The organism is Streptomyces sp. NBC_01465 (genome assembly GCF_036227325.1).
Classification (GTDB): Bacteria; Actinomycetota; Actinomycetes; order Streptomycetales; family Streptomycetaceae; genus Streptomyces.
In genome coordinates this window covers 1926691-2154537 of record NZ_CP109467.1, presented here as the reverse complement: position 1 = coordinate 2154537, position 227847 = coordinate 1926691, and the positions used below count along the sequence as shown (strand labels likewise).

Sequence of the window (227847 nt, the reverse complement as noted above, 5' to 3'; positions counted from 1 at the left end):
GAAGACGGCTTTGCGCGGACGATCGAGGGCTGCTCGCCCGAGTTCGCGGGTAGACCGCAGGAGGCCGGCAGCAATGCCGGTCCTAGATGGATGGCCGTCTCCCCGGCGACCGCAAGGTCACCGGGCGACAAAACCCGGCGTACAGGCCGACTCGTCCGCCACTCAAGGCCGCTGATCAGTGAATGTGCTGGTCAGGGGCCTTTACTGTGCCCGCCTGCTTGAGTGCCGCGACGAGGGCCGGGGCGTCGTCCGCGTGGAACCGCACCACGCGCGCGTGTCCTCGCATTCCCAGCGGTCTGACGAAGGGTATGGGTGTCGTCAGGTCGATCCTCACGTTCGTCTGGCTGCCCACGATGATGTCCAGCACCTCGTCGGTCAGCTGGAAGTGGCTGCCCTCCGGGTAGCGCCGGTCCACGCGCGCGTTCACCACGTCCTCGGGGCGTATCCGCAGATCGAAAAGCGCTCCGTACCGGATCCTCAACGAGCCGTCCGCGCCCACCACATGGGGTCGTGTCACGCACGCCGCGTGCAGGCCGAGGAGCTGCACGACCGTGTAGACGTCGAGGAACAGCACCAGCGCGTGGACCAGCGGCCACGGGATCAGGAAGGCGAGGGCCACCGTCTCGACGACCGCCACGAAGAGGAAGCCGAACAGCATCGCGGTCTGTGGCGCGGTGTACGCGATCGCATGATCGCCCGGGCCGACCCCGTCCTTGCGCCGGACGATCCACAGGCCCAGGCTGCGGAAGGCCTTGAACTCGTGGAGGGTGAGGCGCCATGCGATCTGTCCGGCTCGTTTGGCTTTCATTGATTCCCCCGGGCTCGGTCGGCCAGGCGCTCCATCAGGCGTCGTACGACCGCCTCCTGGGCGGGCGCGAAATCCGCCAGCAGCGCCTCGCCGTAGGGATGGTCCCGCGTCGCCTCGCTCGCGCCGCCGAACAGGTCGACCACGGCTTCCGGGACGCTTGCCGCGAACTCGTCGGCCAGTGGCCGGATGCGCGGGTCGTCGGGCGAGGCGTCCGCGAGGTCGTCGAGGCGTACGTACAACTCCTTGACCCGCGCCGTGAGTTCGGGGTCCGCAGCGAGCGGGCGCAGCGCGGCGATCAGGCGGTCGCGCTCCTCGGGGGCGGCCAGTGAGTCGATCAGCGTCAGATGCTCGCGGTCCTTCGCGGCGGTCGCTGAGCCGCTCGGCGAGAACGCCGAGAGCAGCTCCGTGAGGCCCGGTGACAGCGGCCCCTCCGCGGGCAGCGTGCCCTGCCGCGCCTGATCGAGGAGTACGCGGAGCTGTGCGCGCCGTTCCCCGATCGCGGCCTCCTGGCGGGCCAGGTCCGCGTCGAGCTCCTCCAGGACCTCGGCCAGTTCGCGCCCCTCGTCGTCGGCGAGCACATCACGTACTTCGGGGAGTCCGAGCCCGAGCTCGGTCAGGCGTCTGATCCGGGCCAGGGAGACGGCGTGCCGTACGCCGTAGTCGCGGTAGCCGTTGGGGAGCCGCTCGGGCTCGGGCAACAGGCCGAGGTGGTGGTAGTGCCGCACGGCGCGGGGGGTGACCCCGGCGAGTGCGGCGATCTCGCCGATTCGCATGAGGCCCAGTAGAAACCCTGACGCTGCGGCAAGGTCAAGCGACCCGCGCGGGGCCTACGGCAGCCAGCCCGCCTCGCGGGCGATGCGGATCGCGTCCACCCGGTTGCGGGCGAGGAGCTTCGTCACCACCGTCGTGAGGTAGTTGCGTACGGTGCCCGGGGCCAGATGCAGGTGCCGGGCGATCTCGCCGGCTTCGAGCCCCTCCGCCGCCAGCCGCAGCACCTCCGTCTCGCGTTCCGTCAGCGGGTTCTCCGTGGCACCCCAGGCGGTCAGCGCCAGTTGGGGGTCGATCACCCGGTGTCCGGCCGCCACCCGGCGTACCGCCTGGGCCAGTTCGCGCGGTGGGGCGTCCTTGAGGAGGAAACCGTCGACCTGGGCGCCGAGTGCGCGGCGCAGGGTGCCGGGGCGGCCGAGGCTGGTGAGGATCAGGGTGCGGCACTCGGGGAGCCGGACCCTGAGCTGGGCCGCGGCGCTCAGGCCGTCGAGTCCCGGCAGGTCGATGTCGATGATCGCGACGTCGGGACGGCAGGAGAGTGCGGTCTCCACGATCTCGTCGCCGCGCTCCAGTTCGGCGACCACTTCGAGGTCGTCCTCCAGGCCGAGCAGCGCCACCAGAGCTCCGCGCACCATGTGCATGTCCTCTGCCAGCAGGAGGCGAAGGCGAAGGGTCACCGGACGGACTCCTTTCCGGCGGCCGGCGTCGCGGCGTCGAAGGCCGGGGCCTCGGCGACGAGCCGGAAGGTGTCGTCGGGGCCGCGGAAGGTGCTCAGTTCGCCGGAGATCTCGTGCATCCGGGCGGCGAGGTTGCCGAGACCGCTGCCGCTGTGCGCGGACGGGTCGCGGTAGTCGGGGTCCACGCCGTTGTTCTCGACACACAGCCGGATCCGGCCCTCCTCCTGCACCGCCTCGATCAGACAGCGGTCGGCCTTGGAGTGCCGCAGCAGATTGGTGACGGCCTCGCGGAGTACGGCAGCGAGCACGGTGCCGGCCTGCCGGCTCATCGTCCCCAGCCGCAGGTCGACACGGATGTCTACCTCCGCTGCAGTCAACAGGCCCTCAGCAGAGGTGAGTTCATCGGTCAAGGACATGTCGCGCAGCCCTCCGGCGACCATGCGCACATCGGCCAGCGACTGCCGGGAGATGACCAGCACGTCGCGTACCTCGGAGAGGGCGCGCTGCGGATGGGACGTGACCAGACGGTGGATGAGCTCGCTCTTCAAGGTGATCGCGGAGAGGCTGTAGCCGAGCAGATCGTGCAGGTCGCGTGCGAACCGCAGCCGTTCCTTCGTGACGGCCATCCGGGCCAACTGCCCCCGGGTGTCGTGCAGTACGTGCACCAGCTCGGCCAGCCGGGTCAGTCCGAACACCACCACACCGGTCAGCCAGGTGGACTGGCACATATAGACGCTTTCCAGCACCGGACGCCCCTCCAGGAGGGGTGGCAGCAGCATCATCAGGCCCACTGCGCCGAAGAGCGGCCAGGCGACACGCGACGGCAGCAAAAGCAGCAGTGAGCCGGCGAAGAACCCGGCCATGCCGCCCCAGGCGGCCTTGAAGACAAGGAGGGGGAGGAACGTCAGAAGCGCCTGGGTCCCGAGGGTGACCAGTCTCTGGCGCGGGGGGACCCGGTTCGCTTCGGGACGCGAGTGCCGGAGCTGCAGCGCGAAGATGACGGCCACACAGGTCAGCGCCACCAGGTCTGGCACCACACCCAGGCCGAGGCTGATGACGTTGAGCATCGAGATGACCAGGAAGCTCAGCATCGCGGCCAGGAGGATGCCCTGGGCGAGGCGCGGCGCGGGAGTGTTGATCTGCTCCGACTCCGGGCGATCCGCGGCCAGTTCGGAACCGTCCTGTGACGACATCGTCCTGCTGGCCCCCTCCGCCCGCACGCTGAGAGGGATCATAACCGCGAGACCGTGAATTCTTCATGATCCAGCATGTGACGAATGCACCCCGGACCCGGGACGACAGCACTGGGCCGCGACCGGCATCGGATGACACCGTCGACAACGTGGTGTCATCGAGAGCCAGTTGGGAGCTGATGGTCGGTCATGTTGGACTTTCGTGTTCTCGGGCCTGTCGGCCTGTGGTCCGACGGGGTGGAGGCCCCGGTGGGTGGTTGCAAGCAACAGTCTTTGCTGGCAGCCCTCTTGCTGGCCGACGGCTGGATCGTGTCGGACTCCGACCTCGGCGGGGTGCTGTGGGAGCGGAGGCCTCCCGCCACGTACCAGGCGCAGATCTACACCTACGCGTCGCGGCTCAGGGGGCATGTCCACGGCGGTGCGAGGATCACTCGGTGTGGCCGGGGATACCGTTTGGAGAGGGAGGGCGCCCGTTTTGATCTGGACGACTTCTGCCAACTGACCAGGGAGGCACATTCGTTGATGCGTACGGAACGGATCGCTGAGGCGGCGTCGCGCTTCCGGTCGGCACTCGGGCTGTGGAGCGGCCCCGCTCTCGCAGGGGTGACCGATGCGCTGGCCGACAACGAGCGGCCCCGTGTCGACATGGCGCGTACGGAAGCGCTGGAGGGTCGCATCGAGGCGGACCTGCGGCTGGGGCGGCACCACGAACTGGTGGGAGAACTCACGCAGTTGGTGCGTGCGCATCCGTGGCGGGAGTCGTTCCGGGCGAAGCTGATGATCGCTCTGCATCGAAGCGATCGGCAGGCCGAGGCGTTCGAGACCTTCCGCGCCGGGTGCGTTCTGCTGCGGGAGCAACTCGGGGTCGACCCGGGCCCGACCTTGCGCGGCGCCCATCACGCCATCCTGGCCGACGACTTCGCACCGGTGCTTCCCTGACGGTGAAACGCGAGGGGGCGGGATCCTTCAAGGACCCCGCCCCCTTTCTGCTGCTCACTCTCCCTTGCCGGCCAGGTCGAGCAGCCGGCCCCGCAGGAAGAAGCGGGTGGCGACGACGGCCACGACGACCGCGACCAGCGCACAGGCGGCGGCCACACCGGCGATGGGCCCCCACGGAACGGCGAAGGCGAATCCTCCCGCGAGCCGGGTGAGCGCGGCCCGCTGGCCGACGACCACCAGGCCTGCCGCGACCGCGCCCAGGATCGCCCCCGCGACCGCCGCGACGGCGGTCTCCGCGGCGACGTACGTGAGGGCGTCGCCGCGCGTGGCACCGGCCAGATTCAGCGCCGCGAGTTCCCTGCGTCTCCCCGGGGCCGCCATCACCAGGGTGTTGGCGATCGCCAGCAGCGCGTACCCGAGCGCGAGCCCGAAGATGATCAGGGTCGCGAGCCGGGCCTGCTTCTGCTGGTCGTCTCGTACGTCGTCGAGGAAGGCGGCCATGGGGGCGACCTTGGCGGGCTGGTTCTCCGCCGCCCTGCGCAGTGCGTCGCCGACCGCGGCCGCGTCACCGCCCGGGCCGACTTTGACGTCGATCCTGGTCGGGGAGCCGCCGGCCGTGTGGGCGGCGGAGACGAAGCCGGTCTCGCCGAGGACCGAGGGTCCGGTGAGCGCCGCGACCGTCAGGTTCACGGCCGTGCCGTCGGGCAGCCCGGCCTTCACCTTGTCCCCGGCCTTGACGCCGAACTCGGCTGCGGTGTCCTCGTCGAGTACGAGCTGCTGGTCGCCGAAGGCGTTGAGCGAACCGTCCACGACCTTGAGGTCCTGCGTTGCGGCAAGCGCCTTCGGATCCACCGCCCAGGTGGACAGCGTGCCGATGTAGCGGTCCCCGGGCCCGGACAGGCGGAGTTCGCCCGGGGTCAGCGCGGCGACCTCAACACCCTTGAGGGAGCGCACTTTCTCCACGGTCCGGGGGCCGATGGTCGCGCCGTCGTCGGCGACCATCGTGTAGTCGGCCCTCGCCTGGGCGCGCAGGCCCGCGCTGCCCGCGTCACCGGCGGCGATCGGCGCGGTGAGCAGGGCACCGCCGAGCCCGAGCGCCAGTACGACGGGAGCCGCGACCGAGGCCGTGCGGCGGCCCGCGAAGAGCGCGCCCTCCCGCACGATCATGGCTCCGGCGCCGAGCAGGCGCAGCGGCCAGGCGGCGAGGAACAGCACCGGGCGCAGCAGCAGCGGGGTCAGCAGCGCGCAGCCGCCGACGATGAGTACGGGCACGGGGAAGTAGTTCTGCATGCTCATCGCGGTGAGCGGACTGTCCACGGCGGAGACGCACTTCTGCAGCCCGAGCCCGAGCAGCACGATGCCGAGCATCAGCCGCACGGGGGTCACCACTCGGCGCTGTCCGGTCGCCTCGCGCAGCGCCTCGGCGGGCTTGACCCGGCCGGCTTTCCACGACACGGCGGCGGTGCCGACCATCGCGGAGAACAGCCCGGCGCCGAAGGCGATCACCAGGGGCGGCCAGACGGCCTCGATGTCGTACCAGGCAGGCGCGATGCCCTTGTCGATCATGAAATCCTGGAGGAGCGAGGCGCATTGGGCCCCGATCAGACAGCCCAGGGCGGAGGCGACCGCGGCGAGCAGCAGAGCTTCGAGCAGCACCATCCGCCGCACCTGCCAGGGGCTCGCCCCGATGGTGCGGAACAGCGCGAGCTCGCGGCGGCGCTGGTCGACGACGAACGCGAAGGTGGCGATCACCACGAAGACCGCGACGAAGGCGACGATCATCAGCGAGGTGCCCGCCATGCCCTCGGCGTCCCTCAACTGGTCGCGGCCGCCCTCCTGGTCGGCCTCGGCGAGCAGCCGGTCCTCGCCGGTCAGGACGCTCGCCCCGGCCGCCTCCGTACGGACTTCGCCGACCGGTCCGTACGCCACGACGGCCTGGACGCCGGGCGACAGTTTCGCGGCCTCGGCGTCGGTGAAGAAGAGCGCGTCCTCGAACCAGACCAGGTCGGTGACGCCGACGACCTGGTAGTCGGTGAAGCCTCCGGCCACCGCGACCTCGACCCGCGTACCGACAAGTGCCGTGTCGCCGCCGCCGACCACGATCTCGTCGGCGGCCTGCGGGGCGCGCCCCGAAGCCAGCCAGTAGGGGGTGAAGGCGGCGCTCGACCACGGATGTCCGACCTGACCGCCGGGCCCGTCCTCCAGACGCGCGGAGAACGACCGGTCCTCAACTGTCCTGCCGGTGGCGGCCAGTGCGGTCACCGTCTTCGCGGGCAGATCACCCGGGCGCGCGATCGGGAACTCGCGCGGATCGCCGTCCTCGTCCTTCAGCTCGTACGTCACGGGCTGCGTGACGACGGCGGGCGCGGCGGCGTACCGCTGCGGCCCCGACAGATCGGTGGACCCGACGGCCCACAGGGCGAGGGTCATCATCGCGATGATGCCGACGCCGAGCGCGAGCGCGACGAACGCACCCGCGTAGGAGACGGCACGCGCCCGTACGGTCGCGAGCGCCAGCCTCACCATGACTGCTCCAGCTTGGTGATCCGCTCGGCGGCCAGCTCGGGCGTGGGGGATTCCAGGGTGCCCGCGGGCCGGCCGTCGGCCAGGAAGACGATCTGGTCGGCGTACGAGGCCGCCACCGGATCGTGGGTGACCATGATGATCGTCTGCCCGTCGCGGTCGACGAGCTCGCGCAGCAACTCCATGACCTGCCGGGAGGACTTGGAGTCCAGCGCCCCGGTCGGCTCGTCGGCGAACAGCACCTTCGGCCCGGTGAGCAGCGCCCGCGCGATCGCGACCCGCTGCTGCTGGCCGCCGGACAGCTCGCCGGGCCGGTGTTGCTTGCGCTCACCGAGTCCCAGCCGCTCCAGCGCGGCATCAACTGCCTTACGGGCAGGCTTCTTTCCGGCCAGCATGAGTGGAAGCGCGACGTTCTGGCGTGCGGTCAGCGACGGAATGAGGTTGAAACTCTGGAAGACGAAGCCGACATGCTGCCGCCTCAGCCTGGTCAGCGCCGCCTCGCCGAGACCGCGCAGCCGGGTGCCGGCCAGCGTGACCTCGCCGGAGTCGACCCGGTCGATGCCGGCGGCGCACTGCAGCATCGTCGACTTGCCCGAACCTGAGGGCCCCATCACCGAGGTGAAGACCCCTTGGGGGAAGTCGAGTGTCACGTCGTCGAGGGCGGTGACCCTGTTGTCCCGCTTCCCGAATCCTCTGCTCACGGCATCGAGTCGCACCATCGCCGTTCCCGTATCCATGACAGGGACGCTAGGAACGCGATCTATATTCGGCCCATACTGCGCGGCTCCACGTGCCGGGTCAGGAGAACAGGTCCACTCCCGTGAGTTCGCCGGAGATTTCCCAGAGCAGGGACGCACTGGTGGGATCGGTGGCCCAGGGCTGCACTCCGCCGACGAGCATGTCGTCGGTGGTGGCGGGTTCCGCGAGGTCGCAGTCCTGGCAGTACGCACCGCCGCGCCCCGCGAGCAACGGGGAGGTCGCCGCCCACACCGCGGTTGCCGCGCCCTGCGCCGGGGTCTTGAAGCCGGGGGCCGGAGTGCCGTCCGGGGTGATCCAGCCCTGGGCGCGCTGTTCGTCCCGGGGGATGTGCCGCTGCAGGGGAGTGAGGATGCTGCCCGGGTGCACCGAGTACGCGCTGAGTCCGCTGCTCGCGCCGAGTGTGTCGAGATGCGTGGCGAAGAGGGCGTTCGCGGTCTTCGACTGGGCGTAGGCCAGCCAGCGGTCGTACCCCGTACGGAAGTGGATGTCCTCCCAGCGGATGTCGGAGAGGAAGTGCCCGGACGAGGCCACGGAGACCACCCGCGAGCCACTGGGCGCCAGCGCCGGGCGGAGGCGGTTGACCAGGGCGTAGTGGCCCAGGTGGTTGACCGCGAAGTGGGCTTCCCAGCCCGGGCCCACGCGGGTCTCGGGGCAGGCCATGATGCCGGCGTTGTTGATGACGACGTCGAGGGTGCGGCCGGTGTCCAGGAAGCGGTCGGCAAAGGTCCGTACGCCCGCGAGATCCGCCAGGTCGAGCGCGTGCACCTCCGCCCGTGGGTTGCCGCGGAGCGCCTCCTCGGCCGCTGCGGTTCTGCGGGCGGGGACGACGACGTGTGCCCCGGCCCTGGTGAACGCGCGGGTGATCTCCAGGCCGAGGCCGGAGTAGCCGCCGGTCACCAGGGCGGTCGTACGGGACAGGTCGAGCCCGGCGAGGACGTCGTCCGCGGTGCTCTGCGCGGTGAATCCGGTGCCGATGCGGCGCTGTTCGGTGATCATGCCCGTGACGCTAGGAGCTGGACCGCTGTCCAGGTCAAGCTAGCGTGGGGGGTGGGGTGATGAGATGAGTGGACTGTCCATCGGGGCGGTCGCGGAGGCGACCGGGCTGAGTGTCGACGCGCTGAGGTTCTTCGAGCGCGAGGGGCTCTTCCTCCGTCCGGTCCGTCGTACGGGCGGCGGGCAGCGGGTGTACGAACCCGCGGACGTGGAGTGGCTCGGTCTCTGCAACCGGCTGCGGGATTCGGGCATGCCCATCGCCGTACTGCGGGAGTTCGCCGCACTCGTACGGTCGGGGCCCGGCAACGAGCCGGAGCGGCTGGCGCTCCTGCGGGAGCACGAGCGGCTGGTGCAGTCGAGGATCGACGACCTGAACGTGAGCCTCGGGATCATCCACAACAAGGTCACCGTCTACGAGGAGCATGTCCGGGAGGGGACCGCCGCCGGAGTCTGGGCGCCGACAACCCCTGGGTGAGCGCCGGTGCCCGGGCTCGTAGGTGAAACGGGTTTCGCGAGAGGGGCGCAGTACGGAGACTGGTCCCGCGGGCCGGTCGCCCGCCGCGCGCAGGCAGTGGACGGGTGGGGTCATGGAGAGTGGGCTGGAAGAGCGGGCCGACTGGGCGCTGGCCTGTCTGGGGCCGGGGCAGTCGTTGCATCTGCTGCACGCCCGCTTCGAGCGGCACGAGTTCGCGCCGCACGCGCACGAGGAGCTCACCGTCGGGGTGACCGTCGGCGGCGAGGAGATCATCGACTACCGGGGCGAGCGCGTGCGGTCGGGGATCGGGTCGATCGTCGTCCTCATGCCCGACGAGGCGCACACCGGGCGGCCCGCTTCGGGGTGCGAGGGGTATGCGTACCGGTCGATGTACCCGGGGGCCGCGCTGATGAGCGAGGGGTCGGTGGGGCTGCCCAACTTCCGGGACGCCGTTATCGACGACCCCGAACTCTCCACCGCGCTACGGGTCGCCCACAGTGAACTGAGCCTGACCGACGACCCGTTGGAGACCGAGTCGCGCATCCCGTGGCTCCTCACCGCGCTCGCCCGGCGGCACGGGTCGGGTGTGCTCTGCGTGCCCGACCGGGTCGTCGGCGCCCGGGGGATCGCGGTGGGGGTCCGGGACCGGCTGGTGGAGGCGGTCGTCGAGCCGCCGTCGCTGGCCGAGCTCGCGGGGGAGCTGGGGCTGTCGCGCTACCAGCTGCTGCGCGCCTTCCGCGACACCTTCGGCATGCCGCCGTACGCCTGGCTGGCGCAGCACCGGGTGATGCGCGCGCGGACGCTGCTGGAGGCGGGGATGAAGCCTGCGGAGGTCGCGGGGCTCGTCGGCTTCGCCGATCAGGCGCATCTGACGCGGTGGTTCCGGCGGGTGACGGGGGCGACCCCGGCCGCGTACCGCAACAGCGTTCAAGACGGGAGCCGTTGACCCCGGGATCATGGGGGCATGACAACACGTGGGTGGGCTCTTTTCGGGATGATGGGTGTGCTCTGGGGCATCCCGTACCTGATGATCAAGGTGGCGGTCGACGGTCTTTCGCCGGCGGGGGTCGTGTTCGTACGATGCGCGATCGGGGCGGCGCTGCTGCTCCCGTTCGCGCTGCGGGGCGGGGGATTCTTCCGTACGGTCCGGGCGCACTGGGTGCCCATGCTGGCCTTCGCCGCGATAGAGATCATCGGCCCGTGGTGGACCCTGACGGATGCCGAGCGCAAGCTGTCCAGCTCCATGGCGGGGCTGCTGATCGCGGCGGTACCGATCTTCGGGGCCGTCATCGCGCGGTTCTTCGGCGACACGGAGAAGCTCGGTGCGCGGCGGGCGACGGGGCTCGGGCTGGGGCTCGGCGGGGTCGCCGTACTGACGGTGCCGCACCTCAGCGGCGGGGACGCCTGGTCGATCAGCGAGGTCCTGCTCACCGCACTCGGGTACGCCACCGCGCCGCTGATCGCCGCCCGGTACATGAAGGACGTGTCCACGCTGCGGCTCATCACGCCGTGCCTGATGCTGGCCGCGGTCGTCTACGCCCCCTCGGCGGTATCCAGTTGGCCGTCCGCGATGCCGTCGGGCCAGGTCATCGCGAGCCTCGCGGGGCTCGGGGTGTTCTGCACGGCGCTGGCCTTCGTGGCCTTCCTGGAGCTGATCAGGGAGGTCGGTCCGGTGCGCGCCTCGGTCATCACGTACGTCAACCCGGCGATCGCGGTGGCGGCCGGAGTCGCCCTGCTGGGCGAGGAGTTGACGGTCTCGGTGGCGGGGGCGTTCGTCCTCATCCTGGGCGGCTCGGTGCTCGCGACGGTGAAGGGGCGTGCGGCGGCCAAGGAGGCGGAGGGCGGAGAGGATCTGCCGCCCGTCCGCACTCCCGCGGAGACGGTCTGAGGCGGACAGGTCAGGCCGGGGTCAACGCCCGCTGCAGATCGGCAAGTTCGCGGTAGTGGACCCCGGTCATGCCCAGCGCGACCGCTGCCTTGACGTTCTCCTCGGAGTCGTCGACGAACAGGCAGCGGTCGTACGGGACCTGCACGCGGGCCGCCGCGATCTCGTAGAAGCGGTCGTCGGGCTTGGCCACGCCGATGCGGGCGCTGCTGACGACGTGGTCCACGAAGCCGTCGAGGCCTAGCCGGGTCAGGTCGCCCTCCAGGTCGGTCGTCGCATTGGTGACGAGGACGAGCGGGACGTGCTGCCGTACGCGGGCGAGGAGTTCGAGGATCTCCGGGTCGGCCCGGAACGGCGCCGTCCCGAAGGCGGCCGCCAGCTCCCGGGCCCGTTCCGCGGAGGTCACCTCGGTGAGCGCCTCGCCCGTCGACTGCACCCACTCGGCGTGCGACATCTTCCCCAGCAGGAAGAGCCCGTCGCGCTCGGGCGCGAACGCGAACTGGGCGGTCGTCCCGTCCGGAAGCCCGGCGGCGCGCTCCAGCCGGGTCACCTCGGAGGTGTCGTAGAACCGGATGACGCCGTCCAGGTCGCAGAGCAGGGCGTCGAAGGCGTACGGATGAGTCATGGCGTCACGCCACCGGGTCCGCGATCCGCGCACCCGTCCCTCCCACCCGCACCCGGGGGTCACCCGCGCGCAGCTCCACCCGCAGCTCGCCGGGGCGGCCCATGTCGGTCCCCTGGTGCAGGGTGAGGACCGACTCCTCGGGGACCAGGCCCAGTTCACGGGCGTACGCACCGAAGGCCGCGGCCGCCGCACCCGTCGCCGGGTCCTCCACCACCCCGCCCACCGGGAACGGGTCGCGTACGTGGAAGACCGTCTCCGACTCGCGCCAGACCAGCTGGACCGTGGTCAGGTCCAGGGCGGTCATGAAGGTGGCCAGGCGCTCGAAGTCGTAGTCCAGGTCCGCCAGTCGGGCCCGCGTCGCCGCCGCAAGCACCAGGTGGCGGGCGCCCGCGTAAGCGATCCGCGGCGGAAAGGCCGGGTCGAGGTCCGAGGGCGACCAGCCCAGCGCCTCCAGGGCCTCCGTCACGTCCTTCTCCGCCGCTTCGTGCACCGCCGGCTCCACGCTCGTGAGCGTCGCGCGCAGGGTGCCGTCCGCGGACTCCGTCACCGTCACCGGGACCGTGCCCGCCTGCGTGGACAGCAGCAGCTCGCCCGCGCCGTGGCGCTCAGCGAACGCGATCGCCGTCGCGATGGTCGCGTGGCCGCAGAAGGAGACCTCTGCCTTGGGGGAGAAGTAGCGGACGGTGAAGGACCGGCCCGCCTCCCCGCCCAGCCCCTCGGGCGGCGCGGTCAGGAACGCCGACTCGCTGTAGCCGAGCTCCGCCGCGATCGCGAGCTGCTCCGCGTCGGAGAGGCCCGCGGCGTCCAGGACGACACCGGCGGGGTTGCCGCCCGCGGGGTCTGCGGAGAAGGCGGTGTAGCGCAGGATCTCGGGGCGGGGCTTGGGTGTCGTCGTCATGTCTGCGGCAACTCCTGAGGTGCGGAGATCATTCCTTGGCGAGGGAGCGGTCCGCGACCCGGTCCAGATGAGCGGCGAAGATCGCGGGTGCGTCCGGGGTGAGCGTACGCAGGGCGACCATCGCTGTCACGATCACGTCGCAGAGCTCCGCCTCGACGTCCTGCCAGGTGTGGCTCGTGCCCTTGCGCGGGTTCTGCCCGGTCGCCCCGATCACCGCCTGCGCGACCTCGCCGACCTCCTCGGAGAGCTTGAGGATGCGCATCAGGACGTCCTCCTGCGGCGGGAGGGTGTGCGATGCGCCCAGCCAGGCGTGCAGTTGATCGACTGTGGTCCAGGTCCGGTCGTCGTCCATGGGAGCAGGCTCCCATACAGTGCGCGGATGATATTCAGACGTGGGGCGGGCTTCGCGGGCGCCGTCGCCGACTTCGAGAAGGCCGTACGGGCGCGGGACAACCGCACCGCCGAACGCGCCTCCATGGCCCTCGGCAAGGCCTTCGCGCGGGCCAAGGACGATGCGCTGCGGGAGGGCGGAGTACGCCTGGCCGGCCTCCTCCCGGAGGTCCCGCACGGGCCGCGCGCCATGATCGCCGTCCTGGTCGGGGCGTGTGTGGAGCGCGGCGCCGACGCGCAGCAGTGCGCCCCCGCCGTCTTCGCCGAACTGCGCCAATCGCTGCTCTCCGCAGGGGAGTTCACGGACCGGTGGGCCGCGACCGGCGGCGGGGACATCCCCGACCCGGGCGAGGACGTGGACGCCGAGGTCGTTGAGCGCGTGGGGCACGAGCCCGCAGCCGCTTGGACGATGCTGCCCCAGTGGGAGATGGCGGCTGTCGCCATGCTCAACGTCCCCGCCGTACGCACGGGACTCGGCGCCGGCCCCCGTGAGGAGCTCCTGGGGCTCCTCGGGCGCGTGGCGGAGGCCTCCGGCGAGGAGTTCAAGTGCCTGGCGTACGCGCTGACGGTGCTCGACGACGAGCCGCTCGTCGTCCTCCACCGCGAGAGCCGCACCGGCTACGCCCTGCGCATGACGGGCATCGGCGACACCTTCCAGCTGCACACCCTGCTGGCCGGGGTCCTGGCGGGCGGCGGACACGTCCCCGGCTACGCCCCCTCCGCCAAGGAGGTCGCGGTCTGCCGCGACGCGCCTGGGCAGGTCCCCACCACGGGCTCCTTCGACCTGATGGCCCCGGACGGGACCCGGCTCTGGAACGAGGGGACCCCGGCCGACATCCCGCTCGTCGAAGGCCACCGTCTGCTCGTCCTCGATCCGCCGCCGTACGCGCGCAGTTGGCCCGCCGGACGCTTTTTCCCCGGGATGCGCGGCGATCTGGTGCTGGAGCGCGTGCTCGACGCCGAGCAGACCGAGGGCTGGTTCGCGCACGTCTCGGACGTCCCGCAGAGCTGAGGGCTTGCCTTCGTATGCGCTCCAACTCCTAGGGTGCGCAGGCATGGAGACCACACGCAGGACGCTGGGACGCAGCCGTATCGAGGTCAGCGCGCTCGGGTTCGGGTGCTGGGCGATCGGCGGCGAGTGGGCGGCCGCCGACGGCAGTCCGCTGGGGTGGGGGAAGGTCGACGACGAGGAGTCGGTACGGGCCGTCCGCCGCGCCCTCGACCTCGGCGTGACCTTCTTCGACACCGCCGACGTGTACGGCACCGGGCACAGCGAGCGCATCCTCGGGCGGGCGCTCGCCGGCCGCAGGGACGAGGCGGTGATCGCCACCAAGTGGGGCAACCGCTTCGACGAGGCGACGCGCACCCTGACCGGAAGCGACACGACACCCGAGTACGCACGCGAGGCGCTCACCGCGTCCCTACGCCGCCTCGGCACGGACCACATCGACCTCTACCAGCTCCACCCCGGCGACGCGGACCCCGAGGCGGGCGCCCAACTCCGGGACGCCTGCGAGGAGTTCGTACGGGAAGGGCTGATCCGAGCGTACGCATGGAGCACCGACGACCCCGCGCGCGCCGAGGTCTTCGCCGCCGGTGAGCACTGCGCCGCGGTCCAGCACGCCTGCAGTGTGCTGGCCGACGCCCCCGAGATGCTGGCGCTGTGCGAGCGCCTCGACCTGGCCAGCGTCAACCGCAGCCCGCTCGCGATGGGGCTGCTCACGGGGAAGTACGCGGCCGGGGCGCGCCCCGGCGCGGGCGACATCCGCGCGGTGCCGCCGGCCTGGCTGAGCTGGTTCGGCGAGGGCGGGGCGCCCGACCCCGCGTGGGCGGCCCGGGTGGAGGCGCTGCGGGAGGTCCTGACCAGCGGTGGGCGCACGCTGGGGCAGGGCGCGCTGGCCTGGCTCTGGGCGCGCAGCCCCCGTACGGTCCCGATCCCCGGCTTCCGCAGCGTCGCGCAGGCGGAGGAGAACGCGGGCGCACTGGCTCAAGGGCCCCTGGATGAGGGGCAGTTGGAGGAGATCAGCAAGATTCTCGGTTGACCGGGCGGCGGGTCCCGCAAGCGGAACGCGGACCCGCTGTTCGTTCGCACAGCATCTCTTTGTACGGTCCTGAGGTGCGCGAATCCTCTCGAGCCCCTCTCTCCCGACGCGCGGCCCTCGGCCTGGCCGCCGCCGTCCCCGCCGCGGCCCTCGCCGGCACCGGCAGTGCCGCGGCCGCCACTGCCGTGGGCGGTGAGCGGCTGGGCCTCGACGGGGTTCAGGTGGACCTCGCGGGGGCCCGCGCGCTGCCGAAGCTCTCCGCCGCCTCCTGGCTCGTCGCCGACCACGCCACCGGCGAGGTGCTCGCCTCGTACCGCGCGCACCGCAGCCTGCCGCCCGCCTCGACGCTGAAGATGCTCTTCGCCGACACGGTGCTGCCGAAGGTCGGCGAGGTCACGCAGAAGCACAAGGTCACGGCGGCCGACCTGGCCGGGATACCCGGAGGCAGCAGCCTGGTCGGGGTCGAGGCCGGGACGACGTACACGGTGGACCAGCTGTGGCAGGGCGTCTTCCTGCGCTCGGGCAACGACGCCGTGCACGTCCTCAGCCACATGAACGGCGGCGTGGACGAGACCGTGCGCCAGATGCAGGCCCTGGCCGTCGACCTCCAGGCGCTCGACACGAAGGTGGTCAGCCCGGACGGCTACGACCACCCCGGGCAGGTCTCCTCCGCGTACGACCTCACGCTCTTCGCCCGGCACGGCCTGGGCCTCGACAGCTTCCGGCACTACTGCGGGATGCGGATCGCGGACTTCCCCGACGGAAACAAGGGGAAGACGTTCCAGATCCAGAACACGGACCGCCTGCTCGGCACGTACAAGGGCCTGATCGGCGTCAAGAACGGCTACACGACCAACGCGGGCAACACCTTCACGGGCGCGGCGACGCGGGGTGGCCGCACGCTGCTGGTCACCGTGATGCACCCGGCGCCCGGCTACGACATGGTCTACCGCGACACCTCCGCGCTGCTCGACTGGGGGTTCGCGGCGGCGGGTACGGCGCAGTCCGTCGGGACGCTGGTCAAGCCGGTCAGCGAGGGTGGCGGCCCGAAGAAGGCGGCGGCCGCGCCGAAGGCGGGCGCGGTGGCGGCGGCCTCGTCGACTAGTTCGTCAGACGCCGCGGGCTCACTGTCGTGGCCGCTGATCGGCGGGGTGGGTGGGGCGGTGGCGCTGATCGGGGGGTCGGTGTTCGCGCTCAGGAACAGGCGGCGCAGCGAACCGGCCGCCGCCCAGGAGGGCAGCGGCCGGCACAGGCGCTGAGCGTCAGCTGGTGACGTAGCCCTTGCCGGGCTTCGTCCACTTCACCGCGTCCTTCTTCGCGCCCTTGGCGTCGCTGAGGGTCGCGGTGTCGTGGGTGTTGTTCCAGATCATCCAGCCGCGCTGCTGGTACTTGGACGCGGTGGTGTCCTTGCCCTTGCCCGTGTAGACGGTGACCGACTGGCCCTTCTTCAGGCTGACGTTGCCGAAGGTGTACACGTGGCGCTTGGTGTCCACCAGCTTCCAGCCCTTGATGCTGACCGTGCCCTTGGAGCGGTTCTGGAGCCGCACCCACTCGCCGTTGACGGACTTGTTGGTGTGCACGTCCTTGCCCGGGGAGTCGTACTGGACCTTGCTGATCTGCACGGGCGAGACGGCGGCGGACGCACTGGGCGCGGTCACGAGCAGGGCCCCCGCGAGGGCGGCGACGGCGAGGGCGGCGGGCGCCGCGGTGCGTATGCGCACGGTGTGCTCCGTATGTGGAAAGTGTGAAGGAGCGGTAAGTCTAGGGGTCCGCCGTAGCCCCCGTGGGCGCTTCGACGGAACCCCTCCACCCCCAACTCCCGTCAGCCGCGCCCCACATACGGCATAGCCGTGGCCAGCACTGTGGCGAACTGCACATTCGCCCCCAGCGGCAGCTCCGCCATGTGCAGCACCGTCCGCGCCACATCACCCGCGTCCATCACCGGCTCGACCGCCAGTTCCCCGTTGGCCTGCAGGGTCCCGGTCTGCATCCGCTCGGTCATCTCGGTCGCCGCGTTGCCGATGTCGATCTGCCCGCACGCGATCCGGTACGGCCGCCCGTCCAGCGACAGCGACTTCGTCAGCCCGGTCATCGCGTGCTTGGTCGCCGTGTACGCCACCGAATGCGGCCGCGGCGCATGGGCCGAAATCGACCCGTTGTTGATGATCCGTCCCCCCTGCGGGTCCTGCGCCTTCATCAGCCGGAAGGCCCCCTGCGCGCACAGAAAGGACCCGGTCAGGTTCGTGTTCACCACGTGCTGCCACGCCTCGTACGGCAGCTCCTCCAGCGGCGTCCCGCCCGGCCCGAAGGTCCCCGCGTTGTTGAAGAGGAGGTCGAGCCGCCCCCACCGCTCCCGCACGGCGGCGAAGAGCGCGTCCACGTCGCCGGGGTCCGCCACGTCGGTCCGTACGCACAGCGCGTCCGCCATCCCGGCCGCCGTCTCCTCCAGCGCCCCGGTGCGCCGCCCCGCCAGCGCCACCGACCAGCCGGCCTCGGACAGGGTGTGCGCGACGGACCGCCCGATGCCGGAGCCGGCGCCCGTCACGACCGCGATCTTGCTCTGAGGTGCGTTCATGGGGCGGCAGCGTACGACAGTGCCCGACATCCGGACCTCATCCGTCCGCCATCCGGCTGTGGTGTACGCGACAACCACTCGTCGTCCTGCGCCACTCGAATGCACTCATGACGACAGAGCACTCAGCAGAACTCAGGGCCGCCGCACGCCACTTGGGCCGCCGACGCTTCCTCACCGTCACGGGTGCCGCAGCAGCCCTCGCCTTCGCCACCAACCTTCCCGGCACCGCCCAGGCCGCCGAACTCGACGCCGCGAAGATCACCGCTGACCCCTTCACGCTGGGCATAGCCTCCGGCGATCCGCTCCCGAGCTCCGTACTCCTCTGGACAAGACTCGCGCCCGACCCGTACGCGGCCGACAGCGGACTGCCCGCCGCCCGCGTGACGGTCCGCTGGGAGCTGGCCCACGACGAGCGCTTCACGCGCATCGTCCGGCGCGGCTCGGCGACCGCGCACCCGGAGTTCGACCACAGCGTGCACGTCGAGGTCGGCGGCCTCGACCACGACCGCGTCTACTACTACCGCTTCCGCGCCGGCACCTGGATCAGCCCCGTCGGCCGTACGCGCACGGCGCCCGCGAAGGGGGCCCGCGTGGGCGAGCTGAAGATCGCCGCCGTGACGTGCCAGGCGTACCACGACGGCTACTTCACCGCGTACCAGCACCTGGCGGAGGAGGACCTCGACGTTGTCTTCCACCTGGGCGACTACCTCTACGAGTACGCGGTCAACGCCGTCGGCGGCCTGCGCAACTACACCGACCGCCGGCTGCCCGCGCACTTCAACCGCGAGACGATCACGCTGGAGGACTACCGCCTCCGCTACGCGCTCTTCAAGACCGACCCGGACCTGAAGGCGGCGCACGCGGCGCACCCCTTCGTCGTGACGTGGGACGACCACGAGACGGAGAACAACTACGCGGACGAGACCCCGGAGAACGACGTCCCGCCGGAGGAGTTCCTGCTGCGCCGGGCGGCGGCGTACCGCGCGTACTGGGAGAACCAGCCGCTGCGCCTCCCGCAGAAGCCGAACGGCCCCGACGCCCAGCTCTACCGGCGCCTGCAGTGGGGCCGCCTCGCGCAGTTCGACGTGCTGGACACCCGCCAGTACCGCTCGGACCAGGCGTACGGCGACGGCTGGCAGTACCCGGGCCCGGAGTCCGAGGACCCGGCGCGCACGATGACGGGCGCGGCGCAGGAGCGGTGGCTGCTGGACGGGTGGCGGGCGTCGCGGGCCACGTGGAACGTCGTACCGCAGCAGGTGTGCGTGGCGCAGCGCCGCAATGTCCCGACCGGCGTCTCGAAGCTGTCGATGGACGGCTGGGACGGCTACCCGGCGGCACGACAGCGCCTCCTTGACGGGGCGGTGGCGACGGGCGCCGACAACCTCCTCGTCCTCACGGGCGACCTGCACAACGCGTACGCGCACGACCTGAAGCAGAACTTCGACGACCCGTCGTCGAGGACGGTGGGCGTGGAGCTGGTGGCCACCTCCATCACGAGCGGCGGCGACGGCGCGGACAAGCCGAGCAACTGGGACGCGTACATGACGTCCAATCCGCACATGCGCTTCTACCACGGCCGGCGCGGCTATGTGACGGCCACGCTGACCGAGCAGCAGACGAGGGCGGACTTCCGGGCGGTGACGGGGGTCACCAAGCCCGGAGCCGCGATCTCGACGGTCGGCTCGTTCGTGACGGAGGCGGGGAACCCGGGGCTCAAGCAGGTGTGACGTCCGCGGGTCGGACGTCCGCGGGTCAGACGTCCGCGGGATAGCGGACGCCGATGCGGTCCCGTACCGCATCGAGCGTCCGCATCACGGCGAGACTCCCGTCGAGCGGCACGAGCGGCGACTCGGTCTCACCGGCGCGCAGACACCGCATGACCTCGGCGGCTTCGTACGCGAACCCCTGCGGCTCGCCCTCGGTGGTGAACTCCTCGGGGTCGTGGCCGTCGCGGTGGAGCACGAACTGCTCGGGATAGAAGAAGCCGCGGGGGAACTCGATGCGCCCCTTGCTGCCGGTGACGGAAGCAGTGCGGGGGCTGTCGCCGGTGACGGAGCAGGAGAGCAGGGCGGACGCGCCGGACCCGGACCACCCGAGGAGCATCCCGGTGTTGAGATCAACACCTTCGTCCGACAGCAGGGCATGAGCCTGTACGGCATCGGGCTCACCCAGCAGGAGATGCGCGAATGAAACGGGGTACACCCCCAGGTCGAGCAGGGCCCCGCCGCCCTGGGCGGGGTCGCGCAGCCGGTGCTCGGGCCCGAACGACCCGGCGAGCCCGAAGTCGGCCTGAACGGTACGGACTTCACCGATGGCCCCGTCCCGCACCAGACCGACCATGCGGCGGATGAGCGGATTGCAGTAGGTCCACATGCCCTCCATGAGGAAGGTCTGCCGCGCACGAGCGATCTCAACGAGCTCCTCGGCCTCCCGCAGGTTCAGGGTGAAGGCTTTCTCGCAGAGAACGGCCCGCCCGGCCTCCAGGCAGAGCCCGGCGGCTTCGCGATGGGCGGAGTGCGGGGTGGCGACGTACACGACATCAACTTCTTGATCCCCCGCGAGCCCGGCCCAACTCCCGTAAGCCCGAGGGATCTTGAACCGCTCGGCGAAGGCTTCAGCGGAAGCGTCGCTCCGCGACCCCACGGCAACGACCTCTGCCCCCTCCATGGCGAGCAGATCGGCGGTGAAGGCCGCCGCGATCCCTCCCGTAGCCAGCACACCCCAGCGAATGACCCTGTCCGTGCTCATTGCCCCACCCCATAAAGGTCTCGACCACTCCACCAGTGCTGAGAGAATAAAGGCCATGCCGAAGACCTCCACGCCCGGCCACATACGAACCGGGCAACTCGCCCCTGCCGCGACCCGCCGCACCGGCCTTCTCGTCACCCTCGTCCTGGGCGGGCTGACGGCACTGCCGCCGCTCTCGATGGACATGTACCTCCCGGCGCTCCCGGAGGTCACCGGCGCGCTGCACGCCCCGGCGGCCACGGTCCAGCTGACGCTCACGGCCTGCCTGATGGGCATGGCGCTGGGCCAGCTGGTGGTGGGCCCGATGAGCGACAAGTGGGGCCGGAGGCGCCCGCTCCTCATCGGCATGGTGATCTACGTGGCGGCCACGGCGTTCTGCGCCTTCGCCCCCACGGCGGAACTCCTCATCGCGTGCCGCCTGCTCCAGGGCCTGGCGGGGGCGGCGGGGATCGTGATCGCGCGAGCGGTGGTCCGCGACCTCTACGACGGCGTGGAGATGGCCCGCTTCTTCTCGACGCTGATGCTGATCTCGGGGGTGGCCCCGGTGGTGGCCCCCTTGATCGGCGGCCAGATCCTGAGGATCACGGACTGGAGGGGGGTCTTCGCACTCCTCACGGTGATCGGCACGTTCCTCACCTTGATCGTCTGGAAGTGGCTGCACGAAACGCTCCCGCCGGAGCGCCGCCACGCAGGCGGGGTGGGCGACGCACTCCGCACGATGCGAGGCCTGTTGGCGGACCGCGTCTTCACGGGCTACATGCTGTCCGGCGGCCTGGCCTTCGCGGCGCTCTTCGCGTACATCAGCGCATCGCCCTTCGTGGTGCAGGACCTGTACGGCGCATCCCCCCAGACCTTCAGCCTCCTCTTCGGCCTGAACTCGATAGGCCTGGTGGCGGTAGGCCAGATCAACGGCAAGATCCTGGTGGGCAGGGTCAGCCTGGACAAGGCACTGGGCTTCGGCCTGACGGTGATCATCCTGGCGTCGACGGCACTGCTCCTGATGACGTCAGGGGTCTTCGGCAAGCCGGGCCTGGTCCCGGTGGCGGCGGGCCTGTTCGTACTGATGTCGGCGATGGGCCTGGCGATGCCGAACACGAACGCCCAGGCCCTGATGCGCACACCGCACGCGGCGGGCTCGGCGTCGGCTCTGCTCGGCACGTCGACGTTCCTGCTGGGCGCGGTGGCGTCGCCGCTGGTGGGGATAGCGGGGGAGTCGACGGCGGTACCGATGGCGGTGGTGCAGCTGGCGTGCGGGGTGGGTGCGGCGGTGTGCTTCCTGGCGCTGTGCCGGCCGTGGCAGTCGCGGCGTTAGCGTCGGCGTGCGAGATGAGCGGTGATGTCGGCGGCGATCTCGACCGTCTCGGGCAGTACCTGCAAGATCTGCCGGAATACCTGCTCCCGCTCGGGGGCGGGCAGGACGAGATAGGCAGAGACGGTCGACAGATAGCCGACGAAATCACGCCCGCTCATCGTCAAGCGCCGCTCGACCACGACCTGTTGGACGTCACCGAACCACTCGGATTGCTGTAGCTCGGTCCCGGGCCACTGCATGTGGTTCTCGGGCGGAGTCCCATCCGGAGACGGAATGTCATCGCTCTCCAGAAACGGCGCCCGAGCCGCACGAACGGCCTCCTGCACGTCCGGATCGGCCAGCTGGACCGCCCCGCCGAAGGAGGCGAACACGCCACCCGGCTCCACCAGCGAGGCCATGCGTGACCACCGCCCCTCCGGTTCGGTCCAGTGCAGCGCGGCGGCCGCATAGACGAGCCCGTACGACTCACCGGTCGTCAAGTCCTCGAACGCGGCCTGCACTGTCCCGACGCTCGACGGCACGTGCTTGCGCAACTCCGCGAGCATGGCCGCGTCGGGGTCGGTCGCGGTGACAGCGATCCCGGCTTGCGCGAACAGCCGGGTGGCCTTGCCGGTCCCGGCGCCGATCTCCAGCGCGGTCCGTACGGGCTGCCCCGCGTACGCCATCACCTTCTCGAAGAGGTCCACGGGATACCCGGGCCGGAACCGTTCGTACGCTTCCGCCATCACTCCGAAGCTCAATGCGCGACCAGACATGCGGAGCATCCTGACATGTCCGGCGGCGCGCGCGGGCACCGATCCCCACCAATTGAACATGTTCAAGAATCTTGGCAGGATGGCCGACGCAGCCGCCCGCCGGGCGAGTTGCGTTCCTGCGGCGTGCCTTGGGGGACCGAACCGTGGACGAGAACACGCGCCGGCCGAAGCCGTGGATCGTGGGGCTGCGGCTCGTCGATCTGACGGTGCGGTACGCCGTGACCTTCTTCCTCACGCTGGTCGCGACGGCGTCGGCCGTCCCCGACGAGGGCCTGCAGAACGACGACTGGCTGTACTTCGCGCTGTTCCTCGGTATCCCGTCCCTCCTGATCAGCGCGGTGTACGGCCTCGCCAACACCCAGAGCGGCTCGGCCTTCCGGCTGCCGCTGGCCGGACTCCTGCTGCTCCCCACGTGGTTTCTGCTGTTCGTGACCTATCCGGAGACGCTCGTAGTCCCCGTCCTGGGTCAACTCCTCTTCGCGCTCTGCGTGATGCGGGCTCCACTGCTGAGGAGCGGCCCGTCCCGGGTGCAGCGAGGGGTCACGCTTGCTCTGGCGGCCCTGACCGCGCTCACTGGTTGCAACCCGCACATGTACGACACAGCCCCGGCCGTCCACGACGCGACCTCCGCGGAACTGGTCGGAACCTGGAGCTGCGCCGAGGGCACCGAACTGACCCTGCGGCAGGACGGGTCGGCCTCGATGGCCCTCCTCGACGGCCAGGAGTTCGACTTCGACGCCGGCTGGCGGCTCTCGGGCACCGGCACTTGGCGACTGACCTCCGAGACCGCTGGCTGGAGCGGGGGCCAGCACCTGATCCTCACCCTCAAGACCCGCACGGGGTCGGCCCAGCGCCCCGACGACCCCACGTCGGAAACACCCCTCACGGACCGCGAACCGGCCCCCGAGACGTACATCTGGACCTTCGAACTCCGCCGCACCGAACAGCACGCGCTCCAGCCGTACTTCTACTTCGGCGACCCCGACAGTCGCAGCACGTATGTACTGACGAAGAAGGCGTACGACGTGGCGACGACGCCCGTCGCAACACCTGCATCACCATGAGCATGACTGGGAAGAAACGGATGCATGAGTGACTCAACCCTCTGGATCTCCTCGCTGACGGCTGGCACGGCTGTACTTGCCAGCTGGGTCACGAGCCGCGGAACCGCCCGCGCGGCACAGATCCAGTCCACCGCAGCCGAGAAGACCCAACGAGCGATCCGGATCAACGAGGCGCGACGCGCTGCCTACGTGCGGCTCATCGAGCAGGCGCACAGGATGGCCGAGCTGTACTGGACCGTCTCGGACATCCACAAGTCGGGTGCCACGCGCTCCGAACAACTCCCCGCCCTCAAGGAGGTTCAGTCGGGGCTGCGGGAGGCGTACGGCAAGCTCCGCCACTTCATATGGGTGATCAACCTGGAGGGCCCCGACAACGTCGCTCACGCCGCAGAGACCATCAGGCTCTCAACCAGGCCGCCCTATCGGGCACTTGAGGCAGCGATCGCGGGCGAGCGGAACGCCCTCGCCGACTTCGACCAGCACTACGACCCCTTTTGGGCGTCCGTCCTCGCGTTCGTCTCCACGGCGCGTTCTGCGGTACACGACTTGTAGTGCCGGACCCCTTTGTGCAGGAGCAGGCCGCCTCCGCCCGAAGGAAGCTCGCGTGGCCGGAAGCGCACGGAGGGAAACAGCTCAGTTCCCGAGCCAGTGCTGTCCAGCGGCACCACGGACACCTCGCCTCCGGGCGGACACCAGGGCGTGCCGGTGAGGGGACGCCCTCCACCGTCCCTACGACGGCTCCTTGAAGTAATGCCCCTCCTCGATGTCCGCGATCAGCCCGAGGTGCGCGGGAACCCAGCCGAAGCGCTCCCGGGTCAGCGCGCTGGACGTCGGGTTGTCGAGCGACACCAGCGGGGCGAGAAGGCCGAAGTGGCCGCTCGCCTCCTCGGCCGTCAGACTCACCGCCGGAAGCTTCAACCGGCGGCCGATGGACTCGGCGATGTCCCGGAACCGCACGCCCTCCTCCGCGACCGCGTGCACCGCAGTGCCGGGCGGGGCGGATTCCACGGCCAGCCGGAACAGGACCGCAGCATCCCGCCGGTGCACCGACGACCAGCGGTTCGTGCCCTCGCCGACAAAGGCCGAGACACCCTTCGCACGAGCGATACCGATCAGCATCGGGACGAACCCGCGCGCGTCCCCCCGACCGTGCACGGTCGGCGCCAGCCGTACCGACGACGAGCGCACCCCGCGCCCGCCCAGGGCCAGAACGTACGTCTCAACCGGGAGCCGCAGGCCGGTGACGGCATTTGGAACAGCCGGGGCCTCCTCGGTCAGCACCCGTCCCGGCGTGCGGCCGATGACCCCCGAGGTGACCACGAAGGGCTTGCCGGTCTGCTCCAACTCCGAACCGATCGACTCCACCGCATTCAGCTCGACCCGCGCACGAGAAGCAGAGTCGGTGGTCTCGGAGATGTGCTGGTTGGCGGCGAAGACCACACCGTCCGCCTTCGCCGCGCCGGCGCGCAAGCTGTCCAGGTCAGCGAGGTCACCATGGTGCACCGCGATGCCTGCCCTGGCCAGAGTCGCCGCGGAGGCATCGGAACGGGCGAGACCCACGGCCTCGTGGCCCGCTTGCAGCAACTCACTCACGATGGACGATCCGACGTACCCGGTTGCCCCTGCGACGAAAATGCGCACGATGAGAATCCCTCGATGATTTCAAGTCGGCCCGCCGCACGGCGCCGGGTTCGTACCTTGACGGTAGAAGCGGCAGGAACACGGCGTCCAAGACCTGTTCCGCACGACGCGATACGGATCAGGTATCACGATTACGATGCAGGAGTGCCCAGCGCCCACGTACCCCCGGTCGACTTCGACCTTCGCCTGGTGCGGTACTTCACCGTCGTGGCCGAGCACGGCAACTTCCGCCGCGCAGCGGCCGAACTGCGGCTTGCGCAACCGTCGTTGAGCCGCCAGATCCAGAGCCTCGAGAAGCGGTTGGGCGTCCGCCTGCTAGACCGCACCACCAGGGGCTGCCGCCTCACCGCGGCCGGACAGGTGTTCCTTCCCCAGGCGGAAGCGCTCCTGCGCTCCGCGGAACTGGCCGCGACGACGACCCGCGCCGCAGCGGCATCCGGCGCCGTCACCATCGGGTACGTGGGCGGACTCATCATCACCCCCGCAGTACGCGAGCTGCGCAGCCGCCACCCTGACGCCCAGGTCGCCACGCTGCACCTGGACTGGAGCGATGTCCACACGGCCCTGCTCGACCACCGCGTGGACGCGGTCATCGCCCGAGAGCCGTTCCCGACCGACCGCCTGCGGGTGACGCCCCTGTACCAGGAGCCCCGGGTGCTCCTGATGCCGACAATGCACCGCCTCGCGGGCAGGGAGTCGGTCACCCTCGACGACTTCGCCGACGAACCCCTCATCCGCTACCCGGACCCCGCCTACGACGCCTTCTGGCGCCTCGACCCCCGACCGGACGGACGCCCGGCACCCGACGGCCCGCTGGTCGAGGCGCACGCGGACAAACTCGAATCCATCGCCGGCGGCCAGGCCCTCGCCCTGGCACCGGCAGCCGACGGGAACAGCACGCCCAGGCACGATCTGACGACCGTTCCCGTCCAAGGAATCGAACCGTGCGACGTGGTGATCGCCACCCGCACCCGCGAGCGCAACCGCCTGGTATCGGCCTTCCACGAAACAGCCCGATCGCATCTCACCGGTCGCGACATGCTCCGAAGGGTGTAGCTCCTTCCCACCCGCAGGAGTAGTCATCTCTAGACCAGATTTTCCTGAGCCCAATCAGAGACGCAGCCGAGCCGGTCAGCCGCTTTGGCCGGGTCGCCGCTGCGGGTGGGCTGCCCCACTTCGAAGTCGTGACCGGTCAGGCCGCTTTCGTCTTCGACGATGCGAGCGATGCGATAAGCCAGATCCATCACGGCCAACGCAGTTGGCCCCGAATGGTGATAAGCGACCTCGATGTTGGCGGTATCCCCGCAGTAGTCGAACTGCACGCGTCCCGGCGGACCCACCGTCTCAAGGGTCAGGCTGTAGAGATACTCCGCGGACTCGACAGGCCCGACGTCCCGCGAGACGATCTCCAGGATCCGTTCCCACTCGGCCCGTTGCGCATCAGTAAGCCGGAGCACGGGCAGGTCGGCATCGGGATCAAAACCGGCGTTGAGGCGGTCGAGCGTCTCTTGAAGCGTCAGTCCCGGCTGCACTCGAACGAGCATGATGTCGTAGGTCACCGGATGAACCTACGCAGACTCCGGCGCCTCGGCGAGAGCGTCTGCTCAGCCATGAGGTCTGATGGGGGCGACTGCGCGCACTGGCGAGCTAGTCAACCGGTTGAGAACTTCCATTGGGGTAAAGCTCCAGCCGACGAGACGCGGCCCGCTCCAGTTGATGCCGATCATGAGTCCCTCCCGTGCGGCATCGGGCAGTTCGCGATCGCGCCAGGCTTCCAGGGGCATGGAAGCGACCCGCAAACCATGTCCCCAGATCTTCGCCGCCCTCTGGGCGCGGGCCGAGGTCGACCAGAAGGGAAGACTGCGTGCCCCGTCCTCCGAGAGAGGAGCAGGGCTTCCGGCGTCATCGCGGACAAGCCAGACCAAGCCTCTTTCGCGAACGTCCAGAAAGAATGCAGCCGCTTGCGAACCACTCTGACTCATGGTCACCGAGCCTAGCGTCCCCTTCACCCATGGGGTTGGGAGACCGAATGGCTGTCCCGTAATTGATCAGGCCAGTCGACGGCCCTCGTTGGGGCGGCGAGGGGTATGTGCGTGGTGGATTCGCCCCTGACTCCCGAGGCTGTCATCGCGGACGCCGCCGTCCTCTATCGCCCAATCTCGCACGTTGGCCACCCGGTTGCGGTGGCGAGCAGGCGCGTTACTGTCGGGCGCTATGCGACTTCTTGTACTGGGCGGGACCTCGTTCGTGGGTCGGGCGATTGTCGATGAAGCGCTGCGTCAGGGTGCCGAAGTGAACCTGTTCTGCCGGGGCAGAACTGGCATCGACCTCTTCCCGGACGTGCCCCGGCTGATCGGAGACCGGGACACCGGGGACTACGCAGCACTTCAAGACGGCGCCTGGGACGCCGTGGTGGACGTCAGCGGATACGTGCCGCGTCACGTCGGACAGGCGATGGATGCGCTCGGCGACCGGGTCGGCCGGTACCTGTTCATCTCCAGTCATGCTGTGTACATGCGGACGGGCGTGGGGCCTGGCTCGGACGAGGACACACCCCGCCGCCCGCCGGTGCGCGACACCGAGGAGCTCGACGAGGACACGTACGGGCCATGCAAAGCGGCCTGCGAGGACGACGTGGTGGCCCGGTACGGGTCGCGGGCCACGATCGTCCGCCTGGGGAAGGTCGCCGGGCCGTACGACGTGCAGGACGGGCTCGTGTACTGGGTTCGCCGGGCCGCGCGCGGCGGCCAGGTGGCCTTGCCCACCAGCCCGCAACAGCCGGTCCAGGTGGTCGACTCCCGCGATGCGGCCGGCCTCGTAGTCCAGTTGATCAAGGACGACAGGCCAGGCGCGTTCCACGCAGTCGGTCCGGCTGAACCGACCACGATGGCGGATCTGATCACCACCTGCGCCCAGGTCGCGGGCAGCCAGGTCGAGATCGTTCCCGTGCCCGCCGAGGCGGTGTCACCGTTCTTTCCGCTCACCCGCCCCGCATCGATGTGGCCGACGCAGCAGCGAAGTCCCGTACGCGCACGGGCCGCAGGCATGCCCGCAACCCCGTTGGCCGTGACGATCGCTGACGTACTGGCCTGGGACCGCGAGCGCGGCGAACCGCCGCTCCGGCACGGGTTGTCCCCGGCTGAGGAGGCGAAGCTAATCGCCAACGCCTGACGGTTGCACGCGCCCGCCGCCTAACAAGCTGAAGCGCACCGGGCCCGGCTTCTGTGGCTGAGAGAATCGGTCGTGTGATCCGCTGGATACGCCAGGTCCCATGGTGGGTGGTGGCGCTGATGGCCTTGTATGTCGTCGTGCTGGTCTTCGTCGGCGCTGCTTCGCACATCTCTGACCTCATGTTCGTGGTCATGGCGACTGATGGGATGGCCAACTGGTATGCGGCCTACGGCATTCAGCACAGTGACTTCTTCGCGCGGCCGGGTCTGCAACGGCTGACTGCCTTCGCGTTGCTCGTGCTCGTGACAGGCCCTTCCGTCCGGACCCGTCTCCGTCTCGGCGTCGTCACCAGTTGAAGCGAGGTCTTACTCAGCCGCCGGAGCTGACTTGCTCAGCGTGGGGCCCAGGCCGCGGCCAGGGTCAGATGCCTCGCCTTCGGTCCGCGTTGAGTTCGCCGACGCGGGCCCGCAGTGTGTCGGTCGCACTGGCGGCACGGACCGAGGCCGGGGCTGCGTCCCATTCACGGCCGCCTCCGGGTGGGCGGAGCTGGAGGTACGGGCCCTCGCTGCCCATCACGATGCCGACCCGGTCCGTCGCGGTGTCGAGGACAAGGGTGCCAGGTTCCGGGGGCGTCAGCGATTCGCTGGTCATGTCGGCCTCCTGCGGAGGGCGTTGGCGAGATCGAGGGCTACGTCGGCGCGGACGCTGCCCAGCGTGACCAGGCTCAGGTACGGGGAGGCGGTATCGGCGGCCAGGGAGGGGAGCACGATGCCGGCCGCGGCCAGTGAGGCTCGTAGGGACTCGGCTGCTTCGTGCGGGTCCGCCGCCTGGGGTGCGTGGTCGTCTCTGCTCATGAACTCGACGGTAGGCGGACGGAGTTGAGACCAGTCGGTAGATTTCTCGACTTTTCTCGTGAGGTGGCCAGATTTTCGCGTGTTTTCTCCTGCCGCACGAGGCACGCTGTACTGAGAGGCTTCGGGCCCGGGGATGCTGGACGCATATCCGCCCCAGAGGAAGGAACAGCCATGACTCGACGGCTGCGCTTCAACGGCACGGACAGCAAGAACGGTGCTTGTCCAGCACTCCACGAAGACCTGGAATCAGGGGAGTTCGTGGTGCAGGGACCGCCGCTCACCGACCCCGAGGACCTGAGCCAGCTCCAGCACTTCAGCGATGGGGAGCTGGCCGTCGTCGTTCCCCGGGAACTCCTCGTTCATTTCGGCCCCAAGGAGATCGAGCGCGTGCCCACCATCATCGACCTGGACGAGTTCGGTCGGCTCTTCGAGACCTTCGAGCACTCCGCCTGGCGGTTGGAGACTCGTCGCGGCTACGCCTCCGACCGTGAGGACGAGACGTACCAGGAGTTCGTCGAGACAGGCACGGTGCAGTGGGAACTGGACGACGACTGGTGCAACAACATGCGGCGCCAGACCTCCCAGGGAAAACGTGTCGGCCGGGTTCGCATCGTCGACAGTCCGCCGACGACCGGGCAGCTCTACTTGCTCGACAACGCGCGCCGCAATTCGGCCACGGGTGAGGACATGCGCAACCTCTGGCGCGCCGATGCCGGACGCCTCCAGTTGCCGGAAGAAGACTTCTGGATCTTCGACTCCCGCATGGTTGCCCTGCTCCACTTCGACGACGAGGACGTACTGCTCAACGTCGAGCTGATCACCGACCCTGCCGAAGTCGTCCGCTATCTGCAGGCAAAGGACGTAGCGCTTCACCACGCAGTGTCCTACGACGTGCTTGCGGCAGAAGTGGCGGCGACGAAGTAGATGGACGCCCTTCGGTGAGCACGGACTATCAGCAGGCCCGCTCGGCCCTCGGGGCGCGGCTGCGAGAACTGCGGTACTCGCGCCCGGAGGGTCGGCTCACCGGAACGCAGCTTGCCCAGCACCTGGGCTGGACGAACTCGAAAGTCTCCAAGCTGGAGAACGGGCGCCAAACAGCAACCCCCGAGGATCTGCGCGCCTGGGCCGAGGCCACTGGCCATCCTGCCGCGTATGAGGAGTTGGAAGCGCGGCTCAGGGGATTCGAATCGCATATCCGCTCATGGCGGCGTCAACTGGCCCGTGGCCACAGACCGGTTCAAGAGACGTGGCAGGAGGAGTTCGGACGTTCTCGCATCATCCACGCGTGGGAGGAGTCCGTCGTCGCCGGAATGCTGCAGACCGCCGAGTACGCACGCCACGTCTTCATCCGGTACGCCGAACTGCAGAACTCTGTTCGCGATACGGAGGACGCGGTCCGAGCCAGGATGAAGCAGCAGGAATGGCTGTACGAACCGGGCCGAAAGCTCCGCATCCTCATGTGGGAGGCCGCGCTGCACGCCCAGATCTGCCCACGGCCCGTCCTCGCCGCACAGCTCGACCGCCTCGCCAGTGCTATTGGCCTGGACACCGTCGAGCTCGGGATCGTGCCCCTTGACGCGCCGTTGAAGATCTCACCCGCCAATGGATTCTGGGTCCTCGACGAGCGAATCGTCATCACAGAGGATTGGCACGCGGAACTCTGGCTTGACGACGACGAGAGCGTCACCGGCTACCTCAAAGTGTGGAACACCTTGCGCGAATCCGCGGTGTACGGAACCGATGCCCACCGTGTGATCGGCCGGGCCAGAAGCGCGCTCGACGCCCGCTGACGCGTTGCCCCTTGTGCGTCTCGGCTGCCCGGGGATGGTGGCCGCAGTAGCGCCTCGCCTCGGCGGTGGCGCTCTGATCGCGACCGGATCCCGCGACGGCACGTTGCTGCTGGACCAGCTGACCGACTGAGACGACTGCAGGTCGAAGTCAACTCTTTTACTGAAAAAGGGACTTGTCGCGACCAGGCGGGCTACTGTTTGCAATCGACAAGCCACCAAGAGGTGACCCCGGCAGCGCTCCAACGCTCCGGGGTCCGACAACGAAGAGAAAAGGTCTTCGATGCGGATTCAGCTTAGCGTGCGCACGCGTGCCTTCACCGTGCTGGGGAACGACGTCCTGCGGGACCGGCGGCTCAGTTTCACCGCCCGGGGGCTGCTCGCCTATCTGCTCTCCTTGCCCGACGGCGCCCGCGAGGATGCCCGGACTCTCGCCGACAAGAACCCCGGCATCGGGCGGCGCGGGATCTCCAAGGCTCTGGATGAGCTCGTTGAGCACGGGTATTACGTACGGTGCACCACGCACGACCCCGAGAGCGGGCAGGTCCGTACCGAGACCTTCGTCTTCGACGTTCCCCAGGACCCCGACGCCCCGCTTCCCGCCCCGGCGGGAACCGGTGAGGCGCAGGTCGGCAACTCGGGAGCGTCCCCCCTGGGGGCCGAAAACCCGGTAGAAGAACCCTCCCACCCCGACGCGGACATCGCCCGCGGAGCCGCCCTGCTCGGTCGACTCGGGCGTGTGGAGCCGAAGTTGGCGCTCAGCGTCGCCGACACTCTTGCCCTCGCGCCGCTTGCCTTGCCCTGGCTGGACTGTGGGGTGTCCGAGTCCGCGATCCGGGCGCTCCTGGCCGATGGGCTGCCTCCCGTCGTCTTCTCCGCCCGTGGCATCCTCGGCGATCGGCTCGTACGGAAGCTGCCCGCCCAACAGGGCCCGCCCGCCCCCGTGTTCGCCGAGTGCGGCGACTGCCACGACCCCCTCCCGCGCGGGCAGGAGGCAGGCATCTGTGAGGGGTGTACGGGTGTGACGCCACTCGTCGCAGTCGCACACCCCACGACCGTCAACGAACGCGTCGCCGCCATCCGTGCCACCCTCCGATCCGGGCTCGGCGGCACAGCTAACCTGGCCCGATGATCGAGGACGGCGCCACCGACAAGGGCAGCGTGACCACCGTGCGGCGGGTCGGCGAGACCATCCGGCGGCCGGCCGGTGCGTGGACCCCTGCTGTGCATGCGCTGCTCGACCACCTTCAAGCAGCAGGCTTCAACCAGGCCCCCCGCGCCCTCGGCACCGACGGGCCCGACGAAGTGCTGTCCCTCCTCCACGGTGAGCCCGCCTTCTCGCCCTGGCCCGCCGCCCTCCGCTCGATCGCCGGAATCAGCGCGCTCGGCCGTTGGCTGCGCGGGTACCACGACGCCCTCCAGGACTTCCGGCCGCCCACCGACGCGCAATGGCTCGGGCAGGAGACCGAGTGGCAGCCCGGCATGGTCATCCGCCACGGTGACCTCGGGCCCTGGAACTCCATCTGGGACGGCGACCGGCTCGCCGGGTTCATCGACTGGGACTTCGCCGCCCCCGGCCATCCCCTCGACGATCTCGCCCAGCTCGCCTGGTACGCCGTCCCCCTCCGCCCCGCCCACCAGCAGAATCGCGCCGCCATCACCGGCGAGCACGCCCTCCGCGACCGCCTCGACGCCCTCTGCGTCGCTTACGGAGCCGAGCCCGAAGCCGTCCTCGACGCCCTCGATGCCCTCCAGACCCGCGAGGCCGACCGCATCGAACGCCTCGGCGCGCTCGGTCACCAGCCCTGGGCCGCCTTCCTCGCCCGCGGCGACGCCGCCGAGATGCTCGGCGAGCGCGCCTGGCTCCGGGCGGAACGGCTTAAACTCCTCCGGTGAACGACTCCCTCCCCACCCCCGACTCCCTGCGCGCCGCCCTCGCCGGGCTCCTCGACGGGCTGCCGCCCAAGCAGGCCGCGCAGGCCGTCGAGCGGCTCATCGCCAATTACCGGGGGGACACCCCGACCGATGCGCCCGTGCTGCGGGACCGTTCCGACGTCGCCGCGTACGCCGCGTACCGGATGCCCGCCACCTTCGAGGCCGTACGGTCCGCCCTCAACGCCTTCCAGGACGCCGTCCCCTCCTGGGTGCCCGCCACGCACACCGACATCGGCGGCGGTACGGGGTCCGCGAGCTGGGCCGTCTCCGAGGCCTGGGGGGATCAGGCGACCACCGTCCTCGACTGGGCCGAGCCCGCCCTCGCGCTCGGCAAGGAGCTGGCCGCCGCCTCCGGCGTCGCCGCGCTCCGTAACGCCACCTGGACCCGCGCCCGCATCGGCAAGGCCCTCACGCTCGACGCCGTCGATCTCGTCACCGTCTCGTACGTCCTCGGGGAACTCACCGAGGACGACCGCGGCGCCGTCGTCGACGCCGCCGCGCACGCCGCGCAGGCCGTCGTCGTCATCGAGCCCGGCACGCCCGACGGGTATCTGCGGATCATGGACGCCCGCGAGCGGCTCATCGCCGCCGGGTTCACCGTCGCCGCCCCCTGCCCCCACAGCGGCGCCTGCCCCATCGAGCGCGGCACCGACTGGTGTCACTTCTCCGCGCGCGTCAGCCGCTCCTCGCTGCACCGGAAGATCAAGGGCGGGTCCCTCGCGTACGAGGACGAGAAGTTCAGTTACGTCGCCGCCGTACGAGGCGACATCCAGGCGCCCCCCGCCGCCCGTATCACCCGCAGGCCGCAGATCCGCAAGGGGCAGGTGCTCCTCGAACTCTGCACCGACCGGGGCGAGTTGGACCGCGCCACCGTCACCAAGCGGCACGGTGCGCTGTACCGGGCCGCGCGCGACATCGCATGGGGCGACGAATGGCCGCCGCCCCACGCCGACACCGACTACGACGACTGATCGGGCGTCTGATCAGGGGCGCAGCTCCTGCGTGCAGCACTTCACGCTGCCGCCGCCCTTGAGCAGTTCACCCAGATCGATGCCGATCGGTTCGAAACCGCGGTCCCGCAGCGGTTCGTACAGCCCCACCGCCGCCTGCGGCAGCAGCACATGGCGGCCGTCGCTCACCGCGTTCAGGCCCAGCGCCGCCGCATCGTCCGGTCCCGCGATCAGTGCGTCGGGGAAGAGCCGGGCGAGGACCGCGCGGCTGCCGGGGGAGAAGGCGTCGGGGTAGTACATGACCTCGTCCGCCTCGTCGTCGAGTACGGACAGGGCCGTGTCCAGGTGGTAGTAGCGCGGGTCCACCAGGTCGAGGCCGATCACCGGTCGGCCGAAGAACTCCTGCGCCTCGTCGTGCGAGAGCGGGCTGGAGCGGAAGCCCCGGCCGGCCAGGAGGTAGGAGGAGGTGACGGCGAAGTCGCCCTCGCCCTCGTTGATGTGGGACGGGGAGTGGATCTCCGTGTAGCCGTGGCTGCGGAACCACTCCGCGTGCTCCTCCGCCTCCTCCGTCCGCTCGGGGTAGGCGAACCGGGCGCCGAGCACCCGTCCGTCGACCACCGTCGCGCCGTTGGCCGCGAAGACCATGTCGGGCAGGTCGGGGCGGGGGGTGAGCAGTTCCACGGTGTGGCCGAGTGCGCGGTAGCGGTCGCGCAGGTCTTCCCACTGGGCGATGGCGAGCGGTAGCTCGACCGGCTTCGCGGGGTCCATCCACGGGTTGATGGAGTACGTCACCCTGAAGTGCTCGGGTGCGCACATCAGATAGCGCCGGGGTCTGGCGTCACGAGGCAATGAGGGCTCCTCACGGCGGACATTGGCCGTACTGGATGCGTACGGCCGACTGCTGCCCATGGTCCGCCGTGAGGGGCTCCTGCGCGTGATCCGATCGGGTGGTTCATTGCCCCGGTCCAGGAGGAATCGACTCCCGCTCCGGTGATGCGGAGCGTTCGTTCACGATTCCGTACGGTCCTCCTTCAGCCTGCGGAGGAGTTCCCGCTTCTGTGCCATCGGGTCCAGCGGGCCGCCCTTGCCCGTACCGCTCTTTCCGCCGCCCCGGAGGGCCTTGCGGGAGAGGTGGTTGCGGGCGCCGCCGACGCCGAGCATGTTTCCTGCTCCACCACGGGTCATCTGTGGTTCTCCCCTCGTAGAAACCTTGAAGCGAGACGGTGCGTCTCGCGACGAACTCTACTATGAGACGAGACGTAGCGTCTTGTCAAGACGATACGTCTCGCCTCATCCGGTGCTAGATTCGCCGCATGGCAGAGACCAAGACCCCCGACTCCTCGCGCCGCAGCGAACGCTCCCGCCGCGCGATCCTCGAAGCGGCCCTCGCGCTCGTCGGTGAGGTCGGCTACAACAAGCTCACGATCGAGGCCATCGCCGCCCGGGCCGGCGTCGGCAAGCAGACGATCTACCGCTGGTGGCCCTCGAAGGCCGCCGTACTCCTCGACGCGTCGATCGCGCTCTCCGGCGACGCCCAGGAGGGCGAGCGGTACGAGTGGTCGGGCTTCCCCGACACCGGGGACATCGCGGCCGACCTGAAGTTTGTGCTGCGTCTCACGGTCGACCAGTTCAACGACGTGAAGTACGAGGCACCCGCCCGCGCCCTCACCGCCGCCGGAGCCATGGACCCCGAGCTCGGCGCGAAGTTCACCCAGCAGCTGCTCGAGCCCGCTCTCGTTCTGTACGAGACCCGGCTGCGCGCCGCTCAGGAAGCGGGCCAGGTCGACCCGGACATCGATGTACGCGTCGCCGTCGAGATGATCGTCGGGCCGCTCACCCACCGCTGGCTGCAGCGGACGAATCCCCTCACACACGAATTTGCGGACACCTGCATCGACCAGGTCCTGCGTGGCATCTCACCCCGCTGAGCCCCTGCCGATCCACCCGGGATCCGGACTGTGGTCATCCGAGCTTCAGGATGGTGGCAGCATGGGGAGGGTCCGCCGGGACGACGGTGAGGTGAGGGGATAGATGGGCGACGGGATCGGCCGCTACCGCGGCTCGGAGAGCAGGATGCCCCAGTGGCTGCGCCGACGTCCGAAACCTGACGCCGCGGCCGACGCCGGACTGGCCCGCGAGAAGCTGATGCTCGCCGCCGCAGCGGCGGGACTGCCGCTCTCCCCGGCCGCGCACCCCGTCGGCTACCGATGTTCCTGCGACCGCGTGGGCTGCCCCACTCCGGCCCGCCACCCGGTCTCCTTCGCCTGGCAGACGCAGTCCACGACGGACCGCTCCCAGGTCGAGCGCTGGGTACGCAACCAGCCCGAGGCCAACTTCATCACCGCCACCGGCATGGTCCACGACGTCCTCGACGTCCCCCTCGACGCCGGTCACAGCGCCCTCTCGCGCCTCCTCGCCGCAGGCATCGACGTCGGCCCCGTAGCCGAGTCCGGCGGCGACCGCCTCCTCTTCTTCACCGCGACGCGCGGTACCCCCGAGGACGAGGACGAGTGGTGGCCCTGCGAGCTGGACTGCCACCCCGAGACGATGGACGAGCACCCGGGTCTGCGCTGGCACTGCCGCGGCAGTTACGTACTGCTGCCGCCCGCGCGTCTCCCCGGTGAGCTCGGCGTCGAATGGCTGCGCGGGCTCGAACACCCGCTGCCCGACCCGCTGACCCTGCTCGAAGTCCTCACCGACGCCTGTGCGCAGTACGCGAACACCGGCGCCGAGGGCTACGACGCCCACGCGGTGGCCTGGCCGCTCGGCGGCCGCTGAGCGGGCTGCCGCTAGGAGGCCTTGCCCGAGGTCAGTCCCTGGAGCCTGCCCAGTATGGCCACCTTCTGGTCGCCCGCACCCTTCGCCGGCACCAGGGCGACCTCGTTGGACATCCGCTCCTTGGTGAGCTTGTTCGTCAGCTTGCCCGTCGTCAGCGCCTTCACGTCCGCCGTGAACGGCAGCCGCACGTTCGGGCCCGCGGTCTGCTGCTCGAAGTGCTTCGACGCGAAGAAGACCAGCCCCGAACCGTCCTTCGTCCGCAGCCCGAGCGGCTGGAAGGCGCCGTCCGTCATCGCCTGGTCGACGTACTGCGTCACTATGCCCGGCACATTCGCGTTCTGCTTGCGCGTGGCACGCCACTCCGAGGTGTGCGTGCCCGCCACGAAGTCCGCGGGCTTCCCGTCGCGCAGGTACGACGTGTAGTTCCCCGACAGATCCTTCGGAGCCACCGCCAGCGCCGCGTCGGCCGGCGCCAGGGGCTCCGCCCAGCCGTCCTTGTCCGTCTTGAAGACGGGCACCTGGGACGGCGCGAGGATCGACAGATAGGCGACCTTCCACGGCTGCTTCAGACCGTCCTGCACGAAGACGAGCAGCCAGCGCGTGTCCGTCTTCCCGCCGTCGGTGTCCCGGTTGGAGTCGGTGTCCGCGACGAAGTACCGCGGCCACCCCGCCTTCTTCGGGATCGCGAACTTGGCGTCGTCGAGCTTCAGTTCCTGGTGGTCCTTGTTCCCGCCGGGGTCGGTGATGTGCCGCGACTTCAGCCCGGCCTGGTTGATCGCCCCGAGCGCACCGGTGACCCGGCCCTGGTCCAGAGCCGGGTCGAAGGCCTTGTCGGCCTTGTTGTACGCGGTGAGGAAGTCCTGCAGCGCCTGCGCGGCCTCAGCCTTCGTCGCCGACGGTACGACTTCCAGCTCGCCGTGCACCGTCATGCACCCGCTCGCCGTCAGCGACACCAGTGCCGTCGTTGTGATCCCCGCCGCCAGCCGACTCAGCCTGCTCATGTGCTGCCTTCTGCCCCTTCGTTCCCACCGACTTCGCGAACCCTACCGGGGCGAAGAACACGAAGAGTGTGGGGATCAGATACAGCGCCCACACCGTGACCTGAAGCACGGTCGGATCCGGCTGGAAGTTGAAGACGCCCTTGAGCAGGGTGCCGTACCAACTGTCCGGCGGAATCTGCGCGCTGATGTCGAACGCGAGGCTCTGCAGACCCGGAATGAAGTCGGCCTCCTGCAGGTCGTGGACGCCGTACGCGAGCACGCCCGCGGCCACGACGACCAGCATGGCGCCGGTCCAGGTGAAGAACTTCGCCAGGTTGATACGGACCGCGCCCCGGTAGAACAGCCAGCCCAGGACCACCGACGTGGCGATGCCGAGCAGTGCCCCGATCAGCGGCTGCGAGGTGCCGGTCTGCGAGGTGTGCACCGATGCCCAGATGAACAGCGCCGTCTCCAGGCCCTCACGGCCCACCGAGAGGAACGCCGTGACGACGAGCGCGCCCGTGCCCATCTGCAGCGCCGCGTCCAGCTTGCCCTGCAGCTCGGCCTTCAGGTGCCGCGCGGTGCGCCGCATCCAGAAGACCATCCACGTCACCAGGCCCACCGCGATGATCGACAGCGAACCGCCGAGCGCTTCCTGCGCCTTGAATGTCAGCTCCTGCGAGCCGTATTCGAGCGCGAAGCCGAAACCGAACGCGAGCGCGACGGCGGCCCCGATGCCGATCCAGACCGGGCGCAGCGCGTCGCGCCGGCCCGTCTTCACCAGGTAGGCGATCAGGATGCAGACGATCAGCGAGGCTTCGAGGCCCTCGCGCAGACCGGTCAGATAGTTGCCGAACACGTCGGTTCCTTCCTCTTGAACTGGACCGGATACCGGATTACGAGAACAGCGCCCGGCCCCACCAGTCGCCCTTGTCGCGGACGCCCGGCGGGACGGCGAAGAGCGCCGAACCCACGTGCTGGATGTACTCGTTGAGCGCGTCGTGGCGCGCCAGGGACCGCTGCAGCGGAATGAACCCCTTGCGGACGTCGCGCTGGTACGCGAGGAAGAACAGCCCCGCGTCCAGGCGGCCGAGTCCGTCCGTACCGTCGGTGAAGGAGTAGCCGCGGCGCAGGATCTTGATGCCGTGGTTGGAGTCCGGGTGCGCGAGGCGTACGTGCGCGGTCGGCTTCATCGCCTTCAGGAACGGCTCGTCGCGCTCCTTGGCCTTGCCGACCGGTGCGCCCTCGCCCTTGTCGCGGCCGAAGACGTCCTCCTGCTCCTGGAGCGAGGTGCGGTCCCAGGTCTCGATGTGCATCCGGATGCGCCGGGCCATCAGGTACGAGCCGCCCGTCATCCAGGTGGAGCCGTCCTTCGCACCGTCCTTCTCGCCGACCCAGACGTGCTCGGCGAGGGCGGCGGCGTCGGTCCCGGCGATGTTCCGGGTGCCGTCCTTGAAGCCCATCATGTTGCGCGGGGTCTGGGCGTCGGGCGTCGTCGACGACGTCTTGCCGAAGCCCAGCTGCGACCAGCGGATGCCCGTCTTGCCCATGCCGATACGGGCGAGATTGCGGATGGCGTGCACGGCGACCTGCGGGTCGTCTGCGCAGGCCTGGACGCACAGGTCGCCGCCCGAGCGGGAGGCGTCGAGGTTGTCCCCGGGGAACTTCTCGATGTCGACGAGCGCGTCGGGCCGCTTGCCCTCGAGCCCGAAGCGGTCCTTGGCGAAGAGCGAGGCGCCGAAGCCGATGGTGAGGGTGAGGCGCGACGGCTTGAGGCCCAGCGCCTCACCGGTGTCGTCCGGCGGGGCCTCGGCGAGACCGCCGTACGCGCCCTCTCCGACCGGACGCCCGGCCGTCATCAGGGCGGCCGCGGCGGTCCAGTCCTTGAGGAGCTGGATGAGCTCGGAGCGGTCCGTGGTCGTCACGTCGAACGCGGCGAAGTGCAGCCGGTCCTGGACCGCGGTGGCTATCCCGGCCTGGTGCGCGCCGTGGAAGGGCACGGCGGCACCGCTGTCGGCGACGGGCACGGCATCGTTGCCCGTACGGACGGCCGCGACCGTGCCACCGGCTGCGACGGCGCCGAGCGCCAGGCCCGCGCCGCCCCAGCCGATGAGTGAACGCCGGGAAGGCGCAGTGGAGTTGGGGGCCGTGGTCTCTTCGCTCATATCCAGTTCTCTCCTGCTCTCGTGCCTGGTCCCGCTACTTGACGACGGCCGCGGCGAGCTTGGACAGGGGCTCCGCGAGCGCGTTGACCGCGTCCGAGAGCTCCTTGCGCTGCCCCTTGGTGACCTTGTCGTAACTGACGAAGTCGTAGGAGGTCTTGTCCGAGCGGTACTTGTCGAGCACGGTGGCGATCGCCGCGAACTGGGTGTCCAGCTCCTTGGTGAGCGCCGCGTCGTTCTTGGAGGCGACCGGCTTCAGCAGCTCGTACGCCTGCTGGGCGCCCTCGACGTTGGCCTTGAAGTCCGAGAGGTCGGTGTGGCTGTAGCGGTCCTCCTCACCGGTGACCTTGCCGGTGGCGACCTCGTCGAGCAGCTCCTTGGCGCCGTTGGCCATGGACGTCGCGGTGATCTCGGCGGTGCCCACGCGCTTCTGCCAGTCGGCCAGATCGGTGTCGAGCTGGGTGGCGAGGGTCTTCTCGGTGGCGCCGATCTTCTTGTCCTGCCAGAGCGCCTTCTCCAGGCGGTGCCAGCCGGTCCACTTCTGGCCGGGCTCCAGGCCGTCGGCGCGTACGTCCGTCTTGGGGTCGATGTCCCCGAAGGACTCGGCGACCGGCTCGGTGCGCTCCCAGCCCAGACGCGAGGGGGCGAACGCCTTCTTGGCCGCCTCCAGGTCACCGTTGCGGACCGCGTCGGTGAAGACCTTCACCTTGGGGATCGTCGCGTCGGCCTGCTCCTGCGCGTACTTGCGGTACGCGGCGACCGCGGTGTCCAGCTTCGGGTTCCGCTTGGCCGTCGCGCCGCCACCGGTGACGGTGATCTTCTGGCGGATGCCGTCGCCCTTCATGCCCGGCTTGCACGCGATCTCGTAGCTGCCGGCCTTCACCTCGGCGGTGACGGTCTGCTTGAGGCCGGGGCCGATGTTCTCGCGCTCGGCGACGATGCGGTCGTCGGGGAAGAGGAGGTAGACCTCGGTGACCTTGGAGCCCTTGTTCTCGACCGCCAACTGCACGTGCCCGGCGGGGAGTTCGGTCTTGGAGACCTTGCAGGCGGTGTCGGTCGCGGTCACCTGCACGGCGCCGTCGCTGCCGGCCTTGGCATCGCTCTTCTCGGCGCAACCGGTGACGGCGGTCAGGGCGGCCACGGCGGTGGCGGCGGTGACGACGGAGAGGCGGACGGGTCGCATACGGGCTCCACGCTTGGGTGAATGGGTCGTGAATGGTCGAGTGAGGCGGACCTAACTTAACCGAGGCTTACCTCACCGATACCCACCGGGACAGTGATTCAGCTCTCACTCTCGTACCGCGATCACGGGTCTGTCACAGCTGACTCATTGGAAGGTCAAGTAGTGGTCAAGCGGCGGCGGGGGACGATGAGCGGAACGCCGGATTCGGGGTGTGGGAACACGTCGACGGGCTGCCGGTAGACACGGCTGAGGAGCTCCTCGGTGAAGACCTCGCGCGGGGGGCCCGCGACGGCGATCCGGCCGGCTTCGAGTACGGCGACGCGGTCGGCGTAGGCGGCGGCGAGACCCAGGTCATGGAGGACGACGACGACGGCGTCCCCGGCGGCGGCCCGCTCCCGGCAGATGCGCATCACGAGCTCCTGGTGGCGGAGGTCGAGGGCGGCGGTGGGCTCGTCGAGCAGCAACAGGGGGGCGCGCTGGGCGAGTACGCGGGCGAGGGCGACCCGGGCGCGCTCGCCGCCCGAGAGGGCGGAGAAGGGGCGGGAGGCGAATGTCTCCACCTCCGTCGCGGCCATGGCTTCCGCCACGGCGTCGTCGTCCTCGTCCTCGCGGTCGGTGCCGGCCCAGGGGGCGCGGCCCATCCGTACGACGTCTTCGACGGGGAAGGGGAAGGAGAGGGCGGCGTCCTGGGGGAGGACGGCGCGGCGGAGGGCGAGGTCGGGGGCGGGCCAGGTGGTGACGTTCTGGCCGTGCACGCGGACTTCGCCGGTGGTGGGGGTGAGGTCGCCGGCGATTGCTGCCAACAGGGTTGATTTTCCTGCGCCGTTGGGGCCTACGAGGGTGAGGAGTTCGCCGGCGCGGACGGTGAGGTGTACGTCGGCGAGGACGTTCCGGCTGCCGAGCCGGAGGTGGAGGGCTTTGGCTTCGGCGAGGGGGGTGCCGGGTGGGGAGGGGGTGGGGAGGGTGCGGGTCCGGCCGCTGAGGAGGGTTTTGATCACGTGACTCTGCCTTCGGTGTGGGGTGGTTGATGGGTGGGCCAGGGGCGGGATCGGGGAAAGCCCCTACGCCCAGCCCCCTTGCCGCTGCCGCGTCCTCCGCAGAAGCCAGAAGAAGAACGGGCTCCCGAACAACGCAGTCAGCACCCCCAACGGCAACTCCGCCGGCGCAGCCACAGTCCGTGCCGCAAGATCCCCCGCAACCAGCACCACCGCCCCACCCAACGCACTCGCTGGCACCAGAAACCGATGCCCCGGCCCGTTCGCCATCCGTAGCAGGTGCGGCACCAGCAGCCCCACGAACGTGATGATCCCCGCCACCGCAACCGCCGCCGCGGTCAGCAGCGCGACCACCAGCACCAGCACCACCCGCAGCCGCTCCACATCCACCCCCAGGTGCCGCGCAGGCCGCTCGCCCAGCGCCAGCAGGTCCAGCTTCCGCGCGAAGAAGGGCGCAACTCCCAGCCCCACCACCGCACATGGCAGCACCGCCAGCACCTTCGGCCACGTCGCCTGCGCCAGCGACCCCAGCTGCCAGAACGTGATCTGGCTGATCTGCGCGTTGTCCGCGAAGAAGATGAAGAGCCCGATCAGCGCCCCCGCGAACGCGTTGACCGCGATCCCGGTGAGGATCAGCGTCACCACCTCCGTCCGGCCCCCCGACCGCGACAGCACATAAACAACCAGCACCGTCACCAGCCCGGCCACGAACGCGCACGCCGTAATCGTCCAGTTCCCGAAGAAGTTCAGCCCCAGCGCGATCGCCCCGACCGCCCCGACCGCCGCCCCGGACGAGATCCCGATGACCCCGGGCTCCGCGAGCGGGTTGCCGAACACCCCCTGCATCAGCGCCCCCGCACACCCCAGCGATCCCCCCACCAGCAGCGCGAGCACCACCCGCGGCAGCCGTACGTTCCACAGGACGCTCTCGCCGACGCGGTCCAACTCCCCACCGCCCAGACCGATCCGGTGCAGTACGGACCCGACGACATCCCCCAGCGGAATGTCGTACGCCCCGACCCCGGCCGACACCAGACAGAGCACGACCAGCGCACCCAGCAGTCCGGCGGTCAGCAGATACGCGGGGGAGCGCCGCCGGGTCGGCGGCAGCGCGGGGGCCTCCTTCGGGGCGGCCTCCTGAACGGGCGCCTCCGGAGCCGCCGTCACTTCTTCTCCCCGTACAACTGCTCCACGAGCGACTTCAGCACCTCATCGGTACGCGGCCCGTAATTCAGCAGCACCCCGTCGTCGATCGACACGACCCGCCGGTCCATCCCCGCGGGCGTCTCCGCGACGCCCGGGATCTTCACCAGTCCGTCGATCCCGCCCACCGACTCAAGTCCCTTGCTCATCACCAGAATTGCGTCCGGAGCGGCCTTGGCGAGCGCCTCGCTCGTGATCGCCGTGAAGTCCTTCTCCAGGCCCGACGCCTTGCCCGCGTCGACCGCCCCTGCGGCCTCAAGCAGCGACGCCGCCCCCGAGTCCCGCCCGCCCAGCAGATAGACCGAAGCCGACCCGCGCAGATACAGGAAGGCCACCCGCGGCTGCTTCCCGCCCTTCCCGTCCTTCTCCGCCGGGACCGACTTCCGCACCGCCGCGATCCGCTCGTCCGTACGCGCCTTCAGCGCATCCCCCGAAGCCTTCACGCCGAGCGCCGCCGCCACCGTGTCGATCCGCCGGTCCACGTCGCCGAGCCCCTTCGCGGGGGAGACCACCACGAGCGGGATGCCCGCGTCGCGTATCTGGTCGATCGCCTCGGCAGGGCCGGTCGTCGTGTCCGCCAGGACCAGCGTCGGCTTCAGCGAGAGCACGCTCTCCGCGGAGACGTCGTGCGCGCGGGTCACCACCGGCAGGCTCTTCGCCTGCTCGAAGGTGGCGGTGATGTCGCGGGCGACGACGTTCTTGCCGAGGCCGAGGGTGAACACGATCTCGCTGAGGCTGCCGGTCAGCGGCACGATCCGGTCGGTCGACGCGACCGAGACCCGATGCCCGTCGGCCGACTGCACGGTGGCCGGGAGCGTGGGCTTCACCGTGGCGGCCAGCGGCTCGATGCGGTCGGCCGTCGCGGCCTTCGCCGCGGGTGCGGCGGCCGTGGAGCCGCCCGTCCCGCTGCCGCAGCCGGTGGCCACGAGGGCAAGGGCGAGTGCGGAGAGAAGTGCACCCGCGAGCCGTGGTGTGCGCACGAAGGGCACCGTCCTGTCGCTCTGTTGAGGTTCCTGGGCCCGGAGGGGTTCCGGACCAGGTCGGGGATAGCTTAGGTTAGCCTTACCTTCGCTAGCTACCCCCGGGAGGGATTCGATGCTGCCGTCTCGATCGGCACGCGCGTTCGCCGTCGCGCTCTTCGCGGTGATGCTGGGAGCCCTGCTCCCGGCCGGCGCCGCCCATGCGGCGGACCGCACGGTGCAGGGCGGCAGGCTCGACTGGGGGATCAAATCCTCCTTCCAGACCTACGTCACCGGGCCGATAGCCAATGGCCGTTACGCGCTGACGGGCGGGGCCGGAACGATCGGCAGCAGCCAGTTCCGCTTCCCGTCGGCCACCGGTTCGTACGACCCGGGCAGCGGCTCCTTCCGCTCCTCCTTCGTCGGAGGCGTCCACTTCACCGGCCACAAGAAGTCGGACGGCTCCTACGAGCTCGACCTCACCATCAGCCGCCCGACCGTCCGGATCTCCGGCGGCAGCGGCACGCTCTTCGCCGACATGACGAGCAAGGCCAAGGGGACGGGCAAGGTCACCACGGCCTACCAGGTCCCGCTCGCCGCGCTCGCCGTGTCCGGGATCAACATGAAGGGCGGCACCACCCCGATCGCCCTCAACAACATCCCGGCGACGCTCACTTCGCAGGGCGCCAAGGCCTTCGCCGGTTACTACACGGCCGGTACGGTACTCGACCCGGTGAGCCTCTCCGTGGACACGAAGGGCCCGGCCACCAAGAAGCCGACGCCGACGCCCACCCCCAAGGCCACGGCTTCCTCAACAGCGGGCGCGATCCAGAACGCCGCCGTCGACTGGGGCGTGCGCCGCACGTTCCGCGAGTACGTCACCGGGTCCATCGCCCAGGGGAAGTGGACCCTGGCCGACGGGGCGCAGGACGGCGGGGCGCTGTTCCGCTTCCCGCAGGGCAAGGGGACGTACGACCAGAAGAAGCAGACCCTGGCCGCAGACTTCACCGGCTCCGTCCGCTTCACGGGCGCACACCTCGACGTCACGCTGTCGAAGATCACCATCGCGGTGAAGGGCGGCACGGGAACGCTCTCCTCGTCCGGTACCCCGCTGATCACCTTCGCGGCCGGTGAACTGGCTCCGAAGAACGGCCTGTTGACCGTCACCGAGGCGCCGACGAAGCTCACCGCCGACGGCGCGAAGCTCTTCGGGTCCATGTACAAGGCGGGCACGGACATGGATCCGCTCTCGCTCGCCGTGGCCCTCGACAAGACGGCCCAGCTGCCCGCCCTCCCGGACCTGGGCAGCGATCCGACCCCCACACCCGAGGCGAAGACGAAGGCGAAGACGGTGGCCGCGGCCACGGTCGCCGACTCCTCGTCCTCCACCACTACGTACCTCGCGATCGGCGCCGGCGCGCTGGCCCTGGCCGCAGCCGTCGCCGGAATCCTCGTGGCGCGCAAGCGCCGCACCGTTCAGCAGAACTGACACCCACCCCCCCGTCATGACACTTCCTAGGAGACCCCTGACCATGTCCGCCCACCGCAGCCGCCGCCGTCCCATAGCCCTCGCGGCAGCCGTCGCCACCGCGACCGCCCTGGGAGCCACCGCCCTCGTGATCACCCCGGCGGCCGCGGCGCCCGCCCCGCTGAAGGACTACAAGCTGACGTGGGGCATCAAGGAGTCCTACCGCACGTATGTGACGGGGATCGCCGCGGGCAAGGTCACCGTCGCGGACGGCGCCGAACAGGCCGCGAACAACGGGGCGTTCACGTTCACGGCCGGTGAGGGCACGTACGACACGGACACCCACGCCGTCGCCCTCGCCTTCAAGGGCAGCGTGCAGTTCACCTCCACCGCGCACGGCTTCGACGTCAAGCTCTCCGACTTCAAGTTCAACAGCGGCACCTCCACCGTCACGGCGGACGTCACGAAGAGCGGCAAGACCGAGGACGACGTCCCGTTCGCCTCCGTCACGGTCGACCGCGCGATGACCAACATGACCACCAAGCTGACCGCGGAGGCGGACACGGCCCTCGGTGGCGGCGGCCGCTACACCGGCGCGGCGGGCGACCCGCTCACGGTCACCGCGCCCGCCCCGGAGACGACGCCGTCCCCGACCCCGTCGGTCACGCCGCCGGCCCCCAGCAAGACCCCGACGACCAAGCCCTCGGCGACCGCCTCCGCGACGCCGACCACCGCCCCCGGCACGGTGGTGGACGGCAAGCTGTCCTGGGGCGTCAAGGAGTCCTTCCGTACGTACATCCTCAGCGGCGGCGAGATCAAGCTCGCCTCCGGCGTGAAGAAGAACGCGAACGGCTTCGACTTCCCGCTCGCCAAGGCCACGGCCGACTCGGCGAAGAAGACGGTCAACGCGTCCTTCGGCGGCAGTGTCCAGTTCGTCTACAAGGCCCACGGCCTCGACATCAAGCTCTCGGACGTACGGATCGCGGCCAACGGCACCAAGGGCACGCTGAGCGCGGACGTCACGACCCCCAAGGGCACCAACCAGGACGTGAAGTTCGCGTCGCTCGACCTCTCCAAGGCGAGCTACACGGCGGTCAAGGACGTCATCCAGCTGAAGAACGTCCCGGCGAAGTTCACGGCGGCGGGCGCGGCCCAGTTCGCCAACGACACCACGGGCTCGATCTACAAGGCGGGCGACGCCATCGACCCGGTCACGGTGGCCCTGACCCTCTCGGAGGACGCGACGCTCCCGCAGGGCGGCACCACGGCCACGGCCACGCCGACCACGGGCTCCTCGACCACCGGCGGCGCAGGCACGGTCGGCGGCTCGGGCGAGCTGGCCGAGACGGGCGCGGAGACCCCGGCAGGCGCACTGCTGGGCGCGGCGGGCGCGATCGCGGCGGCAGGCGCGGGCGTGGTCCTGGCGACACGCCGCCGCCGTACGAACGCCTGATCAACTCCCGTACGCAGCAGGGCCGCACCGCGCGCAATGCGGTGCGGCCCCGCCGTGTGTTCTTGGTGCGCCCGCGCGGCCGCCTTGCGCGGTGGCTCGCCCGTGACGTGACCTGTTGGGCGCGCCTAGCCTGGGCCCGTGAAGAGGTCCGAACTGATCCGCGGCGAGCTGCTTCTGGAGGTCGCCGGGCGGCCCGGCCCGCCCCCGCTCCACTGGCAGTCGGCGGGCGACGGGCGGCTCCTGTTGCGGCAGGGCGGGCGTCCCGTGCTGGCCGCTCGGGTGCCCGCCGGGCACGGTGACACCGCGATCCGCCGCCATTCCGGCTTCCGGTCGCCGTTCCCTCCCGTGCGCGCCGCCGCGATGCGCGGCGGCGCCAACTGGCTTCACCAGTACGCCCGTTGGCTCGACTCCTCCGCGCACGGGCCGCTCCACGACGGCCGCTGGACCCTCGCCCGCCGCAGCTTTCCGCCGTACGTCTGGACCGCCGACCTCGTCGAGGAGTGGCCCACCGCGCACTTCGACGACGCCGACGGCTGGAACGGCGTCCTCCCCCTGCGCCCGCTCCCACCCCTCGACGCGCCCCGCGTGAAGGCGTACCGCAAAGCCGCCCGCGACGGGACACTCGCGCCCGTCCTCCTCTGGTGGGCCGAGTTCCTCGACGGCTGGCTGCTGCTCGACGGCCACGACCGGGCCGCCGCCGCCCTCGCCGAGGGGGCCGAGCCGCCCTGCCTGGTGCTGGCCCGCGCGACGGGCGCGGCGCGCCTGGCCGCCGATCTCGGAGCGATGACCGCGTACCACGAGCAGCTCACCGAGCGTCTCGCGGCCGCGGGGGAATCCCACCAACTCGACGCCGTCGTACGGGGATTCGGGCGGGCCGCCGCGGCGATGCCCGGCGACCCCGGACCCACCCGGACCTGGCCCCTGCCGGGCGGCCCCGAGGCCTGGGAGGCGCTGATGCTTGAATGCCCCGGTGAATGAGATCGACGTACTGAGCGTCTTCTGCGCACCCGACGGCAGCCACGGCAACCGGCTCGGCGTCGTACGCGAAGGAAGCGACCACCCGGACCCGGCCTCGCGCCAGGCCCTCGCCGCCCGCCTCGGCTTCAGCGAGACCGTCTTCGTCGACGATCCGGAGCGCGGGCGCCTCGACATCTACACGCCCAGCGGGCGGCTGCCCTTCGCCGGGTATCCGGTCGTGGGCGCCGCCTGGCTGCTCGACATCGAGGTGCTGGAGCTGGAGGTGGGGGACGTGTTCGCCCGCCAGGACGGCGAGTTCAGCTGGATCACCGCCCGCCCCGAATGGGCCCCGCCCCGCACGCTCACGCGCTACGCGTCTGCCGCCGAGGTCGACGCCCTGCCGACCCCGCCGCCCGGCGAGGGCTGGCTCTACGCCTGGGCCTGGGAGGACGAGGCGGCGGGCCGCGTACGGGCCCGGGGATTTCCCCGGCGCGGCGACGGCATCGACGAGGACGAGGCGACCGGCGCCGCGGCCCTGCTCCTCACCGCCGCACTGGGCCGCGCCCTCAACATCACGCAGGGGCGCGGCTCCCAGCTGCTGACCGCGCCCGCCCCCGACGGAACCATCGAGCTCGGCGGGCGCGTGACGTTCGCCCCTACGCGCTGAGCGGGAACTCCCCGCCCAGCTCCCGGAAGACCTCCGTGTTGAGCGCGAACGCCTGCTTGCACTCGTCGACGATCCGCTGCTTCTCCAGGTCGTCCGCGTTCACCGCGTCGAGCAGCTCGCGGTAACCCCGCTTGAAAGCGGCCGGGTTGGAGATCTGCTCGAAGACGTAGAAGCGGACGCCGTCGCCCTTCCGCTCGAAGCCCCAGGTCTTCTCCGCCTTGTCGCGGATGATCTGGCCGCCGGAGAGGTCGCCGAGGTAGCGGGTGTAGTGGTGCGCCACGTACCCGGCGGGCCAGGTCACCGCGCACTCGCGCACCCGGGCCGCGTACGCCGCGGTCGCCGGCAGCGCGGTGACCTTCTCGCGCCAGTCAGCGCCCAGCAGGTGCGCCAGGTCGCGCTCCAGCTCGGCGGTGCGCATCAGTTCGGGCTGGATGAAGGGGCCCGCGACCGGGTCGGAGGCGAGCGCCTGCGCGCCCTCCTCCAGCGCCTCGTACACGAACCACAGCTGCTCGGTGTAGCGCGCGTACGCGTCCACACCGAGCCGCCCGCCCAGCATGTCGCTCATGAAGCTCGTGCTCTCCGCCTCGGTGTGCTGCTCGTGCGACGCGGTGCGGATGAGGGTCGAGAAGGCGTCCAAGGCAGGTCTCCATAGCCGAAGGGGACGGGTGGTGCACCCAGTTTGTATGCTTAGGCTTACCTAAGTCAATGGGTTCCCGACGTCCTGTCGGTAAGAACGTACCCCGCCATGGCGTCAGGGCAACGTGAGAATGTCCGCCCCCGTCTCGGTCACCACCAGCGTGTGCTCGAACTGCGCCGTCCGCTTGCGGTCCTTGGTGACCACGGTCCAGCCGTCGTCCCACATCTCGTACTCGTGCGTGCCGAGCGTCAGCATCGGCTCGATCGTGAAGGTCATGCCGGGCTTGATGGTCTCGGTCGCGTACGGGCTGTCGTAGTGCGGGATGATCAGGCCGGAGTGGAAGGACGTCGAGATCCCGTGCCCGGTGAAGTCCCGTACGACGCCGTAGCCGAAGCGCTTGGCGTACGACTCGATGACCCGCCCGATGATGTTGATCTGGCGGCCCGGCTTGACCGCCTTGATGGCGCGGACGAGCGACTCGCGCGTCCGCTCGACCAGGAGTTTCGACTCCTCGTCGACGTCGCCGCAGAAGTAGGTGGCGTTGTTGTCGCCGTGCACCCCGTTGAGGTACGCCGTGACGTCGAGGTTCACGATGTCGCCGTCCTGGAGGACGGTCGAGTCGGGAATCCCGTGACAGATGACCTCGTTGACCGAGGTGCACAGCGACTTCTGGAATCCGCGGTAGCCGAGCGTCGACGGATAGGCGCCGTGGTCGCACATGAACTCATGTGCCACCCGGTCGAGTTCGTCGGTCGTGACACCGGGCGCGATGTGCGCGGCCGCGGCCTCCATCGCCTGTGCGGCGATACGGCCCGCGATGCGCATCCGCTCGATGGTGTCGGCATCCTGGACTTCCGGACCGGTGTACGGCGTCGGCGCGGGTTTGCCCACGTACTCGGGACGCCGGATGTTTCCGGGTACGGAACGGGTGGGAGAGAGCTCCCCTGGTACAAGCAGTGACTGGCCAGACATGGCAGCGAGTGTATGAGAGAGGAGCCGACCATGGCTTTGTTCAAGAAGCGCACGGCCGGGAAGCCCGGCGAGTGGTACTACTGCCTCGTCCACAAGCGGGTCGAGGAGGGCCCGGACTGCCCGGCCAAGGACCGCTTCGGCCCGTACGCCACCCGCGAGGAGGCGAACCACGCGATGGAGACGGCGCAGGAACGCAACCTGGAGTGGGAGACCGACCCCAAGTGGCACGACAAGAGCCAGGCCCCCGACGAGGACGCCTGACCCCCTGACCTGCTAAGCCGCGGCTGCGGTGGCCAGGGCCTCCTCCTTCTGGGCCCGCCGCCGCAGCGCGTCCTCGTCCGTGTCCGCGTCGTACGACATCAGCTTCGGCAGTACGGCGGCCAGCACCCCCACCGCCACCACGCACGCCGCCCCGCCGCTCCACACCGAGGCCCGCGCCCCGCTCCAGCCCGCGACCGTACCCGCCCTGAGCTGGCCGAGCTGGGGGCCGCAGCTGTACGAGAGGACCTCGATCCCCGCGAGGCGGCCGCGGAGCTCCTCGGGGATGGTCTGGTTCCAGATCGTCGAGCGGCCGAGCCCGCTGAGCATGTCCCCGGCCCCCGCCAGCATCAGACAGAACAGCAGCAGCCAGACGTTCCCCGACCAGCCGGCGGCCGTCATCGCCAGGCCCCACAGGCCCGCGCCGAACACCACGAGCCGCCCGTGCCGGCGCACCTTCGACGCCCAGCCACTGGTCAGGCTCGTCAGGACGGAGCCCAGCGGGATCGCCGCGTACATCAGGCCCAGCGCCCACCGCGCGTCCAAGTCCTCCGCGAGGAACGGGAAGATCGCGAGCGGGAAGGCGAAGAACATCGCGGCCAGGTCGATCGCGTACGTGCCGAGCAGCACCGGCTTGCTCCACGCGTAGCGCGCCCCGTCCGCGATCCCGCGCAGCGACGGCTTCTCGGCGTCGTGCGCGGCGGGTGCGGGTGCGAGCCGCAGGCACATCAGGACCGAGACGGCGAAGCCGGTCACGGTGACCGTGTATGCCACCGAAGGACCCGCGTAGGTGACCACCAAGCCCGCCACCGCAGGACCCGCGATGGCCCCGATCTGCCAGCGCAGTGCGTTCAGCGCGGCCGCGGCGGTCAGCTGGTCGTGCGGCACGATCCGCGCCATCAGCGAGTCCAGGGCCGGGCGCTGGAGCCCGGCCAGGGCGGCGACGCCGGCCGCGACGACGTACAGCGGCCAGAGGAGAGGGTGGGGGAGCAGCGCGTTGAGCAGCAGGATCGCGGCCAGGATCCCCAGGCCCGCCTCCGTGCCCAGGATCATCTTCCGGCGGTCCACTGAGTCGGCGAGCGCGCCCCCGTAGAGACCGAAGACGATCAGCGGGATCAGCTCGACCGCGCCCATCGCGCCCACGGCGGCGGGGGAGTCGGTGAGGTGGGCGATCTGCAGCGGCAGCGCGACCATCGCCATGCTGGAGCCGAAATTCGTGATCAGCCCCTGCACCCAGAGCAGCCGGAAGTCGTGCGAGGACCGGAGCGGGGTGAGGTCGGGCAGTATCGCTGAAACCAGCCTTGCGAGGGCGACCCGGGTCGCCTTGCCGGCCTGGTTGTTCGGCCGGGGGTCCGGGGGTTGTCCCCCGGGAGAGCACAGTGATGCCACGAGGGGATATGCTCAGCGGAACCCCGTGCAGGACGCAAGTGCTTTACCAGCGGGCGGGCGGCGGCGCGGTCAGCTGGTCGGCGAGGCGCGACAGCCGGTCGCGGAAGGTCCGCTTCCCGCGCTGCACGGGGAGGCTGTTCTCCCCGGCGGCCGCGCTCACCAGATGCTGCACGGTGTCGAGGTCCACGTCCCCGCCCTCGGGCACGGTCAGCGTCTCGTGCGCGAGCCCGTGCACCTCCAGGTCCCCGCCGTCGAGCGAGAGCACGGTCGCCCCGGCCCGCCGCGCCCCGTGCACCCGCTCCAGGAGCCCGTCGCCGGGCCGCTCGGGCGCCACCACGAGCAACGTCTGCCCGCGCCCGGCCGCCTCGATCCGGCCGAGGCCCACCGACAGGTGCGCGGGCTCCCCGGCCTCCACCCGGTGGCGTACGAGCGTGGGCGCCAGCTCCGGCGTACCCGACCAGGCGGCCTCGTCGACGAGATGCGCGGCGAGATGCCACGGCTCGTACACCTCGGTGCCCACCAGCAGCAGCCCGCCCCCGTGCGGCACCACGGACGACCGCAGCGCGGCGGCGAACCGCCGGGTCGCCCTCGGCCACTCGGTCCCGTCCAGCACTTCCCGCAACAGCGCCACGCGCACGGCATCCATGGACCGGGATCCTGCCCTCAACGGCTGGGCAGCGAAGGCCTGTTGGGTCAGACTCACTCGAAGGGGCCACTCCCGTCCCGGCTCCCGGAGGAGTGCAGACGTGACCGACACCCTGTACGAGCACGCAGGCGGCGAGGAACCCCTCCACCGCCTGGAGGAGATCTTCTACACCAAGGTCCTCGCCGACCCCGTACTGCAACCGCTCTTTCCGGAGCGGCAGCCGCACCACGTGGACCATCTGACCTGGTTCACCGCGGAGTCCTTCGGCGGCCCCGAGCGCTTCACCGAGGAGCTCGGCTTCTCGTACCTCATCGACGTCCACCGCCATCTGAAGATCACCGACGCCCAGCGGGAGCGGTTCGCCGAGCTGTACGAGGAGGCCGTCGAGGAGTCGGGTCTGCCGAAGGACGAGGCGTTCCGCGCGGCGGTCCGCTCGCACATCGAGTTCGGGACGAGGGTCGCCCAGCAGAACTCCCACGCGGACACGGACGACGAACTCCACCCGTTGCGAGAGGTGCCCAAGTGGCAGTGGCCGTCCGGCGGCTAGGGTCGGGCCATGACTTCCACTGAGAGTGCAGGCAAGCCCGCCCCCAAGGACCCCTGGGACCTCCCGGACGTGTCCGGGCTGGTCGTAGGGGTCCTCGGCGGGACCGGCGACCAGGGGCGCGGGCTCGCGTACCGGCTGGCCAAGGCCGGGCAGAAGGTGATCATCGGCTCGCGCGCGGCCGAGCGGGCGCAGACCGCCGCCGACGAGCTGGGGCTCGGCGTCGAGGGCGCGGACAACGCCGAGTGCGCGCGGCGCAGCGACGTCGTGATCGTCGCGGTGCCGTGGGAGGGGCACGGCAAGACCCTCGAATCCCTGCGCGAGGAGCTCGCGGGCAAGCTCGTCGTGGACTGCGTCAACCCGCTGGGCTTCGACAAGAAGGGTGCGTACGCCCTGAAGCCCGAGGAGGGCAGCGCCGCCGAGCAGGCCGCCGCCCTGCTGCCGGACTCGCGGGTCGCCGCCGCCTTCCACCACCTCTCCGCCGTACTGCTGCAGGACGCGTCGGTCGCGGAGATCGACACCGATGTGATGGTGCTCGGCGAGGAGCGGGCCGACGTGGAGATCGTGCAGGCGCTGGCAGGGCGGATCCCCGGGATGCGCGGCGTGTTCTCGGGCCGGCTGCGCAACGCGCACCAGGTGGAGTCGCTGGTCGCGAATCTCATCTCCGTGAACCGCCGCTACAAGGCGCACGCGGGGCTTCGGGTCACCGACGTGTAGGACATGACGGGGCATGGGGGACACTGGACGGGTTCGTCTGTTGGAACCCCGGACAGGAGTCGCCTCCCATGCCCCGCCTCGCTGTGTACGCCCTCGTCGTCTGCACCCTCGCCGTTGCCGCCGCGGTGGTGTCCTTCGCCCAGGGCAGCTGGCTCGGCATCGTCTGGGTGCTGATGGCGGGCCTCTCGTCCAACATGGCCTGGTACTACCTGCGCAAGGCGAAGGCGGACAAGGCGGCCGCGGCCGTCACTGGGTGACGCCGCAGAAACCGGCGTCCGGGCCGCCCTTCCAGACCTGGTAGAACGCCTGGCCGCAGCCGACCTCGCCCCGCCCGATGCCCAGGCCGCCCAGAATCCAGTTGATCATGTCGAAGAAGACGTGGTTGATCTCCGGGATCCAGAGCAGAGCGAAGACCGCCAGCAGCCCGAACTGCGCGATGGGCTCGACCTGGCGGCGGAACGAGTACGACAGCCAGGGCTCGATGACGCCGTAGCCGTCGAGGCCGGGGACGGGCAGGAAGTTCAGGATCGCCGCCGTGACCTGGAGCATCGCGAGGAACGCGAGCGCGTAACGGAAGGTCGTCGGCACCCCGTCCAGCGCGTGCAGCCAGAACGGCGCCGTGCAGACGACCGCGAACAGCACATTGGTCAGCGGGCCCGCGGCCGAGATCAGGCTGTGCTTCCAGCGGCCCTGGATCCGGCCCCGCTCGATGAAGACCGCGCCACCCGGGAGACCGATCCCGCCCATGATCACGAAGATGACGGGCAGCACGATCGAAAGCACGGCATGGGTGTAGGCGAGGGGATTGAGGGTCAGATAGCCCTTCGCGCCGATCGAGATGTCACCGCTGTGCAGCGCGGTACGGGCGTGCGCGTACTCGTGGAGGCAGAGCGAGACGATCCAGGCGGCGGTCACGAAGAGGAAGACCGCGATGCCGGGCTTGGCCGCGAAGTCGGTCCAGACCGCCCAGCCGGTGACCGCCATGATCGCGAGGATCCCGAGGAAGACGGGACTGATCCGCCGGTCGCTGTTGCGGGAGGTGGCGGTGGTCATCGGTGGGGCTCCTGGTGCGTGGGTGGCCGGTCCTGGCGAGCCCCGACCGTACAGGTGACACTGCGCAAACGTCTCGCGGACGGGCGGGAGTTCCGGGGAGGGTGGACCCATGACCGTACTGAAGGTGCTGTACGAGGGCTGGGCCATGGAGTGCTGCGGTACGCCCTTCGTGGTGGGCGAAGAGGTGGTGTGGAACGCCGGGCCCGACGACGCGGTGGGCGAGGGGATGTGGCGGGTCGCCACACATGCCGGCGGCCCGGTGGGGGCGCGGACCGTGCTGGGGCGGGTGCGGTCGATCCAGGTGGTGGCCGATGCCTTCGTGATGCGGGCCTCAGGGTACGAGTGCGTGCCGGAGAAGCGGTCCCTGCGCGAGGTGGAGGCCTGCCCGAAATGGTTCGCCCGGCTGGGCGAGGAGGACGGCGTACGCAGGGACGAGACGGGCGTTCTCGTCGAGCTGGAGACCACGGGCGACTGACGCTTGCCCCGTAACGGAGAATGGTGCCGTGCGCTATCGGCTACTCACGACCACTCAGGCAGTACGCGACGACGGCACGGCCGTCCCCCTCGGCGGATCGCGGCTGCGCGCGCTGCTGACCGTGCTCGCGCTGCGGGCCGGGCGGACGGTGCCCGTGGGGGTGCTGGTCGGCGAGGTCTGGGACGGAGAACCGCCCGCCGACGAGGCGGGCGCCCTGCAGGCGCTGGTCGCCCGGCTCCGGCGGGCGCTGGGGCACGGGGCGGTGGCCTCGGACGACGGCGGCTACCGGCTGTGCGCGGACCCCGACGACGTGGACCTGTACCGCTTCGAGCGGCTCGCGGGGGAGGGCACACGGGCGCTGGAGGCCGGCGACCCGGTGAAGGCGGCGGCCCTCCTGGAGGACGCGCTGGCGCTGTGGCAGGGCGAGGTGCTGGCCGACCTTCCCGACCGTACGGCGCTCGCGGCACGCTGGGAGGCACGGCACCTGGAGGCGCGGCGCGCGTCGCTGGCGGCGGCGGTGGCGCTGGGCCGCGCGGCGGAGGCCCTGCCCGAACTGGCCGCGCTCTGCGAGGAACACCCCCTGGACGAACCGCTGCAGGCGCTGCGGATACGGGCGCTGAGGGCGGCGGGCCGTACGGCGCAGGCGCTGGAGGCGTACGAGGTCGTACGGCGGGGTCTGGCGGAGGAGCTCGGGGCGGATCCGGGACCTGAACTCCGGGGTCTGCACGCGGAGTTGCTCGCAGCGCCGGAGGTGTCCGATCCAGCCCCTCCGGCGATGGAGGAGCGGGGGTTCGGGGGCGGGGCCCCCGGTGCGGCGCAGCCGCAGCACCCCGGCAACCTCCGCTCCCGGCTCACCAGCTTCGTCGGGCGCGAGCGCGACATCGACACCATCCGGGGCGACCTGGGCCGCGCCCGTCTCGTCACGCTCCTCGGCCCCGGCGGAGCCGGCAAGACCCGCCTCTCGCAGGAGGCCGCAGAGACCGTCGCCGACACCTGGCCCGACGGCGTCTGGCTGGCCGAACTCGCCCCCGTGGACGACCCTTCGACCGTCCCCGAGGCCGTACTCGCCGCCGTGGGCGCCCGCGATTCCGTCCTGCACGGCGCGGGCGCCGAGGCGATGCGCGCCGCGGACCGCAAGAGCGGCGACCCCCTGGTCCGGCTCACCGCGCACTGCGCCCCCCGCCGGATGCTGATCCTCCTCGACAACTGCGAGCACGTGATCGACGCGGCGGCCCGCCTCGCCGAGGAACTCCTCGCCCGCTGCCCCGAGTTGACGATCCTGGCGACCAGCCGCGAACCCCTCGGCGTGCCCGGTGAGCTCCTGCGCCCCCTCGAACCCCTCCCGCAGCCCACCGCGCTGCGCCTCTTCGCCGAGCGCGGCGCCGCAGCCAAGGCCGGGTTCCGTATCGACGACGACCCCGAGGCCGCCGCCGAGATCTGCCGGCGCCTCGACGGGCTGCCGCTCGCCATCGAACTGGCCGCCGCCCGGCTGCGGATGCTCACCCCGCGCCAGATCGCCGACCGCCTCGACGACCGCTTCCGGCTGCTGACCGGCGGGGCCAGGACCGTACTGCCGCGCCAGCAGACCCTGCGCGCCGTCGTCGACTGGTCCTGGGACCTCCTCGACGAGGTCGAGCGGACCGTCCTGCGCCGCCTCTCCGTCTTCGCGGGCGGCTGCGACCTCGCCGCCGCGGAAGCCGTGTGCGGCCCCGGCGCCATGGACGGGCTGGGCTCGCTCGTCGACAAGTCCCTTGTGGTGGCGGCCCCTTCGGGCGCCGGCGGGACCGGGATGCGCTACCGGCTCCTGGAGACGGTGGGGGAGTACGCGGCCGAACGCCTCGACGAGAACGGCGAGCGCGCGGAGGCCGAGCGGCAGCACCTGGTGTACTTCCGCGAGCTGGCCCGCACCGAGGACCCCAAGCTGCGCGGCCGCGGACAGCGCGACGCCATCGCCGTACTGGAGCTGGAGTACGAGAACCTCCGTACGGTCCTGCGCCGCGCCGTCGCCGCCCGCGAGGAGCACGAGGCGCTCTGCCTGGTCCATGCGCTGAACTGGTTCTGGCAGATGCGCGGGCTTCGCTCGGAGTCCAAGCACTGGTCGACGGTTACCTCGGAGCTCGGCCCCGACCCCTTCGCCGAGCCGGTGACCCCCGCGCCGCCGATCTACGAGCGCTGTACGGACTCCCCGCCCCCGATGGCCCCCGACCTCCTGGTGGAGGCGCGGCGCGGGGTGCGGCTGATCCGGCTGGCCTCCAGCGACCAGGACACCGAGCGGTGGTCGTCCCCGACGATGCAGAAGATGGCGCTCGGCATCAGGTCCGCCTACCGTCCGGGCCTGCCGCAGACCTGCCGTCCTCCGGCCAGCATGTGGTTCTTCGCGGTCCTGCTGACCGGCGGCGCGGACGACCTGCGGGAAATGATCGACGCCACCGTGAACACCTGCCGCGAGCTGGGGTACGTGTGGGAACTGGGCAGTGCGCTGCAGACCCGGGCCAATGTCCTGGCCAACCGCGCGGAATGGGCGGGCGAGGCGGACCAGGACGCCGAGGAGAGCCAGGCGATCTACACGGAGCTGGGCGACGAATGGGGTGTCGCCGAAGCCCTGTCGGCGCGCGGCGAGGCGCACGAGCGCCGGGGTGAATACGCCCTGGCCGCAGCGGACTTCAGGGAGGCCGTCGCGTACGCGGAGCGCATCGGCGCCAAGGCGCAGGTGGACGTGTTGCGGATCCGCCTCGCGGGAGTCATGTCGGAGATGGGGGAGGGTGATGCGGGGGAGGCGATCCTGCGCGAGGTCCTCGCGGAAGGACCCTCGTCCGGCACCGAGGCGCGGCCCGCGGGCCGTCTCTACCTCGCGATGTGGCTGGGCAGGACCGGCCGTACGGACGAGGCCCGCCTCACGCTCGACGAACTGGCCGCGGACTTCGCCAAGGGCGCGTTCTCCGTCTTCGACGGCTTCGTGGTGGGACTCCGGGCCTGGCTGGACAGCGTCGACCAGAACCACGAGTCGGCCTGGGACCTGGCGCTCCAGGCCCTGGATCTGGCCGACGACCCGCTGACCACGATGATCGCCCCCCAGATGCCGGCGACGTACCTGCGGCTGGTCGCGGGCGCGATGGCCGCGATCGGCGGTACGGACCGTGCCCGCACCGCGGCCCAACTGCTCGGCGCCTCCGACGGGTTGCTGCCGGTGGGACACGTGCCCGACACGATGGAACGGGAGAACCGCGCTCGCGCCGAGTCGGCGGCCCGCGCGGTGCTCGGCGATGCGGCGTACGAGGCCGCGTACGCAGAAGGCGGCGGCCTCTCCAAGGAGGAGGCCACCGCCCTCGCGCGACGCGATCGCTAGAACCTGCGGGTCAGGTCAGGTCTTGCTGCGGAACTTGCGGATGGCGAGCGGCGCGGTGATCACGGTGATCGCCACGGACCAGCCGAGCGTCAGGAGCACCGAGTGGGCGACGGGGCCGCCCATCATCAGCCCGCGGGCCGCATCGGCCAGGTTGGAGAGCGGGTTGTAGTCGGTGAACGCCTGGAGCCAGCCGGGCATGGACGACGGCGGGGCGAAGATCGAGGAACCGAACTGAAGCGGCATCAGTACCAGCATGGCCATCCCCTGGACGGCCTGGGCCGTCTTCATGGTGAGTCCGAGCAGGATGAAGATCCACATGAGGGACGCGCCGAAGACCAGCGACAGGCCGACCGCGGCGAAGAGTCCGAGCACCGAGCTGACGCTCATGCCCAGGATGAAGCCCATGACCAGCAGGATGGTCGTGGCGACCATCATCCGGCCGATCTCGACGACGATCTTCGCGATGAGGACGGAGGACCGGGCGATCGGCATGCTGCGGAACCGGTCCATGACCCCCTTCTTGAAGTCGTCGTTGACGCCGGTCCCGACGGCCATGGAGATGTTCATCCCCATCATCGCCATCATGCCGGGCACCAAGTAGTTGACGTATTCGCCCTGGTTGCCCTTGCCGGCGATCGCGCCGCCGAAGACGTACGTGAACAGCAGGATGAAGATGATCGGCATCAGCACGGCGTCGAACATCGACTCCGGGTCGGCCTTGATGGCGAGCGCGTTGCGCCGGGCCAGTGCGCCGATGTGGCGCAGATTGCCGCGCAGGCCGATACGGCCCTCGCCGGCGGACGGCTTGGTCAGTGGTGCGGGCGCCTTCGGCGGCGCGGTGAGTGTTGCGGTGCTCATACCGCGACCTCCTCGGGAATGGCGTCCGAGACGTTCTCGGCGGAATCGGCCGGCTTCTCGCCGGTGATCGCCAGGAACACCTCGTCCAGGCTGGGCAGATGTGTGCCTATGTTCGTGATGCCGAAGCCGCGGGCGCCCAACAGGCCGACCACTGCGGTCAGTTGCTCGTCGCTGAGGATCGGCACATTGAGCAGTCCGTCGTCGGGGACGGCCTGCGAGCCGGCGAGACCGTCGAGTCCCGCGTCGTTGATGGCGATGGCCATGGCGGCCAGCTGCGAGGGGTCGGAGGGCTGGATCTGCAGCGTGCGGCCGCCGACCTTCGCCTTGAGCTCGTTGACCCCGCCGTTGGCGATGACCTTGCCCTTGTCGATGACCGTCAGCTCGCCTGCGAGCTGCTCGGCCTCCTCCATGTACTGGGTGGTGAGGAGCACGGTCGCCCCCTCCGCGACCATCCTCTTCACCTCGTCCCAGACCTCGTTGCGGGTGCGGGGGTCGAGTCCGGTCGTCGGCTCGTCCAAGTACAGGATGGCGGGGTTGCCGATCATGGAGGCGGCAAGGTCGAGGCGCCGGCGCATACCGCCGGAGTAGTCCTTCGCGGGCTTCTTGGCCGCGTCGGTCAGCGAGAACCGCTCGAGCAGCTCGTCGGAGCGGCTGCGGGCGTCCTTGCGGGAGAGATCGAGCAGGCGCCCGATCATGTAGAGGTTCTCCCAGCCGGAGAGTTTCTCGTCGACCGAGGCGTACTGCCCGGTCAGGCCGATCACCCGGCGGAGCTGGCGGGGCTGGGTCAGCACGTTGTACCCGGCGACCGTGGCGGTCCCGGAGTCCGGCCGGACCAGGGTGGAGAGGATACGGACGAGGGTGGTCTTGCCGGCGCCGTTGGGGCCCAGGACTCCGTGGACGGTGCCCTCACGGACATCCAGGTCCACTCCGTCGAGCGCCTTGGTCTCGCCGTAGTGCTTCACCATCCCCCGTACCTCGACGGCGTTGGCGCCGTTGCTGGGGTTCTTGTCGATTCGCGTCATGTCCACTATTGGAGCAGTGCCCACTGACAACCCACCGACAGGATGCCGACAGCCCGCCGATGGGGGATGTCGGCGGGCTGTCGTTACTGCGGCGATGGCTCAGTGGAACGTGTGCTCTTCCTGCGGGAACGCCCCGCCCATGACGTCGTCGGCGAAGGCCTTCGCCGCGTCGCCGAGGGTCTGGCGGAGGTTCGCGTACTGCTTGGTGAAGCGCGGGACCTTGCCGCCGGTGAGCCCGACCATGTCGGTGTAGACGAGCACCTGGGCGTCCGTCTCGGGGCCGGCCCCGATGCCGACGGTCGGGATGTGCAGGATGCGGGTGACCTCGGCGGCGATCTCCGCGGGCACGAGCTCCAGGACGACGGCGAAGGCGCCGGCGTCCTGGACGGCCTTGGCGTCACGCAGCAGCTGCTGAGCGGCTTCCTCGCCACGCCCCTGCACGCGGTACCCCATGGAATTCACGGACTGAGGGGTCAGTCCGATGTGCCCCATGACAGGAATCCCGGACTGCACCAGCAGCTGGATCTGCTCGTGCGACCGCTCGCCGCCCTCCAGCTTCACGGCCCCGACGCCCGCCTCCTTGACGAGCCGCGTCGCGCTGCGGAGCGCCTGGACGGGCCCTTCCTGGTACGAGCCGAAGGTGAGGTCCCCGACGATGAGGGCGCGCGAGGTGCCCCGTACGACGGCGGCGGAGAGCATCGTCATCTCGTCCATGGTGACGGGGACGGTGGTGTCGTAGCCGAGGTGGCAGTTGCCCATGGAGTCCCCGACGAGCATCACGGGGATCCCGGCCTCGTCGAAGACGGAGGCGGTCATGGCGTCATAGGCGGTGAGCATCGGCCACTTCTCGCCGCGCTCCTTGGCTGCGGTGATGTCGTGGACGGTGATGCGGCGGGTGCCCTTGCCGCCGTAGAGGGCGTTCTTCGGGGCAGCCTGAAGTTGTTGCGTCATCGCAACGGCTCCTGTTCTTCGTCATCTCGAGGCACCCTGACGGCGTCCCCGGACCACGTCCATGGTGACACCAAGGGATGCCGGGAGGGAAGTGGGCCCGCTCGGGAGCCGGTGGAGGTAAAGACTTTCCAATACGAGACGGTCTCGTATCGTAAAGCGTCTAGGCTTTACGCCATGACTACATCCACGGGGGCCCCTGCCGCGCCCCGCATACCAGAAGCCGTTCACCGGCGTCGCTGGGCCATCCTCGGCGTGCTCATGCTCAGCCTGCTGATCGTGGTCCTCGACAACTCGATCCTCAACGTCGCGATCAAGACGATCTCGACCCCGGACCCCGTCGGCCTCGGCGCCACCCAGAGCGAGCTCGAGTGGGCCATCAACTCCTACACCCTCGTCTTCGCGGGGCTGCTCTTCACCGCCGGACTCCTCGGTGACCGGCTCGGGCGCAAGAAGATGCTGCTCTTCGGGCTCGCCGTCTTCGGCATCGGATCCGCGCTCGCCGCCGAATCCGGCTCGCCCGTCCAGCTCATCATCTTCCGCGCCCTGATGGGCCTCGGCTCCGCCTTCGTCATGCCGGCGACGCTCGCCATCCTCATGAACGTCTTCGAGCGCGACGAGCAGCCCAAGGCCATCGGCATCTGGGCCGGCGGCGTCGGTCTCGCCATCGCCATCGGGCCCATCACTGGCGGTGTGCTCCTCGACCACTTCTGGTGGGGTTCCGTCTTCCTCATCAACGTGCCGATCGTGATCATCGCGATCGCCCTGATGAGCTTCCTCGTCCCGGACTCCCGCGACCCGAAGCCCGGCCGCATCGACCTCGTCGGCGTGCTGCTCTCCGTCGTCGGTCTCGTCCTGCTCGTCTACGGAATCATCAAGGGCGGCCAGCTCGCCGACTTCACCGACCCGGCCGTCCTCGCCACCGCGGGCGCCGGACTGGTCGTGCTCATCGGCTTCGTCTTCTACGAGAAGCGCTCCGACCACCCGTCGATCGACGTCACCTACTTCAAGAACAAGGTGTTCTCGGCGGCCATCTCCGCCATCGCCCTCGTCTTCTTCGCCCTCATGGGCGTGACCTTCTTCTCGGTCTTCTACACCCAGTCCGTCCGCGGCTACTCGCCCCTGCAGACCGGTCTGCTGATGCTGCCGCTCGCCGCGGCGCAGATCATCTTCTCGCCGCGCGCCCGCCTCGTCGTCGAACGCTTCGGCAACAAGGCCGTCTGCACCGGCGGTCTGCTGATCGTCGCCGCGATGCTCGCCGCGTTCATGATCCTCGACCAGGACACGCCCATCTGGCTCCTGGAGGTCATCTTCTTCCTCATGGGCACCGGGATGGCGCACATCATGACCCCCACCAGCGTTGTGATCATGCAGGCGCTGCCCCGCGAGAAGGCCGGTTCGGCCTCCGCGCTCTCCAACACCTTCCGCCAGGTCGGCGGCGCGCTCGGCATCGCGGTGCTCGGCTCCGTGCTCTCGTCCGCGTACCGCAGCGGCATCGAGGACAAGCTCGGTCTGCTCCCGCCCGGCCTGCGGCACACCGCGGGGGAGTCCATCGAGGCCACCCTCGGCGTCGCCGCCAAGCTCGGGCCCAAGGGGCAGGCGCTCGTCGGGCCCGCCCAGGACTCCTTCCTCGACGCCATGCACACCACCGCGCTCTGCGGTGCGGTCGTCGCCCTGATCGGCGCGGTCGTGGTTGCCCTCTTCCTGCCGGGGAAGTCTCCGGCGGAGGTGAAGCCGCAGGCAGATGAGCCGGTGTCGGCGACAATCGGTACGGACTGACGGCGGGGGTCGTCGCGATGAGAGGTGGAGCGGGCGTGTCCTCGACCGAGCAGGGTGGAGTACGGCAGGAGACCCGCCGCGGCAGACCGCGTTCCGAAGCGGTCGAGCGGGCGATCATCGAAGCCGTCGTCAAACTGCTCGAAGAGGGCGTGCCCCTCACCGAGATCTCCATCGAACGCATCGCCCGCACCGCCGGCGTCGGCAAGGCCACCATCTACCGCCGCTGGAAGGGCAAGGAGGAGCTGCTGGTCGACGTCCTGAAGGACATCGAACCGGTGGATCCGCCGCTGCCCGGCACGTCCGTACGGGACGACCTCGTGGCCATGCTCGAATCGCTGCGCCGGCGGGGGCTGGCCCAGCGCTCGTCCGCGCTGCTGCACAACGTCTTTGCACAGATGAAGAGTTCGCCCAAACTCTGGGACGCCTATCACGACACCGTGGTCGAGGCCCGGCGCAGGCAGGGCAGGGAGATCATGGTCCGGGGGGTCGCCGAAGGGGCCATCCGCGCCGATGTCCCTCTTGACCTGGTCAATGACATCTTCGTCGGGCCGATGCTGCTCCGGACGGTCATGCGGCCCGACGCGGACCTGCCCGAGGACCTCGCCGAGCAGCTGGTGGATCTTGGTCTGCAGGGGCTGAAGCCGCAGCTCTGAAGTGTGCGTGTTGTGTCACAGGCGGAACCTCCTGTGGCTGCCCCGCCGTCCTCGTGACCGTACGGCCGTCCTTGGACGGCGGGGAAAAGCGCCGTTGCATCGCCTAGGGTCTGAGGCGGGGACGGCGTGCACGGCAAGGCAGTGAGGGCAACGGTATGGCGCAGGCGTACATGGAGGAGACGGGGAACGAAGGCTCGGACGACGAGCGGCCGGGATCCGGACCCCGGCGCCTGTTCGGCGGTCGCTGGCGGGGCGACCGGGGCATCTGGAAGCGCGGCATCGTGCTCGGTGCGCTCGCCGTTCTGATCGCGCTGCTGATGCTGTTCCACGCGCAGATCCCCAACCGGATCGGCAACCTCGGCAGCCTCACCGAGACCTTCCTGCCCTGGCTGGGCATCGTCGGCGTCCCGGTGATCCTGGTCCTCGCGTTGCTGCGCCGGTCCGCGACCGCGCTGATCGCCCTGCTGATGCCGGTGATCGTCTGGCTGAACCTCTTCGGCGGGCTGCTCACCGACAAGCAGAACTCCGGCGGCAACCTCACCGTCGCCACCCACAACGTGAACGCCGACAACCCCGACCCGGTCGGCACGGCCAAGGCGGTCGCGGCCTCGGGTGCGCAGGTCCTGGCGCTGGAGGAGATCCCGGCGGGCAAGGTCTCGACGTACGAGAACGCCCTCGAGGCCACCTACCCGTATCACTCGGTGCAGGGCACGGTCGGGCTCTGGTCCAAGTACCCGATGAGCAACACCAGGTCCGTCGACATCAAGCTGGGCTGGATCCGTGCGATGCGCTCGACGGTGGCGACCCCCGCGGGCCGGGTCGATGTCTTCGTCGCCCATATGCCCTCGGTGCGCGTGAAGCTCGACGCCGGGTTCACCGCCTCGCAGCGCGATGCCAGCGCGGACGCGCTCGGGCAGGCGATCACCGACGACGGCTCCGGCAAGCTCATCCTGCTCGGTGACCTCAACGGCACCATGAACGACCGCTCGCTGAACGCCATCACCTCGCAGATGCGCTCCACGCAGGGCGCCGCGGGCAGCGGCTTCGGGTTCAGCTGGCCCGCATCCTTCCCGATGGCGAGGATCGACCAGATCCTGGTCAAGGGGGTCAAGCCGATGTCGTCGTGGACGCTGCCGAAGACGGACAGCGACCATCTTCCGATCGCCGCCCGCGTGCAGATCTGATGAAACGACGCGTTTACCGGCTGGGACTATTCGTCTGAGAGACTTTGTTCCGTAGCTATACATACGGACGTTGAAAGGTCGCTCATGCCCCTGGCCCTGCTCGCGCTGGCCATCGGAGCCTTCGGGATCGGAACCACCGAGTTCGTGATGATGGGCCTGCTGCCCAACGTCGCGTCCGATCTCCACACCACCATCCCGGCCGCCGGACATCTCGTCTCCGCGTACGCACTCGGCGTCGTCATCGGCGCGCCGTTGCTCGCCGCCCTCACCGCGAAGCTGCCGCGCCGCACCGTGCTCGTCGCCCTGATGGTGCTCTTCGTCGTCGGCAACGCGCTCTCCGCCTTCGCGCCGAGCTACGACTGGCTGCTCGTCGCCCGCATCGTCAGCGGGCTGCCGCACGGCGCCTTCTTCGGCGTCGGCGCGGTCGTCGCCACCGGTCTGGTCGCCCCCGAACGCAAGGCCCGTTCGGTCTCGATGATGTTCCTCGGCCTGACCATCGCCAACATCATCGGCGTCCCGGCCGCCACCCTCATGGGCCAGCACCTCGGCTGGCGCGCGACCTTCCTCGCGGTCAGCGCGATCGGCCTCGTCGCGATCGCCGCGATCGTGGCGCTGATCCCCGCGATCCCCGCCGACCCGAAGGCGACCGGCGTACGGCGCGAGCTCGCCGCCTTCCGGACCCTGCCGCTCTGGCTGGCGCTCGGCACCACCGTCGTCGGTTTCGGCGCGCTCTTCGCCGCGTACAGCTACATCACGCCGATGCTCACCCACGTCGCGGGCTTCTCCGAGGGCAGCGTGACGATCCTGCTCGCCCTCTTCGGCGTCGGCGCGACGGCCGGCAACCTCCTCGGCGGACGCTTCGCCGACCGCTCGCTGCGCGGCACGCTGTACGGCGGGCTCGCCGCGCTCACCGGAGTCCTCGCCGTCTTCCCGCTGCTCATGCAGGCGCAGTGGAGCGCCGGGGTGGGCGTCGTACTGCTCGGCGCGGCCGCCTTCGTCACCGGCTCCCCGCTCCAGCTGATGGTCATGGAGAAGGCCCAGGGCGCACCCTCGCTGGCCTCCTCCGCCAACCAGGCCGCCTTCAACCTGGCCAACGCGGGCGGCGCCTGGATCGGCGGCGTCGCGATCTCGGCAGGCTTCGGCTACATCTCACCGGCCGTTGCGGGCGCGGGACTTGCGGTCCTCGGGCTGCTGTTCGCGGCGGGCGCGGCGCGGGTGGACCGGCGGGTGGATCGACGGCCGGAGGCGCGGGTGCTCGCCGTGCGCGCGCCTGCGTCCGCTTCCGTACGGGGAGAGGCGCAGCCTGCGGAGCCTGCGGTGTACGAGCCGCGAAGGTGATCGGGGCCCCGCTGCGACCCGTTTCCCCTTGTCGGGCCGGATCAGGTCGGGCCGCGCACCACCACTCCGATGATGTTCTCCAGCCGGATGGGGCCGGTCTGGCGGGAGTCGATGCTCAACGCCGCGTTGTCGCCCAGGAGTACAGCGAGTTCTGACGGGACCGGGCCGGGATGTCCTTCCACTCCTGGCGGGAGGGGGTCGCCGGGCAGTGCTGCGAGTCGTTTGATCCAGAACTGGTCCGTGCCCGCCCCGCCCTCGACCGGGACGAGCAGTGCTCCGTCGGGAAGCTGCAGAGGGCAGACGACGATGTCGTCGCGCTTCAGGCGCTGCGGTGCGGTACGCCGGACGACGACTCTGTCGCCCCCCACCAGGGTCGGCTCCATGCTGCGTCCCTCCACCGTGACCAGGAGGATGTTCCTGCGAAGCCAACTCAGCCGGCACACGAGCCCGACTCCCGCGAGGACGGCCGCGCCCACGGCGGTCGACACCACGATGAGGCGGGTGGTCACCGCGCCGCTCCTTCCCGCTCCTGGTAGCCGGCCGCCTGCGCGCGGAAGGCCGTTGCGTACAGGCCGCCCTCTCGCCGCATCAGCTCATCGTGCGGGCCGTATTCGGCGACTGTTCCGCCGTCCAGGACAGCGATCATGTCGGCGGTGCGGATCTCGCTGAGCCGGTGCGAGACGAGCAGTCTGGTGCGGCCGAGGCCGTGACCGTGGATCAGGGTGGCGACCTCTGCCTGGGCGACCGGGTCGAGCGACGCGGTCGGCTCGTCCAGGACGAACAGGTCGCGGTTCTCGCGGAGGAGGGAGCGGGCCAGGGCCACGCGCTGCCACTGCCCGCCGGAGAGGACGACCCCGCTCTCCGCTGTGCCCTGTTCCCCTTCGGCGGCGAACGCGCGGGTGAGCATGGTGTCGTAGCCGCCGGGGAGGGTGGAGAGGACTTCGTCGATCCCGGCGCGGCGGGCCGCTTCCCGGATTCGGCCGGGGTGGGCTGCTGCCCCCGGGTCGCCGATGGCGATGTTCTCGGTGGCGGTCATCTCGTAGCTCATGAAGTCCTGGAAGAGGACGCTCAGTCGGGACCGGAGATCCTCGGGGCGGATACGCCTCAGGTCGGTTCCGTTCCAGAGAATGCGGCCGCGTTCGGGATCGTAGAAGCGGCAGAGGAGCTTCACCAGGGTGCTCTTGCCCGCCCCGTTGACACCGACCAGGCCGAGGCTGGTGCCGGCCTCCATGCGCAGGGTGACGCCTCGGAGTATCCAGGGGAGGTCCGGGCCGTAGCGGAACCACACGTCCTGGAACTCGACGCAGGACGTCGGGGAGGCCGGTGAGGCCGGGGAAGCCAGCGGTTGCGCGGGGAGCGCAGGCTCGGTGGTGACCAGCTGAGGAGGTGCGGTGACGAGGTCGGCGTACGCGGAGAAGACCAGAAGGTGGTGCCGGGCGTCCGCGGAGGAGGAGGCCAGCGAGCCCAGGCCGCTCTGGACTGCCGCCGACCCGGCCAGGACCAGCATCAGATCGCCCGCGGTCAGAGCGCCTGCGGAGATCCGGGCGACCGCCCAGAGCAGTGTTCCCGCGGTGACGCCCGAGGTGACCAGCACCGGCAGGGCGTTCAGGGCGAGGGAGCGGCGGTCGAGCCGTTGCCTGGTCTGGTCCGAGGCGCGGCGGGCGTCCGACATCCGGCGGCGCAGCAGGTCGCCCGCGCCGAACAGGCGCACCTCCTTGGCGGCGGGTTCGGCGCCGAGCAGCATCGAGAAGAAGATCTCCCGGCGTTCGGCGGCCGAGAGGTACCGCGCCGATTCCGCCTGCTCCCCGGCCAGTTTGAATTCCGCCAGGAGCTGGGGGACCGCGCCGGCGGCGGTGAGGAGCGCCAGCCTGGGGTCGACCCCGGCCAGGGCGGTGGCGAAGCCGCCGAGCAGGAGGACGCCGCGTACCAAGGCAGTCCCGGACTCCAGGAGTTGAAAGGGAATGTCCTGCCCGCACTGCTGGGCCTGCCGCAGCCGATCGAGGCGGGCCGGGTCCTCGTACCAGGCGAGACCGGGCTGGGCGCAGACGGCCGCGTAGAGACGGTCCTGCGCGGCCAGGGCCACGGCACGGGCCAGGGTGTTGCGGACCGTACGGTCGATGTGCGGCAGTACGGCGGCCACCGCACCGGCGGCCGCCAGTCCTGCGGCCCAGGCCAGGGGATGGGGGTTGCCGCCGGCCGTGCCCGCACCTTTGCCCTGTCCGGTGAGTTCGTCGACCAGGCCGGTGGTGAACAGGGCTGCGGCAAGCGGGCAGGCCGCTTCGAGGGCGGTGAGCAGGAGCGTCAGGAGGAGGAGTCCGGGGCTGGTGGTCAGCAGGAGGCGGCCCGCCAGACGGAGACGGGTGGACGTCGACGTGTCCGCCGCACTCACCGCGCCGTCCGATGGGCGAGTTCGTTCACGCTGGAGGCCCCCCAGAGGACAACGCCCTCAGGGGAGAGCGCGTAGACCTGCGGGAAGCCTCGTACGCGGAACGTCTTGGTCCACAGGTCGGAGTCCTCCTGCGGGATCAGCGCGGACACACCGGACAGGGCTTGCTCGTACCGTGGCGCGTCGACCTCGCCGACCAGGACGGCCGCCACCCGGCCGCTTCCGCCGGGGTGCCTGCGGGCGGCCTCGGCGAAGGGGCCGAGGAGATCGTCGCAGGGTGCGCAGCCGGGCGCGAAGAAGGCGATGAGCGTGGGGAGTCGAGGGAGGTCGACCAGGCTGCCGGGCGGCAGCGGTGAGTCGGCGTGGTGCGGGGCGGGCGCGGCGGACTGGTCGCGCAGTCTGCGGATCACACCGAGGAGGAGGACCAGGTTGAGCAGCGACAGCAGGACAGCGGTCACGGAAAGGCCGTTGGCGAGCACGGGCGAGTCCTAACGGTTCTGGACAGGTCGGGGTGCGGGCGCGGGAACGGGTGCGGGCGCGGAACTTACGGAGCTTGGGGCGAACAGGTCGGCGATGTCTTCCAGCCGCGTCACCACCAGTCCGGCACAGGCGCCGGCGACCGCCGCGACGACAGATGCGGGTGCGGGTGCGGTGATGCCGTCCGGGCCGGCCCCGGAGAAGTGGAGGACGGCACCTGCTGCCGCCGCCAGCGTCAGTGCCGTGTTGCGGGACAGGTGGAGTGCGCCGAGGGAACGGCCCCGGCCGCCGAAGCAGGCGCAGGGCACCTCCTTCCCGGACCGCACCACCAGCGCGACCAGCGTCGTGAGAGCGGCCATGAGCAGGGTCGTCAGGACGAGTCCTGCGCCGGAGGCCGCCGGCACGAGGAGCAGGACCGCGGCACAGCCCTCGGCCCCCGGCACCGCGAGAGTTGCGGCGCGGAGGAGGCCCGGGTGGCGCAGGCCGAGCGCCCGAAGGGTCCGGGTGAACGCGGCAGCCCCTTCGGCCCTGGCCTTGCCCAGCGCCGCGCCGAGCAGCACCACGGCCAGCAGCACCTCGGCGCCGACCAGGAAGGACGACATGGTCCGGCCTCCGTACGGGAGTCGTGTCTGTGACTCCCGGGACGGTACGAGGCGCGCGCACATATCCAGCACACAGGGACGTGTGCGGGAAATATGCGGCAACGGTCTAGCGTCCGGGGCGAGTCGGCCCCGGACGGGGCCGGAGAAGTTGTCAGGAGGCGAGCGTGAAGGTTCTTCGCAGACTTGCGGACTCGGCGCTGGAGAGGGTCGTGCCGTCGGTGACGGCGGAGGCGGTGACGTACACGTACAAGTGCACGCGCAATACGTGCCCGTACGGCTCCGGAACCAACGTCTGGCACAACGTGCGCTACAAGGACGGTGTCGTCGACCCCTCGTACAAGAGCTGCTGCGTACAGGCCCCGTGATGTTGCCGGTGCCCAGCGGGATCCTTCCGCTGGGCACCGCGCCCTCGCTCAACCGACCCGTCGGAGCCCGATGTTCAGGATGATCGTCGACCAGGTGCGGCTGCAGGCCGTGCGCTCGCTGACCATGCTGCTCGGGGTGATGGTGGCGACCAGCGGGTTTCTGCTGCTCACCGGGTCGGTGGACACCTCGCGGCTGACGGTCACCAGGACGGCGGACGGGAGCTTCCGGACGGCCTACGACGTGCTGGTACGCCCCAGGGGATCCGCGGGAGCGCTGGAGAAGCGGAGCGGGAGCGTGCGGCCGAACTTCCTGTCCGGGCAGTTCGGGGGGATCACCCTCGCGCAGTGGAAGCGGATCACGGCGACACCGGGGGTGGAGGTGTCGGCACCGGTGGCCGTGCTCGGATATGCGCAGGTCGCACCGGAGGCGACCGTCGACGTGACCGGTCTGGTCGACCCCTCCCGCGAACGACAGCTGCTGCGGGTGTCGAACCAGTGGCTCGCGGATCGCGGCGGGAGCCGGTATCAGGACCCTGGAGTGACGTATGTGTACGTCACCAGCCGACCGGTGGTCTACAACAAGACGGCTCCGGTGGACGACGGGCTCGGCGGCAGGCAGATCCTCAACCAGTGGGAGTACAAGGGGAAACGGCTCGATGTCGACCCCGGCGACTGTGGCAGCTCGACCTTCCCCGTGGAGATCCGCGACGGAGGGAGGGCCGTTCCGCTCTGCCCGCTGGACGGGTTCGAGCAGGGCCGCGACACCACCGAGGCGGCGGGCCGCGACCGGATCGTGGTCGTCCGGCGGAACGCCGACGGTACGTACACCACCACCGGGGCTGGATCCGGAGGCGCCTACAGTCCGCGCACCCTCCGGCACGCAGAGATCCGGGTGGGCTGGCCGCTGAGCCTGCTGGTCGCCGCCGTGGACCCGGCGCAGGAGGCCGCGCTGGTCGGTCTCGACGGCGCGATGACCAGCGGCCGGTACTTCAAGGAGAGCGAGAGGCCGGCCGTCAAGGGCGCCGAACCGAACCAGGAGGCGGGCATCCCCGTGCTGATGGCCGATGCGCCGGGGGTGGACGAGCAACTGGTCAGTACTGTCACGCCGTTGGCCGGCGATGTGGGTGCGGTCGCGGCAGCCCCCGCGAGCGAACTCCCTTCCAGACTCGCCGTGTTGAAGCCGAGCGGGAGCGGAACCGGGGGAGCGGCGGGTGAGAAACTGGCCGCCGATGTGGCCGACATCTACCACCGGGCCGTCTCCGGTCCGGACGCCGGCTCCGCATCAGGGGGGTTGTCCCTCCCCCTGGATCGGCTGCTCCGGACCGGCGCGGTCTCCTACGCCGACGACGGGCGATCCGACGCCACCGCCGGCGCCACCGCCCCGCTGAAGCCCAGGTCCCCCGGCGACTCGTCCTCCGCCTGGTCGTACTGGAACACCGGCGGCGGCACCCCGCCCTCCTGGGCGGTGCACGACACCGCGTTCCGTGCCATGACCTCCATGGACGTCACGGCCCCCGCCGGTATCTCGCCCGACGGCCATCTCCTCGGCACCTTCGATGCCTCCCGCCTCACCCGCTTCTCCGGCCTCTCCCGAGTTCCTCTGGAAACGTACGAACCCGCCCGCGCAACCCCCGCCGACACCGACTCCCGCAACGCTCTGAACGGCAAGGACTGGCTGCCCAGCAGCAATCCGGCGGGCTACCTCGCCGCGCCCCCGCAGATGGTCACCACGCTCGCCGCGCTGCCCTCGCTGCTGGCCGGGGACAGCGACCAGGCCGCCGCCCCGATTTCCGCCGTACGCGTACGGGTGGCCGGGGTCACCGGCATCGACAAGGTGTCGCAGGAGCGGATCCGTAAGGTCGCCGAACAGATCGCCACCGCCACCGGCCTGACGGTGGACATCACCGCAGGTGCCTCGCCTGCCCCGCGTGAAATCACCGTGGCGAAGGGCAGATTCGGGCGGCCGGCACTGCACGTCACCGAGGACTGGACGGTGAAGGGCGTCGCCGTCGCCCTGGTGAGGGCGGTGGACCGCAAGAGCGTGCTGCTGTTCGGGCTGGTGCTGGTCGTGTGCGCGGTGTTTCTGGGCAACGCGGTCTCCGCCTCGGTGCGGACCCGGCGCAAGGAGCTCGCGGTGCTGGCCTGTGTGGGCTGGCCGGGGTGGCGGCTGGCGGCGCTGGTCCTGGGCGAGGTGGGGCTGGTGGCGGTGGCCGCCGGAGGGCTGGGGGCGGCGGTTTCGCTGCCGCTCGGGGCGGCCTTCGGGCTCGAGGTGACGGCCGGGCGGGTCGCGCTGGCGGTCCCGCTGGTGGCAGCGGTGGCCCTGGCGGCGGCCCTGCCTCCCGCACTCAGGGCCGGGCGCTCCCACCCCGCGCACGCCCTGCACCCGCCCGCGCACGCCCGCGGCAGGGCCCGGCACCGGCGGACCGTGACCGGGATGGCGCTGGCCCAACTCGTACGGGTTCCGGCCCGCAGCGCGCTGGGTGTGCTGGCGCTCGCCACCGGCGTCGCGTCCGTGACCCTGCTGGCGGCCGTGACCTGGGCCTTCCACGGTTCGGCGCAGGGCACCGTGCTGGGAGACGCCGTCTCGCTGGAGGTGCGCGGGGTGGATGTGGCCGCCGCCGCCCTCACCGTTCTGCTCGGGGCGTTCGCGCTCGCCGACACCGTGTATCTCAACACCCGCGAACGGGACGGCGAACTGGCCGCCCTGTCCGCCTCCGGCTGGTCGGACGGTGAGCTCACCCGGCTGATCTGCGCCGAAGGTGCCCTGCTCGGCCTGGCCGGGAGTCTGGTGGGTGCGGCGGCCGGACTCGGCGCGACCTGGTGGTTCACCGGGCGGCCGACCGGGGCGGTGTGTGCCGCCGCCGCGTGCTGTGCGGCCGGCGGACTGCTGCTCGCCGTCGCCGCGAGCCTTGTCCCCGCCCTGTCCCGCCGGGGCGCTCCGCTGGCCGCACTCCTCTCCGCGGAGTGACACGCACGATGATGCGCAACAGGGAGGGGCGGAAGCCGTGACCGTACGGATACAACTGGACGCCGTTCGCAAGGAGTTCGGCACCGGGGAGGGGCGGATCATCGCCGCCGACGGGATCAGCCTGGAGATCGCCCCGGGCAGTGCGGTGGCGCTGACCGGGGCGTCCGGCTCGGGGAAGTCCACCCTGCTGCACATGATCGGGGCGGTGGAGCGGGCGGACGGCGGCAGAATCGTCGTGGGGGAGGACGAGGTGACGGCGCTGGGGCGGCGCGAGCTGGCCCGCTACCGGCGCGGGATCGGCTTCGTCTTCCAGCGGTTCCATCTGCTGCCCGCGCTCACCGCCCTGGACAATGTGATCGCACCCGTACTGCCCCGCAAGGTGGACTTCGACCGGGCCGCGCGAGCCCGCGAACTCCTGGACGCGGTGGGCCTGGCGGGCCGCGAGAAGGCGCTGCCTTCGCAGCTCTCCGGGGGCCAGCAGCAGCGGGTCGCCATCGCTCGGGCCCTGATCGGGCGGCCTCGGCTGCTGCTCGCCGACGAGCCCACCGGGGCCCTGGACTCGGCCACCGGCGAGCAGATCACCGCCCTGCTGCACGCACTGTCGGCGGAGTACGGGCTGACGACGCTGATCGCCACGCACGAAGCGGCGGTGGCAGCCGAATGCGACCGGACCGTCTCGCTCAAGGACGGCCGGATCGTCTCCGACAGCGCACAGACCGGCAGCGGTCAGGACAACTCTCAAGCGGCGTCGGTGAGTTCGCTGTAGAGGCGGCGGAGCTCCGGGTCGGGTTCGCAGTCCAGGCCGGTGCGGAAGGCGGCGCGGGCCTCGCGGTAGGCGTGCAGGATCTGGCCGCGCTCGCCGAGCGCGTGGTGCGCGCCCAGCCGCACCGACCAACCGCCGACCCGCAGCGGGTCGGCCTCCAGGACCTGCTGGGCCTCGGCCAGGGCGGCGAGCGGTCGGCCCAGCCGCAGCAGGAGCGCGGCCAACTCCTCTGCAGCCCGCAGGCGTTCGGCATCCAGTGCGTCGAGTCCTGCGGTGAGCAGTCCGCCGTGCCGTTCGACGTCCTCGGCGGCTCGCTCCCCGCTCCACAGCCGCAGGGCGGCGGTGTACTCGACGGCGGCCCGGTCGAGGTCGGCCCCGGTCGCCGCCCCGGCGCCTTCGCTCTGCGCGAGCGCGCGTGCCTCGGCGGCCCGGCTGAGGAAGACGGCCCGGTCGCAGTCCTCGGGCGTGGCCAGGTGCAGCAGATAGCCGGCGCTGTCGCCGGTGAGTTCTGCCCCCGGCGGCAGCGCCTGCCGCAGCCGGGAGATGTACGAACGAAGGTTGGCGGGGGCCGAGCGGGGCGGCTCGCCCTCCCACAGCGACTCCGTCAACGCCCCGGCCGGCACCCGCTGCCCGGCCCGGAGCAGCAGCACGGCGAGCAGCGCCCGGGGCTTGCGCCCGGCAGGGGCTGCGTACCGTCCCGACTCCCCGTCCCGCACGCCCACCCGCCCGAGCAGGCGAAACACCGGCTGCGCCATGCCGTCCCCCGTCCGAAGTCTCTGCAGTGCTTCAGAGGCTACTGTCGAAGCGCTTCACATGTAACAGGAGTGCGTCCCCCTTGTGGAGCGTCTTGATGATCCGCCAAGGGCTGACATCTCTGTCGAAGCGCTTGACCGACCCACCGCCCCGCAGGCTCAACTGCGCTCGCGCCAGCGGTTGGTGATGGGCAGTCGGCGGTCCTTGCCGAAGCCCTTGGGGGAGATCTTGGTGCCCGGCGGGTACTGGCGGCGCTTGTACTCCGCCGTGTCCACCATCCGCAGCGTCTTGAGTACGAGATCCCGGTCGAACCCGGCGGCGATGATCGCCTCCCCGCCCTGATCCCGGTCGACGTACATCTCCAGGATCGCGTCCAGGACCGGGTAGTCGGGCAGTGAGTCGGTGTCCACCTGGCCTGGGCGCAGCTCGGCGCTGGGCGGCTTCGAGATGGAGTTCTCGGGGATCGGCGGGGTCTGGCCGCGCTCGGCGGCGGCGCGGTTGCGCCACTCGGCGAGGCGGAAGACCGCGCTCTTGTAGACGTCCTTGATGGGGCCGTACGCGCCGACCGAGTCGCCGTAGAGCGTCGAATAGCCCACCGCCAGCTCGGACTTGTTGCCCGGGGCGAGGACGATCTGGCCCTCCTGGTTGGAGATGGCCATCAGGGTGGTGCCGCGCAGCCGGGACTGGAGGTTCTCCTCGGCGAGACCGGTGAGGCCGAGGGAGCCCATGTACGCGTCGAACATCGGCTCGATGGGGACGGTCCGGTAGTTGAGGCCGGTACGGCGGGCCAGCTCGGCGGCGTCGCCGCGCGAGTGGTCCGAGGAGTACTTCGACGGCATCGAGACGCCGTAGACGTTGGAGGCGCCGACCGCGTCGCAGGCGATGGCGGCGACGAGGGCGGAGTCGATGCCGCCGGAGAGACCGATGAGGAGGGAACTGAAGCCGTTCTTGGCGGCGTACGCGCGCAGCCCCACGACCAGCGCGGAGTAGAGCTCCTCGTCGTCGTCGAGCCGGTCGGCGTACCCGCCGGTGTACTCGGCCTCGTATGCGGGCAGCGGGTCCTCGCTGATGGTGACGTGCTCGATGCGCAGACCGTCGTCGACGACTCCGTGGGGCGCTTCGGCCGCGGCGGCGGGCAGCTCCAGGTCGAGGACGACGCACCCTTCGCTGAACTGCGGGGCGCGCGCGACGACTTCGCCGTCCGCGTCGACGACGATCGAGTCCCCGTCGAAGACGAGCTCGTCCTGGCCGCCGATCATCGCGAGATAGGCGGTGGTGCAGCCGGCCTCCTGGGCGCGCTTGCGGACCAGCTCCAGGCGCTGGTCGTCCTTGTTCATCTCGTACGGCGAGGCGTTGATGGAGATCAGCAGCCCGGCCCCGGCGCTGCGGGTGGCGGGCACGCGGCCCCCGTCCTGCCAGAGGTCCTCGCAGATGGCGAGGGCGACGTCGATGCCGTGGACGCGGACGACGGGGAGGGTCTCGCCCGGGACGAAGTAGCGGAACTCGTCGAAGACGCCGTAGTTGGGGAGATGGTGCTTGGAGAAGGTCAGCGCGACCTGCCCCCGGTGGAGGACGGCCCCAGCGTTGCGCGGCGCGCCCGCGGGCTGTCCGTAGCGCGGTTGGGCCTGCTCGGTGCGGTCGAGATACCCGACGACGACGGGGATCTCCCCGAACCCCTCGCCGTCGAGCCGCAGCGCGAGCGCCCTGAGGGCGTCCCGCGAGGCCTCGACGAAGGAGGACCGCAGCGCGAGGTCCTCGACGGGGTACCCGGTCAGCGCCATTTCGGGGAACGCCACGAGGTGGGCGCCCTGTGCGGCGGAGTGCCGGGTCCAGTGGACTATGGCCTCGGCGTTCCCGGTGAGATCGCCGACGGTGGAGTCGATCTGATTCAGTGCGAGGCGTAGTTGAGGCACGGATCCAGTGTAATCGTCAGAACGACGCGATGTCCTGGCGGGCCGCTTGTCACGCGCGATTGTGGCCGCGGGTGACTTCGCACAGGGGTCCACGCGTGGCTGCCCGAGGTGGCCGTCGCCGCGGAATCGGTGATGATCACGACGTCGCTCCGGCTGCCGAGGGGGCACTGCCCCACTGACCCCGTACGGCCCCTGACAACAGGCGACCGTACGACCCCGCGCCGATCATGAACCCATGACGACCACGGAAGCCGTGCAGGACGGCGAGATTCCCGCAGGCGACGGGACCAAGCAGCAGTTCATCTCCTGGGTGACCCTCGCGCTCATGACCACCGCGTCGGTCGCCAGTCTGCGGCCCTCGCCCTCCATGGCCATCTACGGGCTCGCCGCCGTCTTCCTCTATCTGCTGCCCGCCATCGTCTTCCTCGTCCCCACCGCCCTCGCCTCCGCCGAGCTCGCCTCCGGCTGGTCCGGGGGGATCTACCGGTGGGTGAGCGAGGGGCTCGGCAAGCCGCTCGGGTTCGTCGCCGTCTGGTGCCAGTTCGCGATGACCATCGCCTACTACCCGAGCCTGCTCGCCTTCGTCGCCTCGACGTTCGCCTACGTCATCGACCCGAGCCTCGCCGACAACGGGCTCTACATCGCGATCGTCATCATCGTCGTCTACTGGACGGGCGTACTGATCTCGTCCCGCGGCACCAAGACCGTCGCCGGCCTCTCCAGCGCCGGCCTCGTCATCGGCACCCTGATCCCTGGCGTCCTGCTCGTCGTCCTCGGCTTCGTCTTCCTCGGGCAGGGCAACCCCTCCGCCGCCCCGATGAGCCCCAGCCACTGGCTGCCGCCCTGGACCGGGCTCGCCAGCCTGGTCCTCATCGTCAACAACTTCCTGTCCTACGCGGGCATGGAGATGAACGGCGTCCATGTCTCGTCACTGCGCAAGCCCGGCAGTCAGTACCCGAAGTCGATCTTCCTCGCGACCGGCCTCGTGCTGCTCATCTTCATCCTGCCCGCCCTCGCCATCAGCTGGGTCATGCCGTCGAAGGAACTCAGCCTCACCGCCGGTCTGATGCAGGCCTTCCAGGCCTTCTTCGACTACTTCCACGTCGGCTGGATGACCAAGGTCGTCGGCGTCATGGTGGTCGCCGCCTCGCTCGGCGGGATGCTCACCTGGCTGTCGGGGCCCTCCAAGGGGCTGCTGATGATCTCGCGCCAGGAGGGGTATCTGCCGCCGTGGCTGCAGAAGTTCAACAAGTTCGGGGTGCCGCAGAACATCATGGTCGCGCAGGGCGTGCTCACCACCCTGATCGGGATCCTCTACGCGTTCAGCTCGAACGTCTCCAGCCAGTACTGGATGTTCTCGGTGATCACGGTGCAGATCTACCTCATCGCGTATCTGCTGATGTTCGTCGCCATCGTCGTGCTGCGGAAGAAGCAGCCGGACGTCGTACGCGGCTTCAGGGTGCCCGCCGTGACCTGGGTCGCGGGCATCGGCTTCGTGTCCTCGCTCGTCGCGCTCGTCATCGGCTTCGTACCGCCGGACCAGTTCGGCGACGACCCGCTCTGGCGCTATCTGCTCATCGTCGGCGGCGGACTGCTGGTGCTCGGGGTGCTGGCCCCGGCCGCCTTCCTGAAGTTCAGGAAGGCCTCCTGGGTGCACCCCGAGCACCGTACTGCCGGCGAACCGACAGCAGGCGACTAGCGCTTGCTGTACGAGTTCACGTAGCCCTTGGCCGGGGTGCCGACGCCGGTGACGTCGTCATAGCCCACGACCGCCTTGAGCGAGCTGTCCTGGCCCAGCGTGCGCAGCGAGGTCAGGATGCCGCCGGAAGCGTCCACGCCGTTGGCGAAGTCGTTCCGTACGACGCCCAGACCCTGGCCCTGGCCCAGCGGGTGGTCCGTGACGTCGTGGTACAGGCCGGTGCCGTAACGGCTGTAGATCCCCGGGTTGGCGAAGCCGATCGGGATGCCGTGACGTGCCTGCTGCGCCAGCGCCTGGACGCCCGCGATGACCGGAGCGGCCAGCGAGGTGCCGCCGATGCGGTACTGGTCGTAGCCCAGGGTGCCGTCGGGCAGCGTCTGGGTCTGACCCACCAGGAAACCGGTGTTCGGGTCGGCGACCGCCGCGATGTCCGGGACGGTGCGCATGGCCGTCGAACCGTTCGCCTTGGCGAGCGAGTTCGGGACCACACCGCGCTGGTAGAACGGCTGCGCCACGGTGGCACTGGTGCCGCCGCCCGCACCCGAGGTGAACGCGCCCGGGAAGCCCGTCCAGCTCTTGCCGTCGGCCGACAGGGTCGCCTTCTCGGTGCCCCAGCCGGTCTCGAAGCTGTACTTGTCGCCCTTGCCCACGGCCAGCGACGTACCGCCGACAGCCGTCACCCACGCCGAGTTGGCCGGGGTGTCGACCTGCTTCGTACCGGTGTTGGCGACCTGGTCGCCGTCGTCACCGGAGGAGAAGTAGAAGCCGATGCCCTCGACCGCGCCGGTCTGGAAGACCTGGTCGTAGGCGGCGGCCAGCGCCGGGGTCTGGTTGGCCTCGACGTCGCCCCACGAGTTGGAGACGATGTCGGCCAGGTGGTTGTCGACGACCTTCGAGAGGGAGTCGAGCAGATCGTCGTCGTAGCAGGAGGCCCCGCCCACGTAGACGATGTTCGAGTCGGGCGCCACCGCGTGGACGGCTTCGACGTCGAGGGTCTCCTCGCCGTACCAGCCCGCGGCCCCGCACTCCTCGATCTTGGTGTAGTCCGCCGGAAGGACCTGGGAGAGCTGGCCCTTCTTGTAGCCCTTGTCGCCGTTGAGCTTGGCGTACTGGGCGGCGTCACCGGCGATGTACGGCGAGGCGTACGCGTCGGTGATCGCCACCGTCACGCCCTTGCCGGTCTTGTCGCCCGCACCGTACGCGGCACGCAGCTGCTTGCCGGTGTAGCCCTTGATCGCGTACGGGGCCTTGGACCCGTAGGCGCTCGGGAGCTTCTTGTTCACGTTCGAGCCGTAGTACGACGAGAACGGACCCGCGTTGCGGAAGACCGCGTCCGGCGGCGGCAGCGTGTCGTCGTGCTTGACGACGTGCGGCGCGCTGTCGAGCCCGGTCACCGTCAGCACCACGTTCTGCAGCGCCTGGGGAGCCGACGCCGTGCCCGTGGGGGCACGGTAAGTACGGCTGCCCTTGCGGTAGTTGTGGAGCTGGGTGGAGAAGGCCTTCTCGGCGGCGGCGACATCGCCGGTCACCGAGACGTAGTGCTGGTTGGAGCCCGTGACCGTGAGGCCCGCGGACTTCAGCCAGTCGGTGACCTGCTTGACCTGCTCCGGCGTGGAGCCGAAACGGGCCTGGGTCTGCTTCGCCGTCAGGTACTTCCCGTACGAAGCGGACTGCGGGTCGGAGACGGCCTGTGCGTAGGCCGCCAGGCCCTGGGCGTCGCGCCCGGCCAGGTAGACGCGCGCGCTGACCTTGCTGGTGTCGGCCGTGGCGCCGCGGTCCGCGGAAGCCGTCGCCCAGGTGGGCTTGGTGCCCTGAAGGACGTGGCGGCCGTGCGCGGTGTCGGCGCTGGCCGTGGGTATGGACAGCGCGAGCGCGCCGGCGAGCATGGGCAGTGTCGCTGCCAGGCTCAGACCGGCGCGCACTGTGGTGCGCCTTGATCTCATGGAACCCCCTGTGGTGCGGTTCATCGTGGCTGGACGCGCAGTAGACGCGTGCGTAGGCCACCTTGCCGACGAACCGTTCACGTCAGGTGCATGTATTGGTCAAGAAAAGATCAAGTGAAGGTCAGGAGGCAGGAGTTGCCGTGGCCCCTCGCGCCTTGAGCAGATCCGCCATGAGCTGCACTTCCGACTTCTGGGCGTCGACCATGCCCTGTGCCAGCTTCTTCTCCACCGGGACTTTGCACAGTTCCACGCAGCCCTCGGCCATGTGGATGCCGCCCTTGTGATGGGCGGTCATCAGCTGGAGGTAGAGGATCTCCGCCTGCTTGCCGTTCGCTTTGCCCAGCTTGTCCAGTTGTGCGCGCGTGGCCATCCCGACCATCAACGCCCCGTTCGTGGGCGGTTCTTCGCCCATGCCCATCCAGGCCATCGGCTGCCGGCCCGCGTCCGTGACCGGCAGGTTCCACAGGTTCAGCCAGCCCAGCATCATGCCGCGCTGGTTGGCCTGGGTGTTGGCGATGTCGTAGGCCAGGCGCCGGATTTCGGCATTGTTCGTACGATCCCGGACGATGAAGGACATCTCCACCGCCTGCTGGTGATGGACCGACATGTCGCGCGCGAAGCCCGCGTCGGCGGAGCCCGCGGACGGGGTGCTGTCCGCGGTCGAGGACGAACCGTCGCTGCGGGCCGAGGCCACCGTCGCCGCCGCGGCGAACAGCAGCGCGAGGACGACGGCCGCGACGGCCGCCATCCGGGTCCGGGTCAGCGTCACTGGCCCAGCCCGCCCGTGCATGCGGCGCCCGGCTCGGGGGTCTGCGCGCCCTGGACGTACTTGGTGAAGAACTGGTTGACCCGCGGGTCGGACGCGCTGTCCACCGTGACCTGCTTGCCCCAGGCGCTCAGCATGATCGCGCCGGACTGGTTCTGGTACGGGCTCATCAGCGAGTAGGGGGTCTGCTTCACCTTGTCGCTGAGCTTCTTCACGTCGGCCGCCGGGGCCTTGTCCGTGTACGTCACCCAGACCGAGCCGTGCTCCAGCGAGTGCACCGCGTTCATGTCGTTGAGCGGCTTGGTGTAGACGTCCCCGTTGCAGTTCTGCCAGACCTGGAGGTGATCGCCGCCCACCGGCGGGTGCATCGGGTACGTGACCACTTTGGTGACGTGGTTGCGCGTCAGCTTCTTGGCGTCCCAGTCCTTCTCGCCCTTGATGGGAGCCTTGGCCGCCGCGTTCTTCGCGTCCTTCTTGTCGGACTCCTTGTTGAGCATGTACGCACCGAAGCCGACCAGACCGGCGACGACCGCCACGCTGACGGTGATCGCGATGATGCGACTGCGCCGCTCGCGGGCCTGCTCGGCGCGGCGCATCTCCTCTATTCGCGCCTTGCGGTCGTTCTTGGAGGCTTTGGTGGAGGCCATGGTGTGCGTCCTTCTGCGGTAACGGGCGAGGCATATGAGGCCCCGGTTGTGCCGCAGGCCCCCCATAGCCGGAGATGGTATAGGCATACGCAGAAGGGGGACCTGGACAGTTCCGACCCGAGGAGCAACCGTGGTCCGAAAAGGACTTGTCGCCGTGGCGGCGGCCGTCGCCGCCGTCGGTACGTACGACGTACTGCAGCGCCGCCACTCCCTGTTGCGCAATTACCCCGTCGTGGGACATCTCCGCTATCTCATGGAGTCGATCCGCCCGGAGATGCAGCAGTACTTCATCGAGCGCGACTACGACGGCATGCCCTACGACCGCGACACCCGCTCCACGGTCTACGAGCGCGCCAAGGGCACCGCCGGCGAGGACCCCTTCGGCACCGAACTCGACGTCTACCAGCCGGGTTACGAGTTCTTCGTCCACTCCGTCACCCCGCGCCCGCTCCCCGAAGAGGCGCCGCGCGTGCGGATCGGCGGCCCCGGCTGTACGCGCCCGTACGACATGGCCCTGCTCAACGTCTCCGCGATGAGCTTCGGCTCGCTCTCCGCCCAGGCGATCCTGGCGCTCAACCGCGGTGCGGCGGCGGGGGGTTTTGCGCACGACACCGGGGAGGGCGGGATCTCCGCGTACCACCTGGAGCACGGCGGCGACCTGGTCTGGGAGATCGGCACCGGCTACTTCGGCTGCCGTACGCCCGACGGCGGCTTCGACGAGAAGGAGTTCGCGCGCAAGGCGGCGGGGGAGACCGTGCGGTGCGTGTCGCTGAAGCTCTCCCAGGGCGCCAAGCCCGGGATGGGCGGGGTGCTGCCCGGGGCCAAGGTCAACGCCGAGATCGCCGCGGTGCGGGGCGTGCCCGAGGGCGAGACCGTGATCTCGCCCAGCTCCCACCGGGTCTTCTCGACCCCGCGCGAACTGGTCCGCTTCATCGGCCGGATGCGGGAGCTCGCGGGCGGAAAACCGGCCGGATTCAAACTGTGCGTGGGCAGCCGCCGCGAGATCCTGGCGATCTGCAGGGCCATGGTCGAGGAGGACATCACCCCGGACTTCATCGTCGTCGACGGCGCCGAGGGCGGGACCGGGGCGGCCCCCATGGAGTTCGTCGACCATGTCGGGATGCCGCTCACCGAGGGGCTCGCGATCGTCCACAACGCACTCGTCGGGGTCGGGCTGCGCGAGAGGGTGCGGATCGGGGCGAGCGGCAAGGTCGCCACCGGGTCCGACATCGTGAAGCGGCTCATCCACGGCGCGGACTACACCAACGCGGCCCGCGCCATGATGTTCGCCGTCGGCTGCATCCAGTCCCAGCGCTGCCACACCAACAAGTGCCCGGTCGGCGTCGCCACCCAGGACCCGCGGCGGGCGCACGCGCTGGACGTCGAGGACAAGTACGAGCGCGTACGGCGCTACCAGCAGGCGACCGTGCACAGCGCGATGCAGATCATGGCGTCGATGGGCGTGACCGACCCGGGGCAGCTGCGCCCGCACATGCTGCGGCGCCGGGTCTCCCACCACGAGGTGGCTTCGTACGCACAGCTGCTGACCTGGCTGGAGCCCGGACAGCTGCTCTCCGGGGGCCCGCTGCCCGAGGAGTGGGAGCAGGCCTGGGAGACCAGCGACCCGGACACCTTCATCGCGTAGGACGTACCTCACAATGGGGCAGGGGCGGTGGGCAACGCGCCCGAAACCATGGCATGCGATGCTCAGGACGGCAGGCGGCCTGACCGGCGAGGATGGGTAGGAACAGCAGATATGGACAAGCAGCAGGAATTCGTGCTCCGTACGCTCGAGGAGCGCGACATCCGCTTCGTACGGCTCTGGTTCACCGATGTCCTCGGGTTCCTGAAGTCCGTCGCTGTGGCGCCCGCCGAGCTGGAGCAGGCCTTCGACGAGGGCATCGGCTTCGACGGCTCCGCCATCGAGGGATTCGCGCGCGTCTACGAGTCCGACATGATCGCCAAGCCGGACCCCTCCACCTTCCAGATCCTGCCGTGGCGCGCGGAGGCCCCGGGCACCGCCCGGATGTTCTGCGACATCCTGATGCCGGACGGCTCGCCGTCCTTCGCGGACCCGCGCTACGTACTGAAGCGGATCCTCGCCAAGACCTCCGACCTGGGCTTCACCTTCTACACCCACCCGGAGATCGAGTTCTTCCTGCTGAAGAACAAGCCGCTCGACGGCACCCGCCCCACCCCGGCCGACAACTCCGGCTACTTCGACCACACCCCGCAGAACGTCGGCATGGACTTCCGCCGCCAGGCGATCACCATGCTGGAGTCGATGGGCATCTCGGTCGAGTTCAGCCACCACGAGGGCGCCCCGGGCCAGCAGGAGATCGACCTGCGGTACGCGGACGCGCTCTCCACGGCGGACAACATCATGACGTTCCGCCTGGTCATGAAGCAGGTCGCGCTGGAGCAGGGCGTGCAGGCCACCTTCATGCCCAAGCCGTTCTCGGAGTACCCGGGTTCGGGCATGCACACCCACCTCTCGCTCTTCGAGGGCGACCGCAACGCGTTCTACGAGTCGGGCTCCGAGTACCAGCTCTCCAAGGTCGGCCGCTCCTTCATCGCCGGCCTGCTCAAGCACGCCGCCGAGATCTCCGCGGTCACCAACCAGTGGGTCAACTCCTACAAGCGGATCTGGGGCGGCGGCGGACGCACCGCAGGCGCGGGCGGCGAGGCTCCCTCGTACATCTGCTGGGGCCACAACAACCGCTCGGCCCTGATCCGCGTCCCCATGTACAAGCCGGGCAAGACCGGCTCGGCACGGGTCGAGGTCCGCTCGATCGACTCGGGCGCCAACCCGTACCTGACGTACGCCGTGCTGCTCGCGGCGGGCCTCAAGGGCATCGAGGAGGGCTACGAACTCCCGGCCGGCGCCGACGACGACGTGTGGGCGCTCTCGGACTCCGAGCGGCGCGCGATGGGCATCGAGCCGCTGCCGCAGAACCTGGGCGAGGCGATCGCGCTGATGGAGCGCAGCGAGCTGGTCGCCGAGACGCTCGGCGAGCACGTCTTCGACTTCTTCCTCCGCAACAAGAAGCAGGAGTGGGAGGAGTACCGGAGCGAGGTCACGGCCTTCGAGCTCCGGAAGAACCTCCCGGTGCTGTAAGCGCTGGAACGTACGAGAGCGGGCCGCCGGCTTCTGCCGGCGGCCCGCTCTTGTGTGGGGACGGGGTGGTTCAGTGGACGCGGCTCCAGTGGAGCTTTCCGTCCAGGCCCAGGGCGGCGACGCTTGCCGTGCCCGAGCTGTCCGTCACCAGGGCCGGGGCGCCCGCGAAGAGGAAGCTGTCCTGGGTCCAGGTGTCCGTCGAGGTGGGTGCCGTACCCAGGTGGCCCGAGCCGGTGCGGGCGGCGAGGGCCTTGGCGGTGGCGCTCACCGGGCCGAAGCCCTCGGCGCCGCCCGCGTCCTGGACCGGGGAGACGGTGGGCTTCGTACCGCCGGTGATCAGTGCGGTCCGTACGTCTCCCGAGTCGGTCTTACGGAAGTACAGCCGCACCCCGGCACCGTCCGCGCGTGCCGTCAGCGGCATCGTCGTCGCCGGGAGGCCGGTGCGGACCGGGCCCTTCAGAGCCGCGCCCGGCTTCGGCTGGCTCCAGGTCAGCACCGACTTGGGGGTGGCGGCGAAGACATGGACGCGGCCCGCCTTGTCGGTGGCGACCGCGGGGTCGCCGTGCAGGTTCGCGCCGCCGATCGAGTGCCACTTGGCCCAGGTGCCGTCCGGCTGCTGGGCGCGGGCGCTGAGTCCGAAGGTGCTGTTGCGGAGGTAGACGGTGAGCCGGCCGTCCTTGGCGACGGCGACCGCGGGGGCGCTGATGTCGGAGGTGCCGAAGTGGTCGGCGAGCTCGGGGGTGCCGAGCGACTGCCAGTCGCCGAGCGGACCGCCGGGGGTCTTCTGGACGGTGAGGACGACGTCGCGGCGGTACTCCGCGGGGGTGTTGCCGATTGTCGTACGCGTACCGAGGACCGCGATGCGGCCGTCCGGGAGCTTCACCGTGGTGACACCGGGGTCGATGCCGCCGCCGGGCTTCAGCTCGGGGGCGGACCACTTGCCGGCGGCGCCCGAGGAACGGTGCCAGACGGCCAGGCGCTCGTCGAGCACGCCGAACGCGGTCAGGGTGCCGTCGGCGCTCGGCTGCAGCCAGGACGTGGACTCGCCGCGGGTGTAGCGGACGGACTGGGTCCAGTCGTGGCTGTTGGGGTGGGCGGCCACCTTTCGGTCGCCGCAACCGGCCGTGGAATCGCAGTAGTTGGACGTGTGGTCCTTCCACGCGTATGTCTCGACGGTGCGCAGCTTGGCGGCCGCGTTCCTCGGGTCCAGCGAGTGCGCCAGATTGCCGGTGTAATAGCCGAGGTAGTTCTGCACGGTGAAGTGCGGGTGGTTCTTCGACGTCGCGTAGTGGGTGAGCGCCGCCTGGGCGAACCGCGCCGTGTAGACGTGGTCCTGGTGGTCGAGGAGGCCGCCCGTCTTCGGGTTGCGCCCGGGCGTCGGGTCGAGGAGGCGTACGGCGGTCGGCTGGAAGCGCTCGAGGAGTCCGGTGATCGTCGAGACGACCTCGGGCTTGGTGTACGAGAAGCGCTTCTCGACCGGGGTGTCGGAGGACAGCTGCGAACTCAGCGTCCGCACCTCGCCGTCCCACAGCCCGTGCAGGCTGTGCGGCCGGTACCCGCCGACGCTGCCCGCCTCGTGCAGCTGCACCCACACCAGGCTCAGCTGGGGGCGCGCTTTGAGGACGTCGAGCTCGGCGGTGCCGCCGCCCGCGGTGGGCATCGTCGTGCGCTGCCAGGGGCTGGCGCGGTTGCCGGTCGCCATCTCCGCGTACGCCGCGCGGATGCCGTTCTGCCGGGCCTCCGCGTACTTCGCCTTGTCGGCCGGCGGGTGGTTCCTCGCGCCCTTGCCGCCCGCCATGTTGATGCCGTCGGACTCGCCCGCGGTCAGGTACACCGAGGTCAGACTGGAGTGCGCGGCGATCGCCTGGCTGACGTCGGGGTTCATGAAGTACAGGTCGTCGTCCTCGTGGGCGAGGATCTGCATGACCGACTGGTGGGCGGTGCGCACCGGCTGCACGATCGGCCCATTGGCCTTGAGCGTGGGCGCGGACGACGTGGCCGAATCCGTCCCGATGAACGCAGCAGTGCCCGCGGCGACGGCTATGAGCAGTCCGACGACGGGCCCACGGCGGCGAAACGGTGTCATTGGCAGTGCGCCTTCGCTGTGCTGGAACGGAGGAGAAGCTGTGATCGGCACCCGATCAGTCGGGAAGAGGGTGGATACGCCTGTTCGGTTCACTGGCTACGCACAGCAATAGCTGTTGCCCGCGTCACCCGCCTCTCGGGAGCTCCGGACCGTGGAGGCTGTCGGACCCTGCGGCTAGGCTCGGAATCCGAAGCGTGATCCAGGGTCTTGGAAGGCGGCGGAATGACGGTGCCCGGGCGCAGGAGCAGTACGTTCACCCGGCTGCTGCGGCACGGTTTCACCGATCCCTCCGCCGCCGAGCGGCTCCTGGACGCCCATGAGCTCGCTCCCGTACGGGCCGATCCGGTGCTCCTGGACGCCCTGGGCGCCACGGCCGACCCCGATCTGGCCCTGCTCGGTCTCGTACGGCTGGCGGAGGCGCAGGAGCCCGACGAGCTGCGGATCTTCTTCGACACCCTGATCGCCGCGAAGCCGCTGCGGGACCGGCTCCTCGGGGTCCTCGGCGCCTCCGAGGCGCTCGGTGACCATCTGGCCCGTCACCCCTCGGACTGGCATGCGCTCGTGACGTACGAGACGGCCGACCTGCATCCGGGGGTCGCCGAGTTCGAGCACGGCCTCGACGGGGCGGACGACGCCGTCGCGCTGCGGGTGGCGTACCGGCGGTGCCTGCTGTCGATAGCGGCCCGTGACGTGTGCGGTACGACGGACGTGGCGCAGACCGCCGCCGAGCTGGCCGACCTGGCGACCGCGACCCTGCGTGCCGCCCTCGCCATCGCGTCGAAGGCCGCGCCCGCGGATGCGGCGCTCTGCCGGCTCGCGGTGATCGCCATGGGCAAGTGCGGCGGCCACGAGCTGAACTATGTCTCCGACGTCGACGTGATCTTCGTGGCCGAGCCCGCCGAGGGCGCCGACGAGGGCAAGGCCCTCCAGGCGGCCACCCGGCTCGCCTCACACCTGATGCGGATCTGCTCCGAGACGAACATCGAGGGCACCATCTGGCCGGTCGACGCGAACCTGCGCCCCGAGGGCAGGAACGGGCCGCTGGTGCGCTCGCTCTCCAGCCATCTGGCCTACTACCAGCGCTGGGCCAAGACCTGGGAGTTCCAGGCCCTCCTCAAGGCCCGTCCGGTCGCGGGCGACCTGGAGCTGGGCGCGGAGTACGTCGAGGCGCTGAGTCCGCTGGTCTGGCAGGCCTCCGAGCGCGAGAACTTCGTCCCCGACGCCCAGAAGATGCGCCGCAGGGTCATCGACAACATCCCCGCCGACCGGGTGGACCGTGAGCTGAAGCTGGGCCCCGGCGGGCTGCGCGACGTGGAGTTCGCCGTCCAGCTGCTGCAACTGGTGCACGGCCGCAGTGACGCGACGCTGCACAGCGGATCGACGCTGGAGGCGCTCGCGGCGCTCGCGGCGGGCGGTTACGTGGGGCGGGCGGACGCGGCCCAGCTCGACGAGGCGTACCGCTTCCTGCGCGCCATGGAGCACCGCATACAGCTCTACCGGCTGCGGCGCACCCACCTCGTCCCCGAGGACGAGGCCGATCTGCGGCGCCTCGGACGTTCGATGGGACTGCGTTCCGAGCCGGTCACCGAGCTCAACAAGGCCTGGCGCCGCCATGCCTCCGTGGTGCGCCGGCTGCACGAGAAACTCTTCTACCGGCCGCTGCTCGACGCCGTCGCCCAGCTGGCGCCCGGCGAGATAAGGCTCAGCCCCAAGGCGGCAGGCCAGCGGCTCACCGCGCTCGGTTACGCCGACCCGGTGGCCGCCCTGCGCCACCTGGAGGCCCTGTCCTCCGGGGTCTCCCGCAAGGCCGCCATCCAGCGGACCCTGCTGCCGGTGCTGCTCGGCTGGTTCGCGGACTCCGCCGACCCCGACGCCGGACTGCTCGGCTTCCGCAAGGTCTCCGACGCGCTCGGCAAGACCCCCTGGTATCTGCGGCTGCTGCGCGACGAAGGTGCTGCCGCGGAGAACCTCGCCCGCGTCCTGTCCGCAGGACGCCTCGCCCCCGACCTGCTGCTCCGCGCTCCCGAGGCGGTGGCGCTGCTCGGCGACCCCGAGGGGCTGAAGCCGCGCAGCCACCAGGCGCTCGAGCAGGAGGTGCTCTCGGCGGTCGGTCGTGCGGAGACAGCCGAGGGCGCGGTCGCCTCGGTGCGCGGGGTGCGGCGCAGGGAGCTGTTCCGTACGGCCGCGGGCGACCTCATCGGTTCGTACGGCACCGAGGAGAACCCGGCCGAGGAGGATCCCGGCGCCCTGGTCGACCGCGTCGGCAACGCCGTCACCGATCTGAACGCGGCCACCCTCGCGGGCGCTCTGCGCGCCGCCGTCCGCGCCGAGTGGGGCGACACGCTGCCCACCCGCTTCGCGGTCATCGGCATGGGCCGCTTCGGCGGCCACGAGCTCGGTTACGGCTCGGACGCGGACGTCCTCTTCGTCCATGAACCGCGCGAGGGCGTCGACGAGCACGAGGCGGCGCAGGCCGCGAACAAGGTCGTCTCCGAGATGCGCCGCCTGCTCCAAATCCCCACCGCAGACCCGCCGTTGCTCATCGACGCGGATCTGCGCCCGGAGGGGAAGTCGGGCCCGCTGGTCCGCTCCCTCGCCTCGTACGCCGCCTACTACCGGCGCTGGTCACTGGTCTGGGAGAGCCAGGCCCTGCTGCGCGCCGAGCCGATGGCGGGCGACGCCGAGCTCGGCGCCCGCTTCATCGAGCTGATCGACCCGCTCCGCTACCCGGCCGAGGGGATCGGCGAGGACGCGGTCCGCGAGATCCGCCGCCTCAAGGCCCGGATGGAGTCCGAACGCCTCCCGCGCGGCGCCGACCCCACGCTCCACGCCAAGCTGGGCCGCGGCGGCCTGAGCGACGTCGAGTGGACGGTCCAGCTCCTGCAGATGCAGCACGGCTGGTCCGAACCGGGCCTGCGCACCACCCGCACCCGCGAGGCGCTCGCCGCGGCGCACGCGGCCGGCCTGATCCCCACCGAGGACGCCCAGACCCTGGACGACGCCTGGGTGCTGGCCACCCGGGTCCGCAACGCGGTGATGCTCGTACGGGGCCGGGCGGGCGACACCTTCCCGTCCGACGGCCGGGAGCTGGGCGCCGTGGGCCGGTATCTGGGGTACGAACCCGGCCATGTGGGCGCCATGCTCGACGACTACCGGCGCATCACGCGCAGGGCACGGGCGGTCGTCGAGGAGCGGTTCTACGGGGCTTAGAGAGAGCTGGGCAGCCGCGGCAGGCGGTGGGGGAGCGCTCCGTACCAGAGGCGGGCGACCGTGAAGCCGAACGCCAGGCAGAGCATGCCGCCCACCGCGTCCAGCCAGAAGTGGTTCGCGGTGGAGACGATCACCATCAGGGTCGCCACCGGGTAGAGCAGACCGAGGATCCGCGCCCACGGTGCCTTCGCCAGGGCGAAGATGATCAGGCCGCACCAGAGCGACCAGCCGATGTGCATCGAGGGCATCGCCGCGTACTGGTTCGACATGTTCTTGAGGTTGCCCGAGGCCATCGAGCCCCAGGTGTGGTGCACCAGGACCGTGTCGATGAAGTGCCCGCCGTTCATCAGGCGGGGCGGTGCCAGTGGGTAGAGGTAGTAGCCGACGAGGGCGACCACGGTCGTGGCGAAGAGGGCGAGACGGGCCGCCGCGTACCGGCCGGGGTGGAAGCGGAACAGCCACACGAGCACGCCGATCGTGATGACGAAGTGCAGTGTGGCGTAGTAGTAGTTCATCCCCACGATCAGCCATGTCACCGAATTCACGGCGTGGTTGATCGTCTGCTCGACGGCGATGGAGAGATGGTTCTCGATGCTCCACACCCAGTCGGCGTTCTTCAGCGCCTGGGACTTCTGCTCGGGAACGGCATTGCGGATCAGCGAGTACGTCCAGTAACTGACCGCGATCAGGAGGACTTCGAACCAGATCCGCGGACGGCGAGGTGTACGCAGCCGCTTGAGCATCGTGAGCTTCGGAGCCGGATGTTCCTCGTCCGTGATGGGTGACGGGGTGGCCGTCCGGCCTTCCAGTGTTGTCACGGTCGTTTCACCCATAGGGAGACAGTCTGCCAGATGCGGGGCTTCTCACAGATCATCCCTCAGGCGGGTCCCCGCCGCACCTGCTCATCCCTGTGGACGAGCCCCGGACGCGGTGGAACCCCGGACGACGAGCTCCGGCATGAAGACGAATTCGCTGTGCGGTGCGGGGGTGCCGCCGACCTCTTCGAGCAGTGCGCGCACGGCCGCCTGCCCCATGGCCGTGACCGGCTGCCTGATGGTGGTCAGCGGCGGGTCGGTGAAGGCTATGAGCGGCGAGTCGTCGAAGCCGACGACCGAGACGTCACGGGGGACCTCGAGGCCCAGCTGGCGGGCGGCGCGGATGGCACCGAGTGCCATCATGTCGCTGGCGCAGACCACCGCCGTACAGCCCGAGGAGATGAGGGACATGGCGGCCGCCTGGCCGCCCTCCAGGGTGTAGAGCGAGTGCTGGATGAGCTTCTCGCTCTCGGCGGAGGAGAGGGAGAAGCGGTCCTGCATCGCTGCCTGGAAGCCCTCGATCTTGCGCAGTACGGGCACGAAGCGGCGGGGGCCGAGGGCCAGACCGATCCGGGTGTGGCCGAGGGACGCCAGATGGGTGACGGCCAGGCGCATCGCGGCCCGGTCGTCGGGGGAGATGAACGGCGCCTGCACCTTCGGCGAGAAGCCGTTGACCAGCACGTACGGGACGCCCTGGGCGCGCAGCTGCTCGTAGCGCTGCATGTCGGCGGTGGTGTCCGCGTGCAGCCCGGAGACGAAGATGATGCCGGAGACGCCCCGGTCGACCAGCATCTCCGTGAGCTCGTCCTCGGTGGAGCCGCCGGGGGTCTGGGTGGCGAGGACCGGGGTGTAGCCCTGGCGGGTCAGCGCCTGGCCGATGACCTGGGCCAGGGCGGGGAAGATCGGGTTCTCGAGCTCGGGCGTTATGAGGCCGACCAGACCCGCGCTGCGCTGGCGCAGGCGTACGGGACGTTCGTAGCCGAGTACGTCCAGGGCGGCGAGAACGGATTCGCGGGTGGCCGCGGCGACGCCTGGCTTGCCGTTGAGGACCCGGCTCACCGTCGCTTCGCTGACCCCCGCCTGGGCTGCGATGTCGGCTAGCCGTGCGGTCACAGGGTTGGACTGTACCGGTCGCATGTCAGATTGCCCACCAGGTGCAGGATTCGCCGGGAATGCGGACATTGCCACCGGCGAATGCGAGGTCGGAGGAGGAGAGGAGCGGCCGTCCGGGGACGGGGAGTTGGACGGCGTCGGGGGTGGTGTTGAGCGTGCAGACCAGACCGGGGCGGGTGAAGGAGAGGACACCGGCGGGGGCGTCCAGCCACTCCATCTCGCCGTCGCCCAGGCCTTCCAGCTTCCGGCGCAGGGCGAGTGCGCTGCGGTAGAGCTCGAGGGTGGAGCGGGGGTCGCCGGACTGGGCCTCGACGCTCAGCGCGGACCATTCGTCGGGCTGGGGGAGCCAGCTGCCGGCCGGGCCGAATCCGTAACTCGGGCCGTCCTGCGTCCAGGGGATCGGGACCCGGCAGCCGTCGCGCAGGCCCTCCTGGCCCTCGCTGCGGAAGAACGACGGGTCCTGGCGCAGCTCGTCGGGGAGGTCGGTCACCTCGGGGAGGCCCAACTCCTCGCCCTGGTAGAGGTACGCGGACCCGGGCAGCGCCAGCATCAGGAGGGCGGCGGCGCGGGCGCGGTCGGGGGAGCCGTGGCGGGTGGTGTGGCGTACGACGTCGTGGTTGGAGAGGACCCAGGTGGTGGGGGCGCCGACCGCGCCCGCCGCGGCGAGGGAGGTGTCGATGACGCGGCGCATCTCCGTCGCGTCCCACGGGCACTTGAGGAAGGCGAAGTTGAAGGCCTGGTGGAGCTCGTCGGGGCGGACGTAGTTGGCGAGACGCTCGGGGGTGTGGGCCCAGGCCTCGGCGACGCCGATGCGCTCGCCGTCGTAGGAGTCGAGCAGTGCCCGCCAGGAGCGGTGGATCTCGTGGACGCCGTCCTGGTCGAAGAAGGGGAGCTTCTTGCCGCCGATGAGGCGGGCCTGGTCGCGGGAGCCGACGTCGGGGAGGCCGACGGCCTTGACCATGCCGTGGGCGACGTCGATGCGGAAACCGTCGACGCCGAGGTCGAGCCAGAAGCGCAGGACGGAGTCGAACTCGGCGCGGACCTCCGGGTGGTCCCAGTTGAGGTCGGGCTGCTCGGGGGCGAAGAGGTGGAGGTACCAGGAACCGTCGTGGGTGCGGGTCCAGGCGGGGCCGCCGAAGACCGACTCCCAGTCGTTGGGCGGGAGTTCGCCGCTCTCGCCGCGGCCGTCGCGGAAGTGGTAGCGCTCGCGGGCCGGGCCTTCGCAGGGGAGGGCCTCGCGGAACCAGGCGTGCTGGTCGGAGGTGTGGTTCGGGACGATGTCCACGATCACGCGCAGGCCGGCATCGTGGGCGGCCCGTACGAGATCGTCCGCGTCGCCGAGCTCCCCGAAGAGCGGGTCGACCGCGCGGTAGTCCGCGACGTCGTAGCCGCCGTCCGCCTGGGGGGACGCGTAGAAGGGCGTGATCCACAGGGCGTCGACGCCGAGCTCCGCCAGGTGCGGCAGCCGGTCGCGGATGCCGCGGAGGTCGCCGATGCCGTCGCCGTCGCTGTCCGCGAAGGACCGTACGTACACCTGGTAGATGACCGCGTCCCGCCACCAGCCGGTGCGCGGCGGGGCGGAGGCGGCGGGGCGGAGCTGCTGCGGCATGGACAGTCCCTTTCCAGTGGCTTGCATCTACGGGATCAACGCCCTTGCTGATCGAAAGTAACAGCCTTGCAAGACCTTGCGGTAGTCGTTGCGATCTCCCCGGAGGCAGGTCGGGAGGGTCTTTCCCAGCTGTGACAAGGGGCGAAACGGCAACTCCTGGGACACGCGGAGGTAACGAAGTCACCCGCTTGCAGAAATCTGCCGCAAAGTCTTTCGGTCTTCTTTCAACCTTGTTACGTTCCTGGCAACCCGGCGCCGTGATGGAGCGGCACCTGTTGAAGGAGTTCACATGCGACGTGGCATAGCGGCCACCGCCCTGGTCGCGGCCCTGGCGCTCGCGGCGACGGCCTGCGGCGGAGACGACAGCGGCAGCGGCAAGTCGGACGGCCCGGTCACCATCACTTGGTGGGACACGTCGAACGCGACGAACGAGGCCCCGAACTACAAGGCGCTGATCGCCAAGTTCGAGAAGGCCAACCCGACCGTCAAGGTCAAGTACGTCAACGTCCCGTTCGACACCGCGCAGAACAAGTTCACGACGGCCGCCGGTTCCAAGGGCGCCCCCGACGTGCTGCGCTCCGACGTCGGCTGGACTCCGGGATTCGTGAAGTCGGGCTTCCTCGCCCCGCTCGACGGGTCCCCCGCCGTCACCGACACCTCGGCCATCGACCAGACCCTGGTCAAGCAGGCCCAGGTCGACGGCAAGACCTACGGCGTCCCGCTGGTCACCGACACCCTCGGTCTGCTCTGGAACAAGGACCTGCTGAAGAAGGCGGGCTTTGACAAGGCGCCGACCACCCTCGACGAGCTCAAGGCCGTCTCCAAGGCCGTCGCGGACAAGACCGACGCCGACGGCTTCTGGCTGCACGCCGACGCGTACTACCTGATGCCCTACCTCTACGGCGAGGGCACCGACATGGTCGACGCCGCCGCCAAGAAGATCACCATCAACGACGCCGCCGCGGTCAAGGCCGTCACCGAGGCCAAGTCCCTCCTGTCGGCGCCGGGTGTCCACAAGCTCGACGCGACCGCCAACAAGTACGCGAACATGCAGGACGCGTTCAACAACGGCAAGGTCGCGATGATCGTCCAGGGCCCCTGGGAGCTGACGAACATCTACAAGGGCAAGGCCTTCACCGACAAGGCCAACCTGGGCATCTCCGCCGTCCCGGCCGGCTCCACCGGCACCGCCGGCGCCCCGCTCGGCGGCCACAACCTGGTCGCCTACGCAGGCCAGGATGCTGCGCACCTCAAGGCCTCCGAGAAGTTCATCGGCTACATGACCTCCGCAGCCTCGCAGACGGAGATCACGACCAAGAACGGCACCCTGCCCACCCGCACGGACGCCGTCACCCCCGCGGTCAAGGCGCTCCCCGGCGTCTCGGAGTTCCAGGCGCTCCTCGCCAACGGCAAGGCCCGCCCCGCGCTCCCCGAGTACAGCTCGCTCTACGCGGATCTCGCCACCAACTACGTGAAGATCCTGCAGGGCAAGGACAGCGTCCAGAGCGGTCTGGACGCGACCGCCAAGAGCTACAAGAAGCTCGTCCCGACGTTCAGCGACTGACGGCTCCACCGGGCCCGTCCGCCCCGGCCACCGTGCCGGGGCGGACGGGCCGTCCGTACGTCCGTCCGTATGTACGCAGGCAGTAGAACCACCGCAGCAGAGTCGAGAAGGTGTCGCAGATGACCGTCGCCGCAGAGGGCGGGGCAGCCCGGGTCAGGCCGCCCGGCCCGATCAGCCGGATCAAGCAGTCGTACAACAAGCATTGGTACGCCTGGGCCATGGTGGCCCCGGTCGTCCTCGTCCTGATCGTGCTGGTGCTCGTACCGCTGGTCCGCGGCATCTACCTCACCTTCACCGACGCCACCAGCGACAACGTCGGGCGCACCATCGGCGTCAACCACATACCCGACACCTTCAAATGGGTCGGGTTCGACCACTACCAGGAGATCCTCTCCGGCGGTGACGGCCAGTTCTGGCCGCACTTCGTCTGGACGATCGTGTGGACCGTCGTCTGTGTGACGCTGCACTACAGCATCGGTCTCTCGCTGGCGATGATGCTCAACCGCAAGCTCCGCGGCCGCACCTTCTACCGCGTCGTGCTGATCCTGCCGTGGGCGGTGCCCACCTTCGTCACCGTCTTCTCCTGGCGACTGATCCTCGCCGACGACGGCGGCATCCTGAACTCCGCGCTCGGCGCGCTGCATCTGCCCGAGCCCGGCTGGCTGAGCGACACCTTCTGGCAGCGCGTCGCCGCGATCGGGGTCAACACCTGGGTCGGCGTGCCGTTCATGATGCTCTCGCTGCTGGGCGGACTGCAGTCCGTACCGGCCGAGTTGTACGAGGCTGCGGAGATGGACGGGGCCACGCCCTGGCAGCGCTTCCGGCACATCACGCTGCCCAGCCTGCGGTCCGTGTCGTCGACCGTGATCCTGCTCGGCACCATCTGGACCTTCAACCAGTTCGTCGTCATCTTCCTGCTGTTCGGCGCGACCGGCGGCGAGGACGCCCAGATCCTCATCACCTGGGCGTACCGGCTCGGCTTCGGCCAGATGCCGCGCGACTACGCGGGCTCGGCGACGTACGGCGTGCTCGTCCTCTCCATGCTGCTGGTCTTCGCGACCTTCTACCGGCGCTGGCAGGCCCGCGGCGAGCAGGGAGGCCTGCGATGAGCTCGGCGACGTACGAAGACAGGAACGAGAAGAAGAAGGCGGGCGGCACCATGGCGGCGACAACAGCGGCGAGGCCAACTGCCGCCGAGACCAAGCACCTTCGCCGCGGCGAGCGCAGCAAGGGCGCCTCCGTACTGCTGCACGGCGGACTGATCATCGCGAGCTTCGTCGCGGCGTTCCCCGTGCTGTGGATCGCCTGGATCTCGCTCGGTCCGGACAAGAACGACTTCCTGCACCCGGGCGGCATCGCGAAGAAGATGAGCCTGTCGAACTACTCGTTCGTGCTCCAGCACACGGACTTCCTGACCTGGTTCGGCAACTCCCTGATCGTCGCCCTCGGCACCACTCTGCTCGGCGTTTTCATCGCCGCCAGCGCCGGCTACGCCGTCTCGCGGATGCGCTTCCCCGGCCACCGCCAGCTGATGTGGACCTTCCTGGTCACCCAGATGTTCCCCATCGCGATCCTGATCGTGCCGCTCTACAACATCCTGGCGAAGCTCGATCTCCTCGACACCTACTGGGCGTTGATCCTCGCGTACTGCACGACGGCCGTCCCGTACTGCGCCTGGCTGCTCAAGGGGTACTTCGACACCATCCCGATGGAGATCGACGAGGCCGGGCGCGTCGACGGGCTCACCCCGTTCGGCACCTTCTACCGGCTGATCCTTCCCCTCGCCCGGCCCGGCCTCGCGGTCGCCGCGTTCTACACCTTCCTGACGGCCTGGGCCGAGGTCGCGTTCGCGTCGACCTTCATGCTCAGCTCCGACAAGTACACCCTCGCCGTGGGCCTGCAGACGTACATCAGCGAGCACGACACGCAGTGGGACCTGATGGCCGCGACGTCGGTACTGATCGCGCTGCCCGCCTCCGTCTTCTTCTATCTCGTACAGCGCCATCTGGTCAGCGGCCTGTCGGCCGGCGCGTCCAAGTCCTGACCCGCACAGACCCGTACTTCGTGTACACCTCCCACCCCTCGCACTCCCAAGGGATGTCATGACCCAGCACCTCGCTGCTCCCACCGGCCACCCCACGCCCGGCGCACAGACCGGATGGTGGCGGGACGCGGTGATCTACCAGGTCTATCCGCGCAGCTTCGCCGACGCCAACGGCGACGGCATGGGCGACCTCGAAGGCGTACGCAGCAGGCTTCCTTACCTGCGCGACCTCGGTGTCGACGCCGTCTGGCTGTCCCCCTTCTACGCGTCCCCGCAGGCCGACGCCGGCTACGACGTCGCCGACTACCGGGCGATCGACCCGATGTTCGGGACGCTCCTCGACGCCGACGCGATGATCCGCGATGCCCACGACCTGGGCCTGCGCATCATCGTGGACGTCGTGCCGAACCACTCCTCGGACCAGTACGAGTGGTTCAAGCGGGCCATCGCCGACGGTCCTTCGTCGCCGCTCCGGGCCCGCTACCACTTCCGCGAGGGCAGGGGCGAGAACGGTGAACTCCCGCCCAACGACTGGGAGTCCATCTTCGGCGGCCCCGCCTGGACGCGCGTCGCGGACGGCTCCTGGTACCTGCACCTCTTCGCGCCCGAGCAGCCCGACCTCAACTGGGAACACCCCGCCGTCGCCGACGAGTTCCGCTCGATCCTGCGCTTCTGGCTCGACATGGGCGTCGACGGGTTCCGTATCGACGTCGCCCACGGGCTGGTCAAGGCCGAGGGGCTGCCGGACCTCGGGGGCAGCGACCAGCTGAAGCTGCTCGGCAACGACGTCATGCCGTTCTTCGACCAGGACGGTGTGCACGAGATCTACCGCTCCTGGCGCAAGATCCTCGACGAGTACCCGGGCGAGCGGATCGCCGTCGCCGAGGCGTGGACGCCGACCGTGGAGCGTACGGCGAATTACGTGCGCCCCGACGAGCTGCATCAGGCCTTCAACTTCCAGTACCTGGGCACCCCCTGGGATGCCGAGCAGCTGCGCGAGTGTATCGACGTGTCGCTCGCCGCGATGGCGCCGGTCGGCGCGCCGGCCACCTGGGTGCTGTCCAACCACGACGTGACGCGGCACGCGACGCGGTTCGCGAACCCGCCCGGCGGCACCCAGATCCGTACGGCCGGAGACCGCGAGCTGGGTCTGCGGCGCGCCCGCGCGGCGACGATGCTGATGCTGGCGCTGCCCGGGTCCGCGTACGTCTACCAGGGCGAGGAGCTCGGCCTTCCGGACGTCACGGACCTCCCGGACGAGGTCCGCCAGGACCCGTCGTTCTTCCGGGCGCAGGGCCAGGACGGCTTCCGCGACGGGTGCCGGGTGCCGATCCCGTGGACCGCGGACGGCTCCTCGTACGGCTTCGGCAGCGGCGGCAGCTGGCTTCCGCAGCCCGCGACCTGGGCCGAGCTGTCGGTCGAGGCGCAGACCGGCGACCCCGACTCCACGCTGGAGCTGTACCGCAGCGCGCTCGCCGTACGCCGCGAGCAGCCGGGTCTGGGTGCGGGCGCATCGGTCGAGTGGCGCGACGCACCCGGGGGTGTGCTGGTCTTCGCCCGCGAGGGGTTCGTCTGCACGGTGAACACGACGGGTGAGGCCGTACGGCTTCCCGCGCCGGGCCGTGTGCTGCTCGCCAGCACCGAAGTGACCGTAGGCGATGGGGAGTTCGTACTTCCCGCGGACACCACGGTGTGGTGGGCGGTGTGACCCTGGCACCCCGGCTCTCGCACATCGCCACGCAGGCATCGGTCAGCGAGGCGACGGTCAGCCGGGTCCTAAACGGGAAGCCGGGCGTCGCGGACACCACGCGTCAGCGGGTGCTCGCGGCGCTCGACGTGCTGGGTTACGAGCGCCCGGTGCGGCTGCGGCAGCGCAGCGCCGGACTGATTGGGTTGGTGACGCCCGAGCTCACCAACCCCATATTCCCGGCGTTCGCGCAGGTCGTGGAGCAGGTGCTGGCCGGGCACGGCTACACCCCGGTCCTGTGCACGCAGATGCCCGGCGGTGCGACCGAGGACGAGCTGGTGGAACAGCTGGTGGAGCGGGGGGTCGGCGGGATCGTCTTCCTGTCCGGTCTGCACGCGGACACGTCGTCGGACCCGTCGCGCTATGCGTCACTGACCGAGCGCGGGGTCCCGTTCGTACTGATCAACGGGTACAACGAGCGCATCAGCGCACCCTTCGTCTCGCCGGACGACCATGCGGCGATGCGGATGGCGGTCCGGCACCTGACGGACCTCGGCCACCGGCGGCTCGGGCTCGCGGTCGGACCGCTGCGGTACGTGCCGTCGCGCAGGAAGCAGGAAGGCTTCCTGGAGGCGGCGGTGGGGGATGGGCTTTCGGCTTTCGTACAGAGCACGCTCTTCAGCGTCGAGGGCGGGCAGGTGGCCGCCGGTGCGCTGCTCGACCAGGGGTGCACGGGGATTGTCTGCGGCAGCGACATGATGGCGCTGGGTGTGGTGAGGGCCGCCAGGGAACGGGGACTTGAGGTCCCCGGCGACGTCTCGGTGGTGGGCTTCGACGACTCGCAGCTGATCGCTTTCACGGATCCGCCGCTGACGACGGTGCGCCAGCCGGTGCAGGCGATGGCGACGGCGGCGGTCGGTGCGCTGCTTGAGGAAATCGGGGGGAATCCGGTGCAGCGGACGGAGTTCGTCTTCCAGCCGGAGCTGGTGGTGAGGGGTTCGACGGCGCAGGCGCGGCCTTGACGCAACCCTGACGAAAGCCTGACCAAGCCCGTACGCAGGGCCGTTTCGCTGATCGTTTCGATGACATACGCTGCCGAGCGATGACGTACTCAGGGGGCGCAGGTCAGCCTGGGGCCGCTGCCGGCGGGGCGGCGGAGCCCCCGGCCGGACGCACCTGGGACTCGGCGCTTTCGGCGCAGGAGTTCATGGCGATCAAGGGCGCCGGCTTCGACCCGGTCGGGCAGGTGCTCGGCACTGCTGTCTTCCACCTCGGGTACAGCGGGGTCTGGGGCTGCCCGGGCCCGTGGGACCTCAGGCCACCGACCTCGGCGTGGAGTTCGTCGTACGCCCCGCTCGTACGGACGATGTACGCGGCCCGCAGGCTGGCCCTCTCGCGCGCGGTCGCCGAGTGCACGGCGCTCGGCGGCGACGGGATCGTCGGGGTGAAGCTGCGGATCGGCGCGTTCCCGGCGGGCGGCCTTGAGTTCACCGCGCTGGGCACGGCGGTCCGGGCGCGGTCGCGCATCCGGCCGCGTACACCTTTCACGTCGCACCTGACCGGCCAGGACTTCGCCAAGCTGATCCACGCGGGCTGGGTCCCGACCGGACTCGCCTTCGGCATCGCGCTCGCGGCCCGGCACGACGACTGGCGCGGTGCGGGCCGGTTCACCTGGGCGGCAGGAAACCAGGAAGTCGACGGCTACACCCAACTGATCAACTACGCCCGCCACGACGCCCGTACACAACTGGCCCTCGATGCGTCGAAGCACGGCGGCGACGGGGTGGTGGTGGACGACGTGGAGCTGAGGGTGTGGGAGAGCGAGTGCCCCGGGATGGGGTCTTCGCGCGACGTCGGCGCGGAGGCGGTCTTCGTGGGCACGTCGGTCGCCCGTTTCCGCAGCTCGGCGCGGCCCGCTGTGCGTACACCACTGACGATCATGAGACTGGAGCGCGAGCACTGACATGAGCGAGCGAACTGGGCAGGAACGACTGGCGGCGGAGGGCGTGCCCGAGGACGCGATGCGTCGGCTCGCGCAGCTGAAGCCGGGGCAGAAGGGCTCGCTCTTCACCTCGGACCTGACGGTGAACGAGTTCCTGCTGGTGAGGGAGGCCGGTTTCCGCCCGCTGGGTCTGGTGCTGGGCTCGTCGGTGTACCACGTGGGCATCCAGCTGGGCCGGTGGACGAAGAACCAGGAGCTGACGAAGCTCTCCCAAGCGATGTATCACGCCCGCGAGTTGGCGATGAGCCGCATGGAAGCGGAGGCGAGCGCGCTGGGTGCGGACGGGATCGTCGGGGTGCGCCTGGACATCGAGTTCAAGGAATTCGGCTCGGACATCGCGGAGTTCATTGCGGTAGGTACGGCGGTGAAGGCGGACGAGGCGGACCCGGGCCCGGGCGGAACGTGGCTCAACGTAAAGGGCAAGCCGTTCACTTCGGACCTCTCCGGCCAGGAGTTCTGGACGCTGATCAGGGCCGGGTACGCGCCGCTGGACCTGGTGATGGGATCGTGCGTCTACCACGTGGCCCACCAGCGCTTCACGCAGGCGCTGGGGAACACGGGCCGCAACGTGGAGATCGAACAGTTCACGCAAGCGCTGTACGACGCGCGGGAGTTGGCGATGGGCCGGATGCAGTCGGAGGGCCAGGCGCTGGGGGCGGAGGGCATCGTGGCGGTGCAGTTGCGCCAGCACTCGCACACGTGGGGATCGCACACGACGGAGTTCTTCGCGATCGGGACGGCGGTGCGCCCGCTGCGCGACGACCACGTGATCGAACGCCCGACGATGGTGCTGAGCCTCGATGCCTGAGCGAGACGTGGCGATGCTGGCGGCGGCACTGCGCCAGGACAGCGCGGACCTGAACCTCTACGCGAACGTCCTGTCGACGAACCTGGCGGACTCGCTGCCGCAGGGATCCGTACGGATCAAGCGCAAACGATCCGTAGCGGAACGGGTGGCGGGCCGCGAGGGCTCGGTGGCCGAACTGGACGTGTCGCTGGGGGAGCAGAGGCTTGCGCTGCGGATGGACCGGGGCCGGATGACGGGGGAGATCCGCCACGAGGTGCGGGGTGTGGTGCTGTCGCGCCGCGAGGTGGGCCTGGACGAATGGATCGACTCCTTGGCCCAGGCACTGACGGAGGCGGCAACGTCAAATGCCCGCGCGCGCGAGGCGGTTGAACGCTTCCTGTCCTGAATGTTGCTGTGGGGTCCGGTGGTGGGCTTCGGGTGGGTGGTTGTGTGGCGGGCTCGTTTCGCGCCTTCGGCGCAAAGAGGCTGGCTACAGCGAACAGGTGGGGGGCGCGGGCGGGTTGCCGGTCGCGCGGCTCGGCGGGTTGTTGGTGTCAGGGATCAACGACGCTGCGCGTCGTTGGCCTCGCCCTGGGGGCGAGTCCGTCTGGTTGCTGCCGCGTGGTGGCTGGGGTTTCGTGTGGACCGCGATGCTCGTGCGGACCGGTGGGGCTGATCGGTTCGACTGCGGGGCACTTCGGCGGGGTGGTTGGGGTGAGAGCGTCCGGGGTGGAGCTCCGCTCCCCGGGGTGGGGGTCGATGTCGCACCACTTGCATGGGGCTGCCGGTCTCGGCTTGGCGTCAACGGGTGGTCGTGGGGCGGGTGTTCATGCCCCGCTGGTCGCTGTCCGGTGGTCGAGTGGGGTGTTACCCCGGGTTACTGCCGGAAACGGACAGGCATAGCAGACATATGAGTGCGCCTGGTGTCCGTTTCCGGCCGTAACGGGGGATCGGGCACCCGGCGGGAGGGTGTGGGGAGTGAATGTGCGCTGGGGGTGAGGATTGGCTCCCCGGGGTGGAGGCCAGGTAGCGCAGAGTGGGGCAAATGGGGTGTGCGAGGGGTGGCGGGTGGCGGCTTGGGCCGCTGCGAGATGCGGAGGTCCGGTGGGGCCGGACCTCCGCATCTCGCAGTGACGGCCGCGCCATCCAAGCGGGGCGAACGGGGGCGCGCTAGGGGGTTCTGTGGCGCGGAGGTTCGGCGAGACCGAACATCCGCGCCGCACCACCCGGGGCACACCCCGCACACCCGCCGAGCCCCTCGCGCACCGCCTCGTCCCCCACCGGGCGGTGACCAGCGGGGCATGAAGTCGAGCCAACGGGCAGGTGGTTGACGCCGAGCCGCGAGCAACTGCCCCATTCAAGTGGTGCGCGAACCGGCCACCGCGCACCCATCGCGCCACGGGCCACCAGGGCCGGGCCGCTGTTGCGGGCGCAGCCGCACCCGGGCGCCGGTCCGCCGCCCGCAGCCCCGGGCCCACCCCGGCCCCGGCCCTTCCGGTCCGGGCCACCCACACCCCAGGTCCCCTCCCCACTGTGGCCAGGCCTCCCTGCCGACCGATAGCCGCCAACCCCAGCGCCGGAAGGGACGGGGTCAAGGGTGGAGCGCAGCGGAATCGGCGCAGCCGACGCGACCGCAGGGAGCGCCATTGACGCTGGCCCTGGAGGCGCGCACACTCCCGGCGTCGGTTGACAGGGAGACCCACCCAACGAAGCCCCCGACGGTCATGTCCCGCCGAGTGGTGTAGTCAGTCGAGCTTGTTGGGTTCCGGTTGTGTGGGGATCTTTCGTTGCGGTGTGGGCTTGTCGGTGAAGAGTTCGGCCATGGAGCCTTCGGAGAGGTAGCGGCGGTCGAAGACCTGCCACTCGTCGTGGAGTTCGGCCAGGACCGCGGCGGCGAGGCGGTCGAGGGCGGCGGGGTTGGGGAAGACTTGGACGACATCGGTCCTGCGTTTGATCTCTCGGTTCAGCCGCTCCAGCGGGTTCGTGGACCAGATCTTCTTCCAGTGCGCGGGCGGGAAGTCCGCGAACGCGGTGATGTCCGGTGCGGCTTCCAGCAACATGGCCTTGACCTTGGGAAACTGGCGTCCGAGCATGTCGGCCACCACGTTGAGCTGGGCGCGGACGGTCTCGGCGGTCGTCTGCGCGAAGATGGTACGGATCGTTGCCGCGACCATCTCCCCGGAGCCCTTCTCGATCACCGAGAAGACGTCGCGCACGAAGTGGACGCGGCACCTTTGCCAGGCCGATCCGAGGAACACGGTGCGGATCGCGGCCACCAGACCGCTGTGCGAATCGGAAATCACCAGCTGGACGTTGTCCAGGCCGCGGGAGCGCAGGCTGCGAAGGAACGTGGTCCAGAACGGCTTTGACTCGCTGTCGCCGACCATCAGTCCAAGGACCTCGCGGTGCCCGCTCGCCGAGATCCCGGTCGCGATGACCACCGCCTGCGAGACGATCCGGTGGTTCACCCGCGCCTTGCAGTACGTCGCGTCCAGGAAGACGTAGGGGAAGACCGTGTGGTCCAGAGGCCGTTCCTTGAACGCGGTGAGTTCCGCGTCGAGTTCGCCGCAGATCCGCGACACCTCGGACTTCGAGATCCCGCTGTCCGCACCGAGTGCTTTGACCAGGTCATCGACCGACCGGGTGGACACACCGTGCACGTATGCCTCCATCACCACGGCGAACAGAGCCCTGTCGATACGCCGTCGGCGTTCCAGCAACGAGGGGAAGAACGACCCGCTCCGCACCTTGGGAATCTTCAGGTCCAAGTCGCCGGCCTGCGAGGTCAGCAGCCGGTCACGATGGCCATTGCGCCAGGCCACACGGTCGCTCGAGTGCTCACCGGGGGCAGCACCGATGGCCTCGGTCGCTTCGGCTTCGATGAGTTCTTGCAGGATCCGCTCGCACAACACCCTGATCGACTCGATTCCATCGGCCGTACGTAGTGACTCCAGCAGCCGCATCAGGTCAGACTGGGACAAGGCCATCGCGTCCTCCTCGGTTGAACTGGCCGTTCACCAGGGAGACTTACGCGATGGCCTGCCCCTTGGTCAGGGAGCAGTCACCACCAGCGGGCGCACGCCCCGGGCAGACACCCGCGCATTCCAAGACCCGGATCGGCTACACCACTCAGCGGGACGCCATCCCCCCGACCAGGGGAACCAGGTAGGAGAGGCCTCAGGTCGCCGCCGCGTAAGCGACGAAGCCCGCCCGTGCCTGCGACGGTGGGCGTACTCGCTGCTCTGTGGTGGGCATTCAGCAGTCGCGTGAGCTGCGTGCGGCGCTTGCGGGGGCCGGGCGGGCGGTGTCGCTGAATACGTCGACGACTGCGGTGTGGATCCAATCCCCGTGATTCGGGCCGGCAACTGCCAGCGCGGACGCGACCGCCGTCAGCCCGGCCCTGTCCTTTCGTCGGAGCAGGGCTTCAGTGGTCACCCTGGTGACGTAGGTGTCGCCAGGGTCGAGCACGAGCTCCTGCAATGGCCCCAGTGCCTCCTGCATCTCGGCGAACCCTGCCAGGCCATGACCGGCATCCGCGCGGTCGCGGTAGTCGTGGCTTCGCCCGAGTTCGCCGAGCGCCACAACAGCGGCATGCCGCAACTGCCTGTCCACCGGCCTGCTCACCCCTCCCACCACCTCCGGGAAATTACCATCGAGGCGTCGAATGCGAGCCGGTGACCGCAGCCCGATGTGCCGTGCTCAGCAGAGACACCGCGAGAGAGGCAGCAATGGACCAAGGCACCCGCGGCGAGCTCATCAGCCGGTTGGCCGAGGCGATCAGGTCCGTCACGACCGCGCACCCGCTGCGGGTCGCCATCGACGGGCCGCCCGCCTCCGGCAAGACCACGCTGGCCAAGGAACTCGCCGTCGTACTGCGCGCGCAGGACCGCGCGGTCATCCGCGCGACCGTCGACGACTTCCTCTTCCCCCGTGCACAGCGCTACCGACGCGGCCAGTACTCGGCCGAAGGCTGCTACTTCGACGCCCACGACCACGGCGCGGTGTGCCGGGTCCTGCTCGATCCGCTGGGCCCGGGCGGAGACCGTAAGTTCCAGCACATGGTCTACGACAGAGACACCGACACCCCGTCGTCCCCGCCGGCCACGACCGCCCCCGCAGACGCCGTGCTGTTCTTCGACGGTGTCTTTCTCCTGCGCCCGGAACTCATCGACCGGTGGGACCTGAGCATCTTCGTGTCCGTCCCCTTCGAGCAGACGGTGGAGCGCGCCCGGGATCGAGGGGCAGCCCTGGCAGAGTCCGCAGCCGATATCGAACGGTCCTGGCGCCACCGCTATATCCCCGCCCAGCAGCTCTACTTCGCGACCGCCGTCCCCACCGACCACGCCGACATCGTCGTGCACAACGATCAGCTCCATCGGCCGACCTGGGAATTCCGCGGGGAGCGCTGATGCACTCGGAAGCGGCGTCGGGTCAGATGGAGGTGCCTGTTTTCGGGGTGCAGAACTCGATCTTCGGATAGTGCTGGGAAGGTCCCTCCAGGAGGGGCTGAGGCCGGTCGCGCAGGTGCAGATCCAGGAACGCTCGGGTGTACCTGCGGACGATCTCCGAGGCACGCACCGCGGGCAGGTCGGCGCCCATCTCGATCTCGAACTGCTCGGCCAGCAGCCCGACATCGGTGAAGGAGGCGTGTTCGGCTCCGGCCACTACGAGCCATCGCTTCCACCCGAGCAGGTGGTGCCAGTCGCGTTCCCAGGTGGCGGCCGCGCCGCCGCTGCCGGGGCTGTACTGGGACTGCCTACCGAGGAACAGGAACGGTCGGGTCAGGCCGCTGTTCGGGATCGGGAAGTGGGTCGTGCCGTCGATGTTGATACCCGCGCACACACGGGCGTCGGCCAGCATGGACGTGATGGCGCTCGCACCGCCGACGGAGTGGCCCACCATGGCGATCCTGGATGGGTCGATGAGTCGGGCAGCGTCCCATTTCGCGTGTGGCCCGGTCAGTTCGTCCAGTACGAAGGAGACGTCGGCGGCCCTGCCCTTGACCAGCCGCTGCCAGAACGCTTCGTCATGCGTGACCTCGCCGGCCGTGCAGGTGGTGACCCGCCCGTCCGGGAAGGCAGTGGCGACGCTTTCGTAGGTGTGGTCGATCGCGGCCACCATGTAGCCGTGGCTGGCCAGGTCCTCGGCGAGGGTGGTCAGCGTCGCGCGGGGCTTGGTGAAGCCGGGGGAGAGCACGACCAGCGGCAGACCGCGCTCGGGCCCTGCCGGTTGCGCGTCGGCGGAGGCGTTGGTCCGTGTCGTACTCAACACGTCCGATGGTCCGGGGATGCCCGCCTCTTTGAGGAACAGCTCCGATTCCGTCGGCGTCATGTACGGGGCGCGCCGCCCGCTCGGCGAGGCCGTCGGGCTCCACAGGGAGACCATGAGTTCGCGCGCACCCGCCTCGGGCGCCCAGGGATCGGGGCGGGAACCGTCCGTGAGGTGCAGCGACGTGGCGCCGACCGCATGGGGTCCGGTCGGTAGGGGCAGGTGCGGAGTGCTGCCCGGCTCGAATCGCGTGTGCTTCATGGGGCCTCGGTCATTCCGGGGGTCTCGGCGCGCCCACCGTATGCGGCCCTTGCCGGCGGGGTCGAGGGTGGGGCTGGCTGTCCGTATCGTTGGCCGCTGGTGAACGGACGGGCGTGTGCGGGGTGGGAATGAAGGGTTTTGCGGGGGAGTTCGAGACACACCTCACCGTGGTGCCTGGCGCCATGGCCGGTGACGAGGGCCGCATACGTCGGTGGGCGGCGCACCACCGTGTGAAGTACACGCGGATCGTGCTCGACCGGGGCGCGACCCCTGAACAGCCGATGCTGACCGTGCGCGGCCACGGTGGCCTGCCGGCGCAACGGGAGGCCGCGCTGACCTGGGTCGAGCGGCTGGAGGCCGAGGGGTTCGGCGTCGCGCGCGTGAAGATCGAGGCAGCACCGTGGAACGAGGACGTGCCGCGGACGGCCGCCGAAGCCCAGGAGCTCCCTCCCGGCTGCTACTTCGAGCACCACGTCAAGGTCGCTCTGGCCGATGAGTCCGAGGTGGCGGCGGTACGCGAACTCGCCGAACGGCACACCGCCCATGTGTCGCGCAACGCCCGCCGTGAACTGGGTGCGAGCGGGCATGAACGCTTCATCACACAGCGCTGCCGCGACGTCGGCCGCGCCGAGGCCCGCCGCCGACTCGACGCGCTGCTCGACGCCCTGGCGGCGGTGGGATTCAAGGCCGTCGAGGTGGAGGAGGAGTTCGTCGTGCACGACGACCGACCCGCCCTGGACAGCGGGTGGATCGAGGAGAAGGCGGATGTCCGGTGACCCGGCCCGCGGACGGCGAACGACGGCGCAGTGTGCATCGGGCTGTGCTCGATCATCTGGTGCACCTCGTCGCCAGGTCCCCGTTGGGTGACTCCCTGGTGTTGCGGGGGAGCATGGTGATGCCCGCGTGGGTGGGGGTGGACGCGCGGGAGCCGGCCGACCTCGACTGGATCGTCTCTCCGCCGCTGGTGGTTCCGGTCGATCCTGGGTCCCCGTATCCGTACGTGGAGGACTTGGAGGTCGTACAGCAGTGGCCGGAGGCGGCCGACGGCGCAGGCCGGTACGACATCTGGAAGTTCGAGGATTTCGGCACCGGGGGCCAACGGCCGATGGTCCCGCCCGAAGGGCTGAACTGGCTCATCGAGGCGGAGCCGGAGGCCCGCCAGGCACCGGAGTTGCTGCTCGACCTGGTGCGTGAACGGCCGGTTGCCGCGCCGGGTGTGGTGCTCAATGCGGACGCCGCCCGGAGCGACGGGACGTGGACCTACTCGGAGTACGACACCCCGGGCATACGCCTCGTCGTCCCCTGGGAGGCGGAAGGCATTTTGCCGGGCGAGGTGCGGCTGGACTTCGCCCGCGACGAGTGGCTCCCGGAGCCCCCAGTTCTGACCGCGATACCCCGTGGTGACGGGACCGGGCCGAACGTCGTGCACACCGCGAGCCGTGAACTGTCGCTGGCCTGGAAGCTGTTGTGGCTGCACGCCGATTGCGCGACGGAGGGCCGGGCGCAGGCCAAGGACCTCTACGACGCCGTACTGCTCGCGGAGGCGGAGGGTACGAAGCTGTCCCCACGGCTGCTGCGCACGGTCTTCCGCCGCGAGCCGGGCAACGCCACTGCGGCAGACGCCCTTCACCTGGATGCGATGGCCCTGTGGTCCGTGGACTGGGAGGCGTTCCGCGTGAGCCACCCACAAGTCCGGGGTACGGCGGAGGAGTGGCTGGGACGCCTGGGCCGGGCGCTGGGCCCAGTGCTGGAGCGGTAGTTCCCTCACGTGGTCAGGTTCGGCGGGTGCTCCGGAGGATCCGGTCGACGACGGTTGCCGCTGCCTCCGGATGGTCGTCCAGCCATCGGTTGACGTGCTCCCGGACGGCCTGCTCGACGCAGGTGTGTGCTGCGGCATTGCCCAGTACGCCACGCGTTGCCCCCTCGAACTCGGGGGCGTCCAGCTTGACCGAAACGACTGCTGTCAGGCCTTCGCCGATGTGGTCGGGATCGATGTCGGGGTCTGTGGAGAGCAACAGTTGGTGCTCCCGTGCGTACGTGGTGACCGCAGCCGCCAGCCCGTCGCGGAAGCCGCGTTCGTGCGTGCCGCAGAGGGTGGGACGGCTGTTGGCGAAGCTCCGGATCCGCTCCTCTCCGGAGGCGCGCCAGCGCAGGGCCACTTGCACCGTCCCGGCCATGAGCGGTTCCTCGCGCTCGAAGCCGGTGATCTGTGCATCAACGAGGTCCTCGTCCTGCTCGTCGAGGAAGGCGACGAAGTCCCGGGCCCCCGCCGAGTACCGGAACTGAGCCGAGCGAGGCGCGTCCGGCACACGTCGGTCGGTCAGGTGGATCTCCAAGTCCCGGTTCAGCAGGGCCAGTTCCCTGAAGCGATCGGCCAGCTTGTCGAACGGGTAGTCCACCGATTCGAAGATTTCCGCATCGGCCCAGAAGGTGAGAGTGGTCCCGTGGCCGGGCGAGGCGCCTGTGTTGATCAGTGGGGTGACTGCCTTGCCCCGCGCATACTCCTGGGTCCAGCGGGTTCCCTCGCGTCGTACTTCGGCCGTCAGCCGGCTCGACAGGGCATTGACGACGAAGGGGCCCACGCCGACGAAGCCGATTGTCACGTCGTGGCGGCCGAGGGCCCGTGTCCAGTCCTGTATCTGGGTCAGCAGGGCTTCCAGGTCGGATACTCCTGGCCCGTCGTCGGCGACTTTCACGCCAAGGCCGGGTAGGAGCGTGATGTCCACGAGGCTCGCCCGGCCGGCCAGGACCTCGTTGACGGCGCGGTCGGCGGCCTCGAACACGAGCTGACACAGGCCGCGTTCACTGGTCGAGCCGATGTACATTCCGGGCCGCTTACGGATGGCTTCCGCGCCCTCCAGGACCTCGATCTGGCTGGCGTCGTACGCGTTGGTGCCTTCACTCATGATGCCCCTCCGAAGGTGTCCAGCGATGCCCTGAGCCTAGGCGACAGTGTGGAAAACACCAGGTCAGAGCATGTGTGGCCAACCTGTGTGCGGGTGCGTACGCGCCGGGTCGGAGGTCGTTGACCCCCTGGGTCGCAAACTGCCGATGCGTCGCTGGTACGGTCCGTCGAAGCCGCTGGTGGTGCCATTCCCGGTGGCCCTGAGGTTGCCAATTCAGAAAGCGCCTCAACTGGTCTGTGGGCGGGGTGAGTTGGGTGACCGTGGAACGTGCTGAGATGGGTGGGCTCGTTTACGGGGGCAGCGGCAAGCTCCTGGATGTCTATCGGCCTGCCCTCGTCTCGGAGCCGTTGCCTGCGGTGCTGTTGTGGCACGGCAGAGGGCCCGACGAGCGGGACGTTCTCGCACCGCTTGCCCGGGCTGTGGCTGAGTTCGGCGTCGTGGTGTTCGTTCCGGACTGGTGCTCCGATGCCCGCGATGGAGGGCGTACTCACTTGCGGGAGTCGGCCGCGTTCGTGCGGCGGAATGTTGTGGACCTCGGTGGGGATCCTGCGCGGATCGCGCTCGCGGGGTGGTCGCTGGGCGGCAAGTCTGCGGTGAGTGCCGCCCTGAATCCCTCTGTGCTCGACGGGTGGGCGCCGCGCGCTGTGGTGGGCATCGCCGGTGGGTGCTGGACTCCGGCGCCCACGACCGGTACCGCACCCATGGATGACCTGCGTGGTGCGGTGCCTACTGCGCCGGTCGTGCTGGTGCATGGCACCGCCGACACCGTGGTGGACATCCAGCAGTCGCGCGAGCTGCGCGACGCGCTCGTGGAGCGCGGGTGCGTGGTGTCGCTGGAAGAGGTCGACAGCGATCACGCCGGTGTGGTCATGACCGAGTACGCGCCCGAACTCGGGCGCTGTCGGCCCACCGTGGCCGAGCACGCCGTGCGGGCCGGACGTCGTACGGCCCAGTTGGTGGCTCTCGCCGCAGGGGCGGACGACTGAAGGGAGACCCGGGGCCTGCCCAGGTTGGGCGGTGGCGGGGAGGTGGCCCCGGGGCTCTCTGCGTGCGGTGAATCTAACATCACTGCAATCTCTTGCGGAAGGTCTTTCTGGTGTGGGGATCTCTTTGTTTCGCTTGGGTAATCCCGTCATGTCCAAAGGGTTGACCATGCCTTGAGGGGCTCGTACGGTCTGCTGCGCAGCTAGAGCTTGCAGTCTTGCAGCAAGAACATTCATCGCTGCCTCCCCCCATGTGCAGGAGGAACCATGGCACGCAGACCCCTCTCCGCCGCGCTGGCCCTCGCGGCCGCCGCCGCGCTCTCCGTCGTCGCCACGTCCAGCCCCGCTCACGCCGCCCCCACCGGCGACAAGGACGTCACCGCCGTCCTGTTTGAGTGGAAGTTCGACTCCGTTGCGAAGGCGTGCACCGATCAGCTCGGGCCGGCCGGTTATGGGTTCGTTCAGGTCTCGCCGCCCCAGGAGCACATCCAGGGCAGCCAGTGGTGGACCTCGTACCAGCCCGTCAGCTACAAGATCGCGGGGCGGCTCGGTGACCGTACGAGCTTCGCCAACATGGTCAGCACCTGCCATGCGGCGGGCGTGAAGGTCGTTGCCGACTCCGTCATCAATCACATGACGTCGGGGTCCGGGACTGGGACCGGGGGGTCCTCGTACAGCAAGTACAACTACCCCGGTGTCTACTCGGCCGCCGACATGGACGACTGCACCGCGACGATCAGCAACTACCAGGACCGCGCCAACGTGCAGAACTGCGAGCTCGTCGGGCTCGCCGATCTGGACACCGGTGAGGAGTATGTGCGGGCGAAGATCGCCGGGTATCTGAATGATCTGCTGTCGCTCGGCGTCGACGGGTTTCGGATCGATGCCGCCAAGCACATGCCCGAGGCCGACCTTGCCAACATCAAGTCGCGGCTGAGCAATTCAGGGGTCTACTGGAAGCAGGAGGCCATCTATGGGGCCGGTGAGGCCGTCTCGCCCAGTGAGTACACCGGGACCGGGGACGTGCAGGAGTTCCGGTACGGGCGGAGTCTGAAGGATGTCTTCAACAACCAGAATCTGGCTTACCTGAAGAACTTCGGCGAGGGCTGGGGCTTCATGCCCAGCGCCACCTCCGCCGTCTTCGTCGACAACCACGACACCGAGCGCGGCGGCGACACCCTCAACTACAAGGACGGCGCCAACTACACGCTGGCCAACGTCTTCATGCTGGCTTACCCGTACGGCTCGCCCGACATCAACTCCGGTTACGAGTGGACCGACAAGGACGCCGGGCCGCCCAACGGCGGGACCGTCAACGCCTGTTACAGCGACGGGTGGAAGTGTCAGCACGCCTGGACCGAGATCGCCTCCATGGTCGGCTTCCGCAACACCGCTCGCGGGCAGGCCGTCACTGATTGGTGGGACAACGGGGGCGACGCCATCGCCTTCGGGCGTGGCAGCAAGGCCTACGTCGCCATCAATCACGAGTCCAGCTCCCTGACCCGGACCTTCCAGACCTCTCTGCCCGCCGGTGACTACTGCAACGTGCAGAACAACACCGGTGTGACCGTCAACTCGGCGGGGCAGTTCACCGCCACCCTCGCCGCCAATACCGCGCTCGCGTTGCAGGTCAACGCCCGGACGTGCGGCGGTAGTTCGAGTGGGGGCACCACTGCCGCCGGTGCCTCCTTCGCCGTCAACGCCACCACCGTCCTCGGCGAGAACATCTACGTGACCGGAGATCAGTCCGCCCTCGGCTCCTGGAACACCGACAGCGCCCTCAAGCTCGACCCCTCCAGCTACCCCGTCTGGAAGCTCGACGTCTCGCTGCCCGCCGGCACGTCCTTCTCGTACAAGTACATCCGCAAGAACTCCGCCGGAGCCGTCACCTGGGAGAGCGGCGCCAATCGCACCGCCACTGTCCCGGCCAGCGGGAAAGTCGCCCTGAGCGACACCTGGCGCAGCTGAAATCCCACCACCGAGGAGTCCCCGTGAAATCCCTGCGAAGAACGGCTGTCGCCGTCGCCGTCGCCCTGTGCGCGGCGTTCGTGCCGGCGATACCGGTCGCCGCCGCCGCGAAGGCGCCCGCACCGCCTTCGGACGCTGCGCTCGCCTCCGTGCCGGCACGCAATGATCTGACGAAGGAGCAGTTCTACTTCGTCATGCCGGACCGGTTCGCCAACGGGGACTCCTCCAACGACCAAGGGGGGCTGACCGGTTCGCGCCTTCAGACCGGGTACGACCCGACCGACAAGGGGTTCTACCAGGGCGGCGACCTGAAGGGGCTGACGCAGAAGCTCGACTACATCAAGGGGCTCGGCACCACCGCCATCTGGATGGCGCCGATCTTCAAGAACAAGCCCGTGCAGGGGACGGGGGCCGACGCCTCCGCCGGCTACCACGGTTACTGGATCACCGACTTCACCCAGGTCGACCCGCACTTCGGGACCAACGCCGACCTGGAGAAGCTGATCGACGTCGCCCACCACAAGGGCATGAAGGTCTTCTTCGACGTCATCACCAACCACACCGCTGATGTCGTCGACTACGAGGAGAAGTCCTACGACTACCTGTCGAAGGGCGCCTTCCCGTATCTGACCAAGGACGGCGTGCCTTTTGACGACTCCGACTACTCGGACGGGACCAAGAAGTTCCCGGCCGTCGGCACCGGCTCCTTCCCGTACTCCCCGACGGTCCCCTCCGCCGAGAAGAACGTGAAGGTGCCTTCCTGGCTCAACGACCCGACGATGTACCACAATCGCGGGAATTCGACCTACGCCGGAGAGTCCGCCGACCAAGGCGACTTCGGCGGCCTCGACGACCTCTGGACCGAGCGGCCCGAAGTCGTGCAGGGCATGGAGAAGATCTACGAGAAGTGGGTCAAGGACTTCGACATCGACGGGTTCCGCATCGACACCGTCAAACACGTCGACATGGACTTCTGGACCCAGTGGGCCACCGCCCTCGACGCGTACGCCGCCAAGCGCGGCCGCAGCGACTTCTTCATGTTCGGTGAGGTCTACTCCGCCGACCCGAAGATCACCTCCCCGTACGTCACCCAGGGCCGCCTCGACGCGACCCTCGACTTCCCCTTCCAGGACGCGGCACGGCAGTACGCCTCCCAGGGCGCTCCCGCCTCCAAGCTCGCGGACGTCTTCGCGCAGGACTACCGGTACACCACCGACAAGGCCAACGCGTACGAGCAGGTCACCTTCACCGGCAACCACGACATGGGACGCATCGGCTACTTCCTCAAGGCCGACAACCCGAAGGCGAGCGACGCCGAGCTCGTCCAGCGCGACAAGCTCGCGAACCAGGTGATGTTCCTCGCCCGCGGCAACCCCGTCGTCTACTACGGCGACGAGCAGGGCTTCACCGGGTCGGGCGGCGACAAGGACGCCCGCCAGCCGATGTTCGCCTCGAAGACCGCCGACTACCTGGACGACGACGAGCTGGGCACCGACCGGACCGCCGCCTCGGACGCGTACGACACAAGTGCGGTGCTCTACAAGGAGATCGCCGCTCTCTCCAAGCTGCGCAAGGACAATCCCGCGCTCACGGGCGGCGTCCAGACCGAGCGCTACGCCAAGGACTCCGTCTACGCCTTCTCCCGTACGGACGCGAAGAGCGGCGCCGACTACCTGGTCGCCGTCAACAACGCCACCACGCCCCAGATCGTCGAGGTTCCTACCGGCTCGGCAAGCACCGCCTACCGCGCCCTCTACGGTACGAAGTCCGACGTGACCAGCGGCGCGAGCGGCACCGCCACCGTGACCGTCCCCGCCCTCTCCTCCGTCGTTTACAAGGCCGCGACCCCCGTCGCCGCCCCCGGCGCCACCAAGCCCGCCCTCACCCTGACCGCCCCCGCCGCCGGAGCCACCGGCACCGTCGAGGTCTCCGCCGACGTCACCGGTGGCGGCGCGCTCAACCGCGTCGTCTTCGCCGCCCAGGTCGGCAACGGCGCCTGGAAGACCCTCGGCTCCGCCGACCACGCCCCGTACAAGGTCACCCAGGTCGTCGACACCTCCGCCGGAACAGCCCTCCGCTACAAGGCAGTTGTCGTCGACCGGGCTGGACGTACCGCCTCCGCGACCGCCGAGACCGTCGCCGGAGCGACCCCCGCCACCCAGCCCCCGACCGCCACCCAGCGCGACTACGCGATCGTCCACTACAAGCGCGCCGACTCCGACTACACCGACTGGGGCCTGTACGCCTGGGGCGACCTCGCCGACGGCGAGTCCACCACCTGGCCCGCCAGCCATCCCTTCACCGGCCGGGACGCGTACGGCGCCTTCGCGTACGTCAAGCTCAAGCCCGGCGCCTCCGCCGTCAACTTCCTCGTCATCGACAAGGACGGCAACAAGGACGTCTCCACGGACCGCACCATCGACGTCACGAAGACGGGCGAGGTCTGGCTGGAGCAGGGCAAGGACACTGTCACCACGGAGAGGCCCGACTACCCGGCGCAGGACACCACCAAGGCCGTCGTCCACTACCACCGCGCCGACGGCAACTACACCGGCTGGGGTCTGCACACCTGGACGGGTGCCGCGTCGCCGACCGACTGGTCCAAGCCCCTTGAGCCGACGCGCATCGACTCCTACGGTGCCGTGTATGAGGTGCCCCTCGCGGCAGGCGCCACGTCGCTCAGTTACATCATCCACAACGGCGACGCCAAGGACCTGCCCACCGACCAGTCCCTCGACCTCAAGGCCAACGGCTACGAGGTGTGGCTGTTGAACGCCACGGAGAAATACCTCCTTCCGCAGCCCGCCGGCGGCGCCGCCGCCCTCGACCTCACCACCTCCAAGGCGGTCTGGATCGACGCCAACACCGTTGCCTGGAACGGCAGCGACGCCGCCGCGTCCACCCAGGTCCTCTACTCCCCGCACGGCTCGATCGCCGTCAAGGACGGGGCGCTGACCTCGGAGGACGAGCACTGGCTCCGCCTCAACAAGACCGCGCTCACGGACGCCCAGAAGGCCAAGTTCCCGCACCTCGCCAAGTACACCGCCTACTCGGTCGACGTACGCGACCGCTCCCGCATCCGTGCCGCCCTCCGCGGCCAGCTCGTCGCCTCGCAGCGCGCCGCCAACGGCGCCGTCCTCGCGGCGACGGGTGTGCAGATCGCCGGCGTACTCGACGACGTGTACGCCAACGACTCCGCACTCGGCGCCACCTTCGACCGCCACGGTGCCCCGACCCTCCGCGTCTGGGCCCCCACCGCGCAGAGCGTCTCGCTCCTCCTCGACGGGCAGCGGGTCGCGATGCGGCGCGACGACAGGACCGGCAACTGGTCGGTCACCGGCAAGAAGTCCTGGCTCGGCCAGAAGTATCTGTACGAGGTGAAGGTCTGGGCGCCCACCGTCCGGAAGATCGTCACCAACCAGGTCACGGACCCCTACTCCGTCGCCCTCACCACCGACTCCAAGCAGAGCGTCGTCGCGGACCTGGACGCCAAGTCCCTGGCCCCGTCCAGCTGGTCGACCCTGAAGAAGCCCGCCGCCGTACCGCTCAAGGACGCCGCCATCCAGGAGCTGCAGATCCGCGACTTCTCCATCGCGGACAGCACCTCCCAGCACCCCGGCGAGTATCTGGCCTTCACCGACACCCAGTCGGACGGCATGAAGCACCTCAAGCAGCTCGCCCGGTCCGGCACCTCCTACGTCCACCTCCTCCCGGCCTTCGACATCGGCACCATCCCCGAGAAGAAGTCCGACCAGCAGACCCCAACCTGTGACCTCAAGGTCTACGCACCCGACTCCGACAAGCAGCAGGAGTGCGTGGCGGCAGCCGCTGCGAAGGACGCGTACAACTGGGGCTACGACCCGCTGCACTACACCGTCCCCGAGGGCTCTTACGCCTCCGACCCGGAAGGCACCAAGCGCACGGTCGAGTTCCGGCAGATGGTCCAGGGCATCAACGGCGCCGGTCTGCGGACCGTCATGGACGTCGTCTACAACCACACCGTCGCCGCTGGCCAGGACAGCAAGTCCGTCCTCGACCGCATCGTGCCCGGCTACTACCAGCGCCTCCTCGCCGACGGCTCCGTGGCGACCTCCACCTGCTGCGCCAACACCGCGACCGAGAACGCCATGATGGGCCGGCTCGTCGTCGACTCGGTCGTGACATGGGCGCGCGAGTACAAGGTCGACGGCTTCCGCTTCGACCTCATGGGCCACCAGCCCAAGGCCAACATCCTGGCCGTACGCAAGGCACTCGACGCCCTCACCCTTGCCAAGGACGGCGTGGACGGGAAGAAGATCATCCTCTACGGCGAGGGGTGGAACTTCGGCGAGGTCGCCGACGACGCCCGCTTCGTCCAGGCCACCCAGAAGAACATGGCCGGCACCGGCATCGCGACCTTCTCCGACCGCGCCCGCGACGCGATCCGCGGCGGCAGCCCCTTCGACGCCGACCCCGGCGTCCAGGGCTTCGCCACCGGGCTCTACACCGACCCCAACTCCTCGACCGCCAACGGCACTTCCGCCGAGCAGAAGGCCCGCCTCCTGCACTACCAGGACCTGATCAAGGTCGGCCTCACCGGCAACCTCGCCGGGTACTCCTTCACCGACACCTCGGGCCGCACCGTCAAGGGCTCGGACGTCGACTACAACGGCGCCCCCGCCGGTTATGCGGCCGCCCCCGGCGACGCGCTCTCCTACGCGGACGCCCACGACAACGAATCCCTCTACGACGCCCTCGCCTACAAACTCCCGGCCGCGACTCCTGCCGCAGACCGGGCCCGTATGCAGGTCATCGCCATGGCGACCGCAGCCCTCTCCCAGGGGCCCTCGCTCTCCCAGGCGGGCACCGACCTCCTGCGCTCCAAGTCCCTGGACCGCAACTCCTTCGACAGCGGCGACTGGTTCAACGCCATCCACTGGGACTGCCGCGACGGCAACGGCTTCGGGCGCGGGCTTCCGCTCGCCGCCGACAACGAGTCCAAGTGGCCTTACGCCAAGCCCCTGTTGACCGGCATCAAGCCCGCCGACTGTTCCACCATCACCTCGACCACGGCCGCCTACCAGGACCTGTTGAAGATCCGCACCACCGACCCGGCGTTCGACCTCTCCACCACCGCCCAGGTGCAGTCCGCCCTCTCCTTCCCGCTCTCGGGCAGGGACGAGACGCCGGGCGTCATCACCATGCGCCTCGGTGAGCTGGTCGTCGTGTTCAACGCGACGCCGACCGCGCAGACCCAGAAGGTCTCCGCACTGGCCGGGACGGCGTACGCGCTCCACCCCGTCCAGGCGTCGGGCGCGGACGGTACCGTCAAATCGGCTTCGTACGAAAGGAATTCGGGGAGCTTTACCGTTCCTGCGCGGACCGTCGCCGTTTTCTCCCGACGCTGAAGCGGGCCGGACGCTACCGTGGGGGCCTGCCTGCTCCCCACGGCAGCTGTCCGGCCAACCCGAGAGGCTTCGGGACGTGAACGCAACGACGGACGCCAGCACGGTCCTGGTCGTCGACGACATTGACGCCAACCGCATGGCCATGGGTGCGGTACTGCACCGCGCCGGTCACGGTGTCGTCCATGTGGCCAGTGCGGGCGCGGCCCTCATCGAACTGGATGCCAGGTACCGGGCAGGAGCGCTGCCGGACGCCGCGCTCCTGGACGTAGGCCTGCCCGACATGGACGGCTTCGAGCTGTGCCGCCGGATGAAGTCGCACCCGGAGATCTCCTCGATCCCCGTGGTGCACTTCTCGGCCGCCGCCGTCGCCCCCGGAGACCGCAGCCGCGGACTCGACGCGGGTGGCGAGGGGTACTTCACCGTCCCCGTCGAACCCGAGGAGATCCAGGCGGTCGTCCGGGCGGCCCTGCGCGGCGCCAGGTCCCGGGTCGCGGCCGTCGCCCAGGCGGACCGGCTCACCCGGCTCGCCGCTGCCACGACGGAGGTCCACTCCGCGCACAGCGCCCAGGAGTTGGTGGACGTGGCCGCGGATGCGGTGGCACAGATCACCGGAGGGCCCGCCGTCGTGTTCGCCTTCGGGGCCGACGGCAGGCTCCACGTGGGCTCGCCGACGGTCGGCGCCCACCTTCCCGACGCGAGCGCACAGGCCGCGGTCGCACTCCTGCTGCAGCGCGGTATGGCAGGGCGCACGGGCATACGGCGCCTGCTCGCCCCCTTCCCGCTCTGGCCCGTCGGCTACTTCCCGGCCGACGGCACGGGCGCGGCCCACCTGGTCCTCGCCCGCAGCCGCGTCGACCACCCGCCGGTCTGCCTCGCGGTGCCCCGCCACCCGGGCCCGACCACCGACACCGAGTCGCTGCTCGGCCTGCTCGCGCACGCCACGTCGCTGGCCGCCGAATCCCTGCGTACGTATGCGGAGGAGCGCCGCACCGCGCTCACGCTCCAGCGCAGCTTCCTGCCCAGGACGGCCCCCGAACTCCCCGGCGCCGAGCTGGCGTTGCGCTACGTCCCGGCCACCCGGAACGCCGAGATCGGCGGCGACTTCTACACGGCGCTCACCACGCCCTCCGGGCTCCTCGTCGGGGTGGGCGACGTCGTCGGCCACTCCCTCGAAGCGGCCACGGTCATGGTCGAACTCCGGCACGCGCTGCGGGCGTACGCGGCCGACGAGCAGGACCCCGTCTCCCTCGTCACCCGGCTCGACCGGATGCTGCAGCTCTACCACCCCGAGGCCACGGCCACGGTCTGTCTGGCCCTGATCGAGCCGTGCACGGGCCGCGCGCTGATCGCCAACGCCGGTCACATCCAGCCCCTGATCGTCCCCGACGACGGCACCCCGCACTTCATCGACTGCGCGGGCCCGCTGCTCGGCCTGGGCCTGGAGCACCCGCCGCCCACCGCCGCCCAACTCGCCCGCACCGACCGGCTGCTCATGGTCACCGACGGCCTCATCGAGACGCGCGGCACGGACCTCGCCCGGTCCATCGAGGACCTGCGCTCGGCGGCGGCCGCCGCCCCGGCCGGTGTCGCGCAGCTCTGCGACACCCTCCTTGCCCGGTTCGGCCACCGCGAGGACGACGTGGCCCTGCTGGCCCTGCGTCTGGTGGGTCAGCCCGACACCGCCTCCTTCTCCAGCAGAGTCACCCCGTAGACCAGCCCGTCCGGCCTGACCTTGCCGGGGAACTCCCCGACGACCCGGTACCCGGCGCCCTCGTAGTACGTACGCAACCGGGGGTTGGACGTCACACAGTCCAGCCGTACGAGCGGACGCCCCGACTCCGCGATCCGCCGCTCGGCGTGCGCGAGCAGCGCCGCACCCGCCCCCGGGGCCCCGGCCCCGCGGTCGACCATCAGCCGGTGCACATATCCGGCGACGGGGGGCTGGACGCCCCACGCCTCCACGTCGTCCCACCACAGCTCGTACGCGCCCGCGACGCGCCCCTGCGAGGTCTCGGCGAACCAGACCTCGCCCTCCTTCATCCTCCGCAGGAAGTGGTCGACGGGCTTGTCGCCGGACTTCCACTGGTCGATCCCGTTCTCCCGCATCCAGCGGGCGGCCCCCTCGAACAGCTCCACGAGCGACTCGGCGTCGGCGCGGTCGTCCGCCATCCGGAAGGTCAGTTGTGCATTCATGCTGATCACCGTAAAGCTGGCCACTGACAATCCGCACACCGAGGAGCCCCCATGCCGCAGATCACCGTCGACTACTCCGACACCCTCGACGGGTCGTTCGACCGCCGCGGCTTCGCGCTCGCCCTGCACCCGGTCGTCGTGGAGACCGTCGCCGCCCGTATCCCCGCCTGCAAGACGCGTTTTCGCCCGGTGCAGGAGTTCACGGCCGGTGACGGCGAGGGGCAGGACGCGATCGTGCACATCGGGATCGGGCTGCTTCCGGGCCGTACCGACGAGGCGAAGGCGGCCCTGACGGAGGCGGTGCTCGCGCTCGTACAGCAGCACATCAAGCCCACGGACCTCACGCTGCACATCTCTGCCGAGACGCGTGACCTGGACGCCTCGTACCGGAAGATCTGACCCCAGTTCGTTGAGTGGTCATGGAGTCCGGGGGAACCCGGACTCCATGACACGGACCGAATCGCAGCGGACCGAACCGCAACCGCAGCCTCAGCCCCAGCCGCAGACGAAGCAGGAGCGCGCGCGACGCCCCGGGCCGTCCTGGTGGTTCAAACTGCCGATGGCCGTCGTCGTCGTGTTCGCCCTGCTCTTCACCGCGTCGAAGCTCGACTTCCTGCCGGGATGGGCGGATGTCTTCGGCGAGAAGACGCAGGACCGGACGGGCCCGGCGCTCCTCAAGTCGATCCAGGACATGAGCCGTTACGAGGCGGCGTCCGGCAACTTCCAGGTCGTCGTCGACCTGGAGAAGGACGCGAAGTTCCTCCCGGACGCGGTCAAGGGCTCGCGCACGCTGTACGTGGGCGCGGGCAGCGTCGGCGCGGCGGTGGACCTGGGCAAGGTGACCAAGGGCAACGTCACCATGAACAAGGAGCGCACCCAGGCCACGCTCCACCTGCCGCACGCGACCCTCGACAAGCCGACCCTGGACCCGGACCGCTCGTACGCGGTGTCCAAGCAGCGGGGTCTGCTCGACCGGCTGGGCGACTTCTTCTCCGACAACCCCAACAGCGAGCGGGCCGTCCAGTCCCTGGCGGCCAAGCACATCGGCGAGGCGGCGAAGGACAGCGGACTCGCCCCGCGCGCCGAGAAGAACACGACCGCCATGCTCCAGGGGCTGCTGCACTCCCTGGGCTTCAAGGACGTCACCGTCCTCTACGACGCGGGCCCCGCCGCGCGCTGAGCGGGAACGATTCCGCCGCCGAGCGCCGCGAGCCGCCCGAGCAGATCCCCGAAGGGTCCGTCGGCGGGCTCCTCGGCCAGGATCCGCACCACGATGCCGGCCATCTCGTCGTCGTACGCGGCACTCACGGCGGCCAGCGCCGCGAAGTCGTGCACGAGCTGCAACTCGAGCTCTGCGCGCGGGATGCGCCGCCCGTCGAGCCAGATCAGCGCGGTCGACTCGGCGAGGGAGACCCAGGAGCGGACGACCAACTGGAGCCGGGCGGGCGGCTCTCCCGTCCCCAGATGGGAAAGGATCTGCAGGTAGGCGGCGTGCCGCACCTCGTCGATCATGGCGTTGGTGGTGGAGGACCCGACGGCGGGCCCGCCGCGCATGAGCGCGCTGAACCCGGGCCCGTGCTCCTCGACGAAGTCGAAGAACCGCCCCATGACCCGCAACAGCCGCGCCCCCAGCGGCCCTTCACGCGGCTCCACGAACCGCTCGGCGAGCTCGTCGGCGGCGCGGCGCAGGGCGGCTTCGTAGAGGGACTGCTTGCCAGGGAAGTAGTGGTAGACGAGCGGCCGCGAGATCCCGGCGGCGGCGGCGATCTCGTCGATGGAGACGTCATCGGGGGAGCGATGGCTGAACAGCTCCAACGCCACACTGATCAGCTGCTGCCTGCGCTCTTCGACGCCCATCCTGCGGCGCACCCCGGTGGTCATACGAACAGCCTACCGATTGCGCGAACGGGCCCTTCCGGTCAGGCGTCCTTCGCGGGTGGAGCCGTGCTCTCCCGGGGTTCCAGGTGGGGGAGTTCGGCCTGGATGCTGCGGACCGGGCCGCCGTCGAGGCGGTCGAGCAGTTCCTGGGCGGCCAGGCGGCCGAAGCCCGAGGTGTCGCGGACCAGGGCCGTGAGCGTGGGGTGGGTGACGCGGCACAGGGGCGAGTCGTCCCAGGCCACCACCGACAGGCGGTCCGGTACGGGGATGCCGCGTTCGGCCGCGACGGCCGAGCCTGCCACCGCCATCACGTCGTTGTCGTACACGATCGCGGTCGGAGGGTTCGGCTCGTCCAGGATGCGGCGGGTCGCCTCGGCGCCCTCCGCGTCGGAGTAGTCGGTGGTGACCGAGCGGCTGCCCTCGAAGCCCAGCCGCTCCGACTCGGTGCGCAGCGAGCGGATGCGGCGCTCGGTGTGGGCGAGGCCCGCCATGCCGGCGACGTGCACGATCCTGCGGTGCCCGAGTCCGTGCAGATGGGCGAGGACCGAGGCCATGGCGGCGGAGTCGTCGGCCCACACGGTGGAGATGTGCGGTGATTCCTCGCCGGGGGCGGGCGCGCCGACGACAACGGCGGGCAGGTGCAGCGAGGCCAGGAGTTCGGGGCGGGGGTCGTGGGCGCGCGGGTCGACCACCAGGACGCCGTCGACGCGCTTCTCGGCCCACCAGCGGCGGTAGACCGCGCACTCGGTGTCGATGTCCTCGACGACCTGGAAGAGCAGGGCGACCTTGCGCGAGGCGAGCACCTCCTGCACTCCGGAGACGAGTTGCAGGAAGAACGACTCGACGCCCAGGGTGTGCGCGGGCCGGGCCAGGACCATGCCGACGCAGCCCGACAGCTCTCCGGACAGGGCGCGGGCGGCGCTGTTGGGCTGCCACCCCAGCTCCTCCGCCACCCGGTGGATGCGGTCCCTGGTGCTCTGCGAGACACCGGGCCGCCCGTTGAGGGCGAAGGAGACCGCGCTCTCGGAGACGCCCGCGCGGCGCGCGATGTCCTTGATCGTGGGCCTGCGCAGGGGAGTGGACCTGGCGCCGCCGTCGCCGCTGGGCGGTGTCATCGGTTCTCCTCCGCGGTTACTGCTCAACTGACTAAAGCGCATTAGTGGTTACAGCTTCATCGTTTCCGCGCGGTCTGTCAACGGGCGGAAATATGGACCCCGGCCATTGACATCTACTAAAACGCTTAAGTAGCGTCATCGCCGCGCCGCCGGGGAGAGCAACACCCCGCTCCATCAGGCCCTTTGGGGAACGCCTTTTCTCCGACTTCCCCAGGTCGTGGCGGCACCCACATTCTCTGGACAGGTCCGAGCAAAGGAGCCCCGGCCATGCGGATATCCCGTAGAGCAGCCACAGCCACGGCCATCGCCATCACATCGGCACTCGCCATGACCGCCTGCGGGGGTTCCGGGGGGTCGGGCGGCAGCTCCAGCGACGCGTCCGGCAAGGTCGAGGGCACCGTCACGTTCCAGACGTGGAACCTGAAGACCAACTTCAAGGACTACTTCGACGGCGTCATCGCCTCGTTCGAGAAGAAGTACCCGGACGTCAAGGTCAAGTGGGTCGACCAGCCGGCCGAGGGCTACGCGGACAAGCTCAGCGCCCAGGCCGCGAGCAACACGCTCCCCGACGTCGTGAACGTCGCCCCCGACCTGGCGACCCCCCTCGCCAAGGCGGGCCTCGCGCTCAACCTCGACGAGGCGGCGGCCAAGTACAAGGCCGACTACCTCCCCGGCGCCTGGACCAGCCACCAGATGCCGGGCAAGAAGGGCACGTACGCCTTCCCCTGGTACCTCAACACCGGGCCCATGTTCTACAACAAGAAGCTCTTCAAGGACGCGGGCCTCGACCCCGAGAAGCCCCCGACGTCCTACGACCAGCTCTTCAAGGACTCCCTGACGATGGCGTCCCAGAGCAAGGGCAAGATCGCCATGCTCGCCAACGCCCCGGCCGTCGAGGACTTCGGCCGCTACGGCGTGAAGCTGATGAACGACGACATGTCGAAGTTCACCTTCAACGAGCCCAAGGGCATCGAACTGGTCGAGAAGTACAAGGAGTTGTACGACGCCAAGGCGCTCGACTCCGGCGCCCTGACCAGCGTGTCCGAGTCCGCGGGCCGCAAGTTCCAGCAGCAGTCCATCGCCATGAACCCGGGCGGCGCGGGCGACCTCGCGAAGTACAAGACCGACGCCCCGAGCCTGTACAAGAACATCGGCATCACGCCCGCGGTGAACAACACCGGCAAGGACAACATGTACGTCCAGGGGCTGATGGTGAACTCCCAGTCCAAGGTGAAGCCGGCCGCCGTGGAGTTCGCGCACTGGGTGACCGACGCGCAGAACCAGATGGCGTTCGCGCACAAGGTGGCGATCTTCCCGTCCACCGCAGGCAGCCTGGACGACCCGTACTTCAGCCAGGACGGCGGGACCGACGAGGGCCGCGTCCGCGTCGCCGCCGCCAAGGCGCTCAAGACCGCGGTGAACTACACCCCGGCGGTCTTCAGCGAGCAGATGAAGACGGCGCTGAAGAACGAGGTCGCCAAGGCCATGCAGGGCAAGAAGTCCCCGAAGCAGGCCATGGACGACGCTGTCGCCGAGTGCGACAAGCTCCTCCAGCAGGCCGGCTGAACGGCAGCTCAGGAACCGAGAACATGACCGTCACTTCGACGGGGAGCGGCGAGCCGGCAGCCGGGACCGCACCGGCCGCCGGCTCCCCGGCCACCCCCCGCAAGGCCCGCGGCGCCGGCCGCCGCACGGGCGTCCGCACCCATCTGCCCAGCACCCCCTGGCTGTTCCTGCTGCCGGGCCTCGTGATCACCGGGAGCTTCGTCCTCTTCCCGTTCCTCTCGACGGTCAAGAGCTCCTTCACCGATCAGCGCACCCTCATCGCGGGCCAGTGGGTCGGCGGCGCGAACTACCAGGAGCTGATCCACGACGACATGTTCTGGACGGCGCTGCGCAACAGCCTGCTCTACATGGTCGGCGTCGTACCGCTCCTGGTGATCCTGCCGCTGCTCCTCGCGATGCTGGTGCAGAAGTACCTCCCCGGCATCGGCTTCTTCCGCTCCGCCTTCTACACGCCCGTCGTCGCCTCCGTCGTCGTGGTCGGCCTGATCTGGGTCTGGATGCTCGACGACCGCGGCCTGGTCAACGCCGTGCTCGGCGCGATCGGGGTCGGGCCGGTCTCCTTCCTCAGCGACCAGTGGCTGCTGCTCATCAGCGCCATGCTGGTCACGGTCTGGAAGGGCCTCGGCTACTACATGATCGTTTACATGGCGGCGCTCGGGAACGTACCGCGCGAACTGCACGAGGCGTGTGCCGTCGACGGAGCGGGTCCGGTACGCCGGTTCTTCACCGTCACCGTCCCCGCCGTCCGCTCCACCATGGTCCTCGTCGGAGCCCTCTCCGCCGTCAACGCCTTCAAGGTGTTCTCCGAGGTCTATCTGATGGCCGGGCCCAACGGCGGCCCCGGCGGCGAGGACACCACGCTCGTCATGCTCATCAAGCAGGTCGGCACCGGTCTCACCGGACGTGTCGGTTACGCCTCGGCCCTGTCCGTCGTCGTCTTCGTCATCACCCTCGGCCTGATGCTGCTCGTGCTGCGCGCCGACCGGAAGGAGGACGCATGAGGTCCCGGATCAAGGCGAAGTTCGCAGCCGAGGGCGGCCGGCGCCCGCCCGTGTGGCAGCTGGTGCTGCGCTATCTGCTGCTGCTCGCGGTGTTCGCGGTCCTGGTCGGCCCGTTCCTCTGGCAGCTGTCGACCTCCCTGAAGGGCCCGAGCGAGGACATCTACAGCTATCCGCCCAAGCTGCTGCCCTCCCACCCGACCTTCGGCAACTACGAGAAGGTCGCCGACCTCATCCCCGTCTGGGACTTCGCGCTCAACTCGCTCAAGGTGGCCGTCGCCAACGTCCTCACCAACTGCGTGGGTGCGGCGCTCGCCGGATATGCCCTGGCCCGGCTGAAGTTCAGGGGCCGGGCGATCGCCGCCGGGGCGTTCGTGGTGGCCATGCTGGTGCCGGTCGAGTCGATCATCATCGCCCAGTTCCTGACCATGCGGGACCTGCAGCTCTCCAACACCCTGACCGCCGTGGTCCTGCCCGGCTGCATCGGCGCCCTGAACGTGCTGCTGATGCGCAACGCCTTCTCGAACATCCCGTACGAGATCGAAGAGGCCGCCTACTGCGACGGCGCCAACGCCTGGCAGCGGTTCACCAAAATCGCGCTGCCCGCCGTGAAGGGAACCGTCGCCGTCGTCGCGATCTTCTCCTTCATGGGCGCCTGGGACGACTTCCTCTGGCCGCTGATCGTCCTGAACGACCAGTCCAAATTCACGCTCACCATCGGCCTCGACTATCTGCACGGCACCTTCGCGAACAACCAGCGCCTGGTCGCCGCCGGGACGATCATCGCCGTCGCCCCGCTGATCGTGCTCTTCGCCTGTCTGCAGCGCTACTTCTTCCGCGGAGTGGGTGAGGGAGCGGTCAAGGGCTGAGCTTCACCTGATCTCGTACGCACGCACACGCAAGGACTCCACCATGCCCGACGCCAACCGATCGCTCCGCTTCGGCGCCAACTACACCCCCTCCCAGGGGTGGTTCCACCACTGGCTCGACTTCGACCTCGATGCCGTACGCGCCGACCTCGACTCGATCGCCGGTCTGGGCCTCGACCACATCCGGGTCTTCCCGCTGTGGCCCCTCTTCCAGCCCAACCGCACCCTGATCAGGCCGAAGGCCGTCGAGCAGCTGGTCCAGCTCACCGACGCGGCCGCCGAGCGCGGCCTCGACGTCAACGTGGACGGCCTGCAGGGACACCTGTCCAGCTTCGACTTCCTGCCCGCGTGGACGCAGACCTGGCACCGACGCAACCTCTTCGCCGACCCCCAGGTGATCGCCGCGCAGGAGGAGTACTTGCGCACCCTGGCCGCCGCGCTCGCCGACCGGCCGAACTTCATCGGCATGACCATCGGCAACGAGATCAACCAGTTCTCGCACGACCCGCACCCCGATCCCGACCGCATCTCCCAGGAGCAGGCGGGGAGTTGGCTGGAGCGGATGCTCGCCGCGTGCGAGGCGGGCGCGCCGGGGAAGTTCCATCTGCACGCCGAGTACGACGCCACCTGGTACCAGGACGGGCAGCCCTTCACGCCCGCCCAGGCCGCCCGTCTGGGTGCTGCGACCGCCGTGCACTCCTGGGTGTTCAACGGCACCGCGCAGCGCCACGGCCGTACGGGGACGGCGACGGAGCACCACGCCGCGTATCTGATCGAACTGGCCAGGGCCTGGCACACCGACCCGGACCGCCCGATCTGGCTGCAGGAGGTCGGCGCCCCGGCCCCGCACATCCCCGCCGAGCACGCCGCCCACTTCACCGAGCGGACCATCGCGAACGCCCTGGACTGCGAGGACGTGTGGGGCGTCACCTGGTGGTGCTCGCACGACGTCTCGCGCGACCTCGCGGATTTCCCCGAACTCGAGTACAGCCTCGGCCTGTTGACCAACGACCGCCAGGTCAAGCCGGCCGGCGCGGCCATCGCGCGCGTCGTCGAGGAGTGGCGCGGCCGCGAGCACAAGCCGCAGCCGCGTACGACCGCGCTCGTCGTGGACACGGGTGGCACCCTCGCGTCGCCGGCCCGCGCCACCTGCGCCCCCGGCGGCGCCTTCTTCGAGGCCTGGACGGCACTCACGGCCCAGGGCGTACGCCCCGCCGTGGTCCTGGCCGAGCACGCGCACGACGCACAGCACCTGGCCGCCCGTGGCATCACCACGGTGGTCACCCCCGAAGAGGTCGACTGACTCCCACCGCAAGGAGAAAACAGCCATGACCCGCACGCCCCCCACTCGGCGCACCGTCGTACTGAGCACCGCCGGCGCGGCCGCGGCCCTGCTCGCGCCGCCCCTCACCGGGTCCGCTTCCGCAGCGCCCCAGGCTGCAGCGAACCTCCAGCCGTACGCCTCCTACTGGTTCCCGCAGAACCTGCCGTCCGGCACCCCGGGCGCGGGGATCACCTGGCGTTCGCTGAAGTCCTGGACGCCTGCGGGCGACGCGGACCTCGCCTTCAACCGCTCGACCACGCCGCTCGCCCCGCGCTTCACACCGACCCCGGTCAACACGACGGCCCGTACCGACCAGGCCCGTATCACCTCCCTGGTCTCCTTCGACCCGACCGCGGGCAACCCCTCCCAGGGCGGCGCCACCGCCGCCTACTACGCCCTGACCCACTGGGCGTACATCGACGAACTGGTCTTCTGGGGCGGGTCGTCCGGCGAGGGCATCGTCCTCGCGCCGAACGCCCCGGTCGTGGACGCCGCGCACCGCCACGGCGTCACCGTCCTCGGCAACATCTTCATGCCGCCGACCGCGTACGGCGGCCAGCTGCAGTGGACCCGCGACCTGGTGCAGAAGGCCGCGGACGGCACCTTCCCGATCGCCCAGAAGCTGGTGGACGTCGCCGTCGCGTACGGCTTCGACGGCTGGTTCGTCAACGCCGAGACCTCCGGCGGCGACACCGCGCTCGCCACGCAGATGCTGGCGTTCCTCGCGGAGCTGAAGCGGCTCGGGTCGGCGCACGGGCTGCGGATCGACTGGTACGACTCGATGGTGAAGTCCGGTGCGGTCTCCTGGCAGAACCAGCTCAATGCCCAGAACCAGGACTTCTTCACCCGGTCCGACACCTTCTTCGTCAACTTCAACTGGTCGGCGTCCGGGCTGAGTTCGTCGGCGCAGCTCGCCGAGAGCCTGGGGCGCAGCCGCTACGACCTGTGGGCCGGAGTCGACGTCGAGTCGAACGGCTGGAGCACGTCCGTGAACTGGGACGCCGTGATCCCGACGAGCGGCGCACACACCACGTCGTACGGCTTCTACCGGCCGGAGTGGACGTACAAGCACCTGGCCGCAGGCAGCACACCCGGCCAATTCCACGCCGCCGACGACCAGTTCTGGACCGGTACGTCGCTCGACCCGTCACGCGCATCCACCGGCGCCTGGCGCGCCCCGGCCACCGCGGTCGCCGACCGTTCGACCGTGTCGGAGCTGCCGTTCGGCTGCAGCTTCAACACCGGGCACGGGCTCGCCTGGTACGACGGCGGGACCGTGCGCTCGACCGCCGCCTGGAACCAGCTCGGCGTCCAGGACCGGCTCCCGGGCCGCCGCTGGGTCACCCGCACCACTGGCACCCGCCCCTCGGTCACCCTGGACTTCGAGGACGCCTGGCACGGCGGCTCCAGCCTGCTCGTCGACGGCACGCTGAACGCACCGGTCGTCGTCGAACTGCACGGCACCCGGCTCCCGTTGAGCGCAGCGACCACGGTGACGCTCGCCCAGCGCGCGGCCTCCGGGTCGGTCACGGTCGAGGTCGGCGTCGCCCTGAACGAACCCGCCAACCCCGGTGATCCGCTGACGTACTCCTTCCTGCCCGCAGGCACCGTGAGCGCCGGCGCCTGGTCGCAGGCCACGGTCCGGCTCTCCTCGCTCGGCACCGGCACGATCCACGGCCTCGCGGTACGGCTCACCGGGCCCGGCGCCGTGAAGTGGCGCCTCGGCGCGCTCCTGGTGAAGGACGCCGACGAGCAGGTGGCGGCGCCGACCGCGCTCACGGTCGACAAGGCCTCCGGCGACGGGCAGTTCCGCCTGTCGTGGCAGGGTGCATCCGGGCACGTACGCCAGTACGAGCTCTACCGCGTCCTCAAGGACGGCACACGGACCTTCCTCACGGGGACGTGTGCAACAGCCGCCTATGTGAAGGGGCTCACCGCAGTGCAGGGCGAGAGCGCCGTCACCTTCGAACTGCGCGCCGTGGGCGAGCTGTTCACCACCTCACAACCGGTCACCGTCACCCACCCCTGGTAAGACCCCAGCACCACAGATACGGAGTCCCCTCATGCATGACGACCGCGCCCTCGTCGAGGCCCGCCTCAAGCGCGTGCTCGACGAGCGCATCCGCCCCGCCGTGTACCCCGCGTCGGTGCCGCTGCAGGTCGAGGCCTGGGTCGCCCCCGGCGAGCCGGTGCCGGTGGCCGAAGGCCTCGCCGCGACACACGCCCCGGTGAAGGTCGGCGATGCATGGGGGGCTCCGTGGGCGACCACCTGGTTCAAGATCACGGGTGAGGTCCCGGCCGAGTGGGCGGGGAAGACCGTGGAGGCCCTCCTCGACCTGGGCTTCGACGAAAACATGCCGGGCTTCCAGTGCGAGGGCCTGGTCTACCGCCCCGACGGCACCCCGGTGAAGGGCCTCAACCCGCGCAACCAGTGGGTGCGCATCGGCGCCCCTGCGCAAGGCGGCGAGCAGGTCGAACTGCACGTCGAGGCCGCGTCCAACCCCGTACTCCTCGACTACAAGCCCTTCCAGCCGACCCAGCTCGGCGACAAGGCGACGGCGGGCGACACACCGCAGTACCGCCTGGAGCGCATGGACCTGGCCGTCTTCGACACCGAGGTCTGGGAGCTGATCCAGGACCTGGAGGTCGTGGGCGAGCTGATGCACGAGCTGCCCGTCGAGTCCGGCCGCCGCTGGGAGCTCCTGCGCGCCGTCAACCGCTGCCTGGACGCGGTCGACCTGCAGGACGTCAACGGCACGGCGGCTGCTGCCCGTACGGAACTGACCGAGGTCCTCTCGGCCCCCGCCGACGCCTCCGCCCACCGCATCAGCGCCGTCGGCCACGCCCACATCGACTCCGCCTGGCTGTGGCCGCTGCGCGAGACGGTCCGCAAGGTGGCGCGTACGACGTCGAACATGACCTCGCTCCTGGAGGACGAGCCGGAGTTCATTTTCACCATGTCCCAGGCCCAGCAGTACGCCTGGATCAAGGAGCACCGCCCCGAGGTGTACGCGAAGGTCAAGAAGGCCGTCGCCGAAGGCCGCTTCGTGCCGGCCGGTGGCATGTGGGTCGAGTCCGACACCAACATGCCGGGATCGGAGGCGATGGCCCGCCAGTTCGTGCACGGAAAGCGGTTCTTCCTCGACGAGTTCGGCATCGAGAACGACGAGGCCTGGCTGCCCGACACCTTCGGCTTCGCCGCCGGACTGCCGCAGATCATCAAGGCGGCGGGCTCCAAGTGGCTGCTCACCCAGAAGATCTCGTGGTCTCAGATCAACAAGTTCCCGCACCACACCTTCACCTGGGAGGGCATCGACGGGACCCGGATCTTCACGCACTTCCCGCCCGTCGACACCTACAACTGCTCCATGCTCGGCCGTGAAATCGCCCACGCCGGAAAGAACTTCAAGGACAAGGGCGTCGCCAAGCACTCCCTCGCGCCGACGGGCTGGGGCGACGGCGGGGGCGGCACCACGCGCGAGATGATCGCCAAGGCGCGACGGATGGCCGACCTGGAGGGCTCGGCGAAGGTGACGTGGGAGACCCCGGCCGAGTTCTTCACCAAGGCCGAGGCCGAATACCCCGAACCGCCGGTCTGGGTCGGCGAGCTCTACCTGGAGCTGCACCGCGCCACGCTCACCAGCCAGGCCAAGACCAAGCAGGGCAACCGGCGCTCGGAGCACCTGCTGCGCGAGGCCGAACTGTGGGCGGCGACCGCTGCGGTACGGACCGGATTCCCTTATCCCTACGCCGAGTTGGACCGCATCTGGAAGACGGTCCTGCTCCACCAGTTCCACGACATCCTGCCCGGCTCCTCCATCGCCTGGGTGCACCGCGAGGCGGAGAAGACGTACGCGGCGGTCGCCGAGGAGCTCGGCGCGATCATCGCGGCGGCCCAGACGGCGCTCGCCGGAGACGCCGGCGCGGGCTCCGAGATCGTGTTCAACGCGGCGGCGCACACCCGCTCGGGAATCGCGGCAGGCGGCGCGGGACGGGCCGCGGTCACCGGGGAGGTCACCCTGACGGCACGGCCCGGCGGAGGTCACGTACTCGACAACGGGCTGCTGCGGATCGAGATCGACGACCGGGGCCTGGTGGTCTCCGCGTACGACATCGCGAACGACCGCGAGACCGTCGCCCCGGGCGCGGCCGCGAACCTCCTCCAGATCCACCCCGACTTCCCGAACATGTGGGACGCCTGGGACGTCGACGAGTTCTACCGCAACGTCGTCACCGACCTGACGGACACCGACTCGGTCAAGGTCACCGCCAACTCCCCGGCCGCCGTCTCGATCGAGGTCGTACGGTCCTTCGGCGCATCCCGCGCCACCCAGGTCCTGACCCTGGCCGCCGGCGAGCGGCGCCTCGACATCGACACCGAGGTCGACTGGCACGAGACGGAGAAGTTCCTCAAGGCCGCCTTCCCCGTCGACGTCCACGCCGAGCGGTACGCGGCGGAGACCCAGTTCGGCCACCTCCACCGCCCCACCCACACCAACACCAGCTGGGAGGCGGCCAAGTTCGAGGCCTGCAACCACCGCTTCGTGCACGTGGCGGAGCCCGGCTGGGGCGTGGCACTGGTCAACGACTCGACGTACGGCCACGACGTGACCCGTACGGTCCGCGCCTCCGACTCCGGCACGACCACCACCGTCCGTCTCTCGCTGCTGCGCGCCCCGCGCTTCCCCGACCCGGAGACCGACCAGGGCGTCCACCGCTTCCGCTACGCGCTTGCGCCCGGCGCGAGCGTGGTCGACGCGGTCCGCGAGGGATTCCGTATCAACGTGCCCGAGCGCCGTGTCGCCGGGGACGCGGAGGTCGAGCCCCTGGCGACGGTGGACGACGAAGCGGTCGCGATCAGCGCGGTCAAGCTGGCCGACGACGGCTCGGGCGATGTGGTCGTACGGCTCTACGAAGCGGGCGGCGGCCGTGCCAAGACCGTTCTGCGGCTCGGTTTCCCGGCCGGCTCGGTGGTCGCGACGGACCTGCTGGAGCGCCCCCTCGCGGAGGCGCCCGCGTATGCGGTGGAGCAGGGGACGGTCGCGCTGAGCCTGCGGCCGTTCGAGCTGGTGACGCTGCGGCTGGGCGTCCGCCACGACGCAAGCTGACCGGTGGGCCCCGAAGTCCCAGGGCCCGGCCCCGCCCACTATTCTGAACGCGTTCAGATATTCGGAGGGCGGGGGCGCATGAGGATTTCGGGGCTTCGGGCGGCGGCTCTCGCGGCCGGGCTGTTGTGGGTCTGCACGGCCTGTGTGTCGCCGGGCGGTCCGGCGGCCGTGGTCGACCAGTCGGAGCTCGTGGGTGCGTGGAGCAGCCCCACGGGTGCGCACCTGTACCTGGGGGCCGATCGCACCATGTCGGGGACGAGCATGAAGAAGGGGCTGTTGGGTGGGACGCACTGTCCTGACGTGGTGGCCGGCCGCTGGATTTTCTTCACCGCGCCGAACGAGCACGGCGGCTCGTTCGGCGACGAAACACTGACCAGCGGCGACACCATCGCTCTGGACATGGACGCCGAGGACGACCCCTGCCTCCTGTCGGCCCTGATCCGCGAGGACGACAAGGGGGTCAGCCTCTGTCTGGTGGAGGACCCCGACTCCGACTGCTCGGCCGAGGAACTCCTCCGGAAGGAGCCGGACCGGGCCTGAACTGTCCGTGCTCGCCCAGACCCGGCAGGAGTCAGACCATCGCGCACTCCGCGATCTGCAGGCCGCCCGTGCAGATGTTGGCGCCGACCATGACGCCGATCGCGACCGCCTTGGGGATCTCCTCGGTGTTGACGGCGACCGCGTAGCTGATGCGGGAGATGTCGTTGGTGAGGGTGCTGGTCTCGTCCACGATCGCGATGCTCCGCGGGGAGCCGGCCGGCTTCTGCGACAGCTCGTAGAAGTGGTAGGCGCTGCAGGCCAGGGAGGGGATCACCAGCACGGCGTCGACGATGGCGCCGACCCCCCGGCCGTCGGCGACGGCCAGGCTGCCGAGCCGGGCCGTGGTGGCGAACTTGGCCTGTGCGGGGCCCGAGAAGACGAGCTTGCACAGGATGCGGACGGCGGTGGTGGCGGTGGCCACCGCCGACACGTACGGGTTGTCGATCGGGTCGTTGGGGACCACATAGTTGGCCACCGAGTTGGCCAGACCCCCCGACACCCCGCCGATCACGCCCAGCACGGCCGACGGAATGGCCCAGGGGTTGTCCCCGGTCTCCTGGGCGGCCTCGAAGGCGGAGACCAGACCGCCGCCGAACAGCGCGCTGAACCCGGAGAACCCGTGCCCCGCGATGTGGACCGCCGTGGCGGTGGTCGCGGAGATGGCGATCGGCCCGGCGGCCGCCGCCGTCGCCATGGCGCGCGGGGTGGCCTGCCCGGTGATCTGCTTCGGCTGGAAGGCGTTGAGCAGCGTCGGGTAGTCCGTCACGCCGATCAGGAAGGTGGTGTCGGCGTTGTCCGGGAACGGGGCCTTGCCCTTGGCGACCTTGTACGCCAGCGTCACCGGCACGGCGGCGACCCAGCAGGCGAGGTCGAGGAAGGACAGGTCCGGTACGCCGAAGCTGTTGAGGATGTCGGAGACCACCGGGATGTGGATCGGGGTGTCGAGGAGCTTCACCGCGGCCTTGGCGATGTCGTACAGGACGTCGAAGAGGGCGTCGATGACGGTCCGCGCGCTCTCCAGGACCAGATCGGCCAGGATCGCCACGAGCTTCTTGAGCGTCTCGAGCAGCGGCCTGCTCTCGAAGTCGGCCGCGAGGGACTGCAGCCGGGTGACCGTGTCACCGATGACCGTGCCCTCCCTCTTCACCGCCTCGATCAGCACGGTGATGGGATTGGGCGAGGGCGTCACCGGCGGCAGGGGTTTGACCTGGGTGAGCGCCGTCCCGTTGTTCTCGTAATGGTGGGCCAGCAGCCAACCGGGGGCGCTGTGCTGCGCGTTGGGAGTGGACTTGCTGCTGGGCGTCGCGTTGCCGTCGGCGCCGAGCCCCGCCCAGCCGCCGACGCCCGCCCACTTGCCGATCGCCTGCTCCATGCTGGCGATCATGTGGTCGAACTCGCCCTTGACGACCTCGATCTGTTCGACCTGGTAGTTCAGGTACACCTTGGTGAGATGGGCCATGACGTTCTTGGTGCGGGTGATGTCGTTCCACTCGAACAGGAACTTCAGGTAGTCGAGCAGGTCGGCGAGCCCGGTCTTGAGCTGCGAGTAGAGCCACTGGGCGGCGGAGACGACCGCCTCCACGGAGTCGAGGACGCACTGGTAGACCTCGCCCGCGATCGTGACGACGAAGTTCCACAGTTTGGTGGCTCCGTCCTCGATCAGCTGGACGACGTACGTCAGGCCGCCCCCGATCTGTTCGCCGAGCCAGCTGAACAGGTCTCCGGCGTCGACCAGGATGGAGGCGGGGCTGCCGAGCGACGTCACGGCGGCGGTGCTCCGGCTCTGCCCGGTGGTGGCGACCTGAGACCGCAGACCGGCGGCGGCGAGGGCGGCCGGCAGGCCCGCGTACGCCTGCCCCAGACGGGAGTTGGCGGATGCCACGGTCTGCAGGGCCGCCGCACTCGCCCCCGTAGGCACCAGCTTCTTGGTGGTGCCGTTCGGACGGATGATGGTGGCGCCGGTCAGCAGCGCGGGCGTGTTGAGCGCGACGGCCTTCTTGAACGCCTTGTCCATCGGATTGATCTCGGCGCGGACCCCGCCCGCCGACACCGACAGCCTGGTGCCGGCCACGGTGTCCACCGGCTCGACGATCGTGACGGTCCCCAGTGCGTCCGTCGGCACCTGGACGGGCGTCGGGCCGATCACGTAGTGCAGGTAATTGATCCGCACCGCCGTGACGTTGGTGGCCGTGATCGTGAGCGGCACAGCGGCCGCCGGCTGACCGACGGCGTCGGTCACGCGCACCTGGGTGGTGTACGAGGTGAAGCTCCGGGCGGGTGCGTTGCCGTTCGGCGGGTCCAGGGTGATGTCGCTGAACGACCACATGCCGGTGGCGGGCGACTTCACGGCCTTGGTCAGCTTGTTCTGCCCGGTGTGCGCGAAGAAGGTGCCCGCGCTGTTCGCCCGGTCGAGATACGGCGAGATCTGTTCCGCGCCGGTGAGGATCGGCAGCGGCACACTCCAGCCGAGCGCCCCGGTCGTCACCTGCGACGACTGGCACGTGGTGAAGAAGACCTCGTTGCTGGCGTTGAGCCCCCAGACCATGACGCTGTCGCCGCCGTCGGTCGCGGCGAACAGACTGCGGACCCCGTTGAACCGCGGACTGCTGAACAGCGGGGTGGCGACGGTGCCGCTCTGCTGGGCGCCGCCGGCCATGTAGTAGAGCGTGCCGCCCGAAGTGATGTACAGGTCCGATGAGTTGTCGGCATTGCGGCAGGTGGCGATGGCCTCCGGTGTCCGCTTCCCGGGCAGGGTGAACAGGCTCGGCGGTGCGGAGACCTTGGGGTTGAACACGTTGTACAGCGGCTGGTACATGAACTGGGGCGTGCCGGCCACCTGACCGATGGTGTAGAGACCGTCCACGTACTGCCCGGCCCTGCGGCCCAGACAGCTGGAGTACTTCCCGGGGGCCAGGTCGATCGCGAGGTCGTGCGGGTGCCAGGCGTAGCCGCCGGTGCGGGCCGGGTCGATGTAGTAGCGGAAGACCAGTGGCTGGGCGGCGGCGGGATTGCGGATGACGTCCGCCACGATGTACTCCGCGTCGGTCGCCTCGCCGATGAGTACGCCGGCGATCCTGACCTGGGCGAGCGGGTGGGCCGGGTCGTCGAACGGATACGCCGTCCAGGCCGGCGCCTTGTCCCAGGCGGCGGGGGAGTCCGAGTTGTCGAGGCTCAGGTAGAGGCGGTCGTTCTGGGCGTCGGAGAGCACCATCGCCAGGTGGACAGGGGCCGCGCCGGAGACGGCGGTGGCGGCCTGGGCGGTGGCGAAGTCCTTGCAGGTGACGCCGGTCCGGCCGGCGAAGTCCTTGCGGATCTGTGCGGTGCTCAGGTCGGAGCGCTTCCACCCGCTCCTCGCCTGCGGGACCTCCCTGGTCAGGTACAGCGCGTGGTCCGTACCGAGCGAGAACAGCAGCGAGCTGCCGCCCTGCGCCTGGAGGGCCTCGAACTTCGCGTCCGGGGCCAGGATTTCGGCCTGCAGATAGTTCTGCATGAGTTCGCTGGAGTAGGCCAGGGAGTAAGTGCTCATCGATACCAGTCCCGTCGGGGAGCCCCGGGCAGCACGGCTGCCCGGGGCGTGAACTGCGGTGGAGTGCAGGGTCGTTCGCCTGCTTGGATCGGCTCGGCTCGGCTCGGCTCAGCTCGGGTCGGTGTACGTGATGCGCGAGATGAGGTCGCCGTAGTCGGAGAACCCTGCGGACTTGAAGGCGAAGGTCCGGCCCCCGGGGAACACGAAGTTCTGGGCGGCGGTCACCGGCATGGCCTTCAGGTTCGGCGAGATGACGGCCCGCAGCCAGTTCTCGACCCCGGTGATGATCTTGTTGAGGTCGGTCCAGAAGTTCAGGAACGGGTCGACGGACGGGTTCTTCGAGTCGTCCTGCTTGGTGGTGGTGAGGGTCGCCGCGAGCCGGCCGTCCTGGCCGATGGAGAGCGCGTAGGTGTCGGTGACGGTCAGGTCCACGACGTTGCCGTCGGTCGACGTGGCCAGGCTCCTGACGTACAGATAGACGACCAGGTGCTGCACGACCTTGATGGTCTTCCCGCTGAACGAGACCTGGACGTCGTACGACGGGCGGATCTGCATCTTGCCCAGGTCGCCGTTGAGACCGGCCTGGTCGACGGAGTCGGCGCCGTAGTGGAACGTCAGCACCGTGGGTCCGCTCAGGGGCATGGTGACGGTCGGGGTCTGGCCCGATGTCATGCTCCAGGCGTAGTTGGTCTGCACCTTGCCCGCGTCGTACGTCACCCGGACCGTCGGCAGATAGCAGTTGCTGGGCACGTACGGCGCCAGCTGGTGGCGGAAGTAGTTGGCGAAGGTGTTGCGGTTGATGGCGACCACGCCGTCGAAATCGGCCTGCTCGGCCTGCTCGACCCAGTTCCAGTCGAAGAGCGCGGCGGAGGGAAGTATGTTTCCGTCGGCCGCACACAGATAGTTCAGGGTGGCCAGATCCTGTTGTGCGGGCGTCGGATTGAGGATCGGCTGGTTGTTGGTGCCGAGGAACGGCGCGACCTCCAGATTGAGGTCGGTGAGGGTGAGCGTCGAGGTCGGAGCCTTCGTCTCCTTTATGGTGCAGCCGAGCACCGGGGAGCCGTTCGCCCGCATCTTCGCGAAATAGGCTCCGAGGAAGAACTGCTGGAGAATGGAGTACAGCGGGTCGCCCGGCGGAACTCCCTTTATCGTCGGGATCGATTCCAGGGCCGCATTGTCGAGGTCGAACAGCAGCTGCTGGACCGTGAACGCGGCGGAACCAAGATTCTTGATCTGCGCCTGGACGGCCGGCGGCAGCTTCCCGTACGCGGTCGTCGGGGTGTTGGAGAGCCTGAGGTCGACCTTCGACTGGAAGATCCAGGGGTTCCCGGCGGGCTGCGACTGGCTGAACCACGAGGGGGGTGAATAGCCGCCGCCCGGGGTGAGTTTCACCAACGAGAACTTGGAGCACATCAGGTTGTACGTGACGGACGCGGTGTTGCTGCCGAGCGTCACGATGTCCGGGATGCTGCCCGGCGCGAGCCCCGGCGGCAGCCCGATCTGGGCGCGGAACCCCATCATGAACCGGGCGTCGATGAGATTGCGGATGTCCTTGCTGGAGCTCGGGTCGGCATTGGCCGGGACGGCGAAGGGGTCCGAGTCGTGGGCGTTCTTCTTGAGCTGGGCGTAGTCGATCTCCACCGGATTGCCCATCTGATCCGCGACATAGCAGACCGTGACGACAGGCTGGGTGAGTCCGGAGAGGAACGCCTTCATCGTCGCGTTGATGCTGGCCTGTGTGGTGGCGACGACAAAGTCGTAGCCGAATTTCGGTGAGGAGAGATAGGACTTCTGTGCAGTCATCGGGTCACGACCTTGGCCGAAGTGGAAGAGCTCAATGGCTATCGAAATGCGACATCGATAAAAAAGCCCGATGGATTCCGGCCGTGCCCCCCAGTGCCCGCCCAAGATTCCCCGTCCCTATTGCGTTGATGAAATTACTGCTGCTCAACTTGACTGTCAAGAGTCGAAAAGCGCGATCATCGCGTCGTGATCTGTTCAATTTCCCGGCCTGTCAATGGTGCGCAGTAATGCGGAATGCGCCCGCTGGGTCCTGGGGGGCGCCTGGCCACACGGCGGACCGCGGTGCCCGGAGATTCCTCCGGCACGGCACTAGGAACCTTTGAGCCCTCTCGCTACCCTCCGCGCATGATTCCCACCGTGGTCTGGGGTACGGGCAACGTCGGTCGCGCCGCTATCCGTGCCGTGGCGGCCCATCCGGCCCTCACGCTCGCCGCCGTGATCGTCCACAACGCCGACAAGGTCGGGCGTGACGCCGGTGAACTCGCAGGGCTCGACCGCGAGTTGGGCGTCGCCGCCACCGACGACATCGAGGCGGTGCTCGGCTCCCAGCCCCGCGCCGTCGTCTACGCCGCCTCCGGCGACATCCGGCCCGGCGAGGCCCTCGACGACGTCGTACGGTCCGTCCGCGCGGGGGCCGTCGTCGTCACGCCCGCGCTCTACGCCCTCTACGACCAGCTCAGCGCCCCCGCCGAGTTCAGGGACCCTGTGCTGGCCGCCGTCGCCGAGGGCGGCGGGTCCCTCTTCGTCTCCGGCGTCGACCCCGGCTGGGGCAACGACGTACTGCCGCTGCTGGTCAGCGGATTGGGGACCGTCATCGACGCCGTCCGGTGCCAGGAGATCTTCGACTACTCGACGTACGAGCAGGAAGACTCCGTCCGCCATCTCATCGGCATGGGGCACCCCATGGAGTACGAGCCCCTCATGCTCGCCGAGACCATCCCCACCATGGTCTGGGGCGGCCAGATCCGCCTCATGGCCCGCGCACTCGGCGTCGAGGTCGAGGAGATACGCGAGACCATGGCCCGGCGCCCCCTCGAAACCACCGTCACCACCCGCACCATGGGTACCTTCGAGGCCGGCACCCAGGGCGCCGTCCGCTTCGAGGTCCAGGGGATCGTGGACGGCGAGCCCCGCATCGTCATCGAGCACGTCACCCGTATCCACCCCTCCTGCGCCCCCGACTGGCCCGTCCCGCCCGACGGCGGCGACGGCGCCCACCGCGTCGTCATCGAGGGGCGCCCCCGTATCGAGGTCAGCGTCGAAGCCACCGACGAGGGCGAGAACCGGTCCGCGGGCGGCAACGCCACCGCCGTCGGGCGCCTCGTCGGCGCCATCGACTGGCTCGCGGACGCGAAGCCCGGACTCTACGACGCACTCGACGTCCCGCTGCGCCCCGCAGTCGGCAGGCTTGGAAGGAAGTCCTCGTGATTATCGAGATCCCCGAGGGCGAGGAGCCCATCCCCTACGTGTGGGGCGACATGGTCCCCGGCATCGGCATGGCCGCAGCCAACTTCTCCCTCGCCGTGTACGCCCACACCACCCTCGGTCTGCGCGAGTTCGAGGCGGCCAGGCTGCGCATCGCGCAGATCAACGGGTGTGTGTTCTGCCTCGACTGGCGGACCGAGAAGGACGGCGAGAAGGTCGAGGAGGGGTTCGACGACGCGGTGGCCGAGTGGCGTACCGCCGACGTCTTCGACGACCGCACCCGGCTGGCCGCCGAGTACGCCGAGCGGTACGCACTCGACCACCACAACCTCGACGACGAGTTCTGGGAGCGGATGACCGCCCACTACAGCCAGGTCGAGATCGTCGAGCTCAGCATGAGCATCGGGTCCTGGCTGGCGTTCGGGCGGCTCAACCACGTGCTGGGGCTCGACTCCGTCTGCGTACTCCCGAAGGTCTAGAGGTCCAGGACCAGGCGCTCCCCGTTGCAGCGCGACACACAGATCAGTATCGAGTCGTCGCGCTCGGAGTCCGTCAGCAGCTCGTCGCGGTGGTCGATGTCGCCTGCCAGGACGCGCTGTTGGCAGGTGCCGCAGAAGCCCTGTTCGCAGGAGTACGAGACGTTCGGCAGCTCCGCGCGTACGGCCGCGAGCACTGTGCTGTCGGCGGGGACGGTGATCGTACGGCCCGTGCGGTGCAGCTCCACCTCGAAGGCGCCGCCGGGGGCTGCCGCTCCCGGCGTGAAGCGCTCCAGATGGAGGGCGGCCGTCGCCGGGACTGCTTCGGCGACCGCCGTCATCAGGCCCTCGGGTCCGCAGCAGTAGAACGCCGCGTCTCCGGGGGACGTCGTGAAGTCCAGCTCGGGGAAGCCCTGTTCGTCCTGGGCGACGACACTGACGCGGTCGCCCTGTGCGCCCAGCTTCTCGACCTCGTCCAGGAACGGCATCGTGGCGCGCGACCGCCCGCAGTACAGCAGCTTCCACTCCGCGCCCGCCGCGTCCAGCTGCCGCAGCATCGGCAGGATCGGCGTGATCCCGATCCCTCCCGCCACGAAGACGTACGACTCCGCCTCCACCAGCGGGAAGCGGTTGCGCGGACCGCGGATCTCCACCTGGTCCGCCTCGTCGAGTACGTCGTGGACCTCGCGCGAGCCGCCCCGCCCGTCCTCGATGCGGCGTGTGGCGATCGTGTACGCACCCCGCTCGGCGGGGTCGCCGCACAGGGAGTACTGCCGGACGAGGCCCGACGGCAGTACCACGTCGATGTGAGCACCCGGCGTCCAGGAGGGCAAGTCGTCGCCCTCCAAGCGGAGTTGGACGACTCCCTCCGCCGGAGTCGTGCGCTCCGTGATCGTGGCGGTGAGTGTCCGGCGCCGCTTGTTCCGGCCCGAGATCGGCTCGTCCAGCGTCGGCATCGGCCACAGCGGAGAGCGGGCGATCCGGCCGCGCAGGGCCTGCCGGGCGAGCAGCGCCGCGGCGGCTACGAGGGCGACGTGACGGATGCGCGGCATCTCAGTGGGATCCCTTCGCGGCGGGCGACGAGGCGAGATATGCCACGGCCTGGGCGGTGCTGGCCTCCTGCGAGGGGTGGTAACTCCGGCTCAGATAGCGGGGGATGGAGCGCACCATCGCGCCCGTCGAGGGCAGCATGCCGATGCGGCCCCGGTGCCGCAGCGCCGTGAACGTGGCCTTGCCGCCGTCGAGCGTCGGGTCGTTCTCCATGAAGAAGCGGGTGCCGCGCTGCCAGAGGAAGACCAGCGCGGTGAAGGCCGTCGCCCAGGTGCGGGCGCGGCGCCGGTAGCCGCCGTCCACGTGCAGGAAGAGGTCGAAGGCGACCGAGCGGTGCTCGACCTCCTCGGCGCCGTGCCAGCGCAGCAGGTCGAGCATGGTGGGGTCCGCACCGCGCCGGTCGAGGGCGTCGGCGTTCAGCACCCAGTCGCCGAGGAACGCCGTGTAGTGCTCGATCGCGGCGATGATCGCGACGCGCTCAAGGAGCCACCACTCCCGTGCCTTGCCCGGCGGCAGCGTCCGGTCGCCGAGCAGCTTCTCGAAGAACCAGTCGACCTGGGCGGTGTACGGCGTCGGGTCGAGACCCTGCGCCTTGAGGTGCGGGAGCACGTCGTCGTGGGCCTGGGAGTGCATCGCCTCCTGGCCTATGAACCCCATCACGTCCTCGCGCAACTTGTCGTCCGTGATCAGCGGGAGGACCTGCTTGTAGACGTGCACGAACCAGCGCTCGCCCGCGGGCAGCAGCAGGTGCAGCACGTTGATGGTGTGCGTCGTGAAGGGGTCGCCCGGCACCCAGTGCAGGGGCGTCGCATCCCAGGAGAAGGAGACGTTCCGGGGCTTCAGCGGGGTGTGCTCCGACGCCACCACGTCCGGCTGATGGTCGGTCCGCGTATTAGACATGGCGTCAATGTACTGATGGGTACGGGGTGAGGGGCACCCCCCGGAAGCCGATTTTTTCACCGGAGCGCACCCACTCGCGTCCCGTCCGTCAGCCTGCCGTGCAGCTCGGCCTGTGCCCCCTGCTTGGCCCGTACGGCGAGATAGCGGCCCGAGTCGGCGCCCTCCACCCCGCCCGTCGTGGCCAGCGAGGCGAACTGCGTGCTGCCCGCCGCCAGGACGTACCACTGCCCGCCCCGCGACTTCCACAGCACCCCGGCCAGCACCCGCGGGCTGCGCGCCCCGCAGGCGGGCGTGCCCTCGGAGCGGGCCGCGATCGCGCCGGGTGCGCCCGCCTTCTCCGAGGGCGGCTGGAACTGGGCGAGTGCCCGGCTCCCGGTGCCCCGCCAGGTCTCGGCCCGGGTGCAGACCCAGTCCGCGCTGCCGTTGTCCTCGGGGAGCTGCTGGTGGGCGTAGTTCCAGGAGTTCACGGAGCGGACGCCGTGCGAACGCACCCCGGGCAGCAGGCAGGCGGTGCGGGCCCAACCCGCCAGATCCGCCGGGCCGTTGACGTCGTGCGGCGCCTTGGGCGATCCGGAGGTCAGGCGTGCCGGGGTGAGCTCGCCGAGGTCCGTCATCAGCCGGTCGGAGACCTCGTCGCGGAGCTCCAGGGCCTCCCAGGAGGTGCAGCTGCCGGCCTGCGCGGGGCTCGGGACGGGGTCCGTCACGCCGTCCTTCGTGCGGCGCAGGGGGTGCGTGCCGCCGGTCGGGTCGAGCAGGTCGCGTACGGCCGCCTCCTCGACCCAAGGGGCCGTGAGATAGCGGACGTTGCCGTCGGTGCGGCCCACGACCAGGGCGTTGGCGGACGCCGCGTCCGCGCCGTCGACGCGGGCGAAGTCGAGCGCGGCGCCGGCGGAGTCGCCGTTGTCGGCCTCCGCGTACCGGACGACGCGCAGGCCGTCGTAGAGGAGGACGACGGCCGCCTGGTCGACCGTGCCCGCGAAGAGCAGCTGGGGCGGTCCCATCGCGGGCCCCGAGGCCGTGCCCGGCGTCGCCGACACCTGGACCGAGCTGCCGGGGCGCGCCCAGACCGCGAGCGCGCGCCGCAGCAGCCCCGCGTCGGTGGCGCGGTCGCCGCGGGTGGGCCAGACGGAGAAGTCCGTACGGGAAGAGGTCTTCCACGCGGTGGGCGCGATGCGCGTCAATTTCTGTGGATTCATGGCCTGTTGGGCGGCCGGGTTCTGCGCGTACGGAGGTGCCGCGGCCCCGTCGGGCCCCCAGCCGCCGCCCGGCAGCGTCAGCAGCGCCCCGCAGACGAGCACCGCGGCGCCCGCCACGAGCGCGGCCCTGCCGTGCTGGCGGCGGCGCATCAGGTCGGTGGGGCGGGCCTGCAACGAACAGGGGTCGAACTCGGGGGAGTTGAGGAGCTCGTACTGCGGCAGCACCCCGTCCGCCATGGCCAGCGCGGAGTGCGTGTCGCCGTCCGCGACGCCCGCCTCGGCAAGGACGCGCCGCACCTCGGCGTCACCGAGCTTCTCCAGCCCGCGCAGCACGTATGCGGCGCGGGCAGGCCCGGAGAGTGTGGACAGCCGCTGATCCAGGGCGAGTTCGTCGGCGCCGCCCGAACGCGGGAAAAGCCGCAGGCCCCACACCTGGGGGAGGAGCGGGGGCAGCTGGGCGCGCTTGGGCCAGGCCTTGCGGACGAGCGGAATGCCCGCGTCGAGGGCGGCCTTGAGCACCTGCCCGCGTACAAAGGCATAACCGGGATCGGCCCCGTCGGCGCGCCGCGGCGCCGGAATCGCCTCGGTCCCGGCCCCGCGCTTGCGCGGCAGCGAACGCTGGGCGAGCGAGTGCGCGGTGAGGACACGGCGATTACGGCCGAGCGACGGCGGCAGGACGAGATAGGCGAGCCGGACGAGACGCGGATAGTGCTCGACGAGCGCGGCCTCGGCCTGCTCGACGTCGACGGGCGAGGGGGCGGCGGGGACAGCTTGCTTCGTGGGCACGTTCAGCTGAACGAGCGAATCGTGCGATGGTCACCCCGCCGCCACCGGGCAGTTGAAAGGCCCTCGTCAGACACCCGCGGTGAGCCGCGTGCGGATGCGCTCCACCGCCTCTTCCGGGACGCCCAGGCCCTCGGTCACGTACTTCTCCAGCGAGCCGTAGCGCGCGTCGACCTCCTCGTACGCGGCCTGGAGGTACTCCGGCACCACGCCGATGATCGCCAGCGCGATCTCCGGCTCCCCGCCCTGCGCCACGAAGCCCTCGATGAACGGGGCGAACGCCTGGCGGACCGCGGGGTTGACCGCCATGTACTCCGTCAGGATCGTCTCTTCGTCCGCTCCGAGCAGCCCCAGAATCACCGTCGCCGCCCAGCCCGTGCGGTCCTTGCCCGCCGTGCAGTGGAAGAGCAGCGGGCCCGCGTCCTCGGCGGCCAGTTCCGTCAGCAGCGTGCCGTACCCGGTCCTGGCCGAGTCGGACGAGACCAGGGCGCGGTACGTGTCCGCGAAGATCGCCTGTGCCTTGCCGCCGCCCAGCTCGCGCTCGGCGACCGCCGGGTCGGCCAGGATGTGCTTGAGCTGCGCGGCCGGCAGCTTGCCGTGCTCGCGCATCGTGTCCGAGAGCACGTCCGCGACGATCAGACGGGCGCCTGCGGGGACCCGGTCCGGACGGTCGGCGCGCTCCGCGTCCGTACGGAAGTCGACGACCGTGGCGAGGTCGAGTGCCGCGACGGCGGGGTCGTCGGCCGTGTCCAGGCGGTCCAGCTGGCCCGAGCGCAGGACGAGTCCCGGGCGTACGGTCCGGCCGCCGGAGAGCGGGAGGCCGCCCAGATCGCGGAGGTTGGCGACGGTGGTGGCGGGGATCGCGTTCATGGCGGTGCTCCTGTGGTTACTGAGGTCTTCCGGTCGAACGGTAGTCCAGGAGCGAGACCCCCACTCCCAGCGCCAGCGCCGCGAAGTGCCCGGCGTCCGTGAAGGTGCGGCCCCGCCCGAGCAGCGGCCGGGCGGCGGCCGCCAGGAGGGCGCCGCGCGCAAGGCTCCGCACCGGACCGGCCGGGAGCGCCCCGGTCAGCGCGCCGAGCACCGCGTTGAAGCCGTAACTGACGCCGACGTCCAGCGCCGAACGGGTGCCGGCCGGGGCCCGCACCGCCCGCAGGCCCCCGTACACCAGCAGCGTCGCGCCCACGTGCCCGAGCGCGAAGACGGCCGCCGTCCACCAGGCGCCGTACGCGTACTCCGCGTACCCGAGAACGGCCAGGAGCAGCAGCGCGTACGGCAGCTCCATCGGCTCCTCGACCATCAGCGCGCTGGTGGCCAGGGTGTCCCAGCGGCCCGCGTCCAGGTTCTCCGCGTTGGTCGAGCAGGCGTGCAGGAGGCGGTCGCGCGCCGGGGCGCGCAGCAGGCGGTGAGCGGCGTACGCACCGAGCTGCACGCCCCCTACGTAGGCAGGGGTGAGTGCGATCACCCACCCATGATCGCCCATCCGCTGAATTCCACCGTGCCGCGCACCCCGCTGCCGCCGTTGCACGCGCTCATGAAGATCCCCGCGTCCTGCACGGCCGCCGTGCGCGGCATGGTCACCGTCGCGACCTTTCGCCAGGTCGCGCCGGAGTCCGTCGAGCACTCACCGGTGTACGCACCGGCCGCGCGCGTCAGCCGCAGCAGCACCGGGGCCTTGATCCCAGTGATGCGCTGGTACGTGTCGAGCGTGCCGTCGCCGTTCGTGTCGTACGACATGACGACGCCCTGGCTCGGTGTGACCGCGAGGTTGAGGAAGGCGGGGGAGCCCGCCGTCGCGAGGGCGTTGCGGACCATGAGCCCGCACCTGGCCCAACTCCCCGTGTTCTCCTGGGAGTCGACGCGCACGACGACGCTCACGCCGTCCTTCATCGCCCCCTCCCTGAACGCCGTCCCGAACTGCGACGTCCCCTTCCACAGGTCCTGCCCGCTCCCGTTGACCGCGAGCCGGTCGCCGAGCTGACCGAAGACGGCCTGGTTGCTCGTGTACGTCGTCCAGCCGGCCTCCAGCGGCTTCGCCAGATACACCGCGCTCTGCTGGGTGACCGCCACGCGCTCCTCGCCGCGCGGCCCGAACTCGGTGCGCAGGCTGTACGGCATCGGGTGCAGCGGGGTCGTGAGCGGGTCGGACGGGGCCTTGACCTGCCAGGACACCGTGCCGGTGGCGCCGGGGCCGACGCTCCTGAGGGAGATGGAGCCCTGTGGGGTCGCGTCGAGACCGGTGAGCGTGAGGTCGACGCGGCCCGTCCCGCGCAGCCCGTTGAGGTTGCGGAAGGCGGCGGTGACCGTGCCCGAAGAGCCGGGGGTGAAGACGACGGGGTCGGCGGTGACGGCGGTGGTGCCCTGGTAGGGGGCGGCGGCGAGGGTGTCGTGGACGCGCTGGGCGGTGCGGTACGGGTCGCCCGTGGCCCGTACCGGATAGGGGTCCGTCTTCCGCGTCCAGGCCTCCTCGTCCGGGTACCAGTCGAAGGACTTGGCCGCCCGGCCCTCCGCGAGCGCCGCCTCCAGCTCGTCCAAGTACGCCTGCCACTGCGGGAGATGGACGTCGCGCAGCAGCCCGTTCCAGTCGCGGTTCGCGTAGTTGCTGAGGTTGTCGGCGGCGGTGCGGTCCGCCCAGGTGGTGATGAGGGTGCGGGCCGTCCACTCCAGCTGAACGGCCTCCTCGGGGCTCGTCGCGAGGCGCTTCGCGTCCTCCAGCCACGGGCCGAGGAGGAAGTCGCGGTGACAGCCGGACATGTCGTCGGCGAGGCGCATCAGCTTCAGCCAGAGGGCTGCGAGGGGGCGGAAGTTGGCGAGGTCCTTCGTCGCGTAGGCCGCACGCAGAGGGCCCATGAGGGTGCGGGAGCGGTTGGCGATGGCCTGGCGGGCGAGGTCGGTGAGGTCGTAGCGGTACGCGTCCGAGTCGCGCAGGGAGCCCCGGACGCCGAGGAGAGCGGCGAAGGCTACGTCGAACTGGGCAGGGTCGAAAGCGTAGTTGACCGAGGAGCCGATGCTCGGGCGGCGCGAGAAGAGCGAGTCGACCGGGCGCCCGTCGGCGGAGGTCAGCCGGTACGCGGAGGTGGCGAGCGCCGTGAACGCGGCCTGCGCGGCATGGTCGTCGCCGCCGTAACGCAGCGTCGGGTACTGGCGGAACCAGTCGGACCGGTCGGCCTTCTCCTCGCGCCAGGCCAGCTCGCTGAACAGCTCGAAGGCGGCGGGGTCGCGCTCGGCGGCCTCCGGCATGTACGCCGTGCCCACGCAGGCGCTGCCCGGCTTGTCGCGCCAGGCGGTGAACCGCTCCGTCCAGCGGTCGGAGTTGGCGCCGATCGTGGTGCGGCCGCCGAAGTTGGGGATGGTCCCGAAGGCGTACGGCGCGCCGCCCCAGTCGGCCTCGCGGTCGGTGACCGTGTCGATGTCGGAGAGGCCGTCGACGATCAGGATGCGCTGCGTGTCGATGGCGGAGAGCAGCTCGGGGCGCGGATTGGCCTGCCAGCCGAGGATCACCCAGATCGCTCCGGGGCGCGCGGTCTGCAGGGAGGTCTCCACGGCACGGGCGGCATCGGGTACGGGAACGTCCCCGGCCGTGCCGCCCTCGTGGAGCAGGTCCATCTTGAAGTGGCCTGCCTCGCCGAAGAGTTCGGCCTGGTGACGGTAGAAGGAGGCGGCGATCTCGGCGAATACGGGGGTGCGCGGGTCGAGCCAGTCGGGGCGGCGCAGCCCGTTCCAGGTGCCCTGGGGGACGACGCGGGCGCCGGGGTTGCGGGCGACGAAGCCGTCGGGGACGGTCCCGAAGTAGCCGGGGAACACCGGGTGCATGCCGAGTTCGCGCAGCCGGTCGGCGATACGGAGGCCGAGGTCGGCGCGGCGGTCGATCAGGGCGGGGGAGAGCGGGCCGCCGTACGCGCTCATGTTCTGCAGCAGCCACCACGGCTGGTGCGAGGGGGCGGGGAGCCAGGTGCGGGCCTCGGTGTCGGAGTAGCCGAAGTCCGTCAACAGGCGGTGGTAGACGGCCTCTTGGCCCGCCGTGACGAGGACTTCGTTGCAGCCGTGGAGGGCGAGCACGTCGATCGTGTGCTCCCAGTGCGCCCAGTCGGCGTACGGCGCGGTGTAGCCGTCATGGGTGTCGTTGAACGCGAACCGGTGCGGCACGGTCGCCGACCGCTCGACGGGGCGGCGGGGCGCGGGCAGCCGGGAGGGGAGGTCGAGCTGGGCGGAGTTCCAGGAGATGTGGGCGTGACAGGTGTACTTCAGGTACCAGTTGACGCCGGTCAGGGCGGTGGCAGGACCGGTCGCGGCGACCTCGATACGGCCGTGCGAACCGGAGACCCGGAAGCGGTCGGCGCCGCCGGTCAGGGGCGTCAGACGGAACTGGTCGGCGTGACGGGGGAGCAGGCGCTGGAGGGCGGCGCGGGCCGGGCCGAGGTCGGGGGCGGATTCCGCGGCTGCGGCGGGGGAATGGACGCCCAGCGCGGCGCCGGCTCCGATCGCCCCGGCGGTGCTCAGCAGCGTACGTCTGGACAGGCTGGACGGCTCCGGCATGGGCGCTCCTCGTGTTGCTGGTGCGACAACAGGTGCGTGCGCAGCGCACGTTAATGACGAGGAGGGGGAGGGGCAATGGTGCGTACGAGGTGATGGGTTCGCCCGCGCGGAAGGGGCGGCAGGCGGCACGATGGGCGGATGCGTACCCAAGCGCAAGCGGCGGTGGCAGTGGTGGCCCTGAGCCTCAGCCTGGGGCTGATGGCCGGCTGCTCCGAGGACCACCGGACCCCGAAGACCGCGACCGGCACCCTGGAACAGCTGGCCGCGCAGGCCGAGTGCACCCCGGAGATCGCCACGGACGCGGCCGAGCTGAAGCAGGCCAACTGCACGACACAGGACGGGCGTTACGTCCTGGCGACGTTCGCGACCGACCGCGGCCAGCGGGAGTGGATCAACGGGGCCAAGGACTACGGCGGCACGTATCTGGTCGGCCGCAAGTGGGTCGCCGTGGGCGAGGGCAAGGTCGTCACAGCGCTGCGCGGCCGGCTCGGCGGGACGGTGGAAGAGGGCTCGCAGCACCACTCGGGGAGTAGTGGCAGTGGGGGGAGCGAGCCCGGTCATTCCGGTCACCGCACGAGCTGACCGCGCAGGTTCGGGGGTGGGTCGGGATGGGTCAGGGGTCGGTCAGGTGCAGCTGCGGCCGCCGTTGATGCAGCCGACCACCTTCTTCATCAGCTGGTCGCTGAAGACGTTGATGAAGTCGCCGTGATCGGTGACGGGCTTGTGGAGCTGCTCGGGGAAGGAGTCCACGGCGAAGCCGGGGCCTGGCGGGACCGCGTACACGATGCGCTGCACCAGCTGGGGGATGGCCTTGAAGTCGTTCTGGCAGGCGCCGTTGCGATCGGCAAAGGCCACATGGGTGCGGTGATTTGCACTGTCGGTGTTCTGGCCGTCCCAGCAGCTCTGGAACTTGAACGTACGGACCACCTTGCTGCCCCGGGGACAGATCGGGTACTTGTCCTTGAGCTGGCGGTTCTCGAAACCGGTGCAGGACCAGGACGCATTGGCGTTGGCGTCACCATTGGTGAAGGCCTTCGCGTCACCGGTGATGATCCGCAGGAAACGCGGCATGGCGACGACCTTGGCGACGGGACTTCCCACCCAATTCAGGGTGACCTGGGCGGGGGTCTGAATGATCCCGGTGTTCTTGTCCTGGCCGCCGCCCGGTGTGTTCACATCCTTCTCGTTCTGACCGTTCTGGAGTCGAAGTACGGGCCAGTAATAGGTGGACTTGTCGCCCTGATTCCGGCAACTCGTCTGCCCGTCCGCCAGTTTCTGATCACTCGCGAAAGCGTCCGTGGCCTGATTCCCGACGTAATCGTGCATATGGTGTGCGCCATTGCTCACACCGGGAGCGACGATGACATTGTCCGGATTGAACTTTCCGTTCTGATTGCGGCCGCAGTTGGTGGTGAAGCGGCCGGCCGATCCGGAGCGGGCGCGGCGGGGATTGCTGACGTTGGGCCGTACGGACCTGATGCTGACGAAGTCGGCGGCCTCGGGGCCGTTGCCCTGGCTGACCTGCCCATTGTCGGTGCTGGAGGGTGACGGCGACGCGGGTCCGGCCCCGGTCGCGGTGGCGCTGGCGGACGGCGAGGGGGGTGCGGACTGGTTGTCGTCGGCGCGCAGGGTGCAGGGGGCGAGGCTGTCCAGGCCCTCGGGCCGTTCGGCGTTCTGGCCGATGGCGTTGGCGATCCGGTCGATACTGTCCAGACGCTCGTCCTTCAGCGGTCCGAGAATGGAAGTCTGCGCCAGTTCCGGATCCTGGGAGATCTGGTCTCTTGAATCCGCGAACCGTTTGTACGCCTCGGTGATCTGGCTGTCGATCGCAGCCAGCTGGGTGTCCACTTCCTGACGAGAATCATCGGGGATGTCGGGCAACTGATTGCCCACATCAGGGCAGTCGATGGTCGACATCTGCTGCCAGGTGTTCTGGCTCTGACCGGAATCGGGCCGATCCGAAGACGCCTCTCCGGCGGAAGCGTACACATTGAGCCCGGCCAGCCCGCCTCCGCCCAGGATGAGTGCGGCCGAGGCGACAATCGCCCGGTTCGCCAGCGTCGATCGTTTTCGCGATGTGCGTCCCATGGAACTCCTCAGCTTCGTATCCGGGTTTGGGGGTCCCGGCGGGGGATGAAGCGCGACGTTCCATACGGACGGGGAATGCGGTCCGTTCAGCATGCGGGGAAATTCGTGGGAATCTCCATCCGCAAAGGGGGTGAATCGGCGGGGAGTTGGCGGCCCGAGAGGCCGTGAGCGGGCCATAGGTGGGATGTCTGTCGCACGCCTTCTTCCCCTGGGCCCCTCCATGGGGCACCATGCACGAGGCCGAACCGAAGAGATCCGACCAATGAGGGTCGGGAGTTGGAGGGACCGTGGCTCAACCCACCCGCAGGCTCGTCATGTTGACCCCCGCCGTCGCCGCCGCGGCCGCGCTCGTACCAGGACGTGCCGTCGCAGCCGCCGGACGACCCGGAAGCGCCAGTGCCCCCTGTGACAAGCCGGTGAAGCCCGCCTCGCAGATGCCGGTCGAGAGCTGCGACAGTCCGGCGCGGATCATCGAGAAGGCCGCGAACATCGTGCCGACCCCCGGCCAACTCGCCTGGCAGCAGCGCGAGGTGACCGCCTTCACCCACTTCGGTATGAACACCTTCACCGGCCGGGAGTGGGGCTCGGGCACCGAGGACGAGCAGAACTTCAACCCTCCGGTCATCGACGTCGACCAGTGGATGAGCGTCTACCGGGCCATGGGCGCCGAGCAGGCCATGCTCACCGTCAAGCACCACGACGGCTTCGTCCTCTTCCCGAGCCGCTACACCCCGCACACCGTCGCCAAGAGCCCCGGCAGCCCCGACGTCCTGGGCGCGTACGCCAAGGCCGCCCGCAAGGCCGGCCTCAAGCTCGGCGTCTACCTCTCCCCGTCCGACGGAGCCGAACTCCCGCACGCCTGGCACGCCCAGTGGGTCGAGGAGATCCGCGCCAAGCAGGCGTCGGGCCAGTCCCTCAGCCTCCCCGAGCGGATGGCCCTGGAGGACGGCGACCGCACCCCGGCCGGACTCGGCCGCTTCGGCAACGGCAGCCCGGCCGTCGAGCGCACCATCCCCACGCTCGTCCCCGGCGACGACCGCGCCGCGCAGATCAGGCGCGGCAAGCTGCCCACCTTCACGGTGGTGGCCGACGACTACGAGACGTACTACCTCAACCAGCTCTACGAGCTCTTCACCCAGTACGGCCCGATCGAGGAGCTCTGGCTCGACGGCGCCAACCCCTGGTCGGGCTCCGGCATCACCCAGCCGTACCACGTCACCCAGTGGTTCGACCTGGTCCACGCCCTCTCCCCGGACACCGTGATCTTCCAGGGGAATCCCGGCGTCCGCTGGGTCGGCAACGAGAGCGGCATCGCGCGCGAGACCGAGTGGAGCGTCACCCCCTCCGTCGTCGATCCTTCGACCGTGCTCTCCGGCGGACTGCCCAACGACTCCACGGACCCCGACATCGGCTCGCGCGAAAAGCTCCTCGCGTCGACCACCAAGTACCTCCAGTGGTACCCGGCCGAGGCCGACGTCTCCGTCCGCCCCGGCTGGTTCCACCACCCGTCCGAGAAGCCCAAGACCCCCGCGCAGCTCATGAATCTGTACGAGAAGAGCGTCGGCCGCAACGCCGTGCTCCTCCTCAACGTCCCGCCCGCGAAGGACGGCCGCGTCGACCCCGCCGACGTCGACTCGCTGACCGCGTTCGGGACGGCGGTCAGGGGGATCTACGGCACCGATCTGCGCAGGCAGGGCCCGGGACCGTACACCTTCGACAGGATCGTCCTGCGCGAGGACATCCGGCACGGTCAGCGCGTCGAGAGGCTCACCGTGGAGGCCAGGAGCGGCGGCGTATGGACGGAGATCGCGGCCGCCACGACGGTAGGCGCTCGCCGGATCCTCACGCTGCCCGCGCCGGTCACGGCCGATGCGGTACGGATACGAGTGGTGGAGGCCCGGGCCAAGACGTACCTCAGCGCCCCGAGCCTGCACCTCAGCAACTGATCAGCCCCGGTCGAGATAGGCCAGTACGGCGAGCACCCGGCGGTTGTCGTCGTCGGAGACCTCAAGGCCCAGCTTGGCGAAGATGTTGGAGGTGTGCTTCGCGATCGCCCGCTCGGTGACGACGAGTTGACCGGCGATGGCGGCGTTGGAGCGGCCCTGCGCCATCAGCTCCATCACCTCGCGCTCGCGCGGGGTGAGGCTGCCCACCGGCTTGTCGGCGGCGCGGCGGGAGAGGAGCTGCTGGATGACGGTGGGGTCCATGGCCGTACCGCCGGCCGCGACCCGCCGTACCGCGTCGATGAACTGGTCCGCGTCGAAGACCCGGTCCTTCAGCAGATAGCCGACGCCGCCGTTCCCGTCGGCGAGCAGCTCACGCGCGTACAGCTGCTCCACGTGCTGGGAGAGGACGAGCACCGGCAGTCCGGGCTTCGCCTTGCGGGCGGCGAGCGCGCACTGCAGGCCCTCGTCGGTGTGGGACGGCGGGAGCCGGACGTCGACGACGGCGACGTCCGGCTCCAACTCGGCCAGGGCCCTGGTCAGTTCGGGCCCGGTCTCCACCGCCGCCGCGATCTCGAAGTCGTACGCCTCGAGCATCCGGACGAGTCCGTCGCGCAGCAGGAAGAGATCTTCGGCTAGGACAACTCGCAAGGGATCTCCACGGTCACCATGGTCGGACCGCCCGCGGGGCTGCTGACGGCCAGTACGCCGTCGAATGTACCGAGTCGGCGTTCGATCCCGCTCAGCCCGCTGCCGCCGCCGATGCGCGCACCGCCGCTTCCGTTGTCGGTGACCGAGATCCGCAGCATCCCGTCGGTGTGGTGCATGTCGACCCAGATCCGGTCGGCGCCCGAGTGCTTGACCGCGTTGGTCAGTACCTCGCTCACGGCGAAGTACGCGGCCGACTCGACCGGCGCCCCGGCCCGTCCGCCGTCCATCTCCACGTCGACCTCGGTGGCGACGGGCAGCCGCAGGGCCAGCGCCCGTACGGCATCGCCCAGACCGCGCTCGGCGAGCACGGGCGGATGGATGCCGCGTACGAGATCCCGCAGCTCGGTCAGCGCCTCGGCGGAGGACTCCCGCGCCATGGCCAGCATCTTCTTCGCCTGGTCGGGGTCCTTCTCGATCAGGGCCTCGATGGTCCCCAGATTCATGCCCATGGCGACGAGCCGGGCCTGCGCCCCGTCGTGCAAGTCCCGTTCGATGCGGCGGAGTTCGGCGGCGGAGGTGTCCACGGCGTCGTGCCGGGTCTCGGTGAGCCGGTCGATGCGCTCGGCGAGTTCGGCCCGGCCGGTGGGGACGATCATGGCCCGGGTGAGCCGGAAGTGGGCGGTGACCAGGGCGCGGTTCACATACAGCCCGAGGACGATCCACACCACGCCGAGAAGTGCCGCGAGGTTGGCGGTGCCCTGGCCGGTGACCGGGATGAAGTCGAACCACCAGGCGCCGTCGGACGGTTCGTACAGGACCCTCCACAGCCCGGCGGCGAGCAGGATGCCGTAGACACCCTCGACGAGCAGTCCGGGCGCGAGGATCGCGACGATCATGCCCGCCGTCATGTCGACGAGCAGCCACCGCAGGTCGCGCCAGGTCGCCCCGTCCTTGAGCATCAGCGAGCAGCGCTCGACCTGCCCGGTGATGCCGGTGCGCATGTCCTTCGGGAAGGGCCGGTACGGATCCGGAATCCGCATGCCGGCCCACTGCGCGGCGAGCAGCCGCCGCTGACCGGCGTGCTTGCGCACCAGACCGAGCAGGGCGGGGGTGGTGAAGACGCCGACGCCGATGGGGATCAGTGCGATGGAGACGACCGACAGCACAAAGAGCACGATCGACCCGGCCAGCGCGATCAGCGACAGCGCAAGCCCCTGGCCTGCGGCCACTATCGCGTCACGTGCCCTCGTCGCATTCATGTGTGTACGCCCCGTCCTTTGCGGCCCCCACCTGAGGCCATGCCCCAAGGTTGCCGCAAAGGATCAGTCACGTCATTGGGTTCGGCCCCCGGATCGGGGTGTACCTAGGAACACCCTGCCGCGTGCGGGGATCACGGAGCGTACTTGTATCCCACCCTGCGTACGGTCTGGATCGAGTGCCGGTGCGCGGCGCCCAGCTTGCGGCGCAGCCGCGCCACATGGACGTCGACGGTCCGCCCGTCACCGACGTGCCCGTAGCCCCAGACGGTGGTCACCAACTGGTCGCGGGTGTGGACCCGGTGCGGGTGGGCGACGAGATGGGCGAGCAGCTCGAACTCGAGGTAGGTCAGATCCAGCACCTGCCCGTCGACCTCGGCGATGCGCTGGGCGGAGTCGATCCGTACGAGCTGATCACCCGCGGCCTCCTCCGGCTGGGCCGGTGCGGGCCCGGCCTCGGCCGGTACGAGGACGAGATAGCCGATCATCGGCGGCTGCCCCGGGAGCGTGGGCAGGGTGTGCTGCGGCGCGGGCAGCCAGGTGGCACCCGGCGGCAGCGGCGGCAGGAACGCGGCGGGATCGACGGGCGGGGCGACTTCGTCCCGGTCGACGGCACGGAGCCGGTGCCGGCCCGGAGGGACGGGGAGAGGAGCGGTGGAGGCAGAGAAGGAACGGGTGTTCGCCATGAGAGGTCAGCTCTTTCGCGCGGAGAGGTCGTCTGGGGGGACGTACGTCGTGCGCGCGGGCCGAAGGCCTTCGACAGGGTTCGACGAGGGGTTTAGAGGGCCGGCGCGTTCGTCGCGCGGCAACACACTCGGTCGAAGTCGTGGTGCTGACGGGAGGGCCAGAACGGCTCGAGGTCGCTGCGACCTGTCGCGGTGTCGTTCGGGTAACTGGCCATGTGCCTATTGAAGCAGACGGGTTGGCCCCACAGGCACCCCGCTCTCACAGGCTGATACGGATCCGGGCCGCCGACGGCAGCGAAGGGGGCGCATACCGGACCGTCGTGCGCCCCCTCTCGAATGCACCGAGGGCGCCCACCGTGACAGTGGGCGCCCTCGGAGGTTCGCGGAGGCGGTCAGACCTGGTCGGCCTTCTCCAGCGCCGAGCAGCACGTGTCGACGATCAGTCGCGTCACGACGTACGGGTCGACGTTGGCGTTCGGGCGGCGGTCCTCGATGTAGCCCTTCTGGTCCTGCTCGACCTGCCACGGGATGCGCACCGAGGCGCCGCGGTTGGAGACGCCGTAGCTGTACTCGTTCCACGGGGCCGTCTCGTGCAGGCCCGTCAGGCGGTCGTCGATGCCCGCGCCGTAGTGCTTGACGTGGTCCATCGGCTTCGAGCCCTCGCCGAGCGACTCGCACGCCGTGATGATCGCGTCGTAGCCCTCGCGCATGGCCTTCGTGGAGAAGTTGGTGTGCGCGCCCGCGCCGTTCCAGTCGCCCTTGACCGGCTTCGGGTCGAGAGTCGCGGAGACGTTGAAGTCCTCGGCGGTGCGGTACAGCAGCCAGCGGGCGATCCACAGGTGGTCGGAGACCTCCAGCGGGGAGACCGGGCCGACCTGGAACTCCCACTGGCCCGGCATGACTTCGGCGTTGATGCCGGAGATGGCGAGGCCTGCCGCGAGGCAGTTGTCGAGGTGCTTCTCGACGATCTCGCGGCCGAAGATCTCGTCCGAGCCGACACCGCAGTAGTAGCCGCCCTGCGCGGCCGGGAAGCCGCCGACGGGGAAGCCCAGCGGGCGGGCGCCGTCGAAGAAGGTGTACTCCTGCTCGATGCCGAAGATCGGCTCCTGGCCGGCGAACTGCTCGGCGACCGGACGCAGCAGCGCACGCGTGTTGGACTCGTGCGGCGTCATGTCGATGTTCAGGACCTCGCACATGACGAGGACGTTCTCGCCGCCGCGGATCGGGTCCGGGCAGGAGAAGACCGGCTTGAGCACGCGGTCGGAGGCGTGGCCCTCGGCCTGGTTGGTGCTGGAACCGTCGAAGCCCCAGATCGGAAGCTCGGCCGACGTGTCGGTCAGTATCTTCGTCTTGGAACGGAGCTTGGCGGTCGGCTCGGTGCCGTCGATCCAGATGTACTCAGCCTTGAACGTCACGGAAGCCATCCTTTGCGGGTGCAGCAGGTCTATGCGGGGAAGCTTCGCAATATGTGATTTCCCGACCGTTGCCCGTATGTGAACTACATGTTTCTCAGGTTTCCTGCGATTCGTGTGGTGGTACGGGCACGGGCGCAGACTGGTGTCCATGACATCGACACCGCTCCGCATCGGACTCCTCGGCACGGGCCCCTGGGCCGCCCGCACCCACGCCCCCGCCCTCGCCGACCACCCCTCTGTCACCTTCAGCGGCGTATGGGGCCGGCGCCCCGAGGCGGCCGCCGAGCTCGCCGCCGCGCACTCCACCACCGCGTACGACGACGTGGACGCCCTCTTCGCGGCGAGCGACGCGGTCGCCGTGGCCCTCCCGCCGGACATCCAGGCGCCGCTCGCCGTACGGGCCGCGGCCGCCGGATGCCACCTCCTCCTCGACAAGCCGGTCGCGACGACCGTCGACGGGGCGCGGGCGGTGGCGGACGCGGCGGAGAAGGCCGGGGTCGCCTCGGTCGTCTTCTGCACGATCCGCTTCGCGTCGGGCCCGGTCGCATGGATCGACCAACAGGCCGCCGCGGGCGGCTGGTTCACCGCCTCCGCGCAGTGGCTGGGCGCGCTGTTCTCGGCGGGCGCGGACAGCCCGTACGCCGCATCGCCCTGGCGCAAGGAGAAGGGCGGGCTGTGGGACGTGGGCCCGCACGCTCTGTCCGTACTGCTCCCCGTACTCGGCGATGTCACCCGCGTGACGGCCGCGGCCGGCCCCGCCGACACGGTCCACCTCGTCCTGCGCCACACCTCCGGCGCGTCCAGCACGGCGACCCTCGGACTGAGCGCGCCGCCCGCCGCCGCCGGCATGCGCGTGGAGCTGCGCGGCGAGCACGGGGTCGTGACCCTGCCGGAGTGGGACGGGGCGCGCGAGCCCTTCGCGGCGGCGGTGGACGCGCTGCTCGACTCCGTACGGACCGGGCAGCCGCATCCGTGCGACGTGCGCTTCGGGCTGCGGCTGACGGAGATCCTCGCGGAGGCAGAATTGACCATGGATTCCGACGCCTGATTGCACCCTCTACGGGGTCACTTGACCCCGTAGATTTACCTGCATGACGACAACACAGCAGGTCAAGCCCGCTTCCCGCATCAACTTCGCCAAGGCCGCCCCCAAGGCGTTCCGCGCCCTCATCGGCTTCGACGCGGCGGCCCGCGACGGCCTGGACCCGGCGCTGGTGGAGCTGATCCAGATCCGCTCCTCGCAGCTCAACCATTGCGCCTACTGCCTGCACATGCACACCAACGACGCCCGCAAGGCGGGGGAGAGCGAGGACCGCCTGCACATGACGCAGGTGTGGCACGAGGCCCCGCACTTCTTCACGGAGAAGGAGCGCGCGGCCCTCGCGCTCACCGAGGCGGTCACCCTGATCGCGGACGGCGGCGTTCCGGACGAGGTCTACGCACAGGCCGCCGCCCACTTCGAGGAGCAGGAGCTCGCCCAGGTGCTGGCCCTGATCTTCACGATCAACACCTGGAACCGGCTCGCCCTGGCGACGGGCAAGGTCGCCGGCACGGACGAGCGCTGACGGACGCAGAGGGAGGCGCCCCCGGTCACGGTTTCGCCGTGGTCGCCTCCCGCATCCCGAGCAGAAAGCGCCGGACCGTGGCGACCTCCGTGTCGTCGAAGCCCTGCAGCAGGTCCACCGTCCTGTCGATCAGCGGACCGAAGAAGGCCCAGCCCAGCTCCAGCGCCCGCTCGTCGACGCCGAGCAGTACGCGCCGCCGGTCCCGCTCGTCGCGTACGCGCACGACATGGCCGAGCCGTACCAGCCGGTCGATGACCGAGGTGGTTCCCGCCGAGTTCAGCCCGAGCTGCGCGCCCAGCCACCCGGCGGTCGCGTCCGTGCCCGCGCGGCCGGCGTCGAGCAGGCAGATCAGGGCCCGTACGTCCGTCGGGTGCATCCCGTGTCCGGCGGCGAACTCGCCCTGCAGCACGCCGAATTCGACCGTCACGGCCCGCAGCAGGTGGACGATCTCCATCTCGGGTTCGTGGTTGACCATCGCTCCACCCCTCCGTCTATTATCTCGCTCAGCGAGATAATAGACGGAGGGGTTCATGGCGAACGATCCATTCCTTCAGGCGTACGACGCGGTGCTCGCGCAGTGGCCCGAAGACACCGCGCCCACCACGGTCCCCACTCCCTACGGCGCCACCCGGGTCAACAGCTGCGGCCCGCGCGACGCCCCGCCGCTGCTTCTCCTGCCCGGCGGGGGAGGAGCCACCTCCACCGCCTGGTTCGCCACGGCGGCCGCCCTCGGCCGCACCCACCGGGTGCACGCCGCCGACCTCGTCGGCGAACCCGGCCGTACCGTCCCGGGCGCCACCCCCCTCAAGACGCCGGCCGATCTGATGGCCTGGCTCGACGCGCTCCTCGACGGTCTCGGCCTCGACTCCGTCTCCCTGTGCGGCCATTCGTACGGAGGCTGGATCGCCCTCCGGTACGCCCTCCACGCACCCGCCCGCACCGACCGGCTCGTCCTCCTGGACCCGACCCAGTGCTTCACCGGCTTCCGGCCCGGCTACCTCCTGCGCGCGCTCCCGATGCTCCTGCGGCCCACCTCCGGGAACACCCGCGCCTTCCTCACCTGGGAGACCGCAGGCGCCGGCCTCGATCCGGCCTGGCTCCGCCTCCAGGCCCTCGCCCCGGACTTCCCCTCCGCCCGACCGGTCACCGGCCCCCGCCCCACCCCCGCGGAGCTCCGCACGCTCAAGGCGCCGACCCTGCTCCTTCTCGCCGGACGCAGCAGGGCACACGACATCCGCAAGGCCGAGGCCGCCGCGAAGTCCCTGCTGCCGCACGTCGAGACCGCGGTCCTCGCGGATGCCTCGCACCACTCGCTGCCGCACTCCGCTCCCCGTGAACTCGGCGTCAGGATGCGGGAGTTCCTCCTCGCCGGCTCATGACCGCCCCATCGCCTCCCGTACCGCCTCATCCGTCCGTCCCACCACGGCGGTCCCGTCGTCGGCCGTGATGATCGGCCGCTGGATCAGCTTCGGATGCGCCGCCAGCGCCGCGACCCACTTCCCGCGCGCCGCCTCGTCGCGCGCCCACTCCTTCACCCCGAGCTCCTTGGCCTCGGCCTCCTGGGTGCGGGTGATGTCCCACGGTTCGAGGCCGAGCCGGGCGAGGACGGCCCGGATCTCGTCCTCCGTCGGTACGTCCTCCAGATAGCGGCGGACGGTGTACGAAGCGCCCTCCGCGTCCAGCAGATTTACTGCGCTGCGGCACTTGGAACAAGCAGGGTTGAGCCAGATCTCCATGAGGCTCAGGTTACTGCCCAAAGCCCGTCTGGCCAGCGGCGATTGTCAGTGGTGGGCAGTAAAATAGAGGGAGTTCGTCAGGGTTCCACCACCAGCGCCTGGAGGTCGCCGATGGCCGTAGCCACTCTCACGACGGAGCCTCTCCTCAAGAAGCCACTGCCCGCCGGAAAGCCGCGCGAGTGGTACGTCAACCACAACCGCAGGCTCAAGGCGATGCGCCTGGCCATAGCCCTGCTCGACTCGGGGGTCTATCAGCCGGAGCAGGCACCGAACATCAAAATACGGTCGACCGCCGCCCGTATCGGAATCCACCCGCCGTCCGACACCACGTGCCGGATGGTCCGGTTCCTGATCCGCTACGGCCGCTGAGCCGACTCCTCCGCAAGATCCGCATCATCCGCAGGATCCGTTCGACCGGTGGCCGCAGAAGTCCGCAGCCACCGGTCGAACGGCTGCTCGTGCGCGACGACGTACCCCAGCGCGATCCCCACCGTGATGCAGGCGAAGAACACGATCAGCCACGACAGCAGCGTGAACACCGCACCCAGCGGCCCGAATTGATCCACACTGCGCTCCAGCGTGCGCGGTACGTACAGCCGCGACCCCCAGGTCAGCGCCACCACCGCGATCCCCGTGATCAGCGCCCCCGGCAGCAGCGGCAGCCACCGCACCCGCCCGCCGAGCAGCAGATGCTGCGTCCACCACCACAGCATCACGCTCGCCACGAGCGACACCGGAATACCGAGCAGCGCACCCGCACCGAAAGCGTCGTGCAGTGCACCCTGGGCGATCAGCGCCACCAGCAGCACCACCAGCCAGGCCACCCAGCGCCACATCACCACCTTCAGCCCGGCTGACCGCATGTGCCAGGACCGTTCACAGACCCGCTGCAGCGCCCGGCTGCACGCCGTCGCCGACGCCAGCGTCACCAGCACACCGACCGCGCCCGAGGCGTCCTTGACGTTGCCGCTGTCGGCCGTCAGCACCCCCTGCACCTGGTCCAGCGTCGCGCCGCCGAGCCCCATCACCGTGCGCAGCGACTCGACGAGCTGGTCCCGTACGGCCTGTGGTGCAAAGGCGCCGATGACGAAGAGCACCGGGATCGCAGAGAGGAAGGCCTGCGCGGCGAGCCGGGTCGCGCAGTCGAAGATGTTCACGACGGTGAGCTGACTTGCCACCCGCCCGACGAACGGCATCCGGTTCCACAGGGCGGTGACGGCCTGGACGGAGGAGGAGAGGGCACTCATGGCCCCACCCTGAGTGCCCGACCCTCCTGCCGCCCCGGGACGCGCGTGGCGTTGGGCCGAACGGGGCCCGGGGTGCCTGTGCGCTACGACGTCACAGCAGGAGCCCCGTTCGCACGCGCACCCGTGTCACCAGGAGCCGAAGCGGGAGCCGGCGCAGCACCCTTCCTCAGTGTGTCCAGAATCGCCAGCCCCTGCCCGACGATCCCCGCAGCCATCTCGTTGACCCCCTCCGAACCGTTGAGCACGGTCAGCGTCGACCCCGAGATCCCGCGCGCCGCCGCATCGGCCAGCGCCGGCAGATTCTCCACGACCCGGTTGGCGGCGATCAGTTGCTGGTTCCCGTCGCGCAGAGAGGCCGCGACGACGGCGTACGCATCGGCCTGCGCCTGGGCGATCGTCCGCTGCGTGTACGCCTCCCCGTCCGCCGCGTACTTCGCCCGGTCCCGCTCCGCCTCGGCGAGCGTCCGCTTCCGGTACGCCTCCGCGTCGGCCGGCCGTCGTACCTCCGCCTCGAGCCGCTGCGCCGCGAGCTCCGCCTGCCGGGCCGCGAGCGCGGTCTGCTCCTCCGTGACCTGCTGCGTCGCCCGCGCCTGGGCCAGCGGACCGGCCTGCGCGGCAACGGCGTTGGACTGCTCGGTCTGCGCGAGGAACCCCGCCCGCTTGATCGCGGTGTCCCGCGCGTACTCCGCCTTCAGCGCCTCCGCCTGCTGCTCGCGCTCGGTCGCCTCCTGGTCGGCGCGGGCCTGCGCGATCCGCGCCTGACTGGCGACGGCGGCGGCATGCGGGGCGGCGAGATTGCTGATGTAGCCGGTCGCGTCCGCGATCTCCTGGATCTGCAGGGCGTCGACCACGATCCCCAGCTTCTCCATCTCCGTGTGGCTGCCCTCCTTCACCTCCTGGGAGACCCGGTCACGCTCGCGGATGATCTGCTCGACGGTCAACCCGCCCACGATGGACCGGAGATGACCGGCGAAGATCCGCCCCACCAGCTCTTCCATCCGGTGCTGTTCGGTGAGGAAGCGCCGGGCCGCGTTGGCGATGGAGACGGCGTCGTCACCGACCTTGAAGACGATGACGGCCCGCACATTGAGCCGGATCCCCTGCTGCGTCACACAGTCCTCGGTGATCTCGGCCTCGCGCAGCGCGAGCGACAGCACGCGGGCCTTCTGCTTCACGGGCAGGACGAGACTGCCGTGCCCGGTGACGATACGGAACTGCGTGGAGTCCGCCCGCCGCTTCGATCCGGAGATGAGGAGCGCTTCGTTGGGTGCAGGAACATGCCAGAAAAACATCAGAGTTCTCCCGTACGCGCACTAGGAGGAGGGAGGAAACGGCTCAACCACCACGGAGCGGGCCGACATCACGTCCGCAACGATGACCAGGGAATGCCGGGCGATCGGCATACGCGCCCACGCGGCGAAAGCCTCCGTCCCGCCCCGCACGGAAACGAGCACCTCGCCCGGCCCGCCCGCGGGAATCGAAACGGTCACCCGGCCAATGGCGCCGACCGGGCTCTCGTCGGCGTCGTCCACTGCGCCCACTGCTCCACGGTACTCCGCACTCAGCCCCGTTTGACGGCCCGCAGCACCACGAACTTCGGGTCCCCGGCGACGACTTGGCAGTTGCCGAAGACCCGCCGCAGCATCTGGTGGTACCCCAGATGGCGATTGCCGACGACCAGAAGCTCGCCGCCGTTCCGCAGCACGGCCTTCGACCCGCTGAACATCCGCCGCGCGGTCTGATCGGTGATCGACTGATGGGTGTGGAAGGGCGGATTGTTCAGTACGAGATCGATCGACCCACCCGGAATCGACACCGTCCCGTCCCCGACGAGGAACTCCGCCTTGCGCTCGGCCCCGAGGTTCGCCCGGAAGGTCTCCTCGGCGGAGACGACGGCCGGGAACGACTCGTCCACGAACACCACCTCGGCGTCCGGATTGAGGGCAGCGGCCGCCGTCCCCACGATCCCGTTCCCGCACCCCAGATCGAGCACCCGCTCGCTCCCGCTCCTCCGCGGCAGATGCTTCAGCAGGAACCGCGTCCCGATGTCGAGCCGCTCGGCGCAGAAGATCCCCGCGTGGTTGACGGCCGTGAGCCCCGCACCGTCCCCGGAATCCCCGTCGAGTACGTACTGACGAGGCCAGGGGCTCCCGCTCCGGGCGATCCCAGGATCCGGGGTCGCGAAGATCAGCCGAGCCTTCTTCACGGCGAGCGAGGTCCGCGTCGGCCCCACGATCTGCTCGAAGAGCTTCAGCGTCGAGGTGTGGATCTCCTTGACCATCCCGCCGCCGACGACCACGGTGTCCGCGTGCAGCGCGGGCGCCAGCCGGTGCAGCTGGTCCTCCAGGAGCGCCAGGCTCTTCGGTACGCGTACGACGAGCACGTCGATCCGCTCCGGCACAGCATCCCGCGTCGTCAGCAGCCGCACGGCCCCGTCCTCGACCCCGGCACGCGCCAGATTCGCCCGGGTCGCCTGCTGCCCGAGGAAGGAGTCGGTGATCTGCACGGGCCGCCGCTCGCCCAGCGCTGTGACAAGCGCTCCCCACCGGTCACCCACCACGACGACCGACCCGGCGTCCGGGTCGAGTCCGAGCTCCGCGAGATGGTTCAGCAGGTACTCGTCGGCGGCATCCCACGCCCGCAGCTGATTGCGGGGGTCCTCGGGGAAACGGGTGAGGGCGAAGTCGCCCCATGAGGTCGTCAAACGGTTCATTGTTCACCCAGGCTATCCGAGGGCCGGGCCCCCGGCACTTGGCATTCTTTGCCCGGCATTGGGGGAGTCCTCGGCGCCGCCTCCCTAGGGTTGCAAGATCGAGACCCTCACGGCCTTCACGGTCAACGTCGACTACGGGCGCAGCCACACCACCTTCACGGTGCGGGCGCCTGGCGCCTCCATGCCCGCCGCCCGCCTGCACAAGGACGGCGCCTACGAGACGCGCAACCCGTACCAGGTCCACGCGGGCCAGGACCTCGCCCAACTCCTCGGCTACGTCACCCCGTTCGCGGCTGTGGCCCCCGACCGCACCGAGATCGGCACTGTACGCAACCGCGAGGGCGGCCTCCGCAAGGACACCTGGACCGTCACCCAGCACGGCCTGGCCACCTTCGACGGCACCCCCGACGGAGCCAACAGCAAGCTCCGCCACGCCTCCCCGCTGCGGCTGATCCCCTTCCGCGAACTGGGCGACAACCTCCTCTCCTTCCGCCTGCGCTTCCGGGCCCCGCAGTCGCAGGGCTTCACGGTCACGCGCCGCGCGGGCGTCAGGGCGACGTACGAGGCGAAGATCGACGACCCGCGCGTCAGCCGGCTGCTGGTCCTGGCCTGCATCGTCCAGCTCAACAACGACACGGTGGACCCGCGCAAGACGGCGGTCGACTTCACGGCGAACCCCTTCAAGGGCTGAGCCGCGGGCTCCCACGGCGACCCGGGCCACGGGTCCGTGATGGCGCCGTGGCCCTTCCCAACTGGCCGGACCGTACAAGGGAGTTGAATCCATCACCCCATCCTGGCGCAGCGCTCAGACGGCGGGCACCCGGTCCAGGAATCCGTGCACCGTACGGATGCGACCGTCCTCGGCGAGCGTGATCACATCGAACCCGGCGACGGGCGCGGACCCGTCCGCGACGGACACCAGCTCCCACCCGAAGCGGGCGATGCCGTGATGTCCGTCGACAGCCCCGAGCTGCCGGAACTCAAATCCGGGGAACTGCTCCTGCGCCCCGGCGATCACGGCGGCGACTCCTTCCTGGCCGGTGACCTCGGCGAGCGGGTCGGTGTAGCTGCCGTCCTCGGTCCAGGCGGCGGCGACGGCCTTGGCGATGTTCTCGGCGCCCTTGGCGTTCCAGGCCTCGAAGTAGCGGGCGACAGCGGTTTCGAAAACGGAAACGGACATGATGGATGAGCCTCCAGAGTGGTTGGGGTCCGAAGTCCGGGCGGAGTGCGCCGCCCGGCCTCCGGATGACTTCAGCTTGCCGGGCCGCGCCGAGGGGGTCGATTACTCCCGAGGTAATGGGCCCCGGACCTGCGAGACTTGTGCTCATGGATCAGACAACCCGTTTCACCAGAGCGGCGGTTGCCTGGGCCGCGGGAGGCGCGGACGCCCCGGCGGCCGCGACGGCGGCACAGGAACTGGCCGCCACCGAGGCCCTGCGTACGGTCGTGCTCGTCGAGGGCGTCAGCGACTGCGCGGCGGTGGAGGCACTGGCCGTACGCCACGACCGGAACCTCGCCGAGGAGGGCGTCGCCGTCGTCCCGCTCGGCGGCGCGACGAGCATCGCCCGCTTCCTGGCGCTGATCGGCCCCGGCGGCCTGGACCTCGCACTGGCGGGCCTCTGCGACGCGGGGGAGGAGCCCTACTTCCGCCGCGCCCTGACCGAAGCCGGAGCGGACCCGACCGGTTTCTACGTCTGCGACGCGGACCTGGAGGACGAACTGATCCGGGCCCTGGGCCCCGCCGAGGTCGAGCAAGTCATCGCGATCGAGGGCGAGTTGCGCCAGCTCCGTACCTTCCAGAAGCAACCCGCGCAGCGCGGCCGCACCCCCGAACAGCAACTCCGCCGCTTCATGGGCACCCATAGCGGCCGCAAGGCGCAGTACGCCCGCGCCCTGGTCGAAGCCCTGCCCCTCACCCGCGTCCCCCGCCCCCTGGACGCCCTGCTCGCCTACGTCTGACCGGCCCCGAATGGGTGGCTCCGGTTCGCGGGTGCCGAGCACAGGCCTTTGACTTCAAAGACCGACAGCTCAGGACGGGGCACAGATGACGGACTCCGGTCGCGAGGCACGCAAGCTCGTCCCGCGCTCCTCCCAGGGCACCTGGCAGGCACCGAAGGGCCGCCCCGACCCGGTGGCGATCCTGGAGGCCCAGGCCGCGACCAGGGTCGAGGAACTGGTCCCGATCCGCTACGGACGGATGGCGGCGTCCGACTTCGCCTTCCTGCGCGGAGCCCCCGCGATCATGGCCGCCGACCTGGCCTCCACCCCGAACACCGGGCTGACGGTCCAGCTGTGCGGCGACGCGCACCTGTCGAACTTCGGCTTCTTCGCCTCGCCGGAGCGCGCCCTCCTCTTCGACCTGAACGACTTCGACGAGACGCTGCCGGGCCCCTTCGAGTGGGACGTAAAACGCCTGGCCGCCAGCATCGCCGTTGCATCCCGCCAGAACGGCCACACGGAATCAGCAGCCCGCGACGCAGCCCAATCAGCCGCCCACGCCTACCGAGAGCACATGCGCGACCTGGCAGGCCGAGGCGAACTGGACGTCTGGTACGAGCGCGTGGACACAGAGGACCTGCTCCCCACCATCCGGAAGCGCAACCGCGCGCAGGCACAACAGATGCTGGCGAAGGCCCGCACCCGCACCAGCCTGCACGCACTCCGCAAGCTCACGGAGGAAGGCCCGGACGGCACCCCGCGCATCAAACAGGAGCCCCCGCTCCTGCAACCGATCAACAAGAGCGACCTGGGCCTGGTCCACGACGCATTCGAGAACTACCTGCGGAGCATGTCGGAGGAGCGCCGCCAACTCCTCGACCGCTTCCGCCTGGTCGACGCGGCGATGAAGGTGGTCGGCGTAGGCAGCGTAGGCACACGCTGCTTCGTCGTACTCCTGGCCGGCAAGACGCGGGACGACCCGCTGATGCTCCAGATCAAAGAGGCCGAAAAATCGGTCCTAGCCGCACACCTGACCCCAGCCCGCCACCCCCACCAGGGCGAACGCGTCGTAGCCGGCCAACGCCTGCTCCAAGCAGCCAACGACATCTTCCTCGGCTGGGCCACAGGCCCCGCGGGCCGCTTCTTCTACTGGCGCCAACTCCGCGACATGAAGGGCTCGGTGGAGATCGAGAGCCTGGACGCGAAGATGCTCTTCCGCTACGCCGAGATCTGCGGCCGCACCCTGGCCCGCGCCCACGCCCGCTCGGGCTCACGTACGGAGATCGCCGCCTACCTGGGCCGCAGCGACAGCTTCGACCGAGCGATCGCCTCCTGGTCGATCGCCTACGCGGCCCAGACCAGCACAGACCACGCGGCCCTGCTCACAGCGATCGAGCAGGGCCGCGTCAAGGCCGTCACCGACGTCTGACCTCAGTGGTCGTCCCAGTGCCCGCCGTGATCGGCGTGCCGGTGCCCGTCGTGCACGTAGTCGACGTGATCCCCATGTGGCACGGCAACGTGCCCGCACCCCTCGCCGTGCTGATGAGCATGGCCGTCATGAGCGGCGTGCCCCTCGACCTCGCACTCGTCGACGTGATCGCCGTGCACGCGATGCAGATGCCCGTCGTGCGCATAGTCGACGTGATCGTCGTGCGGCACGGCAACATGCCCGCAACCGGCACCGTGCTGATGGGTGTGCTCGGGATGGGGCGCATGCGCAACGGTACTCAAAGCGGCCTCCGGCCTCTCGTAGGTCCCCGCTCAACGACGACCACCCCGCCCCTGTCACGCAGCGTGGCCATTCGGGTGGCCAGGGCAGAGAGGGGCTAGTGGCGTGGGGGAGGCTGTCTCAGTCCCGGCCGACCGTGGTGCGGTACGGCGACGTAGCCCTCCGCAGGGGTAGGGAGCGCGCCGATGCACTCCGCCGAGCACGCGTTGACGAGCAGCGGCAGTACGTCGGTCGCGACCCCGAGCGATATCCACGCCCGCTGGAGACGGCGGGCCTCCACCGGACCGTCGCAGACGCTGCAACTCGCGATCGGAACCTCCCCGCAGAGCTCTTGGCTGTGGTCGACGAGAGGAAAGGGCGGTCGGTACTTGAAGTTGCCGTACAGGGCACGCGTACTCACAGTGCTCTGGCGCAGCTTGGCGCACCGGGTGATTTCGTACGGGAACCAGTGCAGCCGACGTGAGGTGTACGGGCTGAATTCCTCCAGGCTCTTCATCATCCCGATCTCGGGTGGAACTCGCGTCACATTGCTGCCGTACAGAACGAACTGTTTGACCTCGGTCAGCCTGGCGATGGCCGACGGAAGCGTGACGACCTGGCGCCGCTCACTCGGGCTCAGCTCGACCAGCGGCTTGAACACCTCCCGGCCATCGGCCACGGCTTCGTCGATCAGCTCCAGCAGGTGCACCCAGCCAGGCGCCGCAGTGTCCTGTTGCCCAGTGTGGAAGTCGACTTGAGTCCGTCCGCGCCGGTCGACGCAATCGCACCGGTCGTGGTCGCTGGCACGCTCACCCGGCCCCACCGCGTCTGCCCATCGATTGCTGAACAACCTCGGCTGCTCTCCCTCACCCATTGCGTCAAGATACGGAACCCCTGAGCGCAAGACCAGGCGCTACGGTCCTGAGGGACTGTCCGCTGTCTACGTCCGGCCCCTGGATACCCTTCTTTCATGACGCTCAGCTTCGATCCGGTGGCCCTGCTCGGCGACGCGCGCGAGGTCTTTCAAGGCCAGTGGAGTGAACGGAAATGGCTCAATGTGCCTGGACCGTTCTACGGCGCCGAGACTGACAACTGCGGCACCGGTCGACTCCATGCACCAGCACTGGTGCTCTATGAAGCCGAATACTTCGCTGAGTACGTCTATCGCCAGCCTCGGACGCGGGAGCAGCTCCAGTACCTGGTCGACGCTGCCGAGGCGGATCCCTTCTCCGGATACGGCTGTGATGGCGACGACCACTGGACGCCGGCAACCGTGCGGGAATGGTGGCGCGACAGAGCACGGATCCAGGAGTACCTGGCGCATTGGCGTGGCGAATGGGAGGCCGATGACGAAAAGTCCGGACAGGGTACGGCCGCCGCTGTGCGTGATTACGCGGCTTACATCGATGGCGAGTTGGCCGCCCATCTGCAGACCTATCTCTTCTGGCTCGACGAGCGGCGTGCCCCGACACGCACGGACCGCCTGCCGCAGCTCTGACGGTCACGCTTCAGCGCTTGCCGCTCGGCTCAGGCAACCGGCGCGGACAATGATGCCCAGACCAGGCGGACGGATTCTCGTCAGAGTGACATGCTGAAGTCCTCACAAGTCAAGGGAGTTGGGCTCATGCAGTGGACCGTCCATGGCGAGCGGCAGATCTACAGCAATCCGTGGGTCAACCTGTGGCTTGTGGACGTTCAGCAGCCCGACGGGCGGCGGTGGGAGCACCATGTCGTCCGAATGCGGCACTTGGCTGTGGCCGCCGTGGTCGACGAGCAGAAGCGCGTACTGATGATGTGGCGTCACCGGTTCATCACCGACACCTGGGGCTGGGAACTCCCGATGGGCCTCATCGAGGCCGACGAGACCCCTGAGCAGGCGGCCGCCCGAGAGGTCGAGGAGGAAACCGGGTGGCGGGTGGAGGGTGTCAAGCCGCTGGTGTACGCGCAGCCCGCGAACGGCATCACCGACTCCGAGCACTTCGTATTCCGCGCGGAGGCGGCCTCGTACGCCGGTCCGCCGACGGAATTGAACGAATCCGACCGGATCGAGTGGATCCCCATCTCCGAGATCCGAGGCATGATCGACCGGCGTGAGGTGGTCAGCAGCGGCAGCCTGGTCGGCTTGCTGTACCTGCTGCTGGACGAGGCGACCGGCGGGGTGTGAAAGATCAGCCGAGGGAGTCGCGCATGCGCTGCTCGAAGGCGAGAACAGGGGCTTCGCCGGCGTACGGCAGCATTCTGCGATGCAGTTCCTGTACGTGGCCGCTCACTCGGGGGGAGTCGATGGCCGTGGTCAAGTTCAGTGCGAGTTCGGCACTGGTGCACGCCTGGTTGAGCTTGCCTTGCTGGAGTTGGGTGCTGGCCAGCCAGTACGCGTGAAAAGCCCGGCCGCGCTGCTGGTCGGCCTTCTCCCGGCGCAGGCCCTCGGCGATGAGGGGCTCGGCACGGGCTGCTTCGCCGAGGCGAGCGTACGCAATGCCGGTGTCAACGAGGAGCTTGGTCTCGTCGAAGTAGCGCACCCAGCTTGGTGCTTCGGCCTCACGACCGCGTGAGCGTTCGTACTGGTCGCGAGACCGGTCCACCGCCTGATGGCAGGAGCGTGCGTCGCGGAGGACGGCGTGGGCAAACGCTTCGCGCAGGTGCAGCATCGACATGACGAGGGGCTGATCACCCGCGCCGCGGGCCGCGTCCTGGGCGCGGCAGGCCAGGGTGACGGCGTCGTTCGGGTTGCCGTCGTAGGTGGCCAGCAGGCTCATGCAGGACAGTACGTTGGCCATGAACAGGCGGTCGCCGTGCCCGTGGGAGAGCTTGAGCGCCTGGGTGAAGTAGGTGCGGGCGGTGCTGTACTGACGGGCGTCGAAATAGGCCCAGCCAGAGAGGCGCGCCAACTCGGCCGCGATCGCTTGGAGATCGTGTCGTAAGCCGCTCTCGGCGGAGTCGAGGAGTTGGCCGACGTAGCGCAGATGGCCGACGACAGCGGGCCGTAGGGTCGCACCGCCGTGCGAGTTGTCACGCCGCCAGTAGTCCTCGACCGAGGAGTGCAGGGCCGTGAGAGTGGAGCGGGTGACAGGAGCGTCGACCAGCGCAAGCAAACTGTCCAAATCTTTGGCGGGGTCCGTGTGTTGGGACTGTTCCGATACGGGCGGGACGGGCTCGGGCAGCCCTTCCTCGGTGCGGGCCGGAACAGGAATCTCCCAGGGCCGGTGCGCGAGACCGAGCATGGCGCCGGGGATACGCAGGCCATCGGCGACCCGTTCGATCACGTCAATGTGGGCCAAGGCGCGCCGCCCGGCCATGATCTCGCCCACCCGACTCGGCGTCATACCGCACAGCGCGGCGATTCGAGAGGGGTAGATCCCGGCCTTGATCTTGACCAGCCGGAACACGCGGGCGAAGTCCCTGCTGCGACAGGCCTCCCGCCATTCCGCACTGGCCAGCAACTCGGGCGGGAGGGCCCGGTGATCCTCTGGGCGTGTCACCCGTCCCCCTCACTCACCCGTGCGGGCGGAACAGCTCGATACCAACTTCCAGAAATATTACCCACGTTGGGTAATCACGATGGCCTGATCCCGTGACCACCCGTAGCGGTGCACTCGTATCCCACAGCCCGCCCGCGACGAGGGGACGCGATGCACGCGATGACCACGCACGACCCACAAGCCGCTGCCCAACGGTGGCAGATGCAGTTCAGCTCAGTACGGAAGTGCGTCCCGCTCGTCCGCAGCCTCGTAGCCAAGACGCTCACCGTCTGGGGATACGGCCAGGACGACATCGACAAGGTGGTGCTCGTCTGCGGGGAACTGTCCGCCAATGCCGTGGAGCACGGCGGCAGACGCGGACACCGCTTCGAAGTCCGGCTTACCGCCGACGGTTCGCACTGCCTCGTGGAGGTGTCGGACGCCAACCGCACACCACCCCGACTCGTCGAGGCCCGAGAAGATGACGAAGGCGGGCGCGGTCTCCTCCTCGTCACGGCACTCGCCGAGGAGACCGGCCACCACGACCGGAATCCGATCGGCAAGACCGTATGGGCCCGCCTCGTCGTCGACAGTCCCAAGGGGGAGACCACATGCACGAGCTGATTGCCGCCCCGTACCTCGACAACCACCTCCTTGTACGCCCGGGAAGCCCCAAGGCGGCGCGTCTGCCGACCCTCCGGTACGAAGAACTGCGTGCGCAGACCACCTCGGCAGCGCCTGCCTGGCTGACGGATGTGGCCCGACACGCATGGGGCCTGGAGATGAGCGGCAGGGAACTCCGCGAGATCGTCCTTGTGCGCACCCGGTCTCCGTACGGCTATGGACGCGCTTCGTACGAACTGAACCTCGGCTGCAATTACGACTGCGAGCACTGCTATCTGGGACTCAAGCAGTTCGCCGGCCTCGACTGGCCCGAGCGCGAACGTCTTCTCCACACCATCAGGGACGCCGGTGTTCTCTGGCTCCAGCTGACGGGAGGCGAGCCGATGATCGACAAGCTGTTCCCAGAGACGTACCAACTGGCGTACGAGCTGGGCCTCATGGTCGAGATCCTCACCAACGGATCCCGCCTCGCCGCACCGAAGAACCTTGCACTACTCACGCGCCGTCGGCCGAACCGGATCACGCTCAGCTTGTACGGGGCCACCGCCGAGTCCTACGACGGGCTGACCCGCCGCCGGGGTGCATTCCGCATGTTCCTCAAGGGACTGGAGGCTGCGCACGCTGCCGGGCTACCCCTGGACCTGGCCCTGATCATCACGCGGCACAATGCCCATGAAGCGGACCAGATGCGCGCTTTCGCCGACCGATACGGCCTGCCGTACCGCGAGTACACCCACATGTCGCCGACCATCTACGGCGGAGCAGAGACCCTCGCCTCTCAGGCCCCGGACCACCTCATCGACCGTGAACCCTTCAACGGCTGCAACGCCGGCCACACCTTCTTCCACGTCGACCCGCACGGCATGGCCTCCATCTGCAAGGTCGGCCGCGACAATGCGATCCCCCTCATGACCACGGGAGTCGAGGGCCTGAGCCGCCTCGGCGGCATCGCCGACTCCCTGATGCTTCGCACCGGTGGCTGCACCGGCTGTCAGCTGTCCGGCACCTGTCGGGTATGCCGACCGCTGGCCAAGGTCTACCAGGAGGCGAAGGCACCACTGGACAGGTACTGCCAGCACGCGACACCAAGGAGCTGAACCATGACCGCAGTAGCAATCGAGATCACCCCCATCCGCCCGTCCGAGACCGATGAGGAGATCGTCCTCATCGAGGACGTAGACGCCTTCACCACAGCCACAACCTCCGGCTGCGGGGACGACAACCCCTACAACTAATCGTCAAACTCAGGGGCTTCCGGCGGCACATCGCGCCGGAAGCCCCCGTCGCCACGTGCATCTGGAAGCCTGACCGCTATGCCCGCAGCCCCCATCGCCTTCGACGATCTCCCCTCCGAAGTCCGCACAGCCATCGAGGCCGAGATCGGAGAGATCCTGAAGATCGAGAACATCAGCACCGGCCTCAACAGCTCCCTCTCCGCACGCGCATACACCGACAGTGGCACCACGTTCCTCAAAGGACTGCGAACGGACCATCGTTGGGTCTGGACGCAGCAGCGCGAGGCAGACATCAATCCGTATGTCACGCCGCTAGCCCCACGCTTGCTCTTCCACGTCATCGCTGATGGCTGGAACATCCTCGGCTTCGAAGCCATCGACGGCCGCCACGCCAACTACTCACGAGGCTCTCGTGACCTCCCCAAGGTCATTGAGGCCATGCGCCGGCTCGGCGATGTCCCGTGCCCCGACATCGAACTTCGCCAAGCCGAGCAGCGTCTGTCCGGATACGTCGACAACCCAGCGGACGCAGAGGCGTTCAAGGGGGATGCGCTGCTCCACACTGATTGGAACAACCACAACGTCCTCGTCGCGGACGACCGAGCACACCTCGTCGACTGGGGCTGGGCCACCTGCGGAGCAGCCTGGCTCGACCCTGCGCACTGGATCATCTGGCTGATCGCCGCCGGCCACACACCTGAAGAAGCCGAGGCTCAGGCTGCGAAGATCGCCGCATGGGATGAAGCGCCGGTCGAGGGCGTGAATGCATTCGCGGCAGCGAGCGCCAGACTGTGGACCGAGATCGCTGGACGCGCACCGGATGCCTGGACGGGCAAGCTTCAGTCCGGAGCTCGAAAGTGGGACGGTCATCGCAACAAGTGACGGGAGCCCCGACAGGCCAGGGCGCCTACTCGTCAACAGTAGTCGCCCTTCAGGTAGTTGACCGGCCTTCCGTAGTCGAGAAGCTCCGAGTGGCATCCGGAGGTCCAACGGTCAGCCGAAGGCAAGAACGACCCCCTTGCTGACACAGATTCGCAGTACCGTCACGAGGTTCCGAGCATCCTCGATGTGCCGGTCCGCCAGGTCCTCTTCAGAGTCGGCCATGGACACCCACTGCTCAAGAATGTTCTCCAGCCGAGGCAGGATCGCGGCGCAGTCCTCGGGAGCGATGTCCTTGCTGTGGTCATCGGGGTGGTTCAGGAACGGCTCCAGAGAGGTAGAAATCTCCTCCCACTGCCGGTCACCGCCAAATCCCCACATGTCGCCGAGCACGAATCCCTCGGCCTCGGCCAGACGCCGACGGAACTCTGCGAAGGAGCCGTAGGACCAGCAGGCATCTGGGCCCGTGGCGTCGCCGTCGAGCGCGTACAGGCACAGACCCATGTTCCTCCTCCGGTTGCTGCCCATGCTCTGTGCTCCAGGAGCACACCACAAATGAGTTTTGCCAGGCAGGGGTGGGGAGTTGGCCCCGTTCCACGTACACAGAGAGAGAGCGCGCCTCGGCTGGCTGTTCGTACGGCTGGACCAGTCATCCAGCTTGATCCGCAGAGGCCATGGCCCCTCACGGCGAAGGCCGCCACCCCGGAGCGGGGTGGCGGCCTCCGTGCGGAATCCGCGGCCTAGAGGTCGAAGTACATCCGGACGGACCTTCTGACCTGGGTAGATGCCTTCAGCCGGACGGGTCGGTGCACAACGGGTGCACGAGATGACTGTCAGGCGGAGTTACTACGTCCCTTGCGGTTTCGGGGTTGCGGTGGGCTGGGCTTCCTGGTGGTGCGCGGCTTTCGTGCGCCGGCCCCGGTGGTATGGCGGCGGTGCTCCAGGATGGCAATCCACCATGCCAGTCGATCACTGGACTTGTCTGGCATGAGCAGTCGAAGGGCCCGGAGACAGACGTAGATGAGGGTAGTGAATGCGATGATCAGGCAGGCTGCCCACCAGGGCAGGCCAGAGACCAAGGCCCCTAGGATCTCGATCACGACGTGAGTGCTTTCTGTCGGCAACGCAGAGAGATAAACGACGTGGGATCGGTTAGGTGCGTCGCGAGAGAAGGCGGAGCGAAGCGTTTCCGAGTGTGACGGTGAGGTGGTCGTGTGCCGACACTGTCTTGCTTCCAGGAATTCCGATGACTGGATCTGTCATCGACGCGGCCAGGTCGTCCGGGTAGGGGTATGAGTCCCATTGCAGTTCCCAGCTATCACCGGCCCCGTGAAGCTTTCGAATTTCGCCGAGACTTCGCTCGCTGTCGAACCAGCCTCGGCGTCGCAGGGGGTCGTGGAACCAGTTGCCGATTGCCCACCTGCTGCGAGGGTCGCGTGCTGAGATGCGACTTAGGAGGCCAGCAAGCAGACATTGTGCGTGCTCAGTCATGTGAGGCACCCTGGCCAGCTGTTCGAGTTCGTCAGGTGTGAGTGGAGTGGCCATGGTGAAGAAGTCGACGTAGGAGTCGCTTCGTGCACCGACAGGTTTCCCTGATGGATTATCCGTGACTACGAACTGTGCGTCCGTGGGCAGATGCCGCATGATGTAAGTGCCGTACCCACGGTGCTCCTCAACTCGCAGTCCTGGCAGGCCACCTGCTCCGTTGGGCTCTGGGAGGAGGTAGTCGACCACGTTATGGGGAACGTCGGTGATGAGGACCAGGCGATTGAATCGCGGGGACGCCGTGATGGTGTATGCGGAGAGGGCCGCAATGCGCCACCCCGCGGGGGTGCTGTAGTCGTACCCGCGGTTCAGCAAACCGAGTGCGAGTAGTGCGCGTAGCTTTCGTTGCCCGGGGATACAGGCATCCAGCCCGATGGAGTGGTCGCGGGCGACGCCTGCTTTGGCGGCGGCGAACTTCTCGCCGGTGTACAGCGAACGAGTGCGGGCCGCCAAGTTTCGTTGGCTTTCGGGCATGCTTCACCTCACCGCTGCCCGGTCAGCGCATCAGGGCCACATACCTAGTGAAACCGTAGGTCGTCGTCTGCTACGTCGCGGAGTAGGTGCTCCACACCCTGCACAGCTTCCGTGAGTACCGGGCTCACATACTTCTGCTGGCGACCGGGCCTCCGCGGACCGGCAACTAGGCGGAGCGTACACGACGTGTAGCTAGCTTCGCGTCGAGTTGCAGGAAAGCCTAGGCGTGAATGGGAAGTTCGCCTTTCCTGCCGACTTGCGCGAGCGGACAAGAGGGCGCCGCCCAGCGCTTCTACCAGGTCGGCTACCAACTAGCCTGCGAAGCCGACCCCAACGGTCGCGCTGCCTGGATGATGCGCGCCCCCGCCCACCAGGCCCTCAGCCTCAAACAACCCACCACTGCGTCGTCTTGATGCCCACACACGTACGACAGCGCCTTGGTGATCCTCAGGCCGACCGCTTCTGCCTGGCTTGTTATGCAGAATTCCGCCCCCTGCGGACGTCGTGGACCTTCCTGGCCCGTATGGCCATTCTCGCTCCAGAGGTGATGGTGCATCGCCAGATTCGACGAACTACTCCAGGGACTCCTGCTCTGGGTGCTTCGAGGCATCTGGCCACGCCCGTCCGAGCGCCTCTCGCGTTTCGGCTCCGTCAGCTACAGGCTGTTCATTGGGCCTCTTCTGCGTGAGCAGACAGGGCAGTACCTATTGGACGAGGCGTCATGTGCGAGCCGCAAGTCTCTGACTTCGCAGGACGGGATCAGGCGTGATCACCAAGCATCACCCGTCACGATCTTGCAAGCCCTCGTGATGCGTAGGCCTCGGGTGGGGCGATGCCATAAACGAGTGAGGCCGCCACCCCGATGGGAGTGACGGCCTCACTGTTGCTGACGCTGCGTCAGGGGATCGGTCCGGCGGTGCACAAGGGGGAGGAAAGTAGGCGGTAACAGCGACACTGCTGAGCAGTGTGTTCGCAGGTCAACGCTTGTTTCCAGGAACCTCCCAGCTCGCCCCGGCCTGATCTTTAGAGGTCGAAGTACAGCTCGAACTCGTGCGGGTGCGGGCGCAGCTGGATCGGGGCGATCTCGTTCGTGCGCTTGTAGTCGATCCACGTCTCGATCAGGTCCGGCGTGAAGACGCCGCCCGCGAGGAGGTACTCGTGGTCCGCCTCGAGCGCGTCGAGGACGGCCGGGAGCGACGTCGGGACCTGCTGGACGTTGGCGTGCTCCTCGGGAGCCAGCTCGTAGAGGTCCTTGTCGATCGGCTCGGCCGGCTCGATCTTGTTCTTGATGCCGTCCAGGCCCGCCATCATCAGCGCGGAGAACGCGAGGTACGGGTTGGACGACGGGTCCGGGGCGCGGAACTCGACGCGCTTGGCCTTCGGGTTCGAGCCCGTGATCGGGATACGCATGGCCGCCGAGCGGTTGCGCTGCGAGTAGACCATGTTGACCGGGGCCTCGAAGCCGGGGACCAGGCGGTGGTACGAGTTCACCGTCGGGTTGGTGAACGCCAGCAGCGACGGGGCGTGCTTGAGGATGCCGCCGATGTAGTAGCGGGCGATGTCCGAGAGGCCGGCGTAACCCTGCTCGTCGTAGAAGAGCGGGATGCCGCCCTGCCACAGCGACTGGTGGACGTGCATGCCCGAGCCGTTGTCGCCGAAGATCGGCTTCGGCATGAAGGTCGCGGTCTTGCCGTTGCGCCAGGCGACGTTCTTCACGATGTACTTGAAGAGCATCAGGTCGTCGGCCGCGGCGAGCAGCGTGTTGAACTTGTAGTTGATCTCCGCCTGGCCGGCCGTGCCGACCTCGTGGTGCTGGCGCTCGACCTGCAGGCCGGAGGCCTCCAGCTCCAGGGAGATCTCGGCGCGCAGGTCGGCGAAGTGGTCGACCGGCGGGGCCGGGAAGTAGCCGCCCTTGTAGCGGACCTTGTAGCCGCGGTTGTTCTCCGTGGAGCCGCTGTTCCAGGCGCCGGCCTCGGAGTCGATGTGGTAGAAGCTCTCGTTCGCCGACGTCTGGAAGCGGACGTTGTCGAAGACGTAGAACTCGGCCTCGGGACCGAAGTACGCGGTGTCCGCGATACCGGTCGACGCGAGGTAGGCCTCGGCCTTCTTGGCGATGTTGCGCGGGTCGCGGCTGTACTGCTCGCCCGTGATCGGGTCGTGGATGAAGAAGTTGATGTTGACCGTCTTGTCCTTGCGGAAGGGGTCAACACGGGCCGTCGAGAGGTCCGCGCGCAGCGCCATGTCGGACTCGTGGATGGCCTGGAAGCCGCGGATCGACGAACCGTCGAAGGCGAGCTCCTCGTTCGGGTCGAACGCCGCTGCCGGGATCGTGAAGTGCTGCATCACTCCGGGCAGGTCGCAGAACCGTACATCGACGAACTTCACATCGTTGTCGGCGATGAACTTCTTCGCGTCGTCGGCGTTCTGGAACATCCAACTCCTCCTACTCCCGTCCTGGGCGGGACGGGGTTGCAGCTCGTGGTGCATGCGGCCAGTGCGGTGGCACACGCTGGACCCGACCATAGGCACGCGTGATTTCTCAAGCGTGACCCATTTGTTTCGGCGAAGTTAACCGCCCTGGCGGGACCGGGCTCGTCCGGGGCCCTCCCGCAAGTGTGCCAAAGGGGGCGCAGTACCGTGGACGGGTGGACAACAGGCAAGCAGTCGGATCGTGGCTCTCCGGGCCGGGCGAGGCCACCAAGGACATGGGTGGCGGGGACTTCGGGTACCGGGGCAAGCGCCTCGGGCTGCCCGAGGAGGGGCCGGGCGCCATCGCGCCCCTGGGCCGCCGCTTCGGCGCCATCTTCATCGACTGGGCGCTGTGCGTGCTCATCGCATACGGACTGATCGCACGCGGTGACCAGCATGCGGCCAGTAACTGGGCGCTGCTCGTCTTCTTCGTACTGAGCGTCCTGACCGTCTCCACGGTCGGCTTCACGCCCGGCAAGCGCATCCTCGGACTGCGCGTCGTCGCCGAGAGCGGCGGCCGCCTCGGCGCAGGCTGGGCCCTGGTGCGCTCCGTGCTCCTCTGCCTCGCCGTCCCGGCCCTGATCTGGGACCGCGACGGCCGCGGGCTCCACGACCGCCTCGCACGCGCCGTTCAGGTGCGGACGCGCTAGACGTACGGAAAGAGAGAAGGCGGCCCGGACCATCTGGTCCGGGCCGCCTTGTGTCGTACGTAACAGAGAGGGCGTCAGCCCTGCTTGCCGCCGCGCGGCATCCGCGCGCCCTTGGGCATGGGGCCCTTCGGCAGCGGCATGTTCGACATGAGGTCGCCCATGGCGCGCAGCCGGTCGTTGGCCGCGGTGACCTGCGCGCCCGTGAGCACGCGGGGCAGCTTCAGCATCGTGGTGCGGACCTTCTTCAGCGGGACCTGGCCCTCTGCGTTGCCGACCATGATGTCGTGCACCGGGACGTCGACCACGATGCGGTTCATCTTCTTCTTCTCGGCCGCCAGGAGGGTCTTGACCCGGTTCGGGTTGCCCTCGGCCACCAGCACGATGCCGGCCTTGCCGACCGCGCGGTGCACCACGTCCTGGTTGCGGTTCATCGCGACCGCGGGGGTCGTCGTCCAGCCGCGGCCCACGTTCTGGAGCACTGCGGCCGCCGCACCGGGCTGGCCCTCCATCTGTCCGAAGGCCGCTCGCTCGGCGCGGCGTCCGAAGACGATCGCCATCGCGAGGAAGGCCAGCAGGAAGCCCAGGATGCCCAGGTAGATGGGGTGACCGATCAAGAAGCCGATGCCGAGGAGGACGCCGAACACGACGATGCCCAGGCCCCCGACGATAAGACCGACCTTCGGGTCGGCCTTGCGGGTCATCTTGTAGGTCAGGGCGATCTGCTTGAGTCGCCCGGGGTTCTCAGACTCTGCGTCTGCTGTTGCCTTCCTCGCCATGGCCAGAAGTTTACGCGGCCCGCGCAGTGAACTACGACGTGCGGGTGGCCACAGCCTCCAGCACGTGCTGGGCGTCGGTCCGGTCCTTGGCCCGGCGGCGGTCCTCGAGCACGGAAGTCCAGGCGTTGCGGCGCGCGGTGCGCTGGCCGCGGCTCAGCAGAACGGATTCGACGGCGCGGAGTGCGTCGGTCACGGACGGAATGGCGGTGGCGCGTACGGAAGAGGTCGCGGCCTGCATGAGTGGGGTCCCCCCTCGGGACGGCGGCGGATACGACGCGGGTGCAGCTGGGGTGCAGCTGTGCGTGAACCTAGGCTCACTGATTGGTGTTACCAAGGCATGTCCGGCCGGTCAAACGCGAATGAAACCTTGACGCACCCCCGAAAACGGCGGACGCGGCCCGTCCGGAGCGCCCACCTGCGGGGACCGTACGGGCCGCGTCTTCTCGGCCATTACTCAGCAGTAGCTGCTTGTGCGCGGATTCACACGGCCAGCGTCGCGCGGCGCTCCATGGCCTGCTGGAAGAGACGGCCCGCGCGGTACGAGGAACGGACCAGCGGGCCCGACATGACGCCCGAGTAGCCGATCTCCTCGGCCTCCTCCTTGAGCTCCACGAACTCGGCCGGCTTCACCCAGCGCTCGACGGGGTGGTGCCGCGCGGAGGGGCGCAGGTACTGGGTGATCGTGATGAGCTCGCAGCCCGCGTCGTGCAGGTCCTGCAGCGCCTGGCTGATCTCCTCGCGCTCCTCGCCCATGCCCAGGATGAGGTTCGACTTGGTGACCAGACCGGCCTCGCGGGCCTTCGTGATGACCTCGAGCGAGCGCTCGTAGCGGAAGCCGGGGCGGATGCGCTTGAAGATGCGCGGCACCGTCTCGACGTTGTGGGCGAGCACCTCGGGGCGCGAGGAGAAGACCTCGGCGAGCTGCTCGGGGACCGCGTTGAAGTCGGGGATCAGGAGCTCGACCTTGGTGCGGCCCTCGGCTCGCTCCGCCGTCATCGCGTGGATCTGGCGCACGGTCTCCGCATACAGCCACGCGCCGCCGTCTTCGAGGTCGTCGCGTGCGACGCCGGTGATCGTGGCGTAGTTCAGGTCCATCGTGACGACCGACTCACCGACGCGGCGCGGCTCGTCCAGGTCGAGGGCGGCGGGCTTGCCCGTGTCGATCTGGCAGAAGTCGCAGCGCCTCGTGCACTGGTCGCCGCCGATGAGGAACGTCGCCTCGCGGTCTTCCCAGCACTCGTAGATGTTGGGACAGCCCGCCTCCTGGCAGACCGTGTGGAGGCCCTCGGACTTCACCAGGGCCTGCATCTTGGTGTACTCGGGGCCCATCTTCGCCCGGGTCTTGATCCACTCGGGCTTGCGCTCGATGGGGGTCTGGCTGTTCCGGACCTCCAGACGCAGCATCTTGCGTCCGTCGGGTGCGACTGCGGACACGTCCGGCTCCCTCTACAGCTTCGAATCGTCGGCGAACCCCAGGGTACGCCCGATATTTGTATGGGTTACATCTCGCCAACCCCTGCCCGGCAGGGGGCATTCCCTAAGCAGGCGTGTGCGCGACCGTGCGCGGTGCCAGGTCCGCGTTCTCCAGTACGTCCCGCAGGTGCTTCTCCACCGACGGGAGGACCTCGGCGATCGGGACCTCGCGGCCCAGTTCGTACGAGAGCGATGTCACGCCCGCGTCGCGGATCCCGCACGGGACGATCTTGTCGAAGAAGGTCGTGTCCGGATTGCAGTTGAGCGCGAAGCCGTGCATCGTCACGCCCTTCGCGACCCGGATGCCCATGGCGGCGATCTTGCGGTCCTCGCGGCGCTGTCCTGCGTTGGAGGGCGCGTACTCGGGGCCGTTCATCCGGGGGTCGAACTCGTCGTCCGTCAGACGCGGGTCGAAGTCCAGGGAGAGGCCGCCGAGCGCGGGGCGCTCCTCGACCGGGTCGCCCAGGACCCAGACGCCTGCCCGGCCCTCGACTCGGCTGGTGGTGACGCCGAAGTCGGCGCAGACCCGGATCAGGGCCTCCTCCAGGCGGCGCAGGTGCGCGATGACGTCGACGGGGCGGGGCAGCTTCTGGATCGGGTAGCCGATGAGCTGTCCGTAGCCGTGCCAGGTGATCTTGCCGCCGCGGTCGACGTCCACGACGGGGGTGCCGTCGAGGGGGCGCTCGTTGTCGGCGGTACGGCGGCCCGCCGTGTAGACCGGCGGGTGCTCCAGGAGCAGCACGGTGTCGGGGACCTCGTCCGCGAACCGGGCCGCGTGCACCTCGCGCTGCTTCTGCCAGGCCTCCCGGTACTCGACGGCGAAGTCGCCGAATCCCAGCCGGTCAAACCGCAGCTCACTCACGGCAGCTCCTCATCCATGCAGATATCGCGCCTCAGCAACTGTACGACCGCTTCGAACAAGCCTGTTCCCGGGGAGGAACGGGCGGCAGAAACGACACCTCCTCACACGATCGGATGAACGTGGGACGAAGTGGGCGGAAGAAGCCGTGAGGGCCGCTAAATTCACGCCGTTCCATGAGGGCTGATCCCTGGCCCGGAAGGCAGGAGACCGTACAGCTGATGTCGGAACGACCTCCGCAGCGCACGCCCAACCGCCAGCTCGCCGCGCTCATCGCCGAAGCCGGATTCTCCAACGCCGGGCTCGCCCGGCGCGTGGACCAGCTCGGGTTAGAACACGGCCTCGACCTTCGGTACGACAAGACCTCGGTGACCCGCTGGCTCCGCGGCCAGCAGCCGCGCGGCACCACCCCCGCCCTGATCGCCGAGGTGTTCACCCGGCGCCTCGGACGCCGCCTCTCGGCGCAGGACCTCGGGCTCGACGCCTGCGCGCCCGTCTACGCGGGGCTGGAATTCGCCGGTACGCCGGAGGAAGCCGTCGACATCGTCAGCGGCCTCTGGCGCAAGGACTCGGGCAGCCATGCGGAGCTGCGGAAGATCGCGTTCACGCCCGCCGGGCTCGTCGTGCCCAGCAGGGACTGGCTGATCGGGCGGGCCGACGACCGGGTGGGGCGCGGGGACCCGGCCGTCGTCAACGGCGTGCGGATCCCCGTACAGGGCCGGCCCCCCACGCCGTCCGTGCCGCGCCAGCGGACCACCGACCGCGGTCCCGGGCAGCGGGTCGGGGCGGGGGACATCGCGGCGCTGCGCTCCGTCGGGGAGCTGTTCCGCTCGCTGGACCATGCGTACGGCGGCGGGCACGCCCGGCAGGCGCTGGTGCGCTACCTGGAACACGAGGCCGAGCCGATGCTGCGCGGCACGTACGGGGAGGCGACCGGGCGCAGGCTCTTCGCCGCCACCGCCGATCTGACCCGGCTGGCGGGCTGGACCTCGTACGACATCGCCGCCCACGGTCTCGCCCAGCGCTACTTCGTGCAGGCGCTGCGGCTCGCGCAGGCGGCGGGGGACCGGGCCTATGGCTCGTACGTACTGGTGACGATGAGCCGGCAGGCCGTCTACCTCGGGCACGGGCGCGAGGCCGTGCAGCTGGCGCGCGTCGCCCAGCAGGGGGTGGGGGCCTCGGCGCCGCCCGTCTGCCAGGCGCTGCTGCACTCGGTGGAGGCGCGCGGGCACGGGGTGCTGGGCGAGGTGCGGGCCTGTACGGCGTCTCTCGTACGGGCCGAGCGGGCGATGGAGGCGGCGCGGCCGGGGGACGAAGTCCCTTACTGGGCGCGGTTCTTCGACGAGGCGCAGCTGGCGGACGAATTCGGCCACTGCCACCGGGACCTGCAGCAGTTCAGGATGGCCGCGCAGTACGCGGAGCGCTCGCTGCAGATGCGCTCGCCGGCGTTCGCACGCTCCCGGCTCTTCTGCCGGGTGGTCCTCGCCACGGCCCGTCTCGGCCTCGGCGAGCTCGACCAGGCGTGCACGCTGGGGGCGGAGGCGGCGCAGCAGGCGGGGGAGATGCGGTCGGCGCGCGCGGTGGAGTACGTACGGGACTTCGAGCGGCGGCTGGAGCCCTATCGCGACGCGGCGGCGGTACGGGGGTACCGCGACCGCGTCGCGGCGCTGGGCTAGAAGCTAGGCGGCCGCCGGTACGGGGAGCGCTCCGTAGCCCGGTTTGATGCCGAAGTCCTGGAGGATCTCCAGGGCTGCCCGGCGGCCGGAGAACAGGGCGCCCTGGACCGTGCTGGTGTCGCGGTGGTCTCCGCAGACGTACAGGCCCGCGAGGACCCGGACCGGGCGGCGGAGGTCGTGCGGCGGGTTCATCGCGGGGACCGCCTCGGGGTCGTGGTGGACGGCGAGGAGTTCCCACGTGTCGGTGGGGGTGCCGTACAGGGTGGCGAGACGGGCGCGGACCGTGCGGTCCAGGTCGTCCGGGGGTGTGCCGAGGACCGTGGTGGAGATCAGCGCCCGGTCGCCGGGTGCGCGCGAGGGGTCGACCGCGCTGACGACGGCGGTGTGCGAGACGGGGCTGGTGCGGTCGGCGTCCAGGAGCAGCGCGGGGCCTGTCGGCGGGGGCTCGGGGGCGGCGTGGTGGAGGACCGTCACGGGGTGGAAGGCGGGGACGCGCAGGCCCGGCATGAGCTCGGCCGCGGCGCGGGCTCCGGTCGCCAACAGGAGGGCGCGGCAGGCGAGTTCACCGTGCTCCTCGGTGACGACGGAGTTGATCGCGACGGACTTCACGCGCACCCCGGTCCGTACGGTGCCGGCCGGCAGCGTCGCAGCGAGCCGCTCCGGGAGGACCGCGGCGCCGCCCGCGGGGATGGCCAGGCGGCCCTGCGCGTAGCCGCGCAGTGCGAGGTCGGCGCAGCGGCTGGAGGTGGTGAGGGCGGGGTCGCAGAGCAGCGCGGACAGCAGCGGCCTGAGGAAGCCGTCGATCGTACGGGGAGGGAGTCCGCGCTCGCGCAGAGCGGCGAGGGCGGGCTGTTCGGGGCGGGCCAGCAGACGGCTGAGCGGGGTGGCCGCGAGGCGGGTGAGGGCGGTGCCCAGGCGGGCGCGGTCGAGGGTGTTGTTGATGGGGGCGCGCGGGGCGCTCGCCAGGGCGCGCGCCGCCGTGAGTGCGCCCCTCGCGCTACCGGGTTCGCCCGTACGGAACTGCCGGCCCTCGCTGTGCACCAGGACCCCCGGCGAGAAGGGGCGCAGCTCGACCTCGCCCAGTCCTGGGGTGTGCCGCAGCTCCGGGTAGGAGGTGCAGAGGATCTGGCCGATGCGGTCGAGCCGGAAGCCGTCGGCAGATGTGGTGGACATACGGCCGCCGGGTTCCGGGGCGGCCTCCAGAACGGTGACGGTGACCCCGGCGCTGGTCAGCCGATGGGCCGCCGAGAGCCCTGCGAGTCCGGCTCCGACGATCACGACGTCCGCGTGGTGTGCGGTGCTGAGCACGTGCCCCTCCCCGAGGTCGGTGCGGTGCGGGTGTGGGTCGTGAGGGTCTCCTCCCCAACTCCCCGCTGAAATACCCGAGTTCGGCACGATGGTAAGAAGCTGAGGTTCCGCTGCCCCTCGCGCACGCGACCGGGTACGGAGGCACGGGGTCGCACGGCGGATCCGTACGCGAACTGAGAGGATCGGAAGAGCCCGCGTCACCCGGAGAACACCGTCACTGGAGGACCTCATGGCCGTGGAATGGAAGCTCGTGGTCGACTGCGCGGACCCGCTCGCGATCGCCGGGTTCTGGTCGCAGGCCCTCGGTTACGAGACCGAGGACCACAGCGCGCTCATCGAGAGGCTCATCGGTGTGGGAGCCATCGGCGACGAGCAGTGGTACGAGGCCGGCGGCCACAAGGTCTGGGCCCACGCGGCAGCCGTACGCCACCCCGACGACCCGGTCGAGGAGGCCACCGGCACGGGGCTCGGCCGGCGGATCCTCTTCCTCAAGGTCCCCGAGCCCAAGCAGGGCAAGAACCGGCTCCACATCGACCTGCACTTCGGCCCGGAGCGGCGCGACGCGGAGGTGAAGCGCCTGGAGGGGCTCGGCGCGAGCGTGCTGCGCGTGGTGGAGGAGTACGGCAGCAAGCACGTCACGATGACCGACCCCGAGGGCAACGAGTTCGACGTGCAGTGAGCCGCCCGAGGTCTCCTCAGTGCAGAGCCGCGCCGATCGCCCCGTCGATCGTCGGGAACGCGAAGTCGAAGCCCGACTCCAACAGCCGTGTCGGCAGCACCCGTTGGCTGCCCAGCACGTCGCCCGCGAACTCGCCCAGCGCGATCCGCAGCGCGAACGCGGGCGCGGCGGCGAGCGTGGGCCGCTTCAGCGCGCGCCCCATCGCCGCCGTGACCTCGCGGTTGGTGACCGGCTCGGGACCCGTCAGATTCACCGGCCCCGACAGCGACTCCGTGTCCAGGATGTGGCGCAGGGCCGCGACCTCGTCGTGCAGTGCGATGAAGCTCCAGTACTGACGCCCGTCCCCGAGCCGCCCGCCGAGCCCCGCCCTGAACAGCGGGAAGAGCTTGCCCCAGGCCCCGCCCTCGCGGGCCACCACCAGCCCGGTCCGCGCGAACGCCGTCCGTACGCCCGCCTCTTCGGCCGCCCCCGCCGCCTCCTCCCACTCCACGCAGAGCGAGGCGAGGAAGCCGTCCCCGGGCGGCGCGTCCTCGTCCACCGCACGGTCGCCGGTATCCCCGTAGAAGCCGAGCGCGCTGCCGCACAGGAACACCCGCGGCGGCACATCGAGCGAGGCGACGGCCTCGGCGAGCGCGGCCGTACCGAGGACGCGGCTGTCCCGCAGCTCCTTCTTGTACGCGGCCGTCCACCGATGGTCGCCGACCCCGGCCCCCGCCAGATTCACCACCGCGTCGCAGCCCGCCAGTCCCTCGGTGTCGACGTACTGCCGGCGCGGATCCCACTCGACCTCGTCCGGGCCTTCGGGGCTCCGCCGCACCAGCCGCACCACGTCGTGGCCGTCCGTGCGCAGGGAGCGGACGAGCGCCTTGCCGATGAGGCCTGACGCCCCGGCGATCACGATTCGCATACGTCCCATCCTGCCGCAGAACCCCGCCTGGCACAGTGGCCCCATGTCCGCGCCCCACATACGCCCCGCCCGCATCGAGGACGACGCCGCGCTCGCCCTCCTCGACCGGGAGACCTGGTCCCCGCTGCATGCGGTGATGCCCAGGCCGCAGCCCCCGTACGCGCCCTTCTTCGACGACCGGCACCTTCCCGCGGACCTGCTGGTCGCGGCGGACGAGGAGGGGAAGCTCCTCGGTTACATCAGGCTGATCCACTCCACCCCGCTGGCCTGCAACGACCACGTACGCCAGATCCAGGGACTGGCGGTCGCCGACGAGGCACGCGGACGCGGTGTCGGCCGGGCGCTGATCCGGGCGGCTTTCGACGCGGCCCGCGCGGTGGGCGCCACCCGCATCACCCTGCGCGTCCTGGGGCACAACGCCCCGGCCCGGGCCCTCTACAGTTCCGAGGGCTTCGCGGTGGAGGGCGTGCTGCCGGGAGAGTTCCTCCTGGACGGCACGTACGTCGACGACGTCCTCATGGGGCGCGCCCTCTGAGCAGGCCGGGAGGGCGCTACTCCCCGAAACGCTCCCAGAGTTGGGGATAGCGGTCCGCCAGGGCCGCGTCGTCCTCGAGATCGAGGGCCGTTCCCTCCGGCTCCGGGGCCTGCGCCGGAATCCCCAGGTCCGGTGCGACCGACCCGGTGAGCTGCTCGTACGCCTCGTCGGCCGCGAACCCCAGCTCCTCGCCGTCCCCGTCGACCTCCTCGTCGAAATCGTCGAGGAGGCCGGCGAGCGCGTCCGGGTCGTGCACGGCGCCCTCGAAGACCTCACGGCCCTGGCCGATCAGCCAGCACCGGAAGTAGTCGAAGGAGCCGTCGCCCGCCCCGCCCAGCAGCACGGCGGCCGCGCCCCACAGATCCCAGCGGTAGGCGCGGTTGTAGCGGGCCTCGAAGTGCCGGGCGAAATCCAGCACGGATTCGGGATCGAGCTGCACCAGCCGTTCGACGAGCAGGTCGGCATGGTCCTCGGGGTCGCCGTCGGCGGCCGCGCGGGTGCTGTCGATGATCTCCCAGAACTCCGTTTCGTCCATCACGGGTCAAGCATCGTGGTTGCGGGGGCGGGGCGCACGTGGAGCGCCGAAGCGGTGCCTTTCTCGTTACCAGGCGGTGTGACCGTCGGATCATTCACTCGTTTGAAGGGTGTACTGATTCCGATCACTCACCCCTGAGGCTCATGTGGACCTGGAACAGGCAGAAGCGGCCCTGGTCGAGCACTATCCCCGCCTGGTGCGGCTCGCCTACATCACCCTGCCGCCGTCCCTCGGCCGCCACCGCAGGGTCCTGGCGGCGCACGCCGCGGTCCAGCGCGCCCTTCCGGGCTCCGGTGCGCCCGTGCCCGCGCAGCGGACCCCCGGCTCGGCCGACCGTCCCGGCGCGGGGTACGCGCTGCTCAGGCTCAGGGTGCTGACCGCCGTCCTGGCGTACGACCGCAGGCCCACCTGGTGGCCGGACGCGCTGCCCGCGCCGCGCGCCCTGCGCCCCGGGCTGCCCCTGGTGCACGGGCTGCGGCTCTTCCCCCGCTCCGGCGGCGCCGACGAACTCGCCCTGGAACAGGCGCTGTCGGGCACCACGGCCACCGCCCGCGCGGCCCTCGTACTGCACCGGGTCGAAGGGCTGGAGGATCCTGCGGTACGGGCCCTGCTCGCCGAGGCCGGGGCGTCCGACACCGGCTCCGCGGTGCGCACCGCGCACCGGCTGGCCCGTACCGTCGCCGACGGGGGTGCGGAGGCGCTGCTCGCCTCGGACGAGTTCGACCCCTGCCTGGTGCACACCCGCCCCACCGACCTCCTGCGCCGCAGGCAGCGCACCCGCCTCGTCTGGGGAGCGGTCGCGGCGACCGCCGTACTGGCCGCGGTCCTCGTCACGGCGGGCGGCGACGGCTCCCCGGCCGCCCCCTTCCCCGAGGCCACCGGACCCGCCGTCCCCACCACGGCCAACGCCCGCGCCCTGAACCCCACGCTCCTGGAGCGCGCCCCCGGCGAGGAGTGGGCGGACACCTCCCGCGTCGACTACACGGTGTGGCCGGCGCGCGGCTCCCGCACCGGCGACCAGGCGCTGCTCGGCCGGGCGCTGCGGGTCTGGGCCAATCCGGCGCGCACGGTCCGCGTCACGGCGACGCCGGGCACTGGGACCGTACCGCCGGAGAAGCCGCCGAGGCTGTTGTACGCGGGGGAGTCCGGCGGGGCCGCCGTGGTGCTCCTGCACGAGGGGCAGCGGGTCGTGCGCTACACGGAGCCCGCCGACGGGAAGGGTGCGCCCGCGCTCGATTTCGTACGGACCGACGACGCGGACGTCACCACCGGGGCGGCGCTCGTCGTCAGCCGCACCGACGACGGCGCCCGCTATCTGCTGGCCCCCTGGATCGCGGAGTCCACCACCCGCGACCTGCTCCAACCCAACACCCCGGCAAAGGAGTTGAAGGTCGGGGACGACGGGGTGACGGACCCGGTCGACAGCAGCGGTGCAGGCTGCAAGACCTGGCCCGCCCTGCAGCTCCGCTCCTCCACTCGCATCGTGGAGAAGCACGCCTTCCTCCTGACCGACCTCGGCGACCTGGCCCCCGTCCACCTCACCTACACCCCGCCGCCCACCGCCTCGGGCCCCCCGGCCCGCCAGCCGCGCGAGGCGACCGGAGGCCCGGCGCTGCTCAACTGGGCGCGTACCGCCTGCGAGTTGGGGGAGATGCGCGGGCAGGGCGTGCGGTCGGTCAACAACTGGGAGTACGCCCAGCAGCAGCTCCCCGAGAACGGCGGCAAGGCCTCCTGGGTGTGCACCAGGGCCGACACCTGGCAGGGCCCCGGCAACGTCTCCATTCAGCTCCAACTCCCGGACGGTTCACCGGTGGTGGCCCGCGCACGGAACACCGCCGCGTGCAGCCGCTTCGGTCAGCACGTCCTGGCGGACACCACCTGGCGGGCCAAGTCGGGCCAGTGGTACCTGCTCGCGGCGGGCAGCCGCCTCGTCCGCTCCATCGAGGCGACGGGCGGGGTGAAGGCGACGGCGAACGGCACGACGATGGCGGTACGGGCGGCCAAGGGCGCCCACGCGGACCTGAAGGCGAAGCTGGCGACGGGGGACACCCTGGCCGCGCTGGACTGAGCCTCAGCCGTAGAGGCGGGCCGCCCGGACGGACGCGTCCCGGAAACGGGCGCGCAGCTCGGGCGGCTCCAGCAACTCCAACTCCGGGCCCAGTGCCAGCAGTTGACCGTAGGCGATGTCGAGGCTCTCGACGGGCAGCGTGAGCGTCGTCCACCCGTCCGCGTCGGGCGCCCCCGCCGCCTCCAGAGCCTCCTCCACGGCCGCACGGTCGAGTACGTACGGCAGCCGGCGGGCACCGTCGGGCGACACCCGTACGACGACGGCCGTATGCAGGATCGAGCGCGCGAACCCGGCCGCCCGCTCGTCCCAGAACGCGGGCAGAGCGAAGGTCTCGTCGCGCTCGAAGCGCTCCTCGGTGACCGAGACGGCCGTGAAGCGGTCGATGCGGTAGACGCGGAAGTCGCCGTCGGCGCGGGCGCACACGTACCAGGTGCCGGCCTTGAGCACGAGGCCGTACGGCTCCAGCTCCCGCTCCACGGCGGCCCCGTCGCGCCGCCCGTAGTGGGCGCGGACCCTGCGGTCGTCCCAGACGGCCTCGGCCAGGGCGGGCAGCAGGGGAGGGGTCTCGGGCTCCTGGTACCAGCCGGGCGCGTCCAGGTGGAAGCGCTGGGCGGCGGAGTCGGAGGCGTCGCGCAGGGAGGGCAGCAGGGCGGCGGAGACCTTGAGCCGGGCGGCCGACGCGGCGTCCTCCAGCCCCATCTCGCGCAGCGCGCCCGGCAGCCCGGAGAGGAACAGGGCCTCGGCCTCGCTGCGGGCGAGCCCGGTCAGCCGCGTACGGTAGCCGCCGATCAGCCGGTACCCGCCGGCGCGCCCCCGGTCGGCGTAGACCGGGACCCCGGCTTCGCTGAGCGCCTGGGCGTCACGCGTGATGGTGCGCTCGGACACTTCGAGCTCCTGGGCCAGCTCGGCGGCGGTCATCATGGGCCGGGACTGGAGGAGCAGAACCATCTTGATGAGGCGGGCAGCACGCATACCTCCAGGAAATCACGACAGAAGATGTCGCCTATGGCTGCAAGCCTGTACTCCATGAACACTTCACAGCACCCCCTGCAAGGCAAGATCGCCCTGGTCGCCGGAGCCACGCGGGGCGCGGGCCGCGCGATGGCGGTGGAGCTGGGCCGCGCGGGAGCGACGGTCTACGCGACGGGCCGTACGACGCGGGCGAAGGCCAGCGAGGTGGGCCGCACGACGGAAACCATCGAGGAAACAGCAGAACTGATCGACGCGGCGGGCGGCACAGGCATCGCCGTACCCACGGACCACCTGGACCGCACCCAGGTGAAGGCGCTCACCGACCGCATCGACCGGGATCACGGCCGCCTCGACATCCTGGTGAACGACATCTGGGGCGCCGACCACCTCCTCGTCAACCAGTGGGAGAAGAAGCTCTGGGAGCAGGACCTCGGCGAGGGCATGCGCATGCTGCGCCTGGGAGTCGAAACGCACATCAACACCAGCTACTTCGCCCTCCCTCTCCTCATCCGCAACCGGGGCGGCCTGGTCGTCGAAGTCACCGACGGCACCGAGGAGTTCAACCGCGACTACCGCGAGGCCTTTTTCTACGACCTTGCCAAGGCGGCCCCGCTGCGGATGGCGCGGGCGCTGACCCACGAGCTGAAGGAGTACGGGGGTACGGCGGTCTGCGTGACCCCCGGCTGGCTGCGCTCCGAATCGATGCTGGACACCGCCTTCAAGGTCACCGAGGAGACCTGGCAGGACGCGATCGCCAAGGACCCGCACTTCGCGATCTCCGAGACCCCGCAGTACCTGGCACGCGGAGTCGCGGCCCTGGCGGCGGACCCCGGGGTGGCGCGGTTCGGCGGCAGGTCGCTCTCCAGCGCCGATCTGTCCAGGGCGTACGGCGTCACGGACACGGACGGCTCGGCACCGGACGCGATCGCGTACATGACCGAGGTGGTCAAGGGCGGCAAACAGGCCCCCGCATCCGACTACCGCTGAGCCGCCCTAGCGGTCGCCGCTCAGCGCGATCACCGAGATCAGCGCCCCCTGCGGATCGCTGATCACCGAGAAGCGGCCCGGCGGGATCGTCGTCGGCTGGACCAGGACCTTTCCGCCCAGCTCCCCGGTCTTCGCCGCCGCCGCGTCGCAGTCCTCCACCGCCATGTAGACCATCCAGTGCGCGGGCACCTCGGCCGGGAAGTTCTTGTCGATCGGCATCATGCCGCTGAACTTCTCGCCGCCCACCGACCACTCCGTGTACGACGTCGGCCCGTACGGATGCGTCGCCTCGTCCCAGCCGAAGACCGCCGTGTAGAACGCCTTCGCCTTCTCCGGGTCCCGCACCAGCAGCTCGAACCAGGCCACCGTCCCCGGCTCCTCCACCAGCCCGAACCCCTTGTGCTCCAGCGGTTGCCACAGCCCGAAGTAGGCGCCCTCGGGGTCCGTGCAGGCGGCCAGTTTGCCGGAGGTGTAGATGTCCATCGGGCCCGCCACCACCGTGCCGCCGTTGGCGGTCACCGCCGCCGTCGTCGCCTCGATGTCGGCCGTGCCGAAGTACGCCATCCAGGCCGGCGGCTGGCCGGGCGCCATGCAGGGGCCGTACCCGCCGACGTACTCCTCGCCCTTCATCCACATCCCGTAGCCGCCCGCGTCCTCCATCGGGACATCGGCCGGGGTCCAGCCGAAGAGCCCGGAGTAGAAGGCCTTCGCGGCGGCCACGTCCGTCGTGGAGAGGTCGGCCCAGGTGGGGGCGGACGGCTTGTTGTGGAGGATCATCGTGGGCTCCTGACGGCATAGGTGTCGGCCCCCGGAAACCCTCCCATTCACGCACGCGTGCCCCGCCCCGGCAATCCGGTGGGGCGGGGCACGTCGTGACGTACGGGTGTTACAGGCCGTAGCGCTCGCGCGCCTCCTTCACGGCCGTGACCGGCACCGCACCGCGTCGCGCCAGCTGCGCGAGGGCGGCCACCACGATCGACTCGGCGTCGACACCGAAGTGGCGGCGGGCCGCGTCGCGGGTGTCGGAGAGGCCGAAGCCGTCCGCGCCGAGCGAGGAGTAGTCCTGCTCGACCCACTGCGCGATCTGGTCCGGGACCTGGCGCATGTAGTCCGAGACGGCCAGCACCGGCGAGTCCACACCCTCAAGTGCCTTGCGTACGAAGGGAATTCGCTCCTCGCCGCGCAGCAGTGCCGCGTCCGCCTCCAGGGCGTCCCGGCGCAGCTCGGTCCAGGAGGTCGCCGACCAGACGTCGGCGGCGACGCCCCACTCCTCGGCCAGCATCTTCTGGGCCTTGAGGGTCCAGTGGATGGCGGTGCCGGAACCGAGCAGCTGGATGCGCGAGGCGTTGGCGGGGGTGGTGTGGCCGGCCGACTCCGCCGTGTTGAAGCGGTAAAGGCCCTTGATGATGCCCTCGTCGATGCCCGCGGGCTTCGCCGGCTGCGGCATCGGCTCGTTGTAGACGGTGAGGTAGTAGAAGACGTCGCGGTCCTCGTCCGGGAGCGCCTCGCCGTACATGCGGCGCAGACCCTCCTTGACGATCGTGGCGATCTCGTACGCGAAGGCCGGGTCGTAACTCAGCGCTGCCGGGTTCGTCGCCGCGATCATCGGCGAGTGACCGTCCGCGTGCTGCAGACCCTCACCCGTCAGCGTCGTACGGCCTGCGGTGGCGCCCACCAGGAAGCCGCGGCCCAGCTGGTCGCCGAGCTGCCACATCTGGTCGGCGGTCCGCTGCCAGCCGAACATCGAGTAGAAGATGTAGAAGGGGATCATCGCTTCGCCGTGCGTGGAGTACGCGGACGAGGCGGCGATGAAGTCGGCCATCGAGCCGGCTTCGGTGATGCCCTCGTTGAGGATCTGGCCGTTGGTGGCCTCGCGGTAGTACATCAGCTGGTCGCGGTCGACCGGCTCGTACGTCTGGCCCTTCGGCGAGTAGATGCCGAGCGACGGGAACAGCGACTCCATACCGAAGGTGCGGGCCTCGTCCGGGACGATCGGAACCCAGCGCTTGCCGGTCTCCTTGTCGCGGATGAGGTCCTTCACCAGGCGTACGAAGGCCATCGTCGTCGCCATCGACTGCGAGCCTGAGCCCTTGTCGAAGGCGGCGAAGGCCTTGTCCGCCGGGGCGGGCAGCGGCGCGAGGGGCTGCGAGCGGCGGGCCGGGGCGGGACCGCCGAGGGCCGCGCGGCGCTCCTGGAGGTAGCGGACCTCGGGGGCGTCGGCGCCGGGGTGTCCGTAGGGGACCACGCCGTCGACGAACTGGCTGTCGCTGATGGGGAGTTCGAGAAGGTCACGCATGTTCTTGAACTCGTCCACCGAGAGCTTCTTCATCTGGTGGTTCGCGTTCTTCGACGCGAAGCCCTCACCGAGGGTGAAGCCCTTGACGGTCTGCGCCAGGATGACGGTCGGCGCGCCCTTGTGCTCCAGGGCGGCCTTGTATGCGGCGTACACCTTGCGGGGCTCGTGGCCGCCGCGCGACAGGTGGAAACACTCGAGGATCTTGTCGTCGGTCAGCAGCTGTGCCATCGCGACGAGCGCCGGGTCCTTGCCGAAGAAGTCCTCACGGATGTAGGCGGCGTCACGCGTCTGGTACGTCTGGACCTGCGCGTCCGGCACCTCGCGGAGGCGGCGGACCAGGGCGCCGGTGGTGTCGAGCTGGAAGAGCTCGTCCCAGGCGTTGCCCCACATCGACTTGACGACGTTCCAGCCGGCGCCGCGGAACTGGCCCTCCAGCTCCTGCACGATCTTGAAGTTGGCGCGGACCGGGCCGTCGAGGCGCTGCAGGTTGCAGTTGATGACGAAGGTCAGGTTGTCGAGGCCTTCGCGGGCGGCGAGGCCGAGGGCCGCCGTCGCCTCGGGCTCGTCCATCTCGCCGTCGCCGAGGAACGCCCAGACGTGGGAGTTCGAGACGTCCTTGATGTTGCGGTTGGTCAGGTAGCGGTTGAAGCGCGCCTGGTAGATGGCCGAGAGCGGGCCCAGACCCATGGAGACGGTCGGGAACTCCCAGAGCCACGGCAGACGGCGCGGGTGCGGGTACGACGGGAGGCCGTTGCCGCCCGCCTCCTGCCGGAAGTTGTCGAGGTGCTGCTCGGTGAGGCGTCCGTCGAGGAAGGCGCGGGCGTAGATGCCCGGCGAGGCGTGGCCCTGGATGTAGAGCTGGTCGCCGGAGCCGTCGCCCTCCTTCCCGCGGAAGAAGTGGTTGAAGCCGGTCTCGTACAGCCACGCCGCGGACGCGAACGTCGCGATGTGGCCGCCGACACCGTGCTTGGCACCGCGGGTGACCATCGCGGCCGCGTTCCAGCGGTTCCACGCGGTGATCCTGCGCTCCATCTCCTCGTCACCGTCGATCGACGGCTCGGCGGAGGTGGGGATGGTGTTGACGTAGTCGGTCTCCAGCAGCTTGGGCAGCGCGAGACCGGCGCCCTCGGCGTGCTGGAGGGTCCGGCGCATCAGGTACGCGGCGCGGTGCGGGCCGGCGGCCTTGGTGACGGCATCGAGGGAGGCCGCCCATTCGGCGGTCTCTTCGGTGTCACGGTCCGGGAGCTGGTCGAGCTCGCTCGGAGACTTGGCTGCGAGGTCGGTCACGAAGGCCGCCTTCCGGAGTCGAAGGGGAGGGGGTTGCCCAGGTCTGGCAGGACAGGGCGACGGACTGGGTGAAGTCCGTCGTCGACTGTAAACCCCTGATCGATGATCGATCAAAGGGTTGAAGGGCAAAACTTCTCAACATAGAGAAATCGGCACTCAGTGCCAGAGATCGGGGCACGCGATGCCCGCCCAAATCGGTACAACTCGGGCCCGTTCAGGCCCGCGGTGCACATCCGAGCACATGCAGCTTCACCAGCGCACCGATCTCCGGATCTCGCCGCCGAAAGGCTTCGACCAGCGCTTCGTGCTCTTCGGCGTACGACTTCTGCACCGTCCCGAGCCACCGGATCGACAGCGCGGTGAACACCTCGATGCCCAGCGACTCCCAGGTGTGCAGGAGTACGCCATTGCCTGCCGCCCGCACCAGCTCCCGGTGGAAGGCCACGGTGTGCCGGACCTGCCCGGCACTGTCCCCGGCCGCGTCCGCCGCGTACAGGGCCGCCACGGAGGGCTCCAGGACGGAGACGTCGGCGGCGAGACGCTCGACGGCCAGCTCGGCGGCGATCTGCTCCAGGCCCGCCCGCACCGGGTAGGACTCCTCCAGGTCGGCGGCGGTCAGATTCCGTACCCGTACACCCTTGTTGGGAGCCGACTCGATGAGCCGCAGCGTCTCCAGCTCCCGCAGCGCCTCGCGTACGGGCGTCTGGCTGACCTCCAGCTCGACGGCGATACGCCGCTCCACGATCCGCTCGCCCGGCTTCCAGCGCCCGCTGACGATCCCCTCGACGATGTGCTCGCGGATCTGCTCGCGCAGCGAGTGGACGACGGGCGGAGTCATGTCGTGCTCCTCAGTGGCTAGTTGACGCCATAGACAATACGGCGACGCCCCCGCCCGGAGGAGCTCCGGGCGGGGGCGTCGCTGGTGAGGCTGGTTACAGGCCGAGCTCGACCTCGAACTCGCCGGCCTCCAGGATCGCCTTGACGGCCGTCAGGTAACGGGCCGCGTCGGCGCCGTCCACCAGGCGGTGGTCGTAGGAGAGGGCCAGGTACGTCATGTCGCGGATCGCGATGGTCTCGCCGAGGTCCGGGTGGTTGATGACCACCGGGCGCTTGACGGTCGCACCGATACCGAGGATGCCGACCTGGTTCGGGGGCACGATGACCGTGTCGAACAGCGCACCGCGCGAACCGGTGTTGCTGATCGTGAAGGTCGCACCGGACAGCTCGTCCGGGGTGATCTTGTTGGCGCGCACCGCACCCGCGAGCTCCGCGGTCTTCTTCGAGATGCCGGCCAGGTTGAGGTCGCCCGCACCCTTGATGACCGGGGTCATCAGACCCTTCTCGGAGTCCACCGCGATACCGATGTTCTCGGTGTCGAAGTAGGTGATGGTGCCCTCGTCCTCGTTGATCCGGGCGTTGACGACCGGGTGGGCCTTCAGCGCCTGGGCAGCGGCCTTGACGAAGAACGGCATCGGGGACAGCTTGACGCCCTCACGGGCGGCGAAGGAGTCCTTGGCGGCCGCGCGCAGCTTCATGATCTTGGTGATGTCCACCTCGACCACGGAGGTCAGCTGCGCCTGGCCGTGCAGGGCCTTCATCATGTTGTCGCCGATGACCTTGCGCATGCGGGTCATCTTGACGGTCTGACCGCGCAGCGGGGAGACCTCGAGCTTCGGCGCCTGCGCCTTGGGAGCGGCAGCGGCGGCCGGGGCCGGGGCGGCGGCCTTGGCGGCCTCCGCGGCGGCGATGACGTCCTGCTTGCGGATACGGCCACCGACGCCCGTGCCCTTGACCGAGGAGAGGTTCACACCGTTCTCGGAGGCGAGCTTGCGGACGAGCGGGGTCACGTACGCACCGTCGTCACCGGAGGTCGCGGCGGGAGCCGGGGCCGGGGTGACGGGGGCCGGAGCGGCAACCGGAGCGGGCGCGGCGGGCGCGACCGGGGCGGGAGCGGCAACGGGGGCCGGGGCGGCAGGCGCGGCCGGAGCGGGCGCGGGAGCAGCCGGGGCGGCCGGAGCCGGAGCAGCGGCGGGGGCCGGGGCGGCCGGAGCCGGAGCGGCGGCGGGCGCGGCACCGGGGGCACCGATGACGGCGAGCTTGGCGCCGACCTCGGCGGTCTCGTCCTCGGCGACGACGATCTCGAGCAGGACACCGGCGACGGGCGCGGGGATCTCGGTGTCGACCTTGTCGGTCGAGACCTCGAGCAGCGGCTCGTCCTCGGCAACCTCCTCGCCGACCTCCTTCAGCCAGCGGGTGACGGTGCCCTCGGTGACGCTCTCGCCGAGCGCGGGAAGGACGACGTCGGTGCCGGACGCGCCGCCCGCGGGGGCGGCAGCAGGGGCCGGAGCGGCGGCCGGGGCCGCGGGGGCCTCGGCAACCGGGGCAGCCGGAGCCGGGGCGGCAGGCGCCTCGGCGGCGGGGGCGGCGGCCGGGGCCGGGGCGCCCGTACCGTCGTCGATGATGGCCAGCTCGGCGCCGACCTCGACGGTCTCGTCCTCGGCGACCTTGATGGACGCGAGGATGCCCGACGCGGGCGCCGGGATCTCGGTGTCGACCTTGTCGGTCGAGACCTCGAGCAGCGGCTCGTCGGCCTCGACGCGCTCGCCCTCGGCCTTCAGCCAGCGGGTGACGGTGCCCTCGGTGACGCTCTCGCCGAGCGCCGGCAGGGTTACGGAAACCGACATGGTTTCAGTTGCTCCTAACGGAAAGTGCGGAAGTCTGTGGTCGTCGCAGCCCGAGGGCTACCGGGTGCTTCTGGTCGCTGCTAGTCGTGGGAGTGCAGCGGCTTCCCGGCCAGCGCCAGGTGGGCCTCGCCGAGCGCCTCGTTCTGCGTCGGGTGCGCGTGGATGAGCTGCGCGACCTCGGCAGGCAGGGCCTCCCAGTTGTAGATCAGCTGGGCTTCGCCGACCTGCTCGCCCATGCGGTCGCCGACCATGTGGACGCCGACCACGGCACCGTCCTTGACCTGGACGAGCTTGATCTCGCCCGCGGTCTTGAGGATCTTGCTCTTGCCGTTGCCCGCGAGGTTGTACTTCAGAGCGACGACCTTGTCCGCACCGTAGATCTCCTTGGCCTTGGCCTCGGAGATACCGACGGAGGCGACCTCGGGGTGGCAGTACGTCACCTTCGGCACGCCGTCGTAGTCGATCGGGACGGTCTTGAGACCGGCCAGACGCTCTGCGACCAGGATGCCCTCGGCGAAGCCGACGTGCGCGAGCTGGAGGGTCGGGACGAGGTCACCGACGGCCGAGATCGTCTCGACGTTGGTGCGCATGTACTCGTCGACGACGACATAGCCGCGGTCCATCGCGACGCCCTGCTCCTCGTAACCGAGACCCTGCGAGACCGGGCCGCGGCCGATCGCGACCAGCAGCACCTCGGCCTCGAAGGTCTTGCCGTCGGCGAGGGTGACCTTGACACCGTTCTGGGTGTACTCGGCGCTCTGGAAGAAGGTGCCCAGGTTGAACTTGATGCCGCGCTTGCGGAACGCGCGCTCAAGAAGCTTGGAGGAGTTCTCGTCCTCGACCGGCACGAGGTGCTTGAGGCCCTCGACGATGGTCACGTCGGTCCCGAAGGACTTCCAGGCCGAGGCGAACTCGACGCCGATGACGCCGCCGCCGAGGATGATCGCCGACTCCGGGACGCGGTCCAGGACCAGCGCGTGGTCGGAGGAGATGATCCGGTTGCCGTCGATCTCCAGGCCCGGCAGCGACTTCGGTACGGAGCCGGTGGCGAGGAGGACGTGGCGGCCCTGGATGCGCTGGCCGTTGACGTCCACGGAGGTCGGGGACGACAGACGGCCCTCGCCCTCGATGTAGGTCACCTTGCGGGAGGCGACCAGGCCCTGCAGGCCCTTGTACAGGCCGGCGATCACGTCGTCCTTGTACTTGTGGACGCCCGCGATGTCGATGCCCTCGAAGGTCGCCTTGACGCCGAACTGCTCGCTCTCGCGGGCCTGGTCGGCGATCTCGCCCGCGTGCAGCAGGGCCTTCGTGGGGATGCAGCCGTTGTGCAGGCAGGTGCCGCCGAGCTTGTTCTTCTCGATCAGGGCGACGTCCAGACCCAGCTGCGATGCACGCAGCGCCGCGGCGTAACCGCCGCTACCGCCGCCGAGAATCACTAGGTCGAAAACGGTGCTGGCGTCGTTCGCCACGTCACGTCCTCCATGCATGGTGCGCCGGCACGGTCTTCCCTGACCGGTCGGCGGCGGGCTACGGCCGCTTGTGTCTTCGGCCCTGTGGTGGGGGCCCTGTCCTGCCGAGAACCCATCTTCGCACTTGTCGGCGGCGTTCGAGACGCGGGGCCGGAGTGTGGCACAGCACATAGGCCCGTGACAGCCGCGCGAAGGCAGGAATTTCGTCGAGGGCGAACGGCCGGGATCAGCGGCGCAGACGCCCCTGGAACCACCGCCCGAGCAGGCAGAGCGCGACGGCGAGGCCGATCCCGATCGCCCAGCGCGGCCATCCGCCGACGAGGTTGCAGACCGCGAACCACATCAGCAGCACACACGCGAGGACGATCCAGCCGATGTTGTCGGCCAGCCGCGATCCCTGTTCTTCTGGCGCGAGGCCGGGCCCGAGGTCCGATGACATGCGTTCAGCATGAACGCGTACGGCCCCGGGCGCACCCGGGGCCGTACGCGTCGGAGATACCGGGACGTCAGCCCAGGTCGCCCGCGGCGGTGCGCTCGGCGAGACGGACCAGCGTCCGGATCGCGGAGCCGGTGCCGCCCTTGGGGGTGTAGCCGAACGGGGCCTGCTCGTTGAAGGCCGGGCCCGCGATGTCCAGGTGCGCCCAGGCGATGTCGTCGGGGACGAACTCCTGGAGGAAGAGACCGGCGACCAGGCCGCCGCCCATCCGCTCGCCCATGTTGGCGATGTCGGCGGTGGGGGAGTCCATGCCCTTGCGCAGGTCGCTCGGGAGCGGCATCGGCCAGGACTGCTCGCCGACCTCCTCCGCGATCTCGTGGATGGCGGTACGGAACGACTCGTCGTTGCCCATGATGCCGAAGGTGCGGTTGCCCAGCGCCATCATCATGGCGCCGGTCAGGGTCGCCACGTCGACGATCGCGTCGGGCTTCTCCTCGGCGGCCTTGGCGAGCGCGTCGGCCAGCACGAGGCGGCCCTCGGCGTCGGTGTTGAGGACCTCGACCGTCTTGCCGCTGTACATGCGCAGGACGTCACCCGGGCGGGTGGCGGAACCCGACGGCATGTTCTCGGCGAGCGCCAGCCAGCCGGTCACGTTGACCTGCAGGCCCAGGCGCGCGGCGGACACCACGGCGGCGAAGACGGCGGCCGCACCGGCCATGTCGCACTTCATCGTCTCGTTGTGGCCGGCCGGCTTGAGGGAGATGCCGCCCGAGTCGTAGGTGATGCCCTTGCCGATGTAGGCGAGCGACTTCTCGGCCTTGGGGTGCGTGTACGAGAGCTTCACGAGGCGCGGCCCGTGCTCCGAGCCCTGGCCGACGCCCAGGATGCCGCCGAAGCCGCCCTTGATCAGCGCCTTCTCGTCGATGACCTGGACCTTGACGCCGTGCTCCTTGCCGGCGGCGGTGGCCACGGCGGCGAAGGACTCGGGGTAGAGGTCGTTCGGCGGGGTGTTGACGAGGTCCCGCGCCCGGTTGATCTCCTCGGCGACGGCGATCGCGCGCTCGGCGGCGGCCTTGTGGGCCTTGTCCCGCGGCTTGGCGCCCAGGATCGCGACGTCGGCGAGCACGCCCTTGGCGTCCTTGGCCTGCTCCTGGTACGCGATGAAGGCGTACGCACCGAGCAGTGCGCCCTCGGCGATGGCCTGGACGTCCTCGGCGGTCTCGACGGGCAGCGCGAACGCGGCCTTCTTGGTGCCGTGCAGCGCACGGGAGGCGGCACCGGCGGCACGCCGCAGGGACTCCTCGGCGTACGTTTCGTCCTTCTCCGGTACGGAGCCGAGGCCGACGGCCAGCACGACCGGGGCCTTCAGGCCGGAGGCCGCGGGAACCTTGGTCGTCTCGCCCTCGGCGCCCGAGGCACCGAGGGTCTCCAGGACGGCGGCCAGCTTGCCGTCGAACGCCTTGTCCACGGCCTCCGCGCCCGGGGCGACGACAGGGCCCTTGGGGCCCTTGGCGATGCCGACGACGATGGCGTCGGCGCGCAGGGTGGCCGCGCCGGCCGTGCTGAGAGTGAGAGCAGTCACGGTGGTGAAATCTCGCTTCCGTTGAGTTCGTTGGTGGCCGACGGATGGGGCCGCCCCGTCGAGAGCCTACGCTCGGTGACGACCGCGGGCTTCTACAGGCTCCACGCCAGTACGACCAGCGTCGCCGTGGCCGCCGTTTCGGCCAGCGCGCCGAACACGTCACCGGTCACCCCGCCGAACCGCTTCAGGCAGTGCCGGAGCAGGAGTTGGGCCGCTGCGAGCCCTGCCAGAGCGGCCAGTGCGTGCTGGATCGCACTGTACGGACCGAAGGTCAGGCCCGCCCCCGCACAGGCGGCCATGGCCAAGGCCGCGACGGTCAGTGCGGACCGTACGGGCACCACCCCGGCGACCGCCGCACCCAGCCCCTCGGGGCGGGCCGCCGGCACCCCCGCGCGGGATGCGAGGGTGAGGGCGAGGCGGGCGGCGACCGCGGAAACGGCGGCCGCGACCGCGCCGTGCGCCCAGCTCTCCCCGTACAGCTGGAAGAGCACGGCGGTCTGGGCCATCAGGACGAAGAGCAGGGAGATCACGCCGAACGGGCCGATGTCCGACTGCTTCATGATCCGCAGGGCGTCCTCGGCCGGCTTGCCGCTGCCGAGCCCGTCGGCGACGTCCGCGAGACCGTCGAGGTGCAGCCCCCGGGTGAGCGCGGCCGGTACGGCGGCCGAGGCGACGGCGGCGAGCAGCGGGCCCGAGCCGAGCAGCAGCAACAGCCCGCCGGCCGCGGCCGCGCACAGCCCCACGACCAGCCCGGCCAGCGGCGCGCAGAGCATCCCCGAGCGGGCCGCCTCGCGGTCCCAGCGGGTCACCCGGACCGGGAGGACCGTGAGGGTGCCGAAGGCGAAACGTATGCCGTCCATGGCGCGCAGGTTATCCGCCGTCGGCTGCCGCTAAGTTACGCAATACGCGCAAACCGGAAGCAGGTGTCATGGGTCACTGGTGGGAACAGAACATCCTCGACCCGGGCAAGCTCCCGCTGCTCCTCGCCCTGGTCTCCTTCGTCCTGTCCTTCGTCGCGGTGCGCACCGTCGCCCGGCTGATCAGGGCGGGCCGCGGCCCCTTCCGGAACATCACCCCGGGCGGGCTGCACGTCCACCACGTCGTGCCCGGCGTCGTCCTGACCGTCGTCGGCGGTTTCGGCGCCGTCGCCAGCGGACGCTCCGGAGTGGGCGCCGCGGTCTGCGCGGTCATCTTCGGTACGGGCGCGGGGCTCGTCCTCGACGAGTTCGCCCTGCTCCTCCATCTCGACGACGTCTACTGGAGCGAACAGGGCCGCAAGAGCGTCGAGATCGTGGTGCTCACCGCCGCCCTGGTCGGTCTTGTCCTCTGCGGATTCCTGCCGTTCGGGGTCAGCCAGCTCACCCCGCAGGAGCAGCACGGCCGGGGTCTGCTCGTGACGAGCACCGCGCTGAACTTCGTCTGCGCGCTCATCGCGCTGGCCAAGGGGAAGCCCCGTACCGCACTCATCGGGGTCGTCGTCCCCTTCGTCGCACTGGGCGGTGCGATCCGCCTCGCCCGCCCGGTCTCGCCCTGGGCCCGCCGCTTCTACCACCCCCGCCCGCGCCGCCGCGCCCGCGCGATGCGCCGCGCCTACCGGCACGACCGTCGCTGGGTGCTGCCCCGGCGCAGGCTTCACGACCTGATCGGCGGGGCCCCCGACCGGGTCTCGCTGCGCGGCAGGGGCTCGTTCACCGACCGGCGCTGACGCCGGCGGTCGTAGCGTGCGGTGAACGCGATCACGAGTAGTACGGCGGCGATCGCCGCGAGGTGCTCCTTGCCCGCGAGGTTGTCCTTGATGATCACCTCGACGACCATCGACACGATCACCAACCCGGCCGTCCAGTAGGCCCGGTAGCGCCAGCAGACGTACACGGCGAGGCCCACGACCGCCGCCGAGGGGCCGGTGTCGACGATCCGGGCGTCGGAGGCGGGCAGGCCGAAGAGGCCGTCGGGGCCTGTCGCGATGCCGATCCGTGCGTACATCGTCCCGGCGAGGGTCGTCAGGTAGGCGATCAGCAGCGTCTGCTTCCAGCCGATGCAGATCTCGGCGATCCCGAAGACGATCAGGATCTGGGCGAGCGCACCCCAGACGGGCAGGTCGAGGGCGGGGACGAAGAGCGAGAGCGGCGTACGGAGCAGGGCCAGCCAGAGCGGGTCCTCGGCGCGTACGAAACCGATGTTCTGGACGGGCTCGAAGCCCCAGTCCTGGTTCTGCACGATCTGGAAGAGCGCGGTGAGGCAGACCGACGCGAGGGTCACGGGGATCGCCCGCCACTTCCTGGCGCGGAGCACCGCCCACACCGTGCCGAAGAGGGGCCCCCACTCGCGGCGCACGAAGGTGCGCACCGGGCGAAGGCTCATCTCTTGGACCCCAGGTGCCTGCGGTGGAGCCACTTGGGCAGGCCCGGTGCCTCCAGGAACCCCTCGGCGCGCGCCGAGGCGATCCCGATGCGCAGCAGGTCCGCACTCTTCTCGAAGAGCATGAATCGTGGCTCCCAGATCGGCCGGTACTTGGCGTTGGCGCGGTAGAGGGACTCGATCTGCCACCAGCGGGAGAAGAAGCTGAGCAGGGAGCGCCACAACCTCAGCACCGGTCCGGCGCCGAGCTTCGAGCCACGTTCGAAGACAGACCTGAACATCGCGAAGTTCAGTGAGACCTGAGTGATCCCGATCTCCTTTGCGCGCTGCAGGAGTTCGATGACCATGAACTCCATCAGGCCGTTCTCGGAGTCGCGGTCACGGCGCATCAGGTCGAGGGAGAGGCCTTCGGGGCCCCAGGGCACGAAGCTCAGTACGGCACGCAACTCCCCTTCCCCGTCCGAGCATTCGAGCATGACGCAGCGTCCGTCGCCAGGGTCCCCGAGCCGGCCGAGCGCCATCGAGAAGCCGCGTTCGGTGGCTCCGTCGCGCCAGTCGTCGGCGCGCGCCAGGAGCTGGTCCATCTCCTCGGCGGGGATGTCCTCGTGGCGGCGGATGCGGACGGTGTACCCGGCGCGCTTGACCCGGTTGTAGGCCTGACGGACGGTGCGCATCGCGCGCCCCTCCAGGGTGAACTCCGCGATCTCCACGATCGCTTCGTCGCCGAGTTCGAGTGCGTTGAGCCCGTGCCGGGCGAAGACGGTGCCGCCCTCCTCGCTGGCGCCCATGACGGCGGGGATCCAGCCGTGCTCGCGCGCCTCGGCCAGCCAGGGGTCGATCGCGCCCGGCCAGGCCTCCGGGTCGCCGATCGGGTCGCCGGACGCGAGGGAGACCCCGCCGACGACGCGGTAGGTGACCGCCGCCTTGCCGGTGGGCGACCAGATGGCGCTCTTCTCGCGGCGCAGCGAGAAGTAGCCGAGCGAGTCGCGGTCGCCGTGCTTGTCGAGGAGCGTACGCAGCTGCGCCTCGTCCTCCTCGCTGAGCGGGTCGACGGCCTTGCGCGAGCGGAAGGCCGCGTACAGGACGGCGAGCAGCAGCAGGGTGGAGACGATGTTGATGACGACGTCGACCCAGCCGGGGGTGGTGATGCCGTGGGTGTGGGAGCTGTTGGGGACCAGGGAGATCAGCCGCATCACGCCGTAGCGCCAGCGGTCCAGGAAGTCCGAGGTGTAACCGTCGCGCGGGTTGTTGGTGGCGGAGACGAGCAGGGCTGCGAGCAGGGAGCAGACCAGCAGTCCGCCGGCGGCCACGGCCGTGGCGAGCTTGGGGTTGGAGCGGTCTCCCTTGGCGTAGAACTCGCGCTTGCCCAGGACCAGCGCGGCCACGAAGGCGGCGGTCAGACCGAGCGAGACCCAGTTCTGGGCGTAGCGGCGGACCGATTCGTCGACGGCCATCGCGAAGGCGAAGAGCAGCAGGAAGAGCCAGCCGATGACCGAGTTCATGATCCAGGCGGCACGTTTGCGGCGGCGCATGGTGATGGCCAGGAACATCGTGAACGCGCCGGAGGCGAAGCCCGCCGTCAGCAGGTACGGAGTGAAGTAGTCGTCGACGTTGTGCCGCTTGATGTCCTGCCCGAAAGAGACCCAGACCGCGCTGAGCAGATTGATGAACGTGACGACGCGGAGGTACCAGACGGCGAATCCCGCACTTCTGCGGGACAGCGTCGTGGACCGGTCGGATGCTCCCTCGCTGGACAAACGGACTTCTCCCATGAAACGCGATGATATGGGGCATTGCGCTTCATGGCGGTCCCACCTCGCGGCCGGTGGTGTCCCGCCGGCCGTGAGGTGCGGTGTCAGACCGTCTTTTCCTCCGCGCGCTCGGGCAGCTCGGCCGCCAGTGCGGCGGCGGCTTGGACGAGCGGAAGTGCGAGCAGTGCCCCGGCTCCTTCTCCCACAGTGACGCCGTGGTCGAGCAGGGGGTTGAGCGCCATCCGGTCCAGGGCCTTCGCCTGGGCGGGCTCGCCGGTCAGCTGGCCCGCGAGCCAGGCGTCGGGGGAGCGGAAGGCGGCCCGCTGGGCGACCAGGGCGCAGGCCGAGGAGACGACCCCGTCCAGGATCACCGGCATCCGGCGCACCGAGCTCTGCAGCAGGAAACCGGTGATCGCGGCCAGGTCCGCGCCGCCGACCGTGGCGAGGAGCTCCAGGAGGTCGCCGAGGACCGGGCGGGCCCGGCGCAGGGCGTCCCGTACGGCCGCGCACTTGCGCATCCAGGCCAGGTCGTCGATGGGGGCGCCGCCGCGTCCGGTGACCACCGAGGCGTCCGTACCGCAGAGGGCCGCGATCAGGGTGGCGGCCGCGGTGGTGCCGCCGACGCTCAGATCGCCGAGTACGACGAGGTCGGTGCCGGAGTCGGCCTCCTCGTCGGCGATCTTCATGCCGAGCCGGACGGCCTGCTCGGCCTCCTCGAGGGTGAGGGCGTTCTCGATGTCGATCCGGCCGCTGCCGCGCCGCACCCGGTGGCGTACGACGTCCTCGGGCAGCAGTTCGGGGTCGCAGTCCAGGCCCGCGTCGATGATCCGGACCGGTACGTCGAGACGCCGTGCCAGCACCGAGACGGGGCTGGCGCCCTCCAGTACGGACCGTACGAGTTCGTGCGCGCTCCCGGCGGCCCGGGCCGAGACGTCGAGTCCCGCGACCCCGTGGTCGCCCGCGAACAGCACCACGCGGGGCTGGGCGAGGGGCCTGACCGGAGCGCTGGCCTGGGCGACCGCGAGCCACTCGCCGAGCTCGTCGAGGCGGCCGAGCGCACCGGGGGGAACGGCCATCCGCTCCCGGCGTTCCTCGGCGTCACGCCGTACGCCGCTGTCGGGGCGTTCGATCAGATCGGAGAAGTCGTCGAGATTCAGCGCGCTCATTCGCCGAACAGTACCGGCAGCCCTCCTGACGGGACATCAGGGGGAATCGGGGTGCAGTTACGCCAAGTGACCGATTCGTGTGCGGGGAGTAATTGCAGGCTCGGGGATGGTGCCTTACGTTCCCCTTTGTATCGGATTGTCGTATTGCAGTCTCCCGCCCGCAGAGATCCGCAGAGATGGAGCCTCTCCTGTGACGCACACCGTCATCGGCGTCAGTCCCTTCCACCGCCCCAACGCCAGGCTCGCCGCCGCTGTCAGCCGCGCAGGCGGACTCGGTGTGCTCGACCTCGGCGCGGGCGGCCGCCCCGCCCGCGAGGCCCTGGCGCTCGCCCGGCAGTGGGCGCCGGGCGCCTTCGGCGTCCGGATCACCGCGGAGTGCACGCTTCACCCCGACGAGCTCAACGCCCCGGACGGCACCGGGCCGCACACGGTGCTGCTCGCGCCCGACGCCCCCTGGCGGATCGGCCACGTACAGGCTCCCGAGGTGCTCGCCGAGGTGCGCTCCGCGCAGGAGGCGCGGGCCGCGGTGCGGGACGGGGCGGCCGGGGTCGTCGTGCGCGGCAGCGAGTGCGGCGGTCCCGCCGGGGAGCTGTCGACGTACGTGCTGCTGCAGAAGGTCCTGGCGGACGCGGACGTGACCGTCCCGGTGTGGGCGTGCGGAGGCATCGGCCCCAACACGGCGGCGGCCGCGGTCCTCGCGGGCGCCGCGGGTGTGGTCCTCGACGTACAGCTGGCGCTCGTGGAAGAGGCGGAACTGCCGGGGGCGCTCGCCTCCGTACTGCGGACCATGGACGGCTCCGAGACGGTGATCGTCGGCGGGCAGCGGGTCCTCGACCGGCGCAGGCCCGGGGTCCCCGCCGAGCTGCGCGAACATCTGCTGCCGGTCGGCCAGGACGCGTTTCTGGCGGCGCGGTTCGCCGCGAAGTACGGGACTGCGGCGGCCGCCGTCGCCGCGGTGCGGGAGGGGATCGAGCAGGCCGTACGTACTGCTCAGGCCCCCGACGCCCTTCGCGAGGGGTCCCCGATGGCCCGGGCGCTCGGCACCGCGCTGCCCGTCGCGCAGGGGCCGATGACCCGGGTCAGCGACCAGGCGCGGTTCGCTGCGGCCGTCGCGGAGGGCGGCGGGCTGCCGTTCATCGCGCTCGCGCTGGCCGGGGCCTCGCAGACCCGGGCCGTACTGGAACAGACGCGGGCGGCGCTGGGGGAGCGGCCGTGGGGTGTGGGCGTGCTGGGCTTCGCGCCCGAGGACGTACGGACGGCCCAGCTCGACGCCGTACGAGAGCTGCGGCCCTCGCACGTCATCATCGCGGGCGGCCGGCCCTCGCAGGCCTCCGCTCTCGAAGCCGACGGGATCAAGACCTTCCTGCATGTGCCCTCGCCCGGGCTGCTCGGGCAGTTCCTGGCCGCGGGCGCACGCCGGTTCGTCTTCGAGGGCGCCGAGTGCGGCGGGCACATCGGGCCGCGCAACAGCTTCCCGCTCTGGGAGGCGCAGCTCGCCGTACTGGAGGACTTCCTCGACGCCGAGGCCGACCGCATCGACCCCCAGACGGTCGAGGTGCTGTACGCGGGCGGGATCCACGACGAACGCTCCGCCGCGATGGTCGCCGCGCTCTCCGCCGGACTCGCCGCGCGCGGGGTCGCGGTGGGCGTGCTGATGGGGACGGCGTACCTCTTCACCGAGGAGGCCGTCCGCTGCGGGGCGATCCAGCCACTCTTCCAGCGCCGGGTCATCAACGCGCAGGGCACGGCGCTGCTGCAGACCGCGCCCGGGCATGCGACGCGCTGCGTGCCGAGCCCCTTCAGCGACCAGTACCAGCAGCTCAAGAACGAACTGCGCGAGCAGGGCGTTCCCGACCGGCAGGCCTGGGAGGAACTGGAGCGGCTCAACGTCGGGCGGCTGCGGATCGCGTCCAAGGGCATCGAGCGGGTCGGCGACGAACTCCTCGACGTGGACGAACAGCGCCAGCTGGACGAGGGCATGTTCATGGCCGGCGAGGTCGCCGTGCTGCGGAACGCGACCACGACGATCGCGTCCCTGCACCGGGGCGTCGGCCCGGGCGCCGCGGAGTTCTACGAGCGGCGGGCCGCCGAGCTGGCCGCTCCGGCGGCGCCGGTGGAGGCGCCGCGGATCCCCGACGAACTGGACATCGCGGTCGTCGGCATGGCCTGCATGTTCCCCGACTCGCCCGATCTGCCCGCCTTCTGGGCCAACGTCCTCGGCGGCGTCGACGCGGTGAAGGAGGTCCCGGCCGGACGCTGGGACCCCTCCGTCTACTACGGCGAGGACGCGAAGACCCCGGACGTCTCGGCGTCCAAGTGGGGCGGCTTCCTCCCCGAGATCCCCTTCGACCCGCTGAGCTACGGCATCCCCCCGGCCTCCCTCAGCTCCATCGAACCCGTACAGCTCCTCGCCCTGGAGGCGGCACGGCGGGCGCTCGCCGACGCCGGGTACGCGAAGAAGGCCTTCCCGCGCGACCGCACCTGCGTCGTCTTCGGCGCGGAGGCGGGCAGCGACGCGGCCAACGCGACGACCCTGCGCACCACGCTCCCCGCCTACCTCGGCCACCTCCCCGAGGAGCTCGACGCTCAGCTCCCCACCCTGACCGAGGACTCCTTCCCCGGGATGCTCTCCAACGTCATCTCGGGGCGCATCGCCAACCGCCTCGACCTCGGCGGCGCCAACTACACGGTCGACGCGGCCTGCGCCTCCTCGCTGACCGCCGTCGACGTCGCCTGCAAGGAGCTGGTGACGGGCTCCGCGGACGTCGCGCTCTGCGGCGGCGCCGACCTGCACAACGGCATCAACGACTACCTCCTCTTCTCCTCCGTCCACGCCCTCTCCAAGACCGGCCGCTGCCGGCCCTTCGACGCGGAGGCCGACGGGATCGCGCTGGGGGAGGGCGTCGCGTGTGTGGTCCTGAAGCGGCTGAGCGATGCGGAACGGGACGGCGACCGTGTGTACGCCGTCATCAAGGGCGTCGGCAGCGCCAGCGATGGGCGCTCGCTCGGGCTGACCGCACCCAGGCCCGAAGGGCAGCGGGCGGCGGTCGAGCGGGCGTACGCGCAGGCCCGTATCGCACCGTCGGAAGTCGGTCTCGTCGAGGCGCACGGGACGGGGACGGTGGTCGGCGACCGTACCGAACTCGCCACGCTCTCCACGGTGTTCGAGGAGCACGGGGCCGAGCCCGGCGGCTGCGTCATCGGCTCCGTGAAGTCCCAGATCGGGCACACCAAGTGCGCGGCGGGCCTGGCCGGACTGATCAAGACCGCCCTCGCGCTCCACACCGGCGTACGGCCGCCGACGCTCCACATGAAGCAGCCGAACCCGGCGTGGGAAGCGGCGTCCAGCCCCTTCGCCTTCCACGACAAGGCGCTCCCGTGGGCCGAACCGGCCGAGCGCCGCATCGCGGGCGTCAGCGCCTTCGGCTTCGGCGGGACGAACTTCCATGTGGTGCTGAAGGCGTACGACGGCGGGGCGCCCCCGCGCCACGGCGCGGACGCCTGGCCCGCCGAGCTCTTCGTCTTCCGGGGCACGGCGGCGGCCGAGGAGCTGCTGCGCGTGTGCGGTACGGGCGCCTGGCGGCTGCGTGACCTCGCGCTGACGGCGGCGCGGCGGGCCGAGTCGGGCGGGGCGGTGACGGGTGCGGTTGTCGCCTCTTCTGTTGATGAACTCCCTGTGCTGCTGCGGGCGTTGATCGCGGGCGAGTCCGCCCCCGGGGTCTTCCTGGCCGGGACCGACGTGTCCGGGGAGACCGCGTTCCTCTTCCCCGGGCAGGGCAGCCAGCGCCCCGGAATGCTGGCCGACCTCTTCGCCGCCTTCCCCGAGACACAGCGCCACCTGGAGAACGCGCCTGTCGACGCGATCTTCCCGCCCACCGCCTTCACCGCGGAGGCCAGGGAGGCCCAGCGCGCCCGGCTCACCGACACGCGCCGGGCCCAACCCGCCCTGGGCGCCGTGTCGTTGGCCGCGTACGACGTGCTCACCTCGCTCGGTGTCCGCCCCGACATGGCCGCCGGTCATTCCTACGGCGAGCTGACCGCGCTGTGTGCGGCCGGGGCGATGACCCCCGAGGCGCTCCTCGACCTCAGCGTCCGGCGCGCGGAGGCGATCCTCGCCGCCGCGGGCGACGACCCCGGCACGATGGCCGCCGTCGGAGCGGGCGCGGCCGAGGTCGAGAAGGTCCTCGGCACGGCCGGCCTGGCGGGCCGGGTGGTCGCCGCCAACCGCAACGCGCCCTCCCAGACGGTGATTTCGGGCCCCACGGCGGCGGTCGAGCAGGCGGTCGCGGCGCTCGCCGAGGCGGGCCTGACGGCAACGAGGCTCCCTGTGGCCTGCGCCTTCCACAGCCCGGTCGTCGCGGCGGCCGGCGACCGCTTCGCCGAGGCGCTGGCGCTGCACCCGGTGCGTACGCCCGAATTCCCGGTCTGGGCGAACCTCACGGCGGCCCGCTATCCGGCGGACTCGGGTGCGGTACGCGGCCACCTCGCCGAGCAGATCGGCTCGCCCGTACGCTTCGCCGAGCAGATCGAGGCGATGTACGAGGCGGGGGCGCGCGTCTTCGTCGAGGCGGGCCCGGGGACGGTCCTGACGGGGCTGGTCGGCAAGATCCTCGGCGACCGCCCGCACCACGCCATCGCCTTCGAGCCCCGCCCCGACGCCGGTCTGCGCGGCCATCTGGAGGCCCTCGCGCGGCTGGCGGCGGCGGGTGTCCCGGTCGCTACGGCCCGCCTCTTCGCGGGGCGCGACGCGGTGGTGGCCGACCCGGCCTCCGCACCGAGGAAGCCCGGCTGGACGGTCGACGGCCAGCTCGTCCGTACGGCGGAGGGCGGCCTGCTGGAGGGGGCGCTGCAGCCGGCCCGGCGGATCGAACTCAACCTGAACCAGGATCGGGAGACGACAGTGTCCGACGCGGACGCCCTGCTCAACGAGTTCCTGCGCACGAGCCGCGAGATGGTCGCGGCGCAGCGGGACGTGCTGATGACGTACTTCGGGGCGGCGGCGGGGACGGTGGCTGCGCCTGTCGTGACGCCGGTGGCGGTCGCGGCGCCCGAGCCGATGGTCGAGGCCGTGGCCGAGGCCCCGGTGGCTGTCGCCGAGCAGGTGGATGTGCTGCAGGTGGTGCTGGCGGTGATCAGTGAGCGTACGGGTTACCCGGTGGAGATGATCGAGCCGGATCTGGACCTGGAAGCGGATCTGAGCGTCGACTCGATCAAGAGGACTGAGATTGCTGGGGAGTTGGGCAAGCGGCTGGGCGGGAGCGGGATGGACCTGCGGTCGCTGCCGGACGCGGAGCTGGAGGAGCTGACGCGGGCGCGCACGGCGGCGGCGATCGCGCAGTGGCTGGCGCCGCGGGTGGGCGGCGGCGGGGAGCCCGCTGCTCCCGCCCCTGCTCCTGCCGCCGCCGAGCAGGTGGATGTGCTGCAGGTGGTGCTGGCGGTGATCAGCGAGCGTACGGGCTACCCCGTGGAGATGATCGAGCCGGATCTGGACCTGGAAGCGGATCTGAGCGTCGACTCCATCAAGAGGACTGAAATTGCTGGGGAGTTGGGCAAGCGCCTCGGCGACACCGGCATGGACCTGCGGTCGCTGCCGGACGCGGAGCTGGAGGAGCTGACACGGGCCCGCACGGCGGCGGCGATCGCGGACTGGCTGCAGGCCAGGATCGGCGGAGGCTCCGGGGCCGCGCCCCCGACCGGGGCAGGAGCCGCTGCCACGGTCCCGGCTGGAGCCGGAACCTCGACAGGAGCAGGAGCAGGAGCAGGAGCAGGAGCAGGAGCAGGAGCAGGAGCAGGAGCAGGAGTAGGAGCCGACCCTGCAGCCGCTGCCCCGGCCTTCGCCGTTGGTGCGCAGGCAGCGCACGTTGCGCCGATCGCCGCGTCGCCCGGTGCAGCGACGTTCGCAGGTGCTGTCTCCCCGGCGGGCGCAGCCTCGCCCGCCGGAGCGCACGTGACCCCGGCCGACGGACAGGGCCACGCCGCCGCCCCCGCCGAGCCCGCCGCCCCCCTCACCGGCTCCGCCCCCAAGCGGTACGTCCTGCGGACCGTCCCCCTCGACCCCGCCCCGGCCACGGGCCCCGGCGCCCTCGCCGGGCGGCACTTCCTCGTCCTCGGCGAGGGCACCCCCGTCGCCCAGGCCCTCGTCTCCCGCCTCCAGGAGCTCGGCGCCACCGCCGCCCGCTCCGGGGGCGACCTCGAAGGGCACGCAGGCCCGCTCGACGGCGTCGTGCACCTCGCCGCGCTCGCCACCGGCGACCCCGTACTGCCCGCCGAATTCCCCCTGTTCAAGACCGTCCTGCGCCGCGCACCCCGCTGGCTGCTCTGCGCCAGGCCCGCCGCCGGGGCCGCCCGCGCCGACGGGCTGAGCGGTTTCTTCCGTACGGTCGCACGCGAGTACCCGGACACCATCGCCCGCGCCGTCACCCTCGACACCGCCCGCCCCGCCGCCGTCCTCGCCGACGAGCTGGTCGGCGAACTCCTCGCCGCCGACCGCGAACCGGTCGTGTTGCGTACGGAGTCCGGAGGCGCCCGCCACGGCATCGAGCCCCACGAGACCAGCCTCGGACTCCTGGCCACCGGTGGCGCCGGACCCGCCGGGGACGGGGCCGCCGAAGCCGCCGTCCTCGGCCTCGGCCCCGAGTCGGTGGTGGTGCTCGCGGGCGGGGCGCGCGGGATCACCGCCCGGTTCGCGGTCGCGCTCGCGGGCGCCGCGCGCTGCCGCGTCGAGCTCCTCGGCCGTACGGAAGCACCCGAGGGTCCGGAGTCCCCGGACACCGCCGCCGCCCCCGACAAGGCCGCCCTGCGCGCCGCACTCGCCGCCCGCCGCGACGGGCTTCGCCCCGCCGAGATCGACCGCGAGGCGAGCCGTATCCTCGCCGGCCGCGAGGTCGCCGCGACCCTGGACGAGATCCGGGCCGCGGGCGGCCGGGCGGGCTACCGCGCGGTGGACCTGCGGGACGCGGAGGCGGTGCAGCAGGCGGTCAAGGACACGTACGCCGCCTTCGGCCGGATCGACGGCATCGTGCACGCGGCCGGGGTCATCGAGGACCGGCTGCTCGCCGAGAAGGACGCGGACTCCTTCAACCGGGTCTACGGGACGAAGGTCGACGGCGCCCAGGCGCTGCTCAGCGCGGTGCACAAGCTCCCCGAACCGCCCGCCTTCGCCGTCCTGTTCGGCTCCATCTCCGCCGTCTTCGGCAACCGCGGCCAGATCGACTACGCGGCGGCCAACGACGCGCTCGCCGGCCTCGGCAGGCAGTGGGGCGCCCGGACCGGATCGAGGGCCCTGACCGTCCACTGGGGCCCATGGGCCCCGACCGGCGCGCACGGCGGGATGGTCAGCCCCGAACTCGGCCGCGAGTACGCACGGCGCGGGATCGAGCTGATCGACCCGGAGGAGGGCGTGATGGCGCTCCTGCGCGAGCTGGCCTGGGGCGACGCGGAGACCGACGAGGTCGTCTACACCGCGTCGGAGTGGTGACATGAACCGACAGGAACCGGTCGCCATCGTCGGGATGGCGGTGACCCTTCCCGGCGCGGGCGACCTCGACACGTACTGGCGCAACCTGGTCGAAGGCACCGACTCCATCTCCGAGGTGCCGCAGGGGCGTTGGGACGACGAGACGCTGTACGACCCCGATGGCGCGCGCCCCGACGGGATCTACTGCCGGCGCGGCGGCTTCGTCGACGACCTGGCGGACTTCGACCCGACGGCGTACGGAATCATGCCGGGCTCGGTGCCGACCACCGAACCGGACCAGCTGATCGCGCTGCGCACCGCGGCTGCGGCGATCGCGGACGCGGGCGGTGCGCTGCCGGACCCGTCGCGGGTGGGTGTCGTACTGGGCCGGGGCGGCTACCTGACGGCGGGAATGGCGCGCCTGGACCAGAGAGTGCGCACCTCCTACCAACTGGTGCGCACCCTACGGGAGTTGATGCCGGACCTGGATGCCGCGCGCCTGGAAGAAGTCCGTACGGCCTTCACGGACGCGCTCGGCCCGACGTCCCCCGAGGCGGTCATCGGCCTGGTCCCGAACTTCGCCGCATCGCGCATCGCCAACCGCCTGGACCTGCGCGGCCCCGCGTACACGGTCGACGCGGCCTGCGCGTCGTCGCTCGTCGCCGTCGACCAGGCGGTCGCCGAACTGGCGGCGGGCCGCTGCGACGTGATGCTCGCGGGCGGCGTCCACCACTGCCACGACGTCACGCTCTGGTCGGTCTTCGCGCAGCTCCGCGCACTGTCCCCGTCCCAGCGCATCCGCCCCTTCCACAAGGACGCGGACGGGGTGCTGATGGGCGAGGGCACGGGCGTGATCGTCCTCAAGCGCCTCGCGGACGCGCAGCGGGCGGGGGACCGCATCTACGCGGTCGTACGAGGCACGGGCGTGGCCGGCGACGGCCGAGCGGCGTCCCTGGTCAACCCGGACCCGGGCGGCCAGGCGCGCGCGGTCCGCCTGGCCTGGGAGGCGGCGGGCCTCGACCCGACGGCCCCCGGAGCGCTGGGCCTCCTGGAGGCGCACGGCACGGGCACGCCGAATGGCGACGGGGCCGAAATGGCCACGCTGGCCGAGGTGTTCGGCGGCCGGGGGACCCCCGACGCGGTGATCGGATCGGTCAAGTCGATGATCGGCCACACGATGCCGGCGGCGGGCATCGCGGGCCTGATCAAGGCGGCTCTGGCGGTCCACCGCAGGGTCCTGCTCCCCACACTGCACTGCGAGGACCCGCACCCGGCGCTGCTGGAGACGAGGTTCCGCCCGACGGGAGCGGCGAGACCGTGGGAGGAGGGTACGCAGGCACGCCGGGCGGCGGTGAACGCGTTCGGCTTCGGCGGCATCAACGCCCACGTGGTGATCGAGGAGGCCCCGCTGCCTGCACCCTCGGGCGCGACCCGTCGCGACGGGCTGCGCGACTCGGCCGCGGACCTGACGGTGACGGGGTCGGCAGCCGAAGGCGGCGCCGTACAGCCGGGCGGCGCGCCAGGCGGAGAGGACCCCGTGCAGCCTTCCACCGCAGCCGCCGGTTCGGCGCCGGAGGCCGGTGCATCGGAGCCGGCCCCGCTCGCCCGGCTCGACGGCCCGCTCCTCGCGGCCGTCGCCGCCGCACCCTTCGGCGCGGGCCCCGCACGCGACGGGGCGGGCGCCGAAGGGCTCACCGTTCTTGGTAAGGCTGCGCTACCGGCCCCCGTCGCCCAAGTCACCGAGCCGGACCAGCTGTTGCGCCTCGCCGCCGACAGCCCCGGCGACCTCGCCGCGCTGCTCGACGCCGACGACGCCTCACTCCGTACGGCCGGGGCGCCCGGTCCCGGAACCGCCCGCCTCTCCATCGCCGACCCCACCCCCAAGCGGATCGCCCTCGCCCGTAAAGCCGTCGCGCGCGGGCGGGCCTGGGGTGGGCGCAGTGATGTCTGGTTCGCTCCCGAGCCGCTGCTCGGGGCGGCCGGCGGTGGGCGCACCGTATTCCTCTTCCCCGGGCTCGAAGCCGAGTTCGCACCCCAAGTCGCCGACGTCGCACGCCACTTCGGGCTCCCCGTCCCCGACTGGCAGGACGCCCGCGTCGGCGACGTCGCCGAGCACGGGGCCGCCGTCGTCGGTGTCGGGCGCCTCCTCGCCGCCGCCCTGCGCCGCATCGGCGTCACGCCCGACGCGGTCGCCGGCCACAGCGTGGGGGAGTGGACCGCGATGGCCGACGGCGGGATGTACGCCGCCGACGAGGTCGACGCCTTCCTCGCCGACTTCGACCCCGAGATCCTGCGCGTCCCCGGCCTCGCCTTCGCCGCCTTCGGGGCCCCCGCCGCGCAGGTCGAGGCAGCGCTCCCGCGCTTCCCAGGCGTGGTGCTGTCCCACGACAACGCCCCGCGCCAGTCGGTCGCCTGCGGCCCGCACGACCAGGTCGAGGCGCTCGCCGAGCACCTCCGTACCGAGGGCGTCCTGGGCCAGGTGCTGCCCTTCGAGTCCGGCTTCCACACCCCGATGCTGGCCCCGTACCTCGGCCCGATCGAGGAGGCCACGGCCCGCTTCACCCTGCACCGGGCCACGGTCCCGGTCTGGTCGGGCACGACGGCGGCCCCGTTCCCCGAGGACGCGGAGGGGGTGCACGAGTTGTTCGTACGCCACCTCCTGGAGCCCGTCCGCTTCCGCAGGCTCACGCAGTCGCTGTACGACGCCGGCTTCCGCGCCTTCGTCCAGCTCGGCACGGGCCAGCTCCCGGCCCTGGTCGGCGACACCCTGGACGGCCACGACCACCTGGCGATCAGCGCCAACTCCCCACGCCACGAAGGGATGGCGCAGCTGAGGCGCACGGCGGCGGGCCTCTGGGCCAACGGTGCGGAGCCGGACTTCGGGGCCCTGGCCCCGGCGACAGCGGCACGACCTGCCGCCCGAGCCGCCACGGATACCCCGGCGAAGGGCGCCCACGTTGCCGCAGGCCGGTATGCCGTCGGCGACCCGCGCCGCGGCAACGTACGACCGGCCCCCGGCAATTCCGAGGCGCACCCCGTGCACGCCGTGCAGCAGGCCCCGGGCTCCCCGGCCACGGCAGGAGTCGACGCCGGGCACAAGCCCCCCGCCACCCGGGCCGTCCGGCTCGACCTCCGCGCCGGACCCGTCACCCTGGACCCCGCCACCCGCGACCGCCTCCGCGTCACGATCCGCGGCGCGGCCGGCCACGGCGGCGGTACGTCACAGCTCGCGCCCCTCGCAGCCACGATCCCCGCCGCCGCCGAACTCGACGCCCTGCTCGGCGAGACCGCGGCCACCGCGGCCGCCCTCTTCGCCGCGCACCGTACGGGTGTACCGGCCGGGCCCCGGGCCGCGGCTCCGGCGCGTACCGCCACACTCGCGGCCCCCGCGCCGACAACCCCCGCGCCGACACCCCCCGCACCGGCCCCCGTGGCGCCCCCCACCCCCGCCCCCCTCCACGTCTCCGTCGCGACCATGCCCCACCTCCGCGACCACTGTTTCTTCGCGCAGCGCCCCGACTGGCCCGACATCGCCGACCGGTGGCCCATCGTCCCCGCCACGACCATCGTCCAGCTGATGATGGACGGCGTCGCGGCCCACGGCACCCCCGTCGCCGTCCACCAGGCCCGCTTCCAGGAATGGGTCGTCGCCGAGCCCGCGACCGACGTCGACGTGGTGACCACCACCCAAGGGGACCGCCACAGCGTCGAGTTCGGCCGGTTCGCCCGCGCCGAGATCGAGACCGCCCCCGGCTACGCCCCGCCCCCCGCCCCCTGGACCCCGGACGCCCCCGAGACCGCCCCCACGGTCACCGCCCGGCAGATGTACGACGAGCGGTGGATGTTCCACGGCCCCCTCTTCCGCGGCGTCACCTCCGTCACCGCCCTCGGCGACCGCCACCTCCGCGGCGTGATCACCGCCCCGCCCGCCCCCGGCGCCCTCCTCGACAACGTGGGCCAGCTCCTCGGCTACTGGCTGATCGCGACCCACACCGACCGCACCGTCGTCTTCCCCGTCGGCATCCGCCACGCCACCTTCCACGGCCCGCACCCGGCCCCCGGCACCGACCTCGACTGCCACATCCGCATCACCGCCCTCACCGAGACGGTCCTGGAGGCGGACGTCCAGCTCGTCCACAACGGCACCGTCTGGGCCGAGATCCGCGGCTGGCAGGACCGCCGCTTCGACTCCCCGCCCGAGACCATCGGAGCCCGCCGCAAGCCGGAGGAGACCACCCTCTCCACCCCCCGCCCCGGCGGCTGGCAGCTCGTCTTCGAACGCTGGCCCGACCCGGCCTCCCGCGACCTGATGATGCGCAACCAGCTCGCGGGCGAGGAGCGGGCCCAGTACGCCGCCCACCCGCCCCGCGGCCGCCGCCAGTGGTTCCTCGGCCGGATCGCGGCCAAGGACGCGGTACGCCGCCACCTCTGGGACGGCGGCGAGGGCCCGGTCTTCCCGGCCGAGGTCAGGATCCGTAACGAAGCCTCAGGACGCCCCCGCCCCGAAGGCGTGCACGGCCGTCAACTCCCGCCCCTGGAGCTGTCGTTGGCGCACTGCCAGGAGGCGGCCGTCGCCCTGACGCACCCCACGCGCCCCGTCGGCATCGACATCGAGGAGGTCACCGACCGCCCCGAGTCGACGTACGACGCCGTGCTCGCCCCCACGGAGAAGGCACTCTTCGCCTCACTCGGCGCAGGCCCCCTCTGGCTCACCCGTTTCTGGGCCGCCAAGGAGGCCGCGGCCAAGGCGGAGGGCATGGGCATGCAGGGCCGCCCCCGCGACTTCACCCTCGTCCGCGCCGGCCAGGACTGGGCGGAAGTCCGCACCGCCACCGGCCGCACCCACCAGATCCGCTTCACCGAGGTCGGGAACCCTCCCGGCCTGCCGCCCAGGACCTACGTCGTCGCTTGGACCGAGGAGCAGGAGCCCCAGACATGACCAGTCCCAGCACCACCGGCACGACCGAGGCCGCCGTCCTCGCCGAGATCACCGAAGCCCTCCAGTCCGTACTCGACGAGCTCGAACTCACCGACGAGCCCATCACCATGGACACCCGCTTCGTCGAGGACCTCGACCTGGAATCCATCGACCTGGTCACGCTCACCGGCGAACTCCGCGCCCGCTACGGTGACCGCGTCGACTTCCCCGCCTTCTTCGCCTCCCTCGAACTCTCCGAGATCATCGGCCTCACCGTCGGCCAGCTGGTCCGCTACGTCGCCGGACGCCTGAAATGACCCGCCTCAACGTCCAGCGCCTGGGCACCCCCGAAGGCCCGACCGTCGTCCTCGTGCACGGCATCGCCACCGACAACCTGTCCAGCTACTACTTCACCGTCGCCCCGAAGTTCGCCGACGCGGGCCACGACGTCGTCATGTACGACCAGCGCGGCCACGGCCGCAGCGAACGCCCCGCCACCGGCTACCGCCTCGAGGACTTCTCGGCCGACCTGGCGGCCCTCATCGACGACCTGGACATCACGGGCCCCGTCCACCTCGTCGGCAACTCCTTCGGCGGCACCGTCGCCCTCGACTACGCCCTCCATCACCCCGACCGCGTCGCGAGCGTCCTGATGGTCGAGTCGGAGCCCGCCACCGACGCCTGGGCGAAGAAGATGAGCGGCCTGCTCGCCGGATCCGCGTACCAACTGCGGGACGAGCGCACCCTCCCGTGGATCGAGGAGAAGTACGGCCGCCACGAGGCGCGCCTCGTCCGCTGGGCGAGCCGCCTCCTCCAAGGCACCACCCTCCCCGAGGACATCGCGGCCAGCCGCATCCCCGACGAGGACAGCTGGCGCACCCTCGACGTCCCCGTCCTCGCGGTGTACGGCGCCACCTCCGACATGACGGAGCTGATCCCATGGCTGCAGAACCTCCTCCCGCGCTGCCGGGTCCTCGAAGTCGAGGGCCACGGCCACTCGGTCCTGGTCGGCGCCGCGGACACGATGGGGGAGCTGCTCCTGGACTGGGTACGCGAAGGACACCGCCAGGTCGCCCCGGCGGGCGCCCCGTGAGCCGCTTCCTCTTCGTCGTGCCGCCGCTGGTCGGCCACATCAACCCGGCGGTCGCCGTCGCCGCCGAGCTGACCGCCCGCGGCCACCGGGTCGCCTGGGCCGGACTCCCGCGCATCGTCGAGGAGTTGGCGGGTCCCGAGGCGCAGATCTACGCATGCGAGACGCCGACCGAGATCCAGCGCCCGCCCGAGCTGCGCGGAGTGGCGGCCCTCCAGTTCCTCTGGCAGGAGTTCTTCGGACCCCTCGCGGAGGCCATGGCCCCCGGCGTCGAGGAGGCCATCACCGACTTCCGCCCCGACGTGGTCGTCGCCGACCAGCAGACCCTGGCCGGCGCACTCGTCGCGGAGCGCATGGGCGTCCCCTGGGCGACGAGCGCCACCACCTCCGCCGAATTCGCCGACGCCCTGGCCTCGATGCCGAAGGTGGACGAGTGGATCCGCGACCTCCTCACCGGGCTGCGCGCCCGGATCGGCGACCCCGGCCTCACCCACGACCCGCGCTTCTCGCCCGACCTGGTCCTGGCCTTCACCACCACCGCCCTGACGGGCGAAGCGGCCGCAGGACCCCAGGTCCGCTTCGTGGGCCCCGCCCTCACCCGCCGCCCCGCCGCCGACACCTTCCCGTGGGAGTGGCTCGACCCGGACCGGCACACCGTCCTGGTCTCCCTCGGTACGGCCAACACCGACGTGGGCGCCCGCTTCCTCACCGAGTGCACGGCCGCCGTACGCGAACGGGCGGACCGCGTCCAGACCGTCATCGTCGACCCCGGCGGCGTACTCGACCCGGCCCACGACGCCGACCTTCTGATCGTCCCGCGCGTCCCCCAACTCCCGCTCCTGGAACGGACGCAGGCCGTGATCAGCCACTCCGGTCACAACACGGTGGCCGAGTCCCTCTGGCACGGCGTCCCCCTCGTCGTCGCCCCCATCCGCGACGACCAGCCGGTGGTCGCCGCCCAGGTCACCGGGGCGGGCGCCGGGGTCCGGGTCCGCTTCGGGCGCAGCAACCGCGCCGTCATCGGGGCCGCGCTCGACTCCGTACTCGACGAACCGCAGTACCGGGAGGCGGCCATAAGGGTGCGCGACTCCTTCCGTACGGCAGGAGGCGCCGCGGCCGCCGCGGCCCACCTGGAAAAGCTCGCTGTCTAACGCCCGCACGGCCCACACGAGAGCAGGAACGATGTCCCCCACCACCTCCCTCCACCGCAAGGTCGCCGCCCTGCGCCCCGCCTACCAGGCCGACCTCGCCGAGGGCCTGGACCGCTTCTTCCTGCCGCGCCGCACCACCTGCTCCTGGTGCGCCTCGCCCCGCCTCAGCGAGCACATCCGCACCACCGACCTGGTCCAGCACAAGCCCGGGGTCTTCGTCATCGACCGCTGCGACGACTGCGGCCACTCCTTCCAGAACCCCCAACTCTCCCCGGAGGGCCTGGAGTTCTACTACCGCGACTGCTACGACGGCCTCGGCGAGGAAGCCACCTCGAAGATCTTCAACGGCAACGGCTCCACCACCTCCTACCGCGGCCGGGCCGCCTCCGTGGCCCGCTTCGCCAAGCCCCAGCGCTGGCTCGACGTCGGCACAGGACACGGCCACTTCTGCGTCGAGGCGAAGAAGGTCCTCCCCGACACGGTCTTCGACGGCCTCGACGTCAGCGACGGCGTAGAGATCGCCCAGCGCGAGGGCCGCATCGACACCTCGCACCGCGGTTTCTTCCCCGACCTCGCGGACACGATGCCCGGCCAGTACGACGCGGTCAGCATGTTCCACTACCTGGAGCACACCATCGACCCGCGCGCCGAACTCGCCGCCGCCCACGAGGCGTTGGCCCCGGGCGGGCACCTCGTCATCGATGTGCCCGACCCGGAGTCACGGATGGGCGACGTGCTCGGCCGCTGGTGGATCTGCTGGTTCCAGCCGCAGCACCTGAACTTCATCACGCGCCGCAACATCCGCCGGGCCCTGGAGGAGCTCGGCTTCACCGTCGTCGCGGTGGAGCGCCGCAGCCCGCACATTCCCGCCGACCTGGTCGCCGCCCTCGCCCTGTGGATCGGCGAGAAGGTGCCGCGCGGCAACGCCCCGTGGTTCGCGAAGACGCCGAGCGCGAGCCGGCTGCGGCTGCGCGAGACGCTGTTCAGGCTCGCGATCCCGGCCTTCCTCGTCGCGTACGGAATCGACCGGCTGATCGCGCCCTTCGCGCGCCGCACCTCGCTCTCCAACGCCTACCGCATCGTCGCGCGCCGCAACTGATCAGCCCGCGAAGCCCAGTTGGGTCACGGCCGGCGAGATCGAGCGGAACACCGGGATGCGGTGCTGGTGGTGGATGAGTGATCCCCGCAGCCCGCGTCCCGGCGGCATGGTCAGGGCGTGCACCTCCGTGATCGCCGGGTGCGCGGTCCGCAGCAGCTCGCGCCGCTCCCCGGCCATCGACCAGTTCATGGCCGGCACGGGCAGGTTCTTCATCCGTACGACGCCCTTGCGGGTCAGCCGGGTCACCCACGGCGGCATCGAGTCCAGCACCATGGCCCCGCCGGGGAACCGCTCGGCGCACGCCGCGAGGATGGACCGCACCTCGCCCGGCCGCAGATACATCATCAGCCCCTGCGCGGTGACGATCACGCCCTTCGACGGATCGGCGACCTCGTCCAGCCACCGCAGATCGGTGGCGCTCCCCGGGAGCACCCGCGCCCTGCTGTGCGCGGGCAGCAGCCGCGACCGCAGCTCGGCCCCTTCGGGCAGCTCCACCGAGAGCCACTTCAGCCGCCCGTTGTCGACCCGCCAGAAGCTGGTCTCCAGACCCTCGCCGAGCGCGATGACGGTCGCCTCCGGGTTCTGCCCGATGTACCGCTGCACGGCTCTGTCGTACGTCAGTGAACGCAACCCCTGCACCTGCGAGAACAGCGCGCTGGGCGCCCCCAGACGCTCCTCGAAGGGATAGTCCAGCGCGTCCAGGAGCTCGACGGCCATCGGGTCGTGCAGCACCGAATCCGGGCGCCTCGCCTCGCAGGCCCGGTTGTAGAGGGTCCAGAGCAGGGTCTCGGGGACCCCGTCGAGCTCGGGACGTACCTTCTCGTCTGCTTGTGCGGTGATGGTCATGGCAGTACCCCTAGCCGCTCGCACCCCTGGCGCAAGCAGCCACGGCGGACAGTCACCCGCGCAGCGCAAGCGCCTGCCCGGCGACGACCAGCAGGACGTGCTCGCACTCGGCCGCGAACGCCGCGTTGAGGCGGCCGAGTTCGTCGCGGAAGCGGCGGCCGGACGCGGTGGCGGGCACGACACCGCTGCCGACCTCGTTGGAGACGGCGACCAGGGTCCGCTGCGTCGCCCGTACCGCCTCGACCAGCTCCTCGACCCGCTCCCGCAGCGCATGCTCCCCGTCGGCGGCCCACGTGGCGTCGTCCCAGGCGCCGACCCGGTCCATCGCGTCGGTCAGCCAGAGCGAGAGGCAGTCGACGAGCAGCGGGGGCCCGTCGTCCTCCGCGAGCAGCGGCACCAGTTCGCACGTCTCCTCGGTACGCCACGACCCCGGCCTGCGCTCGCGGTGCAGCCCCACCCGGGCCGCCCACTCCGGGTCGTCGTCGCGGGTCCCGCCCGTGGCCACGTACACGACCTCGGGGAACGCCTCCAGCCGCCGCTCGGCCTCTACGGACTTCCCCGACCGCGCACCGCCCAACACCAGGGTGCGGCGCGGCAGATCGGGCACCGCGTGATACTCGCCGACGATCAGCGTCGTCCCGTCCGGCACCGCCCGCGCACCGGCCGCGGCGAGCCGCCGGTCGAGTTCGGGCCCGGGCGGGGCGTCGTGGCCGAGGTGTACGGCGACGATGTCCGTCGTCGGGCCGATCGCGCCCGCGCCCCGCAGCCTGGCCAGCGCGTCGGGCCGGCCGATCACGTCGGCGACGACCATGTCGTACGTGTGGGGACTGCCGTCCGTGAGACCCGCGGGGGAGCCGCCGGGCGGGAGGTACAGGAGCCGGTCGCCGTCGGGGGACGTGACCTCGTACCCCGTGCCGGGGGAGTCCATCGGCACGGCCCGCACCCGGTGCCCGTCGAGCAGCGACAGCACCCGTCCGTCGGGGATGCGGGCGGCCTGCGGCAGCCCCGGAGGCAGTTCGACGGCGGGGCCGTCGTGCGGGTGGGTGAGCAGGACCTGCGTCACGCCCGTGAGCGAATGCCCGGCGCGGGCGGCCGCGAAGGCCGCACCCGGCGTGAGGTCGAGCAGCAGCGTGCCGTCCAGCAGGAGCGCGGTCGCGGCGCGCGCCCGGTCCCCGCGGGCCGCGGCGCACGCGGCGCAGGGGCAGGCGGGGCGGGGCAGCCCGTCGGGGGCGCCGGTGCCGAGGAGAGTCAGTTCCACAGGCCGATCCTCCCTTGTCACCGCAGGTGCTGCGCGCCCGGCTACGCTGCCAGCAGCAGATCGGGACGTAATCCAGGAGGCTGACATGGCGTGGACGTGGCGGTTCGAGAAGACGGACGGGACAGAGACGCAGCCGGCGGTGCAGCCCGAGGACTTCACCACGCAGGGCGACGCGGAGTCCTGGATCGGCGAGGCCTGGAAGGAACTCCTCGAGGGCGGCGCGGACCAGGTGGTCCTCTTCGAGGACACGACGAAGATCTACGGACCGATGAGCCTCCACGCCGAACAGGCGTAACCAGCCGGTCCGGACATGGCTGTGGCGGTGCCCCAGGGCACCGCCACAGCCATGTTGCGTACGGGCGACTACATCTCCCCGAGCGTGACCTCAACCGGCCCCTTCTTGACGCGCCGCTCGCGCCGCTGCGGCGCTGGGGCGCCTCACGGGCTTCGCGCCGCTGCGGCGGACTCCGTCCACCGGGGTCCGCCGCGGGAGCGTGCCTACATCTCGCCCAGCGTGACCTCAACGGTCTTGCTGTCGCCGTCCCGGTCGTAGGTGACCTGGACCTTCTGGCCCGGCTTGTCCGAAGCCAGCGCCGTCGACAGCGAGTTCATCGTGGTGATGTCGGTGTCGCCCAGCTTGGTGATGATGTCCCCGGCCTTCAGGCCCGCCTTGTCCGCCGCCCCGCCGGCCGTGACGGAGACGATCGCGACACCCGACGGCTGGAAGTTGTCGTCGACGACCGTACGTGCGGTGATGCCCAGCGCCGCCCGCCCCGAGTCGGTGACCTTGCCGTCCTTGATGATCTGGTCGGCGATGTTGGTGACCGTCGACGAGGGGATGGCGAAGCCGATGCCCGGAGCCGCGCTGTCGCCCAGGTCCGGGTCGGTCGCGGCCAGGGTCGGGATGCCGATGACCTGGTCGTTCAGGTTGACCAGCGCGCCGCCGCTGTTGCCGGGGTTGATCGCCGCCGAGGTCTGCACCATGTTGCCGATGGTGGCCCCGGTGCCGCCGCCCGAGCGGCTCTCGCTCACGGTCCGCCCGGTGGCGGAGACGATGCCCTGGGTGACGCTGCTGGAGAGACCCAGCGGCGAGCCCATCGCCAGCACGATCTGGCCCATGTCGACCTTGGCGGAGTCCGCGAACTTCGCGGGCTTCAGCCCGTCGGGGATCTTGTCGAGCTTGACGACGGCGAGGTCCTGGTCGGGATAGCTGTAGACCAGCGAAGCCGTCAGCTGCTCGCTGCCGGTGGCCGTGGTGACCTTGAAGGTCTTCGCACTGCCGACCACATGGGCGTTGGTGACGATGTGGCCCTTGTCGTCGTAGACGATGCCGGAGCCGAGGTCCTCCTCGGCCACGATCTGGACGACCGAGGGCAGCACGTTCTTGATCGTCGACTGGTAGTCGCTCTGCAGATCGTTGCCGTCCCCGGAGGAGGCGGCCGCAGAGGAGGAGTCGGAGGGCGAGGAGGAACCGGAGCCGGAACCGGAGCTGGAGTCGGAGCAGCCGCCGACCAGGGCAATGGCGCAGACGCCTGCGCTCAGGGGCAGCAGCAGCCGCCGGGTACGTGATCCATACATGCCCGAAGTGTCTCTTTTGCCCCCTGGGTTCGGCCTGCTGTGCGCCGCCGATCAGGGGGTGGGGGAGAGGCGGGGCGGATCAGCCCCGCACGCCGCAGAGATGCAGAAGCGCGGCCACCCGGCGGTACGGATCCGTGCGCCCGGCCCGGTCCTCGGCCGTCAGGATCCGGTCGAGCTCCTGGGCGGACGGCAGCTCCTCGTCGTTGCCGACGAGGTCGGTGAAGACCCGCACGCCGTACCAGGTGTGCAGCGGGGCGGCGATCCCCGCGAGGGTCGCCGTCAGCGCCTCCAGCCGGTCGGCGCGGACGTCGAGGCCGAGCCGGTTGGTGTACGAGACGGTGTCGAACGCGGCCAGCGCGGCGGAGAAGTCCCCGGCGAGCCCGGGGCGCATGGCGAGCGCGTCCGCGTTCCGTACGAGCAGCGAGAGCAGACCGCCGGGGGCCAGCATCCGGGCCAGGCCCGCGAGCATGGCGTCCGGATCGGTCACGTACATCAGCACTCCATGACAGAGCACCACGTCAAAACTTCCCGGCAGGAAGTGGACGCCGGTCTCCCGGCCGTCGCCCTCCAGGAAGCGCACCCGTGCGCGGATGCCCTCGGGCT

202 protein-coding genes and 1 other RNA gene (2 of these 203 cut by a window edge) are annotated in these 227847 nt (G+C 70.3%); 98 read left to right on the top strand and 105 right to left on the bottom strand.

Features of this window, described 5'->3' with window-relative positions; genetic code table 11:
- Positions 1 to 158: RNase P RNA component class A (gene rnpB, locus OG707_RS09875), an RNA gene on the top strand; it begins 244 nt to the left of the window's first position.
- Between the two features lie 17 nt (positions 159 to 175).
- On the opposite strand, the gene OG707_RS09870 is transcribed toward rnpB, so the two are convergent.
- Genes OG707_RS09870 through OG707_RS09855 form a run of 4 tightly spaced genes read right to left on the bottom strand, consistent with a single transcriptional unit; the run spans position 176 to position 3446 of the window.
- A complete protein-coding gene (locus OG707_RS09870; protein ID WP_329116546.1) occupies positions 176 to 808 on the bottom strand; it encodes a hypothetical protein in 633 nt (210 codons plus the stop codon).
- On the bottom strand, positions 805 to 1581 hold the full coding sequence (locus OG707_RS09865) for a MerR family transcriptional regulator (RefSeq protein ID WP_329116544.1): 777 nt from the start codon (positions 1579 to 1581) through the stop codon (positions 805 to 807). Before OG707_RS09865 ends, OG707_RS09870 begins: the two co-directional genes overlap by 4 nt.
- A 54-nt stretch (positions 1582 to 1635) precedes the next feature.
- Entirely contained in the window at positions 1636 to 2217 is a 582-nt protein-coding gene (locus OG707_RS09860; protein WP_329127695.1) for a response regulator transcription factor, read from the bottom strand.
- 32 nt (positions 2218 to 2249) lie between these two features.
- On the bottom strand, positions 2250 to 3446 hold the full coding sequence (locus OG707_RS09855) for a sensor histidine kinase (protein ID WP_329116542.1): 1197 nt from the start codon (positions 3444 to 3446) through the stop codon (positions 2250 to 2252).
- A gap of 273 nt (positions 3447 to 3719) precedes the next feature.
- Here OG707_RS09855 and OG707_RS09850 point away from each other — a divergent pair, with 273 nt between their 5' ends.
- Positions 3720 to 4385, top strand: a complete 666-nt coding sequence (locus OG707_RS09850) for an AfsR/SARP family transcriptional regulator (RefSeq protein ID WP_329116540.1) — start codon at positions 3720 to 3722, stop codon at positions 4383 to 4385.
- Between the two features lie 54 nt (positions 4386 to 4439).
- On the opposite strand, the gene OG707_RS09845 is transcribed toward OG707_RS09850, so the two are convergent.
- The 3 genes from OG707_RS09845 to OG707_RS09835 form a co-directional block, all read right to left on the bottom strand.
- Entirely contained in the window at positions 4440 to 6911 is a 2472-nt protein-coding gene (locus tag OG707_RS09845; RefSeq protein ID WP_329116538.1) for an ABC transporter permease, read from the bottom strand.
- Positions 6905 to 7645 carry an ABC transporter ATP-binding protein gene (locus OG707_RS09840; protein ID WP_329116536.1) on the bottom strand — a complete coding sequence of 247 codons (741 nt, stop codon included), beginning with the start codon at positions 7643 to 7645 and terminating at the stop codon, positions 6905 to 6907. Before OG707_RS09840 ends, OG707_RS09845 begins: the two co-directional genes overlap by 7 nt.
- Positions 7646 to 7706: 61 nt before the next feature.
- On the bottom strand, positions 7707 to 8663 hold the full coding sequence (locus OG707_RS09835; protein WP_329116534.1) for an SDR family NAD(P)-dependent oxidoreductase: 957 nt from the start codon (positions 8661 to 8663) through the stop codon (positions 7707 to 7709).
- A gap of 64 nt (positions 8664 to 8727) precedes the next feature.
- On the opposite strand from OG707_RS09835, the gene OG707_RS09830 reads away from it, so the two are divergent.
- The 3 genes from OG707_RS09830 to OG707_RS09820 all read left to right on the top strand — a co-directional run bounded on the left by OG707_RS09830 (position 8728) and on the right by OG707_RS09820 (position 11023).
- Positions 8728 to 9135, top strand: a complete 408-nt coding sequence (locus OG707_RS09830) for a MerR family transcriptional regulator (RefSeq protein ID WP_329116533.1) — start codon at positions 8728 to 8730, stop codon at positions 9133 to 9135.
- A gap of 112 nt (positions 9136 to 9247) precedes the next feature.
- Entirely contained in the window at positions 9248 to 10081 is an 834-nt protein-coding gene (locus OG707_RS09825) for an AraC family transcriptional regulator (protein ID WP_329116531.1), read from the top strand.
- Between the two features lie 18 nt (positions 10082 to 10099).
- A complete protein-coding gene (locus OG707_RS09820; protein WP_329116529.1) occupies positions 10100 to 11023 on the top strand; it encodes a DMT family transporter in 924 nt (307 codons plus the stop codon).
- A gap of 10 nt (positions 11024 to 11033) precedes the next feature.
- On the opposite strand, the gene OG707_RS09815 is transcribed toward OG707_RS09820, so the two are convergent.
- From OG707_RS09815 to OG707_RS09805, 3 genes are read right to left on the bottom strand one after another with little or no spacing between them, the layout of a single operon-like run.
- Positions 11034 to 11645 (bottom strand): HAD family hydrolase, encoded by a 612-nt coding sequence (locus OG707_RS09815; RefSeq protein ID WP_329116527.1) that lies wholly within the window; start codon positions 11643 to 11645, stop codon positions 11034 to 11036.
- Between the two features lie 4 nt (positions 11646 to 11649).
- Positions 11650 to 12543: a PhzF family phenazine biosynthesis protein gene (locus OG707_RS09810; protein WP_329116525.1), complete on the bottom strand. Its 894-nt coding sequence runs from the start codon at positions 12541 to 12543 to the stop codon at positions 11650 to 11652.
- A gap of 28 nt (positions 12544 to 12571) precedes the next feature.
- The gene (locus OG707_RS09805; protein WP_329116523.1) at positions 12572 to 12895 is read right to left on the bottom strand and encodes a MazG-like family protein; all 324 of its coding nucleotides are present in this window, start codon (positions 12893 to 12895) and stop codon (positions 12572 to 12574) included.
- A 27-nt stretch (positions 12896 to 12922) separates the two neighbouring features.
- Between OG707_RS09805 and OG707_RS09800 the strand changes: the two genes are divergently transcribed.
- From OG707_RS09800 to OG707_RS09790, 3 genes are all read left to right on the top strand, one after another.
- The gene (locus OG707_RS09800) at positions 12923 to 13945 is read left to right on the top strand and encodes a hypothetical protein (protein ID WP_329116521.1); all 1023 of its coding nucleotides are present in this window, start codon (positions 12923 to 12925) and stop codon (positions 13943 to 13945) included.
- 43 nt (positions 13946 to 13988) lie between these two features.
- Complete coding sequence (locus OG707_RS09795) at positions 13989 to 14975, top strand: aldo/keto reductase (RefSeq protein WP_329116519.1); 987 nt, start codon at positions 13989 to 13991, stop codon at positions 14973 to 14975.
- Positions 14976 to 15049: 74 nt separating this feature from the next.
- On the top strand, positions 15050 to 16234 hold the full coding sequence (locus tag OG707_RS09790; RefSeq protein ID WP_329116517.1) for a D-alanyl-D-alanine carboxypeptidase family protein: 1185 nt from the start codon (positions 15050 to 15052) through the stop codon (positions 16232 to 16234).
- A gap of 3 nt (positions 16235 to 16237) precedes the next feature.
- Here OG707_RS09790 and OG707_RS09785 read toward each other — a convergent pair whose 3' ends face one another.
- Together OG707_RS09785 and OG707_RS09780 are read right to left on the bottom strand one after the other, a co-directional pair.
- The gene (locus OG707_RS09785; protein ID WP_329116515.1) at positions 16238 to 16696 is read right to left on the bottom strand and encodes a lamin tail domain-containing protein; all 459 of its coding nucleotides are present in this window, start codon (positions 16694 to 16696) and stop codon (positions 16238 to 16240) included.
- A gap of 101 nt (positions 16697 to 16797) precedes the next feature.
- On the bottom strand, positions 16798 to 17580 hold the full coding sequence (locus OG707_RS09780; RefSeq protein WP_443071303.1) for an SDR family oxidoreductase: 783 nt from the start codon (positions 17578 to 17580) through the stop codon (positions 16798 to 16800).
- Positions 17581 to 17657: 77 nt separating this feature from the next.
- Between OG707_RS09780 and OG707_RS09775 the strand changes: the two genes are divergently transcribed.
- Complete coding sequence (locus tag OG707_RS09775) at positions 17658 to 19277, top strand: alkaline phosphatase D family protein (protein WP_329116511.1); 1620 nt, start codon at positions 17658 to 17660, stop codon at positions 19275 to 19277.
- A 25-nt stretch (positions 19278 to 19302) separates the two neighbouring features.
- On the opposite strand, the gene OG707_RS09770 is transcribed toward OG707_RS09775, so the two are convergent.
- The gene (locus OG707_RS09770; RefSeq protein WP_329116509.1) at positions 19303 to 20298 is read right to left on the bottom strand and encodes a Gfo/Idh/MocA family protein; all 996 of its coding nucleotides are present in this window, start codon (positions 20296 to 20298) and stop codon (positions 19303 to 19305) included.
- Positions 20299 to 20353: 55 nt separating this feature from the next.
- Between OG707_RS09770 and OG707_RS09765 the strand changes: the two genes are divergently transcribed.
- Positions 20354 to 21610: a multidrug effflux MFS transporter gene (locus OG707_RS09765; protein ID WP_329116508.1), complete on the top strand. Its 1257-nt coding sequence runs from the start codon at positions 20354 to 20356 to the stop codon at positions 21608 to 21610.
- Here the strand turns inward: OG707_RS09765 and OG707_RS09760 are convergent.
- Positions 21607 to 22425 (bottom strand): class I SAM-dependent methyltransferase, encoded by an 819-nt coding sequence (locus OG707_RS09760; RefSeq protein WP_329116506.1) that lies wholly within the window; start codon positions 22423 to 22425, stop codon positions 21607 to 21609. The two genes, OG707_RS09765 and OG707_RS09760, sit on opposite strands and share 4 nt — an antisense overlap.
- A gap of 83 nt (positions 22426 to 22508) precedes the next feature.
- Between OG707_RS09760 and OG707_RS09755 the strand changes: the two genes are divergently transcribed.
- Together OG707_RS09755 and OG707_RS09750 are read left to right on the top strand one after the other, a co-directional pair.
- The gene (locus OG707_RS09755; protein WP_329116504.1) at positions 22509 to 23429 is read left to right on the top strand and encodes a hypothetical protein; all 921 of its coding nucleotides are present in this window, start codon (positions 22509 to 22511) and stop codon (positions 23427 to 23429) included.
- A 24-nt stretch (positions 23430 to 23453) separates the two neighbouring features.
- Positions 23454 to 23981, top strand: coding sequence for a hypothetical protein (locus OG707_RS09750; protein ID WP_329116502.1), 528 nt, complete (start codon positions 23454 to 23456; stop codon positions 23979 to 23981).
- A gap of 177 nt (positions 23982 to 24158) precedes the next feature.
- On the opposite strand, the gene OG707_RS09745 is transcribed toward OG707_RS09750, so the two are convergent.
- Positions 24159 to 25070 (bottom strand): SDR family oxidoreductase, encoded by a 912-nt coding sequence (locus OG707_RS09745; RefSeq protein WP_329116500.1) that lies wholly within the window; start codon positions 25068 to 25070, stop codon positions 24159 to 24161.
- A gap of 144 nt (positions 25071 to 25214) precedes the next feature.
- On the opposite strand from OG707_RS09745, the gene OG707_RS09740 reads away from it, so the two are divergent.
- On the top strand, positions 25215 to 26126 hold the full coding sequence (locus OG707_RS09740; RefSeq protein ID WP_329116498.1) for a LysR family transcriptional regulator: 912 nt from the start codon (positions 25215 to 25217) through the stop codon (positions 26124 to 26126).
- 29 nt (positions 26127 to 26155) lie between these two features.
- Here the strand turns inward: OG707_RS09740 and OG707_RS09735 are convergent, their stop codons facing one another.
- Positions 26156 to 26629, bottom strand: coding sequence for a hypothetical protein (locus OG707_RS09735; RefSeq protein ID WP_329116496.1), 474 nt, complete (start codon positions 26627 to 26629; stop codon positions 26156 to 26158).
- Between the two features lie 45 nt (positions 26630 to 26674).
- A complete protein-coding gene (locus OG707_RS09730) occupies positions 26675 to 27052 on the bottom strand; it encodes a DUF2750 domain-containing protein (RefSeq protein ID WP_329116493.1) in 378 nt (125 codons plus the stop codon).
- Positions 27053 to 27284: 232 nt separating this feature from the next.
- Between OG707_RS09730 and OG707_RS09725 the strand changes: the two genes are divergently transcribed.
- Positions 27285 to 28241 (top strand): NAD-dependent epimerase/dehydratase family protein, encoded by a 957-nt coding sequence (locus OG707_RS09725; RefSeq protein WP_329116491.1) that lies wholly within the window; start codon positions 27285 to 27287, stop codon positions 28239 to 28241.
- Between the two features lie 74 nt (positions 28242 to 28315).
- Positions 28316 to 28597 carry a hypothetical protein gene (locus tag OG707_RS09720; protein ID WP_329116489.1) on the top strand — a complete coding sequence of 94 codons (282 nt, stop codon included), beginning with the start codon at positions 28316 to 28318 and terminating at the stop codon, positions 28595 to 28597.
- A 64-nt stretch (positions 28598 to 28661) separates the two neighbouring features.
- On the opposite strand, the gene OG707_RS09715 is transcribed toward OG707_RS09720, so the two are convergent.
- Together OG707_RS09715 and OG707_RS09710 are read right to left on the bottom strand one after the other, a co-directional pair.
- Entirely contained in the window at positions 28662 to 28892 is a 231-nt protein-coding gene (locus OG707_RS09715; protein ID WP_329116487.1) for a hypothetical protein, read from the bottom strand.
- The gene (locus tag OG707_RS09710; RefSeq protein ID WP_329116485.1) at positions 28889 to 29095 is read right to left on the bottom strand and encodes a hypothetical protein; all 207 of its coding nucleotides are present in this window, start codon (positions 29093 to 29095) and stop codon (positions 28889 to 28891) included. The genes OG707_RS09715 and OG707_RS09710 overlap by 4 nt, the downstream gene beginning before the upstream one ends.
- 171 nt (positions 29096 to 29266) lie before the next feature.
- Between OG707_RS09710 and OG707_RS09705 the strand changes: the two genes are divergently transcribed.
- From OG707_RS09705 to OG707_RS09685, 5 genes are all read left to right on the top strand, one after another.
- Positions 29267 to 30019, top strand: a complete 753-nt coding sequence (locus OG707_RS09705) for a DUF6879 family protein (RefSeq protein WP_329116483.1) — start codon at positions 29267 to 29269, stop codon at positions 30017 to 30019.
- Positions 30020 to 30033: 14 nt separating this feature from the next.
- Positions 30034 to 30885: a helix-turn-helix domain-containing protein gene (locus OG707_RS09700; protein ID WP_329116481.1), complete on the top strand. Its 852-nt coding sequence runs from the start codon at positions 30034 to 30036 to the stop codon at positions 30883 to 30885.
- 298 nt (positions 30886 to 31183) lie between these two features.
- Entirely contained in the window at positions 31184 to 32014 is an 831-nt protein-coding gene (locus OG707_RS09695) for a helix-turn-helix domain-containing protein (RefSeq protein ID WP_329116479.1), read from the top strand.
- Positions 32011 to 32778 (top strand): phosphotransferase family protein, encoded by a 768-nt coding sequence (locus tag OG707_RS09690; protein WP_329116477.1) that lies wholly within the window; start codon positions 32011 to 32013, stop codon positions 32776 to 32778. The genes OG707_RS09695 and OG707_RS09690 overlap by 4 nt, the downstream gene beginning before the upstream one ends.
- Positions 32775 to 33788 carry a small ribosomal subunit Rsm22 family protein gene (locus OG707_RS09685; protein WP_329116475.1) on the top strand — a complete coding sequence of 338 codons (1014 nt, stop codon included), beginning with the start codon at positions 32775 to 32777 and terminating at the stop codon, positions 33786 to 33788. Before OG707_RS09690 ends, OG707_RS09685 begins: the two co-directional genes overlap by 4 nt.
- Positions 33789 to 33800: 12 nt before the next feature.
- On the opposite strand, the gene ddaH is transcribed toward OG707_RS09685, so the two are convergent.
- Positions 33801 to 34676, bottom strand: a complete 876-nt coding sequence (ddaH, locus tag OG707_RS09680) for a dimethylargininase (protein ID WP_443071302.1) — start codon at positions 34674 to 34676, stop codon at positions 33801 to 33803.
- A gap of 99 nt (positions 34677 to 34775) precedes the next feature.
- Positions 34776 to 34952, bottom strand: a complete 177-nt coding sequence (locus OG707_RS09675) for a DUF6243 family protein (RefSeq protein ID WP_329116471.1) — start codon at positions 34950 to 34952, stop codon at positions 34776 to 34778.
- A gap of 128 nt (positions 34953 to 35080) precedes the next feature.
- Between OG707_RS09675 and OG707_RS09670 the strand changes: the two genes are divergently transcribed.
- The gene (locus OG707_RS09670; RefSeq protein WP_329116469.1) at positions 35081 to 35695 is read left to right on the top strand and encodes a TetR/AcrR family transcriptional regulator; all 615 of its coding nucleotides are present in this window, start codon (positions 35081 to 35083) and stop codon (positions 35693 to 35695) included.
- A gap of 103 nt (positions 35696 to 35798) precedes the next feature.
- Positions 35799 to 36545 (top strand): bifunctional DNA primase/polymerase, encoded by a 747-nt coding sequence (locus tag OG707_RS09665; protein ID WP_329116467.1) that lies wholly within the window; start codon positions 35799 to 35801, stop codon positions 36543 to 36545.
- 11 nt (positions 36546 to 36556) lie between these two features.
- Here OG707_RS09665 and OG707_RS09660 read toward each other — a convergent pair whose 3' ends face one another.
- The 7 genes from OG707_RS09660 to OG707_RS09630 all read right to left on the bottom strand — a co-directional run bounded on the left by OG707_RS09660 (position 36557) and on the right by OG707_RS09630 (position 44048).
- The gene (locus tag OG707_RS09660) at positions 36557 to 37537 is read right to left on the bottom strand and encodes a hypothetical protein (RefSeq protein ID WP_329127694.1); all 981 of its coding nucleotides are present in this window, start codon (positions 37535 to 37537) and stop codon (positions 36557 to 36559) included.
- The gene (gene efeU / locus OG707_RS09655; RefSeq protein ID WP_329116466.1) at positions 37425 to 38384 is read right to left on the bottom strand and encodes an iron uptake transporter permease EfeU; all 960 of its coding nucleotides are present in this window, start codon (positions 38382 to 38384) and stop codon (positions 37425 to 37427) included. The genes OG707_RS09660 and efeU overlap by 113 nt, the downstream gene beginning before the upstream one ends.
- Before the next feature lie 37 nt (positions 38385 to 38421).
- A complete protein-coding gene (efeB, locus tag OG707_RS09650; protein ID WP_329116463.1) occupies positions 38422 to 39690 on the bottom strand; it encodes an iron uptake transporter deferrochelatase/peroxidase subunit in 1269 nt (422 codons plus the stop codon).
- Positions 39691 to 39724: 34 nt separating this feature from the next.
- A complete protein-coding gene (efeO, locus tag OG707_RS09645) occupies positions 39725 to 40870 on the bottom strand; it encodes an iron uptake system protein EfeO (RefSeq protein WP_329116461.1) in 1146 nt (381 codons plus the stop codon).
- 155 nt (positions 40871 to 41025) lie between these two features.
- Positions 41026 to 41868: a heme ABC transporter ATP-binding protein gene (locus OG707_RS09640; protein ID WP_329116459.1), complete on the bottom strand. Its 843-nt coding sequence runs from the start codon at positions 41866 to 41868 to the stop codon at positions 41026 to 41028.
- Between the two features lie 63 nt (positions 41869 to 41931).
- Positions 41932 to 43032, bottom strand: coding sequence for a FecCD family ABC transporter permease (locus tag OG707_RS09635; protein ID WP_329116457.1), 1101 nt, complete (start codon positions 43030 to 43032; stop codon positions 41932 to 41934).
- Positions 43029 to 44048 carry a heme/hemin ABC transporter substrate-binding protein gene (locus OG707_RS09630; protein WP_329116455.1) on the bottom strand — a complete coding sequence of 340 codons (1020 nt, stop codon included), beginning with the start codon at positions 44046 to 44048 and terminating at the stop codon, positions 43029 to 43031. The genes OG707_RS09635 and OG707_RS09630 overlap by 4 nt, the downstream gene beginning before the upstream one ends.
- 115 nt (positions 44049 to 44163) lie before the next feature.
- Between OG707_RS09630 and OG707_RS09625 the strand changes: the two genes are divergently transcribed.
- The 4 genes from OG707_RS09625 (at position 44164) to OG707_RS09610 (ending at position 48572) form a co-directional block, all read left to right on the top strand.
- Complete coding sequence (locus OG707_RS09625; protein WP_329116453.1) at positions 44164 to 45516, top strand: HtaA domain-containing protein; 1353 nt, start codon at positions 44164 to 44166, stop codon at positions 45514 to 45516.
- A 43-nt stretch (positions 45517 to 45559) separates the two neighbouring features.
- Positions 45560 to 46948 (top strand): HtaA domain-containing protein, encoded by a 1389-nt coding sequence (locus OG707_RS09620; RefSeq protein ID WP_329116452.1) that lies wholly within the window; start codon positions 45560 to 45562, stop codon positions 46946 to 46948.
- A gap of 138 nt (positions 46949 to 47086) precedes the next feature.
- Positions 47087 to 47926: a hypothetical protein gene (locus tag OG707_RS09615; protein ID WP_329116450.1), complete on the top strand. Its 840-nt coding sequence runs from the start codon at positions 47087 to 47089 to the stop codon at positions 47924 to 47926.
- Positions 47919 to 48572 (top strand): PhzF family phenazine biosynthesis protein, encoded by a 654-nt coding sequence (locus tag OG707_RS09610; RefSeq protein ID WP_329116448.1) that lies wholly within the window; start codon positions 47919 to 47921, stop codon positions 48570 to 48572. The genes OG707_RS09615 and OG707_RS09610 overlap by 8 nt, the downstream gene beginning before the upstream one ends.
- Here the strand turns inward: OG707_RS09610 and OG707_RS09605 are convergent.
- Positions 48562 to 49209, bottom strand: coding sequence for a biliverdin-producing heme oxygenase (locus OG707_RS09605; RefSeq protein WP_329116446.1), 648 nt, complete (start codon positions 49207 to 49209; stop codon positions 48562 to 48564). The genes OG707_RS09610 and OG707_RS09605 overlap by 11 nt on opposite strands.
- A 114-nt stretch (positions 49210 to 49323) precedes the next feature.
- Positions 49324 to 50181, bottom strand: a complete 858-nt coding sequence (gene map, locus OG707_RS09600) for a type I methionyl aminopeptidase (RefSeq protein ID WP_329116444.1) — start codon at positions 50179 to 50181, stop codon at positions 49324 to 49326.
- 30 nt (positions 50182 to 50211) lie between these two features.
- Between map and OG707_RS09595 the strand changes: the two genes are divergently transcribed.
- Positions 50212 to 50442, top strand: a complete 231-nt coding sequence (locus OG707_RS09595) for a hypothetical protein (protein WP_329116442.1) — start codon at positions 50212 to 50214, stop codon at positions 50440 to 50442.
- A 12-nt stretch (positions 50443 to 50454) separates the two neighbouring features.
- Here OG707_RS09595 and OG707_RS09590 read toward each other — a convergent pair whose 3' ends face one another.
- Both OG707_RS09590 and OG707_RS09585 read right to left on the bottom strand, forming a co-directional pair.
- Positions 50455 to 51738, bottom strand: a complete 1284-nt coding sequence (locus tag OG707_RS09590; protein WP_329127692.1) for an MFS transporter — start codon at positions 51736 to 51738, stop codon at positions 50455 to 50457.
- Between the two features lie 133 nt (positions 51739 to 51871).
- Entirely contained in the window at positions 51872 to 52474 is a 603-nt protein-coding gene (locus OG707_RS09585; RefSeq protein WP_329116440.1) for a hypothetical protein, read from the bottom strand.
- A 100-nt stretch (positions 52475 to 52574) separates the two neighbouring features.
- On the opposite strand from OG707_RS09585, the gene OG707_RS09580 reads away from it, so the two are divergent.
- The 3 genes from OG707_RS09580 to OG707_RS09570 all read left to right on the top strand — a co-directional run bounded on the left by OG707_RS09580 (position 52575) and on the right by OG707_RS09570 (position 53992).
- Complete coding sequence (locus OG707_RS09580) at positions 52575 to 53021, top strand: group II truncated hemoglobin (protein WP_329116438.1); 447 nt, start codon at positions 52575 to 52577, stop codon at positions 53019 to 53021.
- 9 nt (positions 53022 to 53030) lie between these two features.
- Complete coding sequence (npdG, locus tag OG707_RS09575; protein WP_329116436.1) at positions 53031 to 53735, top strand: NADPH-dependent F420 reductase; 705 nt, start codon at positions 53031 to 53033, stop codon at positions 53733 to 53735.
- A gap of 68 nt (positions 53736 to 53803) precedes the next feature.
- Positions 53804 to 53992, top strand: coding sequence for a hypothetical protein (locus OG707_RS09570; protein ID WP_329116434.1), 189 nt, complete (start codon positions 53804 to 53806; stop codon positions 53990 to 53992).
- Here the strand turns inward: OG707_RS09570 and OG707_RS09565 are convergent.
- Positions 53982 to 54788, bottom strand: coding sequence for a site-2 protease family protein (locus tag OG707_RS09565; RefSeq protein ID WP_329116432.1), 807 nt, complete (start codon positions 54786 to 54788; stop codon positions 53982 to 53984). The genes OG707_RS09570 and OG707_RS09565 overlap by 11 nt on opposite strands.
- Before the next feature lie 109 nt (positions 54789 to 54897).
- Here OG707_RS09565 and OG707_RS09560 point away from each other — a divergent pair, with 109 nt between their 5' ends.
- A complete protein-coding gene (locus tag OG707_RS09560) occupies positions 54898 to 55263 on the top strand; it encodes a DUF6578 domain-containing protein (RefSeq protein WP_329116430.1) in 366 nt (121 codons plus the stop codon).
- A 28-nt stretch (positions 55264 to 55291) separates the two neighbouring features.
- Entirely contained in the window at positions 55292 to 58609 is a 3318-nt protein-coding gene (locus OG707_RS09555) for an AfsR/SARP family transcriptional regulator (RefSeq protein WP_329116428.1), read from the top strand.
- 15 nt (positions 58610 to 58624) lie between these two features.
- Here the strand turns inward: OG707_RS09555 and OG707_RS09550 are convergent, their stop codons facing one another.
- The 3 genes from OG707_RS09550 to panB form a co-directional block, all read right to left on the bottom strand.
- Positions 58625 to 59467 (bottom strand): ABC transporter permease, encoded by an 843-nt coding sequence (locus OG707_RS09550; RefSeq protein ID WP_329116426.1) that lies wholly within the window; start codon positions 59465 to 59467, stop codon positions 58625 to 58627.
- Positions 59464 to 60489 (bottom strand): ATP-binding cassette domain-containing protein, encoded by a 1026-nt coding sequence (locus tag OG707_RS09545; protein ID WP_329116423.1) that lies wholly within the window; start codon positions 60487 to 60489, stop codon positions 59464 to 59466. The genes OG707_RS09550 and OG707_RS09545 overlap by 4 nt, the downstream gene beginning before the upstream one ends.
- Positions 60490 to 60588: 99 nt before the next feature.
- Positions 60589 to 61440 carry a 3-methyl-2-oxobutanoate hydroxymethyltransferase gene (panB, locus tag OG707_RS09540; protein WP_329116420.1) on the bottom strand — a complete coding sequence of 284 codons (852 nt, stop codon included), beginning with the start codon at positions 61438 to 61440 and terminating at the stop codon, positions 60589 to 60591.
- A gap of 174 nt (positions 61441 to 61614) precedes the next feature.
- Between panB and OG707_RS09535 the strand changes: the two genes are divergently transcribed.
- The 4 genes from OG707_RS09535 (at position 61615) to OG707_RS09520 (ending at position 66391) form a co-directional block, all read left to right on the top strand.
- Positions 61615 to 63216 carry an MFS transporter gene (locus OG707_RS09535; protein ID WP_329116419.1) on the top strand — a complete coding sequence of 534 codons (1602 nt, stop codon included), beginning with the start codon at positions 61615 to 61617 and terminating at the stop codon, positions 63214 to 63216.
- A 17-nt stretch (positions 63217 to 63233) separates the two neighbouring features.
- Positions 63234 to 63869, top strand: coding sequence for a TetR/AcrR family transcriptional regulator (locus tag OG707_RS09530; protein WP_443071300.1), 636 nt, complete (start codon positions 63234 to 63236; stop codon positions 63867 to 63869).
- 155 nt (positions 63870 to 64024) lie between these two features.
- Entirely contained in the window at positions 64025 to 65053 is a 1029-nt protein-coding gene (locus OG707_RS09525) for an endonuclease/exonuclease/phosphatase family protein (protein ID WP_329116415.1), read from the top strand.
- An 84-nt stretch (positions 65054 to 65137) separates the two neighbouring features.
- Positions 65138 to 66391, top strand: a complete 1254-nt coding sequence (locus tag OG707_RS09520) for an MFS transporter (protein ID WP_329116414.1) — start codon at positions 65138 to 65140, stop codon at positions 66389 to 66391.
- Between the two features lie 41 nt (positions 66392 to 66432).
- On the opposite strand, the gene OG707_RS09515 is transcribed toward OG707_RS09520, so the two are convergent.
- From OG707_RS09515 to OG707_RS09500, 4 genes are read right to left on the bottom strand one after another with little or no spacing between them, the layout of a single operon-like run.
- The gene (locus OG707_RS09515) at positions 66433 to 66900 is read right to left on the bottom strand and encodes a S26 family signal peptidase (protein ID WP_329116411.1); all 468 of its coding nucleotides are present in this window, start codon (positions 66898 to 66900) and stop codon (positions 66433 to 66435) included.
- A complete protein-coding gene (locus OG707_RS09510) occupies positions 66897 to 68780 on the bottom strand; it encodes an ABC transporter ATP-binding protein (protein WP_329116408.1) in 1884 nt (627 codons plus the stop codon). Before OG707_RS09510 ends, OG707_RS09515 begins: the two co-directional genes overlap by 4 nt.
- A complete protein-coding gene (locus OG707_RS09505) occupies positions 68777 to 69256 on the bottom strand; it encodes a hypothetical protein (RefSeq protein WP_329116406.1) in 480 nt (159 codons plus the stop codon). The genes OG707_RS09510 and OG707_RS09505 overlap by 4 nt, the downstream gene beginning before the upstream one ends.
- 9 nt (positions 69257 to 69265) lie before the next feature.
- A complete protein-coding gene (locus OG707_RS09500; protein ID WP_329116404.1) occupies positions 69266 to 69856 on the bottom strand; it encodes a MauE/DoxX family redox-associated membrane protein in 591 nt (196 codons plus the stop codon).
- A 164-nt stretch (positions 69857 to 70020) separates the two neighbouring features.
- Between OG707_RS09500 and OG707_RS09495 the strand changes: the two genes are divergently transcribed.
- The 3 genes from OG707_RS09495 (at position 70021) to OG707_RS09485 (ending at position 73955) form a co-directional block, all read left to right on the top strand.
- A complete protein-coding gene (locus OG707_RS09495) occupies positions 70021 to 70221 on the top strand; it encodes a hypothetical protein (protein WP_329116402.1) in 201 nt (66 codons plus the stop codon).
- Between the two features lie 70 nt (positions 70222 to 70291).
- Entirely contained in the window at positions 70292 to 73189 is a 2898-nt protein-coding gene (locus OG707_RS09490) for an ABC transporter permease (RefSeq protein WP_329116400.1), read from the top strand.
- A 37-nt stretch (positions 73190 to 73226) separates the two neighbouring features.
- A complete protein-coding gene (locus OG707_RS09485; protein ID WP_329116398.1) occupies positions 73227 to 73955 on the top strand; it encodes an ABC transporter ATP-binding protein in 729 nt (242 codons plus the stop codon).
- On the opposite strand, the gene OG707_RS09480 is transcribed toward OG707_RS09485, so the two are convergent.
- Both OG707_RS09480 and OG707_RS09475 read right to left on the bottom strand, forming a co-directional pair.
- Positions 73928 to 74707, bottom strand: coding sequence for an AfsR/SARP family transcriptional regulator (locus OG707_RS09480; protein WP_329116397.1), 780 nt, complete (start codon positions 74705 to 74707; stop codon positions 73928 to 73930). The two genes, OG707_RS09485 and OG707_RS09480, sit on opposite strands and share 28 nt — an antisense overlap.
- A gap of 156 nt (positions 74708 to 74863) precedes the next feature.
- Positions 74864 to 76618 (bottom strand): NAD+ synthase, encoded by a 1755-nt coding sequence (locus OG707_RS09475; protein WP_329116394.1) that lies wholly within the window; start codon positions 76616 to 76618, stop codon positions 74864 to 74866.
- A gap of 235 nt (positions 76619 to 76853) precedes the next feature.
- Here OG707_RS09475 and OG707_RS09470 point away from each other — a divergent pair, with 235 nt between their 5' ends.
- Entirely contained in the window at positions 76854 to 78317 is a 1464-nt protein-coding gene (locus tag OG707_RS09470; RefSeq protein WP_329116392.1) for an APC family permease, read from the top strand.
- Here the strand turns inward: OG707_RS09470 and OG707_RS09465 are convergent.
- The 3 genes from OG707_RS09465 to OG707_RS09455 all read right to left on the bottom strand — a co-directional run bounded on the left by OG707_RS09465 (position 78314) and on the right by OG707_RS09455 (position 81673).
- Entirely contained in the window at positions 78314 to 80260 is a 1947-nt protein-coding gene (locus tag OG707_RS09465; RefSeq protein ID WP_329116390.1) for a S53 family peptidase, read from the bottom strand. The two genes, OG707_RS09470 and OG707_RS09465, sit on opposite strands and share 4 nt — an antisense overlap.
- Positions 80261 to 80381: 121 nt before the next feature.
- Positions 80382 to 81050 (bottom strand): DUF305 domain-containing protein, encoded by a 669-nt coding sequence (locus OG707_RS09460; protein ID WP_443071299.1) that lies wholly within the window; start codon positions 81048 to 81050, stop codon positions 80382 to 80384.
- On the bottom strand, positions 81026 to 81673 hold the full coding sequence (locus tag OG707_RS09455) for a DUF3105 domain-containing protein (protein WP_329116388.1): 648 nt from the start codon (positions 81671 to 81673) through the stop codon (positions 81026 to 81028). The genes OG707_RS09460 and OG707_RS09455 overlap by 25 nt, the downstream gene beginning before the upstream one ends.
- A 130-nt stretch (positions 81674 to 81803) precedes the next feature.
- Here OG707_RS09455 and OG707_RS09450 point away from each other — a divergent pair, with 130 nt between their 5' ends.
- Both OG707_RS09450 and glnA (OG707_RS09445) read left to right on the top strand, forming a co-directional pair.
- Positions 81804 to 83318, top strand: coding sequence for an FMN-binding glutamate synthase family protein (locus OG707_RS09450; protein ID WP_329116386.1), 1515 nt, complete (start codon positions 81804 to 81806; stop codon positions 83316 to 83318).
- Between the two features lie 111 nt (positions 83319 to 83429).
- A complete protein-coding gene (glnA, locus tag OG707_RS09445) occupies positions 83430 to 84791 on the top strand; it encodes a type I glutamate--ammonia ligase (RefSeq protein WP_329116384.1) in 1362 nt (453 codons plus the stop codon).
- 70 nt (positions 84792 to 84861) lie between these two features.
- Here glnA (OG707_RS09445) and OG707_RS09440 read toward each other — a convergent pair whose 3' ends face one another.
- A complete protein-coding gene (locus tag OG707_RS09440) occupies positions 84862 to 86877 on the bottom strand; it encodes a PIG-L family deacetylase (protein WP_329116383.1) in 2016 nt (671 codons plus the stop codon).
- Positions 86878 to 87099: 222 nt separating this feature from the next.
- On the opposite strand from OG707_RS09440, the gene OG707_RS09435 reads away from it, so the two are divergent.
- Complete coding sequence (locus OG707_RS09435) at positions 87100 to 90087, top strand: bifunctional [glutamine synthetase] adenylyltransferase/[glutamine synthetase]-adenylyl-L-tyrosine phosphorylase (protein ID WP_329116381.1); 2988 nt, start codon at positions 87100 to 87102, stop codon at positions 90085 to 90087.
- Here the strand turns inward: OG707_RS09435 and OG707_RS09430 are convergent.
- From OG707_RS09430 to OG707_RS09420, 3 genes are all read right to left on the bottom strand, one after another.
- A complete protein-coding gene (locus OG707_RS09430) occupies positions 90084 to 90920 on the bottom strand; it encodes a phosphatase PAP2 family protein (protein ID WP_329116379.1) in 837 nt (278 codons plus the stop codon). The genes OG707_RS09435 and OG707_RS09430 overlap by 4 nt on opposite strands.
- A gap of 69 nt (positions 90921 to 90989) precedes the next feature.
- Positions 90990 to 92015 (bottom strand): LacI family DNA-binding transcriptional regulator, encoded by a 1026-nt coding sequence (locus tag OG707_RS09425; protein ID WP_329116378.1) that lies wholly within the window; start codon positions 92013 to 92015, stop codon positions 90990 to 90992.
- A gap of 25 nt (positions 92016 to 92040) precedes the next feature.
- On the bottom strand, positions 92041 to 93624 hold the full coding sequence (locus OG707_RS09420; RefSeq protein WP_329116376.1) for a glycoside hydrolase family 13 protein: 1584 nt from the start codon (positions 93622 to 93624) through the stop codon (positions 92041 to 92043).
- A gap of 289 nt (positions 93625 to 93913) precedes the next feature.
- On the opposite strand from OG707_RS09420, the gene OG707_RS09415 reads away from it, so the two are divergent.
- The 8 genes from OG707_RS09415 (at position 93914) to OG707_RS09380 (ending at position 102114) form a co-directional block, all read left to right on the top strand.
- Positions 93914 to 95188, top strand: coding sequence for an extracellular solute-binding protein (locus tag OG707_RS09415; RefSeq protein ID WP_329116372.1), 1275 nt, complete (start codon positions 93914 to 93916; stop codon positions 95186 to 95188).
- 119 nt (positions 95189 to 95307) lie between these two features.
- Entirely contained in the window at positions 95308 to 96297 is a 990-nt protein-coding gene (locus OG707_RS09410) for a carbohydrate ABC transporter permease (protein WP_329116370.1), read from the top strand.
- Positions 96294 to 97232 carry a sugar ABC transporter permease gene (locus tag OG707_RS09405; protein ID WP_443071298.1) on the top strand — a complete coding sequence of 313 codons (939 nt, stop codon included), beginning with the start codon at positions 96294 to 96296 and terminating at the stop codon, positions 97230 to 97232. Before OG707_RS09410 ends, OG707_RS09405 begins: the two co-directional genes overlap by 4 nt.
- Before the next feature lie 58 nt (positions 97233 to 97290).
- Entirely contained in the window at positions 97291 to 98940 is a 1650-nt protein-coding gene (locus OG707_RS09400) for a glycoside hydrolase family 13 protein (RefSeq protein ID WP_329116368.1), read from the top strand.
- The gene (locus OG707_RS09395; protein WP_443071297.1) at positions 98925 to 99941 is read left to right on the top strand and encodes a LacI family DNA-binding transcriptional regulator; all 1017 of its coding nucleotides are present in this window, start codon (positions 98925 to 98927) and stop codon (positions 99939 to 99941) included. Before OG707_RS09400 ends, OG707_RS09395 begins: the two co-directional genes overlap by 16 nt.
- Before the next feature lie 80 nt (positions 99942 to 100021).
- On the top strand, positions 100022 to 100882 hold the full coding sequence (locus OG707_RS09390) for a heavy metal-binding domain-containing protein (protein ID WP_329116365.1): 861 nt from the start codon (positions 100022 to 100024) through the stop codon (positions 100880 to 100882).
- Between the two features lies 1 nt (position 100883).
- On the top strand, positions 100884 to 101729 hold the full coding sequence (locus OG707_RS09385) for a heavy metal-binding domain-containing protein (protein ID WP_329116364.1): 846 nt from the start codon (positions 100884 to 100886) through the stop codon (positions 101727 to 101729).
- Positions 101722 to 102114, top strand: coding sequence for a hypothetical protein (locus OG707_RS09380; RefSeq protein WP_329116363.1), 393 nt, complete (start codon positions 101722 to 101724; stop codon positions 102112 to 102114). Before OG707_RS09385 ends, OG707_RS09380 begins: the two co-directional genes overlap by 8 nt.
- 1339 nt (positions 102115 to 103453) lie before the next feature.
- On the opposite strand, the gene OG707_RS09375 is transcribed toward OG707_RS09380, so the two are convergent.
- Together OG707_RS09375 and OG707_RS09370 are read right to left on the bottom strand one after the other, a co-directional pair.
- Entirely contained in the window at positions 103454 to 104695 is a 1242-nt protein-coding gene (locus tag OG707_RS09375) for an IS256 family transposase (protein WP_329116362.1), read from the bottom strand.
- Between the two features lie 268 nt (positions 104696 to 104963).
- The gene (locus OG707_RS09370; protein ID WP_329116360.1) at positions 104964 to 105332 is read right to left on the bottom strand and encodes a hypothetical protein; all 369 of its coding nucleotides are present in this window, start codon (positions 105330 to 105332) and stop codon (positions 104964 to 104966) included.
- Between the two features lie 104 nt (positions 105333 to 105436).
- Between OG707_RS09370 and OG707_RS09365 the strand changes: the two genes are divergently transcribed.
- Positions 105437 to 106117, top strand: coding sequence for a cytidylate kinase family protein (locus OG707_RS09365; protein WP_329116358.1), 681 nt, complete (start codon positions 105437 to 105439; stop codon positions 106115 to 106117).
- A gap of 22 nt (positions 106118 to 106139) precedes the next feature.
- On the opposite strand, the gene OG707_RS09360 is transcribed toward OG707_RS09365, so the two are convergent.
- Complete coding sequence (locus OG707_RS09360) at positions 106140 to 107237, bottom strand: alpha/beta hydrolase family protein (protein ID WP_329116355.1); 1098 nt, start codon at positions 107235 to 107237, stop codon at positions 106140 to 106142.
- Positions 107238 to 107365: 128 nt separating this feature from the next.
- On the opposite strand from OG707_RS09360, the gene OG707_RS09355 reads away from it, so the two are divergent.
- Positions 107366 to 108013: a hypothetical protein gene (locus tag OG707_RS09355; protein ID WP_329116353.1), complete on the top strand. Its 648-nt coding sequence runs from the start codon at positions 107366 to 107368 to the stop codon at positions 108011 to 108013.
- A complete protein-coding gene (locus OG707_RS09350; RefSeq protein ID WP_329116352.1) occupies positions 107983 to 108996 on the top strand; it encodes a nucleotidyl transferase AbiEii/AbiGii toxin family protein in 1014 nt (337 codons plus the stop codon). The genes OG707_RS09355 and OG707_RS09350 overlap by 31 nt, the downstream gene beginning before the upstream one ends.
- A 13-nt stretch (positions 108997 to 109009) precedes the next feature.
- On the opposite strand, the gene OG707_RS09345 is transcribed toward OG707_RS09350, so the two are convergent.
- Entirely contained in the window at positions 109010 to 110143 is a 1134-nt protein-coding gene (locus OG707_RS09345) for a DNA gyrase subunit B (RefSeq protein WP_329116350.1), read from the bottom strand.
- A gap of 275 nt (positions 110144 to 110418) precedes the next feature.
- On the opposite strand from OG707_RS09345, the gene OG707_RS09340 reads away from it, so the two are divergent.
- The 4 genes from OG707_RS09340 (at position 110419) to OG707_RS09325 (ending at position 120192) form a co-directional block, all read left to right on the top strand.
- Complete coding sequence (locus tag OG707_RS09340) at positions 110419 to 111129, top strand: alpha/beta hydrolase (protein WP_329116348.1); 711 nt, start codon at positions 110419 to 110421, stop codon at positions 111127 to 111129.
- A 264-nt stretch (positions 111130 to 111393) separates the two neighbouring features.
- The gene (locus OG707_RS09335; protein ID WP_329116346.1) at positions 111394 to 113094 is read left to right on the top strand and encodes a carbohydrate-binding module family 20 domain-containing protein; all 1701 of its coding nucleotides are present in this window, start codon (positions 111394 to 111396) and stop codon (positions 113092 to 113094) included.
- A gap of 23 nt (positions 113095 to 113117) precedes the next feature.
- Positions 113118 to 118481: a pullulanase-type alpha-1,6-glucosidase gene (gene pulA / locus OG707_RS09330; RefSeq protein WP_329116343.1), complete on the top strand. Its 5364-nt coding sequence runs from the start codon at positions 113118 to 113120 to the stop codon at positions 118479 to 118481.
- 76 nt (positions 118482 to 118557) lie between these two features.
- The gene (locus OG707_RS09325) at positions 118558 to 120192 is read left to right on the top strand and encodes a fused response regulator/phosphatase (RefSeq protein WP_329116341.1); all 1635 of its coding nucleotides are present in this window, start codon (positions 118558 to 118560) and stop codon (positions 120190 to 120192) included.
- Here OG707_RS09325 and OG707_RS09320 read toward each other — a convergent pair.
- Positions 120150 to 120674: a GNAT family N-acetyltransferase gene (locus OG707_RS09320; RefSeq protein WP_329116339.1), complete on the bottom strand. Its 525-nt coding sequence runs from the start codon at positions 120672 to 120674 to the stop codon at positions 120150 to 120152. The two genes, OG707_RS09325 and OG707_RS09320, sit on opposite strands and share 43 nt — an antisense overlap.
- Before the next feature lie 51 nt (positions 120675 to 120725).
- Here OG707_RS09320 and OG707_RS09315 point away from each other — a divergent pair, with 51 nt between their 5' ends.
- Entirely contained in the window at positions 120726 to 121073 is a 348-nt protein-coding gene (locus OG707_RS09315; RefSeq protein ID WP_329116336.1) for a 5-carboxymethyl-2-hydroxymuconate Delta-isomerase, read from the top strand.
- Positions 121074 to 121119: 46 nt separating this feature from the next.
- Positions 121120 to 121854, top strand: coding sequence for a DUF4230 domain-containing protein (locus OG707_RS09310; RefSeq protein ID WP_329116334.1), 735 nt, complete (start codon positions 121120 to 121122; stop codon positions 121852 to 121854).
- Here OG707_RS09310 and OG707_RS09305 read toward each other — a convergent pair.
- Positions 121827 to 122555, bottom strand: coding sequence for a TetR/AcrR family transcriptional regulator (locus OG707_RS09305; RefSeq protein ID WP_329116333.1), 729 nt, complete (start codon positions 122553 to 122555; stop codon positions 121827 to 121829). The genes OG707_RS09310 and OG707_RS09305 overlap by 28 nt on opposite strands.
- A 38-nt stretch (positions 122556 to 122593) precedes the next feature.
- A complete protein-coding gene (locus OG707_RS09300; RefSeq protein ID WP_329116331.1) occupies positions 122594 to 123667 on the bottom strand; it encodes a LacI family DNA-binding transcriptional regulator in 1074 nt (357 codons plus the stop codon).
- A gap of 267 nt (positions 123668 to 123934) precedes the next feature.
- On the opposite strand from OG707_RS09300, the gene OG707_RS09295 reads away from it, so the two are divergent.
- The 7 genes from OG707_RS09295 (at position 123935) to OG707_RS09265 (ending at position 134072) form a co-directional block, all read left to right on the top strand.
- Positions 123935 to 125233, top strand: coding sequence for an ABC transporter substrate-binding protein (locus OG707_RS09295; RefSeq protein ID WP_329116329.1), 1299 nt, complete (start codon positions 123935 to 123937; stop codon positions 125231 to 125233).
- Between the two features lie 23 nt (positions 125234 to 125256).
- A complete protein-coding gene (locus OG707_RS09290; RefSeq protein ID WP_329116327.1) occupies positions 125257 to 126234 on the top strand; it encodes a carbohydrate ABC transporter permease in 978 nt (325 codons plus the stop codon).
- Positions 126231 to 127100, top strand: a complete 870-nt coding sequence (locus OG707_RS09285) for a carbohydrate ABC transporter permease (RefSeq protein ID WP_329116325.1) — start codon at positions 126231 to 126233, stop codon at positions 127098 to 127100. The genes OG707_RS09290 and OG707_RS09285 overlap by 4 nt, the downstream gene beginning before the upstream one ends.
- Before the next feature lie 43 nt (positions 127101 to 127143).
- Positions 127144 to 128403, top strand: a complete 1260-nt coding sequence (locus OG707_RS09280; protein ID WP_329116323.1) for a glycoside hydrolase 5 family protein — start codon at positions 127144 to 127146, stop codon at positions 128401 to 128403.
- A gap of 25 nt (positions 128404 to 128428) precedes the next feature.
- Positions 128429 to 130456 (top strand): endo-beta-N-acetylglucosaminidase, encoded by a 2028-nt coding sequence (locus tag OG707_RS09275; RefSeq protein WP_329116320.1) that lies wholly within the window; start codon positions 128429 to 128431, stop codon positions 130454 to 130456.
- A gap of 31 nt (positions 130457 to 130487) precedes the next feature.
- The gene (locus tag OG707_RS09270; protein ID WP_329116318.1) at positions 130488 to 133532 is read left to right on the top strand and encodes an alpha-mannosidase; all 3045 of its coding nucleotides are present in this window, start codon (positions 130488 to 130490) and stop codon (positions 133530 to 133532) included.
- Positions 133533 to 133610: 78 nt separating this feature from the next.
- Complete coding sequence (locus tag OG707_RS09265) at positions 133611 to 134072, top strand: hypothetical protein (RefSeq protein ID WP_329116317.1); 462 nt, start codon at positions 133611 to 133613, stop codon at positions 134070 to 134072.
- Positions 134073 to 134103: 31 nt separating this feature from the next.
- Here OG707_RS09265 and OG707_RS09260 read toward each other — a convergent pair whose 3' ends face one another.
- Positions 134104 to 137598 (bottom strand): hypothetical protein, encoded by a 3495-nt coding sequence (locus tag OG707_RS09260; RefSeq protein WP_329116314.1) that lies wholly within the window; start codon positions 137596 to 137598, stop codon positions 134104 to 134106.
- Between the two features lie 108 nt (positions 137599 to 137706).
- A complete protein-coding gene (locus OG707_RS09255) occupies positions 137707 to 139401 on the bottom strand; it encodes a hypothetical protein (protein ID WP_329116312.1) in 1695 nt (564 codons plus the stop codon).
- A gap of 345 nt (positions 139402 to 139746) precedes the next feature.
- Between OG707_RS09255 and OG707_RS09250 the strand changes: the two genes are divergently transcribed.
- Both OG707_RS09250 and OG707_RS09245 read left to right on the top strand, forming a co-directional pair.
- Positions 139747 to 140829: an NAD(P)H-dependent amine dehydrogenase family protein gene (locus OG707_RS09250; RefSeq protein WP_329116310.1), complete on the top strand. Its 1083-nt coding sequence runs from the start codon at positions 139747 to 139749 to the stop codon at positions 140827 to 140829.
- Positions 140826 to 141305 (top strand): carboxymuconolactone decarboxylase family protein, encoded by a 480-nt coding sequence (locus OG707_RS09245; RefSeq protein ID WP_329116307.1) that lies wholly within the window; start codon positions 140826 to 140828, stop codon positions 141303 to 141305. The genes OG707_RS09250 and OG707_RS09245 overlap by 4 nt, the downstream gene beginning before the upstream one ends.
- Here the strand turns inward: OG707_RS09245 and OG707_RS09240 are convergent.
- The 6 genes from OG707_RS09240 to OG707_RS09215 all read right to left on the bottom strand — a co-directional run bounded on the left by OG707_RS09240 (position 141302) and on the right by OG707_RS09215 (position 149764).
- Positions 141302 to 142354 (bottom strand): PDR/VanB family oxidoreductase, encoded by a 1053-nt coding sequence (locus tag OG707_RS09240; protein WP_329116305.1) that lies wholly within the window; start codon positions 142352 to 142354, stop codon positions 141302 to 141304. The two genes, OG707_RS09245 and OG707_RS09240, sit on opposite strands and share 4 nt — an antisense overlap.
- A gap of 1 nt (position 142355) precedes the next feature.
- A complete protein-coding gene (locus tag OG707_RS09235) occupies positions 142356 to 143252 on the bottom strand; it encodes a metal-dependent hydrolase (protein WP_329116303.1) in 897 nt (298 codons plus the stop codon).
- Positions 143253 to 143308: 56 nt separating this feature from the next.
- Positions 143309 to 145234, bottom strand: coding sequence for a hypothetical protein (locus OG707_RS09230; protein ID WP_329116301.1), 1926 nt, complete (start codon positions 145232 to 145234; stop codon positions 143309 to 143311).
- A 66-nt stretch (positions 145235 to 145300) separates the two neighbouring features.
- The gene (locus OG707_RS09225; protein WP_329116299.1) at positions 145301 to 146101 is read right to left on the bottom strand and encodes a tyrosine-protein phosphatase; all 801 of its coding nucleotides are present in this window, start codon (positions 146099 to 146101) and stop codon (positions 145301 to 145303) included.
- 16 nt (positions 146102 to 146117) lie between these two features.
- Positions 146118 to 146693 (bottom strand): rhomboid-like protein, encoded by a 576-nt coding sequence (locus tag OG707_RS09220; protein ID WP_329116297.1) that lies wholly within the window; start codon positions 146691 to 146693, stop codon positions 146118 to 146120.
- Complete coding sequence (locus tag OG707_RS09215) at positions 146690 to 149764, bottom strand: alpha-N-acetylglucosaminidase (RefSeq protein WP_329116295.1); 3075 nt, start codon at positions 149762 to 149764, stop codon at positions 146690 to 146692. The genes OG707_RS09220 and OG707_RS09215 overlap by 4 nt, the downstream gene beginning before the upstream one ends.
- Positions 149765 to 149902: 138 nt before the next feature.
- Here OG707_RS09215 and OG707_RS09210 point away from each other — a divergent pair, with 138 nt between their 5' ends.
- The gene (locus OG707_RS09210; RefSeq protein WP_443071296.1) at positions 149903 to 150346 is read left to right on the top strand and encodes a hypothetical protein; all 444 of its coding nucleotides are present in this window, start codon (positions 149903 to 149905) and stop codon (positions 150344 to 150346) included.
- A gap of 42 nt (positions 150347 to 150388) precedes the next feature.
- On the opposite strand, the gene OG707_RS09205 is transcribed toward OG707_RS09210, so the two are convergent.
- The gene (locus OG707_RS09205; RefSeq protein WP_329127686.1) at positions 150389 to 151852 is read right to left on the bottom strand and encodes a DUF1996 domain-containing protein; all 1464 of its coding nucleotides are present in this window, start codon (positions 151850 to 151852) and stop codon (positions 150389 to 150391) included.
- A 314-nt stretch (positions 151853 to 152166) separates the two neighbouring features.
- On the opposite strand from OG707_RS09205, the gene OG707_RS09200 reads away from it, so the two are divergent.
- Entirely contained in the window at positions 152167 to 153798 is a 1632-nt protein-coding gene (locus OG707_RS09200; protein ID WP_329127685.1) for an alpha-L-fucosidase, read from the top strand.
- Here OG707_RS09200 and OG707_RS09195 read toward each other — a convergent pair whose 3' ends face one another.
- From OG707_RS09195 to glnII, 4 genes are all read right to left on the bottom strand, one after another.
- Positions 153799 to 154446 (bottom strand): response regulator transcription factor, encoded by a 648-nt coding sequence (locus tag OG707_RS09195; protein ID WP_329116294.1) that lies wholly within the window; start codon positions 154444 to 154446, stop codon positions 153799 to 153801.
- A complete protein-coding gene (locus OG707_RS09190; RefSeq protein WP_329116292.1) occupies positions 154431 to 155705 on the bottom strand; it encodes a sensor histidine kinase in 1275 nt (424 codons plus the stop codon). The genes OG707_RS09195 and OG707_RS09190 overlap by 16 nt, the downstream gene beginning before the upstream one ends.
- Before the next feature lie 131 nt (positions 155706 to 155836).
- Positions 155837 to 156388, bottom strand: a complete 552-nt coding sequence (locus OG707_RS09185; protein ID WP_329116289.1) for a winged helix-turn-helix domain-containing protein — start codon at positions 156386 to 156388, stop codon at positions 155837 to 155839.
- Between the two features lie 392 nt (positions 156389 to 156780).
- Positions 156781 to 157803 carry a glutamine synthetase gene (glnII, locus tag OG707_RS09180; RefSeq protein WP_329116288.1) on the bottom strand — a complete coding sequence of 341 codons (1023 nt, stop codon included), beginning with the start codon at positions 157801 to 157803 and terminating at the stop codon, positions 156781 to 156783.
- A gap of 148 nt (positions 157804 to 157951) precedes the next feature.
- On the opposite strand from glnII, the gene OG707_RS09175 reads away from it, so the two are divergent.
- On the top strand, positions 157952 to 158851 hold the full coding sequence (locus OG707_RS09175) for a Gfo/Idh/MocA family protein (RefSeq protein ID WP_329116286.1): 900 nt from the start codon (positions 157952 to 157954) through the stop codon (positions 158849 to 158851).
- 43 nt (positions 158852 to 158894) lie between these two features.
- The gene (locus OG707_RS09170; protein WP_329116284.1) at positions 158895 to 159368 is read left to right on the top strand and encodes a carboxymuconolactone decarboxylase family protein; all 474 of its coding nucleotides are present in this window, start codon (positions 158895 to 158897) and stop codon (positions 159366 to 159368) included.
- A 25-nt stretch (positions 159369 to 159393) separates the two neighbouring features.
- On the opposite strand, the gene OG707_RS09165 is transcribed toward OG707_RS09170, so the two are convergent.
- Positions 159394 to 159843 (bottom strand): MarR family transcriptional regulator, encoded by a 450-nt coding sequence (locus OG707_RS09165; protein WP_329116283.1) that lies wholly within the window; start codon positions 159841 to 159843, stop codon positions 159394 to 159396.
- A gap of 55 nt (positions 159844 to 159898) precedes the next feature.
- Between OG707_RS09165 and OG707_RS09160 the strand changes: the two genes are divergently transcribed.
- Positions 159899 to 160747 (top strand): alpha/beta fold hydrolase, encoded by an 849-nt coding sequence (locus OG707_RS09160; protein WP_329116280.1) that lies wholly within the window; start codon positions 159899 to 159901, stop codon positions 160745 to 160747.
- On the opposite strand, the gene OG707_RS09155 is transcribed toward OG707_RS09160, so the two are convergent.
- Positions 160742 to 161104 (bottom strand): arsenate reductase family protein, encoded by a 363-nt coding sequence (locus tag OG707_RS09155; protein WP_329116278.1) that lies wholly within the window; start codon positions 161102 to 161104, stop codon positions 160742 to 160744. The two genes, OG707_RS09160 and OG707_RS09155, sit on opposite strands and share 6 nt — an antisense overlap.
- A gap of 111 nt (positions 161105 to 161215) precedes the next feature.
- On the opposite strand from OG707_RS09155, the gene OG707_RS09150 reads away from it, so the two are divergent.
- The gene (locus OG707_RS09150) at positions 161216 to 161473 is read left to right on the top strand and encodes a hypothetical protein (protein WP_329116277.1); all 258 of its coding nucleotides are present in this window, start codon (positions 161216 to 161218) and stop codon (positions 161471 to 161473) included.
- Here the strand turns inward: OG707_RS09150 and OG707_RS09145 are convergent.
- From OG707_RS09145 to OG707_RS09130, 4 genes are all read right to left on the bottom strand, one after another.
- Complete coding sequence (locus tag OG707_RS09145) at positions 161461 to 162351, bottom strand: YhjD/YihY/BrkB family envelope integrity protein (RefSeq protein ID WP_329116275.1); 891 nt, start codon at positions 162349 to 162351, stop codon at positions 161461 to 161463. The genes OG707_RS09150 and OG707_RS09145 overlap by 13 nt on opposite strands.
- Positions 162352 to 162434: 83 nt before the next feature.
- Positions 162435 to 163643, bottom strand: a complete 1209-nt coding sequence (locus OG707_RS09140) for an SPFH domain-containing protein (protein WP_329116273.1) — start codon at positions 163641 to 163643, stop codon at positions 162435 to 162437.
- 21 nt (positions 163644 to 163664) lie between these two features.
- Positions 163665 to 163883 (bottom strand): hypothetical protein, encoded by a 219-nt coding sequence (locus tag OG707_RS09135; RefSeq protein WP_329116272.1) that lies wholly within the window; start codon positions 163881 to 163883, stop codon positions 163665 to 163667.
- A gap of 29 nt (positions 163884 to 163912) precedes the next feature.
- Positions 163913 to 165064 (bottom strand): methyltransferase, encoded by a 1152-nt coding sequence (locus tag OG707_RS09130; protein WP_329116271.1) that lies wholly within the window; start codon positions 165062 to 165064, stop codon positions 163913 to 163915.
- A gap of 181 nt (positions 165065 to 165245) precedes the next feature.
- Between OG707_RS09130 and OG707_RS09125 the strand changes: the two genes are divergently transcribed.
- Complete coding sequence (locus OG707_RS09125; protein ID WP_329116270.1) at positions 165246 to 165755, top strand: hypothetical protein; 510 nt, start codon at positions 165246 to 165248, stop codon at positions 165753 to 165755.
- A 114-nt stretch (positions 165756 to 165869) separates the two neighbouring features.
- On the opposite strand, the gene OG707_RS09120 is transcribed toward OG707_RS09125, so the two are convergent.
- Positions 165870 to 166244 carry a nuclear transport factor 2 family protein gene (locus tag OG707_RS09120; RefSeq protein ID WP_329116268.1) on the bottom strand — a complete coding sequence of 125 codons (375 nt, stop codon included), beginning with the start codon at positions 166242 to 166244 and terminating at the stop codon, positions 165870 to 165872.
- A gap of 146 nt (positions 166245 to 166390) precedes the next feature.
- Between OG707_RS09120 and OG707_RS09115 the strand changes: the two genes are divergently transcribed.
- Both OG707_RS09115 and OG707_RS09110 read left to right on the top strand, forming a co-directional pair.
- Complete coding sequence (locus OG707_RS09115) at positions 166391 to 167023, top strand: TOPRIM nucleotidyl transferase/hydrolase domain-containing protein (protein ID WP_329116266.1); 633 nt, start codon at positions 166391 to 166393, stop codon at positions 167021 to 167023.
- 85 nt (positions 167024 to 167108) lie between these two features.
- Positions 167109 to 168431 (top strand): DUF2252 domain-containing protein, encoded by a 1323-nt coding sequence (locus OG707_RS09110; protein ID WP_329116264.1) that lies wholly within the window; start codon positions 167109 to 167111, stop codon positions 168429 to 168431.
- A 2-nt stretch (positions 168432 to 168433) separates the two neighbouring features.
- Here OG707_RS09110 and OG707_RS09105 read toward each other — a convergent pair whose 3' ends face one another.
- Together OG707_RS09105 and OG707_RS09100 are read right to left on the bottom strand one after the other, a co-directional pair.
- Entirely contained in the window at positions 168434 to 168733 is a 300-nt protein-coding gene (locus tag OG707_RS09105; protein ID WP_329116262.1) for a hypothetical protein, read from the bottom strand.
- Between the two features lie 95 nt (positions 168734 to 168828).
- Positions 168829 to 169419, bottom strand: coding sequence for a leucine-rich repeat domain-containing protein (locus OG707_RS09100; RefSeq protein WP_329116260.1), 591 nt, complete (start codon positions 169417 to 169419; stop codon positions 168829 to 168831).
- A gap of 261 nt (positions 169420 to 169680) precedes the next feature.
- Here OG707_RS09100 and OG707_RS09095 point away from each other — a divergent pair, with 261 nt between their 5' ends.
- On the top strand, positions 169681 to 170208 hold the full coding sequence (locus OG707_RS09095; RefSeq protein WP_329116258.1) for a ferredoxin: 528 nt from the start codon (positions 169681 to 169683) through the stop codon (positions 170206 to 170208).
- A 126-nt stretch (positions 170209 to 170334) separates the two neighbouring features.
- Positions 170335 to 170874 (top strand): NUDIX hydrolase, encoded by a 540-nt coding sequence (locus OG707_RS09090; protein ID WP_329116256.1) that lies wholly within the window; start codon positions 170335 to 170337, stop codon positions 170872 to 170874.
- Positions 170875 to 170878: 4 nt separating this feature from the next.
- Here the strand turns inward: OG707_RS09090 and OG707_RS09085 are convergent, their stop codons facing one another.
- The gene (locus tag OG707_RS09085) at positions 170879 to 172189 is read right to left on the bottom strand and encodes a helix-turn-helix domain-containing protein (protein WP_443071295.1); all 1311 of its coding nucleotides are present in this window, start codon (positions 172187 to 172189) and stop codon (positions 170879 to 170881) included.
- Positions 172190 to 172390: 201 nt separating this feature from the next.
- Here OG707_RS09085 and OG707_RS09080 point away from each other — a divergent pair, with 201 nt between their 5' ends.
- The 4 genes from OG707_RS09080 to OG707_RS09065 all read left to right on the top strand — a co-directional run bounded on the left by OG707_RS09080 (position 172391) and on the right by OG707_RS09065 (position 174909).
- A complete protein-coding gene (locus OG707_RS09080) occupies positions 172391 to 172792 on the top strand; it encodes an ATP-binding protein (protein ID WP_329116252.1) in 402 nt (133 codons plus the stop codon).
- The gene (locus OG707_RS09075; protein ID WP_329116250.1) at positions 172780 to 173889 is read left to right on the top strand and encodes a radical SAM protein; all 1110 of its coding nucleotides are present in this window, start codon (positions 172780 to 172782) and stop codon (positions 173887 to 173889) included. The genes OG707_RS09080 and OG707_RS09075 overlap by 13 nt, the downstream gene beginning before the upstream one ends.
- Positions 173890 to 173892: 3 nt before the next feature.
- Positions 173893 to 174027, top strand: a complete 135-nt coding sequence (locus OG707_RS09070; RefSeq protein WP_329116248.1) for a hypothetical protein — start codon at positions 173893 to 173895, stop codon at positions 174025 to 174027.
- A 78-nt stretch (positions 174028 to 174105) separates the two neighbouring features.
- Positions 174106 to 174909: an aminoglycoside phosphotransferase gene (locus OG707_RS09065; protein ID WP_329116246.1), complete on the top strand. Its 804-nt coding sequence runs from the start codon at positions 174106 to 174108 to the stop codon at positions 174907 to 174909.
- A gap of 111 nt (positions 174910 to 175020) precedes the next feature.
- Here the strand turns inward: OG707_RS09065 and OG707_RS09060 are convergent, their stop codons facing one another.
- From OG707_RS09060 to glnA (OG707_RS09045), 3 genes are all read right to left on the bottom strand, one after another.
- On the bottom strand, positions 175021 to 175434 hold the full coding sequence (locus tag OG707_RS09060) for a hypothetical protein (protein ID WP_329116244.1): 414 nt from the start codon (positions 175432 to 175434) through the stop codon (positions 175021 to 175023).
- Between the two features lie 624 nt (positions 175435 to 176058).
- On the bottom strand, positions 176059 to 176925 hold the full coding sequence (locus OG707_RS09055) for a hypothetical protein (RefSeq protein ID WP_329116242.1): 867 nt from the start codon (positions 176923 to 176925) through the stop codon (positions 176059 to 176061).
- Positions 176926 to 177948: 1023 nt separating this feature from the next.
- Positions 177949 to 179358 (bottom strand): type I glutamate--ammonia ligase, encoded by a 1410-nt coding sequence (gene glnA / locus OG707_RS09045; RefSeq protein WP_329116240.1) that lies wholly within the window; start codon positions 179356 to 179358, stop codon positions 177949 to 177951.
- A gap of 212 nt (positions 179359 to 179570) precedes the next feature.
- Here glnA (OG707_RS09045) and OG707_RS09040 point away from each other — a divergent pair, with 212 nt between their 5' ends.
- On the top strand, positions 179571 to 180044 hold the full coding sequence (locus tag OG707_RS09040) for an RDD family protein (protein WP_329116238.1): 474 nt from the start codon (positions 179571 to 179573) through the stop codon (positions 180042 to 180044).
- Between the two features lie 74 nt (positions 180045 to 180118).
- Here OG707_RS09040 and OG707_RS09035 read toward each other — a convergent pair whose 3' ends face one another.
- From OG707_RS09035 to lipB, 4 genes are all read right to left on the bottom strand, one after another.
- Positions 180119 to 180820 (bottom strand): DUF4191 domain-containing protein, encoded by a 702-nt coding sequence (locus OG707_RS09035; protein ID WP_329116236.1) that lies wholly within the window; start codon positions 180818 to 180820, stop codon positions 180119 to 180121.
- 31 nt (positions 180821 to 180851) lie between these two features.
- Positions 180852 to 181058, bottom strand: coding sequence for an SCO2195 family GlnR-regulated protein (locus OG707_RS09030; protein ID WP_329116234.1), 207 nt, complete (start codon positions 181056 to 181058; stop codon positions 180852 to 180854).
- A 242-nt stretch (positions 181059 to 181300) separates the two neighbouring features.
- The gene (lipA, locus tag OG707_RS09025) at positions 181301 to 182254 is read right to left on the bottom strand and encodes a lipoyl synthase (RefSeq protein ID WP_329116232.1); all 954 of its coding nucleotides are present in this window, start codon (positions 182252 to 182254) and stop codon (positions 181301 to 181303) included.
- Between the two features lie 103 nt (positions 182255 to 182357).
- Positions 182358 to 183155: a lipoyl(octanoyl) transferase LipB gene (gene lipB / locus OG707_RS09020; protein WP_329116230.1), complete on the bottom strand. Its 798-nt coding sequence runs from the start codon at positions 183153 to 183155 to the stop codon at positions 182358 to 182360.
- Positions 183156 to 183373: 218 nt separating this feature from the next.
- Between lipB and OG707_RS09015 the strand changes: the two genes are divergently transcribed.
- Positions 183374 to 184828 (top strand): regulator, encoded by a 1455-nt coding sequence (locus OG707_RS09015; protein ID WP_329116228.1) that lies wholly within the window; start codon positions 183374 to 183376, stop codon positions 184826 to 184828.
- Positions 184829 to 184831: 3 nt separating this feature from the next.
- Here OG707_RS09015 and OG707_RS09010 read toward each other — a convergent pair whose 3' ends face one another.
- The gene (locus tag OG707_RS09010; protein WP_329116226.1) at positions 184832 to 186136 is read right to left on the bottom strand and encodes an NAD(P)/FAD-dependent oxidoreductase; all 1305 of its coding nucleotides are present in this window, start codon (positions 186134 to 186136) and stop codon (positions 184832 to 184834) included.
- 229 nt (positions 186137 to 186365) lie between these two features.
- On the opposite strand from OG707_RS09010, the gene OG707_RS09005 reads away from it, so the two are divergent.
- Complete coding sequence (locus OG707_RS09005; protein ID WP_329116224.1) at positions 186366 to 186815, top strand: VOC family protein; 450 nt, start codon at positions 186366 to 186368, stop codon at positions 186813 to 186815.
- A gap of 16 nt (positions 186816 to 186831) precedes the next feature.
- Here the strand turns inward: OG707_RS09005 and OG707_RS09000 are convergent, their stop codons facing one another.
- A complete protein-coding gene (locus OG707_RS09000) occupies positions 186832 to 187731 on the bottom strand; it encodes a TIGR01777 family oxidoreductase (RefSeq protein WP_329116222.1) in 900 nt (299 codons plus the stop codon).
- Positions 187732 to 187765: 34 nt separating this feature from the next.
- On the opposite strand from OG707_RS09000, the gene OG707_RS08995 reads away from it, so the two are divergent.
- Positions 187766 to 188257, top strand: a complete 492-nt coding sequence (locus OG707_RS08995; RefSeq protein WP_329116220.1) for a GNAT family N-acetyltransferase — start codon at positions 187766 to 187768, stop codon at positions 188255 to 188257.
- Positions 188258 to 188273: 16 nt separating this feature from the next.
- Here the strand turns inward: OG707_RS08995 and OG707_RS08990 are convergent, their stop codons facing one another.
- A complete protein-coding gene (locus OG707_RS08990) occupies positions 188274 to 188792 on the bottom strand; it encodes a DUF4240 domain-containing protein (protein WP_329127683.1) in 519 nt (172 codons plus the stop codon).
- Positions 188793 to 188937: 145 nt separating this feature from the next.
- Here OG707_RS08990 and OG707_RS08985 point away from each other — a divergent pair, with 145 nt between their 5' ends.
- The gene (locus OG707_RS08985; RefSeq protein WP_329116218.1) at positions 188938 to 190860 is read left to right on the top strand and encodes a hypothetical protein; all 1923 of its coding nucleotides are present in this window, start codon (positions 188938 to 188940) and stop codon (positions 190858 to 190860) included.
- Between the two features lie 3 nt (positions 190861 to 190863).
- Here OG707_RS08985 and OG707_RS08980 read toward each other — a convergent pair whose 3' ends face one another.
- On the bottom strand, positions 190864 to 191832 hold the full coding sequence (locus OG707_RS08980) for a helix-turn-helix transcriptional regulator (protein ID WP_329116215.1): 969 nt from the start codon (positions 191830 to 191832) through the stop codon (positions 190864 to 190866).
- 54 nt (positions 191833 to 191886) lie between these two features.
- On the opposite strand from OG707_RS08980, the gene OG707_RS08975 reads away from it, so the two are divergent.
- On the top strand, positions 191887 to 192819 hold the full coding sequence (locus tag OG707_RS08975; RefSeq protein ID WP_329116214.1) for an SDR family oxidoreductase: 933 nt from the start codon (positions 191887 to 191889) through the stop codon (positions 192817 to 192819).
- 6 nt (positions 192820 to 192825) lie between these two features.
- On the opposite strand, the gene OG707_RS08970 is transcribed toward OG707_RS08975, so the two are convergent.
- The 8 genes from OG707_RS08970 to OG707_RS08935 all read right to left on the bottom strand — a co-directional run bounded on the left by OG707_RS08970 (position 192826) and on the right by OG707_RS08935 (position 203433).
- Positions 192826 to 193596, bottom strand: a complete 771-nt coding sequence (locus tag OG707_RS08970; RefSeq protein ID WP_329116212.1) for a VOC family protein — start codon at positions 193594 to 193596, stop codon at positions 192826 to 192828.
- A 109-nt stretch (positions 193597 to 193705) separates the two neighbouring features.
- A complete protein-coding gene (gene aceE, locus OG707_RS08965) occupies positions 193706 to 196402 on the bottom strand; it encodes a pyruvate dehydrogenase (acetyl-transferring), homodimeric type (protein ID WP_329116211.1) in 2697 nt (898 codons plus the stop codon).
- 214 nt (positions 196403 to 196616) lie between these two features.
- Complete coding sequence (locus tag OG707_RS08960; RefSeq protein WP_329116210.1) at positions 196617 to 197240, bottom strand: GntR family transcriptional regulator; 624 nt, start codon at positions 197238 to 197240, stop codon at positions 196617 to 196619.
- Positions 197241 to 197334: 94 nt separating this feature from the next.
- Positions 197335 to 199086 carry a 2-oxoglutarate dehydrogenase, E2 component, dihydrolipoamide succinyltransferase gene (gene sucB / locus OG707_RS08955; protein ID WP_329116209.1) on the bottom strand — a complete coding sequence of 584 codons (1752 nt, stop codon included), beginning with the start codon at positions 199084 to 199086 and terminating at the stop codon, positions 197335 to 197337.
- 80 nt (positions 199087 to 199166) lie between these two features.
- Positions 199167 to 200555: a dihydrolipoyl dehydrogenase gene (gene lpdA, locus OG707_RS08950; RefSeq protein ID WP_329116208.1), complete on the bottom strand. Its 1389-nt coding sequence runs from the start codon at positions 200553 to 200555 to the stop codon at positions 199167 to 199169.
- A gap of 226 nt (positions 200556 to 200781) precedes the next feature.
- Positions 200782 to 200994 (bottom strand): hypothetical protein, encoded by a 213-nt coding sequence (locus OG707_RS08945; protein WP_329116206.1) that lies wholly within the window; start codon positions 200992 to 200994, stop codon positions 200782 to 200784.
- 67 nt (positions 200995 to 201061) lie between these two features.
- The gene (locus OG707_RS08940; RefSeq protein ID WP_329116204.1) at positions 201062 to 202573 is read right to left on the bottom strand and encodes a leucyl aminopeptidase; all 1512 of its coding nucleotides are present in this window, start codon (positions 202571 to 202573) and stop codon (positions 201062 to 201064) included.
- 92 nt (positions 202574 to 202665) lie between these two features.
- Complete coding sequence (locus tag OG707_RS08935) at positions 202666 to 203433, bottom strand: adenosylcobinamide-GDP ribazoletransferase (RefSeq protein ID WP_443071294.1); 768 nt, start codon at positions 203431 to 203433, stop codon at positions 202666 to 202668.
- Between the two features lie 68 nt (positions 203434 to 203501).
- On the opposite strand from OG707_RS08935, the gene OG707_RS08930 reads away from it, so the two are divergent.
- Positions 203502 to 204278, top strand: coding sequence for a hypothetical protein (locus tag OG707_RS08930; RefSeq protein ID WP_329116202.1), 777 nt, complete (start codon positions 203502 to 203504; stop codon positions 204276 to 204278).
- On the opposite strand, the gene OG707_RS08925 is transcribed toward OG707_RS08930, so the two are convergent.
- The 3 genes from OG707_RS08925 to OG707_RS08915 all read right to left on the bottom strand — a co-directional run bounded on the left by OG707_RS08925 (position 204206) and on the right by OG707_RS08915 (position 207839).
- Complete coding sequence (locus OG707_RS08925; protein WP_329116200.1) at positions 204206 to 204934, bottom strand: hypothetical protein; 729 nt, start codon at positions 204932 to 204934, stop codon at positions 204206 to 204208. The two genes, OG707_RS08930 and OG707_RS08925, sit on opposite strands and share 73 nt — an antisense overlap.
- Positions 204931 to 206703, bottom strand: a complete 1773-nt coding sequence (locus tag OG707_RS08920; protein ID WP_329116197.1) for a phosphatidylglycerol lysyltransferase domain-containing protein — start codon at positions 206701 to 206703, stop codon at positions 204931 to 204933. Before OG707_RS08920 ends, OG707_RS08925 begins: the two co-directional genes overlap by 4 nt.
- An 83-nt stretch (positions 206704 to 206786) precedes the next feature.
- Complete coding sequence (locus OG707_RS08915; protein ID WP_329127680.1) at positions 206787 to 207839, bottom strand: nicotinate-nucleotide--dimethylbenzimidazole phosphoribosyltransferase; 1053 nt, start codon at positions 207837 to 207839, stop codon at positions 206787 to 206789.
- 115 nt (positions 207840 to 207954) lie between these two features.
- On the opposite strand from OG707_RS08915, the gene OG707_RS08910 reads away from it, so the two are divergent.
- Genes OG707_RS08910 through OG707_RS08885 form a run of 6 tightly spaced genes read left to right on the top strand, consistent with a single transcriptional unit; the run spans position 207955 to position 223562 of the window.
- Complete coding sequence (locus tag OG707_RS08910) at positions 207955 to 215325, top strand: SDR family oxidoreductase (RefSeq protein ID WP_443071293.1); 7371 nt, start codon at positions 207955 to 207957, stop codon at positions 215323 to 215325.
- 1 nt (position 215326) lies between these two features.
- Complete coding sequence (locus OG707_RS08905) at positions 215327 to 220243, top strand: polyketide synthase (protein ID WP_329116193.1); 4917 nt, start codon at positions 215327 to 215329, stop codon at positions 220241 to 220243.
- Positions 220240 to 220539 (top strand): acyl carrier protein, encoded by a 300-nt coding sequence (locus OG707_RS08900; RefSeq protein WP_329116191.1) that lies wholly within the window; start codon positions 220240 to 220242, stop codon positions 220537 to 220539. The genes OG707_RS08905 and OG707_RS08900 overlap by 4 nt, the downstream gene beginning before the upstream one ends.
- Positions 220536 to 221315, top strand: a complete 780-nt coding sequence (locus OG707_RS08895) for an alpha/beta fold hydrolase (RefSeq protein WP_329116189.1) — start codon at positions 220536 to 220538, stop codon at positions 221313 to 221315. Before OG707_RS08900 ends, OG707_RS08895 begins: the two co-directional genes overlap by 4 nt.
- The gene (locus tag OG707_RS08890; protein ID WP_329116187.1) at positions 221312 to 222463 is read left to right on the top strand and encodes a glycosyltransferase; all 1152 of its coding nucleotides are present in this window, start codon (positions 221312 to 221314) and stop codon (positions 222461 to 222463) included. Before OG707_RS08895 ends, OG707_RS08890 begins: the two co-directional genes overlap by 4 nt.
- A 31-nt stretch (positions 222464 to 222494) precedes the next feature.
- A complete protein-coding gene (locus OG707_RS08885; RefSeq protein ID WP_329116185.1) occupies positions 222495 to 223562 on the top strand; it encodes a class I SAM-dependent methyltransferase in 1068 nt (355 codons plus the stop codon).
- Here the strand turns inward: OG707_RS08885 and OG707_RS08880 are convergent, their stop codons facing one another.
- Positions 223563 to 224408, bottom strand: coding sequence for a class I SAM-dependent methyltransferase (locus OG707_RS08880; RefSeq protein WP_329116183.1), 846 nt, complete (start codon positions 224406 to 224408; stop codon positions 223563 to 223565).
- 52 nt (positions 224409 to 224460) lie between these two features.
- Complete coding sequence (locus OG707_RS08875; protein ID WP_329116181.1) at positions 224461 to 225666, bottom strand: bifunctional adenosylcobinamide kinase/adenosylcobinamide-phosphate guanylyltransferase; 1206 nt, start codon at positions 225664 to 225666, stop codon at positions 224461 to 224463.
- A gap of 85 nt (positions 225667 to 225751) precedes the next feature.
- Here OG707_RS08875 and OG707_RS08870 point away from each other — a divergent pair, with 85 nt between their 5' ends.
- Positions 225752 to 225961, top strand: a complete 210-nt coding sequence (locus OG707_RS08870) for a hypothetical protein (RefSeq protein ID WP_329116179.1) — start codon at positions 225752 to 225754, stop codon at positions 225959 to 225961.
- 203 nt (positions 225962 to 226164) lie between these two features.
- Here the strand turns inward: OG707_RS08870 and OG707_RS08865 are convergent, their stop codons facing one another.
- Together OG707_RS08865 and OG707_RS08860 are read right to left on the bottom strand one after the other, a co-directional pair.
- Positions 226165 to 227244, bottom strand: coding sequence for a S1C family serine protease (locus OG707_RS08865; protein ID WP_329116177.1), 1080 nt, complete (start codon positions 227242 to 227244; stop codon positions 226165 to 226167).
- 79 nt (positions 227245 to 227323) lie between these two features.
- Positions 227324 to 227847, bottom strand: the 3' portion of a protein-coding gene (locus tag OG707_RS08860; RefSeq protein WP_329116176.1) for a methyltransferase domain-containing protein. Its footprint extends 259 nt past the window's final position; 524 of the gene's 783 nt are visible here — the last part of the coding sequence; its start codon lies beyond the right edge, outside the window; it ends in the stop codon at positions 227324 to 227326.

Bases quoted from the DNA above. Each gene is read 5' to 3' on its own strand.
- OG707_RS09265 (WP_329116317.1), top strand. From the start codon at position 133,611: ATGAGGATTTCGGGGCTTCGGGCGGCGGCTCTCGCGGCCGGGCTGTTG.
- OG707_RS08980 (WP_329116215.1), bottom strand. From the start codon at position 191,832: ATGCGTGCTGCCCGCCTCATCAAGATGGTTCTGCTCCTCCAGTCCCGG.
- OG707_RS08885 (WP_329116185.1), top strand. From the start codon at position 222,495: ATGTCCCCCACCACCTCCCTCCACCGCAAGGTCGCCGCCCTGCGCCCC.
- OG707_RS08935 (WP_443071294.1), bottom strand. From the start codon at position 203,433: ATGGACGGCATACGTTTCGCCTTCGGCACCCTCACGGTCCTCCCGGTC.
- OG707_RS09710 (WP_329116485.1), bottom strand. From the start codon at position 29,095: ATGAGCAGAGACGACCACGCACCCCAGGCGGCGGACCCGCACGAAGCA.
- OG707_RS09240 (WP_329116305.1), bottom strand. From the start codon at position 142,354: ATGCCGCGCATCCGTCACGTCGCCCTCGTAGCCGCCGCGGCGCTGCTC.
- OG707_RS09435 (WP_329116381.1), top strand. From the start codon at position 87,100: ATGACGGTGCCCGGGCGCAGGAGCAGTACGTTCACCCGGCTGCTGCGG.
- OG707_RS09000 (WP_329116222.1), bottom strand. From the start codon at position 187,731: ATGGGACGTATGCGAATCGTGATCGCCGGGGCGTCAGGCCTCATCGGC.
- OG707_RS09670 (WP_329116469.1), top strand. From the start codon at position 35,081: ATGGCAGAGACCAAGACCCCCGACTCCTCGCGCCGCAGCGAACGCTCC.
- OG707_RS09315 (WP_329116336.1), top strand. From the start codon at position 120,726: ATGCCGCAGATCACCGTCGACTACTCCGACACCCTCGACGGGTCGTTC.
- efeO (WP_329116461.1), bottom strand. From the start codon at position 40,870: ATGCGACCCGTCCGCCTCTCCGTCGTCACCGCCGCCACCGCCGTGGCC.
- OG707_RS09795 (WP_329116519.1), top strand. From the start codon at position 13,989: ATGGAGACCACACGCAGGACGCTGGGACGCAGCCGTATCGAGGTCAGC.
- OG707_RS08945 (WP_329116206.1), bottom strand. From the start codon at position 200,994: ATGTCATCGGACCTCGGGCCCGGCCTCGCGCCAGAAGAACAGGGATCG.
- OG707_RS09365 (WP_329116358.1), top strand. From the start codon at position 105,437: ATGGACCAAGGCACCCGCGGCGAGCTCATCAGCCGGTTGGCCGAGGCG.
- OG707_RS09165 (WP_329116283.1), bottom strand. From the start codon at position 159,843: ATGGTCAACCACGAACCCGAGATGGAGATCGTCCACCTGCTGCGGGCC.
- OG707_RS09375 (WP_329116362.1), bottom strand. From the start codon at position 104,695: ATGGCCTTGTCCCAGTCTGACCTGATGCGGCTGCTGGAGTCACTACGT.
- OG707_RS09815 (WP_329116527.1), bottom strand. From the start codon at position 11,645: ATGACTCATCCGTACGCCTTCGACGCCCTGCTCTGCGACCTGGACGGC.
- OG707_RS09360 (WP_329116355.1), bottom strand. From the start codon at position 107,237: ATGAAGCACACGCGATTCGAGCCGGGCAGCACTCCGCACCTGCCCCTA.
- OG707_RS09525 (WP_329116415.1), top strand. From the start codon at position 64,025: ATGGCGCAGGCGTACATGGAGGAGACGGGGAACGAAGGCTCGGACGAC.
- OG707_RS09500 (WP_329116404.1), bottom strand. From the start codon at position 69,856: ATGTCGTCCTTCCTGGTCGGCGCCGAGGTGCTGCTGGCCGTGGTGCTG.
- OG707_RS09800 (WP_329116521.1), top strand. From the start codon at position 12,923: ATGATATTCAGACGTGGGGCGGGCTTCGCGGGCGCCGTCGCCGACTTC.
- OG707_RS09280 (WP_329116323.1), top strand. From the start codon at position 127,144: ATGCCCGACGCCAACCGATCGCTCCGCTTCGGCGCCAACTACACCCCC.
- OG707_RS09335 (WP_329116346.1), top strand. From the start codon at position 111,394: ATGGCACGCAGACCCCTCTCCGCCGCGCTGGCCCTCGCGGCCGCCGCC.
- OG707_RS09015 (WP_329116228.1), top strand. From the start codon at position 183,374: ATGTCGGAACGACCTCCGCAGCGCACGCCCAACCGCCAGCTCGCCGCG.
- OG707_RS09865 (WP_329116544.1), bottom strand. From the start codon at position 1,581: ATGCGAATCGGCGAGATCGCCGCACTCGCCGGGGTCACCCCCCGCGCC.
- OG707_RS09300 (WP_329116331.1), bottom strand. From the start codon at position 123,667: ATGACACCGCCCAGCGGCGACGGCGGCGCCAGGTCCACTCCCCTGCGC.
- OG707_RS09225 (WP_329116299.1), bottom strand. From the start codon at position 146,101: ATGAACGCGATCCCCGCCACCACCGTCGCCAACCTCCGCGATCTGGGC.
- OG707_RS09775 (WP_329116511.1), top strand. From the start codon at position 17,658: ATGACGACAGAGCACTCAGCAGAACTCAGGGCCGCCGCACGCCACTTG.
- OG707_RS09845 (WP_329116538.1), bottom strand. From the start codon at position 6,911: ATGGTGAGGCTGGCGCTCGCGACCGTACGGGCGCGTGCCGTCTCCTAC.
- OG707_RS09095 (WP_329116258.1), top strand. From the start codon at position 169,681: ATGACGCTCAGCTTCGATCCGGTGGCCCTGCTCGGCGACGCGCGCGAG.
- OG707_RS09620 (WP_329116452.1), top strand. From the start codon at position 45,560: ATGTCCGCCCACCGCAGCCGCCGCCGTCCCATAGCCCTCGCGGCAGCC.
- OG707_RS09260 (WP_329116314.1), bottom strand. From the start codon at position 137,598: ATGAGCACTTACTCCCTGGCCTACTCCAGCGAACTCATGCAGAACTAT.
- OG707_RS09355 (WP_329116353.1), top strand. From the start codon at position 107,366: ATGAAGGGTTTTGCGGGGGAGTTCGAGACACACCTCACCGTGGTGCCT.
- OG707_RS09465 (WP_329116390.1), bottom strand. From the start codon at position 80,260: ATGAGATCAAGGCGCACCACAGTGCGCGCCGGTCTGAGCCTGGCAGCG.
- OG707_RS09255 (WP_329116312.1), bottom strand. From the start codon at position 139,401: ATGACTGCACAGAAGTCCTATCTCTCCTCACCGAAATTCGGCTACGAC.
- OG707_RS09530 (WP_443071300.1), top strand. From the start codon at position 63,234: ATGAGAGGTGGAGCGGGCGTGTCCTCGACCGAGCAGGGTGGAGTACGG.
- OG707_RS09090 (WP_329116256.1), top strand. From the start codon at position 170,335: ATGCAGTGGACCGTCCATGGCGAGCGGCAGATCTACAGCAATCCGTGG.
- OG707_RS09625 (WP_329116453.1), top strand. From the start codon at position 44,164: ATGCTGCCGTCTCGATCGGCACGCGCGTTCGCCGTCGCGCTCTTCGCG.
- OG707_RS08880 (WP_329116183.1), bottom strand. From the start codon at position 224,408: ATGACCATCACCGCACAAGCAGACGAGAAGGTACGTCCCGAGCTCGAC.
- OG707_RS09810 (WP_329116525.1), bottom strand. From the start codon at position 12,543: ATGACGACGACACCCAAGCCCCGCCCCGAGATCCTGCGCTACACCGCC.
- OG707_RS09235 (WP_329116303.1), bottom strand. From the start codon at position 143,252: ATGTCTAATACGCGGACCGACCATCAGCCGGACGTGGTGGCGTCGGAG.
- OG707_RS09210 (WP_443071296.1), top strand. From the start codon at position 149,903: ATGCGTACCCAAGCGCAAGCGGCGGTGGCAGTGGTGGCCCTGAGCCTC.
- OG707_RS09825 (WP_329116531.1), top strand. From the start codon at position 9,248: ATGGAGAGTGGGCTGGAAGAGCGGGCCGACTGGGCGCTGGCCTGTCTG.
- OG707_RS09690 (WP_329116477.1), top strand. From the start codon at position 32,011: ATGATCGAGGACGGCGCCACCGACAAGGGCAGCGTGACCACCGTGCGG.
- OG707_RS09410 (WP_329116370.1), top strand. From the start codon at position 95,308: ATGACCGTCGCCGCAGAGGGCGGGGCAGCCCGGGTCAGGCCGCCCGGC.
- OG707_RS09390 (WP_329116365.1), top strand. From the start codon at position 100,022: ATGACGTACTCAGGGGGCGCAGGTCAGCCTGGGGCCGCTGCCGGCGGG.
- OG707_RS09460 (WP_443071299.1), bottom strand. From the start codon at position 81,050: ATGCACGGGCGGGCTGGGCCAGTGACGCTGACCCGGACCCGGATGGCG.
- OG707_RS09125 (WP_329116270.1), top strand. From the start codon at position 165,246: ATGCCCGCCGCCCGCCTGCACAAGGACGGCGCCTACGAGACGCGCAAC.
- OG707_RS09340 (WP_329116348.1), top strand. From the start codon at position 110,419: ATGGGTGGGCTCGTTTACGGGGGCAGCGGCAAGCTCCTGGATGTCTAT.
- OG707_RS09830 (WP_329116533.1), top strand. From the start codon at position 8,728: ATGAGTGGACTGTCCATCGGGGCGGTCGCGGAGGCGACCGGGCTGAGT.
- OG707_RS09140 (WP_329116273.1), bottom strand. From the start codon at position 163,643: ATGTTTTTCTGGCATGTTCCTGCACCCAACGAAGCGCTCCTCATCTCC.
- OG707_RS09490 (WP_329116400.1), top strand. From the start codon at position 70,292: ATGTTCAGGATGATCGTCGACCAGGTGCGGCTGCAGGCCGTGCGCTCG.
- OG707_RS09160 (WP_329116280.1), top strand. From the start codon at position 159,899: ATGGCGAACGATCCATTCCTTCAGGCGTACGACGCGGTGCTCGCGCAG.
- OG707_RS09570 (WP_329116434.1), top strand. From the start codon at position 53,804: ATGCCCCGCCTCGCTGTGTACGCCCTCGTCGTCTGCACCCTCGCCGTT.
- OG707_RS09730 (WP_329116493.1), bottom strand. From the start codon at position 27,052: ATGAGTCAGAGTGGTTCGCAAGCGGCTGCATTCTTTCTGGACGTTCGC.
- sucB (WP_329116209.1), bottom strand. From the start codon at position 199,086: ATGTCGGTTTCCGTAACCCTGCCGGCGCTCGGCGAGAGCGTCACCGAG.
- OG707_RS09675 (WP_329116471.1), bottom strand. From the start codon at position 34,952: ATGACCCGTGGTGGAGCAGGAAACATGCTCGGCGTCGGCGGCGCCCGC.
- OG707_RS09760 (WP_329116506.1), bottom strand. From the start codon at position 22,425: ATGTTCAATTGGTGGGGATCGGTGCCCGCGCGCGCCGCCGGACATGTC.
- OG707_RS09820 (WP_329116529.1), top strand. From the start codon at position 10,100: ATGACAACACGTGGGTGGGCTCTTTTCGGGATGATGGGTGTGCTCTGG.
- OG707_RS08970 (WP_329116212.1), bottom strand. From the start codon at position 193,596: ATGATCCTCCACAACAAGCCGTCCGCCCCCACCTGGGCCGACCTCTCC.
- OG707_RS08990 (WP_329127683.1), bottom strand. From the start codon at position 188,792: ATGGACGAAACGGAGTTCTGGGAGATCATCGACAGCACCCGCGCGGCC.
- ddaH (WP_443071302.1), bottom strand. From the start codon at position 34,676: ATGGGCAGCAGTCGGCCGTACGCATCCAGTACGGCCAATGTCCGCCGT.
- OG707_RS08995 (WP_329116220.1), top strand. From the start codon at position 187,766: ATGTCCGCGCCCCACATACGCCCCGCCCGCATCGAGGACGACGCCGCG.
- OG707_RS09385 (WP_329116364.1), top strand. From the start codon at position 100,884: ATGAGCGAGCGAACTGGGCAGGAACGACTGGCGGCGGAGGGCGTGCCC.
- OG707_RS09285 (WP_329116325.1), top strand. From the start codon at position 126,231: ATGAGGTCCCGGATCAAGGCGAAGTTCGCAGCCGAGGGCGGCCGGCGC.
- OG707_RS09440 (WP_329116383.1), bottom strand. From the start codon at position 86,877: ATGACACCGTTTCGCCGCCGTGGGCCCGTCGTCGGACTGCTCATAGCC.
- OG707_RS09550 (WP_329116426.1), bottom strand. From the start codon at position 59,467: ATGAGCACCGCAACACTCACCGCGCCGCCGAAGGCGCCCGCACCACTG.
- OG707_RS09770 (WP_329116509.1), bottom strand. From the start codon at position 20,298: ATGAGCACGGACAGGGTCATTCGCTGGGGTGTGCTGGCTACGGGAGGG.
- OG707_RS09030 (WP_329116234.1), bottom strand. From the start codon at position 181,058: ATGCAGGCCGCGACCTCTTCCGTACGCGCCACCGCCATTCCGTCCGTG.
- OG707_RS08870 (WP_329116179.1), top strand. From the start codon at position 225,752: ATGGCGTGGACGTGGCGGTTCGAGAAGACGGACGGGACAGAGACGCAG.
- OG707_RS09405 (WP_443071298.1), top strand. From the start codon at position 96,294: ATGAGCTCGGCGACGTACGAAGACAGGAACGAGAAGAAGAAGGCGGGC.
- OG707_RS09715 (WP_329116487.1), bottom strand. From the start codon at position 28,892: ATGACCAGCGAATCGCTGACGCCCCCGGAACCTGGCACCCTTGTCCTC.
- OG707_RS09185 (WP_329116289.1), bottom strand. From the start codon at position 156,388: ATGGCGAACACCCGTTCCTTCTCTGCCTCCACCGCTCCTCTCCCCGTC.
- OG707_RS09130 (WP_329116271.1), bottom strand. From the start codon at position 165,064: ATGAACCGTTTGACGACCTCATGGGGCGACTTCGCCCTCACCCGTTTC.
- OG707_RS09115 (WP_329116266.1), top strand. From the start codon at position 166,391: ATGGATCAGACAACCCGTTTCACCAGAGCGGCGGTTGCCTGGGCCGCG.
- OG707_RS09545 (WP_329116423.1), bottom strand. From the start codon at position 60,489: ATGACGCGAATCGACAAGAACCCCAGCAACGGCGCCAACGCCGTCGAG.
- OG707_RS09665 (WP_329116467.1), top strand. From the start codon at position 35,799: ATGGGCGACGGGATCGGCCGCTACCGCGGCTCGGAGAGCAGGATGCCC.
- OG707_RS09110 (WP_329116264.1), top strand. From the start codon at position 167,109: ATGACGGACTCCGGTCGCGAGGCACGCAAGCTCGTCCCGCGCTCCTCC.
- OG707_RS09560 (WP_329116430.1), top strand. From the start codon at position 54,898: ATGACCGTACTGAAGGTGCTGTACGAGGGCTGGGCCATGGAGTGCTGC.
- OG707_RS09055 (WP_329116242.1), bottom strand. From the start codon at position 176,925: ATGCCCGAAAGCCAACGAAACTTGGCGGCCCGCACTCGTTCGCTGTAC.
- OG707_RS09565 (WP_329116432.1), bottom strand. From the start codon at position 54,788: ATGACCACCGCCACCTCCCGCAACAGCGACCGGCGGATCAGTCCCGTC.
- OG707_RS09205 (WP_329127686.1), bottom strand. From the start codon at position 151,852: ATGGGACGCACATCGCGAAAACGATCGACGCTGGCGAACCGGGCGATT.
- OG707_RS09455 (WP_329116388.1), bottom strand. From the start codon at position 81,673: ATGGCCTCCACCAAAGCCTCCAAGAACGACCGCAAGGCGCGAATAGAG.
- OG707_RS09750 (WP_329116502.1), top strand. From the start codon at position 23,454: ATGAGTGACTCAACCCTCTGGATCTCCTCGCTGACGGCTGGCACGGCT.
- OG707_RS09415 (WP_329116372.1), top strand. From the start codon at position 93,914: ATGCGACGTGGCATAGCGGCCACCGCCCTGGTCGCGGCCCTGGCGCTC.
- OG707_RS09305 (WP_329116333.1), bottom strand. From the start codon at position 122,555: ATGACCACCGGGGTGCGCCGCAGGATGGGCGTCGAAGAGCGCAGGCAG.
- OG707_RS09835 (WP_329116534.1), bottom strand. From the start codon at position 8,663: ATGATCACCGAACAGCGCCGCATCGGCACCGGATTCACCGCGCAGAGC.
- OG707_RS09470 (WP_329116392.1), top strand. From the start codon at position 76,854: ATGACGACCACGGAAGCCGTGCAGGACGGCGAGATTCCCGCAGGCGAC.
- OG707_RS08895 (WP_329116189.1), top strand. From the start codon at position 220,536: ATGACCCGCCTCAACGTCCAGCGCCTGGGCACCCCCGAAGGCCCGACC.
- OG707_RS09595 (WP_329116442.1), top strand. From the start codon at position 50,212: ATGGCTTTGTTCAAGAAGCGCACGGCCGGGAAGCCCGGCGAGTGGTAC.
- OG707_RS09765 (WP_329116508.1), top strand. From the start codon at position 20,354: ATGCCGAAGACCTCCACGCCCGGCCACATACGAACCGGGCAACTCGCC.
- OG707_RS09170 (WP_329116284.1), top strand. From the start codon at position 158,895: ATGACGACAACACAGCAGGTCAAGCCCGCTTCCCGCATCAACTTCGCC.
- OG707_RS09200 (WP_329127685.1), top strand. From the start codon at position 152,167: ATGTTGACCCCCGCCGTCGCCGCCGCGGCCGCGCTCGTACCAGGACGT.
- OG707_RS09190 (WP_329116292.1), bottom strand. From the start codon at position 155,705: ATGAATGCGACGAGGGCACGTGACGCGATAGTGGCCGCAGGCCAGGGG.
- OG707_RS09840 (WP_329116536.1), bottom strand. From the start codon at position 7,645: ATGGATACGGGAACGGCGATGGTGCGACTCGATGCCGTGAGCAGAGGA.
- OG707_RS09345 (WP_329116350.1), bottom strand. From the start codon at position 110,143: ATGAGTGAAGGCACCAACGCGTACGACGCCAGCCAGATCGAGGTCCTG.
- OG707_RS09430 (WP_329116379.1), bottom strand. From the start codon at position 90,920: ATGGGTGAAACGACCGTGACAACACTGGAAGGCCGGACGGCCACCCCG.
- OG707_RS08865 (WP_329116177.1), bottom strand. From the start codon at position 227,244: ATGTATGGATCACGTACCCGGCGGCTGCTGCTGCCCCTGAGCGCAGGC.
- OG707_RS09520 (WP_329116414.1), top strand. From the start codon at position 65,138: ATGCCCCTGGCCCTGCTCGCGCTGGCCATCGGAGCCTTCGGGATCGGA.
- glnA (WP_329116240.1), bottom strand. From the start codon at position 179,358: ATGTTCCAGAACGCCGACGACGCGAAGAAGTTCATCGCCGACAACGAT.
- OG707_RS09420 (WP_329116376.1), bottom strand. From the start codon at position 93,624: ATGCCGCAGCAGCTCCGCCCCGCCGCCTCCGCCCCGCCGCGCACCGGC.
- OG707_RS09270 (WP_329116318.1), top strand. From the start codon at position 130,488: ATGCATGACGACCGCGCCCTCGTCGAGGCCCGCCTCAAGCGCGTGCTC.
- OG707_RS09145 (WP_329116275.1), bottom strand. From the start codon at position 162,351: ATGAGTGCCCTCTCCTCCTCCGTCCAGGCCGTCACCGCCCTGTGGAAC.
- OG707_RS09120 (WP_329116268.1), bottom strand. From the start codon at position 166,244: ATGTCCGTTTCCGTTTTCGAAACCGCTGTCGCCCGCTACTTCGAGGCC.
- panB (WP_329116420.1), bottom strand. From the start codon at position 61,440: ATGACGCAACAACTTCAGGCTGCCCCGAAGAACGCCCTCTACGGCGGC.
- OG707_RS08910 (WP_443071293.1), top strand. From the start codon at position 207,955: ATGGTGCCTTACGTTCCCCTTTGTATCGGATTGTCGTATTGCAGTCTC.
- OG707_RS09310 (WP_329116334.1), top strand. From the start codon at position 121,120: ATGACACGGACCGAATCGCAGCGGACCGAACCGCAACCGCAGCCTCAG.
- OG707_RS08960 (WP_329116210.1), bottom strand. From the start codon at position 197,240: ATGACTCCGCCCGTCGTCCACTCGCTGCGCGAGCAGATCCGCGAGCAC.
- OG707_RS09585 (WP_329116440.1), bottom strand. From the start codon at position 52,474: ATGGATGCCGTGCGCGTGGCGCTGTTGCGGGAAGTGCTGGACGGGACC.
- OG707_RS09215 (WP_329116295.1), bottom strand. From the start codon at position 149,764: ATGCCGGAGCCGTCCAGCCTGTCCAGACGTACGCTGCTGAGCACCGCC.
- OG707_RS08930 (WP_329116202.1), top strand. From the start codon at position 203,502: ATGGGTCACTGGTGGGAACAGAACATCCTCGACCCGGGCAAGCTCCCG.
- OG707_RS08975 (WP_329116214.1), top strand. From the start codon at position 191,887: ATGAACACTTCACAGCACCCCCTGCAAGGCAAGATCGCCCTGGTCGCC.
- OG707_RS09725 (WP_329116491.1), top strand. From the start codon at position 27,285: ATGCGACTTCTTGTACTGGGCGGGACCTCGTTCGTGGGTCGGGCGATT.
- efeB (WP_329116463.1), bottom strand. From the start codon at position 39,690: ATGAGCGAAGAGACCACGGCCCCCAACTCCACTGCGCCTTCCCGGCGT.
- map (WP_329116444.1), bottom strand. From the start codon at position 50,181: ATGTCTGGCCAGTCACTGCTTGTACCAGGGGAGCTCTCTCCCACCCGT.
- OG707_RS09060 (WP_329116244.1), bottom strand. From the start codon at position 175,434: ATGGGCAGCAACCGGAGGAGGAACATGGGTCTGTGCCTGTACGCGCTC.
- OG707_RS09175 (WP_329116286.1), top strand. From the start codon at position 157,952: ATGACATCGACACCGCTCCGCATCGGACTCCTCGGCACGGGCCCCTGG.
- OG707_RS09150 (WP_329116277.1), top strand. From the start codon at position 161,216: ATGGCCGTAGCCACTCTCACGACGGAGCCTCTCCTCAAGAAGCCACTG.
- OG707_RS09705 (WP_329116483.1), top strand. From the start codon at position 29,267: ATGACTCGACGGCTGCGCTTCAACGGCACGGACAGCAAGAACGGTGCT.
- OG707_RS09855 (WP_329116542.1), bottom strand. From the start codon at position 3,446: ATGTCGTCACAGGACGGTTCCGAACTGGCCGCGGATCGCCCGGAGTCG.
- OG707_RS09295 (WP_329116329.1), top strand. From the start codon at position 123,935: ATGCGGATATCCCGTAGAGCAGCCACAGCCACGGCCATCGCCATCACA.
- OG707_RS08925 (WP_329116200.1), bottom strand. From the start codon at position 204,934: ATGAGCCTTCGCCCGGTGCGCACCTTCGTGCGCCGCGAGTGGGGGCCC.
- OG707_RS09005 (WP_329116224.1), top strand. From the start codon at position 186,366: ATGGCCGTGGAATGGAAGCTCGTGGTCGACTGCGCGGACCCGCTCGCG.
- OG707_RS09535 (WP_329116419.1), top strand. From the start codon at position 61,615: ATGACTACATCCACGGGGGCCCCTGCCGCGCCCCGCATACCAGAAGCC.
- OG707_RS08920 (WP_329116197.1), bottom strand. From the start codon at position 206,703: ATGGGAGAAGTCCGTTTGTCCAGCGAGGGAGCATCCGACCGGTCCACG.
- OG707_RS09320 (WP_329116339.1), bottom strand. From the start codon at position 120,674: ATGAATGCACAACTGACCTTCCGGATGGCGGACGACCGCGCCGACGCC.
- OG707_RS09400 (WP_329116368.1), top strand. From the start codon at position 97,291: ATGACCCAGCACCTCGCTGCTCCCACCGGCCACCCCACGCCCGGCGCA.
- OG707_RS09275 (WP_329116320.1), top strand. From the start codon at position 128,429: ATGACCCGCACGCCCCCCACTCGGCGCACCGTCGTACTGAGCACCGCC.
- OG707_RS09080 (WP_329116252.1), top strand. From the start codon at position 172,391: ATGCAGTTCAGCTCAGTACGGAAGTGCGTCCCGCTCGTCCGCAGCCTC.
- OG707_RS09075 (WP_329116250.1), top strand. From the start codon at position 172,780: ATGCACGAGCTGATTGCCGCCCCGTACCTCGACAACCACCTCCTTGTA.
- OG707_RS09065 (WP_329116246.1), top strand. From the start codon at position 174,106: ATGCCCGCAGCCCCCATCGCCTTCGACGATCTCCCCTCCGAAGTCCGC.
- OG707_RS09035 (WP_329116236.1), bottom strand. From the start codon at position 180,820: ATGGCGAGGAAGGCAACAGCAGACGCAGAGTCTGAGAACCCCGGGCGA.
- OG707_RS09070 (WP_329116248.1), top strand. From the start codon at position 173,893: ATGACCGCAGTAGCAATCGAGATCACCCCCATCCGCCCGTCCGAGACC.
- OG707_RS09860 (WP_329127695.1), bottom strand. From the start codon at position 2,217: ATGCACATGGTGCGCGGAGCTCTGGTGGCGCTGCTCGGCCTGGAGGAC.
- OG707_RS08905 (WP_329116193.1), top strand. From the start codon at position 215,327: ATGAACCGACAGGAACCGGTCGCCATCGTCGGGATGGCGGTGACCCTT.
- OG707_RS09805 (WP_329116523.1), bottom strand. From the start codon at position 12,895: ATGGACGACGACCGGACCTGGACCACAGTCGATCAACTGCACGCCTGG.
- OG707_RS09380 (WP_329116363.1), top strand. From the start codon at position 101,722: ATGCCTGAGCGAGACGTGGCGATGCTGGCGGCGGCACTGCGCCAGGAC.
- OG707_RS09780 (WP_443071303.1), bottom strand. From the start codon at position 17,580: ATGTCGGGCACTGTCGTACGCTGCCGCCCCATGAACGCACCTCAGAGC.
- OG707_RS09155 (WP_329116278.1), bottom strand. From the start codon at position 161,104: ATGGAGATCTGGCTCAACCCTGCTTGTTCCAAGTGCCGCAGCGCAGTA.
- OG707_RS09480 (WP_329116397.1), bottom strand. From the start codon at position 74,707: ATGGCGCAGCCGGTGTTTCGCCTGCTCGGGCGGGTGGGCGTGCGGGAC.
- npdG (WP_329116436.1), top strand. From the start codon at position 53,031: ATGACTTCCACTGAGAGTGCAGGCAAGCCCGCCCCCAAGGACCCCTGG.
- OG707_RS09870 (WP_329116546.1), bottom strand. From the start codon at position 808: ATGAAAGCCAAACGAGCCGGACAGATCGCATGGCGCCTCACCCTCCAC.
- OG707_RS09290 (WP_329116327.1), top strand. From the start codon at position 125,257: ATGACCGTCACTTCGACGGGGAGCGGCGAGCCGGCAGCCGGGACCGCA.
- glnA (WP_329116384.1), top strand. From the start codon at position 83,430: ATGGACAAGCAGCAGGAATTCGTGCTCCGTACGCTCGAGGAGCGCGAC.
- OG707_RS08900 (WP_329116191.1), top strand. From the start codon at position 220,240: ATGACCAGTCCCAGCACCACCGGCACGACCGAGGCCGCCGTCCTCGCC.
- OG707_RS09250 (WP_329116310.1), top strand. From the start codon at position 139,747: ATGATTCCCACCGTGGTCTGGGGTACGGGCAACGTCGGTCGCGCCGCT.